Source organism: Prevotella heparinolytica (assembly GCF_002998535.1).
In the GTDB taxonomy this organism is placed as follows: Bacteria; Bacteroidota; Bacteroidia; order Bacteroidales; family Bacteroidaceae; genus Bacteroides; species Bacteroides heparinolyticus.
The window spans coordinates 2,693,086-2,923,771 of record NZ_CP027234.1 but is presented as its reverse complement, the minus strand read 5'-3'; the positions used below and the strand labels follow the sequence as shown (position 1 = coordinate 2,923,771).

Here is a 230,686-nt window from a genome sequence, read left to right as displayed (position 1 = left end):
CACGTGTTTCCTGAAGAAGCATCTTACGCAAACGCACGAACTGCTCCAAGTGCAGTTCCAAAGTCTTCTTGCCATACTCTGTTGAGAGTTCGAGAGAATGAAGCCAAGTCAGGAAACGTTTTGACCAACATCCTATCGAGCATCGGGTAAACTCTTCGGGTATATCCACTCCATGAAAACGAAGCAATGACTTGATGCGGTTCTTCGCACGGGTGCTGTCTTTTACAATCAGGTTTCTCATCCTTATCAAAGAGCGCATTTCCAGGACATCCGCCTTGGGAACGTATATTCCTACCAGCGAACCGGAACGTAATTCACGAGCCAGCTTCTTACAATCCACGGCATCCGTCTTACGAAGTTTTTCCTTACTCATGGTCGGAACGTCGGCTGGATTGACCACGATGTTGGTTATTCCTAAATCCATCAACTTCTCGTGTATCCAAAAGCCGCAGAATCCGGCTTCATACACAGAGAAGTAATTGGCGCCCGGATAATTGCTGACAAGATACTTGTGCAATGCTTCCGGTTCCGGAATTTGGCTGAATCGATTCAGAACACTATGCTCTGATAAAATTGCAACCGACCAACTCTTCAGGTGGACATCAATTCCTACATAAATATTTTGACCACTGAAATCTAATGTGTTACTTTGTACACGTTTCATAAGCTATATCGTTATGAGTTAATATTGTTGTTATCACTTACAAAGTTAACTATAATGGTATAGCTTTTTTAGGGCTATATTATGTTATCCGTCACTTCCGATTTTAAACATAGGAACTTTTTTACTACATATTTTTAAAGGATATACAAACGTACTGTTTTTTTCTGATACCGCCGCATATCTGCTTTACAAATCGCAGATAGTCACTTCCACACTTCACCGCCTGTAAGTCCGCACTTCATCGTCCGTAAGTCCACACTTCATTGCCCGTAAGTCCACACTTTACCGCTCATAAGCCCACACCTTAGCCTCGCTCCGCCCTCATGTTACGGCGCATAAGGTGTGCTGCTTTTCCGTCTCCTCCATCTCCATGAAGTGCACCCCAAAAGTATTATGTCCAACTTTTGGGGTGCATTTCAGAATGAGCCCGGTACAATACCGAGCTCACTACTATAGAGATTTAAATAATTAGCGTTTATTTAACGTCCAACTTTCCGGGGGACACTTCAGTCTTCTTACTTTTTAGCCCACCATAGCGGAGTGAACACATCGTCAAGTCCTCCAAGCAATTGCACGGCCTGTTTGTAACCTTCGGGACTGCTGTTTTCCAAACCCGACGGGAATTTCAAGCGTTGCGGGAAGAACTTCGTCGTCTGCTTCATGTAGTTGGAGGCATTGAGACTGGGCATCGTACGAATGGCCTGTTCTACAGCCGGAGTCTCAAAGAAAGGCAAACCCAATCTGCGCTGATCGTTCCATGCTTCCAAGGGCAACCATGGCATTTGCGCAATGTATTTCTGCGTGATAATCTTTGTCAGATGGTCGTTCAATGCCTTGCCATACAGCGTTTCCGAAGCCACAGGATAGGTAAAGGTATAGGTCGATTCTGCTTTGGTATATCCATTCACCATCTTCATGGTTTTGGTCGCTGCCGGTTCGGCCACGTGTTCCCATTTTACGGAAGTTCCCACGTTGTTGTAATCCTCTGATGACAGATAAGCATCCGCAAAACCACTTACGCCGTGATATGCAAAACTTTCGCGTATGCCTTGTTCATAAGCGGCTTTGGCTGTCATAGGAACGCTCCATCCCTTCAGAGCTGCTTCTGCCAGCAGGAAGTAAGATTCCCAAGAGGCAAAGAAGATACGAGAAATTTCATTCTTACGATATTTCAATGAAAGATGCGGGATAGCCCAAGGCCAGTAATACATTTTGTTCAGTGAGCCCTTATCGCCCCATTCGCCACAAGCAGCCGCATTCCACGTAAATGTGGCATCCAGTTCTACCAGTCCGTCGGCATCGTCTTTATCCTTCAGTAATTTACGCTTCACTTCCTTATAGCGCTGGTTCCATGAAGGATACTTGCAATAGTTGGCGTCATCAAAATTACCAGGAATAGAGAAGAGTTTATAAGCACGAGGATCAACTACTTTATGCAAGCCATCGAACCAAAAGCCTTTTGAGGGATCGTTCGTGGCCAGAGCATAATGGTCAGCATAGCGCACGCCCATGTAGTCTGCCGGTTTGATGCGAGCCAACAAATCTTCTCTGCCGATCAGTTGTTCATCCGAAGTGATACCACCCAGACCTACGAGCAGGTTGTTCATCGTAGCTGAGAGAGGGAAATAGTTCCATTCGCGTGTCATGACACCTGTCAGCGCATCCCATCCCGGTTGTTCCTTAACCGCAAAATTATCGCCGCTCTCTGAAATGTAAGCCCCCTTGGCAGCAGCTTCAAATTCGGCCTTGGCTTTGGCGGCATCTACTTCGGAAAGGCGCATTGCCAAGCGCATACGCATGGAGTTGGCATACTTCACCCACTTGCCGAAGTCGAATTTATAAGCGCGGTCGCACTCTTTTTCCTTGTCATCGGCTTTTACATCAGTCTTAATCTTACTTGCAGCATCTTTCAGTTCATCCAGCATAAAGTAATAGACTTCTTTGCAAGAATTAAACTTCGGGTTTTTCCCTGCAAAAGCCTCAATAGGCATGGCACCGAAACTATCCGTGAACTCGCTCATCAGATATACTCGCCAGATGCGGGCCACTTCCTTCATATTGGGTATCACTTGGGCTTCGTGTGAATTCAGTTCGCCTTGCATCTTCTCGTCCGCCAATTTGATGGCAAGCACGATAGGCGACATCCAGCCGGCATAGTGAGCATAATAGTTACTGATCCAGTCGTCGTTATATTCGCCCACCGCAAGACCACCGTTCGTATTAGGGTCTACCTGTCGTGCAGCGGCCTGCCAGTTCAGCACAAAGCAACGCTCGGCCACTTCAGGATTCTGCTGAGTTTCGGTAATGGACTTGTTGATAGCATACTCCACACGTGCCTGCTCGAGGTTGGCAGCCGTAGGATTGGTATTTACTTCTTCAAAGTCGGAACATGAAGCCAACGTAAGCAGTCCGACGGGAAGCATATATAATAGATATTTATAGTTTTTCATATTCGCAAAAAGTTTTTAGTTTAGAATCCGAGAGTAACATTAAACAAATAGGTGCGTGAAGTAGGTGAGCTACCATACTCAAATCCTGTGGCATTGGTGCTTGTAGCATAGATCGATTCGGGGTCGATGCCGTTCATGTGGCTCTTCAGCATCCACACGTTGTTGCAAGAAACGCCCAACTTCAACTGTGTGAAAGGAGTCTTCTTCAGCTGTTGCTTGTTGAAGGCATAAGACAAGCCCAAGTTACGCAAACGGATATTGGTGGCACTATAAATATTGATTTCGCCCACACCGAGGTTTCCTCCTGCCACAGCATTCCAATATTGTTGTGTAGAGATTTCAGTGGTGTTTTTCTCATATTCTCCCTTTTCGTTTACGAATACACCATCCACCACCATTTGGGGACGCTCGCCGTTGACCACGGTCTTGTTGGACGTACCTGCCGCCTGCATCGTTTGGTGAGTACCCGAGAAGATATCGCCACCGAAACGAGAATCGATCAGGAAGTTCAACGACCATCCCTTATAATTAAAGGTGGAACTGATACCTAATAAAGCGTCCGGTTGCTGATCTCCAATTTTTTGTTTCTCGGTGGTTGCCGTAGGCAATCCGTTTTGAGTGATCAGCTTACCGTAGTAAGGCGATTTCTCATCAGTGACACGCTTCAGCACGGTTCCCCAGATTTCTCCGTAGTTTCCTCCGGCAGTGGCATATACCTGTAAGTTGTCGTAACCGCCCAAGGGATAAAGAGTGACTTCCTCATCGGCTGTCTTATAGAGTTCGATGATACGGTTTTTATTGGCAGAGAAGTTCACCATCAAATCCCAGCTGAAACCGTTCTTCAACTCTATCGGACGAGCGTTTACCATCAACTCAAAGCCCTTGTTCTCGATATTTCCGGCATTCACCTTACGTTTTTCATAACCGGAAAGGTTATCCATCGGCAAATTAATCAACTGGCGGGTAGCATTCGATTTATACCATGAGAAATCGAATCCCAAACGATTGTTGAAGAAACGTATCTCTGCTCCGAATTCCCACGACTTGATTAACTCCGAGCGTACATTGCTGTTATACAAAACCTTATCCTGAGATACAGTCGTTGTATTATCTGGTGCCTGACCGATAGAGTAAGTATTGTAAAGCTGATAAGGTTCAAGAGAGTTACCCACTTCTGCATACGAACCTCTCAGTTTTGCATAGGTAAACCATTCGGGCAACGGCTTGTCCATTTTCTCAAGCATTTCCGAGATTACCCATGATGCGGATATTGAAGGATAGAAGAACGAACGATTCTCTTTCGACAAGGTAGAAGACCAATCGTTACGGAATGTTCCGTCTATAAACAGGAAACCATTGTAGTTGATTTGAGCTGTACCATAAAGCGAGTTGATTTTCTTACGGCTGAAATCTTCGCCTACACTAACCGACTTCGTTGCATTATTTACTGTGAACAAATCGGGCACTTTCAATGCACCCGGGCTTGTAGAGATGGCCCGATGCCGGCGCATCATCAAGTTGCCTCCAAATGTTGCACTTCCACCCCACTTACCGAACAGATTGTCTTTGCGGGCACTAAGCAGGAAACTGTAGTTGTTCTCATAAAAACGTTCTTGCTTGATGGAATAGGTGTTCTGCAACGAACTGCCGGAATATGTCTTGTTCTCATACTCTGTGAAGTACATGTCCGAACCGGCTCTCAACTCGGCGTCCAGCCATGAGGTGAAGCGATATTTCAACGAGCCGCTCAACAAGAAACGATCGCGTACATCACGGTTCAGCTTGTGCGTTTCCATCCAATAAGGATTGATTTGCTGGCTACTGCCGTACCACAACATTTTGTTGTCCGAACGCGTGCCTGCCGAGAAATCGCGAATATCCATCGAGCGAGGTAACAAATACATGGCCAAGAAGTTATTGGAATTGTTCTTACCACTGATGGGACGATTTTGGGCCTCGGCGTTGATGTACTGTATCTTGGTATCAAATGTCCAACGGTCATCTTTTCCGAAAGTAGATGTGGCACGTGCCGTCAAGCCGGTACGTTTCAGTTTGGAACTCGGAATCTTGCTACTGTCATCCATGCGGGTGAGCGACGTATAGATTGACGTCTTGTTATATTGCTGTGTAAACGAGAACGTCTCCGTCAGATTGATACCGGTATTAAAATAGTTGCCCACGTTGTCGAACGAACTCATACGCACCTTCTGATCGTTCCAGTTTGTGTACTCCTGTCCTTCGATTTTCGGTCCCCAACTGGAGCCGGCGTCTTTGTCGAACGTACCGTTAGAACCTTGCCCGAATGAATTCTGCATCTTGGGCGACATGAAGATGGTTTCGGCCGATACGGTTCCCGAAATCGTGACACCCAATCCTTCGGTCTTGCGTCCGGACTTGGTAGTGATAAGGATAACACCGTTACCCGCACGCGAACCATAAAGAGCGGCAGCCGAAGCACCTTTCAGCACCGACATGGAAGCAATGTCATCAGAACTGATGTCCGAAATACCGTTACCCATATCCGCCGAAGGATTCCAAAAGTCATTATTCGCCGCTCCGGTGAAGTTCTCCATCGGAATACCGTCTACCACAATAAGCGGTTGGTTCAGGCCTGTCAATGAATTGTTTCCGCGCAATTGGATTTTAGAAGAACTGCCGGGGCCATTTCCCGAACGTATTATCTGCAAACCTGATACTTTTCCGGAAAGAGCGTTAGCCACATTAGTCTCACGAGCCTGCAAGATGTCGGCTCCCTTCACCTCTTGCATGGAGTAACCCAACGCTTTCTTTTCACGCTTGATGCCCAAAGCAGTCACCACCACTTCACCCAGTTGTTGCGAATCTTCTTTCAGTTGCAAACTCAAGCGTTGTTCGCCATTGTATTTCACGCTAAGAGTGGCATAACCGATGTATGACACTTCGATGACATCGCCCACCTTAACACCCGAAAGCGTAAATTCTCCGTTCACATTGGTGATGACTCCGTTCTGCGTACCTTTTACAATAACCGTTGCACCGACAACCGGACCGAGTTCATCACTCACAAGTCCTTTCACCGTACGTGTTTGCTGAACAACCAGCGCTTCATTCGCAATAGAATAACTGATTGAAGGACAAAGAATTACCCCCCCCATTAAGCAAAACAAGGAAATGGAGAGCACTTTAGATAATCTCTCTTTAACCATAGTAAAATTAGATTAGTTTAACATAAAAATACGGATGCAAACATACGACAATATTCGGAGTTTACAAATATCCGATACGCCTCATGTTGTATCTGTAACAAACATACGCAATCGTAAAGGAGTCTTTTTCTTCCTATATATACGCGGAAACGAACAACAAGTTGCAGTGAGGCAGACTCTTTCAGATAGTGTTTCTATGCAGGAGGAAATAAGAACAAATCCCGATACTTGCCCGGAGCCACTTTCATGATTTCACAAAACACGCGGGTAAAATGGAAACGGTTGGAGAAGCCCGTCTTGGCGGCTATCTCCTCGATACTCATTCCGGTATGGGTGATGAGCATACAAGCATAATCTATCCTTTTCTTCTTGACAAACTTCTGTAAAGTGACTCCCGTCTCATTCTTGAACAGACGAGAAAAGGAGTTAGTGGCCATGCAAGCCCTACTCGCCAGTAGTTCGTTGGACAGATTCTCTTCGCAATGGTCTTCAATATAACTGATGGCTTGCGCAATGCGGACATCGCCGGTGTTTGGCTTCCATTGGCTTCCCTCAACGCCCAAAAGTATCTCACAGATAAGTGCCTGAACGTTCAAAAAAGCCCCTATACTGAACGTGGATATTTGCCCACTGCTCAGGAGATAGCGTTGCATATGGTCGATTTTCGCTTCCAGACTTTCCGTCAGGTCGATAGGAAAGACACCCGTCAGCGCATTATCATACGGAAATCCTAACGAGAAATGAACGAACAAATGCCCGATGGCCCCATCTGCCAGCAACTGTTCCCGCTCACTTTCCGCCAAGGCGCCGAGGTTTCCTCCACATAGGCAATTCCCCCGACGGGGAATGCTATTCCCTTCTATGCGCGAGCTGTAATCCGTATTTGGAGCGATGAGATAGACTTTATTCGTTTCCATGCGATAGGTCGTGCCCCGATATTCGATGACACCGCCAACTCCGGTATTGCGGTAAATCCGCCAGAAAGGAAACGAAAGCGTACTGTACTCCCAATTCTTCAACCACCAATACCTGCAACAATGTATCTTGATGGAAACACGGGGAAAATACTGCACCGTAGTAGACGGATCTCCGGTAAATAATGTCTGCATAGGCCATAGCTATTAAAGTAACCATCTGCAAACATAGTAAAAAAGATTAAACCTGCAAGAAAAGGCCACATGAAAAATACACCACACACTTCCAATTCCCGAAGTCTTGCAGGAGGAAGAAAAATATTTACTTCAAAGAGAAGTAACCGTCCTGTCACAACCGGCTATATAGATGGCCCCGGTTGGAAGTATAGATGCAGCACGGTGGAGATATATTTCCAGCACGATAGAGATATATCTCTACCTAAGCCTGCCTACAGGTATCTCTTGCAGGGGATACCTCCGGACAAGCATACGGTATTAATTCTCAACAAGGAAAAGATAATGAAACAAACCACCGAAACAAATACTTTTCTCCGACCGAAGTACGTTAGTTTACTTTCACAACCGCCGCTCCTTGTTTCAGTCCATCGGCCGCAGCCGTCAGTCGTATGCTTCCGGACTGTCCGATTGAAAGCAACAATAGTTTCTTCATCACGAATAGACGTTATTAGAGTTTCACACGCTGTGCTTTTCCGTTGTATTTCACCACTGCACCTTTCGCCTTCAAGTCAAAGGCTTGCACTTTATCTTTGCCCACTTTCACCACATTGAAGATACGTTCTTCCAACATACCGGAATATTCGCCCGTGCGATCGCCGATGGTCAAAGTTCCCTCTGCATCGTTGTAAACAAACGGGATGGCAGCATATTTTCCCTTCTCATAGTTATAATTCACCCCTTCGTCTTCGTAGAGGGTAAATGCCCCGTCTTGCCCTGCATAAACAAAGAGCGTGATTTCCTCTGCCTGCTTCTCGTCGCTATATTGCATGTCGGGACCAAAGGGGATGATGGCTCCTGCACGTACATAGAGCGGTATGCGCTCATAAGGGGCAGCCACTGTCAGCTTCCGGCCACCTTCCACGTAGGTTCCGGTGTAGAAGTCATACCATCCGCAGCCGGCGGGGAAATACATCTCGCGCGTGCGTGCACCGTATTCATAAACCGGAGCAACCATCAGTGCCGGGCCGAACATGAACTGGTCGCCTATATTGTTGACGCTTGCATCTGCCGTGAAGTCCATCACCAACGGGCGCATGATGGTATAATCGTTGAAATGGGTCATGCCTGCCAATGAATAGATATACGGCATCATGTTATAGCGCAGTTTGGTATAATAAACAATGGAATTATAGCATGGATGCCCTTCGGGAGCAATGTTCCATACTTCGCGAAACGGGTACTGTCCATGCGCACGGAACAAAGGACAGAAAGCACCGAACTGATACCAACGGGCATTCAATTCTCTCCACTCTTTATAATCCGCATTCTCGCGTCCCGTCCGGTTGAGTTCCTGCTGGCCTGCCACGTAACGATTCTCTACGCAGAATCCACCGATATCCATCGTCCAGTAAGGAATTCCACTGACGGCAAAGTTCAGTCCGGCAGAGATTTGCGCCTTCATGTCTTCCCAACGGGTGGCAATGTCACCGCTCCAAGTGGCGGTGGAGTAGCGTTGCAGCCCGGCAAAGCCCGAACGAGTCAGCAGAAAGACACGCTTGTCCGGCTCGATGCCACGCTGTCCGTCATAGATAGCTTCGGCATTCATCAAGGCATACGTGTTGAAGAACTTGGCCGAAGGTCCCAGAGCCGTAGGGCCGGAAAGGTCTTTACGATACTGAATATCCGTGCAGTCGCGCACATTCGGTTCGCTGGCATCCATCCACCATGCATCGATTCCGAGAGGATAGTAATGGTCTTGTATCTGTTTCCAGAAGAGCTTACGCGCATCGGCATCGTAAGCATCGTAGAAAGAACCCAGATAACCCGGACCTACCCAGTCTCTGATACTGTCTTTTACGGCCTGCCGATACATCCAACCTTTCTCGTCGAATTCCTTATAATGCTCGGTCGTCACATAGAACTTGGGCCACACGGAAATCATTACACGGCCGTTCATGGAATGGATAGAGTCCACCATCCCCTTGGGGTCGGGAAAACGTTCAGGGTCGAATTCATGGCTTCCCCACGCATCCTGCTTCCAGTGCAACCAGTCGATGACGATGTTGTCGATGGGAATCCGACGTTTGCGGAATTCCTTCAAGGTAGAGAGCACCTCCTCCTTCGTGTTGTACTTTTCACGACTCTGCCAATAGCCCATCGCCCACTTCGGCATAATCGGGCTCTTGCCGGTCAGTGTACGATAGCCGCTGACCACCTCGTCCATATTGTCGCCATATACGAAGTAATAGTTTATCTCGTTCTGCATTTCGCCCCACCAGGAGAGTTTGTCCTGCTCTTCATCGGCCACCGGACTGAGCACTCTCAAGCCGCAGTAAGAGACTTGCCCGTCGGGTTTCCACTCAATCTTTAAAGGAACACGCTTGCCTGCTTCCAGATTCACCGCAAACTTATAGCTGTTGGGATTCCAGGCCGTGCGCCAACGTTCGGGCACTGCCAACTCATTATTGATATATACTTTGGTATAGCCGGCATAATAGAGGATGAAGCGGAATAAGCCGGTTTCCGATGGTTCTATCTCGCCTTCATACGTCACGCCCGCTCCCATAAACGGGAATCCGTCCGGCAGGTTTATCACTTTCTTCAAACGGGCGGCACGGTCCAGATGCTCGAAATAAAGAGAATCCTCACGGCGTACGATGGTCTCCACGCGCTTATCGGCCGGAACGTATGTGCCCGTCAAGGCACCTTCCTTGCCATCCTTGTCATACAGCTTGAATACACCGCCCAACTGCGAGTAGTCGCGCGGGTCGCCGAAACGACAAAGGGAATAACTATCCCAAAGCACACCGTAATTCTTATTGGAAACAATAAACGGTACGGAAACTTTGGTGTTGTATTGAAACAGCTCCTCATTTTTCCCCTTGTAGTTGAACTCATCCGCCTGATGCTGCCCCAGGCCATAGTAGGCCTCATCGTTGCCCGCCGATCGGAACACTTGCCGAACGGTATATCCTTTGGTACCTTCCACTTCGATCGGGGCAAAGGTTCTTCCGTTGCTGTCTTCCGCCAGAATCAGGTTTCCGGCAGCATCGGTAAAGCGCACTTCGCCGGTTTTCTTTGAAACGATGGCACATAATTCGGAGGTCTTCACACAGACTTCATCCGCCTGCTCCTCCACCTTAAACGCTGTTTTATGCTGCCGGGGAATCAGTATGAGACTTGGTTCCTTCGAGAACTCTTTCTCCGGAGTGGCCGATACGCGGATGAGCTTCTCGCCCATCACCTCCAACCTTACCTTACGCACATCCGCAGGCCGTTGTCGGCTTACTTCTATAATCACGCCGTTTTCCGTCTTTTGAAGTCCGCTTCCGGCACATGCGGCAAGCATCCATGCGGCAAGCAAATAAACTGAAGTGTTTTTCAAATTCATACGTTACTGTTCTTTAAAGTGATTTTTCTTCCGGTGCAAAGATAAGAAGCCTCTTCCGGAACACACCTCCCGGATGTTGAGACAAAAGGTATCTTTTGATGCCTTTAAAGATAAAATGTTTCCGGAATGGGTATCTGTTGTTATTTGACCCGATATTAAGAAAAGAAGTGAACGAGATGCCGTCCGAAAGATGATGAGACCTGCCTGAAAACATTCGCCGCCAACGGGAGAAAACTCTATCTTAGCGCTTGCGATGTATATCTTGCGCCTTGCGATATATATCTTAGCGCCTGCGATATACATCGCAAGCGCTAAGATAGAACTCTCCTCCTAATCTCTTCCTGTTTCAGACAAGGCAAAGAGAGGTTTTATCCGCTGATGAAAACTCTTTCTTGTACGGATGAAACCCATATCCGGAACCTTATATCGAATTCCGGTTATTTACCCTCTCCCTCCTGATAGACAGAGGGCAAAACGCCAAACTCGTCCCTGAAGTACTTGCTGAAATATTTAGGATTATTGAAGCCGAGCTGATAGGCAATCTCCGATACATTCCGCTGACTTTCACGAAGCAGTTGCGCTGCTCTCTTCAGGCGGATGATGCGAATGAACTCGATAGGTGTCTTGCCCGTGATCTGCGAAAGCTTTTTATAAAGATGCACCCTGCTCATCCCCAGTTCACGGCTCAACTCTTCGACAGACAAGTCGCTGCGGCCGATGTTGGCTTCCACATACTTGATGGCATCCGCCACCAACTGTTCGTCCAACGAGGTGATAACTATCCGGCTCGGTTCAGGTTCAATCCGTAAACGCTGTCTGCGCTTACCGTACAAGTCAATCAGTTTACGCATGCGCAGTATCAGTACCTCCACATTGAAAGGTTTCGTCACATAATCGTCCGCCCCGATAGTCAGGCTTTCCACTTTATCTTCTACCGCTTGCTTGGCAGTGAGCAATATGACCGGAATATTCTCGGTGCGCTTGTCGGTTTTTACCCAACGGCACAGTTCGTTGCCATCCATTTCGGGCATCATCACGTCACTTACAATGATATCCGGCTGTAAATCCGGTATCAGCCGCCATGCCTCCCTTCCGTTCGAAGCGGTCTGTATGCGGAAATAGAGGCTCAGACTATCCTTCATGAAGGCCACCAAGTCATCGCTGTCATCCACAACCAGCACCAATGGCTGTTCTTTGTCTCCGCCATCGGTCGTATCGTCCATATCATCGGACAATGCTTCGTTTTCTTCGTCCAAGGCTTGCTCTATTTCCGACTCAACAAAGACTTTCTCCGCCTCTTTCTTTCTGCCGGATTTAGAAACAACCCCTTCCCGACCGACCTGCTTGATAGGAATGGTCACAAGAAATACGCTTCCGACACTCACATTATCCAATACCTGCACCGTACCTTCATGCAGTGTCACAAAATCGTGCACCAGGCTCAAGCCTATACCACTGCCCGTAGACTGAAGATTCGGATGATTGACCTGATAGAAGCGCTCGAAGATGTGCTCTTTATCTTCATCCTTTATTCCGGTTCCCGTATCCGATACTTTCAACAGTAACTTATCGGGTTCACCCTTCAACACTTCCATCGAAACATCCACCCGGCCTCCTTCGGGCGTGAACTTGAAGGCATTGGAAAGCAGGTTCATCACCACCTTGCCCATTTTATCTTCATCAAACAACATGTTCAAAGACTCCACAGCCGAATAAAAGGTCAGATGTACATTCTTCTTCTCAGAAAGCATCAGGAAAGATGCGCAAATATGCCTTACGAAAGCCACTATATCCCCTTCGGCAGAAGTGAGATGCAGCCCCGCCACTTCACTCTTGCGAAAATCGAGCAATTGGTTCACGAGATTCAACAGCCGAAGCGCATTGCGATGCATCAACGTCAAGCGCCCCAATTGTTTGTCGTCCGACACCTCTTTCATCATGCTTTCCAGCGGAGATATTATCAGTGTAAGCGGTGTGCGCAATTCGTGACTGACGTTCGTAAAGAAACGAAACTTCATCTGGTTCACCTCTTCCATCTTCCGGGCATCCTGTTCCATCTGTCTGATTTTAAACTTGTTCCGTTCCTTGCGTTCTACGGCACGGATAGAAAGATAGATAATTCCCGCCAACAGCAACACATAGAATATATATGCCCACGTGGTCTGCCAGAAGGGGGGAAGAATCACAATCTTCAGCACGGCCTCTTCCGTCCCTGCAAAACCATCGCTGTTGACAGCCTTTACCCTCAGCACGTAGGTGCCGGGAGCCAGATTGGTGTAGGTGGCCCGACGCATGTCCGAAGCAGAGGTCATCCAATCGTTATCAAAGCCTTCCAGCTTATAAATGTAGCGGGTCTTCTCGGGCAACACATAATTGTCTGATGCAAATACAACCGTAAAGACATTCTGCCGGTAATCGAGCGTCAACTCGCCTATATGATTGAGAGATTTATCCAGCACAACACGTCCACCATACTCTCGCCCCACTTCCACCTCTTCATTGAACAGACGGAAATCAGTAAATATCACTTTGGGCTGTGTGCGATTGTATTTTATGACATCAGGATTAAAAATATTGATGCCATACAGTCCTCCCATCACAACCTCACCCGAAGCCAAACGTTCGATGGAACGCAGGTTGAACTCACAGCCTTGCAAGCCATCCTTATCGTTATACACATGAAAGTGAAAAGCATATTCTTGCGAACGTTTGTCCTGCAATACGACCATGTTAACCACTCCGTCGGCAGTAGTGACCCACATGTTCCGGTGCTTGTCTTCCACAATACCGGAAATGAAACGACCGGAAATCTCTTGTGGAAGAGAGATAACCTGCAAACCGTCATTGACGGGATCGTAAAGATTCAACCCGTCGCGCGTGGCAATCCAAATCAGTCCGCGACTGTCCTCATACACCTGATTGACACTCTGATTGGAGAATCGCGCATTTCCCGACTTCGTCCCCACATAATTGGTTGCCCGTCCGGTATTCAAGTCGAGGATGGAAATGCCCGAAGAAGCCGTTCCTATGATCAGGCGATTGTTGCGCCCCATGCAGATGGAAGCAATGTAGTCCGAAATAAGACCGCAAGTAGCCACATTATAATTAGTAAAGACTCCGGTTTTAGGATTCAGTCGCTGTACTCCCCCACTTAGTGTACCTATCCAGATATTTCCTTCCTCGTCCTCGGCCAAAGACCATACATTGTTGTTCGATAAAGAATTGGGATTGCCCGGTTGATGGCGATAGTGAACGAAGCGATGACCGTCATAACAATCCAATCCTCCCCAGAAAGTACCAATCCACAACCTGCCGTCTTTTGCCTTCAACAGACTGACTACCACATTTGCGGTAAGCGAGTTCTCTCCCCGGCGAAGAAACGTATTCTTCTCTCCGCTCTGCGGATTCCAATGCACCAACCCTCCATCGTTCGTTCCAAGCCACAAAGTGCCATCTCTGCCGTCTTCTATGGCATTGACGTCGCCCAACGGACTTAAAGCAAATTTATAGATACTTTCGTCATAGTAGGCCACACCTTTTTTATAGGTACCCACCCACATGATGCCGGCGGCATCTTCATATAGTTCCATAATCGTATTGTGGGGCAGCCCACGTTCATTATCCGGATGGCTTATCAGCGATGTGATTTTCCCCGTTTTCTTGTCCAGAACGTCTATCCCCTCCTGATCTTTTCCCAGCCAGATCTGCCCTTTACGGTCTTGAGTAATGCTCCTTATCATGTTGTGCGAAAGGTTGCTTATCCGGTCGTTACGGTTCTTTTTCCATTCCTTGCTTTTCAGATTATAGACCCATAGGCCCGGAGCACCATATATCCAAAGGTCTTCATCTCTGTCCACGAATAAAGAGAACGTCTCTACATATTCCTCTCCCACCATCTCAGTGATGTCGGTCAGCGTCCACTTCAGCGCCATGCGCCGGCTATCTATACAAACAATGCGTCCGTTACTATAAGCCAGCAAGATACCCTCTTTGCTATCTATCATGCCGGTGATGTTACCTTGCGGTAATCCTCCGGTTGTAAAAAGAAGCCCTTCGGCTTTTTTTTCACCGGCACGATAACGGTAGCATCCCACTCCGGGCACATAGAACCAAAGAGTTTTCTCCTTGTCCACCATTACCTCCTGCGGGACTCCGTTTATACCGATATTCCACATATAGCCACGCATATCGTTCTCAAAGGTCTCCGCCACAGGGTCAAAAAAGGTATAATTCGTTTCGCCTATCCGCATCCAAAGCCTGCCTTCACTGTCTTCCACGATGTTTTCCACAAAATTGTCGGGAATGGAAGTTGTCCGGCTATCGTCATGGCGGAACGTCCGGAATCGATAACCGTCATAGCGCGCCAACCCGGAAGCCGTACCGAACCACAGAAAGCCTTGCGAGTCTTTGCAAATGGAGTTGATCTGATTATTGGGGAGACCGTCTTTCACTTCCAGGCATTTGAACATGTAGTTTTGCGACGAGGCAGAGAGACAAACCATGCAGATGCCCCAAAGGAACAAATATAATCGTTTCATTTCACAATAATTATAGAAAGATTGCTTGCAAATGAAACAAAAAGATAGGAGAAAACAAAGGATAGTGAACGAAATGTGCCTAAATTGAGACAGCCGACTGCCACGTGTCTTCTCACCGCGAGGAGATACCCGTTTTAAGCCGGTTTAAAGGGAGCCATTGGCTTTCGACAAAACTTACCGATTATCACTTTAGTATCTGCATTCAGCAGCCTTAATCACGATTTTATTTTATTGAGGATCAATACCAAATACTTATCAAGAAATACCTCTTATAAGAGATACCAGTAGGCTGGTTTTGGTGGAGACATATCTCCACCGTGCTGCACCTATACTTCCAGCCGGGGACATCCATATAGCGAGTAAGGTTGAGGAGAAGAGCACTCTAAGAAGTAAATGTTTTTCTTTTCCTGAAAGGTTTCGAGATTGGAAGTGCGTGGTGTACCTTTCATATAATCGGCTTTAGGAGGAATAAATCAGACGGAGAGAAGTTTTAGCAGACACGAATAAAAGGAAAAACTTTTTTTTCAATTTCTTAATTGGTTTTTTAGCTATCTTTGCCGCAAAAATCAGGCAGTCATTCCGCACCATTGCAAATGACACATACTCAGAAACAAAAATTAAACAAAACATCAATGACAAAGAACAAATCCCTGATTATTGTTGGAACTATATTAGTGCTGCTGTTGATCGGTGTCACCGTATTGCTGATTTCCGAGAAGAAAACCAACTATGAGTTGACGCAGGAGTTTCAATTGGAAAAAGAAGACTTGGAGAACCAATACACCGACTTCGCCAAGCAGTATGACGAACTGAAGCTGAGTGTTTCCAACGACTCCCTTTCTGTTCTTTTGGAGCAGGAGCAGCTCAAGACCCAACGCCTCCTGGAAGAGTTGCGCACGATAAAAAGCAGCAACGCCTCCGAAATCAGACGCCTGAAAAATGAATTGGCTTCCCTACGCAAAGTCATGATTGGCTACATCAACCAGATAGACTCCTTGAATCGGCTTACAGCCCAACAAAAAGAGATCATAGCCGATGTTACCCAGAAATACAATGCGGCTTCGCGACAGATCAGCAACTTGTCAGAAGAGAAAAAGAATCTCACCAAGACCGTGACCCTTGCCGCCCAACTGGATGCCACCAACATATCCGTACAAGCCACCAATAAACGCGGTAAGGTGGCCAAGAAAGTTAAAGATGTCGTGAAACTAAAAATAAACTTCAGCATCGTAAAGAACATTACCGCCGAAACCGGAGAACGCACCCTCTACATCCGCATCACCAAACCGGACAACGACGTGCTGACCAAAAGTGCATCCAATACCTTCTCATACGAGAATCGCAACTTGACCTATTCTATCAAAAAGTACATAGAATACAACGGAGAAGAACAGGCCGTCACCGTTTATTGGGATGTGGAAGAGTATCTCTATGCCGGCACCTATCGGGTAGATATTTTCGCAGACGGCACCCTCATCGGTTCACAATCATTCGCATTGGAGTAATTCGGGACTTACTCCGTATCAGGCTCGTATCAAGTCCGTATTTACTTCGTCTTTATAGGTACTTAAGGGCGGGACAAGCGGTTCCTTTTGCTAAAGATTAGGGCTGCATCCTATCGGGCAGATATTTCTTGAATGCACTGGTTGACAGCGGTCAGGCAGAAGAGAACCTTTTACGCCGCCCCGCCCTCCTCCCCCTGTTTTGACAGCTGCAATCCTTTGTCGTGACAGAGGCAAGTGTTCAAGCCGACAGACACTTGTGTTTGACGTGACAGACACAAGTGTTTGAGCCGTCAGACACAAGCGTCTGACAAGATGGCGACAAACACCTGATAACCAACACACTTCGACTTTAAAACACAAGCCGCTGGGTGAAGTCATCGACTTGCTTCTTATCCCCGAGCTCAAGTATAGATATGGAGCAAATACGGACCTGATACGGTTTTGATATGCAACGAATATATGCCTGACATGAGAAGCATACTGCCGCACATGTAGCCGACAAATGATAAAACAGGTTAATTTATTTTGCAGTATCATTAAAAGCCTATATTTTTGCATCGTTGTTTATGCAATTATTGTTTCTCGGCAAAATAGAATTTTATCATCATCGCAATGTATAATCCCAATGAAAAAGTCATTATGTTTCATCTGGTTAATATGCCTGACCATTCCAGCATTCTCACAGAGAACTCTCAGCTTGGATAGTTGCCGTGCTTTAGCCATTTCCAATAACAAAGAATTACAGATAAGCCGCGAGAAAGTCAAGGCAGCCCACTATCAAAAAAAGGCCGCATTCACCAACTATCTTCCCAACATCTCGGCAACAGGCAGCTACATACGCAGCCAGAAAGAACTCTCCATACTAAATGACACACAAAAAGGAGCATTGTCCGGCATAGGCACTACACTGAGCACTCCACTGGGACAAGCCATACAAGCCATAGCGCAAGCCAACCCCCAATTGGGAGGTTTGTTAGGACAGCTCGGCCAGGGCATGGAGGGCACACTCAACCATGTTGGCAGCTCAATCGTAGAAGCTTTTCGTACAGACACCCGCAACATGTATGCAGGCGCACTCACCCTCACCCAACCACTCTATATGGGAGGAAAGATACGTGCATATAATAAAATCACCCGATATGCCGAGGAGCTGGCGCAACAGCAACATAACACCGGCATGCAAGAAGTGATCCTAAGCACCGATCAGGCTTACTGGCAAGTCGTGTCGCTTGCCCACAAAAAGAAACTGGCCGAAGGATACCTGGAATTATTGCAGAAGCTGGATAGCGATGTCGATAAGATGATCGCCCAAGGAGTTGCCACCAAAGCAGACGGACTCTCGGTAAAAGTCAAGGTGAACGAGGCAGAAATGACATTGACTAAAGTGACCGACGGCCTGAGCCTTTCTAAAATGCTACTGTGTCAGTTGTGCGGTCTCGACCTCAACACCCCCGTCATATTGGAAGACGAACAGAAGGAAGACCTGGCCCCCGGTTTCGTGCCCGCCGAGGTTATTGATATCGACAACGTATATGCCAACCGTCCCGAAGTGCGCAGTCTGGAACTTGCCACTCGAATTTATCAGCAAAAAGTAAATGTGACCCGTGCCGAGCATCTGCCATCCATGGCTTTGATGGGAGGATACATGGTATCTAATCCCTCTTTCTTCAACGGTTTTGAAAAGAAATTCAAAGGCATGTGGAATGTAGGCGTGATGGTTTCCGTCCCCATCTGGCATTGGGGGGAGGGCCTGTACAAAGTAAAAGCAGCCAAATCCGAAGCACGGATTGCCCGATACCGATTGGACGAAGCCAAAGAGAAAATAGAGTTGCAAGTCAACCAATCTGCTTTCAAGGTAGATGAAGCCGCCAAAAAGCTGGCTATGGCCGAGAAAAACCTTGAGAAAGCCAATGAAAACCTGCGGTATGCCAACCTCGGCTTCGAAGAAGGTGTGATTCCTGCAAGCAACGTACTTGAGGCTCATACAGCCTGGCTGTCGGCCCAATCGGATAAGATAGACGCGCAAATAGACGTGAAGCTTACGGAAGTCTACCTGAAGAAGGCTATGGGACAACTTGCCGTATCGCACCCCTGAAAAAACGGGATTACAGGATGTGCCATAGGCCAAACAAAAACGGCAACAGAGCTTCGGATTGCTTTTTCCGGAGAATTGAAAAGGAATTAAATGCTAAAATAAAAAGATGGATACAAAATCGCAAAACAGTAACATGCTGCTGGCTTTCCTCACGCTGATAGGAATTATAGCCGTAGTAGCTCTCGTTGGTTTCTTTATGCTACGCAAAGGGCCGGAAATCGTACAAGGACAAGCAGAAGTAACGGAGTATCGCGTATCGAGCAAGGTTCCGGGACGTATCTTGGAATTCCGCGTCAAAGAAGGACAAAGCGTACAAGCCGGCGACACGCTGGCTATCCTGGAAGCTCCGGACGTACAAGCCAAATTGGAGCAAGCACGTGCCGCCGAAGCTGCCGCGCAAGCTCAAAACGAAAAAGCTTTGAAAGGTGCCCGGCAGGAACAGATACAAGCCGCCTACGAGATATGGCAAAAAGCCCGTGCCGGACTTGCCATTGCCGAGAAATCGCACAAACGGGTGAAAAACCTGCACGAACAAGGTGTGATGACAGCCCAAAAGCTGGATGAAGCGACAGCCCAACTCGACGCCGCCAAAGCCACCGAAAAAGCCGCCAAGGCACAATACGACATGGCCAAGAACGGTGCGGAACGCGAAGACAAAGCTGCCGCCGCCGCCTTGGTGGAGCGTGCCAAAGGAGCCGTGGCCGAAGTAGAGTCTTATATCAGAGAGACTTATTTGATAGCACAGACAGCCGGCGAGGTTTCAGAAATCTTCCCGAAAGTAGGCGAACTCGTAGGTACAGGTGCTCCCATCATGAATATTGCCGTGATGAACAACATGTGGGTAACATTCAATGTACGCGAAGATTTGTTGGCGGGCTTGAATATGGATGCGGAATTCGAGGCCTTTATTCCCGCCCTCGACAAAAACATCCGTCTGAAAGTATATTATATGAAAGACCTCGGCACCTATGCTGCCTGGAAAGCCACCAAGACCACCGGGCAGTTCGACCTGAAAACGTTCGAAGTGAAAGCCTCTCCGATGGAGAAGATAGAAGGGCTGCGTCCGGGAATGTCTGTAATATGGAAGAAATGAGTTTCTTCTCCTATGTAACCCGTATGGTCAAATTGTAACGGCACGATGGTAAACAGTAAATCCAAATATATTTTCCTCCTCGACGTGATGAAGCGCGAATGCCGCCGCCTCGTTTCCCGTCCGCTATATCTGTTCTGCATGGTGATAGCACCACTATTCTGCTACCTGTTTTTCACCACACTGCTGGACTCCGGATTACCCACGAACATGCCTGTGGGTGTGGTAGACCAAGACATGAGCAGCACTTCCCGCCGACTGACACGCAACCTCGACGCCTTCGGACAAACTGCCGTCGTGGCTCATTACCCCGGTATCAGAGAAGCCCGTACCGCCATGCAACGGGGAGAGATTTACGGTTTCTACTACATCCCCCAAGGAACTTCTTCCGAAGTGCAGGCACAGCGACAGCCTAAGCTATCTTTCTACACCAACAACACCTTGCTCGTGGCGGGCTCGCTGCTGTTCAAGGACATGAAGATGATGAGCGAACTGGCATCGGGAGCCGCAGCCCGCAGCACACTGTATGCCAAAGGAGCCACCGAAGACCAAGCCATGGGCTTCCTGCAACCCATTGTCATCGATACACATCCACTCAACAACCCGTGGCTGAACTACTCCGTATATCTGTGCAACACCTTTGCACCGGGTGTATTGATGTTGCTTATATTTATGGTGACCGTCTATTCCATCGGAATAGAAATAAAAGACCGTACTGCCCGCGAATGGCTATCTATGGGCAATGATTCCATCTGGATATCCCTTGCCGGGAAATTGCTTCCGCATACAGCAGTGTTCTTCCTGATGGGTATGCTATACAATGCCTACCTGTATGGTTTCCTGCACTTTCCCTGCAATAGCGGCATTTTCCCTATGCTCCTGGCCACCCTCTGCCTGATACTGGCATCGCAAAGCATGGGAATATTGATGATAGGCACCTTGCCTACCTTGCGTTTAGGCCTCAGCTTCGCCTCTTTGTGGGGGGTGCTTTCTTTCTCCATGTGCGGACTGTCATTCCCTGCCATGGGCATGCACCCCACGCTGCAGGCATTGGCCAATCTCTTCCCCTTACGCCATTACTTCCTGATTTATGTGGATCAGGCCCTGAACGGCTATCCCATGATTTATTCGTGGACCAACTATGTGGCATTGCTGATTTTCATGACACTTCCGTTCCTCATCTCGCGCAGGTTGAAAGATGCGCTGGTTTACTATAAATACATTCCCTGATGAAAGAGCTGACATTCAAACAAAAAGTGACACAAGGCATCCATGATTTGTTCTATATATGGAGGCAAGAATTCCGCACGACCTTCCGCGACCAGGGCGTGCTCATCTTTTTTGTGCTTGTCCCGTTGGTCTATCCGCTGATATATGCTTTCATCTATACCAACGAGACTGTTCGGGAAGTGCCTGCGGTGGTGGTAGACAATTCACGTTCTTCGTTGAGCCGAGAATATCTGCGGAAAGTGGATGCCTCTCCCGAAGTGAGCATCGTGGCTTATTGTGCCGACATGGAAGAGGCCAAGCTGATGCTGAAAGAACGAAAAGCATATGGCATCATCCACATGCCTTCCACCTTCAGCGATGACATCGTAAGCGGCAAGCAGACGCAAGTCGGCCTTTTCTGCGACATGAGCGGACTGCTTTACTACAAATCGTTACTGATGGCCAACACCAACGTGTCATTGGCTATGAATGCCGATATTAAAATAGAGCGTACAAGTAATACCACCAACCGTCAGGATGAAATTACCACTTACCCGATGGAATACGAAGACGTGGCTCTTTACAACCCGACCAACGGCTTTGCCGCTTTTCTGATTCCGGCCGTATTGATATTAATCATACAACAAACGCTACTACTGGGTATAGGCCTTTCTGTGGGCACGGCACGGGAGAAGAACCGCTTTAAGGATCTGGTGCCCATCAACCGACACTACAACGGTACACTGCGCATCGTCATGGGAAAAGGGCTGAGCTACTTCATGGTTTATTCTTTGGTGGCCGTGTATGTACTATGTGTGGTTCCACATCTATTCAGCCTCAACCAGATTGCCCTTCCCGGTGTGCTGATTCTGTTTACCTTGCCCTATCTGGCCGCCTGCATTTTCTTTTCTATGACGGCTTCCATAGCCATCCGCAATCGCGAAACCTGTATGCTGCTGTTTGTATTCACTTCCGTACCCCTGCTGTTTCTTTCAGGCATATCGTGGCCGGGAACTGCTATGCCTGCTTTTTGGAGATATTTCTCATATATCTTTCCTTCCACATTCGGCATCAACGGATATGTACGCATCAACAGCATGGGGGCCACGCTCAACGAAGTGGCATTCGAGTATCAGGCACTGTGGCTGCAAACGGGCTTCTATTTCATCACCACCTGCGCGGTGTATCGCCGGCAGATACTGAAAAGCAGGAAGCACATGATCGAGGAATACAAACGGCATAAACTACAAAAAGCGGCAAAGCCGTCGGCAGACATTGACCGTTAGAATCCGCTTATCTTGAACCCGGCTCAGTGAGAAGAGCACTTCCTTCAACACCGTTCAACAAAGCATTGCAGATGGGATAAAGCACCTCCGCATAGCGCATAAAACCCAAATCGGTGAAGTGAATGCCATCTACCGTTGCTTCTCCGTCGTGTCCGATGATGTCACGCGAAGAGAGCAGATAGATATTCTTTTCGCCGCGTTGCTGCAAAGAGCGAAAAAAAGCGCCCAATGCCTCATTCTTTTCTTTTATCTCCTTTGCAATTTTCGTGTCGAGGGCAGCGTGGATGAAAATCGGGTCTTCCACAAAAAGTATCGGAGTATCGGGATGCTTGCCACGAATGATGGAATAAAACTTATCCGCACGCTCTTTGATATGTGTCACACCGGCATTAGGGACAAAGTCGAGAACGAACAGCGAGGCATCCACACCCGCCAATACACCGGCTATCTCCAAATCGAGCAAGGCATTGCCACTGAAGCCCAGGTTGATGCACTCGCGATTGAGCCGACGCTCCAGAATATTGGTATGCGCCATGCCGGGACGGGAGGCGCAACCGCCCTGCAAGATGCTGGTTCCATAAAATGCTATCGGCTTTTCACGCTTCGGCAAATCAACCGCCGGTCTGTCTATCATCGACAGAGAATCCACGCCGATGGCAAGCGAGACGGCCCCGTCGTACAATGGCAGATATAAGAGGTATTCGCGCTCTTCGGGCAGCATATTCCCGACAATTACCGCTTCGGTGAATTTCCCCGTAGGACGACCGCTGCCGGCAAACATCCACCGTCCGTCTTGCAGGTAGTAAAGGTCGAGTCCGCAGATGCCGGTGGGTGTCATGTGGTTCATCCGGAAATTATTCCGCGTCTCCCAACGGGCGGCAATGCAAGTGGAGTTGGAACGAAAACGCACGGCAAGTCCCGCACTGTTGCGACCTAACTCCCAGAGCGGTTTGCGGGAAACGGACTGCAAAGAATCCGGCAAGCGCTCGTAGCGCGTAAGGGTAGACTCCGTGGCTTTGCCCAGCAGCGGGAAGGCAGAAGCATCGTGATAGACAATCCGGGCATTGGCGGCAACAGCCAGCAACAAGCCCAACAAAAAAACTTTAGTTCTCATACTATTATATATTAAGAATTCGTCCTGAAATTCAGCAATCCCCCCTCGGGAAAGCATCTTATACTTCGACCGTTGCCGTACTGTAAGTTCGACTGAGGTCGTACTGTAACTTCGACTGAAGCCGCACTGTAACTTCGACCGTTGCCGTACCGTAAGTTCGACCGTTGCCGTACTGTAAGTTCGGCTAAGGTCGTACTGTAACTTCGACCGTCGCCGTACTGTAAGTTCGACCGAAGCCGTACTTACACCTCTTCCGAAGAGCCGGCAAAAGCCGGGATGAACTCCATGTTCAGCCTCGACTCTCAGACCGGTAAGTATCACGAAGACAAAGATACGCAGTTCCTTCGAGAAATGAAAGCAGGCAGACCTTTCACATCAATTAACCCCCTCACGTTTGCACTCTTACGATACATCCGTACCTTTGGAGAAAATATCATTATAATCATTATGAAACATCTACATTTAATCTTGGCAGGCCTCCTGATAAGCACCTGCTGCAGCCTGCACGCCCACAAGCGGGTAATCGAACGGCCGCCGTTCATAGTAAGAAACAATACTGCCATCGAAGTGAGCAAGGTCGTCGTCAGCGACACGGCCACCGTGCTCCACATCTATGCCAAGTATCGCCCCAAAAACTGGATACAGATTGCTCCGGAAAGCTCTTTGCAAGACAATAACGGAGAGAGGTATCCGCTGCGCTCGGGCATCGGCATCACGCCCGGCAAGAAATTCTGGATGCCCGAATCGGGCGAAGCGGAATTCCAACTCGTATTCCCTCCCCTGCCCGACAACGCCACCTCCATCGACTTCACCGAAGGCGAGGAAGTGGAAAACGGCTTCAGCATCTGGGGCATTCAGCTGAAAGGCAACAAACTGCCCAAACAGCTTCTTCCGCCAAACGCAACGGTGCACAAGGCCGACGCAAAAGCCGAGTTGCCCCAACCCACCCTTCAGTACGGAAAAGCCATGCTGACAGGGAAACTGCTCGACTTCCGCCCCGGCATGAAGAACTCTTTCAGAATAATAATGCAGGAAAACCGGAAAGGAGATGTATCGGTCATAACACCGGACATCAACCCCGACGGAAGTTTCAGCAAAGAAATGACGCTGCTCGGAACAACTCCTTGCACCATCTATACAGACATGGGAAACTCCATCTGCTTCTTCATGGAACCGGGCAAGACAACGGAGCTGTACCTCAACCTGCGCGAGCTGGCACGCCGCAGTTCCAAGTTCCGGAAAGAAGAGAAGCCTTACGGAGAGCCGGCATACATCAACGGCCCGCTGCAACTCGTGGCACAGGAGCTGAACCGTTATCAGCCCGACGAAAGCCCGATGACGGGATTGTTTCAAAACAGTGCCGTCTTCGCAGACAAAGACATCGACTCTGCAAAGGAGTATATCCTCAAACTGTCCGACCAAATACAATCCGACATCGACAAGTTGCCTTGCAGCACTTCCACCCGCCAACTGCTCTCCATCAACAACCGGCTGGAGACATACAGCATGCTCGTTTCCGTGCCCAACCTGCTGGCATCATCCGCCGTGCAAGCCAAACGCATCACAGAGAAAGAAGCCCAAGACTTCTATCAGCAACTGCAACAAAACATGCCCGCCGAGTATATACCTTATTCCGACCTCGCTCTGCTGAATGTACCTCAATCCGTCCTTTCAAGCCAATACTATAATGCGGCAATCAGATACATCTACAAACGCGACGAACTGGCCAAAGCATGGGGGACAGACAAGGGCATCTTCTTCGACATAGCCCGCAACATCTCTTTCTATTGGAACATCAAAGACTTCAGCCCGCTCACCGACGCGCAAAAAGACACCCTCGCCACGATGCCCTCCGCCTACCGCGAAATGCTTACCGCCGCCAATGACGAACTGCTTGCCCAAATAGAAGCCAACAAGCAAAAGGCGGGATACGTCATCAACCAACCGGACGACAACGTAGACAATGAACACTTATTTGCCTCCATCATCGGCCGGTATAAAGGGAAAGTTCTGCTGGTTGACTTCTGGGCCACTTGGTGCGGACCGTGCCGTATGGCAAACAAAGCCATAGCCCCCATGAAAGAGGAATTGAAGGATGAAGACATCGTATATCTGTACATCACCGGCGAAACCTCCCCGCTGAATACTTGGAAGAACATGATTCCCGACATACACGGCGAGCACTACCGCGTAACCGACGGGCAATGGACGTATCTGAAGGAACAGCATAAAGTGAAAGGAGTGCCGACTTACCTCATTGTAGACCGTGAAGGAAACATCAAGTTCAGAGCCACCGGCTTCCCCGGAGTGGGAAAAATGAAGGAAGAGTTGCTGAAAACAATAGGGGAAAAAGAGGTAAGAAGATGAACTCATCCAACCGCCGCGCTGCGGAAAACCTACTTCCGATTCAGCGCGAATAACTGTCATTGTGCACAAGAATAAGTGTCATTGTACACAAGAATAAGTGGGACGGCTGCAAGCATCCCATGGGCTGGTTGCAAGCGTCCCATGGGTTGGTTGCAGCCGTCCTACTTATTTCCGTGAACAGAACGACTTGTCTTCGCTGACTTCAGAGATAGTTCCGTAGATACTCGGAATTGAACACGAAGACAAACAGAAACCCATAGCACGAACTCTGCTATTTGAAATAATTAACTATCTGTCTATTGCTTTATTACGATTTATTCGTAGCTTTGCATAGAATTCATTAAAAACATTTATCCATGGAAAAATTAACGATACAAGAAGAAGAAGTGATGCTGTACATCTGGGAGCTGGACAGTTGCTTCGTAAAAGACATTGTTGCCCAATATCCGCAACCGGCCCCTCCCTACACCACCGTGGCCTCCATCGTGAAGAATCTGGAACGGAAGCAGTACGTCCGCCCCACCCGTGTAGGAAACACCTACCGATACACGCCCCTGATTCGCGAAAGCGAGTACAAACGTACGTTCATGAGCAGCTTCGTGCGCAACTATTTTGAAAACTCTTATAAAGAAATGGTATCTTTCTTTGCCAAAGAGCAGAAGATTTCGGCCAACGACCTGAAAGATATCATCACTATGATAGAGAAAGGAAAAGAATAACCGTAACACAACGATATACATGTTAGCCTATTTTCTGAAAGTAAACGTAGCGATAGCAATCTTCTATGCTTTCTATCGGCTGTTCTTCTACAAAGACACATTCTTCGGTTGGCGTAGGGCGACACTGCTCTGTTTCTTCGTCATCTCCGCCGCCGTACCTTTGTTGAACATACAAGCGTGGATAACCGCGCAAGAGCCGATGGCAGCAATGGCAGACCTCTATGCCAACGTCATTCTGCCGGAATTTACAATAGGCGCCCAACCCGTTGCAACAGGCCGAAGCATCCATGCCACCGATTACATCGGCATCCTATACGGAGGAATAGCGGCGCTGCTGGCGATGCGCATCGTCATACAGATAATAGGCATCAGCCGCTTGGCCTGCCAATGCCACAGAACAAGAATAGGCAACGCGAACGTCTTCGTGCTACGCAAGGCAGGAGGCCCATTCTCTTTCTTCCACTGGATTTTCATCCACCCCTCTTCGCATACCGAAGAAGAACTCAACGAGATACTGACCCACGAGCAGACGCACGCACGGCAATGGCACTCCATCGACGTCGTCATCGGCGAACTGGCATGCGCACTTTGCTGGTTCAACCCCTTTGTCTGGCTTATGAAGCGTGAAGTGCGCACCAATCTGGAATACATGGCCGATGCCCGGGTACTGGAGAACGGCTATGACTCCAAGGCTTATCAGTATCACTTGTTAGGTTTGTCTCATCAAAAGGCTGCAGCAACCATCTATAATAATTTCAATGTTTTACCCCTAAAAAAACGTATCAAGATGATGAACAAGAAAAGAACGAAAGAAATCGGAAGGACCAAATACCTGATGTTCCTTCCCTTGACAGCCTTACTTATGATTGTGAGCAACATCGAAACCGTGGCACGCACCACCGGACGGATTACCGCAGAAATCATGGAGGCCGTGGACATACGAACGGAGCAACCCGCAACGGATATTCGGATGCAGGAAAACTCCTCCGTGCTGAAAGTTGAACAGGAAGACCCCGACAACCGGGTTTTTGAAGTCGTAGACCACATGCCCGAATTTCCCGACGGCGGTATGTCCGGACTGATGAGCTATCTGAGCAAGAATCTCAAATATCCGGTAAAAGCACAGGAAGCCAATATTCAAGGCAGGGTTGTCGTGGGATTTATCGTAGAAAAGGACGGCAGTATCACCCATACCAGAATTATCCGCGGTGCCGCCCCCTCTTTGGATGCCGAAGCACTCCGTGTAATCGGCGGCATGCCTAAATGGAAGCCCGGCAGGCAGGGGACAAAAGTCGTACGGGTGAAGTACACCGTCCCGGTTACATTCTCATTAGGTTACGGCAAGAATACGAAAGAATACGCACCGGTCAACGGATCTCTGGAAGAAGTTGTAGCAACGGGATATGTCCCCGTAAAAGGAACGGCGAAGGCAGAAGGAACTGTTTTCGAAGTGGTAGAACAGATGCCGGAATTTCCCGGCGGCCTGCCTGCACTGATGCGGTTCTTAAGCGAGAACATCAAATATCCCGTATTGGCACAGAAAGCCGGAACTCAAGGAAAAGTCACCATAAGATTTATCGTGGACAAGGAAGGGAATGTCACCAATCCGGAGGTGGTGCAGGGAGTAGACCCGCTGTTAGATGCCGAAGCAATCCGGGTAATCTCCGGCATGCCCAAGTGGAAACCCGGCAAGCAAAGAGGGGAAGTTGTGAATGTGCGATACGCACTGCCCGTCACATTCCGCCTGCAAAAACCGGAGAAGGATACTCCTGATAAATAAGATTTGAACACAAAGACACGGAGGCACAGAGATTATCGCCTGTTTTCGCTATCTCTGCACCTCCGTGTCCCGGTATCCAATCCTACGTCATTTATGCACCTCTACAATCTGCGTCGGTGCCATCTCCACGTTCCGTTTGTCCACCTGACGGACAACAGCCGCGGCCAGTTGCAGGAAAGCACGCCCGGTTACTGTAGTTTCATCCAAAGCCACCGGAGTGCCTTTATCGCCGTTTTCGCAAATGCTCTGCACAATAGGAATCTGACCCAGCAAGGGTACATCAAGCTCTTCCGCCAGTTGCTTGCAGCCCTCTTTGCCGAAGATATAATACTTATTCTCCGGCAACTCGGCAGGCGTAAACCATGCCATATTTTCCACCAAACCCAAAATAGGAACATTCACCTTGTCGTTGGTGTACATATCCACTCCCTTACGGGCATCGGCAAGAGCCACCTGCTGCGGTGTGCTCACGATGACAGTTCCTGTAATGGCAAGCGTCTGGAGCAGGGTCAGATGAATATCGCTGGTGCCCGGAGGAGTATCGAGGATGAAATAGTCCAACTCTCCCCAAGCGGCATCGCCCACCAACTGCTTCAAAGCATTGCTCGCCATGCCGCCACGCCACAAGGTAGCTTGGTCGGGCTTCACAAAGAAACCGATGGAAAGCAATTTCAAACCATACTTTTCAACCGGAACAATCAAATCGCGCCCGCCGATGTTTTCGGAATAAGGCTTGGCATCTTCCACCTGAAACATCTTAGGAATGGAAGGACCGAAAATATCGGCATCCAGCAAGCCCACTTTATAACCCATCTTCGCCAAAGCAACGGCAAGATTGGCTGCCACCGTGGATTTCCCGACACCTCCTTTACCGGAGGACACGGCTATCACGTTCTTCACCTCTGGAAGCAACTTACCCACCTCCGGACGTGCCGCCTGACGACTTTCCGTTGTAATGGTAACTTCCACTTCGGGAGATACATACGTATGTATGGCCGTCTCGGCAGCCTTTACCATCGACTTCATGAACGGGTCTGTGGGCTTCTCGAACGTCAATGAGAAGCTGACCGTCATTCCGTCGATACGCAAATTATCGGCCACCATTTCCGCCTCGACCAGATTCTTTCCGGTGCCGGGATAACGCACCGTTGCCAATGCGTCCAATATAAGTTTAGGATATAGTTTCATCATTAATAAGTTTTTATTTAGAAGTTTGCAGACCGCTGCGCTTACTGCGGTTGTAACTGCGGTATTCGTCCAGCTCAATCTCCACATCGGGTTCCTTCAACTCGCCTGTTTGCGGCAAACGGAACTTGATATACTTGATAGTTAAACCACGATCGAGCCATTGTTGTTCATAATAGGTTCTGATACTTAGTATCTCGTCGGCCATACCCGCATGATACAAGTCATCGGTCATCACATCGACGGGCAGGCCGTTGCGTTCTATCATGTACTTGGTATAGGTAAACATAAAGTTACTGTCCGTCTTGAGATGCACCAGCCCGTCGTTTTTCAGGAACTTGCGGTAACGCTCCATAAAAAACGTAGAGGTCAGCCTCTTGGTGGCTTTCTTCATCTGCGGATCGGAAAAAGTAAGCCAGATTTCACTGACTTCGCCCGGTGCAAAGAAACGGTCGATAATCTCAATGTTCGTTCGCAGGAAAGCAACATTCTTCATGCCTGCCTGCAATGCTTCCGTAGCTCCCGACCACATGCGCGCACCTTTTATATCGACCCCGATGAAATTCTTCTCCGGAAACAGCTTTCCCAACCCCACGGTGTACTCGCCACGTCCGCATCCCAATTCCAAAACAATGGGACGGTCATTCCCGAAGAATGACTCGCCCCACTTACCTTTTAAATCAAACGGGATATCGGAAACTGCCGAATACGGATATTCAAACACATGCGGATAATTTGCCATATCGGCAAACTTCGCCAATTTACCTTTCCCCATGCTCTTATTCCACAATAGTCACCCAGCCGTGTGTATCGGGCTCGTCGCCATACTGAATGGCACGCAGTTTATTATACAATTTCGTACACACAGGTCCCGGCTTTCCGTCTTTGGAAATGACGTACGACTTGCCGTTTTCCACATCGTCAATACGCTCGATAGGACTGATGACGGCAGCTGTGCCGCAAGCACCCGCCTCCTCAAACGTCAGCAGCTCTTCTTCCGGAATGGGGCGGCGTTCTACCTTCATGCCCAAATCTTCGGCCAATTGCATCAAGCTCTTGTTTGTGATGGACGGAAGGATGGAGGTTGATTTCGGAGTGATGTATGTATTGTTTTTGATGCCGAAGAAATTGGCAGCACCGCACTCGTCGATGTACTTCTTTTCTTTGGCATCCAAATAAAACTCACAGGCATAGCCCAAATCGTGCGCTTTTTTGTTGGCACGCAGACTGGCCGCATAGTTGCCTCCCACTTTATATGTACCGGTTCCAAGAGGTGCGGCACGGTCGAACTCACGGATAATGACATACGGATTGGTTGAGAATCCACCTTTAAAGTAAGGGCCTACCGGCGTTACGAATATCACAAACAGATATTCATTGGCAGGGCGCACGCCCACCTGTGCACCGGTGCCAATCAGCAACGGACGGATATATAAAGAAGCACCCGATTCATAAGGCGGAATAAAACGCTCGTTCAGTCTTACCACCTTCAAGACAGCTTCCTTGAAACGCTCCGTAGGAAGCTCCGGCATAAGAATCCCCCGACAAGTAGACTGCAACCGGGCCGCATTCTCTTCCAGACGGAAGATACGCACTTTGCCGTCTTTACCCCTGAAAGCCTTCAAGCCTTCGAAAGCTTCCTGACCGTAATGCAGGCAAGTAGCTGCCATGTGCATGGGAATGGTTTCTTCACTGCAAGTTTCCAGTTCGCCCCACTGTTCGTTACGATAATAAATTCTCACATTGTAATCTGTCTTCATATATCCGAACGGCAGATTAGCCCAATCCAGTTCTTTCATATCTCAAAGTATTAGTTACGTCAATACGTATATTTTGCAACAAATGTAGTTTTTATTCTTCAGAATCCCGCTTCTCCGACAGTAATTTTTCAATTTCCCGGTCGGCTTTCGTCAGTTTATCACTGCAAAATGCGATAATCTCATTGGCCTCTTTTATCTTTTCGGCCAGTTCGTCAATTTCCAGCTCGTTATTGTCTATACGGCTGACAATGTCTTCCAAGCGTGCCAAGGCTTGGGCATAGGTCTCTTTTTTCTTTGTAGCCATCGTATTATTGTTTTTTATATTCACACAGTATTTCTTATTTTCTTGGACGCCTTTATAACAGACAGCAATTCGCCCTGATAGATGCGGGTCACAACTTCATCTCCTTCTTGCACTTGCTTGAAGTCTTTCACCACCTTTCCATCTTTTAGCGTAATGCTGTAACCACGCGCCAACAAACGTTCCGGCGAAGCATCCTTTAAACGTTGTTGCAACAGCTCCAGACGATGACGTTCGCCCGACAAACGTCCTCGAAGCGACGACATGAGGTCTTTGCGCAAAGTAAGCAGAGAGAGACGTCCGAACGAGAGGGTACGGTAAACGGCAGTAGGAATCCGATTTTTGCAAGCGATTATTTTACGCCGTTCCTGCCCCAGCAGGCTTCTAACTCCTTCCTGCAAGCGAACGGCGAGCATCTCCAATTCATCGGCGGCATCGTTCATACAGTCTATCAAAAATTCGGCGGCGGCAGTGGGAGTCTTCACACGGGTGTGGGCCACGGAATCGATTACCGTATCATCCCGTTCATGCCCTATGCCGGTAATGATGGGCAGAGGAAACTGCGCACAAGCTGCGGCAAGCAGGTAGGTATCAAAACCGGAAAGGTCGGACGTTGCACCTCCGCCACGGATAATGACAACCACATCGAACTCTGCCAAACGCGCATTTATTTTATCAAGAGCCGACAATACGGAATCTTCCACACGGTCGCCCTGCATCAGGGCTGGAAACAGTTCGGTATAAAAGAAAAAGTTTCGAGGATTATGCTCCAGTTGATGGCAGAAGTCGCCGTAACCTGCTGCCGTAGGCGAAGATATGACGGCAATGCGCTGCGGAAGTCGCGGCATCTCCAATTCCTTATTCAGGGTCAGCACGCCTTCTTCTTCCAGTTGATTCAAGATTTCTCTACGGCGACGCTCCATATCTCCCAATGTATAGGCAGGATCGATGTCCTGCACGGTAAGAGTATATCCATACAATTCATGAAAACTGACCGTAACCAGTACCAGTACCTTGATGCCGGAAACGAACTCCTGCCCCGTAGTCTCCTCGAAATAGGGCTTCAGCAAACGAAAGACATTCGACCAGATTGTTCCCCTCGCTTTGGCTATCAGACTATTGCCACGAGGGTCTTTTTGTATAAACTCCAGATAGCAATGCCCCGTACTGTTGGTGCGTACATCGCTCAACTCTGCCTGCACCCAATATTCATCGGGCAGGCATTGTTCTATGCTGCTACGTACCAGCGCATTCAGGTCGAAGAGAGAGAGGAAGCCTCTCCCTCCTGTCCCCTTCTCCGTTGGGAGGGGAGGATAGTTACTCAGGTTCATCTTTTCGGTTTTAATAAAGGCATACTCACTCTTTATACTAAAAATCAGGAAGAAAGTCTATTTTCCACCCTTTCTACGAGATAGGGGCTCAGGAAGAGAAGCTGCCTCCCACATATCCGGCACTCCATATCCATAAATATTATCAGGAAAATCGGCACGATCGCCAACGCTGCGCACCAATTCAATCACCTCTTTTGCCGTCAGTTCCGGACGAGCCTGCCATAAACAGGCAACCATGCCACACATAATCGGTGAGGAGAACGAAGTTCCGTTGGCCTTTCCCTGATTGCCGTCCGTACGTATCACCTCAGCCCCAAGCCCAAGCGCCACGACATCCGGCTTCACACGGTTGTCGGCCGTATTGCCGACAGAAGAGAACGGGGCTAAAACAGCCCCTCTGTCTACCGCACCTACCGTCAACACATTCTCGGCATCGCCGGGAGGAGTAATCTTTTTCCAAGAGCCCATACCGGAATTTCCGGCACTGCACACCAATATCATTCCTTTATCGGCAATGCGTGATGCCTGGCGGGACATCAGAGTAGAACATCCATCCAAATCACGATACGTATAATCCTTGGATTTATCGTCAAAAGAATAGTAACCCAGCGAAGTATTAACCATATCCACACCCACGCTGTCGGCAAACTCGATAGCGGCTGCCCAATAATCCTGTTCCACCAGATGTTCGGAATATTCGTCTTCGCTGCGCAACAGCCAGAAAGAGGCTTCCGGAGCTGTGCCGGTCATTATATCAGGGCGGTTCATGCCGATGCACGAAAGCACCATCAGACCGTGGCCGCTCTCCGCAAAGATATCAGCCTCAGGATTTACAAAATCTTTCGTACCCAAGATACGGATATTCTGCATGGCGGCAATCTTGTCGGCATTATGAAAACCAGCGTCAATGACGGCAATCGTCATCCCTTGCCCTTTGAAGCCCGCTTCGTGCAGTTTATCACCATTGCTCAACCGTATCTGCTGAATGGCGAGTCCATAAATACTGTCAGGGTGTAGCGTCGGACAGTTTAACAAAGAATCGCGCTTCGTGCCCATAAACGGGCCATCTCCTTCGGGCGCCGTCCATACCTTCTCTGTCCGGCTGACAAAAGGCAATGCGGCGACACGTTCCATCAACGCCGAATCGTTGCAGGACACAGTGACAAAGTTATCCCACTTACCGGTCACAACGATATTCACCCCCTGACGACGAATCTCATCTATATACTTGCGACACACGGGCAAGTCCGTAGAATCTATCGGCAAGTTCTGCTTCCGGCGACGCGCAATCGCCTTTTCAGAAAGAAAAGCCTCCGGACGTTTCAATGAATACGCCGTGGCGGCCTTGTTTTTCAGACTGACGCGATATTTCAACGTATCTTGTTGAGCCGATGCTCCCGCAACGACCAGAATGAAGGTCAAAAGAAAAAAAAGTTTCCTCATATATTTTATGTTTCATTATTATGTTTAGCAATATACATCCCGATACCCCGTTGGGAGGCAATAAACGAACCGCCGACTACCCGATTGCCGATATAAAATACGGCGGACTGCCCCGGAGCGATGGCAGAGGCTTCCGATAAGAAATGAACCAGCAAACGCCCGTCTTCCAGACGCTTCACCGTGCAAGGAATAGGTTTGCTGCGGTAGCGGATGCGCACGGTGAGTTCCTTAGTGCCAAAGAATTCGTTTTCATCCGTCAGGTTATCCTGCTCGGTAAGCATGTATTCTGTCTTTAATTGTTCGGCATCTCCCAGCATGACCGTATTTTTCTGCGGATTTATCTTCAGGACATAAGCCGGCTTGCCCAAGGCTATTTCCAACCCTTTACGCTGCCCGATGGTGTAATATGGGAAGCCTTTATGCTCTCCCAGCTTCACTCCTTCCGAGTCGACGAACCACCCCGGCCCTACCTCACGGTCTATCTCCGGAGAATGTTCGCGCAGGAAATCCCGATAGTCTCCCTTGACGAAACATACTTCCATGCTTTCACCCTCTTCTGCCTTGAGCGTATATCCCCTGTCGCGAAGATATTCGCGCACCTGCACTTTGGTATAAGTGCCCAACGGAAAGATGCATCGCTTCAAGACATCCTGCCCCAACCGCCAAAGGAAATAAGACTGGTCTTTCTTATCGTCGTCTCCTACAAGTATATAGACCTTCCCGTTACGTTCTTCCAAACGGGTATAATGCCCGGTGGAGACGTATGCGCATCCCAGCCTGTCCGCCCACTCCGTCAGGATGCGGAATTTAAACAACGGGTTGCACATTACGCAAGGATTGGGAGTACGCCCCCTACGATATTCGTCGATAAAATTCTGCACGATTACGCCGCGAAAAGCCTCACGTTCGTCTGCCACATGGTGTTCGATACCCATGCTGCGGGCAAGCCTGCGGGCTTCGACCGGTTCGTCTCCCCATACCCACATGGTAAGGCCCACAATCTCGCAGCCTTGCTCTTTCAACATCAGGCAGGTGGCAGTACTATCTATGCCCCCACTCATGCCAACCAATACTCTTTTGCCGGATTTGCCCATCACTTCGAATATAGCCAAATTATCGTAATCATTATTTCTCTGCCTTATTCTGCTTTTATTAAAAAGATACTTGTATTAGCCTTCCATTGCCACTGTTTACGCCGAATACACTTCAGAGCATGGCAACAGAACCGGTGTCCAAGTTCGGCATTGAACATTTTCTATCTGCAAAAGTACGTGATTTTAAGCAGAAAAACAGAAAAGATAAACCTTTTTAGCATGCCTTTGCCATAGAAATCACAATGCACCCGACGACTTTGTTTGAATCAGAGGAATCAAACGACAAAGTAAGCACAGGAAGCTACATGGTTCCGATAGGATGTTTGAAACAATAAATAACCGAGAGAGCACGATTTATAATTAACATTTACCGCACCACATCCATTTTTCGCAGAAAATCCGGAGGCTGGCCGCCCCCCTGCCAGAACACCTTCCGGCGAGGGGGTATCTAAGTATACGACTTAGATACCCTCGATATAAGACAGAACTCGGCACTCCATCTGAGGCACGAATTGCAAAGCAAACGAGAGTTCTCGCTGAACATTGCGATGAAACAAATACGTTATCTACACTTTTTCACCGGAGATATTTTCAACCGGATTAAAATTTAGACCCATAACCTGCAGATTTCTCAGCGAAGTTATGGACTGTATGGAATATCAGGAAGAATGCAGTTTCCATTAAATAATCTGTTTGTCAATAAACAAGGTATAGGAAATTATCTTACCGTTGGCTTTCTTAATGGTATATATAGTTTCTCCTTTAAGCCCCAAACCTTTTCGTTGCTCTTCCCATGTTATTTTTTTAACAAGACGATTATTTATGGCTATAATTATATCACCTATCTCAATACCGGCCCGTTCTGCTATACCTCCTTTATATAAGCCATTGACAATCCAGCCATCGCAAATATCTGTGCGGTCGACAGTTGCCATATGCGTTACAGAGGATTGGGCATAAGTTCCCTTATTTTTATTACGTTTTACCCATACAGAAGAGTTTGCCGGGTCTAAAACGATATCGTAGAGAGACCATATTTCATTACCTATTATACCTATATAGGGTCTGCCAAATGATAATGCGCCCTTTTCATTGAGAGAATAATCTATCACAAGATTTTCAAGCGTATCGACCATGCAGAATTTTGCAGCCCTCACCGTAACATCATCAGAAGCACCGCCAACACCTCCGGCCTGTGTGCAGAAATATGCTTTTGGTGTATCCGTAAGATTTAGCGAAGATGCAGTTTTATTAGTAAGAATAATAGTGGAGCCACACCCTAAATCCATTCTAAACCAACCCTCCAACATATTTTTATCGTCGATTTGTAGCTTCGCCTTTACATCAATGCGATTATCCTCAAATCGAGCGTTAAGTTTTATATAATTATCAAGCAAACCAACTGAAAAAGGTTCTTTTAACTGACGTATGCAGCACTCGCTGAAATTAATCTCCAAAGGAGTCTTTAATAGGTGAGTATTGCCTAATAAGCCGTCAGTATGCCTCCCAAGAATATCACGCAACTTAATTATAGGTGTAATCTGGTTTTCGTATTCCTGCTCTCCACAATGGATTTTAACCGGGTCAATGAATATGTCTATGAGTTTAGGCTCGCTATTTCCTGCACCTCCCATTTTTGCCTTTCCTTTTCTTCCGAAAGCGTTTTGAAGATTTTTAAGTTTTAAATAATCTTCGTCAAGATACAGAAAGTCAGCTCCTGTATCGTAAATAATGGTAACAGGAACTGTATCATTCAAGGTAGATTGAAGATACAGATGTCCGTCAAAGATAAACGGAATAACTCCATCGGGAACAGCCGCAACACTTCTCAAAGAGAATAGAGCCGAAAAAAGACAAATAAAGTAAAGTGTTTTCTTCATAAACGAATGTATTTTGATTATACCCCCCCCAAAAAAAATAGATGGTTTCCAGACTAATGCCTACTCTGTTACGACATAGTAAAGATACGGAAAATCTTTTTTCCTGCAAACGAGAAAGGCCGCATTTTTCATAAACCATCTTCTTATCATCTTCTTATCATCTTCTTGTCATGTTCTTGTCATGTTCTTGTTGCTCTTCTCGCTATAAACAAGAAAGAAACAAGAATGAAACATCATCGACATAGAAAGATAATACATTATTCAGTAGCTTTGCGACCTATAAACCAATCAACAATAACCGAATGATGAAAAAAAGCGCATTGGCTATACTCATGGCCTTCCTGTCATTGACCGCAAAAGCCCAAAATTCTTCAATCAACGAAGATGGGAAAAAAATAGAAAAAGAAAAGCCGGAGACCAAAGATCATCTGCCCGAAGTGCATGGAACCATCCGTTCCAAATTCGAATATCAGACAACAATGGGGGCAGGACGTTTCGAGGTGCGCAATGCCCGCATCAGCATAACAGGCAACATTTTTCCCATTGTTGCCTACAAAGCGGAAATAGATCTTTCGGACGAAGGGAAAATAAAAATGTTGGATGCCTATGCCCGGCTTTTTCCTACCAAAGGACTGATGCTTACCGCCGGACAAATGCGTGTGCCTTTCACCATCGATGCACACCGTTCGCCGCATCAACAATATTTTCCAAACCGTTCATTCATTGCCAAGCAAGTGGGAAATGTGCGCGATGTGGGTTTCACCATAGGCTATACCTTCCCTACTGATATACCGATCACCGTAGAAGGGGGGCTTTTCAATGGTTCGGGACTGACCAACCAGAAAGAGTGGCACAAGGAAGTAAACTTCTCGGCAAAAGCTCAATTCCTCTTTGCGAAAACACTGAACCTGACCCTCAGTGTCCAAAGCATACAACCCCAAGAAATACGTATGCGGTCCTATGACATAGGTGCCTATTATGAATCAGGACGTTTTCATATCGAAGGAGAATATTTGTACAAACAATACGCCGACAATGCTTTCGGAAACGTGCATGCCGCAAATACTTTCATAAACTATGATTTACCGCTACGAAAAGTATTCAACAAGATGTCTTTTCTGCTACGTTATGACATGATGACCGACCAAAGCGATTCCAAAACAACGGATAAAGAGACCGGCGTTCTTGTCGTGACCGACCACAAACGACAACGATTGACGGGCGGCATCACTTTCAGCCTCTGCAAAGCATTCCGCACAGACTTGCGGCTGAACTATGAGAAATACTTCTATGCAAGTAATAGTATCGCCAAAGAATCAGAACAAGATAAGATTGTATTGGAATTGATGACCCGGTTTTAAAAAAGGGCAGTCGTTTTCAAGAACATCCCTAACTATACCGGCATCGGATAATACCTGACAAACATTTCTTGCGGAAAGTTTGAATTTTAATCTCAAAAAACATATATTTGAGAAAACAGAATTCGAGAGATGGCTAATCCGCAAATTCCGGGTATTTCCCAAGTAGAACAAGACCTGTTGTACAGTAAGCTGAACACGTACAATCAAGGAAAGGCTTCCTACAAGGAAGCAGGCACTTATCTTGTCGTGCTGCCTCGTCCCGAATATCCCCGGTACTCTTTATGGATATACTCTCCTCTGCCCGAACGGCAATCTATTTTCTTCATTTGCGACCTTTCTGCCGACATACACGAATCCTTGCGGATGGCAAGCACACTGTGTTTCTACTCCATCCGCCGCCTGATAATAGTGGAATATAATGCCAAAAGGATGCAGAGCAAAGGAGATGATATCATTTCTTTCGGCAAATACCACGGACACTTTTTGCACGAGATACTTCGCATAGATCCCGCCTATCTTTCATGGATAGCCTTCAAATTCCAACCGCGGATACCGAAACAAGAACGTTTCGTACAGATAGCCAAGATTTACCATTCAGTCAGTCTGGACATCCAACGAAGAAGAGCGAAACAGGCAACAAGCAACGGGCGTTTTCTGGGGAAAGAAGGAGAGAAACTGGAAAATCTGACCTTGACCGTGCTCAGCGTCACAGTAGAAGATAACCCCTACAAAACTCAAGTCAGAGGAACCACAGCCTATTTCTACGTACGCCAAGTGTTGAAACTGAAAGATGCCTCCGGAAATCTGGTTACTTTCAGAATCAATGCACGCACGGCAAGCCGAAGTTCGTGCCAACTGCCTGCCGCAGAACATGCCTACCGACCGGGAGAAACGATAGAAATCGCATCTGCCCGCGTGGCACGTACCTACATGGCAGGAAGTAGAAAATATACACGGCTCACACACATAAAGATGGCATAAGTTGCCGGAAAAAACATGCCCGCATGGGGTTTACCGTATCACAATCCCGATACAATCCTATCGACATCAAGAGAAATGCCTACCGACCATGTCCGTCCTGCAGTCGGTGCAGAATTCCAATAGTACACTTCGGGTTTATAGGCAAAAAGGTTGTCTATAACACAATTCACGCTAATCCCTTGCCAAATACGCTGTTGCAGAGAAAACTTCCATAACTGGTAGGCATTGTCGAATTCTTTCAACTTCGTGTCGGGTTTAGATAAGTAACGTCCTGAAAGAGCAATGTTCAGTCCGTATATACTACACAATTGACGATCGAAGTCTATTCGCCAAGTGGCAGAGTGAGGACGCGGCTGTGAAAATTGCGAATCAATGGAACTGCCGCTTGTATGAAGATAGTTGTAATTCAGCTTTATTCCAACCCCCGATTCTGTTCGATACTGGGTTCCGAAGTCAATGCCCGACACCGTGACGCCATCCTCATTGCAATATATCGCCCCTTTCTCACGAACGGCATCACCGGGAAAATCCGTTGTAGTGATGCGCCTGTCATACTTATTGTAATACCCTGTAAGCGTCAGGCTGTATTGTCCGGCAAGCACTCCGTTACGAATGTGTCCGTTGTGCTCCAATGCCAGATTGAAGTTGTTGCTTCTTTCCGGCTTCAGGTCAGGATTACCGTAAACCATCTGAATACCTGCCATGTCAAAGTGCATATACATTTCCTTCAACGTAGGAGCACGAAATCCACCGGCATAGTTGGCACGTATGGAGAAACAGTCCCACTTAAACATGGTGGCAATACGTGCTGTTACGGCATTGGCCTTTGAAGCGGAGAAATAGTCGTGCCTAAGACTTGCCACAAAATTGAGCCACTGTGCGGGATTATAATCGAACTGAGCGAAAGCATCCACGATGTACTGCCTGTGAGCTTCATTATCATGAAACTGATAAGTTGTCAAATAATCGTTCAGGTAGTCTCCACCGACAGTCAGCATGTTTTGTCCGAACTGATGAGTATAGAGCGCACGAACAACGTGCTGGCGATTACTGTAATCGTGGTCGTGAGTGCGCTTGCCTCCTATGAAACGAAACTTGTCGTATCGGTCGTAACCATACGAGATTTCGAGATTCTGCTCCTTACTGAAATCACAGACTGCTTTCAAGCCTCCGTTGTAATCCTTATAATGATCGTCATAGTTGGCACGATTGCTCTCGCGAACAAAATATCCGCCTCTTGCAATCAGCTTCAATCCGTCGGTAGCTTTGAAAACAAGCCGTTCCTTTACATTGAAAGTTTTTCCACCGTAGACTTGTTGTATCTTCGAATTCGTATCGAAAGCATCGGTCAGACGAATAGACTCCATGACAGTACGTTGCAGGTTTGTTTGCGAATTCCATTTGCCAGAGTTAAAACTGAAAGTACCTCCATGTCTCCACTCCTTCCCGGCATCTCGATAGCGGGAGTTGATATTGGCAGTCCACGGCTCACTGCTTTCGCGAGTGATGATATTCACCACACCGGCCACGGCATTGGCCCCATAAAGAGCCGACGCAGCACCTTTCACAACCTCTATCCTTCCCACATTATCAAGGTTCAAACGGCTGTAATCCACGTTATTCATTGTCTCTCCGGCAAGGCGTTCGCCGTCCACCAGAAAAAGCACGGAATTACCGCCGAAACCATTCATCGTGAGCGATGTTTCCTGACTCATGGCATAACCGAACTCCAAACCGGGCAACTCCTCCGTAAGCAAATCCTGCACGTTGGTGGCATCGGCTTTGCGGATATCGGCCGATGTAATCAGCCGTGTAACCACCGGAACTTCCTTCAGTGTCTTGGGCGTTCGGGTAGCAGTAACCACTACTTGTTGCAAGGCTGCCACATCAGGCGTCAGGCGCAACACCTGCTCGCCGGCCTTGGCACCGACATGCAGCACGAAGGTTTCCGTCTGGAAACCGACGTAGGATACCTGCACCCTCAACACGCCCTCGGAATTTACCGCCAAGCGGAAACGCCCATCCTTATCGGTCACCGCAGAATGTTCCCGATTCGATATTCTGACATGGGCACCTGCCAGCGGACTGCCGGTATCATCGAGCACACGTCCTCTCACATCAAAGGAATCTGCCCAAAGAGACGCATGCAGTCCGCAAAGCAAAAGAAAGAATACAAAGATTTTCTCTTTCATTGTCGGTGTCATTTCTGTTTCGTCCCGGTAAACGTGCAAATCAAGGCCATCGGCATGGCACCATAATTCAGGCTGAATTCCACTGTAAGTTTTCCCTGAGCAAACGCACCTCTCAACGTACCCGAATATTTTTTCCCGGCATCGGTGGTTCCGCTGAACTCCGTAGGGGACAAAGCGTAAGTGCCATCAGTCCCTGTCACCTTTACACCTTTGACAGTAAATGCAGGCACTGCCATCGGCGGATTACCAAACGCGCCGATATTGATGTCCAACGTGGCGTCGTTAGGAGCCGCTAAAGAGAAAGCTATATTCTCAAATGTACTCTCACTTTTACCTACAACACACTTTACATTTCCCTTGTAACTGCCGGCAATGCTCTTGGCCGCCGGAATCACGGGTTCGTCTTTATCATTGCTGCAAGAGGTTGACACCAAACACAGATTCACTACTGCCATGACCATGGCAATCATTGTTCTAAACTTTTTCATTCTTCTTAGGTTTTAAATTGATTATTATTGATACATATCTCTATTATTTCCTCGTTTCTTCTTTCGCCGGCTGTAGACAATATAACCGGACAGGAGCACTAACGTAATGAGCAATCCCGAAAGGAAAACAAACAACTCTGAAAAGGGACCCAAAAACGGAGAATAACACCTTCCTACATGCAGTTCAAGAGCGAAGTTCCAAAGCGACATGGGCTGTTCTTTCAGCAGTTGCGGCATAATCGGCAGCTCTATCGCACCTTTCACATAATCAAACGTTATAAGCTTGCCTGTTCCCACGTCATCCGTATAACCACTGACCATATTCGCAGCAATCGGACGTGCTTTCCTTTTCTCTACCGGACGGTCTGAAAAATAATCCGCCACTTCACCGCTTGCCGGAGACCAACGGTACATGCCGCTGAATGAGCCTACCAGCCACTCACCATCGTTCTCCTGCTTAAAGACGGTAATTCCCATCGGACTGACTGCAGGCGACTTTTCCGAAGGCAATAAAACCGGAGGCAACCTAAACTGCTCATCCACCCTTATAAATCCGTCGGAGGTAGATACCAACCAAGCATTTTCCGCCTTGTCCCAGCGTATGGCCCGGAGTTTGTCGCTCCACACATTCTCCTGATCTTGTACGGTACCCGGCAATGGCGAACTTTTCGTCAGTACCAAAGGAATCATTAACGGCGGACGAAGACACATGCCCGTAACCACCACTAAAAGGAATAAAGCCAAAAGGTAATACCCCAAACGATTGTGCCATCGTTGACTCCACTTCATGGCAGTCCCTTCCCATTTCCTTACTTTTCCTTTCATCAGCTGCTTGTGCCTGCGCATGGCATAAGGAAAAACGAAAAGCAGAATTCCCGTCAGGCAGAGAACGGCCATCACCACTGCAACAAAATCTACCGCTAATTTGCCCACAATGCCGAACAATTCGCCACTGTGCAACAGCCACACGGTCTTGAACAGCGTTACCTTAGGCGTGTAATTCTCGGGCGATTGGAGCCGGTGACGCTCTACCTTGTAAACCGTACTGTCATTCAGATTCAAGGACGAAACAGTATAAACAGAAGAACGCGTTAAAGCCAACACCTGCCGACCTTTTTTATCCAATGCGACATCAGAAAGACGCTCCTCGTTATCCGGCAAATCTTGTTTCACCCATCCGCTTCCATCATAGCGATACAGGTCGTACAAAGCCGCACACCACAGAGTACCTTCAGCGGTCTTTACCACATTCTTTATATTACGTCCGTCAACGCCACGGGGAAGCCCGGTATTGAAATCTTTAAAGTCCGAGAAGCCTTTATTCGTCAACCAGATGCCGGCACAACCGTAAGCCAACACCAAACTATCATCAAGAGCCACCGTACCTTTAAGGATACCGTTGTTATAGTTCTGAAAATGATAGCTGCCGGGCAACCATGCGCGACTTATCTGGCAATCGGCAAACAGCTTCCTATGATTGAGAATAACACCTGACACACAAAAGAACAACATAAATACAGCCGAAATAACTCCGACATATTTGTGATAGTTCTTCCATGTCAACACCCGTTTCTTTCCTTTTATCATACACTCCTCGTTCAAAAAAAAGCCGGTCACTCTTCAGGCACATAGATTATCTCACCCGACTCCAGCTGGTAGGCAATGCCCACCTTCCGTCCTTTGGCTCCCGACCGCTGACTTTGGTTTTCGGACGGAGTATAGCGTTCTATCTTCTCTCCTTTCTTGGTGATTATCTCCATGTTGTCTTTGCCGGGATTCTTCACCATGGTAAAATCTTCGCGACTGAACATCTCCGTCATGTTGTAGCGGCTGACGAGAGCCACCATCAGGGCTACGGCAAAAACCATCGCCACATCGAAGAGATTGCTCACCACACTCATCGGATCGTCGTCGGCATCATGCGCCAGACGGTTGCGTCGTCTCGTTCTCATTCCACAGTAGTTTGCTCATCCAACAATTCGGCTATAAACTCCAGATTACTCATATCCTCGGCATACCATCGGCTCTTGGCTTGCTTGGCAATGAAGCCGATGGCGGCAGATGAAAGCCCGACGACTGTTGTGGCGAAAGCCACCTGCATGTTGTAGGCCATCGAAGCGATGTCGCCCGTCGAAAGGCCGACAAGGGCGGGCCCCATAGGAATAAGCGTCCCCATCAGTCCGAGCATCGGCCCCATCTTCAGCAGAGTGGTGGGCAGCGACATGTCTTTCTCCACAAACTGCCCATACCGGTCGAGCAACCTATTCACTTGCGCCTTGCTGCCTCGTGCAGCCACTACCTTATTTATATATGCCACTATCACGGCCTGTTTACTTTTGGGCAACCGGTCGGACAATGTATCGAGATTATCGACAGTCAACGCATCCATCTGCTCACGAATCTGCGCCCCTATCTTCCGCATCATAAGATATTGGCCGAAAAAACCTCCGAGCAGCAAGATGGCACGCACGAAAAACCATATCAACAACACAACCACAGGGACCAACAGGCCGGTGGAAATCCAAAACAATACGTCTGAAATGTAATTCATCTTTTTCTTTCTATTTTATTTTTTAGTTTCTTCATTCTCACAAGATAATTCACCCATCCTACAACCGCACCGGTCGTGACCACGCACACCACGAGCAACAGCATGCGCCAATCGAAGCTGTCGAAGCCTACCACAGCCGTACGCCCGTTGACAGTAGCAATGACCCCCATCAGAGCCAGGAGAATATTGCCGAGAAAGAGCATTTCAAGGCGTATCTCGCGTTCCGGCAAAAGCCGGCGCAGGCCATAGACCGACAAAGGGACAGCCGGAAGCAACAAACCGCCCAGCGTCCATGCCACCAACTGGAACGACACACCGGGGAGAAGGAATATTACTGCCGTCAACCCACTGAAGAGTACGGGGAAAATGAGTAATCCCGGAAAATACTTCAGCCCGATGAATACCATCCATTTACGACGGCTGACATGGGCGGAAGTCTTCAAGTCGACATGTGCCACACAAAACAGCAACGTCAACGCCACATCTACACTCAGCAACACTGCCACGTCGAGCATCAGGCTCGTATCGGCAAGCCACGATGCCATTTGCGTCTTAGACTGTTCGATGGCGAAAGGCCACATCATGGCCGTAAACACCATGACAATCACAGACATCGCCATCACCTCGCGCACTCCGTGGAAAGTCTGTTTCAGCACGAAGCTGAAACAGACCAACAACATCATCAAAACAATTACTGTCTCCATATATGGCTAAAGAGAGTTGTTATGCTACATCATATTCTTACGGCGCCGCTTGACTAAAACAATGAGAACCAGAACCGCCACGACTACTATCAAAGCCGTCACCATGCCGCTGACCGTGGCAGTGGTCTGATTGTCACTGTTGTTCATCGTCTCTTTCTTCATCACCATACTCTTGTCGCTACCGTTCTTCTTGGCTTCACGGATGTCACTTACGTTCTGCCGATATTCTTCGGCAGCAACGGCATCGGTCTTCGAAGCGATAAAGTCACGAAGCTTTGCATTATCGCAAACAAAGCCCGAGCATGAAGGTTTGTATTTGTTCACCATCTCTACGTGCAACCGGGCTATGTCGCCTGCCTGCTCTGCCGAGGCTTTCCACAATCCTTTGCGGATGGTTTCCATCATCACGGCGGTCATTTCTTCAAGGGCAGCGGGATTACGCTTCTCGAAGAACTCCTTGGTCCCGAGATTGAATTTATCTTTCACATAAACATTATAGATTTCGTCCCAAAGTTCCTTATCAATAGCCTTGGGCTTCATCACGTTCCAGCCGTAAGTATTGGTTACGATATCGGCAAAGCCATCCGCACTGCTTGCGCCGCCCTTCATCTTCTCGCGGATATAGGCAGGGTTGAATATCGTGGTACGGCTCTCGATGCCGATGGCCTCTTTCACCTCCTGCATTCTCATGTTCTGATGGTTACGGTAATCGGCGAGATAAGCGTCGGGGTCTTTACCTGTCACATTACGAACGGCAAGATTCATCCCTCCCATAAACTCATAGACATGGTCGAGACTCAATGCCCCCCATGTATTGCTTTGGCGAGGCTGTACAACTACATCGGTACGGGTGAGGGCAGCCTCGAAAGCGGCCTTGCGGACGGTCTCCCAATCCTTTTCACTGCCATAGAAAGCCCCCATATTGTTCAGGTACACTTCAGCCAGTTGACTCTCTTTATCCCAACGGTCTCCGGCCTTAACCATCTCTTGTATGCCTGTACCATAGTTTCCATTGACACCGCCGAACACACGGAACATGCTGACCTCGCGTGCTTCCTTCGGCGACATTCCTTTCTCCACGAGTACACGCTCCGACTCTACCACACCGGCTTTGACAAGGTTCTCATAGCGGTCGCCATCGGCATTGGCCGCCATCTCGATGGCCCTGTTGATGAGGAAGAGACGCGAGGCGGCAAGATCACGCAACTGTCCGCTGGTTTGCACCACCACATCTATGCGTGGACGGGCAAGCCGATCCGACGGTATCAGACGCAGGTCGGCCACACGCCCGAAAGCGTCTCTCACCGGCTCTACGCCAAGCATATAAAGTATCTGGGCTATTGTAGCCCCCTCGGTTTCGATGAATTCGCTACTCCAAAGCGTATAGCTCACCTTACGGGGATATTCGCCGTCGTGACGCTCACGATACAATTTTATCGTGTTCTCGGCCAAAGCCTGCGCCTTTTCCCAAGCATCTTCCGTAGGGGTATTTTCTACGTTGATGGAATAGAGGTTGCGACCCGTGGGCAGCGTATTGGGATTGACAATGGGGTCACCGCCCGGCGAGGGGGAGGTATAACCGCCATTCAAGGCATTCAACATCGAGCTCATTTCCCGGTCGGGGCTTCGACGCAGTGCATCGGCATAGTCGCCCACATTCCTCAACGCACGCTCCACGGCAGTGATGGCCTGTGCAAGGTGTATCTGCTCGCGGGTATATTTCGATCCTTTCGCATGGGGCTTTGTCGCAGCCTTGTCTTTTCCGGACTTCTGTTCCTCTTTATACCATCTCTGCCCTTCTTTGATTTTCGTCATCATCTTCTCGGGGAACTTGCCGCTTTGCTCCATCTTCTCGAAGGCGGCACGGCTCATCTGAGGTATTATTCTCTTACGGGTCACTTTGGCGGCACGCATCTCGCTCACCGTCCGGTGCTCCATATCCTTTTGCTTCTTCGGATGAGCGCCTCCTAAATTATCGGCCATCTGCATCATCATCATGATTGGATCAGGAGCAGCCTGCATGGCTTCTACTTCGCGTGCCATGCGCAGTTCGTCGGCAGTGATGCCGGCAAAACGGCAAATGTAATCGTCGGTAACCTCGACTTTTGCCGAACCGATCAGGCGTGCCACTTGCTCCTTGGCCTTTGCAAGGTAGGTGCGGCCGAACACTTGCTTATGTTTTTCCGCATCCGCCGAAGCACGTCCTTTCAGCTTGTCCACGGCAAGCAGTCCGTAAGCTATCGGATCGGTAGTCATGGCATAAACGCTGGTGGTGATGTCGGCAGGGTCGTACACCTCACCCATCGTGTATAATTTTCCGGTTATCTTCTCGTTCATCAATTCCTCGGCAAAGCTCTCTATGCATTCGATTTCTTCGGCCGTATATGCTTGACTCATGCGCTTGTCGTCAAGTCCCAATTCGCGGGCTATTCCCATTTCCACCGCCAGCGCCTTCACCTTCAGCGACTGTGCATCCGAGGGTTGCTTGTTGTAGTTGTCGACAGCATCGCTCAATTTGCGGTAGGTATTACGCAACTCGCTCTCCTTAAACGGAGGAGTGAGATTGGATTGCAATTGTGCATAAGTACGTCTTTTGGCAATCATCCCCTCGCCCACGTTCCCGATTGTGTATAGATAATAATGAGGAACAACACCTATGAGACGCTCGGGCCAGTCGTTGCTGCCAAGAGCCACCTGCTTGCGCGGCGTGTATTCCAGCGAGCCGTGCGTGCCGAAATGAATAATGGCGTCGGCACCGAAACCGAATCTTGCCCACAGGTAGGATGCTATATAGGTGTGGGGCGGAGCTTGGTTTGTTCCGTGGATTATCTTGAATGAATTGTCACCTTCGCCGGCCATCACCTGAGGCAGCAAGACGACGTTGCCAAACTGCAGGCGGGCTACGGCCAAACGCCCGTCGGCAGTCGCCATGTATTTTCCGGGGAACGGCCCGTTCAGTTCGTTCATCTCTTCTATCATCTTGCTCGACAGCGCTTTCCGCGTCCATTCATCATATTGCTCGGTTGTGACCAATGCCGGATGCCCCGATTCAAGGAACTCACCGTATGTCCCCTCGGCATAAGCGCCGAACACAGAACCACGTTGCTGAATCATCGTTTCGAGTTCCTTCGCCGAAGAGGGCAGGCCGTCCACGCGATAACCCTCGCTGCGAAGGCGCAACAACAGGTTGTATAGCGAAGGAGTCACCTCCATACCCGATGCGACCAAAGCATTCTGTCCGGGGCCTTTGAAGTAGTAGACGGCGATGCGTTTATCGCTGTTTTTCTTCTGTTGCAATGAGGCGTAGCCGCTGACCGTTTCGAGGAATTCGTCCATGCGATCGGGCATTCCGTACACTTCCTGCAAGCCCTCTTCGTTGATACGATGACCGAAAACGACGTAAGGACGCACCGCACCGTCAATCTCAGGCGTGATGATGCTCTGCGACATAAAGCCGCCCGACATTCCTTGTTTATCGTTTTCCCACTCCTCTGTCAGCCGGTTGACGTTGAGTGGCGAGAAAAGCGGAATATTCTTCCGCTTCAGGAAATCCACAACCGCGTCGCCCATGCGTCCGTGAGCCAGATTGACGACCGCCGCCACCTGAATGCTGTCGGCATGGCCGCCGCCTATGAAAGGCAGAAGTTTATTGACCCGATAGACGTTGAAGCCTTTCTGTTCAAGAGCCTTCGTCATGTCTGTGGCAGCTCCCATGAATCCGGTAAGCATCACCGCAGGTGCACCTTCTTTATATAGTCCGTTCTGCATGAGGAAAGCGTTATACTCGCCCACATTGTTGAACCCTATCTCGTCGGCATTCTCATCTTTGAGGTCAAAGTGTGTCAAAAGACAGTCGGGTCGTTCATTAACCACATCCGGTTCAGGAGCTCTGAACAGCTTGCCGTCAATGAACTTACGGATGTAGGCAAGCATACTGCGATAATTTCTGCGCCCGCCGTTTTCGAGATATTGCAGAATGAAGTCGGCGTCGACAGAATCGACCGACACGATGTTGTTGGCAGGATTGGTAGCGATGCGTGTCAGCACAGGTATGCGCAACGAAGCCTCGCTCAGTTGCCCGCGCCGATGCTCGTCAAGGCGGAGTCCCATGCCACTGACAAGAATCATGTCGTAGTCACTGAGATGATCGAAATCATCGGCAGTTATCTCGCTCAGGCGGATCATGCCGTTATCGTTGGCTTTTGAAATCTGTCCCAATTCCACCGTCTGATAATTGAGGAAAGCGATATGGGTATAGCCTATCCATACGTTCCATGACACAAATGCCGCAATTACAAGCACTGCTGCCGTTGCAATGCAAAACATCCTCTTTTTACTTACTCTTTTAAATATTCCGTTCATTGTATTCTTCTTTATCGACCGCAAAAGTACAGAAGCTGTTAAAAGAATCCAATACCCAGAAATTACGATTTACACCTGCATATATACCAAGAAATCGTTAACAGATTCGTATATTTCTCCATCACTGTGTCAATCCTCCGTGAATAACACTGCCTGCACTATACGGGCCATGAGTGGGGAGACCGCCACCATTATCATCTGATGCCGGACAGTTCAATGGCAACGACAGACAAGGCGGTAGAAATCATCCGTACCGTTCTGCACAACATAAGTCAGGGAAAGAGAACATAAAGAAGCGGCAAGCAGGTAGATTTCCGTTTGATATCCTTATATTTGTGTCCTCTTTGTAATACAAACTAAAATATAACTTCAAACAGACAATGGAAAATAATTTCGACTACCAAGCAGTGCCTTACGACTATGCCCACTGCTTCAACAACCGCTGTACGCAAAGTTCGCAGTGCCTGCGCCATTTGGTTGCAAAGAACAGCACATCGCAATGCCCCACTCTACGCATAGTGAACCCCAACTGCATTCCCGCAGACACTGCTGCATGCCCTTATTTCAACAGTACACAGAAGCTGCATGTGGCATGGGGGCTAAAGCATCTTCTGGACAATGTTCCTTATAAACACGGAAACGCCATCAGGCATGAGCTCATCAGTCACTTCGGCAAGACGAACTACTATCGCCACTACCGTCAGGAACGTGCACTGCTCCCACAAGACCAAGAATACATACGGCAACTATTCCGCAGCTACGGAATAACAGCAGAACCCCAATTTGAAAGATACAGCGACGAGTATTACTACGATTAAGCCGCACCTGTCCCTCCACATCGAGCCTTATTTCTGCTTCCATCGCCACACCTGTTTTGCAATGCCAATAAGCCAGAAACTTAGGACTTCGGCAAGGAGGACAATCAGTTTCAGCAAGCAAAACAGTTGGTTTCAGCAAATGAAACTTCCGGTGCCGGCAAGTGAAACTACCGGTGCCGGCAAGCGAAACTACCGGTGCCGGCAAGCGAAACTACCGGTGCCAACAGATTGAAACCGACACGGACACAAGCGTTGTGTGCCAAAGGAAGCTGTGTCATAATGCCAAAATATAAGAGATTACCCCTGCTACAGTTATCTGTGGCAGGGGTAGTTTCTTCAAAAAGGGCGTTTGAAACCTCTTGAACACCCCCTTGTAAAAACGCTGAAGAGACTTATTTCGTATTCATCTCATCGGCTACCGCTTCTTCCCAATTAGTCCACATCGGGATATTCTCATTATACCCGTCGTAACCGTAGTTCTGACGAAGCTGCGCCTTGTTGTTTGCTGTAATGGCAGAGTTTGGGACAGGCCAGAAGAGGTTGTGCTTGTTCACCTTGTATTCAAAGGTTTGATTGCCTTGCGAACCCTTACCGTAAGGACGGTTGAACACATTGTACGTGGTGCAACGCTTAAACCAGTAGCTACCGCCGCTCAAGTCAGTGCCTTCTTGCTTATCCCAAGTAGCAAGGTCATAGGTATTTCCCCATTCATCGGGCTTTCCGCTCTTGGCAAGACACCACGACACGCGAACCATTTCGGCCTGACGGAACTCTTCCATATAGAGCTCGCGGGCACGCTCATCCATGATATCGCCGATAGTCACTGTGGTGTACATCTTCTTGGCATTGGCACGCTGGCGGACAGTGTTCACATCTTGAGCTGCCTCGCCTGCCTTACCCTGATAGAAACGAGCCTCGGCACGGAGCAGATAGGTGTCGGCCAAACGGAACAGATACATGTCTCCGTTGCAACCTTTGCCCGATGCTCCTTGGAATTGGTTGGCACCCATGTTGGCCTCGTTCACAGCATCAAGGATGTAAAGTTGGTACAGAGGGGTAGGATACCAACTGCGGATGGTATCGGAACAGAGTATCTCTCCCTTCTTGACAAGTATGTTGCCATCCTTTACGTAGTCTTCCGTTGCATACAGCTGATAGTTCTTACCATAGAAATCGGACTTGGGATTGTTATACTTGAAGTCTTCCATCTCCATCCAGTTACCTACGTCACGGTTGTGGCGGAGGTCTTGCCAATCCGTCTCGCCGCCATACGTCCAAATGGTCTTGTTATAATGGAATGAAGTACGATTCAAAGCAATGCCTCGACCGGCAGCACGTACCCAATCAAGCTCCGGATTATAGTTGCTATTGTTACGGGCATAGTTGGAACCCGGCCCTGCCAGTCCATGAGGGTCGCGAATCACGCTGTTGCTCCAGTGTACGAAGTTTGCACGCATGATGTTGTATGTGGTGAAATTCTGTTCGTTGGAGTTGATGATGGGCATGATAAGTTCCTTGTTCTCCGCATGACAAATGTTGGGAGTGCGATGTAGGTCCCATACCACATTGCGGGTCACCTTCCAAGTCTTCTCATTGCCCGAAGGCTGCCATACACCGAAAGAAGATGTCATCAGCCTCAGACCATGATTGTTGATAAGGTCGGTGGCAACGGATTCTGCCTTGGCATATTCGCCCGTCACCAGATAGCACTTCACAAGCAGATGCATACATGCCTCTTGATTTACCATGCCCAGATAGCTCATCTTCTGTTGCGAAGGAACGTGCTGCACGGCAAACTCCAAGTCGTGAACGAGCATTTGGAAAATAGCCTCTTTGCTGGTGGACTTATAGTTCTGCTTCGGAACCGTCATCAACTGCGTAATCACAGGTATATCGCCGAACTGCAAGGTCAGGTTATAGTAAGCGTATGCCCTGTGGAAGTAAGCACGTCCTTTATAGGCGTTCTTAATCTCCTCGTCCAGACCTGCCACCTTATCCACATACGAGAGTACGGAATTGGCATACTTCACGGCATTGAAACCTTCGTTCCAGAAACGCTGCATGTAGTTGCCGTCGCCACCGCCAGCCATACCGGAAGTAGGTGTCAGCTTGGCGTCGAAGTTGTCTTGGAAACCTCCGCCCATGTCTGTCTTGGCATACATCCCGACATCGGACAGGTAATAATTGGTACTCAAGCCCACATTGTTCCAGTTGCCGTCAAGAATATAGGTTTTCAACTGTTTGTCGCACATGGTCAGTGCAGATTTCAAGCCCTCTTCAGTAGAATAGGTGGTAGTAGGCTCGTAGAAAGAAAGCGGGTCTTGCTTAAGAAAAGAGTCGGTACAGGCTGTCATGGCAGCAGCAAAAGCCATCACCGCACTACCTCTATATAATGTATTGATATATCGTTTCATCTTGTTTTTACGTTTTAGAGTGTTACATTGATGCCGAATTGGAACTGTCTGTTAGCATAGCCGCCTGTCTCGGGGTCACCGTACTCCCAGCTGTCAAATGTGCAGACATTGTTGATACCGGCGGTGAAGCGAACTTTCTCGAGCGTAAGCTTACGCGTAAATTCCTTAGGCAGCGTATAGCCGATAGTGATGTTGTCCAAACGTACAAAGCTACGGTTATAGAGTTTCTGCACACCCGTGGCACCGCTGGGTCCTACCGCATTGAGTCGGGCATATTCGTTGGTAGGATTCTCGGGAGTCCAATATTCCTTCTTATAAGTATTGCAAGTATTGGTAAACATCGAGCCGGAATTATCTCCGTTCAGGTAATTGCCGGACAAGCTCTTGTGCCCCATATAAGAATACATGGAGAAAGAGAACGACCAGTCCTTGAAGAATGTAAAGTCATTACGCAGATTCCAGTAGATAGGAGGATTCGTTGTGCCCAAATAGACCTTATCCTTATCATTGTAGACCGGAGTACCGTCCGCTTTATCATCACCGGTATAGTGGTTGACAACTTTCGGGTCGCCGGGCTTCTGATTTACTTTGGCAGCTTCGGCCGCTTCGTCGAGTTGCCATATACCATCTACTTCCCAATACCAGATTTCGCCGATGGGCTTGCCTATGAACCAATTATTGGACGTATCATTGATTTCATTGCCGTTCTCATCATACTCGTAATAGAGGTGCTTGATGCGGTTCTTGTTGTAAGAGAAGCCAAGGCCGGTATTCCAAGTGAAGTTCTTCCGTTCGATGTTGCGAGAATTCAACGTGACTTCAACACCAGAGTTGGTTACTTCACCCAAATTGGTAGTGATGCTGTTGAAGCCCGTGAAATTAGGCAGGCGCTGAGCCATAATCATGTCGTGAGTCTTCTTGTAATACCACTCCATACTACCGCTCAGGCGATAGTCTAATACAGAGAAGTCAAGACCTACGTTATAAGCGGTGGTCTTCTCCCACTCCAGATTCGGATTGCCCAGACGGTCTATCTGCAGAGCCTGAATGACGCTGGCTCCGCCATTGTAATAATAGCCCATCACGCCGCCGTTCTTCAGGTTGGAAAGCGCCAGATAGGTATCTTTCAAAGAACGGTTGCCGTTTGTACCGTAGGAAACACGCAACTTGCCCGTATTCAGCCAAGGCAGATTGACGAACGCCTCTTCAGAAAACATCCAGCTACCGCCTACCGACCAGAATGTGGCCCAAGGATTGTTGGAACCGAATGCCGAGTATCCGTCGCGACGAACAGTGCCGGTGAACATGTAACGGTCCTTATAGCTATAGAACAGACGTCCCAGATAGGCCGCCGCCGTGGAGTGCGTATCGGAAGTATAAATAGAACTCTGCTCCATGTTGGCTCCGGAAATGTAGTGGAAGCCCAGCACGTCGGTAGGAGTGATGTTGCGGGCATGGATTTCGTCGTACCAATGACGGTTTTCTTCGGCTTCCTGCACCAGTGTGACAGTGAAACGGTGATTGTCGAACACTTTATCCCACGTAAGAGTGTTGTTGAGCGACCAGTCGAAACTCTTTGAAGTATTACGGTTCACGCCCCGTGTAGAGGGTGTGCTGTTTGGCAACGCGGAAGACATGAAGTAACGGTCGTAAAACCACTGATAGCGCGGAGCGATATTGAACTGGTAAGTGACGCCGAAAGGCAACGTCAGCTTGGCATTGAAGATGGTGTTCAATACCGTATATCCTTTCTCAAGGTCGTCGTACTGCACATTGAAGTGGTAGTTATAGCCGCCGTTGGTAGGATTGCCGCTACGGGGATACTGCAACTCCTTGCCGTCAGCATCATGACGCAATGCATAAGGAGACTCGCGAAGCTGGTTGTTATCCCAGTAATTACCGCCCAAAGGCACTGCATTCGATTCGTCGCTGCGGTCTTGGAAGTTGATATTGGCGCCTACTTCCAACCAATCGGTAATCTTTGTATTCAGTTTCATGTTGGAGCGGAATGCATGGTAGTTATCGCCCTGAATGGCTCCTTGGTTGTTCAGGTAGCCGAAGCTGAAGTAATAGTTCACCTTGTCCGTGGCACCCGAAATACTGGCATTGTAATCCTGATTGAAGCCCGTGCGGAAGACGGCTTTATTCCAATCGTAGGTCTTGCCGTCCAAGAAGTTTTGCATCACCAAGGCTGCATCGTTATCCAAGCCCATACGACGGGCATACAGCGATTTCAGGCTTTCGTTTGCTTGTAAAGTCTTAGCGCCCGAGGTAGACCAAGCGTCTTGTGTGATGCCATATCGCGACAGATTTTCGTAGTGGTCGTAGTAGCCTGCGGGGACTTTGCTTTCCTTGCTGTAATAGCCCCACTGCCCTGCGTCGTTGTATCCGTAAGTGGTTGCCTTGAACCAGTCTTCGCGATACTTCATATACTCTTCGGCGGTGAACACGTCGCGGTAAGCAGCCTTTGTATTGGCAGCCAAGTTTACACCCACATTGATGATGGGCTTACCCTCCTTACCTTTCTTGGTGGTAATAATCAGTACGCCGCTGGCAGCCTTAGCACCATAGATGGCAGCCGACGATGCATCTTTCAGTACATCGATCTGCGCAATATCGTCCGGATTGATTTCGGAAAGCTCACCATTGAATGCCATTCCGTCGAGGATGATTAGAGGCGAATTGTGACTGCCTTCGGTATAGAGTGAATTCTGGCCGCGTAGTTGAATAGAAGCACCACCCCCCTTGGCAGAAGAGTCATAACCAATCTGCAAACCCGGCGTGCCACGCAATAGATCTTGCACAGAACCGGGATTTTGATCGGCTATTTTATCCGGATTGATTTGCACCACCGAGCCTGTCAGATCTTTCTTACGCATCGTACCATAACCTACCACAACCACCTCTTCCAATATTGCGCTGTCATCTTGCAGAATGACATTCACCGGTTTTCCGGGAGTAGCCGTCACCTCTGCTGTTTTATAGCCGATAAACGAAACTTCCAATACAGCACCTTTAGCTACTTGCAAATGGAAATTACCGTCAATGTCCGTAATCGTACCGTTGGCAGGATTACCTTTCTCGCGGATGTTGGCGCCTATTATCGGTTCGCCGACAGCATCCTTCACATTACCCGAAACAGATTGTTTCTGTTGTTGCATCATTCGTACAGCGTCGACACCCTCTTCGGCAAAAGTAGCCGATGGATGGGTTGCAACAAGACCGGTGCAAAGCAACAAGGCGATAAACGCCTTTCGATTTCTTTTAAATGATTTGGAATTCATCGTTTTTCTTTTTTATTAGATGAACAAGGAGATTCTTATAAAATGGAATATAACTTAAAGAAGAGAGAAGACTTTGTTTTCTTTCTATAAAGTAAGGAGAAATAGGATTTATGTTTTCATAGGCTCAAAGGGTTAATAGATGTTTTTCTTTCTGCTGCAAACATAAAAATTATTATCATGAGGGGAGAGATAAAAACTCTGCAAGAAAGATAAAAAATCGTTCATTGAACGACAAAACATCCCCGACGCTCCTCTAAAACCACAGACTGACGAATTATTAGTAGCCATATGAATGATATTCAACCCACAAACAAGAAAGAAGATTCACCGGAAAATATTATTTTTGTACATATCAAAATCATATACAATGACACACCTCCGCATTACCTGCATCTTATGCCTGTTGGCAATAATCGGCGCAGCCTCGGCGCAACGGCACAGCATCTCGCACTTCGGCGTGGAAAACGGCCTTTCCAATAACTACATCCTCAGTCTGGCACAAGACAGGAAGGGATATATCTGGATTGCGACCGAGTCGGGGCTGAACCGCTTTGACGGACGGCAGTTCACCGTGTACAACAAAAGTAACTCCGGCCTGAGCAGCAATGAGCTGAACGCCTTACTGGCCGACCCTACGGAAGACAAAGTGTGGATAGGCACGCAACGCGACGGGCTGTGCTGCTTCGACTACGCCACCGAAACCATCACTGCGCTGAAAAGTCCCGACGATGGGCTGATAAGCAATGACATCCCTTATCTGGCAGCGGCGGCAGACAGCGGGATATGGATTACCCACTACCACATGGGCGTGCAGCATTTCGACCCGAAGAGAAACGTTTTCCGGAACTATGACCGCAGTTCGATACCCCACCTGCCGTGGGGATGCTGGACGGCCATGGAGGACGGACGTGGCAACCTCTACATCGGACACGTGAAAGACGGGCTGAGCATCGTCGATACAAAGCGGAAGACCTTGCGCAACTTCCGTCACCGTGCCGGCGACCCCAGCAGCCTCCCCGGCGATGAGGTCTACTCCCTCTGCATAGATCGCGACAAGAACGTCTGGGTGGGGACAAACCAAGGAGCCGCCCTCTTCCGCCCCGCTACAGATAAATTCATCTCCTTCAAGCATCGGAAGGGGGACGCGCAATCGCTCCTGCCGGGCACCGTCATGGACATCAAACAAATGAAGAACGGAAACATACGCTTCGCCACCAACATGGGAGGTATCAGCGTACTGGACTTGCAGAGCAACACCTTTACCGATGCCCGCAACATACGTTTCAGCAACATTACGGTCACCAATGACGAATACGGCCTGACCGGCGCATACGTACGCCGACTGTTGCAAGACTCCTTCGGCAATCTTTGGATAGGAAGCTACCGCGACGGGCTGGACTTCATCAGCCATGAGCCTAATATCTTCAACAGATTGCACTACACCGCAGAGAAGCAAGGAAAGAGCCGATACAAACAAGTGTGGAGCCTCTGCCTCGACCATAAGGGACAACTTTGGATGGGCGGCGAGAGCGAACTGGCCGTCTCCAAGCAAGGAGAGCAACTCCGGATAATCCCCCTGCCTACATCTACCTTGCATCCCCATGCCTACGTGCGTGCCATCCACGAAGACAGACAGCACAGGATATGGGTAGGTACATGGGAAGCCGGGCTGTTCTACTATGAGCCGGAGAAGCGACGCTTCACGTCCATCAGCAAGGATGGCCTGCCCGCTGACGTACGATGCTTATCCGAAGACCCGGACGGCAAACTCTGGATAGGCACACGCACCGGCGTGTACAGCTACCACCATGAAAAGCTGATGCCTGAAGAGGAACTGAACGCACAGTTGACCGACTTACTGGTGCAGGACATCTGCCGCGACGCACACGGACGACTGTGGGTAGGGACCTTCGGCAAAGGGGTCTTTATCTTCACTCCGCAAGGCAAGCTGTTGCTGAACCACCAAAAAGAAAACGGGTTTCCGTCCAATGCGGTGAATGCCTTCACGACCGACTCGCAAGGACGCATCTGGGTTGCCACTCGCGAGGGTGCCGTACTCTTCGCCGACACCGGTCGCCCCGAGAGTTATACCATCTTCGGCAGCGACGAGGGACTGAGAAACACGCAGGTACGTGCCATACACGAAGACCGCAACGGAACCGTCTGGATGAGCACCAATGCCGGTATCTCCCGTCTGGACGAGCAACGGAAGACATGCTATAACTACGACCATCGCGACGGCATCCCGCTGGGCGACTTTATGGACGGAGCTTCCGTGTCCGACGGCAACGGGACACTCTATTTCGGTTCGCAGAACGGAACGTGTTACTTCGACCCGTCGTCGCTCTCTGCCATGCGCATCGTGGCTCCCGTCACCATCACCGGCTTCTTCGTCTACAGCAAACAGACCGAGAGTAAAGACATAGAAACATCGTTGCCGCTGGCTGCCGGAGAAATCGGCCTGCCATACAATCAGAACACCTTCAAGATATCGTTCAATGTGCTGGACTATACACAGAGTTCGCAGGTGGAGTTTGCCTACATGATGGAAGGACTGGAAGACGTATGGTACAGCACACAGGGTGAAAACCAAGTGACTTTCCGCAACATTCCTCCCGGAGATTATACGTTTAAAGTAAAAACCCGTCTCCGCAATCAGGAGTGGGAAGAGAAAGTGGCTACGCTTCCCATCACCATCAGCCCTCCTTTCTGGCTGGCATGGTACACCAAACTGCTTTATTTCTTCGTCGCTGCCGCCTTCGTCTACATTATAATCGGCTTCTACAAACGCAAGCTGGACTTGGAGAGCAGTCTGGAGGTGGAGCGCAAAAACAGCCGGAATAAGCAGGAGCTGAACGATGAACGCCTGCGTTTCTATACCAACATCACCCACGAATTGCGCACTCCACTCACCTTAATACTGGGACCACTGGAAGACTTGCTGAGCGACAGCAGCCTCTCACCCAAGCACGCCAACAGAATCAGCATTATCCATGACAGCGCCGCCCGGTTGCTGAATCTTATCAACAGCATATTGGAATTCCGGAAAACAGAGACGCAGAACCGAAAGCTTTCCGTTGCACGGGGCGACCTATCGGAACTGGTGCAGGAAATCGGGTTACGGTACAAGGAACTGAACCGCAATCCTAAAGTCGATTTCCATGTCCGTATCGATACGGAAGACACACTGCTTTTCTTCGATGCCGACATGCTGACTACGATTCTGAACAACCTCCTGTCCAATGCCGCGAAATATACCTCGGAGGGTGACATTACACTCTCTTTGAGTTCTCTGGAGCTGGGAGGCGTGAAATATACTGAAATAAGTATCAGCGACACCGGGCATGGCATCGCCGAAGAAGCGCTTCCGCACATCTTCGAGCGTTACTATCAGGCCAACAGCCAATATCAGGCATCGGGGTCGGGCATCGGGCTGGCTTTGGTGAAAGGATTGGCCGACCTGCACGAAGCCACTCTCGAGGTGAGCAGCCGGCTGGAAGAAGGCACTACTTTCAGACTGCGCCTGCTGACGGACAATTTCTATCCCAATGCGTTGCATACGGACAAGCATCCGTCAAACGAAGAGCCCGGAAACACAACCGACAACCCTCTGCCGGAAGAAAACACGGAAGCAGAGGAGCCGTCGGAAGATACCCGACCGCTGCTGCTTGTGGTGGAAGACAATCCGGATATACGCGAATATATCCGCCAATCGCTTAGCGACGATTTCGACGTACTCACGGCCGAGGACGGCAATCAAGGGTGGACACTGGCCCAAGAGCGTATCCCAAACATCATCGTGAGCGACATCATGATGCCTGTAATGGACGGCATCGAGCTTTGCCGATTGGTGAAAGACGACATCCGCACCAGCCACATCCCCGTCATCCTGCTCACGGCTAAAGATTCGCTACACGACAAGGAAGAAGGTTATACGGCCGGTGCCGACTCGTACCTGACCAAACCTTTCAGCGCCAAACTGCTGCACAGTCGAATCAACAATCTGCTGGAAGTACGCAAAAAAATGGCAGCCGGTCTGACGGCCTTCATCCCACACACGGAGCCGGTTGCCGAAACAACAGAGACCTTGAGCCCGCTGGACAATGAATTCTTGCAACGCATTACGAAAATCATCGAAGACAATCTGGAGATGGAGAAAATGGACATCGCCTTCATTGCCGACAAAATGTGCATGAGCCACTCCACCCTCTACCGCAAGATAAAAGGCGTCACCGACATGTCCGCCAACGAGTTCATCCGCAAGGTGAAGATGAGGAACGGAGTGCGGTTACTGCTTTCGGAGCGATACTCGATATCCGAAATCTCCTACATGACGGGCTTCAGCAGCGTGGCATACTTCAGGCAGTGCTTCAAGAATGAGTTCGGGATGGCGCCGTCCGAGTATCTGAAGCAGAAGAAATAAAGAAAGAACGTCAAGTTTCACTCTTTCCATGCAGGCTTGACTAAAAGTTTCACCCCTCTCCATTGTATTGAGACTTTGTCTCCCAATACGATTGAAGCCACCTCAGTTGTATTGGGAGGTGGCTTCAGTTGTATTGGGAAGTATGTTCAGTATAGAAAGGAAAAAATGAATCCTTTAATCAAGTCCTACCTCATGCTTCACCGGCGAGAGAATGAACGTAAATTCATAATCGCCATAAGGCAACTGATATTCCGGACGGGCAATGTGTCCCCAACTGTTTTCGCATCCCAACCCCATCTGCACCTTGTCGATGCAGAAATTCGTCAGGTCGGCTTCCTCCACTTCGGGCGAATGTCTGTTTTGTTTTTCCCAGCCTTCGTCCAGCGACTCGATGGTGTAGTGCAATGCCGATGCCGAGAAAGGAGCGTCGGCCACCACTTGCAGACCGCTACCTGCGGCACTCAACATCTTCCACCAGCGGATGTCGGTCTTCGTTCCGTTTTCCTGCGGACGGATATAGGAATAGAACTGCTCGGCCACGCTCTGACGATAGATGCCGAGGTCGGCGGCATGATTACGGTCGATGTAGTTCTCAACCGGGCCACGACCGTAATATTCCACCGCATCAAACAAACGGGGCATGGGCATCTGCATGCCGAAACGGAAGAGATTGGACACTTTGGCGTTTTTGTCGGCAGTAAGCTTCTGCGTGACTTTGATGGCTCCGGTGTTGTTGATGACGTATGTCAGATTCAGCTTGGCCGATACGGCAGGCATGTCATAGGCAGCTTCCACAATCACCTGCTTGTTTTCGATGCGGCGATTCAGCGAGGTCAGTTTGATTTCAGGATTCTTCCATGCGTCATACTTGCGTTGCAGCGCAGCACCGAAGTCGTTGTCGGTAGGCGCACGCCAGAAGTTTGGCGTCAAGGCTGCACCCTCTTTTATCATATCCTGTCCGTTCACTTCATATTTTGTCAAATAGCCGCTATGCTTGCTGAACTCTGCACGGAACGTCTCATTACCTATTATAAGATAGTTATAGTCGTTCTCTTGCATCTGCGGAGCCGCAGCCGGCATGTTCTTCGTTTCTACGTTTGCCAAGTCCATGACAGGGGCTTTATAAGGATTCAGCGCAAGTTGCTCTTTGGCCACTACATAGCCGGCAGGCAGCAACCCCTCACGGTTTTTCAGTTTATAGGAAACGTTCAGCAGCCATTCGGTGCATTGGCATGTCTTGCCCAGATCCAATTTGACGGCAACCGTCTGTTGGGGGGCTACATTCAGATTATCCACACGCCCCGTACGCATCACTTTACCGCCTTTCAAGACTTCCCATTCCAGATAGTAGGCAGAAAGGTCGCGGAAGAAGTTCTCGTTATACACGTTAATCTCACCGTTTTTCAGGTCGGCAGGAGTAGTCCGGATGTTCTGATAAATGCGCCCTACTTCATACATGTGAGGATTGGGCACACGGTCGGGACTAATCAAACCATTGTTGCAGAAGTTCACATCGCTGGCATCGAACCGGTTGAAGTCGCCTCCATAAGCATAAATCATCTTTCCGTTTTTACCAGTCCACCGCACCGATTGGTCTACGAAGTCCCAGATAAATCCGCCTTGGTATTTAGGATATTTGCGCACCAAGTCCCAATACTCCTTAAAGCCGCCTTGAGAGTTGCCCATGGCATGCGCATACTCACATTGAATCAACGGTTTGGTGTAGGAGGCATCTTCACAATAAGCCCGGCAATCATCATAGCGATAGTACATCGGACAGAATATATCGGTTTTGCCATCCTTGCGGGCCTGCTCGTACTGCACCGCACGGCTTGGGTCTTCTGCCTTCACCCAATCGTAGGCAGCCTCGAAGTTAGGACCGTAGCCCGCCTCATTGCCCAACGACCAAAAGATGATGCAGGGATGATTGAAGCCACGTTGCACGTTGCGTTGGTTGCGTTCCATGTGCGCTTTTTTATAAGCAGGGTTCTTGGCAAGAGTCTTTTCCTTATAGCCCATGCCATGCGATTCCACATTGGCCTCAGCCACCACATAGATGCCATATTTATCGCAGAGGTCGTACCAGAGATTGTCATCCGGATAATGGCAGGTGCGCACGGCATTGATATTGAACTTCTTCATCACCTGAATATCCTGTATCATGCGTTCGGGCGATACCACATACCCGCCGTCCGGGTCTATCTCATGGCGGTTGGCTCCTTTGAATAGCACAGGCTGCCCGTTAACCAGCAATTGTTCTCCTTTCAGCTCTATCTTGCGGAAGCCTACTTTTACGGGAATCACTTCGCTGCCGCCCTGCAACGTGGCACGCAACGTATATAAATAAGGTGTCTCGGCAGTCCACTTCTGCGGATTCTCCACATTCATCACCGCCACGCCGCCATGCACCGTCTGCGCAGCCACTTGCTTGCCGGTGGCATCGAGCAGTTCCAGATTCACGTTGCCGCTACCTTTCAGGCTGACCGACACACGCAAGAAGCCATTCTGATAACCGGCATCCAAATCGGGCGTCACGCGGATGTCTTCGATGCGCTTTTTATCGCGCGCATAGAGATAGCAGTTGCGACCTACACCGCTATAACGGAAGAAGTCTTGATCTTCGAGGTATGTGCCGTCGCACCAACGAAATACTCGGAAAGCTATCAGGTTCTTCTGCCCCGGCTTCAGATAAGGAGTAAGATTGAATTCCGCCTCCAGCTTGCTGTCTTCGCTATAACCTACATAGCGCCCGTTCACCCACAGATAGATGTTAGAGGTGACAGAACCGAAATGGGCGATGATTTCCTTGCCGTTCCAGTTGGCGGGCACGGTCACTTCACGCCGATAAGAGCCTACATGGTTGTTTTCTGTCGGTACATAAGGGGGATTGTTCACGAATTGATTGCGCCAAGCATAACCCACATTCACATAGATAGGGTCGCCGAAGCCATTCAGCTCCCACACGCCGGGCACGGGCATATTGCTCCACCCCTTATCGTTGAAACCTTCTTTCCAGAAGTCGACAGGACGAGCATCGGCATCTTTCACCCAAAAGAATTTCCAAGTGCCGTTCAGCGTCATGTAGTTGGCAGATTGTTCTTTTACCCCGCGAGCCGCAGCCTCGGCCGACTCGTAGGCGAAATAGTTGGTGTGCATCGGGGCACGGTTCACGGCGTTGACTTCAGGGTCGCGCCATTCGTTGAAGGATTGCGCGTTTGCCGACAGGGTCAAAACGGCAAACAAAGCGGTAATGAAATGTTTCTTCATGATAAATATGTTTATAATTAAAAGGCGGTATGCAAGATACGCTTACGTACCGCCGCAAAAGTAAATGAGTCTGATATTCCGGTTTCCGGCACACCTTGAAATGACTTCCCAAAGGAGTGGGCGGTGACTTCCCAAAGGCATGATGCACGACTTCCCAAAGGCATGATGCACGACTTCCCAAAGGCATGATGCACGACTTCCCAAAGGCATGATGCACGACTTCCCAAAGGCACGATGCACGACTTCCCAAAGGCACGACGCACGACTTCCCAAAGGCACGACGCACGACTTCCCAAAGGCACGACGCACGACTTCCAAGGGCTGTTAAGGCTTTGCCGAAGCTGCACCGACTTCTATCGGCAACCACACATCCATGCGTCCCTCTCCGCGGTGCGCCCAAGCGTAATAAGGAATCAGCGTCAGCTTTACATCCTTCAAGGCCAGTTTGCCCGCAGCATCGTAGCTTAAAGCCTGCGCCTCTGTCGTGATTTCGTTGATGCCGCAAAGCATATCCGGTCTTTCCACTACCTGAAATTCGGGATGACGATTCAAGATGACATTGCTCACATTAAAAGCGTTGTCCGGCCATTCGGCACAATATACAAGAGGACCGCGCTCCACAGCCACACGACCTCGGTCGGCCCCCACCTTGTCGTTGGCTTTCACCACACGCACAGGCATGTCGAAGTGAATCTCCACCACATCCCCTTTCTTCCACTTACGCTCTACGCAGAGGTAACCGTTGGCCAACTCGCCCTGTACCTGACTTCCGTTGACCGACACCCGATAGAGGGGTTTCTGATTGTCGGCATAAAAATACAAGTCACTCGGCAGCACACTGCCACGCACCCATCCCGGAATGCGGATGTTCATGCCGAATTGCCCGCCACCTTTCGTCACCGTCAGGCGAATGTCTCCATTCCAAGGATAAGAGGTCTGCTGCTCAAGCACGACGTCTTTCTTGTTAACCTTCAACGCAGCCCGGTTGGACAGGAAAAGATTGACATACACTTTATCGTCCTTCACCGCATAGACATATCCCGGAAGCGAAGGGATGAAGCGGCTGATGTTGCTGGGGCAACAGGCACAACCGAACCAAGGCTGGCGGGTAATGGTACGGTCGGCATTGAACCTGTACTTACCGTCGCAAGACAAGGGGTTAGGATAGAAGAACTTACCCCCATCCAGCGAAACGCCCGAAATCAACCCGTTATAGAGCGTACGCTCCAGCACGTCGAAGTATTTGGCATCGCCATGCAGCAAAAAAAGGCGATAATTGAGGTAGACATTGGAAATGGCCGCACAGGTTTCGTTATAGGCGGTCAGGTTGGGCAGCTCATAGTTGTCGCCAAAAGCCTCACCCTGATGACGGGCACCGACACCGCCCGTGATGTATAGCTTCTTGCCGACGATGTTCTCCCAAATCTTGTCGATAGCCTTGATGTAGGAACTGTCGCCCGTGATGGCAGCCACATCTGCCATGCCTGAATACATATAACCGGCACGAACGGCATGCCCCACCGCCTCATCCTGCTCCAAAACCGGCAGGTGCGACTGGGAATAGATATCTTTTATAGTGGTCGTTCCGCGTGCGTCAAGGAAAAACTTAGCCTGATCGAGATACTTCTTGTCGCCTGTCACGGTATAAAGACGCACCAAAGCCATTTCGGCTATCTGATGTCCCGGCACAAGGCGTTTTTGCCCCGGTTTATCACCGATATTCTTGCAGACACAATCGGCATAACGGATGGCAATGTCAAGGAAATTCCGCTTACCCGTAGCCTGGTAATGTGCCACAGCACCTTCCACCATGTGCCCTAAGTTGTAGAATTCATGGCTTAACACTTCTACCTTCGTCCATCGTTCCGGTCCCGACCAGCTATGCGGATGCTTCGGATTCATGGTGCGAGCCGTATAAAGGTAGCCATCCGGCTCTTGAGCAGCGGCAACGATGACGAGTACACTGTCTATATACTTCTTCAACTTTTTGTCCGGATAAGTCTGCAGCATATAGGAAGCTCCCTCGATAGTCTTATATACATCCGTATCGTCGAAAGAAAAACCTCCCACCTTATATTCATCACTGGGGTGAGCAGCCTTTACAAAATTCTCGTAACGTCCGGTCTCCTCACACTTGCTGAAAGCCAACGGAACTGTCACTTCACGACTGGCCTTGAGACGTTGTCCCCAGAAACCATCCACCACCTTGACGGAAGTAAAGGGAACCGGTTCTATCGGATATCCCGTGTGAATGGTTTTCTGCTTCTGCGCCAACACTGCACCGGCCATAGTCGCGGCAAGTGCCCATACTAATACTCTTTTCATGGTTTCTATCAGATTAAGTTAAATTCTTCGTCACTCCTAAAACTGTTTAGGGTGCATTTCAGCTTCCACTTTCTGCCTTCTATCTATTTTTCGTAGGAACGCCCGGATGATGCGCCAATGAGTACAGATTAAAAGACCGAAAATGAAATCAAAACAGCACCTATTTCTTCTCTCCCTGCCCGATGCGTATCACCGTAAACGAATAGGGAGGCATCTCATAGGAAAATTCCTCTTCGCCAATCTCGAAAGGAGAAGTTACGGGCTTGGCATCCTTACTTTGCGGTTCACCTGTCAAGAGCGTTTTTGTGGCAGATGGGTCCACTAAAGAAACCCCCTCCAACCGTATGCGGGAAGCGACCTTCACGGGAAGCAGATTGACAAGCTTCACGATATAGTCACCACGAGCTTTATCTTTCACCACCGATACACCGACACGCTTACGCACGGCATCCGGCTGATTGTCTAGACTGACCACAGAGGGCAGATACTCGGAACCGGAATGTTGCCCATACATTTGCTGCACATAGTAGCTCACCGTAGGCTTCACCTCCGTATTATTGAAGTAAATCAAATCCGGATTCCACTGTGTATGTCCTTCTTTGGCCAACAACGGGGCATAAGAAGTCATAGATACCACGTCCCCGTTCCGTTCCACAGAAGTGAGGTACAAAGCCTCCGTCAAAGCCGTTTCGATGTTGTTGTGTCTGCCCGATACATGGGAAGCATATTCTCCCAAATACACCTTCGGCTTGTTGCGATCGTAGCGGTCGTAGTAATCCTGGTTATGGATAAGCCAGCCCGGCTCCACATAATAATGCTCGTCCACCATAGGTACACCGAGGCGTGTGGCCAATTCCCACCCTTCTTCATAATCCGTACCTTCATAGAAAGGTCCCACTGTCCCGATGACAGTTATTTCGGGGTGCTTCTCCCTGACGGCATTGTATATCAGCGTAAAGCGTTCTTCAAAGACATCGGTTATCATGTCTTCATTGCCAATGCCGATGAACTTGAGGTTGAAAGGCTTCGGATGGCCGGCTTCGGCACGCATCTTCCCCCATTTCGTGCGACGGGCATCTCCATTGGCATACTCTATCAGATCGAGCACATCCTGAATATATTTATCCATTTCCTCCATCGGAATGCCGCCCTGCTGCCCCATGCAGGTCAGCTCGTCCGTTGAATGATGGGCACACGTACCGGAGTTCTGACAAGGTACACCGGCTGCAAGTACAGGCAACGGTTCGGCTCCAATATCTTCGCAATACTGGAAATACTCAAAATAGCCCAAGCCGCGTGTCTGATGATAGCCCCAAAGATTGCGCAAAGGCTTGCGGGATTCAAGAGGGCCGATAGAGCCTTTCCAATCGTATATATTGTCCACACCGTCTCCGTGGGCCACGCATCCGCCGGGGAAACGAAAGAAACGGGGATGCAGGTCGGCAAGTGTCTGCGCCAAATCGGCACGTAGACCGTTCTTACGCCCTTTGAACGTCTCTTGCGGGAAGAGAGAAACCATGTCAAGCGCATACTTGCCTGCCACCTGAGGATAGATAGCCAAAGAAGCGACAGGCACGTCAGCCGTTGCCGTTACAACAGTCTTTTGCTGTTTCCAGTCTTTTGAGGAGATAGTGACAGACGATTGTCCTATCACCGCACCGTTCGTATCAAGCAACTTCACCACCACCTTGCCTCCCTTACCTTCAAGGACTTTACCAAAGAGGGAAAAATCATAGCGTGCACCTTTCTTTACGGCAATGCCGTCAAAACCGCTATTCACAAGTCCTGCCCCCGGGGCAGATCTCACTTCCAGCACCGCATAATGCGGATTATTGGGATGAAGCGGGCTAAGTGTTTCAACGTTGAGCGTTGCAGAACCGGCATCGGCCAATGCCCAAGAATGCGTACTATTCCAATTCAGGTCATTACCACGATCAGCGGGAGCATATTCAAAGTCACGGTTCTGAATCAGCTCCGCATACAATCCACCGTCGGCAGCATAATTGATGTCTTCAAAGAAGATGCCTATCAAATGATCGCTTATCTTTTTGCCCGCTTCAGCCTTTACCGTGACGGTAGCTTGCAACGGTTTCAATCCTACAAAGCGCACAGGGTCTTGTGCCATGCGTTCGGCATTCTGCAATGCACGATAGCGCTTATGCTCGGTATAGCGGATGAGCCGCCCCACCGTGTTGTATGCCACTCTCTGCACCCAACCGTCCTGTTCCAATCCATTTATCAAAACTGTCTTTGCCAACGTAGGATATACATCTTCGGGCACGAATTTATCGAGGTCGGACGGCGCAAAGTAGCTCTGACGTCCCCACTTCTGCAAGTCGGAAGAAGAGACGTAGGCCAGCGCCTTACCAGTCTCCGTAGCCGACCATACACAATGCCAACGTCCATCGGTACGACTCTGCATCAGATGCGACTTGAACATTTTCTTTGCCCTTCCCCACGGACCGAAATCCGAATTGACATAGGAAAAACCGTCGGCCACACTAAACCATCTGCTTTCATCGGCACTCCAGGCAAACCGTAATCCACCACCTCCATCCCGATGGGAATAGGAAAAGAGATAGACCGAATCGGGTTCATTCGTCACACGGTTCGTTCCGGCTTGCGAAGTAGCAGCCACAGCCGACAGCAAGCCGGCAAACAATATCTTGAAAAGTCTTTTCATCATATTCATATTATTATGTATTTACTGCTTATATACCTGAGTCCGAGATAAGAAGCAGGTCGATAGCCTTATCCGGCGACTTGTATTTTAAAGCCAAACCACATTGGTTATCAAGCGTTTACTCCTGTCTTGTCAGACACTTGCGTCTGACGGCTCAAACACTTGTGTCTGTCGGCTTGAACACTTGCCTCTGTCAAGACAAAGGATTGCAGCTGTCAAAACAAGAGGAGGGAGGTCGACGTAAAAGGCCCTCTTCTCTTCTGACTAATCGCTGTAAACCGGTGTATTCAGGAATCGCCCGACAGGATGCTGCCCCTCATCTTTGGCAAAAGCAACCGTCTATACTGAACTCAGGTGCTTATATGTATCTACTGTACCAGTACGACACCACCCATAGGCCGAACGGTGATCTGCATCGTACCGTCGGCCTTGACTTTCTCCGCCTTCTGCTGCGGTTGCAACTTCTTATCATCAAAATAAAGGGAAACATTTTCTCCGGCCTTCAACATCGGAAGAGGCAGTCTTAGGTTCAGCACCTCGTTCATGGCATTGATGGCAGCCACATACCACATATCACCGTGACGACGGGCCAAAACGACATACCTTCCCGGATAACCGTCGACCAGGCGTGTCTCGTCCCAAGTGGTAGGCACCTTCTTCATGAAATCGAGACAGAGTCGGGGAGCATCTGTCAGGTTGTTGGGAGCCAAAGCAAAGTTCTGGATGGGGTTTTGGAATAATACGGAAGTAGCCAACTGGAAGATGTCCGTTGTACGGCGCACCGTCCCTCCATTGTTGTCCCGGTTCAGACGTTTGTTCAAGACCACACCTCCAAACTCCATGCTTCCTACGGCATTGCGAATGAAAGGGTGCAGGCAGGCATTGAACGCCTCGTTATCGCAAAAGTGCTGATTGAAGACGAGATTCTCCGAGGCCAGCACCGCCTCACTGCCCACATAGTTGGGATACATTCGTTCCCAACCTCGAGGCAAGGTGCAACCATGAAATATCACCATCAGCCCATGGTCGTCGGCATCGCTCAGAATCTCTTCGTACAAGCGCATGGTCTCCTGCTTATCTCCTCCGAAGAAGTCTACCTTGATACCCTTCACGCCCAGACTTTGCAACCAACGCATCTCTCGCTTGCGAATGACGGAGTTGTCCATTCTGTTGATAGGCCCTTGCTCGATATCGTTCCAGTAGCCGCTCGAACTGTACCATAAGAAGACATCCACACCTTTGCCGCGGGCATAGTCAACGAGTTGCTTCATACGTCCGTGACCGATATTCTTATCCCACCAATTATCCACCAATACATATTCATATCCCATGACCGCCGCCAAATCAATATAGCGTATCTGGTCATCGTAGTTGATGCTTCCATCCTGCCACAGTATCCAACTCCATGTGCCGCGTCCCATCTTATACTCATGCACCGTTGCATAACGCGGTTCCACCACATCCCAAGGAACGGTAGTCTCCACAATAGGCCTTAAGTCTTCGCCTACCGTTATGGTGCGCCACGGCGTAGAACCGGGCAGCGCAAAGGCCGGTTCCACCGTTCCGTTCCCGTTGTTTTCATCGTACATCGGGAAAGCAATGCTGTATAAACCATCATGGGCGTCACTCAACCGCGAGCCGCAATAGCGGCTGTCCACTCCAGTCTCACTGACCAGTACCCAACCTTCTTCGCCCACCCGGAACAAACAGGGGAAAGTATATCCGTGACCGAATTGCGAACGCACACTCATCGGAGCATCTACTTGATATTCCTCTTCGTAGCTGGGCTTCGTGCGTTTCCAGCCTATCATTGCATCACTCTGCGGAGTAAGAAAGGTGGTGGTATGTAACGGAAAGCGGAATCCCGTCTTCTCGCTGCCTACCCTGACGCTTCCTTTGTCGTCTTCCCTGGGCAGTGTATAGCGGAAAGCAAGGTCGTTATGACCGATGCGAAACGTTATTTGCACATTCTTTCCTTCGGCATTGACAAAAGAGCAGAGCAATTCGTTTGCCCGATAATTTATCTCAGAGGTCTTGATGCGCGACTGCCTGTAGGAGATATCTATGGCGGTGACTTTATGTTCTTTCAGCGTCAATCCCTTGCTGAAATCGCCCACACTCGTTGTCATGCCGAGGGGAGAAGCTTCCAGCATCTGCTTCCCATTATAAGATACGGCATAGCATGCTTCGCCGCCGTCAGAGCACGATACGGTCAATTGCAATTTGCCATCAGGCCCTTTCACCACCAAATTCTGCGCCGACAACAGCAAGACCGCCATCAGCAAAATGGCAAAAACTTTCAGTCTGTTTTTCATGATTGATGTATTTAATAATTTTCTATCAACGATTGCCCGTAAAATAAGTGAAGAGATAGGCTCCGTACTTTTCTTCTGAAGCAAGTTTAAGACTGGAGTAACAGGGAAGGGCAAATAAGGATAGCAGCAAAGCCAAAAGACTTACATAACAAAAAGTACTTTTCATGGTTCTAACTATTGTGGTTTTATATCAAATAGCATTCTGGGTGTAAAAGTAACACCTATCATTCATCATACAAAATAAATAGATATGTTGCGTAACATATACACTTATTAAAAGCCTGTTTTATTTTCCTCCCAAAGAGTCCTCAAGAGCACACCGAGCAAAATCCGAACAGGCTTCTGAGGCTCATCCAATCAGCGATTCAGGAAACGCACCATCTCACAGGCAGCCAGCAAAAAGGCTCCCACACCGAAGTTAGCCGTGGAATTGGCATCCACCACTTGCCCCGGAATGGCTTTTTCACCGATCGGCTGCACATACCCCACACGTCCATCGGGCTGCAAAGCCACGGTGATAAGATAGTTCCATGCTTTCATCACCACGGATCGGTAGGTGTCCTCGTCCAAAAGTCCGTTGTTCATGCCCCACAACAAGCCATAGGTGAAGAAAGCCGTTCCGCTGGTCTCCGGACCGGGAGCATGTTCGGGGTCGAGCATGCTACGTGTCCAGTAGCCCTGCGGCTGTTGGCAGGCAGCCACAGCCTCGGCCATCGCCCGGAAACGGTCGGCATATTCCTGCCGATACGGGGCTGTTTCAGGAAGATCTTTCAGTACCTTTGCCAGTGCTGCCAGCACCCAGCCGTCGCCACGTGCCCAAAAATCTTTCTTACCATTCACGCTTTTATGTTTGGGATAGACATACTTGGCATCGCGATAGTAAAGCCCGGTCTCTTCATCGTACATAATGTCGTTGGCATACGCCCAATATTCATGCAGTTTATCCAAGTAGAGCGGATTTTTGGTAATCCGATACATCTTGGTCATGACGGGCATCACCATATAAAGACCATCGGCCCACCACCAGTAATCGTTTTCAGCCGTGCTCATCTGATACTCCATCACTTCACGCGCACGGGCTATCTTGGCTGAATCCGGTTGAACGGAATACAAGTCGGCGTATACTTGGAAGCAGACCTGATAATCGCCGAAGAGCACGTATTCGTCGCTCTCGCCATAGCCGTATTTCCATTCGGCCTTATTATCGGACTTGGCTCCCTTCCATCCATTGTGTTCGGCCCACGCTCTGGAATACTCGTAATATCCGAAATTGCCAGTCAGGAAGTATGCCTCCATATTTCCGGTATGGTAGGCCGCATTATCCCAAAAGGAACGGCCATGCGCGGGATGCGACTTCTGCCAATAAGCATTCACTTTGTCTATAATGCCGAGAACTTCATCGGCTTTCGGCTCGTTCGCCGTGCACGAAGTGTTTGCCAAACAGAAGGCAAAAACCGGTAGCATAAAAAATATTTTCTTCATCTTCTTTTATCAATAACAAACTATTCAACACTCTACACACCAGAGATGCGTGGAGAAAACTTCATCATTTCAATACCTCCAACACATATATGGGCTGGGCGGCAATCTCTACCGCCTGTTCTCCGTCTCCCTGCATTGTTTTCTGGACGAACAGATGCAACAGGCGTTTCTGCTTCCACAGCTCCGTGTCGTGCGAAGGTTCCCAAGCATCTACCGAGAAACCGGTCAAGTCGCAGATATTCCATCTACCCGTCACAACATCTTCGGTATGCGCCACAGACACACGGCTACCCCGCTCCACATCACGGAAGAGGTAGAAAACCTCACCTTTATCCACCACAATGCGCGGACGGGAAACCGGAATCATCTTTGTTCCTCCCCCTTTCAATGAGAAAGGAGTGCGACGAGAGGAGACTTGACGGATATTCCACTTCTGCCCGTCGTGCCACATCACGCGATATTGAGGAACGTCACTATCCGCATCCCTCCAATAGGAGGCTATGTAGGGATTGCCCCCGGCATCCGCACTCATACCGGTCTGGTTGATCAACTCCGATTCCTGCGGGATGCGACAGACGTATTCGGCGTTTGCCGCACGGATGGGAAGTTCATACTTTTCACCGTCCGACTTATACCACGTGACACCGTTGTCAAACGAGCGGGCATAGCACAAATCGTGGTTCGTTTCCACATGCCACGTTTCCCTCCACACCCACGACAAGTGGATGGTTCCCCGTTCGTCGACATACATCTGCCAGTAGGCACTCCGCTGCTCCTCGCCGTCTATCAAGACGTCTTGTATGCGATGCCACTTCCGGTTTTTCACATCATAACCGTTCAGCACCAGATTGCCCCTACCGGACGAACCGGAACGGTAGGCAAACAACAGGTTTCCTCCGGGAAGCAAATAAAACTCAGGATAGGTCACGTTGTGCTCGTCGATGCCCGTCATCGGCTTTTTCTCGCCCAGTTCCAGCGAATAAGGAGCCAGACTGCGACAATAGTTCAACGGATGCCCGTGATGGTCGAAAGCCACATGGAGATAACCGTCGCCATCCAGCATGATGCTGACAACATTATGGGCATCTTCCACATTTCCTTTATACTGCGTGCGGTGCAGCGTCCATTGTTCCGAACCTGCCGTCCGCTTGCCCAGCGTCAGGAAGCCGTCGCCATCATAATATCCGATGTATTGTTCATCACCATGCGTCACCACGGAGTTGTTGCGAAATATGGTGGTATTGACGGAAGTCCGGCTATAACCTTTCCCCACTTCCACCAAACGCACTTCGGGCTGAAAGCCGATGCCCACGCTTTGAGCGGACAATGTGCCCCAACTGCTGCCAATCCCAAGCACGACCGGAACGAACAGCCGCAACCATCTTTTCGCCTTATTTCTCATAGAAAGCATGGTCTTTGGGGAAATCTTCTCCTCCCCATGCCTTTTTCGAAGTCCACGGAAGGGAAGCATCTGTCCAGAAAGGATGGTCGGCAGGCAATCCCAGCGGCAAGAAAGCCAGCGAGGCCATATACAAGCTGCCGTTATTCGTGTACCAATCCGAGATGTTGGGTTGCGAGCCATTGAAGCCCAATGTAAGGAATCCCTGTTCGTTGAAATTGCGGTCGTCGGCAAACATGCGTTTGATAACGGCAGTCATGGCAGCACGCACCTGTCCGCCGGGCAACTCTTGGGGCAGCCAGCCGCGCCATGCCAGCAAAGCAAGTGGCTGAAGGATGCCCGTACGATAGGTGATGGAACGTCCGAACACCGGGAACGCTCCTTCGGGAGAGATGAAGCGCTCCAGAATAAGACCAAAACGCTGCATGCGCTTCTGCGCACGCTGGAAGTTACAGTCGGAGGCATTCCACACCCGGTTCTTACCGCTATCGGTGAAGACCTCAAGGCACTCCACATACATGGGATGCAGCACATAGCTGTTATAATAATCGAAAGCAAAGCCCGGCCCGTCGGAATACCAACCGTCGCCCACATACCACTCTTCCACCTTGCGAAGGGCGGAAACAATGCGATAGGTGTCACTCTTAGCCCCTGCCTTGCGCAGGAAGCACTCCACGGTGGAGGAGAACAACAGCCAGTTGGTGTAGGGAGGGTCTACACGGCGCAGCCGGGTGAACTCTTCGATGTAACGCTGTTTCGTCAGACCGTCCAGCGGCAACCACAGGGACTCATAACCGCGCAGAAAGCTTTCGGCCACGTAAGCAGCATCCACCAAGGGCTGGCCTTCCTTGCGCCACAGCAAGTAATCCCCGCTTTCGGGGTCTACGGCCTGCACGTAGCTTTTCAAAGCCCACTCACGCAGCTGCTTGCGTTGCTTGCCTTCGGCAGTATCGTCGTCAGGCAAGGAGAGCCAGGGAGCCAGACCTGCCATCAGGCGGCCGAAGCATTCCATGTAGGTCACACGCTTGTCCCGTCCATCCCAAGTGGGGCTGAGCTCCACCAGCATGCGTTCCTGAAGCTTTCCTTCGCTCATGCCGGACAACACGGGAGCGGCCATCCGATAGAGCACACCGCACCAAAGCTCACGGTCGGTCACTTCTTTTTCTTTCTTATTTTTGGCTGCCACGTCGTGCGCAGGCAGCAACAGGACTGCCGCCAAGAGCAGCCACAGGCATTTCATTGTTTTCATGATATCTGTTTAAGTCGTTTTTCCATGTTGCAAATTTACACTCTTCCCATCGGTTTATACATGCATAATTATTTCAAAAAGGGTAAAAATTCAGTCAAACCCCTGCCCGAAGCATCACATTCTCCCCTCAAAAACTTATTTTTGCAACAAAATTTTCATCAGCATCATGGCAGGTATCTACATTCATGTTCCTTTTTGCGAAACGCGTTGCATCTATTGCGATTTCTACTCCACTACCCGTTCGGAATTAAAATCGCAATACGTCCGTGCCCTTTGCCAAGAACTGCGGCTGCGCAAAGACTATCTGAAAAGAGAGCCGGTGGAGACCGTCTACCTTGGAGGTGGCACTCCCTCGCAACTGGCCGAAGAGGACTTCAGGCAGATATTCGAAACCATCGAATCCGTCTACGGACTGGAATCCACCCACGAGATAACGCTCGAAGCCAATCCTGACGACCTGACGGAAAAGTATGCGGCCATGCTGCACAGCCTTCCTTTCAACCGCATCAGCATAGGCATACAGACTTTTGACGATGCCACGCTGAAACTGCTGAATCGCCGGCACGATGCCCGGCAGGCCGTAAGAGCCATGGCGCATTGCCGGGAAGCCGGTTTCGGAAACATCAGCATCGACCTTATCTATGGCCTGCCGGGCGAAACGGACAGCCGATGGGAACACGACCTGCAACAAGCCGTCAGCCTCGACGCAGAGCACATCTCCGCCTACCACCTGACGTATGAGAAGAACACCCGCATCTATCAAATGCTGAAAGCCCGCCGCATCCGCGAGGTGGACGAGGAGAGCAGCACACGCTTCTTCGCCATGCTGACCGACAAGCTCGGCGCGGCCGGATACGAACATTACGAGATATCCAACTTCTGCAAACCCGGCATGTATTCGCGCCACAACACTTCCTACTGGAAAGGCATTCCTTACTTGGGCTGCGGCCCCTCGGCACACTCGTTCGACATTGACACGCGAGAGTGGAACATTGCCTCACTAAGCCGCTACATCCGCTCCATGGAGAGCGGGCAACGCGCTTTCGAGACCGAATGCCTGGACAGACAAACCCGCTACAATGAATGCGTCATGACCTCCTTGCGCACCATGTGGGGAGTATCCTTGGAAGAAGTAAAGCAGAGATTCGGTATAGACCTGTGGCAGCACTGCATGGATACTGCAACTCCCTATTTAAAAAACGGAAAACTGGAAATAAAGGATAATCACCTATGCCTCACCCGTACGGGCATTTTCATCTCCGACGGCATCATCAGTGATCTGATGTTTGTGTAAAGCTCATTCCTGCTTCATCGGCATACCTGCCCGCTGCCGTAAATCCCCCATTTCGGTTTTTTCCGAGAAGGCGTATCCTGTCATCTTTTTCACCTCAAGAGATGTTCCTCCCATAATAGTGTCTATACATATGCCGTCCTATGCCTACCCGTCACAAATAGCAAAAATTAGGTATTTACAGCATACCGTTGCATAAATATGCGCATTCCCTTGTTTTTTATCATAAAAAGATTTACCTTCGCAAACCAAAATTATCAGGAGCCTTGAAGAAGCTAAGGAATATAATGAAATGGTTCCTCCCGCTACTGTTCATTGCCTATTGGGGAGGCATCACGCTATTCACCCACTCACATGTGGTGAATGGAGTGATTATTTCGCATTCCCACCCGTTCAAGGGAGAACATGAACACTCCGCAGTCGAGGTGGAGACCATTTTCTTTCTTTCCGCTTTCCTCTCTCCTGTTCTTACCCTATCTTATGCGGCCGCACCGGTATTTCTGTTCTTGATGTATGTGTTGCGTGTCCTTTCGACGGAACGCGTCAAGTGCCGCAATTCTTATAACACCATCAGCCTCCGGGCTCCCCCTTCATTTTTTTGACATAGGACATCTTTTTTGAAGTGATTCCTTTTCGGAGTCGCATCTGTATTATTGGTTTGGAAGCAACCTCTTTCATCCGTTCCGTTTTTCGTGCCGTATTCTTCCGATCGTATTTCCTTTCCGGGAAAAACATGGTGAGCCATACAACGGCCGCACAAATCTGCCATGGCCTCTCACTAAAACGGAAAAGTCTTCGGGGAAAGGGATGTAAGAGAGCGTATGCTGTGTAAGCCCGAACCGATTCCTAATCTTACATTCTATTTTTTATAATTTATATGAAGAAGTTTATTTTTTGGGCAGTATCTTATAAAGTGCCGCTTATAGCATTCATGCTCTTCTTTTTTGCGCCCGGTGATGCGTGTGCCGGTCTATTGCCCGACATACCGACGGCAAAGGATAAAACAGAGCTGAAACAAGCGTTCAGGGTGATGCTGGAGGGGAGCCGCGAACCGATTGCGGGAGCAATAATCTATTGCGATGAAGCGGTAAGTCCGCGAGTAACGGGCACCGACGGTCGGTGTGTCATCGATTTGAAGACGCACCCGAAAAGTGTGAAGGTGAAGGTGACTTACATCGGTTTCCGCACCTTGGAAAAGACCGTCAGCCTCGATACCTCGAGAACCATCGACTTATTTTTGCACGAAGACATCAAGCAAATCTCCGAAGTCACAATCGTCGCTGACCGCAAACAAACCTCGGTATTGCAGCAGACATCGACCATCCGGCAAGATGCCATGGAGAAAGTGGGAAACACCTCATTGGCCAAACTGCTGGAGACCGTGCCGGGCGTAAGCTCCATCAGTACCGGAAACACCATTGCCAAGCCCGTCATTCAAGGCATGCATAGCAGCCGCATCCTTCTGCTCAACGATGGTGTACGTCTGGAAAGTCAGAGCTGGGGCGAAGACCATGCACCGGAGATAGACTACAGCGGAGCCAACATGATAGAGGTGGTGAAGGGAGCCGAATCCATACGCTATGGCTATGGAGCCATGGGAGGTGTAGTACTGCTCAATCAGGCTGCCCTTCCTTATGGACATCAACACCTCAAAACCCGGGGAACCGTAAATCTGGGTTACGACACCAATGCCCGGGGATATAATGGTTCGGGAACCATGGAAATGGGATATAAGCGTGTGGGGCTACGCCTGCACGGCATGTATCAGAGAGCCGGAGATTACTCGACAGCCGAGTATATCCTGAACAATACCGGATTCAACAACATCAGCATGTCGGCTTTGGCCGGTTACCAGCACAGGAACATCACAGCAACGCTGTACACCAGCCTTTATTACTCGCGAAGCGGTATCTATTATGCAAGCAGAATCTCCGACATCGACCAGTTGCTGGCACGTTTTGCGGCAGGAAGACCGGACGAGAGTTCGTTCAAGCCGTTCTCATACGACATTAAGCCACCTTTCCAACAGGCACAACACTTCACCTTGAAGGGCGACATCAAATGGGATGTCAACAAAAATCACAAGCTATCGCTCATCCTCTCTTATCAAGATAACCTGAGATGGGAATTCGAAAACCGGAAACAAGACAAGTACAGTTGGATACCTGTGCAGGATCTTATCCTCACTACTTACAAAACAGACCTGTTGTGGAATGCCAAGTGGAAACGATGGGACATGACGACTGAAGCCGGACTTTCGGGCAGCTATCAGTCCAACTACAATTATCCGGGTACTAAACAGCCAGCTTTTATTCCCAACTATGCGGCCCTTACCATGGGAGGATTCTTGCTGCAACAAGCAAAAATCGGACGACTTCAGTGCTCCCTCGGCATGCGCTACGATTTCAGAGCGATGGATGTGGACGGGTATACCAGTCTGAAGAGTTACAAATACTACAAGGATTTCAAAGTATACAGCAACTTCACAGCCAGCCTAGCCGCCCACTATCAGCTCTCCGACCGATGGGATGCACGTGCCAACGTCGGATGGTCGTGGCGTCCGCCCGATATCAATGAACTCTATGCCACAGGGTTGCATCACGGCACCCATTGGGTGGTGGGTAACCGAAAGCTGACCAGCGAGCATGGATACAAGGCTGTATTCGGCACGAGATACCACACGGAATGGTATTCCATAGAACCGAGCTTCTTTTATCAGCGTGTACACAACTACATCTATGACGCCATTGGGAAAGGGTTGAACCGATTCCATAACCATCCCAGTGGCAAATATCCGAAGTTTATTTTCGGACAAGATGATGTGATGTTGACAGGAGGCGACATTACGGCAACGGTCACTCCGATTGCCGGCCTCACCATCACGGCCAAGGGCGAATGGATCTATGCCCGTAATCTCACGCAAGACGAATGGCTGCCTTTCATGCCTTCCGACCGCTATGGCATGTCGGGCACCTATAATTGGAAAATCGGCCGTGAAGGGAAACACAATGCATCCGTATCGTTATCGGGTGTCTACGTAACCAAACAAACGCACTTCGATCCGGATAAAGATTTGGTACCCGACTCCCCACCTGCCTATGCTTTGCTCAACGGAACAGCAGAATGGAGCATGAGACTGCCCGGACAGAGAGAATTGAAACTGATGATAATAGGTGACAACATACTCAATACCCTGTATAAAGAATACACTGACCGATTCAGGTATTATGCCCATGCAAGAGGTTCAAACGTAATATTCAAGACAATAATAAAATTCTAACAAAATGAAAAATAATAATATCCATTCTATAATACCCATACTTTGTGTACTCTTGTTGCTGGGTAGTTGCTCTGAAGAGAGTGTGGATAATTTTCTGAAAAAGATAGTCAAAGCCCCGCCATCATCAATAGAACGGGATGTAAAAGGACATGAGCAGATTTACTCGGTACAACTTATCTTGAGACTGGCCCGGAAGTCCGATCATAAATTAGATAACCGAGACGATACATACATCGCATTTGAAAGTGGCAGTAAACCAACTCCTATCCCTCTTGTTCAGGAGATAGCGTTGTCGAAAGACGAAAACGGGAACATCACGATTACATCCGACAGGAAGGCTTTTGATGTCATCAAATCGGAAAAGTATCACTATGGCCTTGAACTGAAGTACTATGATGTCAACGGTATGCTAATCAACCATCAGTTCTCGGGTTATTATTCCGACGACGAGGATAACTCCACCCTGCTGGTGCACCAGCACTTCTTTACCATTCAAAATTATTCCCTGAATGGCCGGCAGTTGGTTTATCCCATGTCTTTAGACAGCGTTTATTACAGCAAATACGCTTTCGCCGAAGATGTTAACGGGAAAAGAATTGAAGCATCCAGAATTTCTCCTTCGAATATCTATGCGCTCGATGATAACAATCAAGTCAATGGGGTGAGATACAGTGATGAGTTGACGGAGAAATCCGTTGAAAATTCCATGAAGCCTGCAGCAACCGAGCCATACGATGACCCTGTTACAGGCAAAAGGTTTAGGCTCTATCAAACCATCAACAATTTCAGACTGAACGAGAAGGTACCTGATATTTTCAGCTATGAGTATCGTGATACCGACCCAGTTGAGGAGGAACTTGGAAAAGATTTAACCGATTATGACGACATGAACCGGCTTCGTTCAGGCAACACGGTGATACGACTCAGGGAAAAAAGATCGCTGGACGACGGAGCACCCTACGATGCTTTGGGCTTCAAAGGCATGCTCCGCTTCAAGGAATCCAATATTGCATTCCAAATGAGAGTCTGCATATGCCATATTCTAAATAGGGTCTCCATCCCCGCCAACGAGAACCAATTAGGAAAGTACGGCAACACCGACAACAACGTCAATGGCGGCGTATACAACTATAATGCACTTCAGACAGCTTGGAACAGTTTCGATATCGACTATCCCATCGCCTTCAGGGTGATTGCCGACCTCGATGGAGATCGGGAGAAGTGTATGGATGATATCCGCCACTTCTACCCCAAGGCAGACAAGACTGATATGCAAGCCATGTTCTGGGGGGATGAAAGTTTTTTCAACCGTATTCCTAAGATAACCATGTAAACAAATGATATTCTAAACAATCTAAAATGAAAAGAATAATTCAAACAGTCCTACTGATTTTCACCGTTGCAGCATTATGCTCGTCGTGTGACAAATTTATATTCGGCAATGTCAAGGTGGACTATGAAGACAATGCCCTGACACGGAAAAAAATGCCGCAATCTGCTGCCGACTTATACAAACCTCCCATCGTCACAGAATCGGGATTAGCCAATCCCGATCCAGATGGCGCACTCCGGGATTGGGCTACATGTCTCGTCATGTTCAAAGAAGGGCATCCGCACGGAGGAGGAAAATTTCATGGTAACTTCATCTATGAGAAGGCTCCTTGGAAGCAAGAGGAATTTGTGATTATCCACAACACCGCGAAAGGAATAGAAGTAGAGGTAGACACCGCGAGTACAGTGACTTATCTGGAAAAGCTCTCAGGGAAAAAGGGGCCGCAGTATGTCCGCATCATTGGCGGATCTACCAAACTATGGGGATTGTGTCTGTTTTTTTATGACCGCAATGGAAAACCTATCAACAACCGTATTTTGGAACATTCAGATCAGTATCAAACATTTATTTCCATCAGTGATGTCGATGACAAGGGACAGCCGTTCATGGTAAAAGATGTACGCTATCGCGGGAAAGATAAGCCGGATATGATTGAATCGGAATACTTTAAAAGACAAAACAGCTTTGACCGATTAAGATTATCGACGCCCAAGCTGTTTGAATATACCTATCGTGACACATGGACTACTGAAGACATGGCCGACGGTGTACGCGAGCTGTTCAATCAGAAACTGCTTCCGCCGTTCCAAAGATTCCATACCGACGGCGCCACGGCACCATACGACCAAGACTGGGTGGGACTGAAAGGACACATGAAGTTCGACATTGCCGAAGAAGTAGATCCGATATACGACGGCTGGCCTGTTCCACTTGGGAATGGAAGCATCTACAGCAGGAGCAGTAACCTGTTGCCCTATTTCTATCTGGCCGTCAGGGTAATGAAATGCGAGAAAGGCAAGAAAACAATCATCCCCATGCCTCTGGGCAGTGGAGGCAGGCCTCTGGGGGCAAGCAAGTATATATGCGCACCATATTATGATCCTAATCCGCAATCCGAATGGAAAGAGATGATTCGTTTCAATATACCACTCAAAGTATATACTAATACCTATGACACCGACCCAACTAATTCCGACCCCAACGAGCCGTATTACTATCATTTAGGGAAAGAGATAGGATTGACACCACAAGAAGCGTATGATGCCATCCTCAATGTAACTACCCATGGAAACGGAGGCTTTGGTGCATGGTTTTTATAGAAAGCTAATTAATTATTAACAAATATTTTTCACTAATTAAATAAATAAGACAATGAAAAGCTTTTTGAAAAACGGGCTATTGCTCGCAGTAATTGGTTTATCCGTATTTACAAGTTGCCGCAGAGATGGTGACGAAAACGAACAAACATCTGAAACTAAAATCAATCACCTTCTGATACAAGAGGTGTATTATGGTGGTACTTATTTTACCCGAACTTATGATGGGAAAGAGTACGAGCAAGCGTATGATGAAGACAAGTATATCAAGATCTATAACCCCACATCCAAGACTATCTATTTAGACAATTATGCTTTGGCCGTACATCCATTTGATCCCTGTAACAGAATAGAACTCAAAGATGAATATAACTTCATCAAAACACATTTCGGGGTATCTACCATCGTCCTCTTCGGGGGTAACGGCACTCAACATCCATTAGCTGCAGGAGCCTCTGCTATCATCGCTAAGAAAGCGATTAACCATAGAACCGACAGGGAAAAATACTTAAAAGACAATGAGGAGAATTTAGATAATTACAAAAGATTGGACCAACTTATTGATTTAAGTAAAGCCGACTATCAGTGGGTACCGAAAGAAGAAGTCAGTGGTGTGGACAACAATGTGCGTGAAATGGCTCTGTGGTATTCGCAAGGAGAATGGAAGAAAGATGAAATGAGCAACTTTGACGTATCCAACAAAAGTGTCATAGCCCTGATTAAATTGGGCGATACACCGGAAAATATCAAGAAAACTTTTATAGAAGAATCTGGTTACACGAAAGCAGAAGACATTGCCAAGAGAAAGTACTACAAAAATGTTGCTTACAAGACCGACGGACACCACAGTCACGAAGCCACCCTGATGATTATGCCTTATGAGTGGGTTGAAGATGTAGTGACCATCTGTCCCAACACAGAATTCAAATGGTCAGTGGTAGATATAAAAGTAGACAAAGGACACAAGGGTGTGCAAGAAACGGCGAACGATAAGATTGATAAACACGCAGGAAAGGCCTTAGTAAGACGGTTTGATGGAAATAAATTTGTCGACGACAATAACTCTACCTCCGACTTCGAAGTTGCAGAAGCATCCATATCCTCTAAGAGAAATAAATAAAGACCTGAGTTCGAGATAACAAGGATATAAGCAGGTATTCTATACCTATAAGACTTAGATGTGGATTTCATCAATACAAGACAAACTTATCATTTGCAGATAAAATTTGTCTCTACCCTATATGAAAAACCAAGTTCAGGATGATAATTAAAACAAAGTAAGTTTTTGTATTTTTATCCCGAACTGTGTGGTGGTATGGGGGGAGGTAAAAGACCGAGAACCCTTTAGGCGAATTTGGAAGCATGAATTCCTGTTCTCATCTGTCTCTAATAAGACATTTGGCTGACTGGATTGAAAGAGAAACTAATATGTAATAATGATTACCCTTAAAGACTCGCTTTCCTTAATGAGCCAAGACCCGGAAGCGCCCTTACCGGAAGTACTTCTGAGAGGGGATAGGATAAGTATACGACTGAGGTGCCTTCAGTATACGACTCATCCTGCATCAGTCCTATACTGATGTACCATCGATATAGGACTGAATTTTCCTCCCCCTTTTTTATTACCCTTCAAGAGATACAAATAATACGATTTTTCAAAATAGAAGAATGGCTGTTTATTCTGAACTGGCGTTAAAGAGTTTGTCTTAACTTTCACAGTAAGCACTCCTCTTTCGGAAACACATCTTATACTTCAACGAAATCCCTCCCGGGGCAACCCAAAGTCAAGATGAATTCAGAATGTAGCTTTTGAAAAGTCAACGAAGAGTTTATAGGAAATCAGATATCTACTAAAAATGTGATTAAAAGAATAAAATAATACCTGCTACATATTGTTACATCACATTCTAACTGCATAAATAAGCAAATCGGAACTTTTTCACACCTCTACAATTGACTTAAATCAAGAAATAAGAGTATAAAGCACACTTTCTGTCTCTAATTTTTTATGTTATAAAACATGTTCTTACCTTTGCAGAGGTAAAAAGAAAAACTAAGCGCTTAGACAAGTTTTCAATAGGTATTAGATTTTATAGATTAGTTTTTAGGATTAACAATTTAAAAAAAGTAGGTATTATGAAACGTTTAGGATTAACATTAGTGGCAGCAGTCTGTCTGGCTGCCGGCACATTTGCAGCAGGAAACCAACCTACAACTGCAAAATGGGAAGGTAACATCAACGTAAGCAAGTTGAGCCAGTATCTTAAGCTCGATGCAAATCAGCATGAGGAAGTAGCTAATATATGTGAGTACTTCACAGAGCAAATGGAGCGTGCAACAAGCGCACGGAAAAATCAGGAGAAATTGCTACGCAACGCAGTATACGGCAACCTGAAACTGATGAAGAGAACTTTGAACGAGAAGCAGTATGCCGATTATGCCAAAGTGCTGAACGTCACCTTGCAGAACAAAGGCATCGAAGTGAAGTAAGCATCTCTTCAGGATGCATGGATGCATGCACTAAGAAATTAGGAGAATCTCCATACGACTTGCATGGCAGGAAATTTCAGGATTCAAGTTTTATACTTGGATCCTGTTTTTTTAGTACCATCCGTTTCCTCCGCAGCACTACATTTGGCAAGACGAAAAGATTTATCTATCTTTGGCTGTCGCCCGACAAGGTGATAACTGCATTTACAAACCTTCAACTGATTATGAGAAAGACATTCATGCTCATAGGAATGGTGCTAAGCCTCTCGTGTTTGGCACAAAACACAGAGGGATACCGAAACCCGGTCATCCCGGGCTTCCATCCCGACCCAAGCGTCTGCCGCGTTGGCGAGGACTTCTATTTAGTGAACAGCAGCTTCCAATATTTTCCCGGTGTGCCGTTGTACCATAGTAAAGACCTGGTGCACTGGACTCAGATAGGGCACTGCCTGACACGCGCTTCGCAACTACCACTACACGACGCAAGTGCTTGGGGTGGCATCTACGCTCCCACCATCCGCTACAACAACGGCACGTTCTATATGATTACCACCAACGTGTCCGACTGCGGCAACTTCCTTGTGCACACCACCGACCCGCGCGGAACGTGGTCAGAGCCAGTACGGCTGAAGCAAGGGGGAATAGACCCGTCCCTCTACTTCGAGGAAGACCGATGCTAAATGGTCAGCAATCCGGACAAGGGCATCTGGCTTTGCGAAATCAACCCTAAGACCGGCGAGCAACTCAGCGAAAGCCGCCGCATTTGGAACGGCACCGGCGGACGGCATCCCGAAGCACCGCACATCTACCAAAAAGACGGCTGGTACTATCTGCTTATTGCCGAAGGCGGAACGGAATACGGGCACAAAGTGACCATTGCCCGCAGTAGGCACATCGAAGGTCCGTATGACGGCAATCCCTCCAATCCCATACTGACCCACATCAATATGAATGCGCAGGACAGTCCTATTCAAGGCACCGGACATGCCGATCTTGTGCAGGCTTCCGATGGCTCGTGGTGGCTGGTTTGCCTAGCCTTTCGCCCGCAGACGGGTAGCCATCATCTGACGGGGAGAGAAACCTACCTCGCCCCCGTGCGCTGGAACGAAAATGCCTGGCCGGTGGTGAACGGCAACGGCACCATATCTTTGCAAATGGATGTCCCCACCCTGCCGCAACAGCCCTTAGCGAAGAAGCCTGTACGCACTGACTTCAAAGAAGGAAGAATGGGACACGAATGGGTACACATCCGCAATTACCATCCGGAGAACTACTCCTTTGTTTCAGGTAAACTACGCCTGAAAGCCACTTCTATCAGCCTGAATCATGAGAAGGGAAGTCCCACTTCCATGGGACGCCGCCAAGAGCATATCGGCTTCCGCGCCACCACTTCCGTGGCACTGCAGAAAGCCGAAGCACAAGATGAAGCCGGATTGACGGTATATATGTTTGAACCTGCCCACTACGATCTCTTCGTGAAACAGACATCAGAAGGTGCACAAGCCGTCGTGCTGCGCTATCGCATGGGACTCCTTACGCACATCGAACGGGAAGTTGCGCTTCCCAAAGCCACACAAGTGCAGCTCCGCGTCCACGGAAGCAGTGACCGATACCGGTTTGAATATGCCACCGACGGAAAGAACTTTCATCAGCTGGGAGAGATAGATGCCAAATACATCAGTACGGAGACAGCCGGAGGATTCACCGGGATCATGCTGGGAATGTATGCCGTTTCCGCCACTGCCTCATCCAAAGCATACGCCGAATTTGAATACTTCGACTACGAAGGGGAATAATACGGCCGCTTTTTCAGGAAATATACCCGAACCCATAAAGCCGTCTCGTATAGCCACCACGCAATGACGTGCGGAGTTTCGCTCTTTGACGTGTGGGGGCATGTCTCCTAAGGTGTGGGCATACCTCCTCTGAAGTGTGAGCTTACGAGTCATTAAGTGTGGGGACAGACTTGCTGAAGTGTGGGCATAGACTTGCTGAAGTGTGGGCTTACATTTACTAACATGTGAGCTTACGTTTCACAAGCCACAGTCTCCTTGATTTCCCACAGATGGCATCAGTTACCCGCCGCACTTTTCAAGATTTCCATCAATATAGGTTTTGCTCCACTGACAAAACATTCCACAGCAATGACCATCAGAATAAGTCCCATCAGACGCATCATCACGTTGTTTCCCGTTTCGCCCAACACCGTCACCAAGCGCGTTGAAGCGCGCAATATAAAGAAGGTGAGCAAGTAAATCAAGGCGATAGTACCTATCAAAACCCCTTTCATCTCAAAAGTATAGGCATCCTGCATCAACACAATGGCATTGGCTATGGCACCCGGACCACAAAGCATCGGAATGCCGAGCGGAGTAATGGAAATGTCATCGGCATAGGTTTTTATCTCTTCGTCTTTCAGCTTCATAGGCGTATAACGAGCCTGCAACATATCGAAGCCTATCTTAAAGATGATGACACCCCCCGCTATACGAAAGCCATTGGTAGAGATGCCAAAAAACTTAAAAAGGAATTGGCCGGCGAAAGTAAAGGTCATAATAGTGACAAAAGCCACCAATGTGGCACGCGAAACCACCGAACGACGCTCCTTGTCCGTCATGCCATGGGTCATGGTCAGGAAGACCGGCATTGTGCCAAGGGGATTTGTCAAAGTGAAAAAAGAGGTAAAACAGAGCAAAGCGAAAGGTAAAATAGATTCCATGGCTATATCATTTATGTTAACAAGCGACAAAAATACAATTAAATCTCACTCTTTTACAAAACCTGCATCAAATCTTTCAAACTAAAAATCTCATAAGTGGGACGGAAAGGCAATTCCGTTTTTCCATTCACATTATAAAACACTTGATGCATGCCTACTCCTTTGGCCCCGGCCACATCATTTTCCCAACTATCACCTATCATCAACGAGTCCTTCAACTCGGATTGCGTGGCCGACAAGGCGAAATGAAATATCTCAGGCCACGGCTTCAACACACCGATATCATCAGAAAGAACCACTTTCTTGAAGAAACCATCAATCCCTGACGAACGCATCTTGTGGCATTGAAGTTCTTGAAAGCCATTAGAAAGGATGTACAGATTGTATCTGGCCGACAGATACTCCAGCACTTCGCGCGCATAGGGCATCAGCCCTTTCTTCGTAGGGATAACAGAGAAAAAGTCGTCTGCAAATCTTTGTGCCAAAACAGCATCTCCTGCCCCCACCGCTTCCAAAGGATAAAGAAAACGCTGGCGGTTCAGTTCATCCTTCGTCAACTGCCCATTGCCATATTCCTCCCACAATTCTACATTGCGCTGCTGATAAAGGGTATAGAAATGATGGAAATCGCGAAAAAAGGAATCATATCCGTACTTCCGGTACATTTCCTCAAAAGTATCGTGCGCATTCTGTGAGAATGCCCACAGCGTATCATCCAAATCAAAGAAAAGATTCTTATATCTATATGCCATTATAAAGAGTATAGACGAAAAAAACAGGTTCTTGCGGATTCGCGCAGAAGGACTCTGCCCCCCTTCGATGAATCTGCAAGAATCTGCGTTCAATCAATTATTTCACAAAGGAGCTGTTACTTTACCTGAATAACCAAGTACTTGGATACGCTCCAGAACTCTTTCGGGTTCGTTATCTTCAGTATAAGCTGACCTCTGTCATCTTTGTCCAAAGCAAAACTTCCGGTAGGATGAGTAGTCAGTACCTCTGCACTCTTGGAATATAGTTTGATTTCCTTTGTTGTACGGATATCTACCTGAGTGAAGTAGTCCTTATTGGCATCGCCTTCCTTCAGCACATCGCCCTTATTAAGAATGTTCTGTTCTTTCAACTCTTTCTTGGTGCCAAACACAAACCAACCGGTGTTGAGTGCCTTGTCCTGTTCGGCAACAGTTTTCGCCTTTGCCTCATTCTCGGCAGAAAGCACCTCTTTATCCGCAGTCAGTCCCGTAACGGCTGCATCCAGTTCTTGGATACGGATGTTCTTGGAAGCCAACTCTGCTTGCAGTTCTTCGATACGCTGGGTCTTTGCAGCCAGTTCCAGCGTCAACGACTCAACCGCTTTCTTCAGTTGGGAAGAATTGTTCTTACTGTTCTTAAGCATGGATTGCAACTTGGCGATTTGCTCTTTGTTTTCCTCCATCTGCTTACGGATAAACTCGATATCGGAAGCAATCTGTTGTCTGGCATCCAAAGAGCCTTCAGCCACAGCCCCACGTTGCAAATCGACGCGACTTTCGGCCGCATTGATCTGACGGAATCCCTCCGAAATATCATTAAAAGTACCCATCATCTCATCCAGTTCAGCATTTCGCTGAGTCAGTTCCATCAAAAGAGAATCATTTTCTGCTTTCAACCGATCTTTGTCACCTCCTGAAAGGTTGCCGCACGAAGCCATTACAGCTCCGCATACAATTAAAACTACCAACTTTTTCATACGTCTTTGTTTTACGTTTTGTTTAATGAAGTTATTTAATCGTCTATTCCTGCTACTACTATCACAATTTCACCACGTGGTTCATTAATGGTGAAATGCTCTATCAATTCTGTCAGAGTGCCGCGCACTGTCTCTTCGTGTATCTTGGAGATTTCGCGCGAAACGGATGCCGGGCGTTCGGCACCAAAATATTCGGCCAGCTGCGCCAAGGTCTTCACCAACCTGTACGGCGATTCATAAAAGACCATGGTGCGATGCTCTTCCGCCAATGTCTTCAAGCGCGTCATACGCCCTTTCTTTTGCGGGAGAAAGCCCTCAAAACAGAACCTCTCATTCGGCAATCCCGAAGCGACCAAAGCCGGCACAAAAGCAGTTGCCCCCGGCAAGCATTGCACTTCGATGCCGTTGCGGACACATTCCCGTACAACCAAGAACCCCGGATCGGATATGCCCGGAGTGCCGGCATCCGAAATCAAGGCCACCGTTGCCCCTCCCTTTATTCTTTCTACCACATGCTCAACCGTCTTATGCTCATTGAACTTATGGTGAGACCGCATGGCATTCTTTATCTCAAAATGCTTCAGCAATATCCCGGAAGTACGCGTATCCTCGGCAAGCACCAAGTCGGCCTCCTTCAAAATCCGGATAGCACGAAAAGTCATGTCCTCCAAATTGCCGACCGGCGTAGGCACTACATAAAGTTTTCCCATATCCATCATCAAGTATTCAACTGAAATATTTTTTGAGAAGCTCCATAAAGTCAACAGCCGCTTCATTCTCCTCATCCGGACGCACTTCCGAAGTGAAAATCTCTATGGCCTTATCCAAAGAAGAAGCTTCGTTCAGTCGCACTACAATCGCATTCATCTTTGCGGCATCCCCTCCAAAGAGTTCGCGTACAAAACGAAACGAATCATTCAAGCTGATGGCATGCCGCAGATCTGTGGACGGCTTAATGCGTTCTGCCAAAATAGAAGAAGAGAACATCACAGGCGACTGGGCAGCATCCTGATCGGTAACCTTATCCCCGGCAACCGGCCGTTCCGCATCGGGCAATGCCACAACTGGTGTTTCCACAACGGGCATTTCTTCGGCAGACTTCCGGTCCAACAACCGCTGCAATGCATCCAGGCGCGTCTTCATCTGCCGGATGTTCCGTTTTGCCACTATTCGCAATGCCGGATTTCTTTCAGCAGAAACTGCCTGCAACAAATACTTCAGTTCCTGAACATCAAGTTCTATATCATTCAATAAAGTCTGCATACCCCTTACACTGTACGTGTTAACACCGCAAATGTAAAAATAAATAATGAAATAATATAAGGAAGTAAACAAAAGTATTATTTTTGTGCTTTAGAAAGGGATTTAAGTATATTTTATCCTCCTGAAGAAAAACATTCAGAAAGTTCAAAACAGAATTCGATAATAACACTTGAAAACATGGTAGTATTCTCAGAAGATCACATACAAGAGACCAAACGCAGAGGAAGAATCGAAGTCATTTGCGGGTCGATGTTCTCCGGCAAAACAGAAGAATTGATACGACGCCTCAAACGGGCCAAGTTTGCCAAACAGCGCGTAGAGATTTTCAAACCAGCCATAGACACCCGCTATTCCGAGGCCGACGTTGTGTCTCACGACAGCCATTCCATCTCCTCAACTCCCATAGATTCATCGGCAAGCATCCTATTGTTTACGTCAGAAATAGATGTAGTGGGTATTGATGAAGCCCAGTTTTTCGATGCCGGATTGATTGATGTGTGCAATCAGCTTGCCAACAACGGCATACGTATCATTGTCGCCGGGTTGGACATGGACTTTCGCGGTGTGCCGTTCGGCCCGATGCCGGGATTGTGCGCCATTGCCGACGAAGTGTCCAAGGTGCATGCCATCTGTGTAAAATGCGGACAGTTAGCCTCCTTCTCCCATCGCACAGTGAAAAACGACAAGCAAGTATTGCTCGGCGAGACGGCCGAATACGAACCCTTATGTCGTGAATGCTACCTGAAAGCCATCCAGACAGATCGGCTGGCATCCCACGAGTAAACAAAATCAAAGGCAAAACTTTATGGAGCGTAAAAAGATCACATTCGACAGTTTCATCCGCGGCGTCATACTCGGACTCATCATCATCGGTGTGCTCATGCTCTTCAAACGCTTGAGCGGAGTGCTTTTACCTTTCTTCATTGCTTGGGTCATTGCTTATTTAATTTATCCTCTGGTCACTTTCTTTCAATATAAACTCAAACTGAGAAGCCGGGTCATCTCCATATTCTGTGCACTATCTGTCCTCACAGCCATCGGAACAGCAGCCTTCTTTCTTCTGGTTCCTCCCATGATAGAAGAATTCGGAAGGGTAAAAGATCTATTGATAACTTATTTCTCCAACAACCCCCAGAACGGAAATATCCCCCAAACACTCACCGAGTTTCTACAAGAAAACATAGACATGCAGCTCATAACCCGGCTGTTCAACCAGGAGCACACCTTAGAGACCATCAAAGAAACACTTCCCAGTATTTGGGCAGTAGTATCCGAGACCTTCAACATACTATTCAGCATATTTACCTTCTTCATCATACTATTATATATCGTTTTCATTTTGCTGGATTACGAAAGCATCTCCGAAGGTTGGATACATTTGGTGCCACATAAGTATCGCGGTATTGTTGGCGGCGTGCTGAATGATATTAAGAATGGCATGAACAGATATTTCCGCGGACAAGCCTTTGTGGCTTTATGCGTAGGCATTCTCTGCAGTATCGGCTTTCTGATCATCGACTTCCCTTTAGCCATTGGATTAGGCCTTTTTATAGGGATGTTGAACATGGTTCCTTATCTGCAAGTGATAGGGTTTGTTCCCACCATCATACTTGCCATATTAAAAGCCGCAGACACCGGTAATAATTTCTGGTTGATCCTAGCCTCAGCCATCATCGTACTTGCAGTAGCGCAAGCCATTCAGGACGGTCTCATCGTGCCGCGTGTCATGGGCAGAATCACCGGTCTGAACCCGGCCATCATATTGCTTTCTCTGTCTATTTGGGGTTCGTTAATGGGAATGTTAGGAATGATCATAGCGCTTCCTCTTACCACCCTCATGCTATCCTACTATCAACGTTTCATCATCAATCGAGAAAACATTCACGGCATTAAACCATCTGATAATCAAGAAAAAGAAAAAGAAAGAAAGGATTAAATTTAACTTTTTCTTTTATTTTACTTGTATTTTCGACAAAAGTCTCTATCTTTGCACCCGCTTAACAGCAAATAAGGTTTGATTCGCTAGCTCAGCAGGTAGAGCACAACACTTTTAATGTTGGGGTCCTGGGTTCGAGCCCCAGGCGAATCACCAAAGGCGGTTACTTCGGTAACTGCCTTTTTTGTTGTATATAAACCGCAAATCAATTTGTGCCGCTTAATCAAATCGAAATGTAACAATTTCGATTTCGTTAACACAAATCGATTTGCGGTTTTTTGTTTTGTTTTCGACGCATTAAAACACTCTTTAAACGGTATACAAAAAACATCAGAACATATACTTTTCCCTATCTTTGTATATATTTTGAGGGAAATATGCTGTGTGTTTATGTAAATCTTCTCATCACGCCTATTCAGACGTTCAAATTAAACTTCACATGTTCTTCACCATCAAGCAGTAGCCTTGTGCGATCTAAATTGTTATTATATATGTGTACGTTGCCGAGGAATAGTGTTATGCTCTTAAGCGGCAATTCTATCTGCCTTGCCATAAGATAGAGGTGGTAGATGTCAGCCGGTAACCCAAGGTTCGCATCGCTGCTCCGCTGGTAGGCTGATAGCACTAATTCCCCATCCTCTATCTGGAATTGCACCAAGCTAAGACAAGTAAATGGTGTAGAATGTTGTTTTAAAAATCTGTGTAAAGCATTATATCCGTATAGGTAGCACTGTAATTCATATGTGCATTGAACTCCCGTCGATGGCTGTTTTCAAACGGATCGCCAACGCTTGGGTGTCTGCCCATCCAGTCGCATAATTCAATGATAGAGGACTTGTTCGAGGTGAAGTATATAAAGCGATGTCCGGACAGAACGGTCAACACATCAAGGTAGTCAGATAGTTTCCAATACATGTTGTAGGTCTTGCTATCCGTGCTCAGGTATGGGGGATCAACAAGGAACACCACACCCGGCACATCCTTGTATTGCTCAAACACCTCCTTGTAATCACAGGAGGTGATGGTCAGCCCATCAAGATAGTCGCCGCATGGTGGATAATCCACCCCTTTGATGTTGTTATATAACGTCTCTTTATCCAAGTCTGCATACTCTGTTGCGTACTTCATCGAAAAGAGAATGGACGAGGACAACGTGATATAATCAACATATCCGTGGTCATGCTCATGCTTGCGGATACACGACAGCACACGCTCACGCTGTGCTCCCACAATGGCCTTGTGGCGCGGGACGTCCACTATCCCTCTCAATCCTGCCAACAGGGCATTTGTCTGAGGTAGTGCTTCCAGACGTTTGCGATAGTCGTCAAAGTCATTATATACCACGGTTGAGTTCGGTTTCTGGCACTTGGCGATGTGCGACAGCAGCCCGCTGCCGCCAAATAAGTCCACAAAAGTTGTCCTATCAGGGTATTGTTGGAGTACCTTAATGTATTCCTTGGCAAACATCCGCTTCTGTCCCTGGAAAGGAAGCGGTGCTGAAAGATATTGTTTTTTCATTGTCTCACTGATTTATACGACATAGGTCTCCATATTCAGTGAGGCAAAAGAGTTTTTGTAAGAAATCATACTGCAAGCGTCTTGCAGTCACTTTGGAAGCGTTTGATAAGGTCATACACTTTTCGCTCACTCACAGAATACCTATCAGATAGTACTGCGACAATATAGGACACCTTTCCACCTCGCTCCAGCATTCTTGTATAGTCAGAGTATAAGTCTACATAACGGTAATCTTCAAGCCGTATTCCAGCGTCTTGCAATTTCTTCAGGAGTTCTCGATTAAAGTTTAATATATCTATTACTTTCATGCGACGAAATTTGATTATATTTGCAAAGCCAATCACATATTAAAATAAAAATACGATGAACCGCGACAAGGGTCTTTGCCCCCGGTCGTGCGGCTCATCGCATTTTTTGTTAGTATGTGATTGGCGTCTTTACTAACAGTCCGGGGGCTTTTGATAACCACCCCCGAAATACTTACTTTTTCCCTACATAATTCACTTTCTTCTATCTCTTCATTCTTGTTTGAGCACCTAATGGGAATGGGTACAATTGCACTTGTTGTGAAAGGGTATATATTATAATGTACCACTGATTAGTGGCACATTACTATGTTGATTGAAGCGAGGCTGCATGTTTACTTTATTCTATTCTCAAAAGGTTTTCTCAAGCTATCTTTCAACCGATTTACAAAATATAAAGCATCCTCCTTGGCAGAAGCGCTTCGTTCTTTCTCGTATGCAGAGGTGTATCGTTCTGCTTTGTCCAGAAGGGACTTATTACAATCAATATTGAACATCCAGCTATTATCGCCTTGTTTGGCATACGATAGGCTATACACATTATTTCCTGTGGCTATGTTCGCATTGGGCTGTGGAGAAACTCCTTTTACGATGACCGAGAAATCACGGTGAAACATGAACTCGTTCGGCAAGTCAGATGATGGACAGTAGAACCTTAAAGTTAGGGTGTTGTTGGATATTTCTTTCGTTATTATACAGTTATTACGCAAATAGTTATATTCATAGATTTCATCTAAGGTGGCAAACCAGACGCAATCGTTGCCATCCTTACCGTATTTATTGTTTATCTCAGTAAATAAATCCAGAATGTACTGAAAATTAGCGGGCCCATGACTAAAGTCGTGTAGCCAAGTGTAACTTCCGGAAAGAGCAGCCTTGTCAATCTCCGGCATCAACTGATCAACAGAAGGGGTTGGCTCCGTATATCGGCGATATTGGGCTACATTTCTTAAATCCCAGGAAACATTGAAAGAGATGTGTTCTGCAGGTCCTTCATCTGTTCCATTCTCAACAGCCATCATTACAATATCATTGTAATCACGGGCAGCAGTACAATATTTATTGTCACCATTCGGACGTGCCAAGATTTTCATTTTACGCCCAATGTTCTTTTTGGTTATCTCTTGTATCGCTTTCATACCTGCCAATATACCGGTAACGTCATCACCGTACGTGTCCGTATTAACGTCGTGAAAATAAATATCGCAACCGTAATCAAGCAAAGGAATCACATCTCTCCATACCAAATAAGGATAATATTTGTCCGCCTTTTTATTCGTTGGATTCATGAAGTTATCAATATGAATATTCTTACTATCCGGCCAAACAGATACCCCGAAAGTAAAACGGCGTTCATTACCACAACCATCGGTATAGCCAAGAGTCTTTGCCGGAACTCTTCCGGTTGTATGAGGTTGACCGACATGGAAAAATCCCATATCATCCACCCATTTTTTATTAATCGTACAAAAAGCCTTGCCATAAGCTTGTGCGATATTATCGTCAAAGGTATAGCTATAAGCAAAACTTTTATTAAACTTCAATGGAGGGACAAGTATCTGGATGTCATTTATATCAATAGTGCCAGACAACGGAATCTTGACATATACCTCATTCCAGTCAAATACCGCAGGGACACTTAAGTCGGGGAGTTTCTCAATGTCCTTATCGGGAACAGTAGGATTCGGCTTTGGTTCTACTTTTGGATCCGTTTTTTCACCTTTATATACATCTTTCATGCAGCCACTTAATGTGGTGCAGGCAATAAGAAAGAATAAACCTGATAAAATATTAGAAATTTTCATATAGCTATTTTTTTTATTGCAACAAAGTTATAATTCTACATGTTAAAAAACAAACACAGATAAAAAAAATCAAGCATGATTTAATCTATCCTTTCAAATTCAACTACGTTAACCACCGCAGTTATCCAAGATGGTGTTTTGCGACCAATTTTAATAGTTATCCACCCATTTTCAGGCGTAACATCAGCCCATTCCATTGTATACTCTGTATTTCCAATGACAGGAGATACAGGGCTTAGACTTACCCCATTGATATCATATATAATATTGGAATAGTTATTTGCTGACCCAAACTTTGTGCTTGCAAAAACCTTTATCTTGTAGCGATGATTACCCTCTACCTTAATATTTAAGCCTCCAAAATCTGAAACATTGTTACTATGATGGGCTCCGGACACGCGATACACATCATATGGATAAATACAGCTTACATATTCCTCCGGATTATAATTTACACTTAAAGATAGATCGAGTGGTGTTTTGTCAGGAAAATCGCTCCGCACAATATCTGCACCTACAACAGATAACTCAGAATTAACTCCCTCTGCATCTTTCAATGTCGTTATCCTATTGGTGTAAGGGACATAAGCATTATATCCGAGTGTTGAGCATTTATCATTGATAGATAGCCTTATGACTCCACTGCTTGAGATATCCTGTACAGATAGTGTTATAACGCTTGACTTGACAGCTGATTCCCTTGTCGAGTCTTTTATCTTGCAATACACCGTTTTTTCGCCATTACCACTTGATAAAGCGAACAGAACGGAAGTACCGCTATAAGCCATCCAAGATGCACCGTTGAATGAAGGGGATTCCGACAACATATAATGTGTAGGAGTGCCAACGACAGACATACCGACCGTCACGTTTCGCACAGTCGCACTTCCTGCCCCGCCATTGATACTGATAGAATTTAGAACAAGAGTTTCAGCGATAGCCTCTTCAAAAGAGATTGAAGAGGAAACAATTGCGCTCTCACCGTGGTTGTTCTTTATCTTTACATAAATGGTCTTAGTACCGTATCCTTCGCCCAAGACGAACGGAATCATAGTGTCAGCTCCTGGCAACCATTCTGTATTTCCCATATTGGGAGTTTCCGATATCTTATAATGAGTAATTACCCCCGTCCTTACCAATGTAACAGAAACCTGCCGCAAATTAGTAACAGATGCTCCGCCATTAATTCGGATTGAGGTCAGCACCGGTGCTGTGTCTATTGATGTAATCCGGTTATTAAATTGTGTTTTCAAATCCTCCCTTAGCTGAGAGATAAAGTAGAGAGCATCGTTACGGGTCTCCTCATCTTGACTCTCAAGATATATGTTGGAATACTTATCAGCCATATCATATACTCTCTTTTCAAGATTAATGTTAATCGAGAACTTATTATTTATATTCCCGAATGCGAAACCGTAAGCATTGCCTTTAGTCAATTCAGCCGACAACGAATTGTTATAATTACCATTCAGTTGTAAGGTAAACTCCTTATGCCGGAAAAACCTTTCCTTAGGGATCAATACGGAATACTTGACCCTATCCGGCAAGACTTCTTTTCTTATCTTCGCATATCGACGAACAAACCAATATTCATACACCTCGTCTAACGTGGCAAACCATATGGTATCATCCCCATCCTTACCAAATGTGTCATTAAGCTTCACATACAAGTCTTTAATGTATTGATGCTCTGACGGTCCGTGTGAAAAATCATGATACCATTGATATAGTCCAGAGGTCGCTTTTGCGGAAATGTCCGTCATCAATAAATTTGCATCAGGTGTGGATTCGACATACCTGCGAAACTGAACTTTATTCCTTAAGTCAAGATCCTGGGCGAAGCCGATGTTTTGCAACAACCCGAGAGGATTAGCCCCTTGTGCGCACATGAACGATATATCTTCATACCTCTCTCCGGCAAGAAGATAATCATGATTGCCATTAGGTTCTGCTATTACTTTCATTCCGTGACCGGGAAGTTGAGAAAGAGTTATTGCTTGACTTTTTTTCAAGCCTTTCAAAATACCGTCTACAGTATTATCCCCATTCGTATCAACATCATGAAAGTAAATCTCATGCCCAAACTCCAGCATCGGACGAATGTCATTCCATACAAGGTACGGATAATATTTATTGGCGCTATGCGTGGTTGGATTCATGATGTCATCTATATTCTGATTACGCGAATCTGGCCATATCGCTACTCCAAGAGTAAATCTGCGTTCTATCCCGAGCCCATCGGTATATCCTAAGGTTTTTGACGGATATCCCCCTGTTCCCTTGGGCATCCCTGCATGGTAATTTTTCTCATCATCCTGCCACTTTTTGTTAATAAAAAGGTGTCCACGGCTATAAGCCAATATCGTGTCATCATCGAATGTGTAACTATAGGCAAACCTCTTATCGTATTTAAGAATAGGCATGCTGAGCTGCGCATTAGCAGCAGACTCAGAAGACAATCCTTTGATGTCAAACTCTACCACCTCATATTCCATCTTTACATACTGTAGGGATAGCACTCCATAACAAGATATGTTTGTCGTGCGCTCACATCTCACGACAATTCGCGTATTGTAATCCAAGTCTACAAATGCTTTCTCCACACTGTGCATGCCGGGATAAAAGCTATTTCCATCGATCGTAGTAAGGCCGCTCACGGCAAGATAAGTGTTCTTCCCGAGTGGGGTATCCGCGATTTTGTATTCTTTGGTAGCACCTTCCGATGTTGGTAAATCTTCAAGTTTAAAAGCACACTCATATAGGTTTAGTTCAGTTCCAGCAATACGATAAGTTCCACATATTCTTTCCGTATCTTGTATAACTCGTGAGCCGGACCGTATAAGATTAACTATACTGGATATGTCGGACACCTGAGAAGATAACAAGTTAAGAGTGCTCTTGTCTGCATCAGTATAGTCGTTGGAAGAGAGAATTTTCCCGCCAACCCTATCAATCTTGTTGTTGATCTCATCAACAATCTGGTTAAATTCGTTTGCAGATAAAGTATCACCACTATTTTTCCGAGGAATGTTAAGCTTTGCCATAATGTTTAATATTAAATTCAACTTAGTTTAAAAGGGAGATGATAAGGGAAACCGGATGAGACTGATGGAATTTCACCTTGAATGATGGATATCGGGATAAAGACCCATTTATCCGACCTAAGGTCAAATACCGGAACCAACATGTTATCCTCATCTATACTCCCAGCGAATGGCGTTGGAGTAACAGCCGTCCATGCGCCAGTTCCTTTTGTGGGAATAGAACCGACAGGTATATTTGTTGCATCGTCAATACTAAGCGTCATTACCGTAAGTTCGTTTATCTTGTCAACCAGCAGGTTCAGCTCCTCGGCCTTGAGGACATTGCCTTTCTCGAATTTCTTGTTAAGTTTTTCCATAATCTATCCCAAGATGTCGTTATTATCCAAGCGGCTGCGGTCAAGCACGAAGTCCGCTATATCTATCACCTTGCCGCCACATGCGGCGAGGGCGTGCATGATCAGGCTGGTCTCAAGCATGGCCGTATCGGCCATGTCGCTATCGAGGCGGCTGATGACGGCCTGTACGGCATTGCCGGCATCGTCGATGCGGCGGGTGCTTAAGACGAACCTGATGTAGCCCATGGTTACTTACTCTTTATATACTTCACCCATGTGAACGGTTCGCGCCTCTCTAAATAGGAGAGGTCTGTCTGATTGGCATAGGCCTCACGCTCGAAGCCGATGTTGCGGTAGGCATTACCCGGAAGCGCAATACGGACCAGCCACTCGATGAAGTACCATACGTAGAACATCGCATAGCCCGTCTCACGCATCTGTACGGAGTGTATGCGCTCGTGGTTGATGACCGTTCCGGTCACTTCGGCAGCCCCTCTGACGAACAGGATGCCGAACAGGTTGATTGCCCGGAAGCCCCTGAAGGGGATGATGTTGTTCCTTACTATCTTCATGGCCTGTTATTTAACTGATTGATGATCTCGCGCTTCACGGCGGCGATAAGCCGGGAGTTCTTCACGACAAGCTCCAACGCCTTACGGTAGCGGTCGGGGATATCCACTTCGCCCGTGGAATAGTAGATTTCCCTGGCCAAGTCCTCGAAGCCGATGTCCAGCAGGATGCTGCCGTTGTACATCATCTCGTTGCCGACGGCCTCCGTGACGTCAAAGGTCTGCCTTGATCCGTCGAAGGAGGTCTGCGCCTCCAGTTGTTTAAAGTTGATTTTCATGTGCCTGATATTTAATTGTAAACATTTCCGACCTGTCCGTTCTGCAAAAAAGTCATCGATGAAGAAGTCAGCAACAACGACCTTCCAATCCCGGCAGGAGAGTTCAGCCGGATTTGTCCCGGGTCTATAATCGTTGTTCCATTCATGTAGGCTTCCCCGTTCTCATAGACATAATCACACATCCATATACGCGGAGAGGTAACCCACCCTCCCTGCTCTTCATGCTCCTCGAAGCTGATCTCGCAGACCTTGTCATTCTCGACATTGTACATCACGATTCTGTTCGATGACGGGTCAATCTCTATGCGCTGTCCGTTCAGGGCGGTCGTAAGCTTGTTAGTCAGCACCTTGTCGGCGAGGAGCATATCCGCGTCAATGAGGCTTGTCTTGATGCGGCCTCCCTCTATTATCGTGGAGGCATCGACTTTCCCGTCAAGGTTGTCCTTCAAATCCGCCGCGAGCATGGATATCGTAACAGCCCCGTTCAGGTCTATCGAATCGGCATCTATTTTCGCCTTGCCCGTCCATGTGCCGTCCCCGTTGTCCACAAAGAAAAGGCTCAGCTCACTTTTCTTTGTATAGCCATCGGCAGCCGCCTTCTCCGCGAACATGGTTGCAAAGTCTGCGGATGTCACGATGCCGGTCTCCGAGGTCAGGATAGGATAGCCGTTCTGGTCTTTTTCCACTTTTGAGGAAAACAACGCCCCGAAGTCCGATTTAGTGACCAATCCCGAATAAAGCTCCTTATATGTTCCGTCCGCATTCTTATATCGACCCTCCGCCATCAGGGCTATCTGTTCCCGGGTCTGCTCGATCACCGTTCCCTGCGCTTCAAGCTGACCGAGGATGCCCGTCACTTGGCCGTTCAGCCCATTGGCCGCATTGACTCCTATCATCGCCTGTCGGTAGGCTTCCTCCGCGTCATTGATGCCCTTGTTCGCCAAGCGTTGCGCCTCTAAGATCGCCGCATTGGCATCCTGCTGGTCGTTGACCGCCTGCACGATCTTGTTGCCGAGGTTACGGATGACGGCGGCAGTCACCGATGAGGACGGTGTCCAATGGTTGATGGAGAATGGCTGGCCGGCTTTCTTCGCCACCATGCAGCGAAGCTGGTCGTTCTCGTAGTTTCTTTTTTTAAAATAATGAAAACCAAAAAGCCACAAGGAGGTAAAAAAAAGAAAAGCGGATAGAGCTTCTCAACTCTCTCCGCTTCAGTACCCAGACCCGGGGTCGAACCGGGATGGAAGTGAATCCACTGGTGTTTGAGACCAGCGCGTCTACCGATTCCGCCATCTGGGCATACATCATTTCTGAAATGCGCTGCAAAGATACGGCTTTTTTCTAAACCTGCAATACTTTCCATGAAAAAAGACAAAGAAAATGAGAAAAAACAAACGAATCATTCTTCCTTTGTAAAATATACAGTACATTAGCGGAAATTTAAAATAACAAATAATATGATAACCAATAAGGACAACTTCTGCGTCATCATGGGTGGAGGAATCGGCAGCCGTTTCTGGCCATTCAGCCGTAAAACAATGCCTAAACAGTTCCTGGATTTCTTTGGCACAGGACGTTCATTGTTGCAACAAACTTTCGACCGGTTCAAACAAGTAATTCCTGTAGAGAACATACTTATCGTAACAAATGATTTGTATGCCGACCTTGTAAAAGAGCAACTCCCGGAACTCAAACCTGAGCAAATATTACTGGAGCCAACACGCAGAAATACCGCTCCCTGCATCGCATGGGCCTCTTATCATATCCGCGCCTTGAACCCGAATGCCAATATAGTGGTCGCCCCCTCGGATCATCTCATCTTAAAAGAAGGAGAGTTCTTAACAGCCATTGAGAATGGCCTGGGATTTGTTTCAGAATCGGACAAGCTATTGACACTCGGCATCAAACCCAATCGCCCCGAAACCGGATATGGCTACATACAGATAGACGAACCGGCAGGTAACAATTTCTATAAAGTGAAAACCTTTACGGAAAAACCGGAACTGGAATTAGCAAAAGTTTTTGTAGAAAGCGGTGAATTCTATTGGAATTCAGGACTGTTCATGTGGAACGTAAATTCCATCATCAAAGCAGGTGAAACATTGTTGCCGGAATTGGCCGCAAAGCTGGCTCCCGGTAAAGATGTTTACGGCACCCCTCTGGAAAAGCAGTTCATCGACGAAAACTTCCCGACTTGCCCCAATATTTCCATTGACTTCGGAGTTATGGAAAAAGCCGACAATGTTTATGTCTCGTTAGGTGATTTCGGATGGTCCGATTTGGGTACTTGGGGATCATTATACGACTTATCCCCGAAAGATGAAACCGGGAACGTCTCTTTAAAATGTCAGTCCTTATTTTATAACAGTAAGGACAATATCGTAGCATTGCCCAACAATAAGTTAGCAGTGATCGAAGGGCTTGAGGGGTATCTCATTGCCGAATCGGACAATGTGTTGCTGATTTGCAAAAAAGACGAAGAACACGCCATCCGCAAATACGTGAATGACGCACAGATCAAGATGGGAGAAGATTATACTTAAGCTCTTATTAAAAACATACCGAACAAAATAAAAGATGCGGAAGCCGGACAATGATTGCGTCCGGTTTCCGCTTTTTTATTTAGGGAGGAAATTAATTATCAGAGTGCTGCACGTATAGCCTCTGCCACTGCGATAAACTCTTCATTTGTCAGTTTCAACTTAGGATTGGAGAAAAGCATATCCTTCTCATTTTGCATCGGTATCAAGTGTATGTGCGCATGGGGCACTTCAAGACCCAACACCGCTTCACCCACTTTTTTGCACGGAAAAGCTTTGCCAATGGCCAATGCCATTTTCTTGGCAAAAACATGCATCGCCGCCAGATCTTCGTCGGACAAATCGAAGATATAATCCACTTCTTGTTTGGGAACAACCAAAGTGTGCCCTTTCACCAACGGGTTGATGTCAAGAAAAGCAAAGAACCGTTCATCCTCCGCTATCTTGTAGCAAGGAATTTCACCTGCGATAATTCTGCTGAATATTGTTGCCATAACTGTAATGTATAAAATAAGGCAAGCCCGCACACAGACCTGCCTTTCTATTAAAATGAGATGTTTACTACTTCCAAATTAATCATGCCCTGCGGCACCTTGATTTCAGCCACATCACCTACCTTCTTACCAAGCAAACCTTGTGCAATCGGCGTGTTCACAGAAATTTTCCCTTCCTTCAGGTTGGCCTCGCTTTCCGAAACGATAGTATAAACCATTTTCATCCCGTTCTTCACGTTCTTCAGCTCCACCTTGTTGAGAATCTGTACCGAATCCGTCTTCAGTTTCGATTCGTCGATAATTTTGGCATCGGCAATCACAGCCTTCAACTTATTGATTTTCATTTCAAGCATTCCCTGAGCTTCTTTTGCGGCATCATATTCCGCATTCTCGGACAAGTCTCCCTTGTCACGGGCCTCAGCGATAGCAGCTACTATTTTCGGGCGTTCCACCGCCTCCAAATGTTTCAAGTCGGCAAGCAATTTATTGTAGCCTTCTTCTGACATGTAAGCCATACGTTTTCCTCCTTAAATATTTTAGTTTTTAATGGTACTATAAACAAAAAAGAATTCCAACATGGTCAGCATGCTGGAACCCTCTTCCTAAATTTCTCGGCAAAGATAGTCTTTTAATCAATGCGTGTCAAGCAAAAAAGACTGTTTTGCAACATATTAAAAAGCAAGCCACTGACTTATACCATTTTACAGCAAAGCTTTTACAGCTGCTTCCAAGTCTTTCACCGTCTCTCCACGGGCGCTCAATTCATTGTTTTTATTCACAAGAAAGACAGAGGGAAGATTTTGAACGTTATACGTAGCAGCCACCGTAGAGTAGATGCCATTGACATCGCGCACACAAATCCAAGGCAGATTGTCGGCCGTTGTTTTCCAATAATGCTCGTCGGCATCCAAAGAAACCTGATAAATCTCCAATCCCTGAGATGCATACTTATCATACAGGTTGCGCAGCATATAATTATGCGTAGCAGAAACAGCGCTTTGATAAACCGTAAAATCCAGAATCACAGCTTTTCCTTTCAGCTCGCTCAGTTTGCGCACATTGCCTTTCATGTCACGCAGACTGATATCGATGAGCCCGGTTTCGGAGATATTCTCCTCGGATATTTCCATGACTTTCTGCTTAGGGGTACGTGTGTTCTTCATCCCCTTTATCACAATGTTATAAAGATTTTTGGAACGGTCGGCCTCCGGATAAAAATTATTCAGGCTGGTTGCCACGGCCGCAAAGCATTTGATGTCATCCTTGCTATTCAAGGGATCGAATATCAGATAATCATTCAACTTCTGAAACAAGGCAAAGTAGGCAGCGGCCGTATTGGGAGCAGCGAAGATATAATTCAACTTCACTTTATCCTTATAATCTTTCAACAAAGCCGCAAGACTGTCTTCAAAGACATCGGCATCCATCTTCCGGGCTTGCACGGATTGAAACAAGCTGTTCACGTCGTTCTGAAGCTTCATCTGCTTCAACGTCAAATCTTTTATCTTGGAGCTATTGGGTGAGCCTTCTACCGTATAAGCTGTGGCAAAATCGGCAAAGGGAGCTTTCACCGACACTATCTCTGTAGAGTCGACCGAAAAATTAATAACTTTATCTTCCACCCTCAAACGATAAAATTCCGGAGACGCCGGACGCGCTTGTTTGAAAGAAAAAGAGCCATCGCCTTTCAGCTTCACCGAATCCAAAGGTACAATACCCTCCAAAGCCGAAGCTTCCAGATACAGCATTTTCCCATCGGCACCGGTGACCTCACCTTCCACTTTGAATTTCGAATCGGAATTACATGCACTCATCGCAACAGCAACAAGTGTCATAAAAAAAATTTTCTTCATATCATTATTAGTTTTACTATCCTTCATACTTCCATTTATTTTCCGCATCTCAACCATATCCGAAAGGCATCTACTCCGTACCAGCTCCATATCTATAAGAACGGGGCAGATACGGAGTTGGTACGGAGCAAATGTGCCTGCAAATATACTTCTTTTAAGATTCAGTCAAAGCATTTCCCTTGTTCTTACATGCAGATATTTGCAAAAAAGCAGTTAAATACAAACTTTTTATCTCATTCCCACCATCTTACAAGAATAAAATATGTATCTTTGCGCGAATTTTGAAAGAAAATTAGATATAAAACATTTTTTATGATTAACCCAATTGTTAAGACAATCGAGCTTCCAGATGGCAGAACCATCACGCTCGAAACGGGAAAGCTGGCAAAACAGGCAGACGGTTCTGTAATGCTTCGCATGGGCAACACCATGCTTTTAGCTACTGTTTGTGCCGCCAAGGACGCAGTTCCCGGAACAGATTTCATGCCGCTACAGGTAGAGTACAAAGAAAAATTCTCGGCATTCGGCCGTTTCCCCGGCGGTTTCACCAAACGTGAGGGCCGCGCCTCTGACTACGAGATCCTCACTTGCCGACTCGTTGACCGTGCTCTCCGCCCCTTATTCCCTGACAATTTTCATGCAGAGGTATATGTAAACATTATCCTCTTCTCGGCCGACGGCGTAGACATGCCGGATGCTTTGGCCGGCCTTGCAGCCTCTGCCGCACTTGCTGTTTCAGATATTCCTTTCAACGGACCGATTTCCGAAGTACGTGTAGCACGTATTGACGGACAGTTCGTTATCAACCCCACTTTCGAACAACTGGAAAAAGCCGACATGGATCTGATGGTGGGTGCCACATACGAAAACATCATGATGGTGGAAGGCGAAATGAACGAGGTTTCCGAGCAAGATTTGCTGGAAGCCATGAAAGCCGCACACGAAGCTATCAAGATACAATGTAAAGCTCAGATGGAGCTGGCAGAAGAAGTAGGTTCTACCGTAAAACGTGAATACTGCCACGAAGTGAACGATGAAGAGCTTCGCAAGGCTGTTCACGATGCTTGCTACGAAAAGGCTTATGCCGTTGCAGCATCGGGCAATAACAATAAGCACGAACGCATCAATGCTTTTGAGACTATCTGCGAAGAGTTCAAAGCCCAATTCTCGGAAGAAGAGCTGGAGGAAAAGGGCGCGCTGATAGACCGTTATTATCACGATGTGGAAAAAGAAGCCATGCGCCGTTCCATTCTGGACGAAGGCAAGCGTCTTGACGGACGTAAGACTACCGAAATACGCCCCATCTGGTGCGAAACCGATTATTTGCCGGGTCCTCACGGTTCGGCAATCTTCACACGCGGAGAGACCCAATCTTTGTCTACCGTTACTTTAGGAACGAAACTGGACGAGAAGATCATCGACGACGTATTGGAACATGGCAAAGAGCGCTTCTTGCTTCACTATAACTTCCCGCCGTTCTCTACGGGCGAAGCGAAAGCACAGCGTGGTGTGGGTCGTCGCGAAATCGGCCACGGACACTTGGCATGGCGTGCGTTGAAAGGTCAAATCCCTGCAGACTATCCTTATGTAGTGCGCATCGTATCGGATATCCTCGAATCAAACGGTTCTTCTTCGATGGCTACCGTATGTGCCGGAACACTTGCATTGATGGATGCCGGTGTAAAAATCAAGAAGCCGGTATCGGGCATCGCAATGGGACTGATCAAGAATCCGGGCGAAGAAAAATATGCCGTATTGTCCGATATCCTCGGCGACGAAGACCACTTGGGCGATATGGACTTCAAGGTGACGGGAACCAAAGACGGTATCACTGCCACTCAAATGGACATCAAGTGCGACGGACTGACGTATGACATTTTGGAGAAAGCCCTGTTGCAAGCCAAAGAGGGCCGCGAATTTATCCTCGGAAAAATCACCGAGTGCATCGCCGAGCCTCGCACAGACCTGAAACCTCATGCGCCGCGTATCGAAACAATGACCATTCCTAAAGAATTCATCGGTGCCGTCATCGGTCCGGGTGGAAAAATCATCCAAGGCATGCAGGAAGAAACCGGAGCTACCATCACGATTGAGGAAGTGGATAACGTGGGCAAAATTGAAATTGCCGGAACAAACAAGAAAAGCATCGACGACGCCATGCGTCTTATCAAAAGCATCGTAGCCGTACCCGAAATAGGCGAAATCTACAAAGGTAAAGTGCGCAGCGTTATGCCTTACGGTGCATTCGTAGAGTTCTTGCCGGGAAAAGACGGCCTGCTCCACATCTCCGAGATAGACTGGAAACGTTTGGAAACAGTAGAGGAAGCCGGAATCAAGGAAGGTGACGAGTTGGAAGTAAAACTGCTGGAAATCGATCCGAAAACCGGTAAGTTCAAACTGTCCCGCAAAGTTTTGTTGCCGAAACCGGAAGGTTATGTTGAACGCTCCGAAAGAAACGGCGAACGCCGCGAACGTCGTGACAGAGGTAACAGAAACGAGTGATTTTTTACCACACAATCTAAAGGGCTTTGATATGAACCCCGAAAGTTTTTTGTTAACTTTCGGGGTTTTATCATGTCTACGCAAAAAAGAAAACCAAAATCTGTGCATGATTTACTATCTTATATGTATATGTTAGAAGATGGACTATCCTTTTGTCATATCCACAAGAACTATGGAATAAATGAAGAGCGACTAAAGGTTTTATGGTTACGCTATCAGAAAGAAGGGATATCAGGATTGCAAAAACAGCAGATCAAGGATGGCATTACCAGCATACGCAATACCAAAAGATGCTAAAGAATAATGGTGTTATACAAAGTATGTCTCGCAAAGGTAACTGCATAGACTACTCTATGATGGAGAACTTCTTCGAGCTGATGAAGAATGAATTGTTGTACGTAAACCACTTCGAAAGCCTTGACAGCTTTGAGACTGAATTCAAGAAATATATAATGTGGTATAATACGAAAAGAATAAAACTTAGATTAAAAGGAATGAGCCCAGCACAATACCGAGCTCACTACTATAGAGAATTTAATAATTAACGCTTAATTTAACGCCAACTTTTCGGGGGCACTTCACAATTATGCACTTTTTTATTCCACGGCTCTTTCATTTAAGAAAAAAGAATCATCCGACATTTAAAGTGATAACTTGATAAAAAACTGCATCTTTATGGAAAATTTCATCCAACAAAAGTCTATCGCACCTCTCAAAAGGATGTATGTATTCTTATCATTTTCTTGTTTTCTTCTTGTCTATAACGAGCATCTCAACAAGAACATGGTAAGAACATGTACCGAAGGTGGTACGAAGATGGTAGGAAGATAGAGGTATATAGCTACGACTTTATTTTTAGAATGAGATTGACCGAAAAATTATGCAACAAACAGTATACGGGGTAGTGTAAAATAAACTGTGTCACGCATTATTTCCCATTAGAAAACTCATCGGTCGGGGAACGGCCAGCGGCAAGGGGCGGGCCCCCCGTCCCGACGAGCGTAAAATTACAATAATTTAAATCGTTCTCCAAACTTTATGGCCAGTGGCTGTGAGATTGTAGCCCAATTGGCCAGTGGCATAGTCCACTTCTTCCGTATATTAACGTGAGTTCGATATAACGATTACAATTATTTGTTTGAATAATAGGAACATAGCGATAAAAGTATTAAATTTATAGTGTCCAATTATAACCTTTAAACGATTATCACTATGTTCACAGAGTCTAAAGTTACGGAGATTTATTGTATGGCAGATGATTTTGCAAGGAATTTACAGTTCAACAAGAAAAATATCCGGTTGAAGATAATTCACTCCCGCATCGCAATAAGCCCAATCGTATGAGCGATGCGGAAATTATGGTAATCCTTATTCTGTTCCATTCGGGTGGTTTCCGTTGCTTCAAACACTATTATCAGGAATATGTCTGCAAACATCTGACACACCTGTTCCCCCAGAGAGTTTCGTATAACCGTTTTGTGGAACTGGAAAAGGAAGTGTTGCTCTCGCTGACTATCTTCATAAAACAAGTTCTGTTGGGAGAATGTACCGGAATCGGTTTCGTGGATTCTACCCCTTTACGTGTCTGCCGTAATCAACGGATTCTGATTCACAAGACATTCGAGGGCCTTGCCGAACGGGGGAAATGTTCCATGGGATGGTTCTTCGGGTTTAAACTGCATCTGATTATCAATGATAAGGGAGAGATACTGAACTTTATGTTCACTCCGGGTAACGTGGATGACAGAGAGCCTTTGAAACAGAGTCGGTTCGTAAAGAATGTAAAAGGGAAATTGTGTGGCGATAAGGGATATATCGGACAAGCATTGTTTGAAAATCTATTCATGAATGGAATACAACTGATAACCAAAGTCAAGAATAATATGAGGAGTTTCCTTATGAGTATTGCTGATAAAATCATTCTCAGGAAACGGGCACTGATTGAAACGGTTAATGACGAGTTGAAGAACATCGCACAGATTGAGCATTCCAGACACCGGTCTTTCGACAACTTCATTGCAAACGCACTCTCGGCAATAGCAGCATATTGTTTCTTTGAAAAGAAACCAGCCATTGATGTGAGTTACATAAATGACGGGCAACTAAGAATCTTCTAAAATTATATCGAACTCACGTTATATTACGGTATGCAAGATAAACCAGTTTCTCAAGGGCTGTATCCGACGGGAACACGCCCTTGTTTTTTGTTACCTTACGGATCTGACGGTGATATCCTTCAACAGTATTTGTTGTATATATGAGCTTACGGATAGCCGGAGTGTACTGGAAGTATTCGGATAGCTTATCCCAATTGTCCTGCCAGGACCTGATAACGATGGGATATTGTTCGCCCCATTTTTCTTCCAACTTAAGAAGTTCATTTTCTGCCGATTCTTTATTTACAGCCTGATAAACGCATTTCAAATCCTTCAGGAATTCCTTTTGATTTTTGGAGCCTACACATTTGATGGAATTACGAATTTGATGTACAACACAAAGCTGTACAGATGTATTGGGATAAACACTTTGGATTGCTTCAGGAAAGCCTTTCAAGCCGTCTATACAGGCAATAAGGATATCTTCAACTCCACGGTTCTGAAGGTCTGTCAGCACACTGAGCCGGAAGTTTGCTCCCTCATTTCTTGATATATACATTCCGAGTAGCTCCTTATGTCCTTCCCTGTTAATACCCAACACATTATAGATTGCACGTGCAACAGCACAACCACGTTCATCCGTTACTTTATAATGGATGGCATCCATCCAGACTATAGGATAGACGGAATCAAGCATACGTGATTTCCATGCCTTTATTTCCGGAAGTACACGGTCCGTAATGGCACTGATTGTATCTGCCGATACACGATTACCAAGATTCTCTTCCATCCAATCACTAATCTCACGTGTGCTGTTACCAAGAACATACAGGCCGATTATACGGTCAGCAACACCTTCTGCCGGAATGGTCTCACGCTTCTTAATAAATTGTGGATCAAAACTTGAATTACGGTCACGGGGAGTGGATACGGTTACCTCACCCAATGGAGTCTGCACCTGTTTCTGCATCTTACCGTTACGGCGGTTGCCCATTTGACGTTCTTCTTCTGTAGGATATGCATCCATCTTAATCCTTGTTGTGATGGAAGTAGACTGTATACAACAAGGTATAGGAGGAAACAGATATGTTTTTTGTCTTAATCCTTGTTGTGATGGAAGTAGACTGTATAAAATACACTATCAGAATCATTATCCTTTGCAAGTCTTAATCCTTGTTGTGATGGAAGTAGACTGTATTTGTGACAATTAACTATTAAATAAAAAAAATGTTAAGTCTTAATCCTTGTTGTGATGGAAGTAGACTGTATAATATGCAGGAAAATTTAAAGAAATGCTTAAAAAGTCTTAATCCTTGTTGTGATGGAAGTAGACTGTATAGCTGTATATGCCTGTCTCAAAAATGTAGACTGTCTTAATCCTTGTTGTGATGGAAGTAGACTGTATTCTTTGATAAATGAAAAAAATAATGAAAATAAAAGTCTTAATCCTTGTTGTGATGGAAGTAGACTGTATTTGGAAAAGGCATTTCCGGTTGATGAAGCTGGGAAGTCTTAATCCTTGTTGTGATGGAAGTAGACTGTATTGCCTGTCTTAAGAACGTAAACTAATCTCTTGTGTCTTAATCCTTGTTGTGATGGAAGTAGACTGTATTCTAAACGAGTATAAGACGGCTGTATATGCCTGTCGTCTTAATCCTTGTTGTGATGGAAGTAGACTGTATAGATAAACTCTTGTTCTTTTACATATTATATTCTGTCTTAATCCTTGTTGTGATGGAAGTAGACTGTATATGGAAGTATGCAGTACGATGGTAACAATCCCCTGCAGTCTTAATCCTTGTTGTGATGGAAGTAGACTGTATTTAAATTGACGGCGGTTCCGTAATGGAGGTATGAGGTCTTAATCCTTGTTGTGATGGAAGTAGACTGTATCTTCGTCGCAACCGTTTGCAATAAAAAAACCTGAGTCTTAATCCTTGTTGTGATGGAAGTAGACTGTATGGTTCTACGAGGAGGTAGAATCTGGAGAAGAAACCTCGTCTTAATCCTTGTTGTGATGGAAGTAGACTGTATGTGGCAATCAGTCAATTGTGTAATATTAAATTTGTCTTAATCCTTGTTGTGATGGAAGTAGACTGTATAAATAAAGACCTTTAACATGGTCAATCTTACTGTATTGTCTTAATCCTTGTTGTGATGGAAGTAGACTGTATAAATATTCAACAGAGTCAATCTAACTCTGTTTGCAGTCTTAATCCTTGTTGTGATGGAAGTAGACTGTATTTTAATGTGGACAATGTTGGGAATGTCGTTGGGGTCTTAATCCTTGTTGTGATGGAAGTAGACTGTATATTCTGACTATCAATATGTTGCTGTAACTCTTTGCAATAAGCTATGGATATAAATCATTGTATTTTATCGTTTTACGCTATTTCTTCTAAAATCTTCGCAAAAGTACTGTTTTTTTGAATACAAAAAAAGGGGATTTTGCCATACGTTTTTATACTTCCATTGATAATCAACAGATTGCGACTAAAAAAACTTCGCAAATAGAACGAGCCATTTGCATTCATCATGGATTTGCGAAAATCGTCGCTTTTAGGTCCGCATATACCTCTGATTATAAACAGATTGCAAACAGACCTACAGGAATTTTCGCAAAAGGCGGTGGTCTTTTGGCATCGAGTGGGGATTTGCGAATGGTTTGCGTAGATGTCCTTTCATCGGAAAAACAGCTTTACTCTTATTATCAACCTATTACGCATCTTCTGAATTTTCGCAAATGATTTCTCCTCCCTTCTATACCATCCGCACCGTTTCAGGAGGATGACGACGATCGGGCTGGTAGACTATCTTGGTGTAGCAATTGACACAAAGAAGATAATAGACCACCGTGTCGCTCTGTTTCTCTATTACGTCTGCTATCTGCTCTTGCAGCTTGGCTAAGCGCGACTCGGTCAGAAAGCACTCGAACACGCTATAATTGATGCGGACGCCACCGGCTTCCAGTATTTTCACCACGCGGTTGCGACGTTTTTCGTCGGCAATATCGTATGCTACGACGACGAAACGTTTTCTTGCCGTTACTTTCTTTACCATTTTGCGATATAGGGTTTAAAAGTTTGTCCGCTTTCCACATAAGCGGCTATCTCTTTGGCTTGTTCCACAAAGATGCGTTCGAAGGGCATCTCTTCTCCTCGATACTTTTCATACCGATTCATGCGCTCGAGTACACTTTGGGTGAGTATTTTTTTTGTATTATCGTCGAGGAGGGCACCGTTCATCTTCAGGCTGACCCCTCGTTGCACCAGTCCTATCACTACTCTGTCGGTACCTTGCGCCCGGAACAGTTCTACCACATCAAATACCAATGTGGGTTTTCCGGCTTGCCTTTTGTGCAGTACGCTGTCCATAGGGTTCAGCCCCTCGCTGAGCAATGCTTGCCATACCCTGTTGTAAAGGAACGAATAGGCATAATTCAGCATGGAGTTGACCAGATCGGAGGCTCCGCGACGCACTCTTCCCTCAAAATTGATTTCGTCGTCTTCGAGCATCTTCTCTATATATCCCCAATAACAGAGGGCCGCTTGCGCTTCTTTGCCCATCAACACCTCTTGATAGTTGTCGGTAAAGGGCAATTCCTTTAGTTCGTCAATGGTGGCGGATATCTTGGCGGTTGCCACCACGAACTGTTGCTTGATGTCCTCTCGCGTGGTCTTGTGATACTTGTGAAAGTATTTGATCAGATTTACTTGGTTTTTCAGTTTTCCCAGAATCAAACGCTGGGCAAGCGTAAATCGTTGTTCCTCGGTCATCCTGGCTTGCGCCTCCCAAAGGGTGTTTTCGACAAATTTGGGACTCACCACCGAAGCGTAATGCGTGGCGCCTTCAAAGAAATCGATGGGAATTTTTCTTTCCATACAAAATCGGATCACATTGCTCGAAAGTGAAACTCCCTGCCCCGTAACGGTAAGATGTCGCAGCGAAGCGGAAGGCTTTTTGTATGCCACCTTACCTTGTATGCGCACAACGATATTCTGCCCGCTGACGCCGATATGACTACCGGGGGTACGTATCACCAATTCAGATCCTTCGGCTTCTTTTTTCCGGTATTCAGCTTTTCGGCTGTTGATAAGGTCGCGATTTTGGGCATCGGAAGATTTCGAGGGCTTTGCACCTTTCACGGACAGATAAGTTTCCGCCAGATGATTGACGATGTTTTTCCGCTTGAGCTGCATCTCGTCCGACAGAAATGCGGCTTCAGCCAATCCGTTTTTCAATCCGCTGATACTTCTTATCTTATCAGGCTGCTGCTCTATCATGGTTTGCAATCTCTGTACGAGCGCCTTGTCCAAGTCTATCAATATACTTTCGGGAAGCAGTTTCCCATAGTAGTTGCGTATGCCTTGCCAAATGCTCTTGTCTTTATCGGAAAAGAATCCTCCGCGAAATTCTATGTTCTCTATTCGCTGCAAAAGCTTCTCTCTTTTGCTGGCCGATAAGGATAGCCCCTTCTTGTTCAGGGTAATGCCGAGAAACTCGAATCCATCTTCTATTTTTCCGATTTCCGGAGTGTTGAGCGAAAGCCGAAGCCTTTCTTTTAAGAAACCGGCAGCTTCTTGCATCACCTCTTCCGCTTTTTCACGTGTCTCGCACAAGATGATAAAATCGTCGGCGTAGCGTACATAGGAGTCGGCGTGTGTCACGATGAACTGGTCGAACTGATGTAGATAAAGATTCGCCAGCAAGGGGGAGAGGACGGCGCCTTGAGGTACACCGCAGCTGATCTCCTCCCACTTCAGTTTCCGGGTCACCATACCCATTTTTACCGAAAGCTGAATCAGCCGATTGATTTCCTCATCGGGGATCAAGGCGTGAAGCCTTGCAAAAAGAATATCGTGGCTGATGGTGTCGAAATAATTATCGATATCCAAGCGAAGTAACCACTGATTCTTTTTGTTATTGCATTCAAACAAAGCCCTTCGAACGGCCTTTGTATGCCCTTTTTCAGGACGATATCCATAGCTGTTCCCCATAAACAGGTTTTCGAAACGCGGCTCCACAAGCTGCTTTATGGCTGTCTGCACCACTTTGTCTCTCAAAGAGAGCAACCCTATCGTCCTTATTTCGCCCGTCTTCTTGGGGATGCCCATCTTTTTGTAGGGTTGCGGCTTCCATGTTCCTGCTTGCAGTTCGGCAATCAGTTCGGACAAATGTCGGTCAAGGTGGCTCTCAAACTCAACGATGGTTAGCCCATCGATGCCTCCAACACTGTTCTTGGCTTTTACCACCCTCCATGCCAACATCAGTTGTCCGACTGAACACAACTTCTCAAATAATCTCTCACTCATATTTTCATATTTTATTTCAATATGTCAAAGAACGTTCGGCAACAGCTTTTCCGGCTATTCCATCAGCCATCAAATCGATGCACTGCTGTATGTACGGAATTGCACGAACTTAAACCGCACCTCGCTACTGCCATCGTCAAGTTCCCTCACCGCGCGTTCCGTTGTAGAAGCCACGCAGGGGTAACCCAATCGTTGCAAACGACATACAAGTGCAAAGGTGAGCGTCATTTCGCCCATCAGGTGCACGGTGGCAAAGCCATCGGCAGCCGCGGCGATAACTCTTGATACATACTCATCGGCCAACGATGCAATATACCCCTCATCGCCATTGCTATCCACTTGTGGAAAGGGAATATCGACAACCCTGCCATACTGCTCTGTTGCGGCTTGCATCTGCTCATCGCCCCACTTGGCGGATGGATGGTTGGATAGATTAATCAGCATACCGTTTTATAAAGATTTACCCAATTTTTTCTCTGTTCTTTCACGCTCCTCATATACAGCATTAGCTTGTTCCTCACTGATAATCTTGTCTTGAACATCAAATATCCATTCCCTGTTTCCGGGTGTATGGAGGTCATTGTCCCAGCAAACTTTGTAACCCTTTTTTTCCCAACTCGACAGGAAGAAGGTCACTTCATAATGCCTGAAATATTCCTTCTCGTTTTTTTCGATTGTGGTAGGCTCTAATTTTATGTAAGGATAGAAAGACAAACTATGGTTTTCGTTCATTTGGAAACCTATCTGCTGCCCCATCTGCCTGATGTCGCTTTCGCCAAAGAGGTAGGCCTTATGGCAAGTAAAGACATAGCTGTCTTTGTGTTTGAAATGAACGGTCAACTTCTTAGGCAGCTGATTTTCCCATTCTTCCTTGATGTTCCGTGCTCCCAGCCAAGCCGCGATAAAGAATGTGCCGAGCGTGACCACCGGCTCGAGAATATTGACATAGAGAACCCCTTCACCAAACCTTATATCCCACCCGCTGATCATCCAAAGAACAAACAGGGAGATAACGAAGACAGAGACGATAGACACCGTGTAACGTCCCCTCTTTCCTTTAAATAAGGCTATCGAGTATTGACGCAGCCAATTTACCCGCTTACTTTTATTCAATTCTCGCTTCATCATTATTTGGCATTAATATTGAGCAGTTCACTTTCGAGCATGAGGAACAAAGCCCTCTCGGCCTCTAACAAATGGGGTTCTTGCAATGAGAAGGTTATAATGCCATATTCCTTGCATTTACCCTTAGCCATATCGGTCATTCTCGCATCGGTAACGAACAACGCCTTGCTGGCTGTTCCCCCATATCCCCTTACCACAGAATTGAACTTGTCGATGTCTGTCGTACTATTGATCTGCGTCTTGCATTCAACGAACAGCAACTTGCTTCCTGCGTTGACAATGATATCCACCTCGTTCTTATCTACGTTGGCTTTGAAAGGGAATCGGCAATTCATGCAAATATCCTTTGCCCTTTTCCAATGGCTCAGCATATTAGCCACTTTGTATTCGAACCATCCGGAATTGAAAGCCAATTCAATGGCATGAGGAGCCTTGAGAGTGATTTCCTTACTTCCCTTTTTCCCTTGGAGAGAAATGCGGACAAACCCTTTCTTTTCATTGGTGGGCTTTTCCCAAGTCACCGAAGAGCCGTTCTTAGTCTCAAAAGTGTCTGAGGGTTGATTTTTCAAGACATTTTGTTGCGGCTTGCTCAAAAGCGTCAGCAAGCTATTGAACTCCGAATGAAATTCACCCGTTCGGATTTGCTCTATTTTCTTGTAACACTCCTCATCTGCCTCGGTGTATTCATCAAAAGGGGTAAAGTGATTGTCTATCGGATTTCCATATAGCCGGAACAACTTGAACATATCAAAGCTGAAATCGCTGTTTCCCTGCATGGTGCGGTAATTCCAAAGAACATTGTTCTGATCCATATAAACCACCGTAGCATTGGACTCCTTCTCGAACTCTCGGCCGAAAAGATGCGACCATGACTTCAGTCCGCTCGATATGTTCAACGTAACTTCATCACCCACATATTTTTCCTTCAAAGCACGAATGCGTGCCATGATTTTTTGCGGGTCCGTCGCGTCCAAAGGATCTTGCTCGTCTTCGGGCAAATCAACTTCCTTCCTCAAGGTTTCCACTACCTGTAGGCTTTCTTGGGAGTAGATATAAACCACCCTGTCGGGATTGGTCGCAACTATCCCGTTATAAACCGGGGCCGGCTGGCCGCCGACCAATGTGATATGAATTTTTGCCATACGCATATCCATAAAATTACAAAACGGTCAGCTTAACAAATCCAAGCAATTCGCAATCCTCATCCACTCGCCTTGATTTGGGAAAATCGAATTTTTGGTACTTATAGTTGTCACGCCGTGCTGCCGGCACTACAACCGACTCGAAATTACCTAACTCTTCAGTCCATGCTCCCGTGATGAACCTCCACCCCGAGCCATATCCAACCCGCAACACACACTCCTTGCCCGCTCTGCACGAATTGGCAGTGTCTAACATCTTCTGCATGTTTTGAATGTAAACAGCTATTTGGTTGGAGTCATCGTGCAGCTCTTTGTCCTGCCAGTACTTGATTTCAGAGGCGATCAATCCCCTTGTATGCTCATTTATCAAGCTAAACAAAGCAGCCATTGTCTTCATCTCGTCGGGCATCTTGCCCAACGATCTTTTTTCATTCTGTGACCAGTTTCTTTGAGCAAAATCGTAATACTCCGGCAACAGCTTCATTTGGAATTCGGTCTCATCGTCCGGGCAGATGGTCTCAATAAGCTGTTGCTTATCAGTATCCCAGAAACCCTTGCTCGGACGTTCATTGATACTTACCATTTGAGCAGCAAGTTCGTAGTTATCGCCAAATATAGCATCCCCCACATGTAAGAAACGGAACACATCAGTGGTAGGGTCTGCGCCAAACAGCTCGCCTTCTACGCTCTTTGCCCCAACTTTCGAACGGTTATTCTTATCTTGTCTCTCAATCTTCCCAGCTACACCATTTACTTTACTCGCCAACGAAGCCAATACAGCTGTACGGATAGCACCTTTTATGGAGCTCCCCGGGATGTACGGTTTCCCCATACCATCATGGATAAGTTCTTTGAGCGTGTCGTTTTTCCTTATTGCCGAGTAATTAACTATCACTCTCGCGGTATAATCTTCGATGGAAGCCTTTGGAGCAAATTGCTTTACAATTACGTCGGTGGAGCTTTTCCGATCAATGGCGGCTACCCAATGCGATATATTTTCTTCTCCTATCAGGGATAGAACTTTCTTGGGGTCAATGATGCCCACAACACTGATGCGTCCATCATCGCTCGCTATGCCGCCGGTCACAAAATCGGCCCCATATTGTAGGGTTACGCCATTGCCAATATGAATAGGGGTCAAGGTCGTTATCTTAATTTTACTCATCTCTATCCATTTTTACAGGTACTACAAAAGGTTTTCCGCTTCTAAACACAGGGTGCATCTCTTTATCGTTCCAATCGGGCTGCATGTCTACTATTTTCCCATGCAGTGCTTCGGTGGTATTAAATACTGAGCCTACATTGAAACAATAGATGGACTTCTTACGCAAATGCCTGAAAGAAGGTGTCCGGCTACCTGCCATATATCCGCTACGTTGCATGAGTTCATACTTGGAATTGGGCAAGTCCAGCAACTCGACCTCCTGCTTCGTCGGGATATAGAGAGACAGCAGCATAGAGGCATTGGGAGAGTTCGCGGGTAAGAATAGTTGCCTATCTTTCACCCTTTCCACCTCGAACATGCCTCCACCAACACTCCTGTCCGTTCCCAAGCCAAATTCGCCAAGCATCTTAAAAAGCTCTTCAATTCTATCCATCACACTTTCCTCTGCCTCAACGATACAATACAATCCTGCTTGGGCGTGAAAATATGTCCAATCGAAGAAGAAAGGGGCGGCATCTTCACCCTCTTTACGGGGAATAGTCACTCGCTGCATCACTTGCGACTCAAAAGGCTTTTCAAAACCATGGAGGGTAGTAAGAAAAGCATCTTGAAGCTGTGATGCTTCCATTTCAAGTGTTTCTCCGTTCATGAGCCTATTCCAAAGCGACGCCTCGATAAATCTAATTTTTTTCAGTCGCTTCCGATAGAGATGTTGCTCTTGATCCGGCACTGTTACTTTGATTTTGCCCTGCGGCTTGGGCAGAAAAAATTGATCTTTCATGAAAGGGAATGCCGAACTAATGACAAAAGAGTTCAGAAAACGGGCTATCTCATCCGCTTTCCCTTGGTGTGCAAGCATCGAAGCCAGTGCCGCCGAAAGGGTGTCGCTGTGCAGGTCAGAAGCCGAAAAGTCGTAATTTTCCCTTCCTGTTCCGATATGTAATGGAGTGAGATCCTTAAGAACAAAAATGGAAGTTGCCATAATCAATAAGTTCTAGGTTCTTTCTTTGACCATTCAATTTTCACTTGACCATATCCTCGCGAGCCATGACCACCGAGATAATCGTCCTCTAAAAGTCTGAAAGCTTGATCTAATGTCGCTTGCAACTCTTTTTCGTCCTCGCCTTCAAAGATATTCAGCACCATGTTCAGTTTGAACTTAGCTCCGGCCGGAACACGCTCAAAGGTTCGGGGAGTGGCTTTGGCCGTCACACGGTCAATGGCAACCTCGGTTTTGCTCTCGGTGTATGGCAGGTCGGTATTGCTAAAGTCGGCAGCCTCCGTATCCAATTCCGCATCACGTACGATGAGTCGTGAAGGTTTGCTTTCGTTACTATCGCCGGATATGCCAAAGAGTGCTCCCGCTTTGGACTTCGGATTGTTAGTAGGCTTACCATCTTTGGTCTCTCCATTGGCAATCTCCACCAACGAACGCATTTTACCTTTCAGCGAACTTCCGGGTATATACGGTATATTGGAAATGGGATTACGAACTACGAACTTATCGGGTCCTCCGATATTCAGCGAAGCATTTGTACCACCAATATGCAAACCGGTCTTTAATGTTATCGTGCCGGTATAGATTATTTTTTTCTCCAATTTTATATCAGACATAATTATCGTTTTTTATGTTTATAAATCAAGCTAGTCTTTCCCTCCGTATGCCTTGTGATAGGCAAGAATGGCCTCGATAAAGTTGCAAAAATTCAGATAACTCTTCCTATCCCTTACTTCATTCGAAGCCCTATCAAAAATAAGTTTAAACAGCTTAAGCCCCTCATTTCCAGAATCACGCCCCAAGGCATAAGCCATCTTAGGCCTCAATAGGTAGAACGAGGTTTTTTCTTTTTCAAATTCTCCCATCTGAATGCGTTTGATCTCACCGTATATGCTACGAAACTTAGAACTTGTCAACTTTTTGTCTGCCATAAACTTGCCCGCCTCCTCGGCATACGCAACAAGTTCAGGGGTAGCTCCTTCGGTTATCCATTTAGGCTCATAATTCAATTGGCCGAATTTTGATTCCGCCGTCTCATTCGGATAACTGTTCCCGCGATTGAAGCCACCTCCACCTTGACGTTGGGGGCCGGTTTGTCCATATCTCGATCGATCTGGTTGTTTGTAATTGTAATCTGCCATAATTATACATATATTATTGATGAAACATTTTTAACTCCTATACTCTAACTCTGCCCAACGTGCGGCAAAATTCCATAACTCCAACGGATGATAGTCCGTGATGATATGCTCACCGTTCAAAGTCGCTCCTTTTTTATTACATACTTCGTTGATACATTGCTCTATCATAGCCTTAACCGCCTCGGTACTGCGCATTTTCATCCGACTGAGGTCATATGTTAACAACCAATAGGTCTTAGGAACGGTTATTCTATGACCTTTAATCTTTGCATTGGCACAATGCGACATTATTTTTGAAAGAAAGGACTTGGGCATCTCACCTTTTTTAAGCAAGCCCACCATCTCCGTTTTTAATCGGGCTACCACACCATACTCCTTATCCCAATTCAAGGGTGTCTGCATGAACGAAATAGAATTTTTCTCCCATTCTGCACACGTATGTTTTTTTGCGTTATTTTCTTCACGGTCGCTTTCATCGGCTCCTTTCATAATCGGGAACTTAGGCGAAATGAAAGCTATTCCGGCAGAAAGCGAAAATATCGGATTATCACAGGCGAATTTCTTGAAGTCTTCGTTGATTTTTTCGGCTAATAGAATAGTTACGTCCCAGCTTCCAACGATAAAGACATCATCACCTCCACTATATATGATAAACGACTTTTTAGGGTCAGTCTCTTGCCATAGTGTATTGAGATAGCCGGAGAAAAAGAAGTCGAACGAACGACTTAAGGCTACATACCGCGATAAAGAGGTTTTTTCCGGTAAAAGGCCACGCTGGAAAATGCTTCCCAAATTATCCACATCCATGCGTAATACCCCCAAACGGGAGAACTTATCACTGTTGTCACACATCTCCTCAAAAGTAGAAAACTTAGTGCCATCCGTTTCGTTGCCTCCATAGAACTCCAGTCCATAAACAATGTTATTGATATCGTCCACAGGTTTCATAAAACTGCAATCACCACCTTTTCCGTTCATTGTGACAACTGATAACAAACCCTTATCTTTCAGGAATTTACTTTTGTCAACCCAATCTTGTTCTTTCAAGAAATAGTACGTAAAATCCAAGTCGAGTGGAGTGATATGCAATTTATTGTCCCAAAAGTCGAGCGGAGTTCCTTCCTTTACTACCATTATATCAAAATCCCGAAGTTTGGCACCAAGTTCTATTTGCTTGGCATTGATGGGTTTTAACAGTAAGTCTTCTTTTCTCACCATCTTTTCTCCATCGAGGAACTCCTCTCCCGTGATAGTATCTCTTTGGGCATTACCACCTTTATGAGATGGAGTAAATAGTTGGTCGTAAGAAGCTATGGCTTGAGCAGCAAATTTAGTCGCTTTCTTTTTGTCTCGCCGGTCGAACAACTCTGCCCAAACATCACCTAAGCTACCACTCTTACGCATCAATATCTCTTTTGACACCTCTACGCTATCGATAGCCACAAACAATGTTGTACCGTGGGTCTCGAAAAGCTTCTGCTCAATGTTAAGCACCGCTTGTTTAAGTTTCTCCTTAACAAACTCTGTATTGGGAGCCAGCAAATAGAAACTACCCCCCGAATTGTACATAATATTAGCTTGAAAAAGATCTAACTCCTTCAGTAAATAGCGTACAACCGTATCGGACAATAATCGGAGATAAAATGAACGCCCTTTAAGGTTTTTTCCCGCATACTTTGAAACTATTTGATATATATACGATTGGATGCCGCTAAAATCAGCTCCTATCAACAAGAAAGGAGATTCTTCTTGGCTGCCGGCTTTGTTGTAATCGTAAAGAGATACGGCTAACGCCGCAGTCGTTTTTAGATGGTCGTAAAGCGAAACATCAGCAAAGTCAATTGTGCTTGATGGGATACATGAGGTATATTTCAATAATAGACTCAACAATGTTTCCGAAAGAGCACGATAACTACTTGCCCGAATAAGAGTGAACTCTGTAGTGAATTCTTCCCACAGTCGTAGATAATCAGGAGCTGAATCAAAACTCTTTTTGGGGAAATAGTCTTTCGAAAGTTTCATTTTATCAATGGGATAATGATACCAGTCCTTCTTGATAACATCGGCATTGATGGTATCCAATATTGAGACCATTCTCTTTTTCTTAAAAGCATCCCAACTCGTATCGGTCTCGTCTTGTACGTCTTTTAGTCCATCACCAGATGTCCTGTCCATACCCGATGAAAGACAATCGGCCTCTTTGATTATTTTGCCCAAATCAGAGAGCCTATCGGCAAGCAAATGATGTCCGGCAGCAATGTGAATCAACTCGTCCAGTACCTTGGCATCCTGCTGCGGGAAAATGGATTTATATTCATCCATAAATTGAGCTGTCCATAGCACATGCCTGTGCGTGTACCGCCCATTGTACATCGGACAGAAAGGACTTTCGGACTTGTATTCTCCTTTCAAGAACATACTTTTTGACACACTACCATGATCAGCTCTTTGATAGAACTTACCAATATCGTGAAGTAGTGCTGCTAAATAGAGTTTTTCTCTCACATTATCCATATTATTCTTACTTATTGTTTATTTTCTAATTGTTCTTTTCACCACCCCGAATCCTACACTCACACTCTTTCCAAGTCCTATGTAGTCGGGTAGGCTTACATTGCTCTTGAATTGTATATCGAAGCCCTGCATCCGAATACCTTTGTACGAATAGGTACGAACATCTTCTAAGGCAGTGATATGTACCTTCACCTCTTGGTCAAAGTGGATATTTAGACCGGAAGCAAACGAAAGCAAATTGCCCGTCAAGACTCGTTCTAAAAAAGCGCATTGTTCTGAAAGACTTTCCAATTGCATATACTCTTGATAGTTGCCTTGATTGAGTGGTAGCCATTTTCGCAAAGTATATGAAAAAAGGTCGTCCCAGACCTGTATCAATACCTGCTCTGCTTTTATCTGAAATACCTCCAAATGCAACGGAGTGTTGCCCAATACGATATCAAAGTTGCAGTTGGAGAAAAAATCGCCAATCACTTCTGTCCCATCGCCAACACAGACAATAGCGGCATTACCACCGATACGCTTGTATTGAATAAGAGGATACGAATAACGAAAGCCTCCTTCCTCATGGTTGTGAAACAGCACATTGGCCGACCCCATAGCTTGAATAATAGCTCCACGAAAAAGTTGTATCTCCCTTTGTGGAATTGAATTGATAAATCGTATCAGAAGTAGTTTAACTCTATTCATAATGATCAACTAATGCTTTTTGCAAAATTATATTTATTCATCAGTCGACCTTAGTAATTGAAAAATAGTAGGTTAACGTGAGACCGATATAATCTGCCAGATATTTTTCTTATTATCAGAAGTTTAGCGATAAAAGTATTAGATTTATGTGCCTAATCATAACATTTGAACGATTAGCGCTGTGTTCACTGTGCCTAAATATACAGAGATTTATTATACAGCAAGTATTTTTTGCAAGAAATTTGCATCACGGATAAAAAAATACATGATTGATGGGAAATGTGTAGGTATCTTCCATAGAATTGGTTTTAGGAGGAATCAATCTAATCGAGAGATTTTTGGGCAGACACAAAGATTTTCGATACGAACCTTCAGAATAAAAAAGATCGGAAAGTACCCCCATACTTTCCGATCCGAAACAGTCAAAAATCGACCTTAATCAATTTATTAACTTAACACAAAGACAAAGATATAAGTTTTTTTTCTTTACGAATACTTTTGCCTGAAAAATTTGAATGGGCACGATTATGCCGACGACGCGGCTTTCCCACCCAATGCCATCACCGATAAATTTGCACAGCCAGTTCTCCACGCAATGCACCCAAGGCATTCAAAGCCAATGCCTCCAATTCATCCTCACCCGGATAGACGTGGACAGGAGCAAGAAAAGAAATACGCTCCTTCAATCGCGAAGTGATGTATTCCGAATGAGCCATCCCTCCCGTAAGCAAAACGGCATCTATCTTGCCATAGAGAACAACGGCGGCAGCTCCCACACATTTGGCAATCTGGTAAATCATAGCATTCAGCACCAGCTCGGCATGCTCGTCGCCCGATTCGATTCTCTTCTCTATGGCCGGGATATCCGTTGTGCCCAGATGGGCGGCCAATCCTGCACTGCCGGAAATGCGCTTCTTCAACTCTTCTTTCGTAAAGCGGCCGGAATAGCATAAGTCTATCAGTTGACCTGCAGGAAGAGTACCGGCACGTTCGGGCGAGAAAGGTCCTTCGCCATCGAGCGCATTGTTCACGTCGACAGCACGTCCCCGAAGGTGAGTACCTACGGAAATGCCACCTCCCAGATGACAAATAATCAAGTTCAAATCTTCGTAGCGGATGTTTCGTTCGGAAGCATAACGGCGGGCGATGGCACGCTGATTCAGAGCATGCCAGATGGTGATGCGAGGCATCAGGGGCGAACCGGTGATGCGGGCCGTTTCGTCCAGTTCGTCCACCACTCCCGGATCGGCTATGAAGGCACGGCAACCGGGTGACATGGCAGCCAGCTCGGCAGCAATGACGCATCCCAAGTTACAGGCATGACTGCGCATGGCGTGGGAAATATCGTCCAGCATGGCATCGTTCACTTCGTAAACTCCGCCGGAAATAGGTTTCAATAAGCCTCCACGCCCCACGATGGCATCGAACCGGAAAGGGATGCCATTGGCCTCCAGTGCCTCCAGCACCAGATTCTTACGAAATTCAAACTGGTCGACAACATGGGGATATTTGGAGAGTTCTTCTACCGAATGACGAATATTATTCACCAATAGGGGCGTTTTGTCTTCATACACAGCAATCTTTGTTGATGTGGAACCGGGATTTACGGCAAGTATATGCATTGTTGACATTAACAAATTACGAGTTATAAATAAGATAAAGAGAGACACACGGCAAGTTCCGTCCCATCATCACAAGTCGCCTTCGCAAGTCAGGCACGCCATCGCCATGCTGTAATATTTGGAAAGTCCGGAGTCACTGCGCGACGGCAATACCACCGGACAAACAGGTCCTTGAAGTAGCCCGGCCATGTCGGCATGAGAGAAGAGGGAAACAGCCTTATAAAAAGCATTGCCCGACTCTATATTAGGAAATATCAGAACGTCCGCCTCGCCGTTGATGGGCGAAACGATGCCTTTGATATCGCCGCTTGTCTTCTCGCAGGCGGTCTTCACGTCCAGAGGGCCGTCGATGATGGCATTGCCAAACTCGCCGGCTTCCGCCAGCTCCACAATGTTCACGTAGTCCAGCGAGTGCGGGAACTTCGCACTGACCTTCTCGGTACAATGAATCAGCGCAACGCGCGGCTGCTCTATGCCAAAGTGGCGGCAGGTGTCAATGGCATACCCTATCATTTCGATGCGTTGTTGCAACGTGGGACGTGGAATAACGGCCGCATCCGAAAAGAATAACAGTTTATCGTATGTAGGTATCTGCATCACGGCCAGATGGGTAAGGATTCGCCCTTTGGGCAACAAACCATGCTCTTTGTCGAGAATGGCACGAAGCAGATTATCGGTATTGATGATGCCTTTCATCAGGATATCGGCTCCGCCTTCGCGAACGATGCGGACGGCCTCGCGCGCAGCCTCATCGGGATCATCCACATGCACGGTCTTGACGTATCGGGGATAATTCTTCAAGGTTTGATATTTCTCCAAGATGGAAGAATCTCCAATCATCAGAAATTCTGCTATACCTTCTTCAAGCGCGCGTGCAATGGCATATTCTGTATTGGGATCATTGGCGCAAACTACCGCAATACGTTTCCTTCTATTCAAGGTTCTCAGATGAGCGGTCAACTGATTAAAACTCCGAATTGGTTCCATAACGTTAGATTTTCAGCAAATATCGAGAAAAATGTCGAGAAAAACAGTATATATTACCCTGAAATTTTGGATGTTTAATATCCTTTTGACACAAACCGCCGAAAGAAGAGGCAGAAGAGGCGAAATATCAAAGCATTTCTCCTCGAAAAAGCAGCTCTGCGAAAAGAGGAAAGACAATTATTCTGCGATTGCAGCAGTGAAATAAACAAAAAAACTCTGCGGCACGCAGTGTCCTCTGTGGTGAATTATGTACTTTTGCAGAAAATACATCGCAGATATGAGCAACAGCCTTATTTTTCCTCCACACCTGCAAGAGGGTGACCGGGTCATTATTCTTTCTCCTTCCGGCAAAATAGACAAGTCATTTCTGAAAGGGGCTTGCAAACGCTTGGAGTCGTGGGGACTTGAAGCAGTACTGGCAAAGCATGCCGACGGTTCGCACGGAACGTATGCAGGAAGCATCCGCCAACGTCTCGAAGACCTGCAAGAAGCAATGGACGACGAAAAGGCCAAAGTCATATTGTGCAGCCGCGGCGGATATGGAGCCGTGCATCTGGCCGGGAAACAGGACTTCACCCGATTCAAGCAACACCCCAAATGGCTCATCGGATTCAGCGACATCACGGTGCTTCACAATATTTTTCAGCAGAACGGTTTTGCTTCCTTGCACGCTCCCATGGCACGACACCTCACCGTAGAGCCGGAAGACGACTTTTGCACGCTGTCGCTAAGGAATATCCTCTTCGGCAATGCGTTCGGAGAAGAAGCAGACTGTGGCTATACCTGCGCAGGACACAAACTCAACCGGAAAGGCAGAAGCAGAGGTATCCTGCGTGGCGGCAATCTGGCCGTGCTCTATGGCTTGCGCGGTACCCCGTATGATATTCCGGCCGAAAACACCATCCTCTTCATCGAAGACGTGGGCGAACGCCCTCATGCCGTGGAGCGCATGATGTACAACCTGAAACTGGGTGGCATACTCGAAAAGCTCTCCGGCCTCATCATCGGTCGGTTCACCGAATACGAAGAGACCAGATCCTTAGGAAAAGATTTATACGGAGCACTGTCCGACTTGGTAAAAGAGTACGACTATCCGGTATGCTTTCATTTCCCTGTCGGTCACGTCAGCATGAACGTCCCTCTGATAAACGGGGCCGAAGTTGAGCTGACTGTAGATAAGAAAGAAGTCAAATTAAATTTTAATACAGAACAATGAAGAAGCGAAATTACACCTTCATCCCGATGCTTATGTTGCTGGTCATAGCAGCAGTGGCATGCAGCAACAAACGTGATAAACCGGCCGACAGCCCCGAAGCCTCCATCGCCTCGAACTCCGTGAACGTGCCGCCCTTCAATGCCGACAGTGCCTACCACTATATTCAGATTCAGGCCGACTTCGGGCCTCGTGTGCCCAACACCGCAGCTCACAAAGCCTGCGGTAACTTTCTGGCCGGTAAGCTTGAAGCCTTCGGAGCCAAAGTCTACAACCAGTATGCCGACCTCGTGACGTATGACAACACCATACTGAAAGCCCGCAACATCATCGGTGCCTACAACCCCGAAAGCAAAAGACGGGTTCTGCTCTGTGCACATTGGGACAGCCGTCCTTATGCCGATGAAGACAGCGACAAGAAGAACCACAAGAAACCGATTCTCGGCGTAAACGATGGTGCCAGCGGTGTGGGCGTGTTGCTCGAAGTAGCCCGCCAACTGCAACAACAAGCTCCCGCCATCGGCATAGATATCATCTTCTTCGATGCCGAAGACTACGGAATACCTACTTTTTACAAGGGAGAGTATAAAGCGCACACTTGGTGCCTGGGGTCGCAATACTGGGGACGCATCCCCCACGTAGAGGGATACAATGCCCGCTTCGGCATTTTGCTGGACATGGTAGGCGGAAAGAATGCCACCTTCTATCAGGAACGCTTCTCCTTACGCACTGCCAACAAGCAGGTAAAGAAGATATGGGATACCGCTCACCGTTTGGGATTCGGCAGCTTTTTCCCCAAAGAACAGGGAAGCGAGGTGACCGACGACCACTTATATGTGTATAACCTCCGGAAGATTCCCTGCGTAGATATCATCAGCTACGACCCCGAAAGCGATAAGGGGTTCGGAGACTTCTGGCACACGATGGACGACAACATGAGCCTCATTGACAAAGCTACGCTGAATGCCGTGGGGCAAACGGTACTGGAAGTGGTGTATGGAGAGAAGTGAGGCGTTAGAAAAAAAGATGTCAGAGAAAGTAGAAAAAAGAAATTAGAAAAGAGAATAAAAAGGAAAGAGATAGATATGAGTATCAATGAACTACAAGATGAAGTAATAGCCGAATTCAACGATTTCGATGACTGGATGGATCGGTATCAACTCCTCATCGACTTAGGGAACGAGCAGGAACCGCTCGACGAGCGATATAAAACGGAACAGAATCTGATTGAGGGATGCCAAAGCCGTGTGTGGCTTCAGGCGGACGAAGAAGAGGGGAAACTCGTGTTCCGGGCAGAAAGTGATGCTGTGATAGTAAAAGGTATCATCGCATTGCTCATCAAGGTGCTTTCAGGACACACTCCCGAAGAGATATTGAACGCCGACCTCTACTTCATAGATAAGATTGGTTTGAGAGATCACCTCTCTCCCACCCGCAGCAACGGATTGCTGTCCATGGTGAAACAGATACGGATGTACGCACTGGCATTCAAGGTAAAGGAAGGGGAATGAGTTATTCCTCTTCCTCCCCCTCCCGATATTCCAGAATATCTCCCGGCTGGCAATCCAGTATTTTACAAATAGCTTCCAGTGTGGAAAAACGGATGGCTTTCGCCTTTCCCGTCTTCAATATGGAAAGATTGGCCGGAGTAATATCCATCTTCTCTGCCAGCTCGCCCAGAGAGATCTTCCTTCGGGCCATCATTATGTCAAGGTTTACTATAATCATTCGCTTCTTCTCCTCATTTTTTATATAGTCAAATCCTGCTCCTCCTTCATCTTCAGCCCGATGGCAAACACCTCGCCCACAATCAGTGCGCAAAGGCCAAGCACCAAAGTGGTGACATTCGCCATTTCAGAAAGGCTTAAATCATAACCGCGAAGCGAAAAGACTTCACGCACAGAGGCCAAATCCATATAGGCTCCCGCCAACACAGAGCAGAAACCAAGAATCAGCACCACGCCCAAACGACGCAAACGACGCACATTCCGCCAGTTGAATATATCAGACTTATTAATGGAAATTATCAACCGAATAAATAACACCATCCCCCAAACCGAGAGCCCCAGATGCAAAAAGACCAGCAATACATTCACCGTTCTCTTCCAAGCAAGAGCATGGGTTTCCACACTGATTACCATAGAAGAATAGGATGCAGGCACATATCTCCCGCTCTTTTCATTGTAGACCGAGTCGGATAGAAGACGTACGCCTTTTGTAGAAAGCCCATGCGGCAACAATCCAATAACTCTCAGATTCACCATCTCCCGATATTCCGAGGAGTCCGGTTTGTTGTTCTTTGCTATCTCTATGCCGGCTTCCGCACCTAACTTTACACCAAGAAAAAGATAATAACCCGCTTCGAGCACCGAGTAGCTCAACACCAGCATCACAATCACACAAAGGATGTTCAATCGTCTTTTCATAATTCAAGATTTTTTATATCAGTATCAGGCAGTTTATATTTATTCAACATCAGCAGTGAAAATATCAGCAGCAGAATACTGAAACCCAGACAAACAGGATAAACCGATTCCCCCAGAAGTTCGCGTACGGTATCCGCATCGGGGTAGGTAACACTAAGGTAAACGCTCAGCGTATTATTCAGTATGTGGATCAGGATACCCGGTATCAGGCTTCCCGTCCGGTAGTAAAGCCAAGCCAATAGGAAGCCCGAAAGGCAGGCGCCCACCACTTGTGCAGGATTGATATGGAAAATGCCGAAGATCAACCCCGAAAGCAGGATTGCCGTCCATGGATCGTATTTCCGAAGCAGCACTTTCGTAATGGCACCGCGAAATAAAAATTCTTCCAAAATCGGCCCCAGCAGTGTGATACAAAGCAATCCCAAAATGTCAGATTGCAGAGCTTCGAACGTGGAATCCAACCAATCCGGCAGGAAGTGAAGCCCCGACACTACGAAATCCACCAAGAAGATGATGCCCCATCCGGCAATCAGGCTTATTACCAAATAAGAAGCCGAAACAGGCGAATACAGTCGTCCATCATTCTTCAAATAGCCCTTGCGCCACAAATAAAGCCCCATAAACAAGAAACCGAACAACATGGCCATACTCATGAGCATGGGCTGTATTTCGGCCACAGCCAGCTGACCGTAAACAACGTAGCCATACACCAAGCCGATAGGCGCAGCAAACAATGCCCCTAAAATCTGCATTAAAAAATATATAAATACCAGCTTAACCGAAGTTCCCATAATCACCTGCTTCTTCTTATGCCACAAAAAGATTTACCAACACCGTTGCTGTAAAAATCAGTATCATTACCAAAGTTCCCATCGTTTTTCCCTCCTATTTAAGATGAATTATTATTTTGTTTTTCGATAAGTATTTATCGTTTTTCGATATGCAAAGAAAAATGTTATTTTTGATATGACAAAGAAAAACAGCAAATATTTATCGAAAAACAATAAAAAAAGAACGAATCACGATATATAAAGAGAAAATATATCCTGTCCCCATATAATCCTTGTCGGCACACAGCTTCCCTTTCATCGTTTTGAATGAACCCGCCTTGTATCGACAATCCCCCCCCGGCATCCATAAATTTAATATTTTATACTTGCGTTCGGGATAAGAAGCAGGTCGATAACCTCACCCGAAGGGTTGTATTTTAAAGTGAAATTCCGTTGGTTATCAAATATTTACCCCTGCCTTGTCAGACACCTGTATCTGACGGCTCAGACACTTGTGTCTGTCACGTCAGAGACTTGTATCTGTCGGCTTGAACACTTGCATCTGCCAAGACAAAGAATTGTAGCTGTCAAAACAGGGAGAGGGTACCCGGCTTAAAAGGCTCTCTCCTGCCTGACCGCTGTAAACAGGGACATTCAAGGAAATAGCTGTCCGACAAGATGCAGCCCTCATTTTAGCAAAAGCAACCTGTACCGAGCTCAGGTATTTTATCGCTATGCTTCTAATAATCAGAAAAGTGTTTGTAGAATTATATCGAACGTTATTATAGAACACGGCGCACTCCAATAGGATTATCCAACGCCTTTTATTTTCTTTATAAAATATATTGTTTCCTAAAAGTTTGTTATATATTTGCCAACAAATTCATTATTACAATACCTCTTCAAAACATAAATAAAAACAGATATTTATTGCTTTCAAAATATAAATACAAACAAATCATTACTTAAAGTCGCTTTATTATGAAACGTGCTTTCAACCCATCGTGTATTGCACCAACTTGGCAGGATTTTAGGTCATAAACTTTTTAACATATAATTAGTTATGGAAAAACATCGTTTATTTTTGCTGAAAAGAACATGGGGCTTTTTATGCAGCTTCTTCTTTGTATCTACATTGGCGGCTCAAAGCCTGACGGTGAGAGGTATAGTCACCGATTCCGGTAAGCAACCGGTGATAGGTGCAACGATTATTGTGAAGAACGACCAAACATTGGGTAGTACCACTGACGTCAACGGCAAATACACGTTGTCGGGCGTAGCACGAGATGCCGTGCTGATGATATCGTATGTAGGCATGAAATCGCAGGAAGTGCCGGTGAACGGACGCACCGTTATCAACATCGAGATGAAAGAAGATGACAAACTGCTGGACGAGGTAATGGTAGTGGCCTATGGTACGGCCAAACGGTCGGCATTCACCGGTTCGGCCACATTCGTCAACTCGGAGAAACTCACGAAACGCTCCACGACCAACGTTTTCGAATCGCTGGCCGGGCAAGTGGCCGGCTTGCAAATGACTGCCAGTTCGGGGCAACCCGGCAGTACTCCTGCCATTATCCTGCGCGGCATAGGATCAATCAATGCGGGCACCTCTCCTTTGGTCATTGTCGACGGTATTCCTTATTCCGGCGGATGGAACAACATCAATCCCAGCGATGTTGAGTCTATATCAGTGCTTAAAGATGCCGCCTCCAACTCGTTGTATGGTGCGCGTGGAGCCAACGGCGTCATCATCATCACCACGAAACAAGCCAAGGCGGGTGAGGCAGTGGTTACGGCTACAGCCAAATGGGGAGTAAACTCACGCGGAACCATAGATTACGACTACATCAAGGACCCGGGCGAATATTACGAGATGCACTATCGCGCACTATACAACCAGCTGATGGCCGATGGCAAACTGAGTGCGGCCGAGGCTCATGTAAAGGCAAACCAGAATATGCTCTACGGAACCAAAGATAAGGGCGGACTGGCCTACAACGTCTACTCTTATCCCGAAGGAGAATACTTGATAGGAACAGATGGAAAGCTCAACCCCAATGCAACATTGGGACGTATAACAGGAGATTATCTGCTCTATCCCGATGATTGGGTGGACGAAGCATATAGTTCCTCACTCAGACAAGAATACAATATCAATGTATCAGGTGGAACCAATGCCCTTCAGCTTTACGGTTCGTTCGGTTATCTGAAAGACGATGGCATATTGCCAAACTCCAACTACGAACGTTATTCGGCCATGGTTAAAGGAGCTTACCAGGCAAAAAAATGGATGAAGATAGGGATAACAGCCAACTATTCCCGAAGGAAAGTGGCTTCGCAAGCCGAATCGTCTTCGGTTACATTGCCGGGATATACGGAGGCCATTGCGCCAATCTATCCGGTCTACCTGCGCGATGCCTCCGGAAATATTCTGACGAACGAGGTAGGAAAGGTTTATGATTACGGAACCAAAGAGTCTTTACTCGGAATCAATCGCCCATTTCAACCAAACACTTCGTTGCAAACGGCAATTATCGACTTGGGGAGTACCACAGGCAATACACTGACCGGGAATGCCTTTGTAGACATAATCTTTCTTAAGGACTTCAAATTCAACTTTACGGCAGGCACCACAGTCAACGAAGGAAGGGGGTTTGCCACATCCAACCCGTTCTATGGTTACTCTGCCAAAGATAAGGGATACATCAGCGTAAGTCACGACCGCACCACAACGCTCAATCTGCAACAATTGCTGAACTATTCACACGCTTTCGGAAAGCACAACGTTTCTGCATTGTTAGGTCATGAATACTATAAATATAACTATGTAACATTAAGCGCAGCCAAGAAAAACATGTTCTCCTATTGGGGAAATCACGAGTTGGACGGTGCCGTTGTCGATGCAGGTCAGGCATCCTCATCGGCCAGCGATTACAACACCGAAGGGTTCTTCTTCCGTGGCCTGTACGATTTCGACAATAAATACTTCTTCTCGGCCTCGTTCCGCCGCGACGCTTCTTCACGATTCCATCCCGACCACCGATGGGGAAACTTCTACTCACTCGGAGCAGCTTGGCAGATGGCCAAAGAAGAGTGGTTTAACCTCTCTTGGGTAGACGAATTGAAGCTGAAGGGGTCGATTGGCCAGCAAGGCAATGACAACATCGGCAACTATCACTACACCGACCGCTACGCCATAGATAACAGCAATGACGAACTGGCTTTGCGCTTCAGCGGACGAGGTACGCAGAATATCACATGGGAAACCAATACAAATGTGAATATGGGTGTGGAATTTTCATTTTTCAAACACAAACTGTCGGGCGGTATCGAGTATTTCTACCGTAAGACAACAGACATGCTCAACTGGTTTACGGTTCCCCTCTCCATGGGTTATGCCGGCTATTATGACAACGTAGGAGATATGAAAAACAGCGGCGTGGAGTTAGAACTGAACTATACCCCCATCGACACCCGCGATGTGCGTTGGAACATCAACATGAACCTGACTGCTTATAAAAACCGAATAAGCTTTTTGCCCGATGAGAAGAAAACTCAAGAGGTAAACGGCTATCAGGGCTACTTTAACGGTGCACGCTACTACGGAGAAGGATTACCCATAAACACTTGGTATATGAAGCGCTATGCCGGCGTTTCCGACAAGGGGCTTTCGCAATGGTATTATACCGACAAGAAAACCGGCGAAGAAAAGACTACCACAACCTATTCTACCGGTGACTATTACTTGTGCGGCAATCCGAATCCCGATGCTTTCGGCGGTTTCGGCACTTCACTCAGCTTCTATGGCTTCGACTTTTCCATGCAATTCACTTACTCGCTGGGCGGAAAGACGTACGACTACGGTTATGCTTCGTTGATGGGCAACCCCACTCCCGACGGATTGGGATATCGCATGCACAAGGATGTAGCAAAAACCTGGACGCCCGAAAATACCGGTTCGAACATTCCGCGCTGGCACTTCAACGACCAAAACACTGCGGCTCAGTCCGACCGCTTCCTCATCGACGGCAGCTACCTGAACTTCCAGAATGCACAATTTGGATATACACTGCCTCGAAGCGTACTCTCGCATTTGCAGGTAAGCAGCTTGCGGGTATACGTATCGGCCGACAACATCTATTACTGGTCAAAACGGAAAGGGATGGATCCCCGAATGTCGGTCACCGGCGTAGGAGCCACACAAACCGTATCGCCCGTGCGTACTTTCTCGGCAGGACTTACGCTCCAGTTTTAATTAAGTCACAACTTCCTAAAAAAAATCGGAAATCATGAAAACAAGAACAATCTTTCGTAACGCTGCACTTTGGTTGCTGTCTGTACCGTGCATAAGCAGTTGCATCGAAGAGACTTTTCCACAAAGCGGCATAGCCACGGCACAACAAGTGGCAGAATCATCAGCAGCTCAAATGGGACAGATCAATGCGATTGTGAACTTTGTGAACGCATACAACACCTACGGACTGGACTATAGTTTCGACTTCGGCTATTCGGCTTTCGGCATCACACGCGATGTAATGTGCGAAGACTTCTATGTATATGATGCCTATTACGACTATTTCAGTTGGTTCGGCACATGCCAAGAACTCTCGGCAAACGCTATGGCAAATGCCATATACTATTACTATTATAAATTCCTGAACAATACGAATAACTTGATTCGGGTGGTGGACGAGGCCACGGCCGATGGAACAAGCAAACAATACATAGGTATTGCCAAGGCGTTTCGAGCCATGATTTATATGGATATGGCACGCTTCTACGAATATAAGAAAACCGGCATAGCAAAGCTCGATGACGAGGCGCGCGAAAACAATGTGTACGGATTGACCGTACCCATCGTGACCGAACAAACTACGGAGGTCGATGCCCGCAACAACCCGCGCGCTCCCTACTATACAATGTACAAGTTCATTTTGGACGATTTGGAAAGTGCCGAAATCCTGCTCAAGGACTATGTACGTCCACGGAAGAATCTGCCGGATAAGGCTGTGATAAATGGATTGAAGGCACGCCTGTGGTTGGATATAGCAACCCGCACGGAGAAGAATCCGGAAGCATTGGCTGCCATCAAGGAGCATGTCAATCAAGAAGTGGCGTCGGCAACAGATTGCTACGCCAAAGCTGCACGCTATGCACGCGAAGCCATCGAACAGAGCGGGGCTATTCCGCTGACCGAAGAAGAATGGTTCGGAGGCAAAGATTACGCTACAGCATTCAACTCCATCGGTTCCGCTTCATGGATGTGGGGCTCCATGCTGACCAAGGACAACATGTATTCGAGTTATATCAACTTCATCGGCATGATAAGCCCCGAACAGAATTTCGGTGTAGGTAATTACTACTACTGGGCCATCCGCATCATCAGCAGCCGATTGTTTGAGCAGATAGCGGACGATGACTGGCGAAAAGCCACTTGGATAGCGCCGAAAGATGCAGGCCAACTTCCGGGAAAGAAATACCGCACCATTCTTCCTCCAAGCTACTTTACCTATCTGCCGGCCTATACTAACCTGAAATTCAAGCCTAAAGAGGGCAATGTAGACGATTATAAGATTGGGGCGGTAGTGGATTACCCCTTGATGCGTGTGGAAGAGATGTATTTCATCGAAGCCGAAGCCATCGCCGGAAGCCGGGGAGTGGCCGAAGGCGTTGCTGCCCTCCAGTCGTTCATGCAGACATACCGCTATGCCTCATACACCTGCACAGCCGGCACGATGGATGAATTCCGCCAAGCGCTCATGCTACAGAAACGCATAGAGTTCTGGGGCGAAGGTCTCATTTATTGGGACTACAAACGGTTGAATCTTTCCGTCACACGCGGCTATCCGGGAACGAACTGTCCCGTCGGTTTCCGTCTTAACTCCATCGAAGGATACTGTGCACCATGGTTCACTCTTTACTTCAGCAAGTATGAGTCCAACCAGAACAAAGCCATTGTGCTGAACCCCGACCCGTCGGCAGCGATACCGGACTGGGAAGAATAACCTACCTGAAAAGATTCCGGTCCGAAGCCCTCAGCAGCCGCTTATAGGCATAAATGATGCGGGTTTCACGAATTCGGCTCATAAATAATCAAGCCAATCCGCGAAACCCGCTTCCGCTTATCTCAAAACACAAGCCCCACCCGACCATGCTCAAGACAATATTGCCTTAATCTCCGTTTCGTCTTGACGGATGCGGGCTACCAACTCGTCCACCGTATCGAACTTCTGTTCCGGACGCATATAACGCACAAAAGAAAGGCGCATCGGCTGATCATAGATATCGGCATTGAAGTGAAAGATGTGGACTTCGATACTGCGGTCAGACCCGTTACTTAGCGTAGGGCGATAGCCGATACTCAGCATGCCGCCATATTCCACTCCGGCTACAAATACACGAACAGCATAGACTCCGTCGGCAGGAATAATCTTATCCGGATCGTCTACCCGCAGATTGGCCGTGGGGAAACCTATTGTCCGCCCCACCCGATAACCGCCTACCACCGTACCGTTCAAGAAGAAATCATATCCCAGGTATTCCGCCGCCGCCGCAACGTTACCCCCCAGCAGCAATTGACGGATGACGGAAGAACTGACTGTCCGCTCTGCCGCCACGGCAGTGTTCTCCGCATCAGTTCCCTCTACTACGTTTGTCTTTTCAGCAACAGCGTTTTCCAAGGCTGTTGCTTTATGCTTATCTACAGTTCTCTTCTTATAAGAGTAGGCACGTGCAAGCAGCACCTCTATACCCAGCTCCTGTCCGTAGCGCACATAGTCGTCGAAGCCCTCGCTCCGGTTATGGCCGAAACGATGATCGTAGCCAATCACCAAAACCTGCACCCGGTAACTTTCTTTCAGAATCGACATGAACTGCCTTGCCGAAAGCCGGGCCACCTTTGGACTGAAGTCAATCATGATACAATAGTCAATCTCCGTTTGGGCAAGCAGGGAGACTTTTTCGTCGCAGGTAGTCAGCAACTCAGGACGAGAATCGGGCTGCATCACTTTGTGCGGATGCACCGGAAAAGTGATGACCGATGCGACAAGTCCACGCGCAGCAGCAACCTCACGCACTTGTTCTATCAAATAACGGTGCCCCCGGTGCACTCCATCGAAAAAACCGATGGTGGCTGCGCTTGGGCGGCCGGCAAAATCTGATGTATCACAAAGCAATTGCACTTCTCTATATTTCTTAATTTATCTTCTCGTCATTCACCACACAGCACGCATCATCTGCATGCACTCACTACCGGTGGCCGAAGAGGTGGCTCCAGTCTTCGTGAGCCTGCGGCGTGTAGGTAGAGATACCTAATGTCTTCGCAACGCGGCAGTTGGCCTCGGAATCATCTATAAAAAGCGTTTCCTCAGGAAGAATACCTGTCTCGTCCAACACCTTCTGAAAAATCACCGCGTCAGGCTTCGCCATTTTCATTTCGTAAGAAAGAAAGATTTGCTCAAAGTAGTCCTCTGCCCGAAAACCCTTGTAAGGAAACGCATGCTTGCACGCCCATTGCCAATGGATGTCGTTGGTATTACTCAACAGATAGACCACATAACTCTTACGCAGCTTCAAAAGCAGGTTCAGCTTAGCCACCGGGATGCCTACCAAAAAGCTGTTCCATGCATCGTCTATTTGCGCATCGGTCACCGGTTTTCCTATCTTTCCACGAATCACATCGCGGAACTCCTCACCGGTTATCAGCCCCTTCTCATAATTCTGAAAAAAATCCTGCTGATGATAGACATCCAGCATTGCCTCTACGTCCTGAAATCCTAAAGATTTGAAATTCTCGATACAACGTTGACGGTCTAAATCTATCAGCACGCCACCGAAATCAATAATAAGGTTTTTAACTCCTCTCTTTCTCATTTTTCCTATTTCCGTATTAAACGCTGCACAAGACGGACAAGTTCGCCCATCCACAATACAAGAGACGTGGAAGACACAATCGCCATCCAAGTGGACAAATCAAGCGGAACGGTGCGGAACACAGCACCGCCAAACTGCACGATCAGTATCTGTCCGCCCAAAATGGCAAGTATGATCAATTCCATTCCATACGACTTGGTGATACCCTTGAATGCCGAATCCGAAGTACCGAACACACGTGCATTGAAGAGATTCCAAAACTGAAGCATGACGAAGAACGTGAAGAAAATCGTCAAGCGGCGAGGCGTCATCCCACCTTCTTCATGGGCAAACCAAAGAAGCATCCCCATCAGTACAGCCAGAAAGGCCAAGCCCATGCCCAGTATATGAGCTTTCATAGAGCCGGTAATGATAAAATCCGTACTTTTACGCGGCTTCTCTTTCATCACACCCTCACCGGGTGGAATGGATGCCAGTGCCAATGCGGCAAACGTATCCATGATCAGGTTCACCCACAGCATCTGCGTCACGGTGAGTGGCAGTTCGGTACCCACCAAAGAGCCTAACAGCACGATGAAAAGTGCCACGAAATTAATGGTGAGCTGAAACACGATGAAACGCTGTATGTTTTTATACAAAGAACGCCCCCACATCACAGCCGTACCTATACTGTTGAAAGAATCGTCCAGCAAGGTTATGTCGCTGGCTTCCTTGGCCACGGAAGTTCCCGTACCCATCGAAAGACCTACTTGGGCATGGTTCAAAGCCGGGGCATCATTGGTTCCGTCGCCCGTCACAGCCACCACCGCCCCTTTCTGCTGCAACAGTTGCACCAACCTCTGCTTATCCGTGGGGCGCGCACGCGACATAATCTTCAAATCCATCACACGGTCCAACGCCTCTTCATCGGTCAGTTCGGCAAACGCTGCTCCCGTAATACGATTGCGCTCCGTATCTTCCGGCAGCCATAAGCCTATTTGGCGTGCTATCTCAGTTGCCGTACCGGAAGTATCACCCGTCACAATCTTTACGCCGATACCTGCCGAACGACATTTTTCGACGGCGGCAGGCACATCCGGACGAATGGGGTCGCTGATGGCAACCACTCCCAAGAACGACATGTCTTTTACTTTTTCCTGTATCTCTTTTCCTATTTCCTGTTCCTCCTCATCCATCACCCTGAATGCAAAACCAAGGGTACGCATTGCCATATTCTGGTAGTTGAGCAACTGTGCCTCTATTGCCGGGCGATATTCCGACGCGTCAACACGCTTGCCGTCTAAAATCACCTCCTTGCACTTGCCCAGCACAATCTCCGGAGCACCCTTCACATACAGAATCTTTTTTCCCAGCAGGGGAGAGTGCACCAAAGTGGCCATAAATTTCCGTTCCGTAGAGAAAGTCAGCTGATCAATGACAGTGGCTTGTTCGCGCAGGGCAAGATAATCTTTACCTTGCTCATTCAACCAGAGCAGCAAAGCCACCTCCGTCGGATTACCCACGCCTTTCGGCTTTTCGCTGGACGCACCCCCTTCCAGAAAAGCGGTGGAATTGACGCTGATTCCCTCCATCACCAACCGGCTGAGGTCGTCATTTCCCAACTCGCTACCATTCTTCAATCCGCCGAAATTCGCCTCATACACCTGCATCAGGTTTTGCGTCAACGTCCCTGTCTTATCGGTACAAATTACCGTAATGGCACCCATCGTTTCGCAAGCATGCATTTTGCGCACCAGGTTGTTGGTCGAAAGCATGCGACGCATGTTCAAAGCCAGGCTGAGGGTGACGCTCATGGGCAAACCTTCGGGCACGGCCACCACAATCAAGGTCACGGCCATCATGAAATATTGCAAAGTGGCTTGCAGGGCCGGCAGCCAGTCGCGGAAGGTATGGAAAGACGCAAAGTCATAAACCAGTGCCACATCCTTTACAAAGAAAATCAGGAAAGCCAGTCCCGCCACAGAGAAACCGATTTTCCCAATCAGGTTGGCCAGCTTGGTCAGTTGGATGTTCAGAGGAGTAAGTTCCGTGCTCTGCTCAGTGCTCTGGCGGGCCACCTTACCGATTTCCGTAGCATCGCCCACCGCCTCCACACACATAGACCCATGCCCGTCCACTATCGTGGTACCGCGCAATATGTGGTTGGAAGCATATGTAGCTTCCTCGTCAAAGTCAGCTTCCACAGTGGTTTTAGACACTACCGGCTCGCCGGTCAGGTTCGATTCGTTCACTTGCAGGGAAACAGCTTCCAGCAATGCACCGTCGGCGGGCACCTCTTCACCGGTCTCCAGCAAAACGATGTCGCCTACCACTACTTCTTTACGGGGAATCTCCTGCACACGACCGTTGCGAATCACTTTCACCAAAGTTTCCTCGTTCACGGCATTCAGCAGGTCGAACTTTTTTCCGGCGTCGTATTCAAAGAAAAAGCCGATGCCGGTGGCCAGCAGAATGGCCATAATAATGCCGATGGTTTCGGCATATTCATTTTCCACGATGGAAATAAGCAGAGAAAACAGAGCCGCCACCAACAACACTCTTACCACAGGATCTTCGAACTTCTCCAGATAGAGTTTCCACAAAGATGGGCGTTTGGGAGGTGTCAACAAGTTCACCCCATGCTCGATGCGGCTCTTCAGCACCTGTTCATCGGTCAGACCGATATGACTATAATCATCCTTTGTCGCAATCATGGAAATTTTCCGATTTAATTAGGAGGCAAAGGTAGTAATAAAAAGTGATGTGCCACAGCATTTCCACACCGTTCAACAAAAAAACGACTCAAGGAGTAAACAAAACAAATGATTTGCGTGTTACAGATAGAAACAATTAAAATTTCAAGTTTTATGGAAAAGTACATTTGCACAGTTTGCGACTACGTTTACGATCCTGAATTAGGTGATCCGGACAGCGGCATTGAACCCGGCACCGCCTTCGAAGACATCCCCGAAGATTGGGTATGCCCCCTCTGCGGCGTAGGCAAAGACGATTTCGAGAAAGTGTCCTAAGACACTTTCTTTTCTTTTATATCGCTGCCGGCTTCCACCACATTCACCACATAGTCGCCCAGTTTTTCACATTCCGCAATGATGTCCATGTAGTAGACACCCATCTGATAATCGTACTCCTTATTATTCACATCCAGAATATTCTGGTTCTTCAGCTGATTGCGGTAGTTATTGATTTCATTTTCTATATTGAACGACTTGTTCACGTCACTGCTTGCATGCTCAGGATGCTCTATAACGACGATCATCTGAGAAAGAGCGTTGTCCGTCAGCTTCATCATGAAGTGTATATGTTCATATTGCTTTTCCGTAAAGTCCTGATTGGTCTGACGCTTGCGGTTGATGGTACGTGCCAGATTATAACAGCTGTCGCCGATGCTCTCTATCTCCGTCACTTCACGCAACATGGCACGTATCTGCAACTTACTTTCCGAACTCAACCGTCCCTCTGATACCTGATTCAAATAATTGGCAATCTCCAGTTCCATGCTGTCGCTGATGTTCTCGTATTTCTCCACACGGCTGAACAACTTGTTGAATTCATCGTCTTTCTCCGTATGCAACAAATCCTGCACCATCCCGAACATGCGGCGGATACGTTCGGCAAACAGATGAATCTCCTTGCTGGCCTGCAGGATGGAAAGCTCTGCCGTAGAGAGCATACCGCCGGAAATAAAGCGCAGGCGATACTCCTCGTCCTGCTCCTTCATTGGAATGATAGCGCAAACCGTACGCTCGATGAACTTCACGAACCAAATCAGTATCAGCACGTTGCAGATATTAAAACAAGTGTGGAACGCCGAAAGCTTAAAGGATACAGCCACCGCAGGGTCTTTCGTCCCCATCACATTCTCCACAAACCACGACACGGCTCCGGTGAAAGGAGTGAACAGACACAGCACCCACATCACACCGAACACATTGAACACCAAATGCGCCAAAGCAGCCCTGCGCGCCTGCGTGTTGCCGGTCAACGCCGCAAGATTGGCCGTGATGGTTGTTCCAATGTTTTCTCCCAGCACCAGCGCCGCGCCCAACTCAAAACTGATCCAGCCATTGGCACACATAATGAGCGTGATGGCCATGGTGGCTGCGGATGCCTGCACAATCATCGTGAGGATGGTTCCGATTCCTACGAACAGCAGGATGGAGAAATAGCCCATGTCCGTATAATCCTGCACAAAAGCCAGCATGTCGGGGTTGTGCCTGAGGTCGGGTGCATTGGACTGCAACAACGAAAGCCCCATGAAGAGAAAGCAAAAGCCGAAAATAAATTCTCCGATAGACTTACGCGAACTTTTTTGGGAGAACATCAGGGGAATGCCGAAAGCAAGAAGAGGAAGGGCAAAGGAGGCTATGTCTACTTTGAAGCCTAAAGCCGAAATAATCCACGCCGTGACGGTGGTACCGATGTTGGCACCCATGATGACGCCTATGGATTGCGACAGAGACAAGAGTCCGGCGTTGACGAAACTCACTACCATCACCGTGGTAGCAGAAGAAGACTGGATTAACGCTGTAATCAGCACGCCGGTCAGCACGCCGGTCACTCGATTGGTTGTCATGGCGGTGAGAATCTTCCGTAGTCTGTCACCGGCAAATTTTTGAAGCCCCTCGCTCATTATTTTCATTCCGTAGAGAAACAAAGCCAGCGAGCCGAGCAGCTTTAAAAAATCATAAAAAGAATATTCCATCTTTAATTAATTAAAGGGTTCGTTGCCCCATGTGTTATTATATCCTATATTTAGCGTGTAAATCAATAAAAAAGAAACATTATGAAACACATGTTACAAATTTGTTGCAAAAATAATAATATTTCCAAAGAATTCCCCATCGGAAGTTCACTTTCGGATATTTATTCCGGTTTTAATCTTGATTTCCCCTATCAGGTGGTCAGTGCAAAGGTGAACAATCGTTCCGAGGGATTGAACTTCCGTGTGTACAACAACAAGGATGTGGAGTTTCTCGACATCCGCGACTCTTCGGGCATGCGCACCTACGTGCGTTCGCTCTGCTTCGTACTCTATAAGGCCGTCAGCGAGTTGTTTCCCGAAGGCAAGCTGTATGTAGAACACCCGGTTTCCAAAGGCTACTTCTGCAACCTGCGCATCGGCCGGCTCATTGAGCTGGAGGACGTAGCCGCCATCAAAAAACGAATGCAGGAAATCATTGCCGAGGATATTCCTTACCATCGTGTAGAATGCCACACGACCGAAGCCGTGCGCATCTTCAGCGAGCGGGGCATGAACGACAAAGTGAAGCTGCTGGAAACCTCCGGTTCGCTCTATACCTATTATTATACGTTGGGCAACACCGTAGACTACTATTACGGCAACCTCTTGCCCAGTACAGGCTACATCCGCCTGTTCGATATCGTGAAATACTACGACGGCCTGTTGCTGCGCATCCCCAACAAGGAAAAGCCCGATGTGCTGGAAGAAGTGGTGAAGCAGGAGAAAATGCTCGATGTCTTCAAGGAGCATCTGCGCTGGAACTACATCATGGGGCTGAGCAATGTGGGCGACTGCAACCTTGCTTGCGAAGAAGGACATGCCACCGACCTCATCAATGTGGCCGAAGCCTTGCAGGAGAAAAAGATTGCCCAAATCGCCGATGACATTTATTGCCGCAGCGAGAACGGCAACCGCGTGAAACTGGTGCTTATTTCCGGTCCCTCCTCTTCCGGTAAAACCACCTTCAGCAAACGCTTGTCCGTGCAACTGATGACCAACGGTTTGCACCCATACCCCATCTCGCTGGACGACTACTTCGTAGACCGCGAAGACACCCCGCGCGATGCAAACGGCAACTACGACTACGAATCGCTCTACGCCCTCGACCTCAAACTCTTCAACACCCAGTTGCAGGCATTGCTCCGGGGCGAAGAGGTGGAAATTCCGCGCTTCAACTTTGCCCTCGGCAAGAAAGAGTATAGTGGCGAAAAACTACGCATCGACGACCACACCATCCTCATCCTCGAAGGCATCCACGCCCTGAACCCCGAACTGACGCCGCACATTGCCGCCCAAAGCAAATATAAGATTTACGTGTCGGCCCTCACCACCATTTCACTGGACGACCACAACTGGATTCCCACTACCGACAACCGCCTGTTGCGCCGCATCATCCGCGACTACAACTACCGCGGCTACTCGGCACAGGAAACCATCTCGCGCTGGCCCAGCGTGCGTGCCGGCGAGGACAAGTGGATATTCCCCTATCAGGAGAATGCCGACGTCATGTTCAATTCCGCCCTGCTGTTCGAGTTCGCCGTGCTACGCAACCATGCCGAGCCCATCCTCAACAGCGTGCCGCGCAACTGCCCCGAATATTCCGAGGCCTACCGGCTGCTGAAGTTTATCAAATATTTCACACCCGTTCAGGGCAAGGAAATACCGCCAACCTCGCTGTTGAGAGAATTTTTAGGAGGAAGCAGTTTCAAGTACTGATTATTTATTTTACCTTTGTATGCAAATAAAACAGAATAACGTATGAGAAGAATTTTCAGCATACTCCTTTTAGGTGCCTTATGCCTCTGCACTCAAGTCTATGCGCAAAACCGCGCGGACGAACTGATGAAACAAGCGCAAGAAAACCTTGCGAAAAAGGAATACATCAAATCCCGCTACCTTTTCCTGCAGGCCTACAACGCCTTTGCCTCACAAGACAAGTATGACAAGACCGTGGAATGCGGCGTCAACGCCGCCGCACTTTATCATCGGGAGAACTATTACAAAGAGGCTTTCGAGTTGCTGCGCGGTGCGGAGCAAGTGGTGGCTGCCGGCGAACAGAAAAGCGGCAAAGCACTGCCCGGCCTGCGTTTCCGCATCAACAAAGAGCGCTTGCAGATGTATATCAACCTGAAGAATCCCGCACGCGCCAAAGAGCAACTCAACCTGATGGAAGAAACGGCCAAGTCTGCCCGCAACGACTCCCTGAACAACGACCTCCTCTATACGCAGGCCAACTATTACTACACTTTCGGCATGAACGCGCAGGGCGATGCCGCCATCAACCGCCTGATAGGACAATACAAGGAGCAGAAGGAGTATGCCAAAGTGGACGACTGTTACAAGACGCTTATCGGCATAGCCCGCAAGGCCAATAATGCCGGACTTGTGGCACGAACCTACGACAAGTACATCTTATGGACCGACTCCGTAAAGGCGCTTACCGCACAAGACGAATTGAACATCTTGAAGAAGAAGTATGACGAAAGCCTCGCCACCATCGGCGAGAAAGACGACTCGCTGAGCGCCAAGCAATACATCATCATCGGCCTTTGCGCGTTGGCCGCCATTTTGGCCGCCGCTTTGCTGTTCGGGGGCATCGTGCTGCTTCGCTTCATCGTGCTTACCCGCAAACAGAAGAAAGCCATCAACATTGCCAACGAGCACAACGACCTGAAGACCAAATTCATCCGGAACATCTCCACCCAGATGGAACCTACCCTGAACACACTCGACGCCTCACTGCCGGGCGTAAAAGCGCTGCATGCCTTTTCCACCCACATCCAGGAACTCTCCGAGTTGGAGAACTCCTTGTCCGAACCTTATGAGATGCAAGAGAAAAACATCTCCGCCTTCTGCGAGAATCTCATGGATAAGATAAGGGGGAAAGTGCGCGAAGACGTCATACTCACCGTCAATGCGCCCAAGCTGAATGTAAAAGTCAACCCGGAACAGTTGGAACGGGTGTTGCTGCACCTGCTTGCGAACGCAGCCGAATATACCCCTGCCGGCGGCAAGATATGGCTCGACTTCAAGAAACGCGGCGCACACACCCATCAGTTCATCGTCAGCGACACCGGTTGCGGCATCCCCGAAGAGCAACGCGAAAACATCTTCAAACCCTTTACCGAAGTAAAAGACCTGGCTCAGGGCGACGGTCTCGGATTGCCCATCTGCTCGCTGATAGCCATCAAGATGAACGGCAGCCTGACGCTGGACGACGGATATGCCAAAGGAGCAAGGTTCGTACTGGAACTGCATACATAACGATATCACATCGAAAAAGCACATTCTTCACAAGAGGCTGGAGACGCAGCACCTATAGCGACGTCTTTCCTACAGGATGTAAGTTTTCTGTCGGGAAGACGCCTTCATGTAATAAACATTTACCATCCATCAAAACACGCTTCTACAAAGAAAGCAGAAAACTCCTATCCCCCCCTCACAGAACACCTTCTGAAGAGGAGACACCTATGTATACGACCGAGATACCCTAAGAATCTGTTTTGAATTTATTCCGGCTTTTCAACGGTTCGACACGATTGGACACACATAAAAAAGCAGTCATTTTACTTTCGCACCATGTTCGTACCATGTTCTTATCATGTTCTTGTCATGTTCTTGTGGAAGTGCTCGCTATGGACAAGAAGAAAACAAAAAGATGATAAAAGCGCATACCCTCTGTGAAAGACAGAATCAACTCCCGTTCGACGATTTTTTTTTGAAGAAAGGGGGGTAACTCATGGCATTTTTTATTCATTTCAAAACTACTTCCAAGCATACGGCTGAGGCAGCCTAAATATGGGAGTGAATCCCGGCAGTTGTTTTCATCTGCCCATCCATGGTTTGTTCTATTCGTTTTTTTGGTATAATTTTTCAACGTGGCATGGTTGCACATCCTTATCCCCAACTCTGGTTCCGGATATGGAAAAAAAACTGTAAATGATAATCGAAACAAAAAAAAATTATCTTTGCAAGACAAACAACAACCAGCCATAATGAAGAAACAGACAATCTTCTTTTCACTTATATCAGCCCTACTGTTGGCGGCCTGCACAAACAAAACAGCATACAGCACGATGTTGGCACAGGCCGATTCATTGCTGACATCTCAGCCCGACAGTGCCCTACGCATACTGCAAAGCATACCGACAGAGGATTTGAAAACCGAGGCGAACATTGCCTACCATGCCTTGTTGCTTACACAAGCACGGGACAAGAACTACATCGCGCAGACGGATGATTCGCTGATACGGATAGCCGTGCAATATTACGACGCGCATAAGCAAGCAGAAATGCAAGCGCGAGCTTATTATTGCTGGGGAAGCATTTATAGGAATAAGCATGACGATTCTCAAGCCATAAGTAAATTCAACATAGCCTTGTCACACACTAAGAATCTCCCCAAACATGCAGATATCAGATCCATCCTATATAGTAATCTGGGATACTTATATTATATACATGACATCAAACCTGAAGCTATTGAAACCTACCGTGAGGCAGAACTATTGGCAGAATCTGAAAAAGATACCATATCACTATGTTATGCCCTATCACAACAAGGAATGCTACTTATCGAAGAAGGGGAACAACACTACCCGAAAGCCAAAGAATTGCTGCTAAAAGCCTTATCTATAGGCGAAACCTTTTCAGACTCCACAGTATTAGGGCCAATTTATCATTCTTTAGGTACACTTTATAAACATATACCTAACCCTCAACAGGCACTGCAATATGCACGACTGAACTATATCAACCTGAACGACAGTTTGTTTGCATACAGAGCATTCCTTCTGTTAGGCAATGCCTACTTCATCAACCAACAATACGACTCTGCCAAGATTTTCTTGCAAAAGATACTCAAAGCAGAGAAATACTATGATACCAAAGCCGACGCTTACATGCTTTTAGCTGAAATTGCACGTCTAAAAGGAGATATACAGACCTTTGCCCACATGGAAAGGAATCGGGCAACATATCAGGACAGTGCACGAGCCAACAGTCAAAAGCACACCATCCTCAGCACGCTTATCACCCACGAAAAGAATCACAATAAAAAACTCATCACCCGCTATTCCTATTTCCGTCATAGCATATTTATCACGATAATCGTCACGAGTCTTTTTTTCTTTATCTTCCTAAGAAGAAAGAAAAAGCAATATCAGGTAGAAAAACAAGAGTGGAAAGACAGATTACTGAAAGAAATAGCACAGTCCAACCATAGCAAAGAAGGGAGTGTAAAGCAAATAGCTGACAATGAAAGATTTCAGGAAGAAAAGGATAAACTTTCTTATAGAGAGCCGATTGATATGGAAAAAAATTACAAAACTTCTGCACTATACGGAAAAGTTTCTCGTATTGCCAAATCATTGGCAAGCGTAGAAACCAAAGAGAACTTAAACGAAGAAGAATGGAGTCTGTTTATAAACCTGACAGATGACGGATGGAGCGGAATCATTACCTATCTCAACGAGAGCTACAATCTGTCAATAGAAGAAATTCAAATATGCTGTCTTTATTTGGCACAAGTTCCTGTTATCCATATGGGACACTTTGTCAAAGGCCAGTCTCGTAGCACCATCCAAAATCGTTCAAAGAACATCTTGCAAAAAATGCATGCACCTAAAGGTTATTTATTAAAAGACGCACTCTTTTCTTTGGCCGAGCAATTAAAAAAGAGCAAATAAGGCTGTTTGGGGCAGTTTTTGGGCAGTCTAAATAATATTTGGGCAGTTTTTGGGCAGTGTTTTATTTTAAAAGGCCCTATTTTTGGCAATATAAACAATAAAAGCAATGACCTATGAAAGCACTGAAAGCACTTTTCTTATTATTCTTTTTTTTATGTAATGGATTCTTTTCATTATCTGCCCAAGATGATAACTCCAATATGGAAGTAATAGTATTAGAAAGCTATCCCATAAAAGATAAAGATGAAAGCGGCAGTAAAGGAGAAAAAGGAACTCCTATAAAACGAAGCCCCCGGCAACGGTTAGCACATGCTTACTTATATAATAATGTAGTAAGTGTCAATATTAACAGAACGATTGCTGTTATCAATGTTACTATTACCAACGAATCGACCGGTGAAACAGTCTGCTCAGAAACATATTGCAACCCTACTTACTTTGATATAGACTTAAGCAGTGAAGACAACGGGAACTATCTGATAAGAATAGAGACTGAAAATATCTTCCTACAAACGGATGTTGTCAAATACAATACCTTCATTCCAAACCGGTTCTTCCATAACGTCAATATCCGGCAGCAGAAAATCTTCTTTGTCAGGATGCTCTGCTAAAATTTGTTCGTCAGAAACTGATAGTCTATAGCGGATTTTCTTAAAAAACTTTATTTCTGAATATTCTATATTATTATCCGCTTCAATCATTTTAATTGAGAGTTTTATAATTTGCAATTCTTCCTCAGAATTCAGATTTTCTTCAGACAATTCATTTAGGTATTTCCTGAGAAACGATGAGCCAGCCCGATTGATTGCTGAAACGTATGCATTCAATACGCCTTCCACATCCAAACCTTCAAGCATGGGAGTCTGTACAGCTATTGTTTTTACCAAATCTATTTCCTCGGGTGCAATATCACCGTCACAGGCCATGCAACAAAACATGGTCTTCAGATACAATTCTTGCTTTGTCATAATCATTCTTTTTTATCTAAACCCGATACGGGTACGTTCTTTATTTTGTTTCTCCAAAACCACACCTTCCATTCTTGCACGAATTTCATCATAGCGTTTCATATCTTCTACACTCAAAGATGGACGGGCATTGCGTATCGCTGCAATCAAAACAGCCATTGTAATTTTACCATGTGACTTCAAGGCATTCCTTGCCGCATCATTGACTATCAGTAAAATATCTGCCGATACATAATTCTCTGTAAGCGCAGCAAGTTCTTCATAATCCAAGCCGAAGTCATACGGTCGTTTCTCAAGATACAGCTTGAAAAGAGCTATTCTTGCACTTTTATCGGGCGCACCGATAAAATATTTTTTATCAAGGCGACCCGCCCGAAGAATTGCAGGGTCAATCGTATGCGGATAGTTTGTTGCACCGATAATAAATATTCCACGTTCACCTGTCCTATCCATCTGTGCCAACATTTCATTTACTGCACTACGTGACATTTCGTGCACGTTGCTCTCACGGTTTGGCACAAGCTCATTCATCTCATCAATAAATATAATCGTTGGCGATTTTTCTTCGGCCTCCTTGAACATTTGCGCTATATTTTCTTGTGTCGCATTGACATACCGACTTTTAAGCGTAGCAGGTGTCACACACATAAAATTAAACCCGACCTCTTCTGCAAAATGTTTAGCAAAAAATGTCTTTCCGCATCCCGGAGGACCATACAAAAGCATTCCATTAGGAATTGTCACCCCATAACGTTCATATTCCTCTGGATTATGAAGTGGTTCTATCACCTCTTCACGAAGCATTTTCTTCAGTTCATCCATGCCCGCAATGGCTGCGAAACCTCGTCCCTTCTTAGCTATGGTTGGCTTTACCGATTTTGCTGATATTTGAGCGTCCGTAGACAAAACTCTCCGTTTCGTAGACTGGCGTTCAACAACAACAGCTCCATCAATTGCCCTTATAAATTCATCTGCCGTTTGAAACCGACTTCCCACATCATAGCTCAAAGACTTCACTATGCAGTTTACCAACTGACTGTCTAATTCAAACTTATCTATTTGCGGCAAATCCAATTCCCTATTACGTTCCTCCAATATTGCATCGACTTTATCTTCGCTTTTTATTCTCGAAACATCTATAAACCAAGGCAACTCGCCATATAATAATTGGTACATCATAACCCCAACCGAATATAGATCCGATTGTATCTGATTCACTCCCGAAAATCTCTCGGGAGCAAGATAAAAGGCATTCAGTTCATCCAAATCCGGCCTGACTGGTTTTTGATTAAGATAACAGGCATGACCGAAATCAATTAGTTTTAAATCATCCAGTCCACTCACAAGATTAAGCAGGACATTCTGAATGGTCACTTCTCCATGAATTACGGATACTTGTTGTTGATGGAGATATGACAAGGCCGCCAATATAGCTTTAGCAATCTGCTTAATTTCATACACACTCAAATCACCATCTCTTATGATTTTTTGAGAAAGGGTTTCTCCACTTACGTATTCCGTAACAAGAAATGCATATTGCCCACCATTCAACATTAAGTTTCCTGAATCTATGTATTTGCACAGATTCGGATGGCTCAATTGTTTGGTAATCTCTATTTCAACAACGCAACCGTTATCGTCTATTTGTCCACGATTTAGCCTACCATAACTGATAAGTTTCAGAAAACGAGTCTTGCCAGCCGCATCTTTCACACGATAAGTTTCCGCATAAGAACTTTGCTTATGCGGGAATGCTACAGTATATGAAGCGACTCTATCGTTTTTGTTGAAAATCATGACTTATAAATATCAATTAATCATTCTACCTATTGCTACTCAACCTTTTAATAATCCTCCAGCATTCTCTGCTTCATCATCCGGCATCAATTCTATAAGACTGCAAGCTATCGGATGGAGCCTCTCGACTGTAGGCTGATTGTTGATTTCTTCTAAACCTTGATTAAGCAATTGACGAGCACGAGCTACATCTCTCCAGCGTATTACACTGAAACGCTCATAACAATCCCGAATCAGTCCCATACACTGATAAACCAGAGTTAAATGAACAAACAGGCCGTTTATCTGCTCCAATATTTCACGCCCTATACGGACATCTCTACTACGTATCACTTGGTCTGTTTGCGTACGCAATTGTTCAACGAGTTGTGCTGTTTTTTCATTACCAAGATTATTCTGTGCTTTTTCAAGCCGGTCAAACTCATCACGAAGTTCTGTTTCCAATCTCTGCCACTCGGTACTCTCATCAAGGCTTTCTATCTTCCTAAGTACCTCTTTCAAGTGCTGTAACACAGCCTTCTTTTCAGAACTATTCTTCGCTTCTTCTTTCACCCTGTCAAAATCTTCTTGAATTGTCGCGGTCGAGATATTAGCTTCTTCCAAGCGGTCAATACTTTGCTGCGCTTCTATCAATTGTTTTCTGATAATATACTCTGCATCTTCCACAGATTGTTTCTTGCTTGTATCAAGTTTCTTCTCTACTGTGATGTCAGAAGCGAGGAAGTGCACCTCTAAAGTCATTTGTTCTGATGTATCTACTTTCAATGTCACATCCACGGAACTATCTGCAGAAATGAGAGTTTCTATATCATCACCTGTTATAACAACATCCGCTACATATTCGTACAAAGAAGCTGAACGCCCTTCCGCTCCGGAAAAGTCATCTACTTGATAAACGGGAATTGTAAGTTTATCGCTTTCAACACCCGGTCGCAGTTGACTTGTTGTCTTCAAATCATTAATCACTCCTGTTGCCGGAACAGGCTTATTTTTTTCCAACCCTTTTGCCATACGGAACACTCCACGTTTCTTCACAACACTCCATGTTGCAATACCTATATTATAGGGCAAGGGAGCAGCTCCGACTTTTGTTCCTTGAATAATGGTGAATTCCGATGGGAAACATGGCAGGATATTTCCTTTTTCATCGTATGCCACCACATTGAATGAATTGGCCTTAGACTCCAAAAGATTAGCTTCAATTATATTTCCGATAGTACCTACTTCAACTTTCCCACTTGACCATGATTTGTCACTACGCACAAGCTCCACCCAAACCTTTGGCAATCGAGAATTATCCACCAACTTGACACTTACCCATTCTGTCGTTTCTACAGATGTTGATTCATAACCTATATCAAAACTAATCGTCCCCAATTCAATATCTTCCAGATTTACCTCCGCATCCATTGTGGAAGCATAAAGTGCAGCACCTGTGGCAACTGCTGTCATAGGGTCAATGCTCGTATCTACATTTTGCGTGATTTGCTCTTTCAGCATTTGACGAATGAGTGGACTATAAGTAGGGCCGCCGACCAATATAAGTTTGTTGATTTGACTACCGGACAAATGATTTCTCTGCAACAAATTTTTGCAAATATCGACCGTCTTTTGAAAATAAGGCCGTATCACATTAAACAAAGTTTCTTGTGTCACAGTGAGGTCAAGTTCTATTTCTTCTCCGTCCTCATCTTCGCCCAGTTCTCCAAGATTGGATAGGATATCTTCTTTTTCTTTAAATGAAAGCTGATTCTTAACTTCTTCCGCGTATGTCTTCATAGCATCGCGCAAAACTTCCTTTTTGTCCGCATCTGCAAGCGTAGAACTAAGATTGAAGTTTTCCACCAGATAAGGCATGATGATATTATCCACTATAGCATAGTCAAGATTCTTACCTCCCAAATAGTTGTCTCCCTCCGTATCAAAAACCTGCATAATACCATCTTCTACTTTCAGAAGTGCCGCATCGAATGTACCTCCACCGAAATCAAAAACCAACCATATTCCGTTTTTACTCTCTGCGGTCAAGCCATAGGCCATAGCGGCAGCAATAGGTTCTTGCAAGAGTTCACATCGCCGAAATCCTGCCAGCTGTGCAGCTTCCATAGTAGCGGTTTTTTGATTTACCGTGAATTTCGCAGGAACAGTAATAACCACAGAAGAAAAGCTTTCATCTGTCACAAAGGATTTCAGAGTTTTCAAGACCTCTGCCGACAGTTCTTCTGATGAATAATCTCTTTCCATGAAAGAGCTGTGATAGCGGGTATCCGTAGCCATTGTACGTTTAAACTCCACGTAAGCATTGGAAAAGCCCTTCTTACCCGCCTTTGATGCACGGCGTTTATCACTTTTCATATCATTGAAAGCCGAATCACCAGCTTTTACACTTTTACGTTTAGTAAATGAAACACATGATGGCATCGTGTCTTTCAGTACATCGGTTTTTATCACAACCGGTTCTCCTTTTTCCATACGGCATATCGCAGAATTTGTTGTTCCGAGGTCAATGCCATAGTCTATTTTTATTCTTGCCATAATTTATGATGTTTTTTGTTTATTCCGACTGGCTGACTTCTATCTGGGCAGCCTGTATCATTTGCTGTTGATAGTTTATCTGTGGCTTTATGATCTTTGTTACAATTTGTTGACCGGGTTCAAGGTTTTCATCTATCACGAATGTCACTGCAGCCTTCATTCCTGCGACGTATGACTTACCCAGCATATCTACAATCTCATAACCGTTGGCATTGAAATTATCCTTTATCCGCTGAACAGCCTTTGACAGTTGCTTATAACCTTTTACAGAAGGATCCATTCGCAACAAATTCATTTCTATCCTCACTATTTCATCTGCTACTTTCAAGGCCAAAGAGTGATCTATTTGCGCACTTGCTGTACTTATAGCAGACGGCATTTGTCTTTCAAACAGTTCTATTAGTTTATTGTCCAATCTAACAGACTCTTCCTGCATCTTTACGTGAGCAGCTTGCAAAGTATCTTGTGCTTTGCGAACCTCATCAATAGAGAAAGTACCTTGTTTAATGCGTATTGTAAGATAATAGGAAATCGCCAATGAAACAAGTAGTATAACTACTGCGATTAGTCCGCCCCAAAGAGTGCGGCTCTCTATAACAGACTGATTTGAGGCCAACGTATTGTTAGTCTCTTTTATTTCACCATGAATAATAGTGCGGTCTGCTGCCTGTACTTTCTTTAGACTATCACAATTTATTTTCAGACTATCTATTCTTTCGTATAATTCAGCATTGCGTTTTTCCAAAGTCGCAATATCATGTTTATTTTTATTTGCAACTATTGATAGTTTCCGCAACGTTTTATCGAATTCTGTCTGCTTTAATTGAATAGCGTTTAGACTTCTCTCCATTACAGGAACCTCATTGGTTCTTGTTTGACCAGTTACTGTTGCAGACAAACAACACATAGTAAATATGCTAAATATTATTTTTCTCATAATTACAGAATCAATTTAATCAATAATTTTTATCACCAATCTTTAACTCCTCCATAAACCGCTAATGCTACTAATCCCCCCAAAACCATACCTCCCACTTCTGCTACAGCACCACCAATTATGGCACCAATCACAAAGCATACAATACCAATAATGCACCCTGAATCATCAGAACTGTTTGATGTACTACCTGTTTGTTTATCAGCAGAAGACGAGGTTTGAGTTTTGGGTGGACGTGTTGTCACACTTGAAGATGGAGGTGAAAAATATGGTACGTCTGTAGTTGTAGACACCCCCAACTGTTTACACATTTTTTTAAGTATAGAACGGTTCTGATTATATCTTTTTGTCTTGAAACTCGACTCCATATCGAATGTGTCTATTATTTTTAGTGCGCTCCAAGCCTCTTTTAACGTTGCCTTGATTTGTTTTATTTTGGCATCCCTATCAAGCGACATAGAAATAGGAATCTGCTTTCCTCCTATATCAATGGTTCCACCGCTTTGCACAGCATTTACTTCTTCGATTATATCATGCAAAGCATTTCCAACCACTTGCGTTGATATTTTCAAATAATAAGAATTGCCTACACCTAGTTTTTCTTTTATAGATTGTAGATGAGGTTTGGTTTTTTCCAATAATGCTACAGCATGCTTAATTCTATTGGATAATTTACAGAATGCTCGCAATTCTTCTTTTATAGCCTTATCTTCTGCAAACACCTCCTGAGGAGGAAGATTATCTATAATCTTTTGCAGTATATCCACATTTTCCTCACAACGGTCTTTTGCCATCTTCCCAACGACTATGGATAATGCGTATGATTGGAGTTTCATTGCCTTATGGGCTGCGTCGGCAGCTTCCGATGCATTATAAAAATCAATACCGCATTGAAGAATTTCCAATCCAAGTTTATCAGCAATCATTTGATATTGCAAATCCGTAACGGGAAGTAATGTTCTAAGTTGCGTAAGTATAGTTTCGGTTTCTTGCATTAATTTAGCCCCAGCATTATAACGCGCAGTGATTCCCTGTCCTCTAGATGCCTTTGCTGTATCAATTGCCATCTGCAAAGTTTCAATCAATGGCTTAATCGTTTTGTCGCCTACATATCGTTTCCAATCATTATTTTGCAGAAAGGGAAGAATTTCTTTTGCTCCTATTGCGGAACAAAGTTCATCAAGAAAACAAAACTCTATTTTTTCTATGTCCACCGTATGTTGCTCTCCCAAAACGGAATTCACAAATTCCTCGGCATACAAAGAGTATAGCTTTTCCGCACAAGATAAAGCCACCGTGTAATTATCTTGTATCAGCGCACAGACTATCCGATTCTGCAAAGATGAAGCGCTATCCTTTTTCTGCCATATGGCTATTGCCCCATCTACATCACCTGCGACCAGATGATTCATGGCAATATCATCCAAAGGAGTTGCCTTTATAAACCAGAACTGTGCATACCAAAGTTGCTCATTAGGTAATGTCAGTTTGGCTTCTGCATCAGCAACAGTTTCTACTGAACGGATAATTGTGGGAAGCAACATGGGAAAATCCAATTCAAATGAAACCTCTCTCTCTACTTTCAGAAAAGCTTTTAACCTATTATGATTGGCTACCCGCTCTTTTGTGGATGAATTGGAATATATGCCTAAAAGGCGATAAGGATTGTAGTATATTAGATCCAGCATGCCGGTTAATTCTTTCTGCTTATGCCAGCCGGCTCCATTGCTGTCATGGTTGTCTTTCAATTTTTGACTTATACATAAAAACGTGGAGCCAGTCCTGTTGCCCGTTCCACAATGTAAAGGCTCTCGCATTGCCCTGTTCGTCGAAACGAGCAACGTCGAAAGCCCCACGCCGATGTTTATTTATATAATTCACCCCTGACTGTCTTGAATCATCATTAATGATAAATACAGTTTGGGCTATATATAAAACATCCCAAGGGGCGTTCACGTTGCTTTGTCTTTGACGAACAGTTTGAATTTGCGAGATTCTTACATTGCCAAAACTAAAGCGTTCAGTAAACGCCTGTATGTATAATGCTCTACCAGCCGCACCATCTAAAAAAGGATTGGCGTGTAAGAGTTGATGCAAAAATAGCGAAATTTTATAATAATCAATATTTTATATTCTTTTTTTTGTGAGAAAGGTAGAGAAAAAAAGATATTTCTTGTTTCCCATGTAAAAAGGAATGTCTTCATGCGGTTATAAAACAGCTACGATATTTAAACCTTCCATTTATAATAGTAGAGATTAGAGTTTCTTGAAAATATATAGTAACATGAATCAGTGGCTTATATTAGGAAACAATCATCATTTTTTCAATTCATGACACATCCTATCTTACAATAATCCAAGATTATTGTAAGATAATTTCCAAGCATTTTCTCTCTTTATCCTAACCATCAGCCACCTATGTAGACACCCCTGCCAGAATACCTTCTGACGAGGGAGTATCTAAGTATACGACTTAGGTACCCTAAGTATAGGACTTAGCCCCCCCTAAGTATACTACTTAGATACCCTCAATATAAGACCCTGCCTGCATTAGCTGCAAAGAAGGCCTGAAAAAGATAGTTCACCGTTTACTTTTTTGTTGAGAAATATCAATAGAAAAGTAAAACGCCCTACAACATCCGTCTCGATCAGTCACTTTATTCTTCAACATACCTAAATACTTATATACAATGAAAGTACATGAACAATATTCAAGTCTTAAAATAAAAGATATGGAATAGCTTCAGGATAAGTGATTTGATTTGTAATCACAATAATGGTATAATGATGAGTAAAACCGATATTCATAAAAGCTGCAAAAATAAAAAGTCCAATCAATAAGTCAGTCCCACAATCCACAGCGGAAGTTTGCTGCCTGTGGAAAACTCAATATTATCGGCAAGCACAAAAGAGTTCGGCAAACCGGCTATTTGCTTAAAGTTTTTATCAGTACCGCCTACTTCAAAAATATAGGTATGGTCTACAACAAAATCGCCTTTCATCTTCCCATACTCCACCTCATGATTCACGACAAGCTGACTGACGACAAAAGTTTCTCTTACCGTACCAATCTGCACGGGAGTTGAAGCAATGGCATAAAGCAAATTGGGGTTTTGAAGATAAACCTTATCAGGTTTCTGCATCTTCCTGACAGACATGCTGTCAGAATAAAGCAATGTCAGCAATTCCGCCTTATCCAGATTTTGCAAATAGGCGATCACTGAATTACGGGTAAGCCCGATTAACCCTGCCAGTTTAGAGATATCCACCTCATAGGGAACAGAAACCGCCAGAACGCCCAACAACGCTTTAAGTTTTCTGATATAGGCAGGATCTACACCGCACAACAGTGGCATTTCCTGTTCCAATATGAGGTTGACCACATTCTCGATATTAATGTAATAATCTTCTCTGTTTCCCGTAAAGAAAGGATAATACCCTTCGTGCAGATACTCATCGAACATCTGTATAGGGCGACACTTCTCGTTCATCTCCCGACAAATCTCACCCGCATTCTCCAAGACCTCCGTCAAAGAACAAACAGGCATACGAATATCTTTGTAGAACATCAGGAACTCCCTAAACGACAAGCCGTACATATCGTAAGGCAGGCAACGTCTGGAAAGGTCGGCATCACCATTCAGGATATTGAGTAAAGAAGAACCGCTAAAGGTTATCTGCAAAGAGGGGTATAAATCGTAAGCCTCTTTCAACTCCTTGCTCCATGAGGGATATTTATGCACTTCGTCTAGGAACAACCGCTTGCCCCCCTGCAAATAAAACCGCTCTATAAGGTCCAGCAAAGTATGGTTTGTGAAATAGATGCTATCCAACGTACAGTAAAGCGCCTCACGACTGCCCGACTGATAATTGAGCTTGATGTATTGCAGCATTAATGTAGTTTTCCCCACCCCTCTGGAGCCTCTGATAGCAATCAATCGATTGTCCCAATGAATCTTATTCATTAGCTCCCGCACAATTTGGGTACTTGTCTGTGCCAGCAATCTTTCTTGTTTAATAAACAGACTATCCATAATAATAAGAAGATTAGATGACAAATATACTCATTTGCTCGGACAAACAAGCAAAAGCTCCCGTTTTTTGTTTAGAGCAGAAAGCAAAAACAGACACATTTTGCTTTTTACAGAAAGCAAACAAGCTTTAACCGGTACATATTAATAAAGGAGAAGTCTCTATAAGCTTCAGTAGCGTTCAATTACGGCATCTATCGTCTCCCCGTTGGCGAATAACGCTTCGTCTGCCTCCATCAGCCGTTTCTTCAGCCGGAATTTCTGTTGAGACACCGAGGAGGGAGATACGGCAGTGAACGCGGCAATCTGCGCATTGCTAAAACGCAAGCGGATGAGCAGGCAAAGCTGGCGGTGGGCAGGCGTAAGTTGAGGGAAGTGCTGAGAAAACCGTCCGATGAAGTTATCGTACACCCGGTCTGCAAGTTTCTGTAAATACTCCCAATCATCGTCCGTAAGGAATCTGGGATGGCAGCGCAGCTGTTCCACCACTTCATCGCCCTCCACCAAAGCAGAAGAGAGAACCTGCACCTGCTCATTCAGGTGCCGGGCACGCTCGCCCTCTTTCTTGAGCAATTCCAATTCGCGGGGCACAGGGCGTTTCTCGTACTCCTTGAGGCGGGTGCGGAGCGATTCGTTTTCCTCATGCAGGCGGTTACCGTGTGCCATGAGGTTCGTGAGCGAACGGTGCACCTCTTCACGCTCCGCTTCGGTCAGGGACATCTCCTCCAGACACGCCTTCAGTTCTTCACGTTCGCGCTCGTTGTTGCGCAGGCGTTGTTCGTTTTCGCTCAAATCCACCAAATAGCGGCGGTGCTTGCGGTCGTCGCGGAACTTGATGTCGCGAATGGAAAACCAGATGTTCAAACCGAACATCAGGGCACTGAACGCTCCCCACAGAAACTGTTTCCGCTTGTCGGCAGGCTGCATGCGCACACGTTTTCCATCGGAGAGCTCTTTTGCCCGGCTGTACTCGCGGTGCAGTTCGGAAAGCATTTCGGCTGTCTGCGTACTATCGGCAACACCTGCCTGCACCAGCGAGTCGGCACGGCAAAGCGATTTTTCATAATCCAGCAACACATCATAGGCGGGGTCGGAACAAGCCGCCAAGCCCAAAAGGAGGGCAAACAGAGAGAAACGTATCAAAGTCATAACAAGGTCATATTTTTCTTTTGTGCACAAAGTCAGTCCGGGTATGCAGCACACCCGAACGCCCCTTTAAAAACGGAGGGCAAAGATATGACTTTATCCTCGAACAAAGAAAAGGAATCGGAACACATTCCGTGCAGCATTCCTCATTTTATGATTACCGACATGCACCAACTACAACTTTTTTGTTTACATTTGCAGAAATGTAACAGAAAAACCGCTTATGGAAGCCTTGAAACCCTATTATATAAACATCAACGGCCGACTAATGGACTTATCTGCCCCTTGCGTCATGGGGATATTGAACGTAACTCCCGACTCTTTTTATTCCGGCAGCCGCATGCAGACGGAGAAGGAAATAGCTTGCCGCGCAGAACAAATCCTGAAGGATGGCGCCGGAATCATCGACATCGGCGCCTACTCTTCCCGTCCGGATGCCGCCGACGTTTCTGTCCGCGAAGAGATGGAACGCCTGCGCTTAGGCCTCACCGTACTGCGCAAGACGTGTCCGGATGCCGTGGTGTCAGTCGACACTTTTCGTGCCGACGTGGCTCGCATGTGCGTGGAAGAATACGGAGTGGCCATCATCAACGACATTGCAGCCGGAGAGATGGACGCCGGCATGTTCCGCACAGTGGCCGAACTGAACGTACCTTATATAATGATGCACATGCAGGGCACCCCGCAGAACATGCAGCAACATCCGCATTATGACAATCTGCTGAAGGAAGTGTTTCAATATTTCGCCCGTAAAGTTCAGCAATTGCGCGACCTCGGCGTGAAAGATATCATCCTCGATCCCGGATTCGGTTTCGGGAAAACGTTGGAGCACAACTACGAATTACTGGCACATTTGGAAGAGTTCCGCATCTTCGAATTACCTTTGCTCGTAGGAGTGTCTCGCAAGTCGATGATATACCGTCTGCTGGGCAACACGCCGCAAGAAGCCCTGAACGGCACCACAGTGATCGATACGATATGCTTGCTGAAAGGAGCCGACATCATCCGGGTTCACGACGTGAAGGAAGCCGTGGAGACCGTAAAAATAGTGGAGGCTATGAGAAAAAATACGAATCATAAATTATAGATAGCTTGTGTTTATAGAATTTGGCATAAAAGATTTCATTGACATACTGCTGGTGGCGCTCATGTTGTACTATACGTACAAACTGATGAAGGCCTCTGGTTCTATCAATGTGTTTACCGGCATTCTGGTATTTATCCTGATATGGCTGGTAGTATCCCAAGTGCTGGAAATGAAGCTGCTTGGCTCTATCTTCGACAAATTGGTCAGTGTGGGTGTATTGGCACTCATCATCTTGTTTCAGGAAGAGATACGACGTTTTCTGCTTACGCTCGGCTCGCACCAACATGCCAGCGCATTGGTACGTTTCTTCACCGGCAACAAGAAAGAATTGTTGGAGCATGAAGATATCATGCCGATAGTAATGGCATGCATCAGCATGGGAAAGCAAAAAGTAGGCGCCTTGATTGTCATGGAGCACAACATGCCTTTGGACGACGTGGTGCGCACGGGCGAGGTTATCAATGCCGACATCAACCAGCGTCTGATAGAAAATATCTTTTTCAAGAACAGTCCGCTGCACGATGGAGCCATGGTAATCAGCAAGAAGCGCATCAAAGCAGCAGGCTGTATCCTGCCGGTATCGCACAACCTGGATATTCCCAAAGAATTGGGCTTACGCCATAGAGCCGCAATGGGAATCGCCCAAGCCTCGGACGCACACGCAATCATCGTATCGGAAGAAACCGGCGCCATCTCCGTGGCATACAAAGGGCAGTTCTACCTGTGCCTGAACGCAGAAGAGCTTGAAAGCCTGTTGACAAAGGAGAATTGACCGACGGCCCGAAGAAAGAAAAAAAAGAAACAGTTTCTTATAACCAATTTATAGAAAAAAGATGGATAGACGAAATTTTTTAAGGACGGGAAGTCTGGCGGCATTAGGCTCGCTGGCAGTACCGTCGTTGGCTATGCCTGCATCCGTACGGAAGGCATTGGGAGGAGCAGATGACAAATCTGCCGTTGCTGCGGCAATGAATCATTTCGGCGTAACAGAAGCCGATGTAAGGAAAGTGCTTGCTGCCGCATTGGAAAAAGGCGGCGACTATGCCGATCTCTATTTTGAACACACATTCAACAACAATGTAAGTCTGAAGGACGGCAAGGTAAACAATTGCGGAGCCAACATCGACTTCGGCATGGGGGTGCGTGTTTTGGCAGGAGACCAAACCGGGTACGCTTATGTGGAAGGCGTCACGTTAGACGAAATGTTGCGTGCCGCCCGTACAGCCGCCCGCATCGCGTCGTCCGGCAAGGCCGGCAAAACGATGGCACTGACGGAGAAGACAATAGCCAAAAGCCGCTATGCCGTTAACGAATCGTGGGAAGACGTGAGCGTAAAGACAAAAATTCCTTACTTGGAAAAACTGAACGAGAAGATTTTCTCTTTGGACAAACGTGTAAGCAAGGTGCAGGCCTACCTCACCGACAACACTTCGCACGTGCTGTTCTGCAATTCCGAGGGTGTGAGTTACTATGACTACCGCCCCATGGTTTCGTTCGTGGCAGTCTGCATCATGGAAGAAAACGGAAAGATGGAGAATGGCTATGCCAGCCGTTCCTACCGCAAAGGGTTTGAATTCATGACAGACGATATCGTTGAAGTTCTTGCACGCGAAGCGGTAGACAACACTTCCATCCTGTTCAAGGCCATCAAGCCCAAAGGTGGCGAAATGCCCGTGGTTATGGGCGCAGGAGGTTCGGGCATCCTGCTGCACGAAGCCATCGGACATGCTTTCGAAGCCGACTTCAACCGCAAGCGCACCTCCATCTTCTGCGACCTCTTCGGCAAGAAGATTTGCGACGAGCACATCAACGTGGTAGATGACGGTACCATTCCCTTCAACCGAGGCTCCGTAAACTTCGACGATGAGGGTGTGGAAGGACAAAAGACTTATATCGTGAAAGAAGGCGTGCTGACCAGTTACCTGCACGACCGCATCAGCGCCAAACATTATGGCGTGGCGCCTACCGGGAACGGCCGTCGCGACACATTCCGCAATATGCCTATTCCCCGTATGCGCGCCACCTATATGGAAGCCGGCAATATGAAGGAGGAGGACATCATTTCTACCGTGAAGAACGGCATCTTTGTAGACAACTTCACCAACGGACAGGTACAGATCGGTGCCGGCGACTTTACTTTCTTCGTGAAATCCGGTTATCTGATTGAAGACGGCAAACTGACACAGCCCATCAAGGACATCAATATCATCGGCAACGGACCGAAAGCGTTGGCAGACATCACCATGGTGGCCAACAACGACAAGATAGACAACGGCACATGGACCTGCGGCAAAGACGGACAGTCTTGTCCGGTGACCTGCGGCATGCCGTCGGCATTGGTCAGCAAACTGACGGTAGGAGGAGAAAGCTAACAAAATGGAAAACTGAAAATTAAACGAAATGATTACGGATAATAATAAGAAATTGGCACAATGGGCAATGGATTATGCCCTGAAAAATGGTTGTCAGGCAGCCAAGTTGGTGCTGTATTCCAACTCCAATGCATCGTTCGAATTGCGTGACGCCAAGATGGATAAATTGCAACAGGCTTCCGAAAGCGGCTTGAGCATCAGCTTGTATGTAGACGGGAAATACGGTTCTTATTCCACCAACCGTCTGGATAAAAAGGAATTGGAAAGTTTCATCAGGAATGGCATCGAATCCACACGCTATCTGGCAGAAGACGAAGCGCGCGTATTGCCCGACTCCTCCCGCTATTATAAAGGCGGAAAGCCCGATTTGCAACTGTTCGACGATAAGTTCTACAACCTGAATCCCGACGACAAGGTGGCTATTGCCCGTGCCGCAGCCGAAGAGGTCTTAGGAAAAGATGAGCGCATCATATCGGTAGGCAGTTCTTACAGCGATGGCGAAGAGGCTTCCTATCGTCTGACAAGTAACGGTTTTGAAGGCGAATCCAAGTCCACTTGGTTCTCGGTATCGGCCGATGTGGCAGTGAAAGGCGAAGGGGAAGCACGTCCTTCTTCTTATTGGTACGACTCGGCAATGTTTTATGACAAACTGAAAAAGTCGGGTATCGGGACAAAAGCCTTGGAACGTGTATTGAAGAAAATGGGACAGCGTAAAGCCGCTTCGGGCAAGTATACCATGGTAGTCGATCCGATGAATGCCGGTCAATTGCTCAGCCCATTGTTGAGTGCGTTGTATGGCTCCGCTCTCCAGCAAAAGAGTTCGTTCCTGCTGAACAAGCTGAATACGAAAGTCGGCTCCGACAAGCTGAATCTAATGGATGAGCCTCATCTCATCGGAGTCCGTGGCGCCCGTTACTTCGATAATGAAGGCGTGGCAACCGAACGCCGTCCGATATTTGAAAACGGGACATTGAAGACCTATTTCATCGACACGTATAACTCCAAGAAAATGGGTGTGGAGCCAACCATCAGTTCACCTTCTCTGCTGATACTGCAACCGGGGAACAAAGACTTGGACGGTCTGGTGGCAGATGTGCAAAAGGGCATATTGGTTACCGGATTCAACGGCGGCAACAGCAACAAAAGTACCGGAGACTTTTCGTACGGTATCGAGGGGTTCCTGATTGAGAACGGCAAGTTGGTTCAACCGGTCAACGAGATGAACGTGACAGGCAATATGATTACCCTCTGGTCTTCTTTGGTGGCTGTAGGCAATGACCCTCGCCTCTCTTCTTCCTGGCGTATACCGTCATTGGTATTCGAGGGAGTGGACTTCAGCGGATTATAACGTCAGTTCAGCATCAGGCTCATATAGGGGCTTGATGTTTCGAATATTTTTGCGGTGAGTTCACCGATTGTGAGTGCCAAGTGTCTGCCGGGCAGACACTTGGCACTTTTCATACATTTACCGCCACTCAAGTGGTAGCAGCCGTTGTTCCCGCGTATCTGTTCGTCGGTGAGGCAGATGCAGGTCTCCTCTTCGGGATGGATGGCCGCATAGAGGTCCAGCATGTCCTTAGCATCGATGACACGCGCCATTCCTAAAGGCAAACCGGCTTCACCGGCAGCAAGAGGAGCAAGCACCTCGACAGAAGGAACATTCAATTCACGGCAAATGTTTTGAAGCAGCAAGGAGCGTGTCTCAGAGCTGTCCGACACAATTTCTCCTATGCGCCATTTGTTTCCACCCGCCGGATAAACGACAGCCAGCGCAACAATACGCTCCTTTCCTTGCATTGTGTCATCTTTTTGTCGGGCACTCCCCTCTTCAAACAAAGTGCAGACATGTCCCTGCCCCAATCGCAAATCGGCAAGAATAACACGAAAGTCTTTGCTTGTATGTTGGATGCAGTAAGCGCGTTCTCCTAATTTCCGGTTCAGGTATTCATATTCCTTTTCCTCACATTGATCGTCCATCTTCAGCGCATATCCTTGATTGGGAGCAGGAATGTCCGCAACCACAAAATCACTCGCTTTATAATTGAACACGGGTGCATAACCATAGCGGGTATAATAGCCAAACAACCAAGGCTCTGCAGGAATCAAAGCAGATAAGGCAACGCCACCGTCCAGCATACGCATAAATGCTTGCGACAACAATGCGCCCATCGTTCCCTGATTGCGATGGGCGGGATGCGTACAAGCTCCGGAAATATAAGATGTTTTGATTTTTTTCCCCCCGAACGTCATCGGATAAGGCAACATTTGCAGGGCGGCAATCACTTCCTCCCCGCTTTCTATGGCAATATTGACGTCATTATGATAGCGCAAACGGAAATACATCTCTACGAATTCCTCGCTGTCATTGAAACACAGCCTCCACAAATTCTTTATTTTCTGCTTCATCCGGTCCATTGCATCTATTACCACTTTATCGCTTCCATCGGTTCGCCTTTCAAGCAGGCCATGTATTTATCCAGAATTATGGCAGGCTGGTAAGACAGCTTGGCCTTGCGCAAACCTTCAATGCCCAAATCTTCTTCCCGGTTGATATAGATATATTGTTCGGGAATATGTTTTGCAAATTCATGGTTAATCATTGCGTATGCCCCATCAATGCTTGTATCTGCCTTCTCGACGTGCACCCCAAAGGTGTCCTGATTAATGGGCATGCCGAAGGTAAAGGCCACAATCTTGCCATCCACATGAAGGATACCGCCCATCAGTCCCAATTCATCAAAGTGATGGAGCGCGTAGACCAATGCACGGCGTTCGTTGCCTGTCCCCTCATGCTGGTCGCAATTGTTGGCTTTGCACCAGATGGCTTCCAGCTCCAGACATTCCTGAATGCGGTCGGGTGTGATAGGGGTATACTCGCAGTTGTAAGTGCGCTTGAATTTGTTGACGTGGTTCCGCTTGGCTTGAAGCTTCTTTCCGGAGAGCGTGGCGAGGTCGGTGCGGAGATAGAGATAGTCAGCATAATCACGGTCGGCAGTGAATTGGAATTTTCCGGGCATGAAAGTTTCCAGCTCCGAACACATGCCGGAGCAAATGCCCAGCAAACAGAAAGGCTTTCCTTCCTGATGGGCGTCCTCTATCAAGGCCTCCAGCACTTTTTTCAAATCGCCGTTGCCTATCGGCATCATATATACCAGTTCCTCTTCGGCCCAAAACTTCAACAACAGATAACCATCCAGAATGGCAAATTGGGTGTTGTACAGAAAACGCCAACTGCACAGGTTGGAGAATGAAAGGTCGCAGTTTCTTCGCGGACTGTTCTGCGTGTAGCGGGTGATAAGCTCCCTGTCGCTTAATTCGATATCCTTAAATGAAATCATAAATGTTTTAGTTGATTGAAGTTGTTAGAAATAACAAAGATTGGTAGATTTTGTTAGAGCAAACCCAACAAACGCAGAATGGCAGGTGTGAATAAGGCCGTGAAAATGCCGTTCAGCGTCAATCCCAGACTGGCGAATGCACCGTATTTACTGCTGACTTCCATGGCGGTAGAAGTGCCCACCGCATGAGCGGCGGCTCCCATCGAGAGACCTTGAGCCATGGGGCTGCCTATACGGGTCAGCTTCATGGTCTTGAAGCCCAATATTCCTCCCAGCAACCCCACACACACCACAACTGCGGCAGTCAATGAAGGTATGCCCCCCAACGACTTGGTGACCTCCATGGCAATCGGTGTGGTGACCGACTTAGGAGCCAGCGAATAGATGATTTCATCAGAAGCCCCCATCAGTTTAGCTATCAGCACCACGGAAACAACACCTACGATGCATCCGGCCAATTGGGACAACAGGATGGGGAGCAACTGTTTCTTTATGGTTTCCAACTGAAGATACAAAGGCACCCCCAATGCAACGACGGCTGGTTTCAGCCAAAACTCTATCAACTGCCCTCCCTCGTTGTAGGTAGCATAGCTGATATTTGCCGACTTCAATAAGACAATAAGGATAGCGATTGTCAACAGAATAGGATTCAACAGCATGAGACCGGTTTTCTTTTGCAGCAGTTTGGCAAAGAAAAACACACCGAAAGTGACGGCCAGCAGGAAAAAATTATTTTCTAAGAAACTCATTTCATTTTACGTGTTAATTGATGAACCCATCCGGTGACGACAATCACCAACAAAGTACTGACCAATGAAGCTACGACTATCGGCCAGAATTCGGCGGCGATAATGTCGAAATAGAGCATCAGGGCCACTCCGGGCGGTATAAAGAAAAACCCCAGATTGGCAACCAGGAAGTCGGACATGCCTTGCACCCAGTGCAACTTTATCCAACCCAACTTCAAAAACAAGGTAAGCAGCAGCATACCGATGATGCTGGAAGGTAACTTCACGCCTGTGAGGAAGACAACCAACTCACCCAAAGCTAAACATCCAAAGAGGATGGCACATTGACGAATCATAAGAATAAGGTCTTAAATCGACCGGCAGATTATTGTTGTATGTTTTAAAAACGCTGCAAAGGTAGGTATTCTATGTATTGCTTGTTGCAACAATTCTCTTTTTTTAAGGCATCATACAGATTGCCTATGGAATTTACGTTTTCAACAGATGTTGTGTGCGCACACGTTCCTTTCCTTACTATTTAATGTTAAATATTATAATAATTGAGAGCAAGCATTGAAAAAGAGAGGCATTTGCAATGTTGATATTGCAAAATTGCGTACTTTTGCGAAGTGAAAAGTATGGGCAGCCTATTCATAATACACAATAAATATCATGCAAAGATTAATTAATGAAATTCTTGAACGTGCGAAAGCCGATCGCCAACGCATTGTTCTTCCTGAAGGTACGGAAGAACGTACCTTGAAAGCCGCCAACCAGATTCTGACTGACGGTATCGCAGATCTGATTCTTCTGGGCAATCCGGAAGAAATACACGCTTGTGCCCAAGAGTGGGGACTGGGAAATATAGACAAAGCCACCATCATCAATCCGGAAGACCATCCCAAGAAAGAAGAATATGCACAATTGCTGTTCGAACTTCGCAAGAAAAAAGGCATGACTATCGAAGAGGCTCGCAAGCTGGTTCTCAATCCGCTTTATCTGGGCTGCCTGATCATAAAGAACGGCGATGCCGACGGTCAGTTGGCAGGTGCCCGCAATACTACCGGCGACGTACTTCGCCCGGCTTTGCAGATTATCAAGACCACTCCCGGCATTACGTGTGTTTCAGGTGCCATGCTGTTGCTCACACACGCTCCCGAATATGGCAAGAACGGCATATTGGTGATGGGCGACGTGGCTGTGACTCCGGTGCCCGATGCCGAGCAGTTGGCACAGATTGCCGTTTGCACGGCACGCACGGCAAAGGCGGTTGTAGACATGGATCCCCAAGTGGCTTTGCTCAGCTTCTCAACCAAAGGTTCTGCCAAGCACGAAGTGGTGGATAAGGTGGTGGAAGCCCTGAAGATTGCCAAAGAGATGGATCCGGAACTGGCCATCGACGGCGAGTTGCAGGCAGATGCGGCTTTGGTTCCCGAAGTAGGCGCAAACAAGGCGCCGGGTTCAAAGATTGCCGGCAATGCCAATGTGCTGATTGTTCCGAGCCTTGAAGTGGGGAACATTTCTTATAAACTGGTACAACGTTTGGGACATGCCGATGCCGTAGGTCCTATTCTGCAAGGCATCGCCCGTCCGGTGAACGACCTCTCGCGCGGTTGCTCCATCGAAGATGTTTACCGCATGATTGCCATCACGGCCAATCAGGCTATTGCCGCCAAAACGAACGCTGAATAACTTTTAATCTAAACATAGCAATATGAAAATCTTAGTATTGAACTGCGGTAGTTCGTCCATCAAGTACAAAATGTTTGATATGGACAAAAAAGAAGTTATCGCACAAGGAGGCATTGAAAAAATCGGTTTAAAGGACTCGTTCCTGAAATTCACCTTACCCGGTGGTGAGAAGAAAGTGTTGACGAAAGATATTCCCGAACATACCGTGGGCGTGGAATTCATCCTGAATACCTTGACCGATGCGGAATATGGGGCCATCAAGTCATTGGACGAAATCAATGCCGTAGGTCACCGCATGGTGCATGGAGGCGAAAAGTTCAGCCAATCCGTGCGACTGACACCTGAAGTTCTGGCGGCCTTCACGGCTTGCAACGACTTGGCCCCCCTTCACAATCCCGCCAACTTGAAAGGTGTGAACGCCATATCGGCCATCTTGCCCAATGTTCCGCAAATCGGCGTATTCGATACGGCTTTCCACCAAACAATGCCGAGACATGCCTACCTATATGCCGTTCCCTATGAACTCTACGAGAAATACGGCGTACGTCGTTACGGCTTCCACGGCACATCCCACCGTTATGTATCGCAACGTGTCTGCGAGTTTCTGGGAGTAGAGCCGCAAGGAAAGAAAATCATCACCTGCCACATCGGTAACGGCGCCTCCATCAGCGCCATCAAAGACGGCAAGTGCATAGATACCAGCATGGGGCTGACTCCGCTCGAAGGCCTGATGATGGGAACACGCAGCGGCGACATCGACGCAGGAGCCGTGTCCTTTATCATGGAAAAGGAGGGCTTGGATGCAAACGGCATATCCAACCTCTTGAACAAGAAGAGCGGTGTGCTGGGCATCTTCGGCGAGTCCAGCGACATGCGCGACTTGGAGAATGCCGTAGCAGCCGGCAACCCGAAAGCCATTCTGGCAGAAGATATGTACTTCTATCGCATCAAGAAATACATCGGTGCCTATGCGGCAGCATTGGGCGGTGCAGATATCATCGCATTCACCGGCGGAGTGGGTGAGAATCAGGCCACTGCCCGTTGGGGAGCATGCGAAGGCCTGGAATTCATGGGCATAAAGCTGGATGCCGAGAGGAATAAGGTTCGTGGCGAGGAGAAGGTAATCTCTACCGACGATTCCAAAGTCAAGGTAGTGGTAATCCCAACCGACGAAGAACTGATGATTGCGTCCGATACGATGACTATTTTGCAGAAGTAATGCGGAACAAGTGATTCCGACAGAATACTCAAGAGGTATCTCTTAACATATGTGCCTACCCTTTATAAAGCCGGACTGCGGAGGTCCGGCTTTATAAGGAGTAGGCTTTTTGTTTGAAGAAAAGACATCGTGATTCCATAAAGAAAAATCATGCGAAGCAAAGAACAAACCTGTTCTCAGCCAATACCAATCTCTGTTCGCGCCGTGCGAACACAAATCCGCAACCTGCGGACAAATATCCGCGCCGTGCGAACATATGTCCGCACAGCCCGAACAGAGATTGCAGAATAACAAAGACAATATACGAGCCGGGAGTATCAACCGTTTAGCAGAACCGGTCAATAAAAGATAAAAAACACACGCCGATTAGCAAATCAAGCCTTTTATGGCATTTTATAGAGGCAAACTGTTTTCTAAGAAATTTAAAATACCTACCTTTGCTACTTAGAGTCTGTCTAAATATCATCCGGCATTCTTTTACCTTCTTTTTCGGCTCTGAAACGAGAGCCGGAAAGCAAAAGGCGAATTTCGTGTAAAGAAGCGGATTCTAAAACGTCGGCTCGCTTTCGTGTAACTTTAAATAAATATATTTTATGAGACGATTGATGTATGTATTGCTTTTTGCACTGTTGACAAGCGGCATGACCTATGCCCAGCAGGCAAAGTATGTATTCTATTTCATTGGTGACGGAATGGGAGTAAACCAAGTAAACGGAACGGAAATGTATTTGGCCGAACAGGAAGGACGTATCGGCATAAAGCCTTTGTTGTTCACCACATTCCCGGTATCCGGCGTTGTTACGACTTTCTCGGCCACCAACTCAGTGACAGACTCTTCTGCCGCCGGAACAGCGCTCTCTACCGGAGAGAAAACTTACAACGGCGCCATCGGCCTGGACGATGACAAGAGCGTTCTGCAAACCGTGGCCGAAAAGGCCAAGAAGGCCGGCAGAAAAGTAGGCGTTACAACCAGCGTCAGTGTGGACCATGCCACTCCGGCCGCATTCTACGCCCATCAGCCCAACCGCAGCATGTATTATGAGATAGCCCTCGACCTGCCCAAGGCCGGCTTCGACTTCTATGCAGGCGGCGGTTTCCTGAAGCCCACCACAACGGCCGACAAGAAAGAAGCTCCGAGCATCTTCCCTATTTTTGAGGAAAACGGCTATACCATTGCCAGAGGGCTTGATGAATATAAGTCCAAAGCAGCCCAAGCCGATAAAATGATACTTATCCAGAAAGAGGGCGCCGAACCCTCTTGTTTGCCCTATGCCATCGACCGCAAAGAGGGAGACCTGACCTTGGCCGAGATTACCGAAAGCGCCATCTCTTTCCTGACCAAAGGCAAAGACAAAGGTTTCTTCCTGATGGTTGAAGGCGGAAAAATAGACTGGGCTTGCCACAGCAACGACCCCGCCACGACCTTCAACGAGGTAGTGGACATGGACAATGCCGTCAGAGTGGCTTACGATTTCTACAAGAAGCATCCCAAAGAAACGCTGATTGTGATTACGGCCGACCACGAAACCGGCGGACTGGGTTTGGGCACTGCCAAGTATGAATTGCAACTGAAGTCGCTGGCCAACCAGAAGGAATCGCAAGAAGTATTGTCGCGTTCCATCACCGACTTGCGCAAGATGAACCGTCCCGTCGGTTGGGAAGAGGTGAAATCCCTGCTCACCAAGAAAATGGGATTCTGGAAAGAGCTGCCGTTGACGTGGGCACAGGAGAAGATGCTACGCGATGAATATGAGGAGTCTTTCGTGAAGAAGCATGTAGTGTTCGAGCAGAGCCTTTACTCCAAGACCGAACCGCTTGCCGCCGCAGCCCGTAAAGTGATGAGCCAGATTGCAATGGTGGGATGGACAAGTGGCAACCACACAGCCGGATACGTGCCTGTATATGCGATAGGTGCAGGTTCCAACTTGTTCATGGGTAAGATGGACAACACGGAGATTCCGAAGCGCATAGCCAAAGCCGGCGGATACAAGTAACCGGAAATCGGGTATGGGGAAAGACTGAGGCGCAGAGACTTGGAATCCTTATGGATAAATAAAGTCTCCGTGTCTCCGTCTTTTCAATATTTATAATATAAGCCGGTAAAAGCAAGCTGCCGGATTACAGCTTTGTCTCTCCCTCCACAAACTCTTCGAGGAAAAGGTTTTCACCGTCAAAAACGGCATACGAGAAATAGTTTATCCAATCGCCGAGAATCAGTACACGGGCTGTGGCGCTCAACATCAAATCGAGTTCGATGTGGCGATGCCCATACAGGAAGTAGTTGATGGTGGGATGGCTTTTCAGGTATTCTTTGGTATATAGCACCAGATATTCATTGTTTTCTCCCATGTATTCGGGCTCCTTCCCGTCTATGCGCTTCATGCGGCTGTGCTTGGCCCAGTTCAGCCCCAGCTCCATGCTCCAACGCGGATGCAAAGCCGAGAAAAGTACTTGAAGCGTGCGGCTGTGAAACATGGAGCGAAGCAGTTTGAACTTCTTGTCGGGGTCGCCCAAACCATCACCGTGGGCAAGATAAAATTCTTTTCCATAGATTTCGGTTGTAAGCGGTTCGCGATGGATGATGACGCCACACTCCTTGGCCAGATAATCGCCGCACCAAAGGTCGTGGTTGCCGGTGAAGAAATGCACCTCAACCCCCAAATCGGTCAGCTCGGACACTTTTCCCAGAAAACGCGTGTAGCCCTTAGGCACTACGGTGCGAAACTCGTACCAGAAGTCGAACATGTCTCCCAGCAAGTATACGGCAGAAGCCTTGTGCTTGATGCTGTCCAGAAAGTTCACCAGCCGGCGTTCTTGAGTTCGTCCGTGTTCAATGGCCCGGGAACCGAGGTGGGCATCGGACAGGAAATATACATTCTTCATTATCATCTGTTCATTATCCGTTAATCAAAGAAAACCCAGTTCCAGTTTGGCTTCTTCACTCATCATGTCCTTGTTCCATTCCGGCTCGAAAACGAGATTGATGGTGGCGGAAGCAAGTCCGTCGATAGACTCTACCTTCTGGCGCACATCTTCCATGATGAAGTCGGCCGCAGGACAGTTTGGGGCGGTCAGCGTCATGTCTATAACGGCTTCTCCGTCGTCACTCACGTCTATCTTGTAAATCAGTCCCAAGTCGTACACGTTTACCGGTATTTCAGGGTCGAACACCGTCTTGAGCATGGCAACTATCTTTTCTTCTATTTCAAACTTGGTCATATTCGTTTGGTGATGATTTGGTTTAATGATACAAAGCTAAAGATTTTAATCGAGACTGCAAAAGAAGCCTGATTCTAACCTGAGTTCGACGGCAAGAAAAGAAGTTGGCGGGATGACTTCCAAAAGTTGGCGACTCCTGCCTGAAAACTTCCGCTTCCAACGGAAGCATTCTTCATCGCAAGGCTTGCGTTATACATCGCAAGCGCTAAGATGTATATCGCAAGGCGCAAGATATACAACGCAAGCCTTGCGATGAAGTTTTCGCCCTAATCTCTTCCTGCTTTGGATAAGGAAGCGCCGAACTTTTTTTGCAGGCGACAAGGTTTTCTTGTGCGGACGAGCCACATATCCGGAGCCTTATGCCGAACTCCGGCCGTTTTCAGCCGCCCGCACACAGAGATACCCGTGCGACGGGACACAAGGGTTTCAGGCTCATCGCGGATTCCGGAGAAAAGAAGGTGGCACACGTCTATGCGGCAAAGCCGAAGCGCCCTGCATTTTTTCCGCCCGGACAAAACCAACGCAGCAAATTAAAGCCTATCTTTGCACCGGATTAAGAAACCATGCAACAATGATTATGGACATCACCTCTCTCTATCGTATTTTCCGGGAGTGCACCTGCGTCAGCACAGACAGCCGCAACTGTCCGCAAGGCTCGCTCTTCATCGCCCTGAAAGGCGAAAACTTCAATGGAAACGCCTTCGCCGCCAAAGCGCTGGAACAGGGTAGCGCCTACGCCGTGGTGGATGAAGCGGAATACGCCCCCACCGGCGATACACATTATATATTAGTGGAGAATTGCCTACGCACCCTGCAACAACTGGCCAACCATCACCGCAGGCAGTTGGGCACATGCATCATAGGCATCACCGGCACCAACGGGAAGACAACCACCAAGGAGCTGATAGCCGCCGTGCTGTCGCAAAGCCACCACATCCTCTACACGCAAGGAAACCTGAACAACCATATCGGCGTGCCCCTCACCCTGCTCGGCTTGCAGTCACGGCACGACCTTGCCGTCATCGAAATGGGAGCCAGTCATCCGGGCGACATCAAAGAGTTGGTGGAAATAGCCGAACCTGATTATGGCATCATCACCAACGTGGGGAAAGCTCATCTGGAGGGTTTCGGCTCTTTGGAAGGGGTAATCAGGACCAAAGGAGAACTGTACGACTTCCTGCGCCGACGGGGCAATGCAACCGTTTTCGTTCATCACGACAACCCCTATCTGATGGAGATGGCTCGCGGACTGAAACAAGTTACCTACGGCACGGAAGAAGGCCTCTACGTCAACGGACGCATCACCGGAAACTCACCTTATTTAACCTTCGAGTGGAGAGCCGGCAAAGACGGCGAGTGGCACGAGGTGCAGACGCAACTCATCGGCGAATACAACTTCCCCAACGCCCTTGCGGCCGTCACCATCGGGCGGTTCTTCGGCGCTGACGCTGAAAAGACGGACAAGGCACTGGCCGGATACACGCCCCGGAACAACCGTTCGCAGTTGAGAAAAACAGCAGACAACACTCTGATTATCGATGCCTACAACGCCAATCCCACCAGCATGATGGCTTCCATCGGCAATTTCGGCAACATGCAGGCCGAAAATAAAATGTTGATATTGGGAGACATGCGCGAACTTGGAAAAGAGAGTGCCGAAGAACACCAAAAGATTGTGGACTATCTGGAAGAGTGCGGATTCGAGGATGTGGTGCTTGTAGGAGAATTGTTTGCCGCCACCCGCCACACCTATCCGGACTATCGGGACGCAACGGCACTCATCGCAGCATTGCAAGAAAACAAACCTTGCGGAAAGACCATCCTGATAAAAGGCTCGAACGGAATAAAACTGAGCAGCGTGACAGACTATCTGTAACCGCTTGCCTCAACCCGAATCCGTTTATTTGCCGGGCTTCATCATCATCGGCCGCAAGATGAAATAAGCTATCAGCGATGCCAGCACCGCTCCTGCGGTGTTGGCCGCAAAATCCAGCCAATCGCCTCCGCGATACGTCGTACAATATTCCTGTAACAATTCCACCACCCCACTGAACAGAACGGGACATGCCAATGCCCCTATCCACGCATGCCACAATGGCTGATTATCATTGCGGTGTGCCCGCAGGAACTCCACCCACAACATACCCGACATGCTGAAGTACATACAGACATGAGCCACCTTATCCAAACCGGAAATATAATCCAGCTCCGTGGCAGGCGGCTTGAAGAAAGATAAATAAATCACCGCCAGAATAATACACAGCGAAAACGGATATTTCCTGACAAAATAATACAGCATATTCTCAATTAATAAACGGATTGCGTGCAAAAGTACGGAACATTTTCTATATTTGCGCGTTTCAGCAAGCATTTATAAAGAAATGAAAGAAAAAGGCACATTTATGACAAGAAACGACAGAGTCAACTTCGGCAGTAAATTAGGTGTCATACTCGCTTCTGCGGGTTCAGCCGTCGGCTTGGGCAATATCTGGCGGTTTCCATACGAAACGGGAAACCACGGAGGCGCCGCATTCATTCTTATCTATCTGGCATGCGTACTCCTTTTGGGAATCCCCATCATGATAGCCGAATTCCTGATAGGCAGACGTTCGCGGGCCAATACTGCCGGCGCATATCAGAAACTGGCGCCCGGCACATCATGGCGATGGGTGGGCAGAATGGGCGTATTGGCAGGCTTCCTGATACTGGGCTATTACTCCGTAGTGGCAGGCTGGACACTGGAGTTTATCGTGGAAGCGGCAACCAACAGCTTTGCCGGGAAGTCGGCAGCCGACTTCATCGCTTCTTTCGACAACTTTGTCAGTAACCCTTGGCGTCCCGCGCTCTGGCTGATACTCTTCCTGCTCGCCACACACTTCATCATCGTCAAAGGGGTGGAGAAAGGCATTGAGAAATCGGCCAAAATCATGATGCCGATGCTCTTCATCCTGCTGATTGTGCTTGTGTTCTGTTCCGTCTCCTTGCCCGGAGCAGGCAACGGCATCAGGTTTCTGTTGAAGCCGGACTTCAGCAAGGTGGATGCCGACGTGCTGCTGGGAGCCATGGGACAAGCCTTCTTCTCTCTGAGCCTCGGCATGGGATGCCTGTGCACCTACGCCTCTTACTTCCGAAGCGATACGAATCTGCCAAAGACGGCTTTCAATGTAGCGGCCATCGACACGGTAGTAGCCATTCTGGCGGGCTTCATCATCTTTCCGGCAGCATTCTCCGTAGGCATTCAGCCCGATGCGGGGCCCAGCCTGCTGTTCATCACGCTGCCCAATGTGTTTCAGCAAGCGTTCGGCAGTATGCCGGGGCTTGCCATCGTGCTTTCCATGCTGTTCTATATCCTGCTGGCATTGGCTGCGCTGACCTCCACCATCTCCCTGCACGAGGTGGCAACAGCCTACCTGCACGAAGAGTTCAACCTTACGCGCGGCAAGGCGGCAAAGGTGGTCACAGGCGGCTGCATCTTTATAGGCATCTTCTGTTCTCTTTCGTTAGGTGTGGGCAAGGAGTACACGATATTCGGACTGACGCTGTTCGACTTGTTCGACTTTGTCACAGCCAAAATCATGTTGCCTGCGGGCGGTTTCCTCATCTCGGTCTTCATGGGTTGGTACATAGACAAAAAGATTGTCCGCGAGGAAATCAGCAACAACGGCACACTGGAGGTGTATATCTACCGGTTACTGATATTCATTCTGAAGTTCGTTGCACCGATAGGCATCGCGTTCATCTTCGTCAACGAACTGGGCTTGCTTAAATAGAAAACACTGATGCCAAACCCATTCAAAGACTTCTTCTATTTCTCCCGGGGAGAAAGACGCGGCATACTGGTTCTGGCAGCCGGAATCATCCTCATCTTCCTTGCCGGACAGTTTTATCCGTATCTACGGCAGCACACCCTCTCTCACGAAGAACTGCGGAAGCAGGCTGCTGCCGTGGCAGAATATGAAGCGTTTCTTACTTCCGTAAAAGAGAAAGAGCCGCAATGGAAGCAACGTTCCACCACGCTTTATCCGGCGAAGCGTTCTCCGGCTCTCAGTCCGATTCCTTTCAATCCTAACAGAGCAGATTCCCTTCTCTTTCGCCAACTGGGATTACCGGGATGGATGGCACACAACATCCTGCACTATCGCAGAAAAGGAGGCAAGTTTCGCAAGGCGGAAGATTTCAGAAGAATCTACGGACTGACGGAAGAGCAATACCAAGCTTTATTGCCCTATATCCGCATCGCTCCCGAAGATACGGTAAAAGACACGCGCCATATCCCACTGCTCCTTACCGGGCGTGACAGCACGGCATCCACCAAAAACATTCAGTACAAATATCCCGCAGGCACTGTTGTGGAGCTGAACCTTGCCGATACCACGGAATTGAAGAAGATTCCCGGCATAGGCAGCCACATCGCCCGCCTGATAACCGGCTATCGGCAACGTCTGGGAGGATTCTACCGCATAGAGCAGTTGCAAGACATCCATCTGGATTATCGTCCGCTGCAATCATGGCTTCGTGTGGATCCTCAGAAGATACGTCCCATCAATCTGAATCGGAGCGGCATAGAGAAACTACGCAGCCACCCCTACATCAACTTCTACCAAGCCAAAGCATTCGTGGAGTACCGAAAGAAGAACGGAACGCTACGCAACCTGAAACCTTTCGCGCTTTATGAAGAGTTCTCGGAAGCCGACTTGGAGCGAATCAGCCATTACGTATGTTTTGAATGAGCCAACGCCTGCATGCGGAAGCCGAAAGAATGCCGGAACGGTTTCTCCGCATCCCTCTTCTTCAAGGTATATTGTTGCTTATTTCCCCGTCGACAAGATGGATGGTTCGGTCTGTCAGTTGCGCCAGTCCTTCATCGTGCGTCACGATGACAAAAGTCTGCCCGAAGCGGTTGCGCAGATCGAAGAAGAGCCGGTGGAGCTCCTCCTTATTGTGCGTATCCAAACTGCCGGAAGGTTCGTCGGCCAATACCACAGCCGGATGGTTGATAAGTGCACGGGCCACGGCCACGCGCTGTTTCTCTCCTCCCGACAGCTCATTCGGTTTATGCTCGGCACGGTCGGAAAGCCCCATGAAGTCGAGTATTTCCGTAGCGACACTCTTTGCCTCTTGTTGCCCTTTTCCGGCAATGAAAGCCGGTATCATCACATTCTCCAAAGCGGTAAACTCCGGCAACAACTGATGAAACTGAAAGACAAAGCCGATGTGCTTGTTGCGGAAAGCGGAAAGCTCTCTTTCCTTCATGCGGCCAACCTGCGTGCCGGCAATCGTCACCGAACCGCCATCGGGCATGTCGAGCGTACCCATAATCTGCAACAAAGTGGTCTTGCCTGCACCGCTGGGACCTACGATACTGACAATCTCGCCCTTCTCTATCGTCAAATCAATGCCTCGCAGCACTTGCAAACTGCCGAAGCTTTTCGTTATATTCTCTAATCGTATCATAATTCCACTACAACCTTTTTATCACATACTCTGCCAGATAACAACCGAAGACAGCCGGCATATAGCTCACCGTGCCGCAGGTAGACTTCTTGTTCATCTCATCTTCCGTGAGCAGCACCGCTCCGGCATCGGCTTGCTCCGTGCTGAAAACCACCGGAAGCTTCCGCCTGATGCCCATCTTCTGCAAGCGCTTGCGCACTGCCTTGCTCAACCCGCAATGATAAGTGTCCCATATATCGGCAAAACGCACCTGCGTAATGTCGCTTTTGGCACCGGCGCCCATGCTCGACACGATTTTAAGGCGCCGTTTCATGGCTTCCGCAATCAAATGACATTTCGGCGCAAGCGTATCGATGGCATCCACCACAAAGTCATAAGTGGCGGCGTCCAGCAGTTGCGGGATATTGTCGTCTTTCAGGAAAACCGGCAGCGCCGTCAGTTCCAAATCCGGATTGATGTCTTTGAAACGCGCAGCCAGCACTTCGGCCTTCTTCTGCGTCATGGTGGAATGCAAAGCCGGCAACTGGCGGTTGATATTCGTGGGCTGCACCGTATCGGCATCCACAATCGTCATCCTGCCCACTCCGGCACGGCATATCATCTCGGCGGCATAAGCGCCCACACCGCCTAACCCTACAACAAGCACATGCGCCCGCCGCAAGCGTTCCATCTTTTCATCTCCCAGCAAGAGGCGGGTTCTCTGCTGCCAAAGCTTCTCTTCCGATTTCTCCCCCGAAAGGAGGGAGGAAGGAGTTGTTCCGTTTATCATTTTTCGTCTTTTACTATTTCACAAATATGGCGGCCTACACACTATTTCCTGCATCGTATTTTCCATACCGCACGAGGAAATGAACGATGTACTTTCAAGAAGACCTGAACCACTTATAGAACCAGTTGCCCACTTTCTCGTAATGCTGCGACTCATTATTTCCTCGCGGATTGGAGAAAGATACCGAATCCTGAGGTTCGCCCAACCGGTCGGGATACAATACTATCAGACTGTTGTTCGCAAAGTACTTCCCTATCTGGCCGGGCAGTTTCTCGAACGAGCTGTCATACGAGATAGAGCCGCGCCGGGCACTGATAATAACCAGCAGATGGTCGTAGTTCACCTGACCGGTCAGCAGCAGCAAATCGTCCCAGTCATCCAGACGGGAGAAATCCGTCAACGTATGGCCGTATTTCTTTTTCACCAATCCTTGCAGATGGGCCGTCGTCTCTTCGTTGGCATAGAAATGCACCCTACAACCCAACGTGCCGCCCAACCGGCAGAAATGCTCCACCCATTTGTGGAAGCCGGCCTCGTATTCCGCTTTCGGCGGTACGGCCACAATGACCCGCCTTATCGTATTGATGGGTATCAGGAATTTGGAAACCATCACCTCGCGGTGCAACCCTTTCAGCAGACTCTCCGTAAGCATTCCGAAGAAAGAGTCTACGATGTTTACCTTACGGTGCAGGCCTATGATGACGTCCGTGGCCTTATACTCTTTCGCCGTGTGGATAATGCCCGAAGCAATGTTCAGGTCATAACGGGTTATCTGCCTCAGACGCACGTCTGCCGATGCCGTAATCATGGCTGCTTTCTCCAGACAGCGTTTCCCGCGAAGCTCCGCATTTCCCGAACTGCTGTCATCATTAATCACGCTCAAGGCCAGCAGATTGTCCTTTTGTTTCGGGTCGCATATCACCAAAGAGAGATTAATCAGGTCCTCAATGGTATCCGGATTGCTTAGGGGTATGAGAATCCTCTCCTGCTCCACGGAACGATGTTCTTCCACATGCGCTTCTTCCATGGCTATCTTACGCGCCGCACGCTCCGTGATGAACGAACTGACGATGCAACTTACCAGAATCAGCAAAACGGTACCGTTCAGCACATCATCGTTCAGCAGACGCTCTCCATTGGGCAGGATGATGTTGTAGCCCACCAATACGGCCGCCAGCGTTGCCGCCGCCTGCGCATTGCTCAGACCGTACATCAGTTCCCGTTCGATGGCCTCCATCTTATATATTTTCTGCGTCAGCCAGCAGGCAATCCATTTTCCCGCCAACGCCACCACAATCATCACTGCGGCTACCCTCAGTGCATCGCCGTGGCTGAAAATGACATGCACATCGATCAGCATGCCCACTCCTATCAGGAAATATGGGATGAAAAGCGCATTGCCCACAAATTCCAGATGGTTCATCAACGGAGAGACGTGCGGAATCAGACGGTTCAGCACCAATCCGGCAAGAAAAGCGCCCAGAATGCCCTCCATGCCGACAAACTCCATCAACCCGGCTCCGAGGAACACCATGGCAAGCACGAAGATAAACTGCATCACGTTGTCATCGTACCTGCGGAAAAACCAGCGTCCGATGCGCGGAAAAAAAAAGATGATCAAAGCACCCAGAAAGATGACCTTAACCACCAGCCATATCCAAAACAAACCGCCCGACTCGCCTTTGAACAGGCCGCCCACCACTGCCAGTACCAGCAAAGTAAGTGTATCGGTCACCGCAGTGCCGCCCACGGCAATGCTCACGCTGCGATGCCGCGACACGCCATAGCGGATGACAATCGGGTAGGCAACCAACGTGTGAGAGGCATACATACTTGCCAATAAGACGGAAGTGAGCACCCCGTACTTCAGCAACGCAATGTTGGTCACCAAGCCGATGCCTATCGGGATGACAAAAGCCAGCAATCCCAGCATCAGCGCCTTTCCACGATTCTGCTTGAAGTCGCCCATATTCATTTCCAGACCGGCCAGAAACATGATATAATACAACCCCACCTTGCCGAAGAGCTCGAAACTGCTGTCGCGCACAAGGATGTTGAAACCATGCTCGCCAATGACAAGACCTGCCAGTATCATGCCTATGATATGAGGAATGCGAAGCCTGCTCAGCAGCATAGGTGCAAACAAGATGATAAGGAGTACAAGGAGAAATATCCATGTAGGGTCGGTAATCGGGAGTTTCAGGCTAAAGTCAAACCAATCCATAGGCTGTAAGTTTCAGAAATTGAGTGCAAAATAACGAAAAAGTTTTCACTTTATGCGGTGTTATACAGCATTTTGTTATAAATTTGCAGCCAATTCTATCTTTTCAAAGTAGAATATTACTTTTTTATAAACCAAATTAAAAGAAAGAAAAATGAAAGTAGCTATTGTTGGAGCAAGCGGAGCCGTGGGACAGGAGTTCCTGCGAGTGCTCGATGAAAGGAATTTCCCGTTGGACGAGTTAGTACTGTTCGGTTCTAAACGCAGTGCCGGAACCAAATACACGTTCCGCGGTAAACAGATCGAGGTTAAACTCTTGCAACACAACGATGACTTTAAAGGGGTTGATATCGCTTTCACTTCCGCAGGCGCAGGCACCTCTAAAGAGTTTGCCGAAACCATTACCAAGCATGGAGCCGTAATGATTGACAATTCAAGTGCGTTCCGCATGGATGCCGACATCCCATTGGTAGTGCCGGAAGTAAACGCCGCCGATGCAAAAGACCGTCCGCGAGGCATCATCGCCAACCCTAACTGCACTACCATCCAGATGGTGGTGGCGCTGAAGGCCATCGAACAGCTATCGCATATAAAAACGGTACACGTCTCTACTTATCAGGCGGCGAGTGGTGCAGGTGCCGCCGCCATGGACGAGTTGTACGAGCAATACCGTCAGGTATTGGCCGGCGAACCTGTGACGGTAGAGAAGTTTGCCTACCAGTTGGCCTTCAACCTCATCCCGCAGATTGACGTGTTCATGGAGAACGGCTACACGAAGGAGGAAATGAAGATGTTTAACGAAACGCGCAAGATTATGCACTCCGACGTTAAGGTAAGCGCCACTTGCGTACGTGTTCCCGCACTTCGTTCCCACTCCGAGAGCATCTGGGTAGAAACCGAGCGTCCTATTTCGGTAGAAGAGGCGCGCGAAGCGTTTGCCAAAGGCGACGGACTGGTGCTGATGGATAATCCGGAAAAGAAGGAGTATCCGATGCCGTTGTTCCTTGCAGGCAAAGACCCGGTATATGTGGGTCGCATCCGCAAAGACCTCAGCAATGAAAACGGACTGACGTTCTGGATTGTGGGCGACCAAATCAAAAAGGGCGCCGCACTGAATGCGGTGCAGATTGCCGAATATCTGATTAAGGAGAAAGCACTGTAAGGGCTGGCCATAAGATAAGATTAAGAAAAGGATAAAGCGTGCATGCGCTTTATCCTTTTTCTGCTTTATGGGTGCAGATTATACAGAAGCATTCAGGGGGGGCGTAACCGGAAGCTGTGTGAACTCCGAGCGATTGGAAGCCGGCAACGAACGAACAAGAATATCAAGAGAACGCTACAAATGTAAATATTTTGCACTTTTCGAGCAGTCCAAACTTCGGGTTTACTGAATCCTCTCCAAATTTTTACTAAAAACTCATCGGATTTTTACTAAAAATTTCCCGGAAAATTAGTAAAAATCCGATGAGTTTTTAGTAAAAAAAGAGTCTCCTGATTATCAGATGGTTACAAGAAAAACGAATTGTCAGTATTTTTCCTACTCTTTTCGAGGGAAAAATCGAAAAGCGAATCGGAGAGAAACCGATAAATGCCGCAGACGGGGAAAAGCCTGACAGGCTCTTACATGTAGCTTTGCAGCTTCCGCCTGTCCAGCACCGTGACTTCCTGCTTATCTAATGCAATCACTCCATCCGCCACCATCTCGCCAAGCGTGCGCGAGAGCGACGGGCGTTGCACTCCGAAATATTCGGCAAGCTGGGCATGCGTGCGCCGCCACTTGAAGGTGTTTTGTTTTTCCGTGGTGTTCTCCAGCAGATAGATGGCCAGCTTCATCCGCAAACTGCGGATGGACAGCATCTGCACCTTGCCCGAAAGGAAAACAATAATATTGGAATTGATGCGGAGAAAATTGCGCAGCAGTGTCTCGTTCTGCATCATCTCTTTCTGAAACACCGATTTGGGGATGAGATAAAGAACCGTCTTCTCCTCCATGGCAATCACATCCACCGGAAAGAAGTTGCGGTCGGCAAAAACAAAGGCCGGAGCCAACGGACGCACCGGGTCGATAAACTCGATTTCGAGCACATTGTCGTCTTTGGTAATCATCTCCGTGCGCACCAAACCGGAGACCAGCAGGTACAGATGATTGATGACGCCGCCCTGCCTCACCACATGTTCTCCCTTGGCAAACTCTTTGACATCAGAGACGCAACGCACAACCAACTCTTCGACCTGCGCAGGCGTCATGCCTGCAAACAAAGGGCAACCAACTAAACTATACTCCAACATGGCTTCTGTTCTTTTGAGGATAAAGATACGCCGCACAAGGAATAAAGCCGGACTTCTTATTGTTAAAAAATACAAATGCCGGAGGCGTGTAACCATGGTTACCGTTTCCCGATGGTGCGCGCCCTACCTTTGCAACATCAAAAGATAACAGTATTTACTTTTTAAAAAAACAGCGTAATTATGGAGAAAATGTTTTGCTTCCAGTGTCAGGAGACAGCCAAGAATCAAGGCTGTACAGTGAAAGGTGTGTGCGGAAAAACCGCCGATGTGGCCAACCTGCAAGATCTCTTGCTCTTCCTGTGCAAAGGCATGGCGTGCTACACGGTGCGTCTGAGAGCGAAAGGAATAGAAATTCCCGAAGTCAACAAGTTCATCACGGACAGTCTGTTCATGACCATCACCAACGCCAATTTCGACATCAACCGTTTCATCACCCGCATCCGTATGGCACAAGAGTTGCGCAACTCCGTCAAAGAACGCCTGCTCGCCGAAGGCGGAACACTTGAAGGCATCATCTTCGAAGGTGCCTCATGGAGTGGAGAAACCGAAGCCCAGATGCACGAGAAAGCCGCCTCGGTGGGTGTGTTGGCCACGGAGAACGAGGACGTGCGTTCCTTGCGCGAGCTCACCGTCTACGGCCTGAAGGGCATGGCTGCTTATGCCGAACACGCCGCCAACCTGAAGTACGAGGACATTGAGATTTACGCCTTCATGCAACGTGCATTGGTAGCCGTCACAGACGACACCCTCTCCGCCGAAGAACTGACAGCCCTTGTGCTCGAAACAGGAAAATACGGGGTACAGGTCATGGCATTGCTCGACAAGGCAAACACTTCTTCATACGGCCATCCCGAAATCACCAAAGTAAACATCGGTGTGCGCAAAAATCCGGGCATCCTCATAAGCGGGCACGACCTGAAGGATATGGAAGAACTGCTGAAACAGACCGAAGGCACAGGCGTCGATGTATATACCCACAGCGAAATGCTGCCGGCCAACTACTATCCGGCATTCAAGAAGTATGCTCACTTCGTAGGCAATTACGGCAGCTCTTGGTGGCATCAGACCGAAGACTTCGAGCACTTCAACGGCGTGATTCTCTTCACCACCAACTGCATCGTTCCTCCCCGTAAAAGCTCCACTTACGCCGACCGCGTATATACCACAGGCGCTTCGGGCTTCGACGGGTTCAAGCACATTGCCGACAGAAAAGACGGTCGCCCGAAAGACTTCTCCGCCCTGATCGAGCATGCCAAACGCTGTGCGGCTCCTCAAGAGATAGAGACCGGCGAAATCATCGGTGGCTTTGCCCACAATCAGGTGATTGCATTGGCCGATAAGGTGATTGACGCCGTGAAGTCGGGAGCCATCCGCAAGTTCTTCGTCATGGCAGGCTGCGACGGACGCATGCCGGGACGCAACTACTACACCGAGTTTGCCGAGAAATTGCCGAAAGATACCGTCATCCTCACTGCCGGATGTGCCAAGTATCGCTACAACAAGCTCCCGTTGGGCGATATCAACGGCATTCCCCGCGTGCTCGACGCCGGACAATGCAACGACAGCTACTCGCTTGTACGCATCGCCCTCGCACTGAAAGAAGCCTTCGGCCTCGACAGCGTGAACAGCCTGCCCATCGCCTACAACATTGCTTGGTACGAGCAAAAGGCGGTCATCGTATTGCTGGCCCTGCTCTCGCTCGGAGTAAAAGACATCCACCTCGGGCCTACATTGCCCGCATTCCTCTCGCCCAACGTGGCCAACGTACTGGTGAACAACTTCGGCATTGCCGGCATCACCTCCGCAGACGAGGACATGAAACTCTTTTTAAGTGCATAATATAATATATAATAATGTATAGCGTTATGAAAATATACGAAAAAGCCACAGTCATCGCCCTGGAAGATTCGATAGAATACACGGAGGGCGGAGTCATCAGCAAGCAGGTCACGAAGAACGAAGCGGGCAACATCACCTTGTTCTCGTTCGACAAGGGACAGGGACTGAGCGAACACACGGCCAATTTCGACGCATTCGTGCAAATACTGGACGGCGCAGCGGAAATCCGCATCGACGGAACACCCCGACTGCTGAAGAAAGGCGATTGCATCATCATGCCTGCCGGACATCCGCACGCACTGCAAGCCGTAGAGAGATTTAAAATGTTATTAACCATGATTCGCGGCAGCGAACAAAACTAAAACCGATATGAGTGAAATAATTAACAACTCGGCACAACGCAAAGAAATGTTGCGCCACCTCCTGCTCAGGCTGCACAAAGGCGAAAATCCCGAAGCGCTGAGAAACCGGCTTATCGAAGTCCTGAAAACCATACCTTACAACGAGGTGGTGGAAGTGGAACAGACACTTATCAACGAGCAGTTGTTGAGCGAAGCCGAAATACAGGATTTCTGCGACCTGCACACCGCCGTGCTGGACGGAAGCATCGACTTAGGAGGTGCAAAGGCCATTCCGGCAGGACATCCCGCAGATACCTTCCGCAAAGAGAATGAGGCGTTGAACGCCGAAATAACCACCTACAAGAAGCTGACCGGTACGATGGACACATGGGATGATGCACACCTGACAGGCTTCCTATTAGGATTGCGCACCATCTTCAACAGCCTCGCCGACGTAGACAAGCACTACAAACGCAAGGAATACCTGCTTTTCCCGTTTCTGGAAAAGCACCTCATCACCGGCCCTCCCAAAGTGATGTGGGGCAAGCACGACGAAACCCGCCTGCAACTGAAAAAGGCGTTCGAGACCCTGACTTCACCTCTCACCACGGTGAACGAACTGAAAACAGCCGTTGCAACCGCCTGCAACCCGGCCGTAGAAATGATTGCCGGCATGATTAAGAAAGAAGAAGAAATCCTCTTTCCCATGAGCATGGATACACTGACGGAAGACGAGTGGTACAAGATTTATCAGGAAACACCCGACTTCGGTTACTGCCTCATCGACCCGGAAGACGAATGGAAACCCGCAGGCATGGCTAAGGTAGAGAAGCAAACCTATATGGAGACAGATGCCATCAGCCTCTCGTCGGGCGCATTCAGCATCGAAGAATTGGAAGCGCTGTTCATCCACCTTCCCATCGACATCACTTTTGTCGATAAGGACGACAAAGTGCGTTTCTTCTCTCACAGTCCTAAAAGGGTGTTCGAACGCAATCGCTCCATCATCGGGCGCGACGTACGCATGTGTCATCCTCCCGGCAGCGTGCACGTGGTAGAGCAGATTCTCGAAGACTTCAAAAGCGGCAAAGAGAACAAAGCCGCTTTCTGGATTTCCAACTTCAAAGGCCGCTTCGTCTACATCGAATATTCGGCCGTGCGCGGAAAGAACAGCGAATACCTCGGCGTGGTGGAGGTGACACAAGACATCACCGGACTTCGCGCTTTGGAAAGCGACCGGCGATTGCTGTCGTACGAGAAATCGAAATAAGAACAAGCCGGATGAGGCGGGTGTACAAACTGTCACTCGCCTCATCTGTTTCTTTCCCTCCCATACGTTTTTTCCATAGAATATCTTGGAAAAATTGAAAAAAGCTATACATTTGTATTCGATTCTAAATTTGTCTGCTTATGAAACTCATCGCCGAAAGTGGTTCTACCAGAACAGAGTGGGCATTGGTTGAAGATAATCATCTGATACAACAAGCCTTTACAGAGGGATTGAATCCTTTCTTTCAGACCAGAAGAGAAATTAGCCGGAGCGTACGGTTAGGCCTGCCCGAACATTTCTTCAAAAGAAAATTGGAGCAGGTCTACTACTATGGTGCCGGTTGTTCTTCACACGAAAAGAAGAACATTCTGGGTGCCTCGTTAGTAGCTCAATTCAAAACCCCCATTCAGGTGGAAAGCGATTTGCTGGCCGCTGCCCGTGGCTTGTTCAAGTGCGAAGCCGGCATTGCCTGTATCTTGGGTACCGGCTCCAACTCATGTTTCTATGACGGAAAAATCATCGTGAAAAACGTCAAGGCAGGCGGCTACATCTTAGGCGACGAAGGTAGTGGCGCAGTATTGGGCAAGATGTTCTTGTCCGATGTCCTGAAAGGTCTGGCTCCCAAAGACGTGACGACCGACTTCTTCGACAAATTTCGTATCAGCCCCAATGAAGTGATGGAATCAGTGTACAACCGTCCTTTCCCCAACCGTTTCTTAGCCACCTTATCTTATTTCCTGGCAGATTATACAAACGACGACTATGTATATAGCCTGATTACGGGCAACCTGCGGAATTTCTTCACCCGCAACGTTTGCCAATACGACTACAAGAACTATCCCATACGCTTCGTCGGTTCACTGGCTTATAGTTATGCAAGCATCTTGCGCGAAGTGGCCGGAGAATTCGGCATCGAACTGGAAGTGATTGAGGAAACACCGATGAAGGGACTGATTGCATTCCATGCCTTGAACATAGAAGAACCTTAAACTCTTAAATAATCAAGAAGAGAAAGAGGGTTATTGCAAATCTATATACATAAATACTAATAATTGCAAATTATCGTTCTTAACATTAAATAATTCTATATCTTTGTTAGTACGAAATGTACTTGCCGTTTCGTTTCTTTGTTAATAACGACTATAAATAAAGAACCGCCTATGAAAAATGAATTGCCCTAAAAAGGGGGAAAATGACCATTATGGCTACATCCTCCTACACCCTTACCCGAATTTCGAAAAACACTTTTTAGTTAACAACAAAATCATCAATCTTTTATGAATGAAGATCGCAAAAAACGAGGAACGGCTCACAGCAAGTTTCTCACGGCAATGGCCATAAGCGCCCTGTTCTTAAGCAGCGGCAATGCGATGGCCAACCCCAATACCTCCACCGAGGTTGCAAGAGTGACAGAACAATTGCAAACCACCACCGTCAGAGGCTTGGTAGTAGATGCCGCAGGCGAACCGGTAATCGGCGCCAGCGTGGTAGAGAAAGGTACGAGCAACGGAATAGTTACCGACCTCGACGGTAAATTTACGCTAAACGTAAAACCGGGAGCAACGCTGAAAGTCTCATTTGTAGGCTATCAGCCACAAGAAGTGAAAGCAACCTCGACCATGAAGATAGTCTTGAAAGAAGACACGGAATTGCTGGACGAGGTTGTGGTTGTGGGATATGGTACACAGAAGAAGGGGAACCTGACGGGCGCAGTAGCTACCGTAGACATAGGAAAGACATTAGACAGCCGCCCCATTGCCGATGTAGGCCGTGGTTTGCAAGGCTCCACCCCCGGTCTGTCCATCACATTGCCCGACGCCGAAGTCGGCTCTGACCCTAAAATCAAGATTCGTGGTCAATACGCTTCCATGAACGGAGGCTCCGATCCTCTTATTTTATTGGACAATGTAGAGATACCGAGCATTACTCTGGTAAACCCTGACGACATTGAAAGTATTTCTGTATTGAAAGACGCCGCCGCATCTTCCATCTACGGTGCGAAAGCTGCATTTGGCGTTATCCTGATCACAACCAAGAAAGGAGCTAAAACCGAAATGGTAAATGTTTCTTATTCAGGAAACTTTTCATGGCAAAACGTTGCCAAAGACTACAACATGGGCGGCATTGAAGGTATGCAATACACCGTAGATGCAATGAAAAACGCCGGGGCAACAGCTGTCGGAGCTTTTTATAAGGTTACAGAAGAAGGTCTTGCCAAAGCAAGAGAATGGGAGCAAAAATACGGAGGAAAACTGGGAGTAAACGATCCTACCGTATACGGCCGTGACTGGTACTTAAACGCTGCCGGTCAGAAAATAGGATTGCGCTCTTACGATGCTTACGACTATATGGTACGTGATTGGGCACCTACACAAAGTCACAATATATCCGTCAATGGAAAAAGTGGGAACACCACTTATAACATCGGCTTGGGATATTTAGACCAAAGCGGCATGAATAAAGTTGCCAAGGAAGACAAATTCACCAGACATAACGCCTCCGTAAGATTAAGTACACAGTTCAATAAGTATGTGACACTGAACGCCGGCGCCATCTACTCCAAACGAATCAAAAGTTATCCTTATCTGACGCAAAGTGCTTACGACCAATGGTACTACCTATATCGCTGGAGCACTTACTATCCGATGGGGTATGACGAAAACGGAAACGAGCTTCGCAGCCCGGCTGCAGAATTCCATCAAGCCAATACCTCTAAATTGGAAACAAACTATACCAATATCAACTTAGGTTTCCATTTGGATTTGACAAAGGATTGGACCGTTGATTTTGATTATACCCATGCCAATGAAGAAACCAATTGGTTGCGTCCGGGTCAACGATTCACCGCTGCCGATACTTGGATTTCCCCCATTGCCCGTAAGGACGCAAGCGGTAATGCCGTATATGTAAACAGTGACGGACAGGTGGTAAGCCCAACAACCGCAGGCGCCATGCAGGCATACGATTTAAGACATTGGACATATACCAGTGTAGGAGGTGCTCCAGATAATATCAACAGACGTTCTACAAACGTTCAAAGCAACACGATCAATGCCTATACGACTTACAATCTGAATTTGGGAGACAGCAATAAATTCAAGTTTATGGTCGGAATGAACCGTGTAAGCTATGTCAAGGAATACCATCAGGCTCAAAAAAAGGAACTGCTCGATTATGAGAATGTGCAGTTTGGCGGTGCCGCCGGCGAGCAAACCGTGGCAGGCGGCAAAGAATGGGAATCACAACTTGGCTTCTTTGGGCGTATCAACTACAACCTGAAAGACAAATACCTGTTTGAAGCCAACCTGCGTTACGACGGTACATCCAAATTTCCCACACACATGCAATGGCGTTGGTTCCCCTCTTTCTCTGCCGGATGGCGTGTAAGCGAAGAGGCATTCATGTCATGGGCAAAACCCGCATTAAGCTCCTTAAAAGCCCGTGCATCTTGGGGTGTTATCGGCGACCAAACCGTACCGAACACACTATACAAATCTTTTTTAGGAAGCATCACCCAATCTTCTTGGCTGGATGAAAACGGTAATAAAATAAACCATGTGTATTCGCCTACATCACTTGCGGCAGACATAACATGGCAATACATTGCTACGTTGGATTTTGGAATCGACGCACGTTTCTTTGATAGCAAATTAGGTTTTACGTTCGATTGGTATCAACGAGATACGCAAAATATGATTGTACCAGCTGAAGGTATCCCTTATGTCTATGGCGTCAATGCACCGAGAGGCAACTACGGTAATTTGCGTACCAAAGGTTGGGAACTTTCTGTTGATTTCAACCACCGTTTCTCCAACGGGCTTGGTATCAATGCCATGTTTACATTATCCGATGCGATAACTAAAATAACCAAAAGCGGGTCAGTCACGAGCATTGACGATTGGTATAATGGAAAGACTTACGGTGAAATCTGGGGCTACCGTACCGACCGGCTCTACCAAAAGGAAGACTTCGAATATGATACCAAGGGGAATTTAATACCAATTGTATTGACGGCTGAACACGGTGAAAAGAATGCCGGAAAGACAATGTATAAATTGAAAGGTGACAAACCTGTTTATCAAGGATTCTTGCAAGGTAGCGGAATTTTTAAATATCAACCGGGCGACGTGAAGTTCAAAGATTTGGATGGCGACGGACAAATCACAGACGGCAGCCGTTCTGTCAATGACCATGGCGATTTGGAAGTCATCGGAAACAGCACTCCTCGTTACGAATATGGATTACGTTTAGGCGCAGACTATAAGGGCTTTGACCTTTCTGTCTTCTTCCAAGGCGTAGCCAAGCGCGACATGTGGGGTAGCTCCTCCACCACCTTAGCCGGTTTCAACACAGCTGACGGCGCCATTGCCAAACGTTTCAGCACAAATTACTGGACAGAGAGCAATACGGATGCCTTTTATCCCCGTGCATGGAACATGGCCAACTCTGTCAACGCATACAACATGTATCGCCAAGACCGCTATCTGCTGGATATGTCATACATGCGTATCAAAAACATCACTTTCGGCTACACCCTGCCTATGAATATAACAAAGAAGGTATGGATTCAGAAAGCACGTTTCTATTTCTCTATGGAGAATTTTGTTACATTCGACCATCTGGACGGCACTCCCGTTGACCCGGAAATCATTGCCGGCGTAGGCAGTTCCGGTTTGTTATCAGCAGCGAACTATCAATTAGGACGTGCAGGTATCAGTACACCGGCATTCAAGAGCCTGTCTGTTGGCGTTCAGTTAAACTTCTAAATATAATATACGTATGAAAAAATATATACTAACCTTTTTCGCCGTCTCAACCCTGATTTTAAATATAGGGTGCGAAGATTTCCTTGATAAGCCTCAATTGGACATAATAGAGGATAATGACAAATTCTGGAGAAATGAATCGGACTTCCGCATGTACAGCGTAGAATTCTATAGTTGGTTCCTCAGCGGTTACAATTCCGGCTACACCACCAACTATGCACCGCTCCGAGGTTATACTTTCAGCGACGACGTATGTTCAGGAGAAGGGAAGCAGGAGAATTTTATCTCTTCCGTCCCTGCTAAATTGGGAGTTGCATCAATTCCCGGGAAGCTATTGGAGCAAACTTGGCTTCGCCAATATTCCGGAGAAAGATGGAATTTCGGATGGGTGCGCAAGGCTAACGTCATGTTACAACGTGTTGAAAATTATAAAGGCAATTTGAGTGAAGCCGCATACAAACACTGGAGCGCCGTTGGCCGTTTTTTCCGCGCTTACGCCTATTTCAACTTGGTTGTTTCTTTTGGTGACGTTCCCTATTTCGACAAACCGATAGATGAGACTGACCAGAAATACATGTTCAAGGATCGCGATGACCGAGGTTTTGTCATGGATAAAGTGTACGAGGATCTGCAATATGCCATGGCCAACGCTTACGAAAAAGACAACAACAGCACGCAATATGTCAACCGAGATTTGATCGCTGCCCTGACCACACGCTTCATGCTGTTTGAGGGTACTTGGCAAAAGTATCATAAATTAAGTGACGAGCGCGCAAAGAAATACCTGCAACTCTGCACAGAAGCAGCTGAAATGATAATGAAAAGCGGAAAATACAGTTGCTCCAAGGATTTCCGTTCACTCTTTGGTTCAGACAATCTGGCAGGGCATCCCGAAGTCATCTTCTACCGTCACTATGCCACAGCAAAGGCACTGCACAGCATCGCTTCCTACTCAAACGGAGATGAAGGGCAAAATGGGGTCAATTTACAGCTTTTGAAAGCATTCATCTGTACGGACGGACAGCCTTATCAAACGTCTACCGTGCCCAATGCCAAAGATTTCAACTTGTCTGTAATGGCTAAAACACGCGATCCGCGTTTTGAAGCAACATTTTTCAACTTCCCCAGATTCAAGGCGACAAGTATGGTATATGCCGACAAGTTCATCAGCCGCGAAGGCGCTTCTTATTGGGCTCCCGATAAGATTGCCAGCCGCCCGGCACAGTTCGGTGGTTCATTGAACGAGAACGACGCTCCCATCGTCCGTTATGCGGAAGTGCTGCTCGATTGGATTGAAGCCAAAGCCGAATTGGCAGAAAGCTATGGTGGCGCCGCCTTGACTCAAGAAGATATAGACAAAACGATCAACGCCATCCGTAACCGTCCGCTTGACAATACAGCGAAGGCCAACGGCGTGGAAAAGACCAAGCCCTTACTCCTATCCGCGTTGCCGGACGACCCCGCAAGAGATTCTGATGTTTCTAAAATATTGTGGGAAATCCGCCGTGAGCGCCGCATGGAATTCGTTTACGAACATACTCGCTTACTCGACATCAAACGCTGGAAAAAGTTATCTTATATGGATAACAACAAATATCCGGACACGATGTATGGCGCATGGGTAAACTTCCCCGAAGATGTTCCGAACTATTTAGCGAAAAGCTATATCGGTCTCTTAACCGTGCGTAATGCGGAAGGTAAGGATATTGTATACGACGGCAACAATAAAGACCAGATGGTTGGTTTCTATAAGATTCCGAAAGTTGAGCCGAGAGATGTATTTGATGAAGAAAAAGCCTATCTATCACCGGTCGGCGTGCAAGATATGCAACAATATTCAGACTACGGATTCAAGCTGTCACAAACAAAAGCTTGGCAATAATTCCATATCTACACAAGTAAGAAGAGGGCATAAAAAATGCCCTCTTCTTATTTATACGCCATACCGCCCCGTTTTTTCTTTGAAAAAGGCCATCCGAAAAACGTTAGTTTTGTAGAGAAAAAACGTCTTTATCCTTGCAAAGAAAAAACACGAATTATATATAACCGTACCACACAAAGTAAAAAGAAAAGGATGTATGAAAGAAACACCGCAGATATCCAATTCCGAGACCTTGCAAGAAAAGAAAAAGATTTACCTCATAGAAGAATCTCCTTCCCATCCCTGCTCGCCATATAGATGCTCTTTGCTGGAAGTATATATCCAGCACGCTCGGGATATATATGCAGCACGGTGGAGAAATATCTCTACCGAATCCTGTCTACAAGTATCTCTCGCAAGGGGTACAGTCCGCCAATCATTTAGTGCAAATTATTGACAAAACAACTTTTCATGGAACATGACAGAGAAAAATCGAACACCATAGATGTAACATTTGGTACACATAGCAAGCACTTGATGTCACTCAAACTCTGCAAATTAAGATTGATAATGCTGAAAATATTAAAATAAGTGTTTTTGATATTAAAATAAATATTATCTTTGTTGCAAACAATATCCTCCTTAGGTAATACGATTATGAAGAAACTGCTGCTTTTGTTTTTGGTGCTATGCGGTTCTTTGTTGTGCAGGGCACAAGAAGAAAGAGTCATTTTAGGCGACGAACGGACTTCGGAGTATTTCCCCATCCTGAAAGGCAAACGGATAGCCATATTCTCAAACCATACCGGCATGGTGGGAGACAAGCACCTGCTGGATGTTTTGTTGGAAAACAAGTTCGACGTAGTGGCTATATTTTCGCCCGAACATGGCTTCCGGGGAAATGCCGATGCCGGTGAACATGTGTCGAGTTCTGTCGATTCGAAGACAGGCGTTCCTATCCTTTCTTTATACGACGGGAAGTCAGGCAAACCCAGCGATGCTTCTATGCGTAAATTCGATATCCTGATTGTAGACATACAGGATGTAGGTTTGCGGTTCTACACCTATAATGCCTCCATGTGCCGACTGATGGATGCTTGTGCAGAATATAACCGCAAGGTACTGGTACTGGATCGCCCAAATCCCAACGGGCATTATGTGGACGGACCGATACTGGACATGAAATACAAGTCGGGCGTGGGTTGGCTACCTATTCCCATTGTGCATGGCATGACGCTGGGCGAACTTGCGTTGATGGTGAACGGCGAACGCTGGTTGCCCGCCTCGCGCGTATGCGACCTGACCGTCATTCCTTGCAAAAACTACACACACCGAACCATGTATCGGTTGCCGATTCCTCCATCGCCCAACCTGCCGAACATGAAGTCCGTCTATCTATATCCTTCTACCTGCTATTTCGAAGCTACTCCTGTCAGCCTGGGCAGAGGAACCGACCTTCCGTTTCAGGTGTACGGACATCCCAACATGACGGGTTACAGCTACAGCTTTACACCGCGCAGCGTGCCCGGAGCCAAGAATCCGCCGCAACTGAACAAACTTTGCCACGGCGTGAACCTGAGTACACTGAGCGATGAGGAGATTTGGAAGCGCGGCATCGACCTGAGTTATGTGATAGACGCCTACCGAAACCTGAATATGGAAGACCACTTCTTCCGCTCTTTCTTTGAATTGCTGGTAGGCACAGACTACGTGCGCAAAATGATAGAAGAAGGGAAAAGTGCCGACGAGATAAAAGCAATGTGGAAAGAAGACGTGGAAAAGTTCAAGGTGCAGCGCAAACCTTATCTGCTCTACGAAGAATGACCTCGTGCCTACGCACCGGCACTCCACGCATTATGGCGAATAACAGATTAATCAAACAATTATAAATGAATAAACAGTAAATCCTCCTCATGACACCGCTTTCAGTAATCATCACCATTGCCGCTTATTTTGCGATACTGTTCACGGTATCCTACATTGCAGGCAGAAAGGCCGACAACGAAGGTTTCTTTGTCGGCAACCGCAAATCATCTTGGTATGTAGTGGCTTTTGCCATGGTAGGCTCTGCCATTTCGGGCGTTACCTACGTCTCCGTTCCGGGCATGGTGACAGCCAGTAGTTTCGGCTATCTGCAGATGGTTATGGGCTTCATTGTCGGACAACTCATCATTGCTTACGTGCTTGTACCCTTGTTCTACAAGATGAATCTGGTGTCTATCTACGAGTATCTGGAAAACCGTTTCGGCATGTCTTCTTATCGCACGGGAGCTTGGTTCTTCTTTATTTCTAAGATGCTCGGCGCAGCCGTCCGCCTGTTTTTGGTGTGCCTGACGTTGCAATTACTGGTATTCGAGCCGTTCGGACTGCCGTTCCTGCTGAATGTAGCCATTACGGTAGCTTTAGTATGGCTGTACACTTTTCAAGGCGGAGTAAAATCACTGATTTGGACTGATTCTCTGAAAACGTTCTGTCTGGTGGTTTCGGTAGCACTCTGCATTTACTACATCGCTTCCGACTTGAACTTGTCGTTCACCGGCATGATAAGCACCATTGCCGACAGCGACATGTCGCGCATCTTCTTCTTCGACGACGTAAACAGCAGGCAATACTTCTTCAAGCAATTCCTCGCCGGAGTCTTCACTATGATTGCCATGACGGGACTGGATCAAGACATGATGCAGCGCAACCTGAGTTGCAAGAACTTCAAAGACTCGCAGAAGAACATGATAACCAGTGTTATCTCTCAATTCTTCGTCATCCTGCTGTTCCTCATGCTGGGCGTACTGCTCTACATATTCGCCGCCAATCGGGAGATTACGGTGGCAAAGAGCGACGAGCTGTTTCCGGTGATTGCCACCGGTGAGTATTTCCCGGCTATCGTAGGCATCCTGTTCATCATCGGGTTGATTTCTTCCGCTTATTCGGCAGCAGGCTCGGCACTCACCGCCCTGACTACTTCGTTCACCGTAGACATTCTGGGAGCAAAGGGCAAAGAGGAAAAGGCGGTTGTAAAAATACGCAAGAAGGTACACATCGGCATGGCTGTGGTCATGGGCATTACGATTTTTGTATTCAATCTTCTGAATAATACAAGCGTCATCGATGCTGTATATATTCTGGCGAGCTATAGCTACGGCCCCATTCTCGGTTTGTTTGCTTTCGGCGTGTTCATGAAACAAGAAGTGCGCGACAAGTACATCCCGTTGGTGGCCATCGCCTCTCCGGCTCTCTGCTTTGTGCTGCAAAAGAATTCCGAAGCTTGGTTCGGAGGTTATCAAATCAGTTACGAACTACTGATATTCAATGCACTGTTCACTTTCATCGGGCTCTGCCTGCTGATTAAGAAGAATAAAAAGAACCTTTAACCTGAAACATCATTATGAATAGACGATGTCTTTTTTTACTTGGTTTGCTTGCCGTCTCTCTCCTTTCTCTCAAAACAGTAAGCGCACAAGAACTTCCGACGGACGTCCGCCGGGAAATCGAGAAATTACTGAATGACGTGGCACGTAAAGAAGTGTCTGTAGGAACCATCAGAATAGATTCCGTAGCCGTGAAAAGGAAAACGCTGCAACTCTTTGCCAACATGAACTGTGCTTATATCCCTTTCCGTGAAGACAACGTCGCCGAGATTTATAAAAGTGTGTGCGCCCTGCTGCCGCCGAACTTATCCAAAAGCAGGCTGCAAATCCGTACCAACAAGCGTAGCATCGAAGAACTGATTCCCCAAGCTCTGCGCAGCAAAAAAGACAAGAAAGCCCAAAGATTCACCCCCACTGCCACAAAGCCTTTAGTGAAGAATATCTCTACCCCTTATACCCCCACCAATGGATTGCAAAATCGCCACATCGCTTTGTGGCAAAGTCATGGCTGGTACTACGAGTCTAAACTTGCCCGTTGGGAATGGCAGCGTGCACGCATTTTCCAAACAGTGGAAGACCTGTACACGCAAAGCTACGTACTGCCTTTCCTTGTGCCGATGCTGGAAAATGCAGGCGCCAATGTGTTGCTCCCGCGCGAACGAGACTGCCGAACAGAAGAAGTGATTGTGGATAATGACGGTTGTCCGGACGGTCGTTCCGCGTACTCAGAAAGCAGTGGCGAGAAAATTTGGAAACAAGGAAACGGAGAAGGATTCGCCCAACTGCGTTCCCAATACGTCAACTTCGAGAACCCGTTCAAAGAAGGTAGTTATCGCATGGTAGAGACCACGAAGAAAGGCAAAGAAAGCACTGCCGAATGGACGCCCGAAATACCTTCGACCGGACAATATGCCGTGTACGTTTCCTATCAGACGTTGCCGAGCAGCACGGATGATGCCCTCTATACCGTGTACCACAAGGGAGGTGCCACACAGTTCAAAGTAAACCAACAGATGGGAGGCGGCACGTGGATTTACCTCGGCACTTTCGGCTTCGACGCAGGCAGAAATAAAGAATGCAGAGTGGTGTTGAGCAACCGCTCCGCCAAAGCCGGACGAATGATAACGGCAGATGCCGTGAAGATTGGCGGCGGTATGGGTAACATAGCACGCCGCATCTCCGATGAAGGCATAACAGAAAATCTGAAAAGCTCCGATACACGCAACCTGCAAACGGGAAGCACAAGCGAAAAAAACGAATCTCAGACTGCAGCTTTCTTGTCGCAACAGAGATTTGAGACAAGCGGCTATCCCCGTTTCTGCGAAGCAGCCCGCTACTGGCTGCAATGGGCGGGAATTCCCGACAGCGTATATTCCGAAAGCAAAGGCAAGAACGACTATACGGACGACTACAAATGCCGCGGCATCTGGGTGAACTACCTCGCCGGAGGTTCTCCGGTTAATCCCACGGAAAAGGGACTGAACATTCCCGTGAACATGGCTTTCGCCTTCCACTCGGATGCGGGAACCACCTTGAACGACTCCATCATCGGGACGCTGGGCATCTACTATACCAATGCCTACAACGAAAAGTATGCCAACGGAGCGTCGCGCTACCTCGGCCACGACTTGACCGACTTGATTCAATCGAACATCGTGCGTGATGTGCGCACTCTTTACGAACCCCAATGGACCCGCCGAGGCAAGTGGAATCAATCTTATTACGAGGCCCGTGTACCCCGCGTACCCACCATGCTGCTCGAACTGCTTTCTCACCAGAACTTTGCCGATATGCGTTACGGACTGGACCCACGCTTCCGCTTCACCGTGAGCCGTGCCATCTACAAAGGCATGTTGCAGTTCCTCTGCTCGCAATATGGCACGGAGTACGTTGTTCAGCCGCTTCCGGTAGACCACATGGTTCTGCGCATGACCGGAGAGGATGAGGTAGAGCTGAGCTGGCAACCCGTGGACGACACATTGGAACCGACAGCCAAAGCAGAGAAATACATTGTCTATACGCGCATCGGAAACGGAGCTTTCGATAACGGCGTATTGGTAGACAAGAACAGCTACCGTGTACGCATTCCTGCCGGCGTGGTATGCAGCTACAAAGTGACGGCCGTGAACAAAGGAGGTGAGAGCTTCCCATCCGAAATACTATCGGTAGGACGGGCTTCACAATCCAAGGGCACGATACTGGTGGTAAACGGATTCGACCGTATCAGCGCTCCCGCCGACTTCGTGGCACCTGCACCCGCCGATACGTTGCTTGCCGGTTTTCTGGACGAACAAGATCACGGTGTACCTTATATAAAGGACATCAGCTACATCGGTAAAATGAAAGAGTATCGCCGCTCCATTCCTTGGATGGATGACGATGCATCGGGCTTTGGCGACAGCTACGGTGATTATGAAAATCAAGTGATTGCCGGCAATACGTTCGACTATCCCTCCGTACACGGCGCCGCGATACTGAAAGCGGGCTACTCCTTTGTTTCGAGCAGCGACGAAGCTGTGGAAGACGGATGGACATCGCTCAACGACTACAACTACGTCGACCTCATCTTAGGAAAAGAATGCCAGAGCAAGATGGGAAGGGGTGTGATGCCGTTGGAGTTCAAAACCTTCAACAACCGGATGCAGGAAGCGATTACCGCATATTGCAAGCAAGGAGGAAACATCTTTGTTTCGGGTGCTTTTGTCGGAACAGACCTTTGGGACAACCGGCTTGCCGCTGCCGATGAGGCGGACAAGAAGTTTGCCACGGATATCCTGAAGTACAAGTGGCGTGTAGGCCAGGCAGCCATAACGGGGAAAGTGAAAAGCGTGGCTTCTCCATTCCCCTCTCTATCGGGGAATTACACCTACTACAACGAACTGAACGCGGAAACATACGTAGTAGAAGCGCCCGACGCCATTGAGCCGGCAAGCAAAGACGCCTATACGGTGATGCGCTATGCCGAGAACAACCTGAGTGCCGGCGTGGCTTATCAGGGCGACTACAAAACACTGATTCTGGGATTTCCTTTCGAGGCGATACGTACCGAGGCGGAAAGAGAAGCATTCATGCACGCGGTATTGACCTTCTTCAATGACAATAAGTAACACCAATCATACTCTATCTATGAAGTTAAACCAATCATACTTTTTCAGTCGAAGCCTGTTGACCCTGTTCCTGACGGTTTGCCTCATCCCCCTTGGCATGCAGGCACAACAGGAAACATTCCGCTTCGCGCAACTGACGGATATTCATCTGAACCCGAACAATCCGAACCCTACGGAAGACTTGCTGCGCTCCATCGCACAAATCAATGCCACGGACAGCATCGACTTCGTGCTGGTGACAGGCGACCTGACCGAGGAAGGAGACCGTACGACCATGGAGAAAGTGAAATCGTGCCTCGACCTGCTGAAAACCCGCTACTACGTCATCCTCGGCAATCATGAGACGAAGTGGAGCGACTCAGGTTGTACCGCCTTCGGAGAGATTTTCGGCGGAGAACGTTTTGAATTCGAACACAAAGGAATTCTGTTCCTCGGCTTCAACTCGGGCCCGCTGATGCGCATGGCCTATGGTCATGTAGTGCCGCAAGACATCCGGTGGATGACCGAAGAAATGGATAAGGCGGGCAGAGACAAGCCCGTGATACTGGTCACCCATTATCCGTTGATGGAAGGAGATGTGGACAACTGGTACGAGGTAACCGATGCCGTGCGCCCCTACAACATACGCTTGTTCATCGGCGGACACTATCATGCGAACAGAAATTTGCGCTACGACGGCATCCCGGGCATACTGATGCGCAGCAACCTGCGCGACAAAGAGGGAAAACCGGGGTATGGCATCTACGAAGTAAGTAAAGATTCCATCAAGGTATATACGCAGCGTATCGGCGAACCGGCCAAAGAGTGGGCAGCCTTCTCGCTCGTCGAGCCCTATTACAACCGCAACGGCAAAGCGGATAAATACCCCGACTTCTCCGTCAACAAGAACTATCCGCAGGTGAAGGAACAATGGACGGTGCAGACAGGAGTAGGCATCTACTGCTCTCCCTGCGTAGAAAAAGACAAAGTCTTTGTAGGCGACGACATGGGCATCCTCACCGCCTATGCCCTGAAGAACGGCCGTAAGCTGTGGAGCTTTGCCTCAGGCAAACGCATCGTAGGCACTCCCGCGGCAAGCGAAGGCATCGTTGTGTTCGGCTCGGCAGACCGCCGCATCTACGGAGTGAACACGAAAGACGGAAGCCTGCTATGGACGACCGAAGCCGCAGAACCTGTACTCGGGGCAGTGACCATCGACAAAGACACGGCCTACATCGGCGCCAGCGACGGCACCCTTCGTGCCATAGACATCCGCACGGGCAGGGTGGTTTGGGCCTACACGGGCGTGAAGGGTTACATCGAAACCAAACCGCTGGTAACGGAAGACAAGGTTATCTTCGGGGCATGGGACAATACACTTTATGCCCTGAACAAGGCGGACGGCAAGGAATGCTGGAGGTGGACGGGAGGACTGACCCGCATGCACTTCTCTCCCGCTGCCGTATGGCCGGTGGCAGCACAAGGAAAGGTGTTCATCACCGACCCGCAACGCGCCATGACAGCCATCGACATCCAAACCGGAAATACCGTATGGCGCACGTTCCAATCCATGGTACGCGAAACCATCGGCCTCTCCGAAGACGGTGAACGTGTATACAGCAAGACGATGAACGACAGCATTGTCTGCTACGCCACCCGGGGCGATGTCCCGAAAGAGATTTGGGCATCCGATGTAGGCTTCGGCTACGAGCATGCCCCCTCCATGCAGGTAGAAAAAGAAGGAGTGGTGTTCGGCAGTACGAAAGAAGGGCTTGTCTTCGCGTTGGAAGCCCGAAGCGGCAAAATACTGTGGAAGCACAAGATAGGAAACTCCCTTATCAGCACCGTGGTTCCGCTGAACGGCCACGAAGTACTGTTCACAGCAACGAGCGGAGAAGTGGGACTGTTGCGGGCGAAACCTGCTCCGGCACAGCGGTAAGGGAGCACACGCCTCATCGCACCATGCCAAAGAAATCGAGAGACCCCCAAATAAAGAACCAAAAGCATTAAAAACAATACGAATATGAAGAAAATCAGCTGTTTCATCCCTTACGCAGGAAAAGAACAAGTAGAGAAAACAATACAAGGACTGCAAGCCACCGGGCTTGTAGAGAGCATCTATCTGATGACCACCAACACCGAATTGAAAGAGCTTCCCGGCTGTCATCGCATTTGCGTGGAACAACCTTTCGGCAGCCGGGCCATGCACGCCGTGGCGAATGCCGCGAAGGGCGAGTACACACTGCTTTATACCAAAGAGACAACGCTCGAAATGGGCATGTTCGCCTTGGAGCGCATGATGCGCATTGCCGAAGATACGGACGCGGGCATGGTCTATGCCGACCACTACCAGACCACCAACGGCAAGCAGGCCAATGCACCCGTCATCGACTACCAGTTCGGCTCGCTCAGAGACGACTTCAACTTCGGCTCCGTGCTACTGTTCAACACCGCCAAGCTGAAAGAGGCTGCCGGACGCATGAAGGCGGAGTATCGCTTCGCCGGCCTCTATGACTTGCGCTTGAAGCTGAGCCAAAAGGCAGAGCTGGTGCACATCAACGAATATCTCTACAGTGAGGTGGAGAACGACACCCGCAAAAGCGGTGAAAAGATTTTCGACTATGTAGATCCCAAGAACCGCGACCGTCAGGTAGAAATGGAGCAGGCATGCACCGAACATCTGAAGGAAATAGACGGCTATCTGGAACCCAAATTCACGCAGATAAACTTCAATGACAACAGCTTTGAATACGAAGCATCGGTCATCATCCCCGTACGCAACCGTATCCGTACCATCCGCGACGCCATCCGGTCTGTACTGAACCAGAAGACGGACTTCAAATTCAACCTGATTATCATCGACAACCACTCCACCGACGGCACTACAGAGGCCATCGACGAGTTCAAAGCCGACGAACGCCTCATCCACATCATCCCCGAGCGCAACGACCTCGGCATCGGCGGCTGCTGGAACATGGGCGTGCACCATGCCAAATGCGGCAAGTTCGCCGTACAGCTGGACAGCGACGACGTGTACAAAGACGAGCATACCCTCGCCATCATGGTACGTGCCTTCTACGAGCAGAACTGCGCCATGGTGGTGGGCACTTACATGATGACAGACTTCAATATGAACATGATTGCGCCGGGCATTATCGACCACAAGGAATGGACGCCCGACAATGGCCGCAACAACGCCCTGCGCATCAACGGGCTGGGCGCCCCGCGCGCCTTCTACACGCCGGTGCTGCGCGAGGTGAAAGTACCCAACACCAGCTATGGCGAAGACTATGCGCTGGGACTGAACTTCTCTCGCCGTTATCAGATAGGACGTGTCTACGACGTGGTTTACCTCTGCCGACGCTGGGAAGATAATTCCGACGCCTCATTGGACATCGTGAAGCAGAACGGGCACAACCTTTATAAAGACCGCATCCGCACGTGGGAGTTGCAGGCACGCATTGCCTTGAATAAGAGTAAATTATAACCTGTTTTATCAGACACAAGTGTTTGTCCTGTCAGACACTTGTGTCTGTCGTCTTGAACACTTGTGTTTGTCACGTCAAACACTTGTGTCTGTCACGTCAAAGTCCAGTGTCTGTCATACCGAAATCCGGCATCTGCCAACACACTAAATAACAACCTGTTAAACAGAAACATGAATCAAGCGATACACCGCCTTCTGACCGAACAAACCACCTCTTGGGAAACCGCCCGCAACAACTATGCGGCTCTGGCAGGTGTGCAGGTGAAGGAGCTGAACGTAAACGGCATTCCGTATAAAGTGCAGTTTAACCCAGCCCGCATCGTTTCCTCCGGAGCCAAGGTAGACGCCAAGTCCATCCGGGAGCGGAAGTGCTTCCTATGCCCCGCCCATCTGCCGCCGGAGCAAAAAGGCATTCCATTCAAAGGGCACTACCACATACTGGTGAACCCTTTCCCCATCTTCCCCCGTCACTTGACGATACCGGAACTGGCGCACGTGCCCCAGCTCATTGCCCCCCGCTTTGCGGATATGCTGGAGTTGGCACAAGCCCTGTCGGACTTCATCATCTTCTACAACGGACCGAAGTGCGGCGCCTCCGCCCCCGACCATGCCCATTTTCAGGCCGGAAACAAAGGGTTCCTGCCCATTGAAAAAGAATGGCGCGGACAGGTTGCGGGCAAGATAGCCGATTACGGAAAGGCCGCCTTATGGTATCTGAACGATGCCCCCCGTACCACCCTCGTCATTCAATCTGCCTCGGCAGCAGACGCCACCGCCCTCTTCGACATCATCTATCGCACGTTGGACGTGAAACCCGGCGAAGACGAGCCGATGATGAACGTGCTCGCCTTATACGAAACCCAACCCGCACCCTCCCTACGGCCGGGAAACGAGCCGGAGGCAGAGGCATTCTGGACCATCTTCCTTTTTCCCCGCGAAAAGCACCGCCCCGCCTGCTACACCGCCGAGGGCGACGCCAACCTGTTGAGCAGTCCGGCCTCGGTAGACCTCGGAGGGGTATTCATCACTCCCGTAGAGAAAGATTTCAGGAAGATTACCGCCGAAGACGTAGCCCGTATTTTAGGAGAAGTATGTCTTTCTGCCGATGATTTCCAACGCATACGGCAGCGCATCAAGGAACAAATTTTAAACAATACCCCACTATGAAAGAGCCCAAAGTACACGTAGGCATTCTGTTCGAGCCACAGATAGAGTTCAACCTGCTGAGCCCGTACCGCATCGGCGGAACGGAGGTCTGCGGCAAACAAGTAGTTACTTATGACCAAGGCAGAATACGCTGGAACGGCCGCCTGTATGACGAGCTGCTGTTCGAGCCGAACAATGAGTCGACAGACGCATTCGAGCTGCTGGACGTCACCATCGGCATCAACTTCCACTGGGAACGCAAGGAGAATCAGCGTTTCCTCGGTGCCTTGAAAATCATCGTGGAAGATGGCAAGCTCACCGGCATCAATGTGGTGAAGGTGGAAGACTACCTGACCAGCGTCATCTCGTCCGAGATGAGCGCCACCGCCTCCTTGGAGTTGCTCAAGGCACACGCAGTGATTTCGAGGAGCTGGCTGCTGGCCCAAATACAAAAGAACAAGGAAATAGCCGAGACCAAGACCGATTACTCCGCCTTTACCCAAACCGAAGAACAGCTGATACGCTGGTACGACCGGGAAGACCATACACGCTTCGACGTCTGCGCCGACGACCACTGTCAACGCTATCAAGGCATTACGCGCGCCTCAACCGATATTGTCAAACAGGCCATTGCGGCCACCTACGGACAAATACTGATGTACGATGGAAGAATCTGCGATGCACGCTTCTCCAAATGTTGCGGAGGTGTATTCGAGGAGTTCCAGTATTGCTGGGAAGACGTGAAGCATCCTTATCTTACCCGACAAAGGGATTACAGCCTGAATGGCCAAAAGCTATCCGCACCCGACCTTACGCAAGAAGCCGAAGCAGAGAAGTGGATACGCACTTCGCCCGAAGCCTTCTGCAACACGGCGGACAAGCGCATACTCTCGCAGGTGCTCAATAACTACGACCAAGAGACCACGGACTTCTATCGCTGGAAGGTGACCTATGCGCAAGACGAACTGTCGGCCCTCATACTGAAGCGTTCGGGCATCGACTACGGACAAATCATCGACCTCGTTCCCGTAGCACGCGGCACGAGCGCACGCCTCTGGAAACTGAAGATTGTGGGAACAAAGAAGACGCTCACCATAGGCAAGGAGCTGGAAATACGCCGCACGCTCTCCAACTCCCACCTCTACAGCTCGGCATTCGTCGTAGACAAGGAAGATATCTCTCCCGAAGGCATACCGGGACGGTTCGTCCTCACCGGTGCAGGCTGGGGGCACGGTGTGGGCCTGTGCCAGATAGGCGCCGCCGTGATGGGCGAGCAAGGATATCGGTACGACGCCATCCTATTACATTATTATATAGACGCTGAAATCAAAAAACTTTATGACCATGAATAATGATATGAAAGAAAAGAGTCCTTGGTGGTGGGTGCCCACACTCTACTTTGCAGAAGGTGTGCCCTACTTTGTTGTCAACACCATCTCGGTGATGATGTTCACCAAGATGGGCGTGCCCAACGGCGATATGGCATTCTTCACCACGCTGCTCTACTTCCCTTGGTTCCTGAAAGGTATCTGGAGCCCCATCGTGGACGTGGTGAAGACCAAACGCTGGTGGATTCTCTCCATGCAGGCCTTGCTGACGGTGCTCATGGTGGTGCTCACCGTCAGCCTGCCCCATCCGGAGCAAGAGACCATCGCTTCGGGACAAACCCCCATCGGCATGTTCTCGTTCACGCTGATACTGTTCATCATCGCCGCCTTTGCCTCGGCCACGCACGACATTGCCGCCGACGGCTTCTACATGTTGGCACACAGTCCGAGCAGTCAGGCCGCCTTTATCGGCATCCGAAGCACGTTCTATCGGGTGGCTTCGGTCTTCGGGCAAGGCGTGTTGGTGTTCATTGCCGGCATGCTGGAGAAAGAGACGGGCAACATCCCCCTCTCTTGGCAAGTGACAATGGGCTGCGCCGCCGTGGTGTTCTGCCTGATTACCATCTACCACACCTTCCGCCTGCCGCGCTCCAAAGAAGACAAGCCCCGTGTTCCGGCCTCCGCAGCGGACGGTTCGGCACAAGCACGGCAGCAGTCGAAAGGACGGGAATTGGCCAACTCGTTCATCACCTTCGTCAAGAAGCCCGGCGTATTGCTTGCCATAGCCTTCATGCTGCTCTACCGCCTACCCGAAGGTTTCCTCATCAAGATGTGCCAGCCTTTCCTTGTGCACTCTGTCGAGAAAGGCGGACTGGGACTGAGCACCGAGATGGTGGGCATCGTATATGGCACCATCGGCGTGATAGCCCTGCTGGCCGGTGGCATCGTGGGAGGCGTCTACGCCTCGCGTCGCGGACTGAAACGTTCGTTGTGGCTCATGGCCGCCTGCATGACGCTGCCCTGCCTCACGTTCGTCTATTTAGCCGTTGTTCAGCCTGCCAGCATCACGCTGATAAGCATTGCCGTATCCATCGAGCAGTTTGGCTACGGGTTCGGCTTCACGGCTTACATGCTTTATATGATGTACTTCTCCGAAGGCGAGTTCAAGACGTCGCACTATGCCATCTGCACCGCCTTCATGGCACTGAGCATGATGCTGCCGGGATTCGTGGCAGGCTATATACAGGAAGCCATCGGCTACGTCAACTTCTTCTGGATGGTAATGGCTTGCTGCCTCGCCACACTGGCCGTCACTTATCTGGCAGACCGGAAGATTGACCCGGATTATGGAAAGGGAAAGTAGCTAATCACTAATCGTTAATCACTAAAAAATGAAACTCTTCCTCAACTGTCTGCTCTGCCTCTTCTTGACGAGTGCGACGCAGGCGCAGAAAATCAGAATAAAGACCGGCATCGAGGTGCTGAAGGAACAGAACTTCAAGTGTCTGGAAGGCAAACGCGTAGGGTTGATTACGAATCCTACGGGAGTGGACAACCGTATGAAGTCCACCATCGACATTCTGCACGAAGCGCCGAATGTAAATCTGGTAGCCCTCTACGGGCCCGAACACGGTGTGCGCGGCGATGTGCATGCGGGCGACCACGTGACGGACATCAAGGACGCTTCTACCGGACTGCCCGTCTACTCGCTCTATGGGAAAACGCGCAAGGCCACGCCGAAGATGCTGAAAGACGTAGACGTGCTGGTGTATGACATTCAAGACATCGGTTGCCGTTCGTTCACCTACATCAGCACCATGGGACTGGCTATGGAAGCAGCCGCCGAGAACGGCAAAGAGTTCATCGTACTGGACCGTCCCAACCCCTTGGGCGGACTGAAGATAGAAGGCAATCTGGTGGAAGACGACTGCGTTTCTTTTGTCAGCCAGTTCAGAATACCTTACCTTTACGCCCTCACTTGCGGCGAGTTGGCACTGATGCTCAACGGCGAAAAGATGTTGAAGGACGGGAAACAATGCAAACTCCGTGTGGTGAAGATGAAAGGCTGGAAGCGCAAGATGGACTACACGCAGACCGGACTGCAATGGGTGCCCTCGTCTCCGCACATTCCTCATCCGCATTCCGCCTTCTTCTATCCCGTCAGCGGCATCTTGGGCGAATTGGGCTATATGTCCATCGGCGTGGGCTACACCATCCCGTTCCAGATGTTTGCCGCACCGTGGATAGAGGCCGGGCAGCTTGCCGACAGGCTGAACGGACTGAACGTGCCGGGCGTCATTTTCCGGCCGATGTATCTGAAACCGTTCTACAGCGTGGGCAAAGGCAAGTTGCTGCAAGGCGTGCAGGTACACATCGTGGACTTCGGCCGGGCACCGCTGAGCGACATACAGTTCTTGGTGATGCAGGAAGTGGCCGCCCTCTATCCCGGCCGTGCCGTGTTCGACCATGCCGACAAGGGACGATTCTCTATGTTCGACAAGGTGAGCGGCTCACGCCGGATACGCGAACGCTTCGCCGAGCGCAACCGTTGGGAAGACATCCGCGACTATTGGTACAAGGACACCGAAACATTCCGCAAGTTGTCGAAGAAGTATTACTTATATAAATGACATACGCCGCTCAAGACATCACCGCAGGAGGGGCGAAACGGCGTTGGGAAGTCGCGGGTGATGACATTGGGAAGTCGTAGGCAACGACATTGGGAAGGCACAGGCAACGACATTAGGAAGTCACAGGCAACGACATTAGGATGTCATGAGCAACGACATTAGGGAGAGGCCGGCAGCCTCGTATACACGACGTCATCAGTCTCGTATATACGACATCACCGGTCTCGTATATGCGACGTTACCGGCCTCGTATATGCGGCACAACCGCCCCCTCCGTAACGCCGGAAACAGAAGCCGCCCGAAGCGTTCGCCCCGCTTCGGAGCATGGCACAAAAAGGGCGATGACAAATAACGAACCTTAACGAAAGGAGAACGAAGATGGAGAAAACAATTTACGACACATTCCTGCAAGAGGCAGGACGGTTCATCCCGAAAGACAGAATCTATACCGACCCCCTGCGCCGGTTGGCATGGGGCACGGATGCGGGCTTCTACCGCCTGATACCCCAAGTGGTGATTCGCTCGAAAGATGAAGACGAAGTCTCCCGGTTGTTGACGCTGGCCGACCGCTACAACCTGCCCGTCACTTTCCGCGCGGCAGGTACCAGCCTGTCCGGACAGGCCATCAGCGACTCCATCCTCATCGTGGCGGGCAAACACTGGGAGAAATACAAGATATCTGCCGACCGTGAGCGGATAACCCTCCAGCCCGGCATCATCGGCCAGCGTGTAAACGAGCTGCTGGCTCCCTATGGGCGGAAGTTCGCTCCCGACCCTGCCAGCGTGAAGAGCGCCATGGTGGGCGGCATCGTCATGAACAACGCCTCGGGCATGAACTGCGGCACCCATGCCAACAGCGACAAGGTGCTGATTTCTGCTCGTATTATCCTGACCGACGGCACGGTGCTGGACACCGGCGACCCCGACAGTCGCACCTCTTTCGAAGCGACCCACAGCGACTTCATCCGCCGCATCTGCAACCTACGCGACGAAATCCGCGCCAATGAGAAACTGGTAGAGCGCATCCGCTATAAATACTCCATCAAGAACGTCATGGGCCTCAACCTTCTGCCCTTCGTCCGCTTCGACGACCCGTTCGACATCATCGCCCACCTCATGGTAGGCTCCGAGGGCACGCTGGCCTTCCTTGCTGAAGTGACGATGAAAACGGAGTACGACTACCCCTGCAAGGCAAGCGCCATGATTTACTTCAAAACCATCAAAGAAGCGAGCCGCGCCGTGGTGGCGATGAAAAGACTTACGAGAACGACGCCTGGCGGACAACCGGCCGAAAGCGGCGAACCCGTTGTGAAGGGCGCCGAAATGCTGGATTCCAAAAGCCTCTCTTCCGTCAACGACCCCGTCTTCCTGAGATATAAAGGCGAAGTGGCCTCCTCCATCCTCCCGGGCGTGGAACCCGGCGACGAAATGGGGCTGACCGCCGTACTGACGGAAACCAAAGCCCGCACCCCGGAGGAATTAAAGCAGAACATCTCCGCCATCGAGGCATGTCTGACCTCGTTCAAGACCTATACGCCCGTCCGCTTTACCGACAACCCCGAAGAGTACTCCCCCTATTGGGCCATCCGTTCCGGCATCTTCCCCTCCGTGGGAGGAACACGCAAGCCGGGCACAACCTGCCTCATCGAGGACATCGCCTTCCACATCGAAGACCTGCCCGAAGCCACCGCCGAACTGCAACAGCTCATCGCCCGCCACGGCTACGACGATGCCTGCATCTACGGGCATGCCCTCGAAGGGAACTATCACTTCATCATCAACCAGTCGTTCAGCACTGCCGACGAAGTGAAACGCTACGAAGCCCTGATGAATGACGTCAAAACGTTAGTTGTAGACAAGTACGACGGCTCTCTGAAAGCCGAACACGGCACGGGGCGCAACATGGCGCCTTTCGTCCGCTACGAATGGGGCGACGATGCTTTCCGGGCCATGCAGACCGTCAAGAAGATTTTCGACCCGAAAGGCTTGTTGAATCCCGGCGTCATCTTCAACGACGACCCTCAATGCCACATCAAGCACTTCAAGCCACTGCCCGTCTTAGCCATCGACGAAAAGAACCGAGCCACCGGCTATCAACTGCAACGCAATTCCGATGGAATTGCCATCGTGGCACTTTGCCCGCCACTTGCGGCCGACAAGTGCATAGAATGCGGCTTCTGCGAAGTAAACTGCCTTTCCTGCGGTTTCACCCTCTCCTCGCGCCAACGCATCGTGGTGCAACGCGAGATATCTCGCCTGAAGCAACACGGATATTTACAAGAAGCCAAAAAACTTGAAAAGCAATACCGCTACCTCGGCGACCAAACCTGCGCCGGCGACGGGCTCTGCTCCACATCCTGCCCGATGGGCATCAATACCGGCGACCTCACCCACCTCGTCCGACAGGAAGCATTGCCCAAGAACAGCCTCGGATATAAAGCAGGAGACTTTGCCGCCAATCATTTTGCAGGCGTCAAAAGCGCCCTACGTTCCACCCTGCGCTTGGCCGACTTCGGCCATTCCCTGTTAGGGACGAAAGCCATGAGTGCCGTTACCAAAGGCATGCACAAACTGCCAAACATACCCTTGTGGACACCTGCCATGCCCAAGGCCTACAAATATACCGGTTCACAAGCCTCACCGACACATACATCCGACAGGGAAGAGAATGCCATGCAAAACAACACCATCCGCAAAGTAGTCTACTTTCCCAGTTGTATTAACCAAACCATGGGTTTATCCAAGAAATCACCCGTAGAGCAGGCGCTGGTAAACAAAATGATATCCCTGTTGCAGAAAGCGGGCTACGAGGTCATCTTCCCGGAGGGGATGGACAAACTGTGTTGCGGCACCATCTGGGAAAGCAAAGGCATGCCCGACATAGCCGACCGCAAGGTAGAAGAACTCGAAGCCGCCTTGTGGGAAGCCAGTCGGCAAGGCGAATATCCTGTGCTTTGCGACCAAAGCCCCTGCCTGCACCGCATGCGCCAACACATCAAACGGATGAAACTGTACGAACCCGCAGAATTTATCCACACTTTCTTGCGAGACAAGCTGGACTTCACGCCTACCGACCGCCCCGTGGCCATCCATATCACCTGCTCCATGCGGAAAATGGGATTGGCGGATACATTGACCGGCCTTGCCCGTCTTTGTTCCAACAATGTCATCATTCCGGAGGAAGTGGGGTGTTGCGGCTTCGCAGGCGACCGTGGTTTCACCCATCCCGAGCTGAATGCTTACGCCCTGCGTAAACTGCGTCCACAGATAGAAGCTGCCGGAGTACAGATAGGCTACTCCAACAGCCGTACCTGCGAAATAGGGCTGACAACGAACGCCGGTATTCCTTACGTATCCATCGTCTATTTAGTGGACGAATGTACCAAACCATTGATGACAAACTTAACACATACAAACTCATGAACAGTCCGAAAATAAACAAACGCATCCTTGCACTCGACATTCTCCGCGGCGTCACCATTGCAGGCATGATTATGGTGAACAATCCCGGAAGTTGGGCGCACATCTATGCTCCGCTGCGCCATGCCGAATGGAACGGCCTTACGCCCACCGATCTTGTTTTTCCTTTCTTCATGTTCATCATGGGTATCTCCACGTATATCTCTTTGAAGAAATACGATTTTACTTTCAGCCATGCCGCCGCACTAAAGATACTGAAGCGCACCGTCCTCATCTTTCTCATCGGCATGGCCATCGGCTGGTTCTCCCGTTTCTGCTACTACTGGGCCTCCGCTCCAGATGACTTGAGCTTCGGCGAGAACTTGTGGGCTTCGGTCTGGACTTTCGACCGTATGCGCATCTTGGGCGTCATGCAGCGACTGGCCCTGTGCTACGGGGCAACCTCCATCATTGCACTGACCATGAAGCACAAGCACATCCCCTACCTCATCTTCAGCCTGCTGGCAGGCTATTTCATCCTGCTGATGTGCGGCAACGGATTTGCCTATAACGAAACGAACATACTTTCCGTTGTAGACCGCACTCTCCTGACCCCTGCACACATGTACAAGGACAACGGCATCGACCCTGAAGGCATATTGAGCACCATTCCCTCCATTGCCCATGTGTTGCTTGGCTTCTGCGTGGGGCGGTTGATGCTTGACGGCAACAAGTCGGCCGACCGCGAAAGCTTCCTGAACGCACAGCTCATCACACTGTTTCTGACAGGTGTCATCCTTACTTTTGCCGGCTTCCTGCTGAGCTACGGATGCCCCATCAACAAGAAGATATGGTCGCCTACCTATGTGCTCGTCACCTGCGGACTGGCATCGAGCTTCCTGGCATTGCTCATCTGGATTATCGACGTGAAAGGCGCCAGACGGTGGAGCATGTTCTTCGAAGCCTTCGGTGTGAACCCTCTGTTCATGTATGTGCTGGGCGGTGTGCTCAGCATTCTGTTCGGCAGCATCCGTTTTCCGTGGGCCGACGGCAGCATCAGCATACATGGATTCCTGTACAAGATAGTGCTCATGCCCGTCTTCGGTGAAACCGGAGGCTCGCTGGCCTATGCCCTTCTGTTCATCGCAATCAACTGGTGCATCGGCTATCAGCTATACAAACGGAAGATATACATCAAGATATAAAAATAACATATAAAAGACATGATTCTAATAGCAGACAGTGGCTCTACAAAAACCGACTGGTGCGTTGTAGAGAATGGAGAACTCCTCCAACAGATATTTACGAAAGGGACGAATCCTTTCTTTCAATCGGAAGAAGAAATCAGCAACGAGATAGCAACGACGCTGCTGCCCCGGCTGAAGTCCGACAAACCGGATGCCGTCTATTTCTATGGTGCCGGATGTGGCTTTCCCGACAAGATTGCCACGATGCACCGTGCCATCACCCAGCACCTCAAGGTGAAAGGCGTCATAGAAGTCAGCACCGACATGCTGGCCGCCGCGCGCGGGCTTTGCGGGCATAAGTCCGGCATTGCCTGCATCATAGGCACCGGCTCCAACTCATGCTACTACAACGGGCAAGACATCGTAGCCAACGTATCGCCTTTGGGCTTCATCTTGGGCGATGAAGGTAGCGGTGCCTGCTTGGGCAAACTCTTGGTGGGCGACCTCCTGAAAAACCAGATGACACCCGGACTGAAAGAGAAGTTCCTCGAGCAGTTCGGCCTGACACCTGCCGATATCATCGACCGTGTGTACCGCCAACCGTTCCCAAACCGTTTTCTGGCAAGCCTGTCGCCGTTCCTTGCACAGAACATGGACGAACCTTGCGTGCACAACCTGGTATTAAACAGCTTCAAGGCATTCCTCAAACGCAATGTCATGCAATACGACGGCTATCAACACGAAAAAGTGCACTTCATCGGTTCGGTGGCTTTCCACTACAAGGAGGTGCTGATAAAAGCCGCCTATGAAACGGGCATCCAAGTGGGAAACATCATCAAAAGCCCGATGGAGGGATTAATAAAATATCACAGCGGGAAATGATGAAGAAAGCGGCCGTGCAACCGGCACACTGCCATACAACAAATAGTAAACCGTTAAAACAATAATAGCCTTATGTTCGTAAAAATCTCAGAGCAACCCTCGCTCTACAACGATCTGGAAAAGAAGTCTGTCCGTGAGATTCTGGAAGACATCAACACGGAAGACCAAAAAGTGGCACTTGCCGTACAAAAGGCCATTCCGCAAATAGAGAAACTGGTGAACCTGATTGTGCCGCGCATGAAGCAAGGCGGACGTATCTTCTACATGGGTGCAGGTACCAGCGGACGCCTCGGCGTGCTCGACGCCTCGGAAATACCTCCTACTTTCGGCATGCCTCCCACGTTAGTCATCGGACTGATAGCAGGCGGAGACACCGCATTGCGCAATCCGGTGGAAAACGCCGAAGATGACGTGCATCGCGGATGGGAAGAACTGACGGAACGGAACATCACAGATAAGGATACCGTCATCGGCATTGCTGCATCGGGCACTACTCCATACGTGATTGGCGCCATGCACGAAGCACGCGAACACGGCATCCTGACCGGTTGCATCACCAGCAATCCCGATTCGCCCATGGCGGCAGAAGCCGATGTAGCCATCGAAATGATTGTAGGGCCGGAATATGTGACAGGGAGTTCGCGCATGAAGTCGGGTACAGGGCAAAAAATGATTCTGAATATGATTACCACCTCCGTTATGATACAGTTGGGACGTGTGAAGGGCAACAAGATGGTGAACATGCAACTCAGCAACAAGAAACTGGTAGACCGTGGCACACGCATGCTGGTAGAGGAACTCGGACTGGATTATGGCAAGGCCAAGGCATTGCTGTTGATGCACGGATCGGTAAAGAATGCGGTGGATGCGTATAGAAGTCTCTAAAGCCCTCCCTTCTCTCCACCACTACGAACATAAGTATTTCTTAATAAAAACTTTAGAAAGGAAATCGAATATGATACAGTCAAAATCTACCCAAAGTAACTTCAAACTCTTCCTCCTTCTTTTTCTATTCTGCCTGCAAACAGCCTTCGGACAATCTTTGCAGCGTGTAGCCCCCGAACAGGTGGGCATGGACTCGCGCAAGCTGATGTACGCCGACGAAGCCATTGAAACAGCCATTGCCAATCGTGAGATTCCCGGTGCAGTACTTGCCGTAATGCGGAGCGGGAAAATGGCCTACCTGAAAGCATACGGCAACAAGCGTGTCTATCCTCACATAGAACCGATGACCACAAACACCATCTTCGACATGGCTTCGTGCAGCAAATCCATGTCTACGGCCATTTGCATCATGATATTGGCCGAACATGGCAAGATACGCATGCTCGACCCCGTGAACCTCTACATCCCCGAATTCAAGAATTGGGAGAGCGAGGACGGTAAAGAAAAGAAAGTCATCCGCATTGCCGATTTAATGACACACACCTCCGGATTGCCTCCATACGCCTCTGTGACTGAGTTGGAGAAACAATACGGTTCGCCTAACCCTGAAGGACTGATGGAGTATATTGCCACATGCAAGCGAGACTTCAAGCCACAAACCGATTTTCAATACAGTTGCCTCAACTTCATCACCCTGCAACACATCATCGAGACCGTATCCGGAGAAAGCCTGCGCGACTTCGCCCGCGAGAATATCTTCGACGTGCTGGGCATGAATCACACCGACTACCTGCCCTGCCGACGCGACAAGAACGGACAATGGGTAAACACTTCCTGCTCTCCGCTCTCTACTGACCGCTGTGCAGTAAACAACATTGCTCCTACCGAGAAGCAAACAGACGGGCAAGTACTTTGCGGACAAGTACACGACCCCTTGGCACGCGTCATGAACGGAGGCATCAGTGGCAATGCCGGCTTGTTTTCCTGTGCGGAAGATATTGCCGTACTCTGCGCCGCCTTGCAGAACGGGGGAGAGTGGAACGGGCACCGCATACTCAGTCCACTTGGTGTGAAGGCCATGCGTACCGTACCCCGGGCCACCGCCACCTTCGGGCGTACACTTGGTTGGGACATCTTCAGTCCCTACGCCTCGAACACCGGAGACCTGTTTGGCCCTAACACATACGGACATACCGGTTATACAGGTACTTCCATCGTCATAGATCCGGACAATGATATTTCCGTGATTCTGCTCATCAATGCCGTACATCCTAAAGACAGTCATAACACCGTTCGCCTGCGTTCGCTGGTGTCCAATGCCGTAGCGGCTTCCATCTGCCCCATTCCGCGCACTTACACGGAGCATTACTACAAACGCTTCCTGCAATTCATGAACGAACCCGCCATCGCCGGCAAGGACATCGTAATGCTGGGCAACAGTCTGACCGAAAACGGTGGTGACTGGTCTGCCCGCCTCGGGAAGAAAAATGTGCGCAATCGTGGCATCATCGGCGACGAAGTGATGGGTATCTATGACCGCCTGCACCAGATTCTTCCCGGACATCCGACCAAACTCTTCCTGCTGACCGGTGTCAACGACGTATCCCACGACCTCACTACAGACAGTATCGTGGCCATGATGCGCACAACCATAGAGCGCATCCAACGCGAATCGCCCGAAACCAAGCTCTACCTGCAAAGCCTGCTCCCCATCAACGAGAGCTTCGGCCGCTACAAGAGATTGAACGGAAAGACGGATATGATTCCCGAAATCAACTCCCGCCTCGAAGCGCTCGCCAAAGAAAAGAAGATTACTTTCATCAACCTCTTTCCCTTGTTCACGGAGAAAGGCACGAACGTGCTTCGCAGCGAGCTGACCAACGACGGCCTGCACCTGAAAGAGGAAGGGTATAAGATTTGGGTAAAGGCAATCAGGAAGAAAATATAAGAGAGTCGGCTGCAGGCTGCACTTTTTTAGGATAAAATACATCGTGGCGCGAATTTCATGTATCACACAATACGGATTCAATTCATTAAACCGTACTTTCTTCATGAAATTCGCGCCCCGGCAAATCTGACAAGGCGTCCGGATTTCTCCTTTTTCCCCTCACTAGGATTTACTCCGCAAAACTATCCAGCTGCATATCGAATGTAAGAACCGAATAACCCCGAATTGCATTCGAAGAGCTACCGGAACCACTCGTCCCGTATCCGCTTTGCCACGGAATATACAATACCCAACGTTCGCCCATACGCATAAACTGCAAAACTGCTGTCCAGCCTGCAATCACTTTCGAGACTTCAAACGTGTTATACGCATCAAACTCGGTAGGGGCTTTCACAGGCGGAACAGGTATCGCACGATCCTGCGCACCGTAACCGATGAAGTTCCCGTCGAACTTGTCGCCGTTGATATAAGTGCCGTAATAGAACGCGTTCACTTTCGAATGATAGCCCGTATAAAGCGGACGTTCGCCCGTTTCATTCTTCACGAGTTTCTTGCAATACACATATTGAGCACCCTCGGTTGTAGAGGCTGTGGTTTGTATGGCATACAGTTTTCCAAGCTCCATTGCATCGGCAGCTTCTGCCGTAACTACGTAGTTTTCGCCGGTCAACGTCTTTATCGAGTCGGCAAATGCTTGGTTGCGCTCTTGCCAGTTGTCATATTTCCCTGCCTCCAGATTTTCTTCGCAGGAAACAAAAACACCTGCCAGAAGCAACACGAAAGGCAAAAACAAAAGAGATGGTCTTTTCATTCGGTCAAGCTGTTATATATTAATATGTATTCATTCGTCTGTTTCTCCATCGGGAGTACGGATAATGGAGACGGGCACGGTCTTTACGAAGCCTGAACCCGTGCAATCCGCGCCCGATATCTGTCTCGTGCACAGCGCAAACTCCGGTTTATTGCAGCGTCTTCAGCAAGGAGGTGATGCTTACGCGGTCTGCAATGATATTGTTCAGTTCGGCGATGGCTACGCGTTCCTGCTGCATGGTGTCGCGGTTGCGCAGCGTCACGCAGTTGTCTTCCAATGTCTGGTGGTCTACGGTCACGCAGAACGGTGTGCCGATGGCATCCTGACGGCGGTAGCGCTTGCCGATGCTGTCTTTCTCGTCGTACTGGCAGTGGAAGTGGAACTTCAGGCTGTCGATGATTTCGCGCGCCTTTTCGGGCAGTCCGTCTTTCTTCACCAACGGCATCACGGCCAGTTTCACCGGAGCCAGAGCGGCAGGCAGCTTCAAGACAACGCGGCTTTCGCCGTTCTCCAGACTCTCCTCGCAATAGGAGGCCGACATGATGCTAAGGAACATGCGGTCTACACCGATACTGGTCTCGATGACGTAGGGCGTATAGCTTTCGTTCGTTTCGGGGTCGAAGTATTTGATGTTCTTGCCGGAGAATTTCTCGTGCTGCGAGAGGTCGAAGTTCGTACGGCTGTGGATGCCTTCCACTTCCTTGAAGCCGAAAGGCATCAGGAACTCGATGTCGGTGGCGGCATTGGCATAGTGAGCCAGTTTCTCGTGGTCGTGATAGCGATAGTGGTCTTCGCCGAATCCCAGTGCCTTGTGCCACTTCAGGCGGGTTTCCTTCCATGTCTTGAACCAATCCAGCTCGGTGCCCGGTTTTACGAAGAACTGCATCTCCATCTGCTCGAATTCGCGCATGCGGAAGATGAACTGGCGAGCCACGATTTCGTTACGGAAGGCCTTGCCTATCTGTGCGATGCCGAAAGGTATCTTCATGCGTCCGGTCTTCTGCACGTTCAGGTAGTTCACGAAGATGCCTTGCGCCGTTTCGGGGCGGAGGTATATCTTCATGGCTCCGTCGGCCGTTGAGCCCATCTCGGTGGAGAACATGAGGTTGAACTGGCGCACTTCCGTCCAGTTCTTCGTGCCGCTGATGGGGCATACGATTTCTTCATCGAGGATAATCTGGCGGAGTTCCTCGAGATTGGTATCGTTCAATGCCTTTGCAAAACGTTCGTGCAAAGCGTCGCGCTTGGCCTGATGCTCCAGCACGCGGCCGTTGGTTGTGCGGAACTGTCCCTCGTCGAAAGCCTCGCCGAAACGTTTGGCGGCCTTGGCCACCTCCTTGTTTATCTTGTCGTCGTACTTGGCAAGCTGGTCTTCTATCAGTACGTCGGCACGATAGCGTTTCTTGGAATCACGGTTGTCGATCAAAGGGTCGTTGAACGCATCCACATGTCCGCTGGCCTTCCAGATGGTGGGGTGCATGAAGATGGCCGAGTCTATGCCGACGATGTTTTCGTGCAGCAGCACCATGCTCTGCCACCAGTATTGTTTGATGTTGTTTTTCAGTTCCACACCCATCTGGCCGTAGTCGTACACGGCTCCCAGTCCATCATAAATCTCGCTGGAAGGGAACACAAAGCCATATTCCTTGCAGTGCGATACCAGTTTCTTAAAAACGTCTTCTTGTGCCATTTTCTGTTGTATCTTAATGAATTTGATTTCAACTCTTGTGTAAAAAGTGCCACAAAGATAGAGATTTATATCATAAGTAGGGCACGACGGGCGTTAATTTCTGCAATATCCTCTATCCATCCGCCTCCTCCTCGTCGCTCCTGCGCATGGCCGGCGTAATCCGGTCTTCGGGGAAATAGAGTTCGAAGGGAATGCGATAGCAGGGTTCTTTTTTCAACCGGGCGGTCATACGGCGGTCGGCCACGAAATACACGCGCGACAGGCTCACTTTGCCGGGCGTCACCTGTTCGGGAGAATCGAATCCGGGACTGGTTACTGCGGTCTGAAACGTTCCCAGTCCGGGAATCGTCACCGATTGTCCGGAACCGAGTATCTCTTCCACCGTTTCGCCCAGTTCGGAAAGCACGCCCATAATCATCCCTTTTGGGAAATGGCTGTTCTTGGCCAGCTTGTCGGCCAGCTTGTCCAGATTGACGCCGCCCCGCTCCTGCAACTTCTTCTGCACGGCATACCATTTTTCTTTTCTCTCGCCGGACGTCAGATCCGCTTTCTTTCTTACTAAATAAGGGATAGTCATTCTTCAACTATTTTAGTTCAACATTCGGGAGTCTCCGTTCCCGCATTTATCTTTTTCTGCTTTCAGAATTTGCTGATTTATCACGTTCAACACCCGGGTGTCAACATTTACTACATCCGGGTATCATGCAGCACAGCATCCGGGTGTAAAGAAATGCAACACCCGGATGCTGTACACCAGAAAACAGTAACAAAGATAATGGATAAAGAGGAATCCACCATCACGAATCAGGAAAAACTACATTTTTTTATAGTTTCCCGTATGCCCGGGACTTAAGCCACCCAAGCCCGCCGCATGCCGTCTCTGCCGCACGGTTCTCTTCACCCCTCGGAAAGTCCCTGAAATGGGCGCTTCCCAAAGCTCTTTCATTTAACCTCGTTGAGTGTACATAAAGCGCCTACCCATGCAATTCTTGCATAGGAGTTTTTTTATAATTAACAGGTTAAAGTATATCAGGAAATCAGAATTTGTTCATTTTTGCGACAGCATGCGTATGACTTTGGGTGAAACAGTGCGCTAACTCTCCGGTAAGCTCAGCTGTCTCCTTGCACTTGCCGGAGTGTTTTCTCCTTTTGTGTTTCCATATAGAGAAAATAGCGTGCACCATTCTTTGTATCGCATGTAAATTATGTCGGCCGAAAGATCGGATTTCTTGCTCTGTCATTCAGGACGAAGCGAAGCATCTCTTCTCTTACTCACAAAGAGAGTAGATTCTTCGCTTCGTCCTGAATGACAGAGCTTAATGATAGTGAACTTTAGTTTCGACACACCTTCATTGCCGTCAGCGGCTTTCCGTCTGTCATACTCAAAAAAGCAGTCCTGACATCAGCCCCCAATATGCTTATCGATGCTAACAACAAGCAAATTATAGTTTTCCACCGGTAGGGAACGGGAGTAACCTCAAGTGAGAAATATGTAGAACACTCAGCGTTTCAGCACATCGACCGGAGCCTGCGGTTTCAAAACATCACAAGTCTCCTTTGTGGCAGCAACGACATCAGCATTGAGCACAGCTTTGATATCACGTGAAGAAGCACCCACCAAGAACTCATAGCTTCCGGCATCTACCACCCATGATGAAGCCGCCTCATCATAAGAAGCCAAGTCGGCGGCATTCACTTTCAGAGTGATGGTAGCTGTTTCGCCAGGGCTCAGTTCCCGAGTCTTGGCAAAAGCTTTCAATTCTTTTGCAGGTTTATTCATCCCGACATTATCCGGTGCAGAGACATAGAGTTGAACGATTTCTTTACCAGCCGTCTTTCCTGTGTTCTTCACGTCCACAGAAACCGAATACACACCGTTGTCTGCCTTGAGAGAAGGATTGGCATACTCAAATGTCGTATAAGAAAGGCCATAACCAAACGGATAGGACACTTGTTTGCCAAAGCTGTCGAAATAACGGTAACCCACAAAGATATCTTCCTCATAAACAGTATAATCCACATTCTTCACAGATGATTTCTTACCCTCTTTATTCCTTACATCCGTATCAGCCTCGGCATCCATCGGGAAATTGGCAGAAGAAGCCGCATCCATCAGCTTGACCGGGAAAGTCATCGGCAGCTTGCCCGATGGAGAAGCCTTTCCACTCAACACGTCAGCCACACTGTTGCCCCCTTCCTGGCCGGCTTGCCAAGCAAGCAAGATGGCATCCGGAAGATTCTTCCAGGAAGCTGTTTCTATAACGCCGCCAATATTCAGGGTCACAATCACCTTCTTGCCTGCCGCATGGAAAGCCCGGCAGACAGCCTGCAACATTTTGTATTCTTCTTTGCTCAAATCAAAGTCGGCCACTTTGCGATCTACGAATTCACCGGAAGTACGTCCCAAGGTAATCAAGGCTATATCCGATTTGGCCACCTGCTCTGCCAAGACTTCGGGCGAAGGAACAAGTTCTACCGGACGCGGAACAGGCATAAATCTGGAGAAAGCCTGAGAGGGATCAGGAGAATTCTTTTCATTTTCGGCAGCGATATGCTGTTCATACGTATTCTTCAAGGAGTCATCTGTCTGATAGCCGGCATTCTTCAAGCCATCCAGCAATGAAACAGTATAGGCACGATTCACATTACCCGAACCGGTTCCTCCGGCTATAAATTCGTAAGAAGTGCAGCCGAAAAGGGCAATATTCTTGACATTACCTTTTAAAGGCAAAGCGCCATTATCGTTCTTCAGCAACACCATACCCTCTGTAGCCGACTGGCGGGTGACAGCAGCATGCGCTTCCAAGTCGGGTTTATTGGAATAATCATATTTCTTAAAATGAGGACTTTGCAGAATCAGTTCAAGAATACGCTTTATATTACGGTCAAGGATGGATTCATCCAGTTTGTCTTCCTTCACTCCTTCAATAATCATGTCATACTGGGTGTCCCGGCCCGGCTGAAGCATATCATTACCTGCAACCATCTGGGCCACTGCATCCTTTCCTCCAAACCAATCCGTCACCACCATGCCTTTAAATCCCCACTCATCACGCAGTACGGTAGTCAGTAAGTCTTCGTTTTCGGAAGCATAAGTGCCATTGATATAATTGTAAGAAGACATTACGGTCCAAGGGGCTGATTCCTTTACGGCAATCTCGAACCCCTTCAGGTAGATTTCCCGTAAGGCACGGGGAGTGATACGAGCATCATTGGCATTCCGATTGGTTTCCTGGTTGTTGACAGCAAAATGTTTGATGGAAGTTCCCACCCCATTGCTCTGTACTCCTCTGACATAAGCGGCAGCTATCTTGCCGGATACAAGCGGATCTTCGGAATAGTATTCAAAATTACGCCCGCACAAAGGATTCCGATGGATATTCAGGGCAGGAGCCAACAAGACATCCGCACCATACTCCAGCACTTCATTACCTATCGATTTTCCGACTTCCTCCACCAAATCTTGATTCCAAGTAGAAGCAAGTAATGTACCGATAGGGAAATGCGTACAATAATAAGTAGCAGAATCGCCTTCGCGGACAGGATCGATACGCAGGCCGGCAGGTCCATCTGCCAGCACAATGGCAGGGATTCCCAAACGGGGTATCGGATAAGTGGTGCCCGCGGCACCAGGCACCAATCTCTTGGTTGCACCAATCACCGTACTGTCACCCGAAGTACCCGTCATTCCGGTACCGATAACCAAGCGTGCCTTTTCTTCCAGAGTCATGGCACCAATAACATCCTCAATGGAATCTTTTCCCAGCTGAGGAGTTGCCGGCCCACAAGCGCTCAGAATGCTTGCAGCCAACAGCAGATAGAACAGTTGTTTCTTCATTGTGTGTTATGATTTATTTGAATAACTTGGGAGCAAATACAGAGAGATAAATACGCCAGCAAGTCCATACATGCCCGCCGGGAGTTTCCATAAACTCATATTTATATCCTTTCTTATCCAAATCGGTGCGATAGGCAGCATTGTTCTTATACAGGAAATCGTCTTTGCCGATACCCAGCCAATAGAGTTTAGGTTTCTTATCAAACTGGATAGCCAACTTCTTGTCCATATCCTGATAAACCGGGCTATTCCTCTGGTTTGCACTTTGGACATTAAGAGCAGCAGAGAACAAGCCTACATAATCGAACATATCGGGATAGTTCAAGGAGATATTGGCAGAATGGAAACCACCCATTGAAAGGCCTGCGATGGCACGGTGCGCCTTGTCGGCCTGCACACGGTAATTACTTTCTACGAACTTGACAATCTCGGGGAAATAGGTTTCAAATGCACCGTCCATAGTCCCATTTTTCATGTGGTAGGGTTTATAGTAACCCAAACTGCTTTCACCCGGCGCAGCTTCCATGGCAGCATGTCCATTGGGCATCACGACAATCATCGGTTCAGCCTTTCCTTGTGCTATCAGATTATCGAGAATCTGTGCTGCACGTCCAAAAGTAGTCCATTCATCTTCATCGCCACCCATGCCATGCAACAAGTAGAGTACAGGATATTTTCTGTTACCGGACTGTTCATAACCCGCCGGTGTGTAGATGTTGATACGGCGATCCATTTTCATGCCATCAGAGTGGTACCAACGGTGGGCCAATGTTCCATGAGGCACTTTATTGACCTTATATAAATCACCCTTGCCATTCCCTACGATGAATACATTACTTGTTGTGGCAAAGTCACGATAAACATAAACATTGTTGGGGTCTATGGTCGGTACGCCGTCCACCATGAATTCATAACTGTAGAGTTCCGAGTCCAGCGGTTTGGTAGTATAGGTCCAGATTCCTGCGACATTCTTTGTCATGTCTATCAGGCCTGCACCCACCATGCCGCCAACGTGTTGTCCTTCCGCCTTTTCGGCAAAGTCACCTGCAATCTGTACCCTCTTGGCATCGGGAGCCTTGAAATTAAAAGTCACTGTGTTGTCTTTATTCACGATTGCAGACTCGAGATCCTGCGCAACAAACAAATTTTGCTGGGCAGACATTTGCAGCCCGCAGGTTGCCATAAACGCTGCCAATATAATCTTTTTCATTTCAGTCCTTCAAATTAAAGTTCATGGATTCAAGTTCATTCTGCCACTGTAATAATCAGGCGGTGATAGCGGTTCATCTGTGGTGTACCATTATCCGTAGCTTCCAGAATCAAGTGGATGGTATCGCCGGGGTTGGCATCGGCCGGAACAGTAAAGCCAGTATTTGCAGAAGCAGGGTCATCTACCGCCACTTTGTCCCGATATGTACCGGCTGACATATATTGCCACCATTTAATGGTAAAGGTATCCTTATCCGGATCGGCTACAGAGTATTTAAGTTTCAGTTTCTCACCCAGCTTGGCACTCATGGCAAGCGCCCCTTTTATCACCGGCTCATGGTTTGCGTCGGCATAGTTTGGAGTTACCGACCATTTAAAACGGGCAGCCAATCCATTCATTACCGGAGCTGTGAAGTCGGGCAAAGGATAGCGCTCAGCCCTATACTTCATCTGTTCCATGCGCGGAAGATTCTTCACCGAATCGGGAAGGAGGGTTCTTCCACCGCACCATCCTCCATAAGTGGGGTCTTCGTGGCCACGCAGACCGTTATCTATCAAATTCAGGAAACAGTAAGTGTCTCCTTCAGCCAGATAAGCCCCTTTCGGCTGGATTCCGGTCCAAACCACATAGCCTTGCTTTTTCAATTCATCAACCGTATAGCCCGACAAACCGAAAAAATCGAACTTATCACCTTTCACCATCTGCTTGCCGTCTCCCCAGACACGATACATTTCGCCGAAAGGCCCTTTACTACGAATGTTCTCCTGCATCCATTCCGGAGAATAGAAAACTTGATTTTCTTTGGAGGTTCTTGACTGTGCATTATAAGCCAGGCCGACTGTCATGCCTCCCATCTCCATTTGTCTGAGTTCCGGCCAGAAAGGTCGGATATATCGCGCATACGTATCATCCTGATCACCCGAAAGGGAAAGAACCACTTTTCCTATTATCTTCTCCCGGACACCTTTCCAGGCATCGGTATGCTCATAAATATCCTGAATGGACTTCAAGGCACGGGCGATGGTGCTGCCTCCTCCCCAAGCATTGATGAATACCGGATCTGTACAATCATCGAGCAATACAGCCTTAATCAGCTCCGACCCCGGAGTGTCCTTGGAAATATCACCGTCGAACTCGATATTGCCGACACGCACTTTAGACTTCAGATATTCGGGAGTCGGATAAGACGGGTCATGTACTTTCAGATTGGGATATACTTTCTCATAAGCTTCCACAGCATCGTCAATGAAACGTTCATCCGGATCCCAACGCCAGCTTTCCATAGGCCCGTAGTCTATGCCATTACGGGAATATTCACGTCCAGGCACATACCACTTGGTTCCGTGCTCGTCACCTTTCCAATGGAACTGGCTGCTAGCATAAATCAAACCTTCCACACGGAAATCCGTACTGAAAAGCAGAAAACGTATCAAAGAGTTCAGGTCATCAAGTTCCGGGTCACAAGTAATGATGACACGCGGCTTTGACGATTTTTCACCGGACGTCTGCTGTCCGCTCATGCAAATCGGCATCACAGCCATAAGCCCTGACAGGAATAAGCATTTTAATTTATTCATAAACTAAGTTTTATTGATTAATTACCAACCCGGATTCTGGGTCATATTCTTATTGACATTCATTTCAGTAGCAGGGAACGGGAGCAGTTCATGCTTACTACTCTTGAAGCCGGCAGAAGCATTTTTCTGTCCATCCCAACTTACACGGCCGTCTTTGTAAAGAGCCGGCCTTTCCTGCCCTCTCTTGGCAAGTACCGTAGCAGCATCACCCCACCGAATCAGATCCTGGTAACGGCAGCCTTCCATCCAAAGTTCCAGACGCTTCTCTTTCTTGATATCATCCATAGAGACACTACCCAATGCAGGCAACTGGGCACGGTCACGCACTTTATTCACATATCCGGCAGCCTTACTTGCATTTCCGGACTGAAGACTCGCTTCAGCAGCAAGCAGCAGAACCTCGGCATAACGCATGGCACGGGTATTGTTAGGACAACGCAACCACCAATAGTTGATGACATCAGCTTCATAAACACGGTATTTCCAGCTGAAGTAACCGGCATTGTCCGGCATATAAGCTATGGCATTGCTCAATGAGATACCCATATCCTCCATTTGCCGGTATGTCTTGATAGATGCATTCAAGCGATAAGTATCTCCCATTTCGACAAACGCATCGTAGCTTTCCTTTGTCGGATTAAAAAATCCCCAACCTCCATGGGAATAGATTTGAGTAGGCTCATTGAATGCAAGCATGTCTCCACGCCAATGCATATATACCCAAATCATGTTACTCATAATGCCGGTAACATTATTGGCATCGTAAACATAATTACTTTCAAACAGACTTTCACAGTTCGCCTCGCCTTTGGTAGTCTGGATATTCTCATAATCACTGTAAAGGTCGTACTTCCCGCTATTGATTACCTCATCCAAAACTGTAACAGCAGCACCATAATTCTTCTGAAAGACGTATGCCTTGCCCAACAAGGCTTGTGCAAACTGCTTGGTGATACGATAGGTAAAATTATCCAAGCTTGCCTTTTCCTCCAAATCGCCACTGTTGACAGCTTCGGTCAAATCTTGGTTCACCAATGCCCACAGCGCCTCAGTATTGCCATTTGCCTGGGAATATTCGTTTGCATTCAACGGATGGTCCACCAACGGCGGAGTTCCCCAAAGGCTGATCAATTCGATGTAGGACATCGCTCGGAAAACCTTTGCTTCTGCACGTGCACGAAGCTTAACCGCAGAATCATCGCCTACATACTGCAAAACAATGTTGGCGGCATAAATCACCTTATAAAGATTCGTATATAACGTTTTAATATGGGAAAAATCAGAGTCGAACGTATAAGTCGATAGCAATTGTGCACTGGCAGCCGTCCAGCTCTCTCCTGCCGAATAGCAATCGTCCGAAAGAAGATTCTTTAGCCAGAACGCAGGTGCATAGGTGTCCTTCCAGTTGCTATAGCAGGCTATAATGGCTTCTTCCGCATCGGCATCCGTTTTATAGAAATTTTCGAAAGTGCTTACCCCATGCTGTGCAATATCCAGATTGTCCTCACAAGAGGAAAAGAAAGTGCAGCCGGCAAGTAACAGACTTGATAAAATATATTTTGCTTTCATCTTTCGTATTGAATTAAAGTTTAAAATACTACGTTAAAACCAAGCACAACTTTCTTGCTGGACGGATAAGAGCCCATATCCAAACCCATCGCATTGCCTGTACTCGTAAATTCAGGATCAAATCCGGGATATTTGGTAAATGTGAAGAAGTCATCTAAAGAACAATACAAACGAAGGTTACTCAAACCGACCTGCTTCAACAAATTCTTAGGCAGATTATAGCCCAACTGTATCTGCTTGATTTTAAAATATGAACCGTCGAATACAAATTTGGAACTCTTCAAATACTTATCATAATTACTGGGATTGGAACGGGCATATTTTGCATTGTCTCCTGCAGCAGTCCACCGTCCGTCATAGAATTCCTTCAAGGTATTCGCTTTCATGCGAGAAGTACGGTTATAGCCGGCAAACACATCATTGCCATGAGAACCGGAACCGAAGATTGTCAAGTCAAGACCTTTCCAGGCAGCTGTCAAAGTAATGCCATAAGTAAAGTCGGGAATGGCAGAGCCGATTTCTGTCTGGTCAGCATCTCCAATAATGTCATCATCGTTCTTGTCTTTGAACATTGGGTCACCCGTTTGCGGATCAATACCCGTACACTCGTAGCCGCGCATGTACCAAATGGGATGTCCTTCTTCAAAATAGTTCATAGTGCCGATACCTGCATTTGTTGTGCTGGCAATACGTTCCAACGTTTCATGGAGATAGGTCACTTTATTCTTTAAAGTAGCAATGTTACCTTTTACACTATAACTGAAATCTTTGATATGATCACGCCATGAAAGTTCAAATTCAAATCCGCTGTTCTTGACATTTCCCGCGTTCATAGGTGAAGTTGTGTTGCCCACAATCAAAGAAGGAGTAATGCCGGTTACAATCAAGT

General features: G+C 47.9%; 160 protein-coding genes, 2 tRNA genes, 5 pseudogenes and 1 CRISPR repeat array (2 of these 168 running past the window's edge). Of the genes and pseudogenes, 69 read left to right on the top strand and 98 right to left on the bottom strand.

All coding sequences use genetic code 11. The features are described 5' to 3' along the window. The 6 genes from C3V43_RS11670 to C3V43_RS11645 all read right to left on the bottom strand — a co-directional run. Positions 1–664, bottom strand: partial view of an IS110 family RNA-guided transposase gene (locus C3V43_RS11670; RefSeq protein ID WP_106068911.1) — the 5' portion only. It extends 422 nt beyond the left edge of the window; only the first 664 of its 1,086 coding nucleotides appear in the window; it begins with the start codon at positions 662–664; the stop codon falls past the left edge of the window. Between the two features lie 515 nt (positions 665–1,179). Further along, on the bottom strand, positions 1,180–3,114 hold the full coding sequence (locus C3V43_RS11665; protein WP_106069958.1) for a SusD/RagB family nutrient-binding outer membrane lipoprotein: 1,935 nt from the start codon (positions 3,112–3,114) through the stop codon (positions 1,180–1,182). A gap of 20 nt (positions 3,115–3,134) precedes the next feature. Further along, positions 3,135–6,299 carry a SusC/RagA family TonB-linked outer membrane protein gene (locus C3V43_RS11660; protein ID WP_106069957.1) on the bottom strand — a complete coding sequence of 1,055 codons (3,165 nt, stop codon included), beginning with the start codon at positions 6,297–6,299 and terminating at the stop codon, positions 3,135–3,137. Between the two features lie 194 nt (positions 6,300–6,493). After that, the gene (locus tag C3V43_RS11655) at positions 6,494–7,408 is read right to left on the bottom strand and encodes a helix-turn-helix domain-containing protein (protein ID WP_106069956.1); all 915 of its coding nucleotides are present in this window, start codon (positions 7,406–7,408) and stop codon (positions 6,494–6,496) included. A 490-nt stretch (positions 7,409–7,898) separates the two neighbouring features. Continuing rightward, positions 7,899–10,781, bottom strand: a complete 2,883-nt coding sequence (locus tag C3V43_RS11650; protein WP_106069955.1) for a TIM-barrel domain-containing protein — start codon at positions 10,779–10,781, stop codon at positions 7,899–7,901. Between the two features lie 437 nt (positions 10,782–11,218). After that, positions 11,219–15,319, bottom strand: a complete 4,101-nt coding sequence (locus C3V43_RS11645) for a hybrid sensor histidine kinase/response regulator transcription factor (protein WP_106069954.1) — start codon at positions 15,317–15,319, stop codon at positions 11,219–11,221. A gap of 632 nt (positions 15,320–15,951) precedes the next feature. Between C3V43_RS11645 and C3V43_RS11640 the strand changes: the two genes are divergently transcribed. The 5 genes from C3V43_RS11640 to C3V43_RS11620 all read left to right on the top strand — a co-directional run bounded on the left by C3V43_RS11640 (position 15,952) and on the right by C3V43_RS11620 (position 22,504). After that, positions 15,952–16,824, top strand: a complete 873-nt coding sequence (locus C3V43_RS11640) for a DUF8429 coiled-coil domain-containing protein (protein ID WP_106070583.1) — start codon at positions 15,952–15,954, stop codon at positions 16,822–16,824. Between the two features lie 625 nt (positions 16,825–17,449). Next, entirely contained in the window at positions 17,450–18,919 is a 1,470-nt protein-coding gene (locus tag C3V43_RS11635; RefSeq protein ID WP_106069953.1) for a TolC family protein, read from the top strand. 106 nt (positions 18,920–19,025) lie between these two features. Continuing rightward, a complete protein-coding gene (locus C3V43_RS11630; protein ID WP_106069952.1) occupies positions 19,026–20,012 on the top strand; it encodes an HlyD family secretion protein in 987 nt (328 codons plus the stop codon). 45 nt (positions 20,013–20,057) lie between these two features. Then, positions 20,058–21,239, top strand: a complete 1,182-nt coding sequence (locus C3V43_RS11625; RefSeq protein ID WP_106069951.1) for an ABC transporter permease — start codon at positions 20,058–20,060, stop codon at positions 21,237–21,239. After that, positions 21,239–22,504, top strand: a complete 1,266-nt coding sequence (locus tag C3V43_RS11620) for an ABC transporter permease (RefSeq protein WP_106069950.1) — start codon at positions 21,239–21,241, stop codon at positions 22,502–22,504. The genes C3V43_RS11625 and C3V43_RS11620 overlap by 1 nt, the downstream gene beginning before the upstream one ends. Before the next feature lie 7 nt (positions 22,505–22,511). On the opposite strand, the gene C3V43_RS11615 is transcribed toward C3V43_RS11620, so the two are convergent. Continuing rightward, a complete protein-coding gene (locus C3V43_RS11615) occupies positions 22,512–23,618 on the bottom strand; it encodes an SGNH/GDSL hydrolase family protein (RefSeq protein ID WP_106069949.1) in 1,107 nt (368 codons plus the stop codon). A gap of 447 nt (positions 23,619–24,065) precedes the next feature. On the opposite strand from C3V43_RS11615, the gene C3V43_RS11610 reads away from it, so the two are divergent. The 3 genes from C3V43_RS11610 (at position 24,066) to C3V43_RS11600 (ending at position 28,484) form a co-directional block, all read left to right on the top strand. Beyond that, positions 24,066–25,985: a TlpA family protein disulfide reductase gene (locus C3V43_RS11610; protein WP_106070582.1), complete on the top strand. Its 1,920-nt coding sequence runs from the start codon at positions 24,066–24,068 to the stop codon at positions 25,983–25,985. 356 nt (positions 25,986–26,341) lie between these two features. Continuing rightward, positions 26,342–26,704 carry a BlaI/MecI/CopY family transcriptional regulator gene (locus C3V43_RS11605; protein ID WP_106040906.1) on the top strand — a complete coding sequence of 121 codons (363 nt, stop codon included), beginning with the start codon at positions 26,342–26,344 and terminating at the stop codon, positions 26,702–26,704. Positions 26,705–26,723: 19 nt separating this feature from the next. Further along, the gene (locus tag C3V43_RS11600) at positions 26,724–28,484 is read left to right on the top strand and encodes a M56 family metallopeptidase (RefSeq protein WP_106069948.1); all 1,761 of its coding nucleotides are present in this window, start codon (positions 26,724–26,726) and stop codon (positions 28,482–28,484) included. An 87-nt stretch (positions 28,485–28,571) separates the two neighbouring features. On the opposite strand, the gene C3V43_RS11595 is transcribed toward C3V43_RS11600, so the two are convergent. From C3V43_RS11595 to C3V43_RS11560, 8 genes are all read right to left on the bottom strand, one after another. Then, positions 28,572–29,672 carry an Mrp/NBP35 family ATP-binding protein gene (locus tag C3V43_RS11595; protein ID WP_106070581.1) on the bottom strand — a complete coding sequence of 367 codons (1,101 nt, stop codon included), beginning with the start codon at positions 29,670–29,672 and terminating at the stop codon, positions 28,572–28,574. A gap of 13 nt (positions 29,673–29,685) precedes the next feature. Beyond that, positions 29,686–30,444, bottom strand: coding sequence for a tRNA (guanosine(46)-N7)-methyltransferase TrmB (trmB, locus tag C3V43_RS11590; protein ID WP_106069947.1), 759 nt, complete (start codon positions 30,442–30,444; stop codon positions 29,686–29,688). A gap of 4 nt (positions 30,445–30,448) precedes the next feature. Next, positions 30,449–31,468, bottom strand: a complete 1,020-nt coding sequence (locus C3V43_RS11585) for a branched-chain amino acid aminotransferase (RefSeq protein ID WP_106069946.1) — start codon at positions 31,466–31,468, stop codon at positions 30,449–30,451. Between the two features lie 52 nt (positions 31,469–31,520). Then, the gene (gene xseB / locus C3V43_RS11580) at positions 31,521–31,733 is read right to left on the bottom strand and encodes an exodeoxyribonuclease VII small subunit (protein ID WP_106069945.1); all 213 of its coding nucleotides are present in this window, start codon (positions 31,731–31,733) and stop codon (positions 31,521–31,523) included. A 20-nt stretch (positions 31,734–31,753) separates the two neighbouring features. Beyond that, positions 31,754–33,061, bottom strand: a complete 1,308-nt coding sequence (xseA, locus tag C3V43_RS11575; RefSeq protein ID WP_106069944.1) for an exodeoxyribonuclease VII large subunit — start codon at positions 33,059–33,061, stop codon at positions 31,754–31,756. Positions 33,062–33,118: 57 nt separating this feature from the next. Then, on the bottom strand, positions 33,119–34,504 hold the full coding sequence (locus C3V43_RS11570) for a S8 family peptidase (protein ID WP_106069943.1): 1,386 nt from the start codon (positions 34,502–34,504) through the stop codon (positions 33,119–33,121). A 5-nt stretch (positions 34,505–34,509) separates the two neighbouring features. Beyond that, on the bottom strand, positions 34,510–35,598 hold the full coding sequence (mnmA, locus tag C3V43_RS11565) for a tRNA 2-thiouridine(34) synthase MnmA (RefSeq protein WP_106069942.1): 1,089 nt from the start codon (positions 35,596–35,598) through the stop codon (positions 34,510–34,512). Between the two features lie 680 nt (positions 35,599–36,278). Next, on the bottom strand, positions 36,279–37,478 hold the full coding sequence (locus C3V43_RS11560) for a PDZ domain-containing protein (RefSeq protein ID WP_106069941.1): 1,200 nt from the start codon (positions 37,476–37,478) through the stop codon (positions 36,279–36,281). A gap of 305 nt (positions 37,479–37,783) precedes the next feature. Here C3V43_RS11560 and C3V43_RS11555 point away from each other — a divergent pair, with 305 nt between their 5' ends. Together C3V43_RS11555 and C3V43_RS11550 are read left to right on the top strand one after the other, a co-directional pair. Beyond that, entirely contained in the window at positions 37,784–38,839 is a 1,056-nt protein-coding gene (locus C3V43_RS11555) for a porin (protein ID WP_106070580.1), read from the top strand. 129 nt (positions 38,840–38,968) lie between these two features. Beyond that, positions 38,969–39,820, top strand: coding sequence for an exodeoxyribonuclease X C-terminal domain-containing protein (locus C3V43_RS11550; RefSeq protein WP_106069940.1), 852 nt, complete (start codon positions 38,969–38,971; stop codon positions 39,818–39,820). Positions 39,821–39,858: 38 nt separating this feature from the next. Here the strand turns inward: C3V43_RS11550 and C3V43_RS11545 are convergent, their stop codons facing one another. Genes C3V43_RS11545 through C3V43_RS11515 form a run of 7 tightly spaced genes read right to left on the bottom strand, consistent with a single transcriptional unit; the run spans position 39,859 to position 50,081 of the window. Continuing rightward, positions 39,859–42,012 carry a TonB-dependent receptor gene (locus C3V43_RS11545; protein WP_164996247.1) on the bottom strand — a complete coding sequence of 718 codons (2,154 nt, stop codon included), beginning with the start codon at positions 42,010–42,012 and terminating at the stop codon, positions 39,859–39,861. 8 nt (positions 42,013–42,020) lie between these two features. Next, positions 42,021–42,500, bottom strand: coding sequence for a calycin-like domain-containing protein (locus C3V43_RS11540; protein WP_106069938.1), 480 nt, complete (start codon positions 42,498–42,500; stop codon positions 42,021–42,023). Positions 42,501–42,524: 24 nt separating this feature from the next. After that, positions 42,525–44,087: a PepSY-associated TM helix domain-containing protein gene (locus tag C3V43_RS11535; protein ID WP_106069937.1), complete on the bottom strand. Its 1,563-nt coding sequence runs from the start codon at positions 44,085–44,087 to the stop codon at positions 42,525–42,527. Positions 44,088–44,113: 26 nt separating this feature from the next. Beyond that, on the bottom strand, positions 44,114–44,452 hold the full coding sequence (locus C3V43_RS11530; RefSeq protein ID WP_106069936.1) for a DUF2149 domain-containing protein: 339 nt from the start codon (positions 44,450–44,452) through the stop codon (positions 44,114–44,116). After that, positions 44,449–45,051, bottom strand: coding sequence for a MotA/TolQ/ExbB proton channel family protein (locus tag C3V43_RS11525; RefSeq protein ID WP_106069935.1), 603 nt, complete (start codon positions 45,049–45,051; stop codon positions 44,449–44,451). The genes C3V43_RS11530 and C3V43_RS11525 overlap by 4 nt, the downstream gene beginning before the upstream one ends. Continuing rightward, positions 45,048–45,755, bottom strand: coding sequence for a hypothetical protein (locus tag C3V43_RS11520; RefSeq protein WP_235655843.1), 708 nt, complete (start codon positions 45,753–45,755; stop codon positions 45,048–45,050). The genes C3V43_RS11525 and C3V43_RS11520 overlap by 4 nt, the downstream gene beginning before the upstream one ends. A gap of 24 nt (positions 45,756–45,779) precedes the next feature. Continuing rightward, on the bottom strand, positions 45,780–50,081 hold the full coding sequence (locus tag C3V43_RS11515; RefSeq protein WP_164996246.1) for a cobaltochelatase subunit CobN: 4,302 nt from the start codon (positions 50,079–50,081) through the stop codon (positions 45,780–45,782). A 416-nt stretch (positions 50,082–50,497) separates the two neighbouring features. Here C3V43_RS11515 and C3V43_RS11510 point away from each other — a divergent pair, with 416 nt between their 5' ends. Next, complete coding sequence (locus tag C3V43_RS11510; RefSeq protein WP_106069932.1) at positions 50,498–50,935, top strand: DUF6078 family protein; 438 nt, start codon at positions 50,498–50,500, stop codon at positions 50,933–50,935. A 392-nt stretch (positions 50,936–51,327) separates the two neighbouring features. Here the strand turns inward: C3V43_RS11510 and C3V43_RS11505 are convergent, their stop codons facing one another. Beyond that, entirely contained in the window at positions 51,328–53,349 is a 2,022-nt protein-coding gene (locus C3V43_RS11505; protein WP_106069931.1) for a RagB/SusD family nutrient uptake outer membrane protein, read from the bottom strand. A 14-nt stretch (positions 53,350–53,363) separates the two neighbouring features. Continuing rightward, complete coding sequence (locus C3V43_RS11500; RefSeq protein ID WP_106069930.1) at positions 53,364–56,633, bottom strand: SusC/RagA family TonB-linked outer membrane protein; 3,270 nt, start codon at positions 56,631–56,633, stop codon at positions 53,364–53,366. A gap of 367 nt (positions 56,634–57,000) precedes the next feature. On the opposite strand from C3V43_RS11500, the gene C3V43_RS11495 reads away from it, so the two are divergent. Continuing rightward, positions 57,001–61,056, top strand: coding sequence for a hybrid sensor histidine kinase/response regulator transcription factor (locus C3V43_RS11495; RefSeq protein ID WP_106069929.1), 4,056 nt, complete (start codon positions 57,001–57,003; stop codon positions 61,054–61,056). Positions 61,057–61,230: 174 nt separating this feature from the next. On the opposite strand, the gene C3V43_RS11490 is transcribed toward C3V43_RS11495, so the two are convergent. The 7 genes from C3V43_RS11490 to C3V43_RS11460 all read right to left on the bottom strand — a co-directional run bounded on the left by C3V43_RS11490 (position 61,231) and on the right by C3V43_RS11460 (position 75,776). Beyond that, a complete protein-coding gene (locus C3V43_RS11490) occupies positions 61,231–64,323 on the bottom strand; it encodes a glycoside hydrolase family 2 TIM barrel-domain containing protein (protein WP_106069928.1) in 3,093 nt (1,030 codons plus the stop codon). A 324-nt stretch (positions 64,324–64,647) separates the two neighbouring features. Further along, positions 64,648–66,648, bottom strand: coding sequence for a glycoside hydrolase family 127 protein (locus C3V43_RS11485; RefSeq protein ID WP_106069927.1), 2,001 nt, complete (start codon positions 66,646–66,648; stop codon positions 64,648–64,650). Between the two features lie 160 nt (positions 66,649–66,808). Then, the gene (locus C3V43_RS11480; RefSeq protein WP_394336140.1) at positions 66,809–69,334 is read right to left on the bottom strand and encodes an alpha-L-arabinofuranosidase family protein; all 2,526 of its coding nucleotides are present in this window, start codon (positions 69,332–69,334) and stop codon (positions 66,809–66,811) included. Positions 69,335–69,699: 365 nt separating this feature from the next. Then, complete coding sequence (locus tag C3V43_RS11475; protein WP_106069926.1) at positions 69,700–71,646, bottom strand: glycoside hydrolase family 97 protein; 1,947 nt, start codon at positions 71,644–71,646, stop codon at positions 69,700–69,702. A 357-nt stretch (positions 71,647–72,003) separates the two neighbouring features. Continuing rightward, on the bottom strand, positions 72,004–73,128 hold the full coding sequence (locus C3V43_RS11470) for a glycoside hydrolase family 88/105 protein (protein WP_106069925.1): 1,125 nt from the start codon (positions 73,126–73,128) through the stop codon (positions 72,004–72,006). Between the two features lie 64 nt (positions 73,129–73,192). Beyond that, positions 73,193–74,530 (bottom strand): alpha-l-rhamnosidase, encoded by a 1,338-nt coding sequence (locus C3V43_RS11465; protein ID WP_106069924.1) that lies wholly within the window; start codon positions 74,528–74,530, stop codon positions 73,193–73,195. Continuing rightward, complete coding sequence (locus C3V43_RS11460) at positions 74,520–75,776, bottom strand: DUF2264 domain-containing protein (RefSeq protein WP_106069923.1); 1,257 nt, start codon at positions 75,774–75,776, stop codon at positions 74,520–74,522. Before C3V43_RS11460 ends, C3V43_RS11465 begins: the two co-directional genes overlap by 11 nt. Before the next feature lie 166 nt (positions 75,777–75,942). On the opposite strand from C3V43_RS11460, the gene hemW reads away from it, so the two are divergent. From hemW to C3V43_RS11420, 8 genes and pseudogenes are all read left to right on the top strand, one after another. Then, complete coding sequence (gene hemW, locus C3V43_RS11455) at positions 75,943–77,070, top strand: radical SAM family heme chaperone HemW (protein ID WP_106069922.1); 1,128 nt, start codon at positions 75,943–75,945, stop codon at positions 77,068–77,070. A 284-nt stretch (positions 77,071–77,354) separates the two neighbouring features. Beyond that, entirely contained in the window at positions 77,355–77,669 is a 315-nt protein-coding gene (locus C3V43_RS11450) for a DUF8478 family putative metalloprotein (protein WP_235655842.1), read from the top strand. 275 nt (positions 77,670–77,944) lie between these two features. Next, positions 77,945–80,347, top strand: coding sequence for a TonB-dependent receptor (locus tag C3V43_RS11445; protein ID WP_394336139.1), 2,403 nt, complete (start codon positions 77,945–77,947; stop codon positions 80,345–80,347). Between the two features lie 4 nt (positions 80,348–80,351). Further along, on the top strand, positions 80,352–81,680 hold the full coding sequence (locus tag C3V43_RS11440) for a hypothetical protein (protein ID WP_106069920.1): 1,329 nt from the start codon (positions 80,352–80,354) through the stop codon (positions 81,678–81,680). Between the two features lie 26 nt (positions 81,681–81,706). Continuing rightward, a complete protein-coding gene (locus C3V43_RS11435; RefSeq protein WP_106040934.1) occupies positions 81,707–82,999 on the top strand; it encodes a hypothetical protein in 1,293 nt (430 codons plus the stop codon). Between the two features lie 52 nt (positions 83,000–83,051). Beyond that, a complete protein-coding gene (locus tag C3V43_RS11430; protein ID WP_106069919.1) occupies positions 83,052–84,116 on the top strand; it encodes a DUF4876 domain-containing protein in 1,065 nt (354 codons plus the stop codon). A 1,016-nt stretch (positions 84,117–85,132) separates the two neighbouring features. Further along, complete coding sequence (locus C3V43_RS11425; protein ID WP_106069918.1) at positions 85,133–85,486, top strand: hypothetical protein; 354 nt, start codon at positions 85,133–85,135, stop codon at positions 85,484–85,486. A gap of 224 nt (positions 85,487–85,710) precedes the next feature. Then, positions 85,711–87,282 (top strand): annotated as a pseudogene (locus C3V43_RS11420) (glycoside hydrolase family 43 protein). Between the two features lie 275 nt (positions 87,283–87,557). Here C3V43_RS11420 and C3V43_RS11415 read toward each other — a convergent pair. From C3V43_RS11415 to C3V43_RS11395, 5 genes are all read right to left on the bottom strand, one after another. Next, positions 87,558–88,205 carry a MarC family protein gene (locus C3V43_RS11415; RefSeq protein WP_106069917.1) on the bottom strand — a complete coding sequence of 216 codons (648 nt, stop codon included), beginning with the start codon at positions 88,203–88,205 and terminating at the stop codon, positions 87,558–87,560. A 53-nt stretch (positions 88,206–88,258) separates the two neighbouring features. Beyond that, positions 88,259–88,957, bottom strand: a complete 699-nt coding sequence (locus C3V43_RS11410) for a YjjG family noncanonical pyrimidine nucleotidase (protein WP_106070578.1) — start codon at positions 88,955–88,957, stop codon at positions 88,259–88,261. Positions 88,958–89,073: 116 nt separating this feature from the next. Next, positions 89,074–89,934, bottom strand: coding sequence for a Cbp1 family collagen-binding glycoprotein adhesin (locus C3V43_RS11405; protein WP_106069916.1), 861 nt, complete (start codon positions 89,932–89,934; stop codon positions 89,074–89,076). A gap of 35 nt (positions 89,935–89,969) precedes the next feature. Beyond that, positions 89,970–90,644, bottom strand: a complete 675-nt coding sequence (gene rsmI, locus C3V43_RS11400) for a 16S rRNA (cytidine(1402)-2'-O)-methyltransferase (protein WP_106070577.1) — start codon at positions 90,642–90,644, stop codon at positions 89,970–89,972. Between the two features lie 16 nt (positions 90,645–90,660). Next, a complete protein-coding gene (locus C3V43_RS11395) occupies positions 90,661–91,197 on the bottom strand; it encodes a DUF8457 domain-containing protein (RefSeq protein ID WP_106069915.1) in 537 nt (178 codons plus the stop codon). A gap of 177 nt (positions 91,198–91,374) precedes the next feature. On the opposite strand from C3V43_RS11395, the gene C3V43_RS11390 reads away from it, so the two are divergent. The 3 genes from C3V43_RS11390 (at position 91,375) to C3V43_RS11380 (ending at position 93,289) form a co-directional block, all read left to right on the top strand. Then, positions 91,375–91,980 carry a thymidine kinase gene (locus C3V43_RS11390; RefSeq protein ID WP_106069914.1) on the top strand — a complete coding sequence of 202 codons (606 nt, stop codon included), beginning with the start codon at positions 91,375–91,377 and terminating at the stop codon, positions 91,978–91,980. 22 nt (positions 91,981–92,002) lie between these two features. Continuing rightward, positions 92,003–93,133 carry an AI-2E family transporter gene (locus C3V43_RS11385; protein WP_106069913.1) on the top strand — a complete coding sequence of 377 codons (1,131 nt, stop codon included), beginning with the start codon at positions 92,003–92,005 and terminating at the stop codon, positions 93,131–93,133. 80 nt (positions 93,134–93,213) lie between these two features. Next, a tRNA-Lys gene (locus C3V43_RS11380) sits at positions 93,214–93,289 on the top strand. 259 nt (positions 93,290–93,548) lie between these two features. Here the strand turns inward: C3V43_RS11380 and C3V43_RS11375 are convergent. The 11 genes and pseudogenes from C3V43_RS11375 to C3V43_RS11325 all read right to left on the bottom strand — a co-directional run. Continuing rightward, positions 93,549–93,800, bottom strand: a pseudogene (locus C3V43_RS11375) (thymidylate synthase); the annotation flags it as partial. Between the two features lie 23 nt (positions 93,801–93,823). Beyond that, positions 93,824–94,651: a DNA adenine methylase gene (locus C3V43_RS11370; RefSeq protein ID WP_106069912.1), complete on the bottom strand. Its 828-nt coding sequence runs from the start codon at positions 94,649–94,651 to the stop codon at positions 93,824–93,826. A 65-nt stretch (positions 94,652–94,716) separates the two neighbouring features. Beyond that, positions 94,717–94,959, bottom strand: coding sequence for a hypothetical protein (locus tag C3V43_RS11365; protein WP_106069911.1), 243 nt, complete (start codon positions 94,957–94,959; stop codon positions 94,717–94,719). 332 nt (positions 94,960–95,291) lie between these two features. After that, on the bottom strand, positions 95,292–96,761 hold the full coding sequence (locus tag C3V43_RS11360; RefSeq protein ID WP_106069910.1) for a polysaccharide deacetylase family protein: 1,470 nt from the start codon (positions 96,759–96,761) through the stop codon (positions 95,292–95,294). Positions 96,762–96,841: 80 nt separating this feature from the next. Further along, on the bottom strand, positions 96,842–99,805 hold the full coding sequence (locus tag C3V43_RS11355) for a polysaccharide deacetylase family protein (RefSeq protein WP_106069909.1): 2,964 nt from the start codon (positions 99,803–99,805) through the stop codon (positions 96,842–96,844). Between the two features lie 17 nt (positions 99,806–99,822). After that, positions 99,823–100,161 carry a hypothetical protein gene (locus C3V43_RS11350; RefSeq protein ID WP_106069908.1) on the bottom strand — a complete coding sequence of 113 codons (339 nt, stop codon included), beginning with the start codon at positions 100,159–100,161 and terminating at the stop codon, positions 99,823–99,825. 3 nt (positions 100,162–100,164) lie between these two features. After that, positions 100,165–100,386 (bottom strand): hypothetical protein, encoded by a 222-nt coding sequence (locus C3V43_RS11345; RefSeq protein WP_106069907.1) that lies wholly within the window; start codon positions 100,384–100,386, stop codon positions 100,165–100,167. A 2-nt stretch (positions 100,387–100,388) separates the two neighbouring features. Continuing rightward, positions 100,389–100,712: a hypothetical protein gene (locus C3V43_RS11340; protein WP_106069906.1), complete on the bottom strand. Its 324-nt coding sequence runs from the start codon at positions 100,710–100,712 to the stop codon at positions 100,389–100,391. Continuing rightward, positions 100,709–100,987: a hypothetical protein gene (locus tag C3V43_RS11335; protein WP_106069905.1), complete on the bottom strand. Its 279-nt coding sequence runs from the start codon at positions 100,985–100,987 to the stop codon at positions 100,709–100,711. Before C3V43_RS11335 ends, C3V43_RS11340 begins: the two co-directional genes overlap by 4 nt. 11 nt (positions 100,988–100,998) lie before the next feature. Next, complete coding sequence (locus tag C3V43_RS11330; RefSeq protein ID WP_129588756.1) at positions 100,999–102,087, bottom strand: hypothetical protein; 1,089 nt, start codon at positions 102,085–102,087, stop codon at positions 100,999–101,001. A gap of 115 nt (positions 102,088–102,202) precedes the next feature. Next, positions 102,203–102,286 (bottom strand) — tRNA-Leu (locus C3V43_RS11325). A gap of 158 nt (positions 102,287–102,444) precedes the next feature. Here C3V43_RS11325 and C3V43_RS11320 point away from each other — a divergent pair. Continuing rightward, the gene (locus C3V43_RS11320; RefSeq protein WP_164996245.1) at positions 102,445–103,530 is read left to right on the top strand and encodes a mannose-1-phosphate guanylyltransferase; all 1,086 of its coding nucleotides are present in this window, start codon (positions 102,445–102,447) and stop codon (positions 103,528–103,530) included. A 98-nt stretch (positions 103,531–103,628) separates the two neighbouring features. Here the strand turns inward: C3V43_RS11320 and C3V43_RS11315 are convergent, their stop codons facing one another. From C3V43_RS11315 to C3V43_RS11305, 3 genes are all read right to left on the bottom strand, one after another. After that, positions 103,629–104,021, bottom strand: coding sequence for an HIT family protein (locus tag C3V43_RS11315; protein WP_106069903.1), 393 nt, complete (start codon positions 104,019–104,021; stop codon positions 103,629–103,631). 50 nt (positions 104,022–104,071) lie between these two features. Beyond that, entirely contained in the window at positions 104,072–104,536 is a 465-nt protein-coding gene (gene greA, locus C3V43_RS11310) for a transcription elongation factor GreA (protein ID WP_106069902.1), read from the bottom strand. Positions 104,537–104,722: 186 nt separating this feature from the next. Continuing rightward, positions 104,723–105,874 carry a thioredoxin-like domain-containing protein gene (locus C3V43_RS11305; RefSeq protein ID WP_106070575.1) on the bottom strand — a complete coding sequence of 384 codons (1,152 nt, stop codon included), beginning with the start codon at positions 105,872–105,874 and terminating at the stop codon, positions 104,723–104,725. Between the two features lie 312 nt (positions 105,875–106,186). Between C3V43_RS11305 and pnp the strand changes: the two genes are divergently transcribed. The 3 genes and pseudogenes from pnp to C3V43_RS11285 all read left to right on the top strand — a co-directional run bounded on the left by pnp (position 106,187) and on the right by C3V43_RS11285 (position 110,493). After that, positions 106,187–108,376, top strand: a complete 2,190-nt coding sequence (pnp, locus tag C3V43_RS11300) for a polyribonucleotide nucleotidyltransferase (protein ID WP_106069901.1) — start codon at positions 106,187–106,189, stop codon at positions 108,374–108,376. A gap of 248 nt (positions 108,377–108,624) precedes the next feature. Then, positions 108,625–108,921 (top strand): annotated as a pseudogene (locus tag C3V43_RS11290) (transposase); the annotation flags it as partial. Between the two features lie 667 nt (positions 108,922–109,588). Then, positions 109,589–110,493, top strand: a pseudogene (locus C3V43_RS11285) (IS982 family transposase). A gap of 19 nt (positions 110,494–110,512) precedes the next feature. On the opposite strand, the pseudogene C3V43_RS11280 reads toward C3V43_RS11285, so the two are convergent. Beyond that, positions 110,513–111,466, bottom strand: a pseudogene (locus C3V43_RS11280) (IS256 family transposase); the annotation flags it as partial. A 31-nt stretch (positions 111,467–111,497) separates the two neighbouring features. Beyond that, a CRISPR array of direct repeats spans positions 111,498–112,784; the repeat unit is 35 nt; unit sequence GTCTTAATCCTTGTTGTGATGGAAGTAGACTGTAT. A gap of 114 nt (positions 112,785–112,898) precedes the next feature. Between C3V43_RS11280 and C3V43_RS11275 the strand changes: the two are divergent. After that, on the top strand, positions 112,899–113,219 hold the full coding sequence (locus tag C3V43_RS11275) for a hypothetical protein (RefSeq protein WP_106069898.1): 321 nt from the start codon (positions 112,899–112,901) through the stop codon (positions 113,217–113,219). Between the two features lie 13 nt (positions 113,220–113,232). On the opposite strand, the gene cas2 is transcribed toward C3V43_RS11275, so the two are convergent. From cas2 to C3V43_RS11210, 13 genes are all read right to left on the bottom strand, one after another. Beyond that, positions 113,233–113,532: a CRISPR-associated endonuclease Cas2 gene (gene cas2, locus C3V43_RS11270; protein WP_106069897.1), complete on the bottom strand. Its 300-nt coding sequence runs from the start codon at positions 113,530–113,532 to the stop codon at positions 113,233–113,235. After that, positions 113,526–115,784: a CRISPR-associated endonuclease Cas1 gene (cas1, locus tag C3V43_RS11265; protein WP_106069896.1), complete on the bottom strand. Its 2,259-nt coding sequence runs from the start codon at positions 115,782–115,784 to the stop codon at positions 113,526–113,528. Before cas1 ends, cas2 begins: the two co-directional genes overlap by 7 nt. A gap of 69 nt (positions 115,785–115,853) precedes the next feature. After that, on the bottom strand, positions 115,854–116,228 hold the full coding sequence (locus C3V43_RS11260; RefSeq protein ID WP_106069895.1) for a CRISPR-associated protein: 375 nt from the start codon (positions 116,226–116,228) through the stop codon (positions 115,854–115,856). Between the two features lie 6 nt (positions 116,229–116,234). Continuing rightward, the gene (locus C3V43_RS11255) at positions 116,235–116,912 is read right to left on the bottom strand and encodes a hypothetical protein (RefSeq protein WP_106069894.1); all 678 of its coding nucleotides are present in this window, start codon (positions 116,910–116,912) and stop codon (positions 116,235–116,237) included. Continuing rightward, entirely contained in the window at positions 116,912–118,051 is a 1,140-nt protein-coding gene (locus C3V43_RS11250) for a Card1-like endonuclease domain-containing protein (RefSeq protein WP_164996244.1), read from the bottom strand. Before C3V43_RS11250 ends, C3V43_RS11255 begins: the two co-directional genes overlap by 1 nt. Positions 118,052–118,067: 16 nt before the next feature. Beyond that, the gene (gene csm5 / locus C3V43_RS11245; RefSeq protein ID WP_106069892.1) at positions 118,068–119,216 is read right to left on the bottom strand and encodes a type III-A CRISPR-associated RAMP protein Csm5; all 1,149 of its coding nucleotides are present in this window, start codon (positions 119,214–119,216) and stop codon (positions 118,068–118,070) included. Then, positions 119,209–120,198 carry a type III-A CRISPR-associated RAMP protein Csm4 gene (gene csm4, locus C3V43_RS11240; protein WP_106069891.1) on the bottom strand — a complete coding sequence of 330 codons (990 nt, stop codon included), beginning with the start codon at positions 120,196–120,198 and terminating at the stop codon, positions 119,209–119,211. Before csm4 ends, csm5 begins: the two co-directional genes overlap by 8 nt. Positions 120,199–120,200: 2 nt before the next feature. Further along, positions 120,201–120,830, bottom strand: a complete 630-nt coding sequence (gene csm3 / locus C3V43_RS11235; protein ID WP_106069890.1) for a type III-A CRISPR-associated RAMP protein Csm3 — start codon at positions 120,828–120,830, stop codon at positions 120,201–120,203. A 30-nt stretch (positions 120,831–120,860) separates the two neighbouring features. Beyond that, positions 120,861–121,355 (bottom strand): type III-A CRISPR-associated protein Csm2, encoded by a 495-nt coding sequence (gene csm2 / locus C3V43_RS11230; RefSeq protein ID WP_106069889.1) that lies wholly within the window; start codon positions 121,353–121,355, stop codon positions 120,861–120,863. A gap of 30 nt (positions 121,356–121,385) precedes the next feature. Continuing rightward, positions 121,386–123,869 carry a type III-A CRISPR-associated protein Cas10/Csm1 gene (gene cas10 / locus C3V43_RS11225; RefSeq protein ID WP_106069888.1) on the bottom strand — a complete coding sequence of 828 codons (2,484 nt, stop codon included), beginning with the start codon at positions 123,867–123,869 and terminating at the stop codon, positions 121,386–121,388. 18 nt (positions 123,870–123,887) lie between these two features. After that, positions 123,888–124,559 (bottom strand): CRISPR-associated endonuclease Cas6, encoded by a 672-nt coding sequence (locus C3V43_RS11220; protein ID WP_106069887.1) that lies wholly within the window; start codon positions 124,557–124,559, stop codon positions 123,888–123,890. A gap of 560 nt (positions 124,560–125,119) precedes the next feature. Further along, complete coding sequence (buk, locus tag C3V43_RS11215; RefSeq protein WP_106069886.1) at positions 125,120–126,181, bottom strand: butyrate kinase; 1,062 nt, start codon at positions 126,179–126,181, stop codon at positions 125,120–125,122. 69 nt (positions 126,182–126,250) lie between these two features. Then, positions 126,251–127,168, bottom strand: coding sequence for a phosphate acyltransferase (locus C3V43_RS11210; protein ID WP_106069885.1), 918 nt, complete (start codon positions 127,166–127,168; stop codon positions 126,251–126,253). A 277-nt stretch (positions 127,169–127,445) separates the two neighbouring features. Here C3V43_RS11210 and C3V43_RS11205 point away from each other — a divergent pair, with 277 nt between their 5' ends. The 3 genes from C3V43_RS11205 to C3V43_RS11195 all read left to right on the top strand — a co-directional run bounded on the left by C3V43_RS11205 (position 127,446) and on the right by C3V43_RS11195 (position 129,892). Further along, complete coding sequence (locus C3V43_RS11205; protein ID WP_106069884.1) at positions 127,446–128,384, top strand: S66 peptidase family protein; 939 nt, start codon at positions 127,446–127,448, stop codon at positions 128,382–128,384. After that, complete coding sequence (locus C3V43_RS11200) at positions 128,381–129,391, top strand: M20 family metallopeptidase (protein WP_106069883.1); 1,011 nt, start codon at positions 128,381–128,383, stop codon at positions 129,389–129,391. The genes C3V43_RS11205 and C3V43_RS11200 overlap by 4 nt, the downstream gene beginning before the upstream one ends. A gap of 75 nt (positions 129,392–129,466) precedes the next feature. Next, positions 129,467–129,892, top strand: coding sequence for a SufE family protein (locus C3V43_RS11195; protein ID WP_106069882.1), 426 nt, complete (start codon positions 129,467–129,469; stop codon positions 129,890–129,892). 1 nt (position 129,893) lies between these two features. Here C3V43_RS11195 and C3V43_RS11190 read toward each other — a convergent pair whose 3' ends face one another. Genes C3V43_RS11190 through C3V43_RS11180 form a run of 3 tightly spaced genes read right to left on the bottom strand, consistent with a single transcriptional unit; the run spans position 129,894 to position 131,598 of the window. Continuing rightward, positions 129,894–130,109, bottom strand: a complete 216-nt coding sequence (locus tag C3V43_RS11190) for a helix-turn-helix domain-containing protein (RefSeq protein WP_106069881.1) — start codon at positions 130,107–130,109, stop codon at positions 129,894–129,896. 20 nt (positions 130,110–130,129) lie between these two features. Continuing rightward, positions 130,130–130,807, bottom strand: coding sequence for a DUF2975 domain-containing protein (locus tag C3V43_RS11185; protein ID WP_106069880.1), 678 nt, complete (start codon positions 130,805–130,807; stop codon positions 130,130–130,132). Further along, positions 130,804–131,598 carry a CPBP family intramembrane glutamic endopeptidase gene (locus C3V43_RS11180; RefSeq protein ID WP_106070574.1) on the bottom strand — a complete coding sequence of 265 codons (795 nt, stop codon included), beginning with the start codon at positions 131,596–131,598 and terminating at the stop codon, positions 130,804–130,806. Before C3V43_RS11180 ends, C3V43_RS11185 begins: the two co-directional genes overlap by 4 nt. Before the next feature lie 1,042 nt (positions 131,599–132,640). Here C3V43_RS11180 and C3V43_RS11175 point away from each other — a divergent pair. Next, complete coding sequence (locus tag C3V43_RS11175; protein WP_106069879.1) at positions 132,641–135,835, top strand: SusC/RagA family TonB-linked outer membrane protein; 3,195 nt, start codon at positions 132,641–132,643, stop codon at positions 135,833–135,835. Positions 135,836–135,869: 34 nt separating this feature from the next. Next, positions 135,870–137,585, top strand: a complete 1,716-nt coding sequence (locus tag C3V43_RS11170) for a RagB/SusD family nutrient uptake outer membrane protein (protein ID WP_106069878.1) — start codon at positions 135,870–135,872, stop codon at positions 137,583–137,585. Positions 137,586–137,735: 150 nt separating this feature from the next. Here the strand turns inward: C3V43_RS11170 and ribF are convergent, their stop codons facing one another. The 3 genes from ribF to C3V43_RS11155 all read right to left on the bottom strand — a co-directional run bounded on the left by ribF (position 137,736) and on the right by C3V43_RS11155 (position 142,145). After that, complete coding sequence (gene ribF, locus C3V43_RS11165) at positions 137,736–138,761, bottom strand: bifunctional riboflavin kinase/FMN adenylyltransferase (protein WP_106069877.1); 1,026 nt, start codon at positions 138,759–138,761, stop codon at positions 137,736–137,738. A gap of 67 nt (positions 138,762–138,828) precedes the next feature. Further along, on the bottom strand, positions 138,829–139,452 hold the full coding sequence (locus C3V43_RS11160; protein ID WP_106069876.1) for an HAD family hydrolase: 624 nt from the start codon (positions 139,450–139,452) through the stop codon (positions 138,829–138,831). 5 nt (positions 139,453–139,457) lie between these two features. Then, entirely contained in the window at positions 139,458–142,145 is a 2,688-nt protein-coding gene (locus tag C3V43_RS11155; RefSeq protein ID WP_106069875.1) for a calcium-translocating P-type ATPase, PMCA-type, read from the bottom strand. Positions 142,146–142,298: 153 nt separating this feature from the next. On the opposite strand from C3V43_RS11155, the gene rd reads away from it, so the two are divergent. Beyond that, a complete protein-coding gene (gene rd / locus C3V43_RS11150) occupies positions 142,299–142,460 on the top strand; it encodes a rubredoxin (RefSeq protein WP_106069874.1) in 162 nt (53 codons plus the stop codon). Here the strand turns inward: rd and C3V43_RS11145 are convergent. After that, positions 142,457–144,154, bottom strand: coding sequence for a Na/Pi cotransporter family protein (locus tag C3V43_RS11145; protein ID WP_106069873.1), 1,698 nt, complete (start codon positions 144,152–144,154; stop codon positions 142,457–142,459). The genes rd and C3V43_RS11145 overlap by 4 nt on opposite strands. An 81-nt stretch (positions 144,155–144,235) precedes the next feature. Here C3V43_RS11145 and C3V43_RS11140 point away from each other — a divergent pair, with 81 nt between their 5' ends. From C3V43_RS11140 to C3V43_RS11125, 4 genes are all read left to right on the top strand, one after another. Next, entirely contained in the window at positions 144,236–145,909 is a 1,674-nt protein-coding gene (locus C3V43_RS11140) for a nucleoside kinase (protein WP_106069872.1), read from the top strand. 42 nt (positions 145,910–145,951) lie between these two features. Beyond that, positions 145,952–147,457 (top strand): sensor histidine kinase, encoded by a 1,506-nt coding sequence (locus C3V43_RS11135; protein WP_106069871.1) that lies wholly within the window; start codon positions 145,952–145,954, stop codon positions 147,455–147,457. 731 nt (positions 147,458–148,188) lie between these two features. After that, entirely contained in the window at positions 148,189–149,880 is a 1,692-nt protein-coding gene (locus C3V43_RS11130; protein WP_106069870.1) for a tetratricopeptide repeat protein, read from the top strand. A 113-nt stretch (positions 149,881–149,993) separates the two neighbouring features. Further along, complete coding sequence (locus tag C3V43_RS11125; RefSeq protein WP_317046000.1) at positions 149,994–150,491, top strand: DUF3244 domain-containing protein; 498 nt, start codon at positions 149,994–149,996, stop codon at positions 150,489–150,491. Here the strand turns inward: C3V43_RS11125 and C3V43_RS11120 are convergent. From C3V43_RS11120 to C3V43_RS11085, 8 genes are all read right to left on the bottom strand, one after another. Continuing rightward, positions 150,387–150,848 (bottom strand): tellurite resistance TerB family protein, encoded by a 462-nt coding sequence (locus C3V43_RS11120; protein ID WP_106070573.1) that lies wholly within the window; start codon positions 150,846–150,848, stop codon positions 150,387–150,389. The two genes, C3V43_RS11125 and C3V43_RS11120, sit on opposite strands and share 105 nt — an antisense overlap. Before the next feature lie 12 nt (positions 150,849–150,860). Beyond that, the gene (locus C3V43_RS11115) at positions 150,861–152,645 is read right to left on the bottom strand and encodes an AAA family ATPase (RefSeq protein WP_106069869.1); all 1,785 of its coding nucleotides are present in this window, start codon (positions 152,643–152,645) and stop codon (positions 150,861–150,863) included. Between the two features lie 39 nt (positions 152,646–152,684). After that, positions 152,685–155,180 carry an Hsp70 family protein gene (locus tag C3V43_RS11110; RefSeq protein ID WP_106069868.1) on the bottom strand — a complete coding sequence of 832 codons (2,496 nt, stop codon included), beginning with the start codon at positions 155,178–155,180 and terminating at the stop codon, positions 152,685–152,687. A gap of 19 nt (positions 155,181–155,199) precedes the next feature. After that, a complete protein-coding gene (locus C3V43_RS11105) occupies positions 155,200–156,117 on the bottom strand; it encodes a hypothetical protein (protein ID WP_106069867.1) in 918 nt (305 codons plus the stop codon). A 32-nt stretch (positions 156,118–156,149) separates the two neighbouring features. Next, positions 156,150–157,865, bottom strand: a complete 1,716-nt coding sequence (locus C3V43_RS11100; protein ID WP_235655840.1) for a hypothetical protein — start codon at positions 157,863–157,865, stop codon at positions 156,150–156,152. Beyond that, on the bottom strand, positions 157,849–158,214 hold the full coding sequence (locus C3V43_RS11095; protein WP_106069866.1) for a hypothetical protein: 366 nt from the start codon (positions 158,212–158,214) through the stop codon (positions 157,849–157,851). The genes C3V43_RS11100 and C3V43_RS11095 overlap by 17 nt, the downstream gene beginning before the upstream one ends. Before the next feature lie 737 nt (positions 158,215–158,951). Further along, positions 158,952–160,151 (bottom strand): ATP-binding protein, encoded by a 1,200-nt coding sequence (locus tag C3V43_RS11090; protein WP_106069865.1) that lies wholly within the window; start codon positions 160,149–160,151, stop codon positions 158,952–158,954. Positions 160,152–160,319: 168 nt separating this feature from the next. After that, positions 160,320–161,297, bottom strand: coding sequence for a hypothetical protein (locus tag C3V43_RS11085; protein ID WP_106069864.1), 978 nt, complete (start codon positions 161,295–161,297; stop codon positions 160,320–160,322). 220 nt (positions 161,298–161,517) lie between these two features. Here C3V43_RS11085 and folP point away from each other — a divergent pair, with 220 nt between their 5' ends. The 4 genes from folP (at position 161,518) to C3V43_RS11065 (ending at position 166,101) form a co-directional block, all read left to right on the top strand. Further along, entirely contained in the window at positions 161,518–162,381 is an 864-nt protein-coding gene (gene folP / locus C3V43_RS11080) for a dihydropteroate synthase (RefSeq protein ID WP_106069863.1), read from the top strand. A gap of 7 nt (positions 162,382–162,388) precedes the next feature. Continuing rightward, positions 162,389–163,153: a diadenylate cyclase CdaA gene (gene cdaA / locus C3V43_RS11075; RefSeq protein WP_106069862.1), complete on the top strand. Its 765-nt coding sequence runs from the start codon at positions 162,389–162,391 to the stop codon at positions 163,151–163,153. 61 nt (positions 163,154–163,214) lie between these two features. Then, positions 163,215–164,753 (top strand): TldD/PmbA family protein, encoded by a 1,539-nt coding sequence (locus C3V43_RS11070; RefSeq protein WP_106069861.1) that lies wholly within the window; start codon positions 163,215–163,217, stop codon positions 164,751–164,753. A gap of 28 nt (positions 164,754–164,781) precedes the next feature. Beyond that, positions 164,782–166,101, top strand: a complete 1,320-nt coding sequence (locus tag C3V43_RS11065) for a TldD/PmbA family protein (RefSeq protein ID WP_106069860.1) — start codon at positions 164,782–164,784, stop codon at positions 166,099–166,101. Positions 166,102–166,103: 2 nt separating this feature from the next. Here the strand turns inward: C3V43_RS11065 and C3V43_RS11060 are convergent, their stop codons facing one another. From C3V43_RS11060 to C3V43_RS11045, 4 genes are read right to left on the bottom strand one after another with little or no spacing between them, the layout of a single operon-like run. Beyond that, positions 166,104–167,159, bottom strand: a complete 1,056-nt coding sequence (locus C3V43_RS11060) for a GNAT family N-acetyltransferase (RefSeq protein ID WP_106070570.1) — start codon at positions 167,157–167,159, stop codon at positions 166,104–166,106. Positions 167,160–167,176: 17 nt separating this feature from the next. Continuing rightward, positions 167,177–168,091 (bottom strand): DUF2156 domain-containing protein, encoded by a 915-nt coding sequence (locus tag C3V43_RS11055; protein ID WP_106069859.1) that lies wholly within the window; start codon positions 168,089–168,091, stop codon positions 167,177–167,179. 53 nt (positions 168,092–168,144) lie between these two features. Next, positions 168,145–168,840 (bottom strand): LrgB family protein, encoded by a 696-nt coding sequence (locus C3V43_RS11050; RefSeq protein ID WP_106069858.1) that lies wholly within the window; start codon positions 168,838–168,840, stop codon positions 168,145–168,147. Continuing rightward, positions 168,837–169,175, bottom strand: coding sequence for a CidA/LrgA family protein (locus tag C3V43_RS11045; protein WP_106069857.1), 339 nt, complete (start codon positions 169,173–169,175; stop codon positions 168,837–168,839). Before C3V43_RS11045 ends, C3V43_RS11050 begins: the two co-directional genes overlap by 4 nt. Positions 169,176–169,491: 316 nt before the next feature. Between C3V43_RS11045 and pta the strand changes: the two genes are divergently transcribed. The 3 genes from pta (at position 169,492) to C3V43_RS11030 (ending at position 173,724) form a co-directional block, all read left to right on the top strand. Beyond that, positions 169,492–170,511, top strand: a complete 1,020-nt coding sequence (gene pta, locus C3V43_RS11040; RefSeq protein ID WP_106069856.1) for a phosphate acetyltransferase — start codon at positions 169,492–169,494, stop codon at positions 170,509–170,511. A gap of 22 nt (positions 170,512–170,533) precedes the next feature. Continuing rightward, the gene (locus tag C3V43_RS11035) at positions 170,534–171,730 is read left to right on the top strand and encodes an acetate kinase (RefSeq protein ID WP_106069855.1); all 1,197 of its coding nucleotides are present in this window, start codon (positions 170,534–170,536) and stop codon (positions 171,728–171,730) included. Positions 171,731–172,323: 593 nt separating this feature from the next. Beyond that, positions 172,324–173,724, top strand: coding sequence for an alkaline phosphatase (locus tag C3V43_RS11030; protein WP_106069854.1), 1,401 nt, complete (start codon positions 172,324–172,326; stop codon positions 173,722–173,724). Positions 173,725–173,848: 124 nt separating this feature from the next. Here C3V43_RS11030 and C3V43_RS11025 read toward each other — a convergent pair whose 3' ends face one another. Both C3V43_RS11025 and C3V43_RS11020 read right to left on the bottom strand, forming a co-directional pair. Then, on the bottom strand, positions 173,849–174,613 hold the full coding sequence (locus C3V43_RS11025) for a UDP-2,3-diacylglucosamine diphosphatase (protein ID WP_106069853.1): 765 nt from the start codon (positions 174,611–174,613) through the stop codon (positions 173,849–173,851). Between the two features lie 24 nt (positions 174,614–174,637). Continuing rightward, positions 174,638–174,949 carry a metal-sulfur cluster assembly factor gene (locus tag C3V43_RS11020; protein ID WP_106069852.1) on the bottom strand — a complete coding sequence of 104 codons (312 nt, stop codon included), beginning with the start codon at positions 174,947–174,949 and terminating at the stop codon, positions 174,638–174,640. Positions 174,950–175,526: 577 nt separating this feature from the next. Between C3V43_RS11020 and C3V43_RS11010 the strand changes: the two genes are divergently transcribed. Further along, positions 175,527–176,825: a UDP-N-acetylmuramoyl-tripeptide--D-alanyl-D-alanine ligase gene (locus tag C3V43_RS11010; protein WP_106070569.1), complete on the top strand. Its 1,299-nt coding sequence runs from the start codon at positions 175,527–175,529 to the stop codon at positions 176,823–176,825. A 24-nt stretch (positions 176,826–176,849) separates the two neighbouring features. Here the strand turns inward: C3V43_RS11010 and C3V43_RS11005 are convergent, their stop codons facing one another. Continuing rightward, positions 176,850–177,248, bottom strand: coding sequence for a VanZ family protein (locus C3V43_RS11005; protein ID WP_106069850.1), 399 nt, complete (start codon positions 177,246–177,248; stop codon positions 176,850–176,852). 103 nt (positions 177,249–177,351) lie between these two features. Between C3V43_RS11005 and C3V43_RS11000 the strand changes: the two genes are divergently transcribed. Both C3V43_RS11000 and C3V43_RS10995 read left to right on the top strand, forming a co-directional pair. Then, complete coding sequence (locus tag C3V43_RS11000; RefSeq protein ID WP_106070568.1) at positions 177,352–178,719, top strand: sodium-dependent transporter; 1,368 nt, start codon at positions 177,352–177,354, stop codon at positions 178,717–178,719. A gap of 9 nt (positions 178,720–178,728) precedes the next feature. Further along, positions 178,729–179,679: a ComEA family DNA-binding protein gene (locus C3V43_RS10995; RefSeq protein ID WP_106069849.1), complete on the top strand. Its 951-nt coding sequence runs from the start codon at positions 178,729–178,731 to the stop codon at positions 179,677–179,679. 61 nt (positions 179,680–179,740) lie between these two features. Here C3V43_RS10995 and C3V43_RS10990 read toward each other — a convergent pair whose 3' ends face one another. The 3 genes from C3V43_RS10990 to C3V43_RS10980 form a co-directional block, all read right to left on the bottom strand. Further along, the gene (locus tag C3V43_RS10990) at positions 179,741–180,403 is read right to left on the bottom strand and encodes an ABC transporter ATP-binding protein (protein WP_106069848.1); all 663 of its coding nucleotides are present in this window, start codon (positions 180,401–180,403) and stop codon (positions 179,741–179,743) included. Positions 180,404–180,410: 7 nt separating this feature from the next. Then, positions 180,411–181,172, bottom strand: a complete 762-nt coding sequence (locus C3V43_RS10985; protein ID WP_106069847.1) for a tRNA threonylcarbamoyladenosine dehydratase — start codon at positions 181,170–181,172, stop codon at positions 180,411–180,413. Positions 181,173–181,266: 94 nt separating this feature from the next. Then, positions 181,267–183,396 carry a cation:proton antiporter gene (locus tag C3V43_RS10980; RefSeq protein WP_106069846.1) on the bottom strand — a complete coding sequence of 710 codons (2,130 nt, stop codon included), beginning with the start codon at positions 183,394–183,396 and terminating at the stop codon, positions 181,267–181,269. Between the two features lie 151 nt (positions 183,397–183,547). Here C3V43_RS10980 and C3V43_RS10975 point away from each other — a divergent pair, with 151 nt between their 5' ends. Beyond that, the gene (locus C3V43_RS10975; RefSeq protein ID WP_106041078.1) at positions 183,548–184,555 is read left to right on the top strand and encodes an aspartate-semialdehyde dehydrogenase; all 1,008 of its coding nucleotides are present in this window, start codon (positions 183,548–183,550) and stop codon (positions 184,553–184,555) included. Between the two features lie 458 nt (positions 184,556–185,013). Here C3V43_RS10975 and C3V43_RS10970 read toward each other — a convergent pair whose 3' ends face one another. Continuing rightward, positions 185,014–185,682 (bottom strand): Crp/Fnr family transcriptional regulator, encoded by a 669-nt coding sequence (locus tag C3V43_RS10970; RefSeq protein ID WP_106041084.1) that lies wholly within the window; start codon positions 185,680–185,682, stop codon positions 185,014–185,016. 189 nt (positions 185,683–185,871) lie between these two features. On the opposite strand from C3V43_RS10970, the gene hcp reads away from it, so the two are divergent. The 20 genes from hcp to C3V43_RS10865 all read left to right on the top strand — a co-directional run bounded on the left by hcp (position 185,872) and on the right by C3V43_RS10865 (position 219,102). Then, positions 185,872–187,521, top strand: a complete 1,650-nt coding sequence (gene hcp, locus C3V43_RS10965) for a hydroxylamine reductase (RefSeq protein ID WP_106070567.1) — start codon at positions 185,872–185,874, stop codon at positions 187,519–187,521. Positions 187,522–187,547: 26 nt separating this feature from the next. Continuing rightward, positions 187,548–187,883, top strand: coding sequence for a cupin domain-containing protein (locus tag C3V43_RS10960; RefSeq protein WP_106041085.1), 336 nt, complete (start codon positions 187,548–187,550; stop codon positions 187,881–187,883). A 7-nt stretch (positions 187,884–187,890) separates the two neighbouring features. Further along, positions 187,891–189,132 carry a DUF438 domain-containing protein gene (locus C3V43_RS10955; protein ID WP_106069845.1) on the top strand — a complete coding sequence of 414 codons (1,242 nt, stop codon included), beginning with the start codon at positions 187,891–187,893 and terminating at the stop codon, positions 189,130–189,132. Between the two features lie 140 nt (positions 189,133–189,272). Beyond that, a complete protein-coding gene (locus tag C3V43_RS10950; protein WP_106041087.1) occupies positions 189,273–190,121 on the top strand; it encodes a hypothetical protein in 849 nt (282 codons plus the stop codon). A 288-nt stretch (positions 190,122–190,409) separates the two neighbouring features. Then, complete coding sequence (locus C3V43_RS10945; RefSeq protein ID WP_106069844.1) at positions 190,410–193,898, top strand: SusC/RagA family TonB-linked outer membrane protein; 3,489 nt, start codon at positions 190,410–190,412, stop codon at positions 193,896–193,898. Positions 193,899–193,911: 13 nt separating this feature from the next. Then, positions 193,912–195,780 (top strand): RagB/SusD family nutrient uptake outer membrane protein, encoded by a 1,869-nt coding sequence (locus tag C3V43_RS10940; protein WP_106069843.1) that lies wholly within the window; start codon positions 193,912–193,914, stop codon positions 195,778–195,780. A 636-nt stretch (positions 195,781–196,416) separates the two neighbouring features. Beyond that, positions 196,417–197,583: an exo-beta-N-acetylmuramidase NamZ family protein gene (locus C3V43_RS10930; RefSeq protein ID WP_106069842.1), complete on the top strand. Its 1,167-nt coding sequence runs from the start codon at positions 196,417–196,419 to the stop codon at positions 197,581–197,583. Between the two features lie 89 nt (positions 197,584–197,672). Further along, positions 197,673–199,127, top strand: coding sequence for a sodium:solute symporter (locus C3V43_RS10925; RefSeq protein ID WP_106069841.1), 1,455 nt, complete (start codon positions 197,673–197,675; stop codon positions 199,125–199,127). A 14-nt stretch (positions 199,128–199,141) separates the two neighbouring features. Continuing rightward, positions 199,142–202,231, top strand: coding sequence for a golvesin C-terminal-like domain-containing protein (locus C3V43_RS10920; protein WP_106069840.1), 3,090 nt, complete (start codon positions 199,142–199,144; stop codon positions 202,229–202,231). 19 nt (positions 202,232–202,250) lie between these two features. After that, entirely contained in the window at positions 202,251–204,149 is a 1,899-nt protein-coding gene (locus tag C3V43_RS10915) for an outer membrane protein assembly factor BamB family protein (RefSeq protein WP_106069839.1), read from the top strand. 84 nt (positions 204,150–204,233) lie between these two features. Further along, positions 204,234–205,697, top strand: a complete 1,464-nt coding sequence (locus C3V43_RS10910) for a glycosyltransferase family 2 protein (RefSeq protein WP_106069838.1) — start codon at positions 204,234–204,236, stop codon at positions 205,695–205,697. Positions 205,698–205,868: 171 nt separating this feature from the next. Then, positions 205,869–206,864, top strand: coding sequence for a DUF4922 domain-containing protein (locus C3V43_RS10905; RefSeq protein ID WP_106069837.1), 996 nt, complete (start codon positions 205,869–205,871; stop codon positions 206,862–206,864). Then, a complete protein-coding gene (locus C3V43_RS10900; RefSeq protein ID WP_106069836.1) occupies positions 206,861–208,195 on the top strand; it encodes a SpoIID/LytB domain-containing protein in 1,335 nt (444 codons plus the stop codon). Before C3V43_RS10905 ends, C3V43_RS10900 begins: the two co-directional genes overlap by 4 nt. Further along, positions 208,188–209,534 carry an MFS transporter gene (locus tag C3V43_RS10895; protein WP_106070566.1) on the top strand — a complete coding sequence of 449 codons (1,347 nt, stop codon included), beginning with the start codon at positions 208,188–208,190 and terminating at the stop codon, positions 209,532–209,534. The genes C3V43_RS10900 and C3V43_RS10895 overlap by 8 nt, the downstream gene beginning before the upstream one ends. 28 nt (positions 209,535–209,562) lie before the next feature. Continuing rightward, entirely contained in the window at positions 209,563–210,801 is a 1,239-nt protein-coding gene (locus C3V43_RS10890; protein WP_106069835.1) for an exo-beta-N-acetylmuramidase NamZ family protein, read from the top strand. Positions 210,802–211,179: 378 nt separating this feature from the next. Then, entirely contained in the window at positions 211,180–214,224 is a 3,045-nt protein-coding gene (locus C3V43_RS10885; RefSeq protein ID WP_106069834.1) for an FAD-binding and (Fe-S)-binding domain-containing protein, read from the top strand. Then, positions 214,221–215,405 (top strand): acyltransferase family protein, encoded by a 1,185-nt coding sequence (locus C3V43_RS10880; protein ID WP_106070565.1) that lies wholly within the window; start codon positions 214,221–214,223, stop codon positions 215,403–215,405. The genes C3V43_RS10885 and C3V43_RS10880 overlap by 4 nt, the downstream gene beginning before the upstream one ends. A gap of 18 nt (positions 215,406–215,423) precedes the next feature. Then, a complete protein-coding gene (locus tag C3V43_RS10875) occupies positions 215,424–216,269 on the top strand; it encodes a BadF/BadG/BcrA/BcrD ATPase family protein (RefSeq protein WP_106069833.1) in 846 nt (281 codons plus the stop codon). A 72-nt stretch (positions 216,270–216,341) separates the two neighbouring features. Continuing rightward, the gene (gene murQ, locus C3V43_RS10870; protein WP_106069832.1) at positions 216,342–217,154 is read left to right on the top strand and encodes an N-acetylmuramic acid 6-phosphate etherase; all 813 of its coding nucleotides are present in this window, start codon (positions 216,342–216,344) and stop codon (positions 217,152–217,154) included. Between the two features lie 70 nt (positions 217,155–217,224). Further along, entirely contained in the window at positions 217,225–219,102 is a 1,878-nt protein-coding gene (locus tag C3V43_RS10865) for a serine hydrolase (protein WP_106069831.1), read from the top strand. Positions 219,103–219,271: 169 nt separating this feature from the next. On the opposite strand, the gene C3V43_RS10860 is transcribed toward C3V43_RS10865, so the two are convergent. The 8 genes from C3V43_RS10860 to C3V43_RS10820 all read right to left on the bottom strand — a co-directional run. Then, positions 219,272–219,913: a BamJ family beta-barrel-assembly machinery protein gene (locus C3V43_RS10860; protein WP_106069830.1), complete on the bottom strand. Its 642-nt coding sequence runs from the start codon at positions 219,911–219,913 to the stop codon at positions 219,272–219,274. A gap of 148 nt (positions 219,914–220,061) precedes the next feature. After that, on the bottom strand, positions 220,062–221,603 hold the full coding sequence (locus C3V43_RS10855; RefSeq protein ID WP_106069829.1) for a glycine--tRNA ligase: 1,542 nt from the start codon (positions 221,601–221,603) through the stop codon (positions 220,062–220,064). Between the two features lie 112 nt (positions 221,604–221,715). Beyond that, entirely contained in the window at positions 221,716–222,180 is a 465-nt protein-coding gene (locus tag C3V43_RS10850) for an HU family DNA-binding protein (RefSeq protein ID WP_106069828.1), read from the bottom strand. 924 nt (positions 222,181–223,104) lie between these two features. After that, on the bottom strand, positions 223,105–225,441 hold the full coding sequence (locus C3V43_RS10840; protein WP_106069826.1) for a glycoside hydrolase family 3 C-terminal domain-containing protein: 2,337 nt from the start codon (positions 225,439–225,441) through the stop codon (positions 223,105–223,107). A 13-nt stretch (positions 225,442–225,454) separates the two neighbouring features. Then, positions 225,455–226,651 carry an esterase gene (locus tag C3V43_RS10835; RefSeq protein WP_106069825.1) on the bottom strand — a complete coding sequence of 399 codons (1,197 nt, stop codon included), beginning with the start codon at positions 226,649–226,651 and terminating at the stop codon, positions 225,455–225,457. Between the two features lie 35 nt (positions 226,652–226,686). Next, positions 226,687–228,228 (bottom strand): DUF1593 domain-containing protein, encoded by a 1,542-nt coding sequence (locus tag C3V43_RS10830; protein ID WP_106069824.1) that lies wholly within the window; start codon positions 228,226–228,228, stop codon positions 226,687–226,689. Between the two features lie 21 nt (positions 228,229–228,249). Then, positions 228,250–229,797 (bottom strand): RagB/SusD family nutrient uptake outer membrane protein, encoded by a 1,548-nt coding sequence (locus C3V43_RS10825; protein WP_106069823.1) that lies wholly within the window; start codon positions 229,795–229,797, stop codon positions 228,250–228,252. A 20-nt stretch (positions 229,798–229,817) separates the two neighbouring features. Further along, positions 229,818–230,686: the final stretch of a SusC/RagA family TonB-linked outer membrane protein gene (locus tag C3V43_RS10820; RefSeq protein ID WP_106069822.1), read on the bottom strand. The gene runs 2,188 nt beyond the window's last position; 869 of the gene's 3,057 nt are visible here — the last part of the coding sequence; the start codon falls outside the window, past its right edge; it ends in the stop codon at positions 229,818–229,820.

Excerpts from the sequence above, each read along its gene's own strand:
- C3V43_RS11195 (WP_106069882.1), top strand. The coding sequence starts at position 129,467 with ATGAGTATCAATGAACTACAAGATGAAGTAATAGCCGAATTCAACGAT.
- C3V43_RS11005 (WP_106069850.1), bottom strand. The coding sequence starts at position 177,248 with ATGCTGTATTATTTTGTCAGGAAATATCCGTTTTCGCTGTGTATTATT.
- C3V43_RS11520 (WP_235655843.1), bottom strand. The coding sequence starts at position 45,755 with ATGGAGACAGTAATTGTTTTGATGATGTTGTTGGTCTGTTTCAGCTTC.
- C3V43_RS11535 (WP_106069937.1), bottom strand. The coding sequence starts at position 44,087 with ATGATAAAAGGAAAGAAACGGGTGTTGACATGGAAGAACTATCACAAA.
- C3V43_RS11425 (WP_106069918.1), top strand. The coding sequence starts at position 85,133 with ATGAAACGTTTAGGATTAACATTAGTGGCAGCAGTCTGTCTGGCTGCC.
- C3V43_RS11645 (WP_106069954.1), bottom strand. The coding sequence starts at position 15,319 with ATGAAACGATTATATTTGTTCCTTTGGGGCATCTGCATGGTTTGTCTC.
- C3V43_RS10895 (WP_106070566.1), top strand. The coding sequence starts at position 208,188 with ATGAATAATGATATGAAAGAAAAGAGTCCTTGGTGGTGGGTGCCCACA.
- cas2 (WP_106069897.1), bottom strand. The coding sequence starts at position 113,532 with ATGGTAAAGAAAGTAACGGCAAGAAAACGTTTCGTCGTCGTAGCATAC.
- C3V43_RS11490 (WP_106069928.1), bottom strand. The coding sequence starts at position 64,323 with ATGAAGAAACATTTCATTACCGCTTTGTTTGCCGTTTTGACCCTGTCG.
- C3V43_RS10835 (WP_106069825.1), bottom strand. The coding sequence starts at position 226,651 with ATGAAAAAGATTATATTGGCAGCGTTTATGGCAACCTGCGGGCTGCAA.
- greA (WP_106069902.1), bottom strand. The coding sequence starts at position 104,536 with ATGGCTTACATGTCAGAAGAAGGCTACAATAAATTGCTTGCCGACTTG.
- C3V43_RS11365 (WP_106069911.1), bottom strand. The coding sequence starts at position 94,959 with ATGAAAGTAATAGATATATTAAACTTTAATCGAGAACTCCTGAAGAAA.
- C3V43_RS10825 (WP_106069823.1), bottom strand. The coding sequence starts at position 229,797 with ATGAAAGCAAAATATATTTTATCAAGTCTGTTACTTGCCGGCTGCACT.
- pta (WP_106069856.1), top strand. The coding sequence starts at position 169,492 with ATGCAAAGATTAATTAATGAAATTCTTGAACGTGCGAAAGCCGATCGC.
- C3V43_RS11530 (WP_106069936.1), bottom strand. The coding sequence starts at position 44,452 with ATGAGAACGAGACGACGCAACCGTCTGGCGCATGATGCCGACGACGAT.
- C3V43_RS10940 (WP_106069843.1), top strand. The coding sequence starts at position 193,912 with ATGAAAAAATATATACTAACCTTTTTCGCCGTCTCAACCCTGATTTTA.
- C3V43_RS11355 (WP_106069909.1), bottom strand. The coding sequence starts at position 99,805 with ATGGCAAAGCTTAACATTCCTCGGAAAAATAGTGGTGATACTTTATCT.
- C3V43_RS11470 (WP_106069925.1), bottom strand. The coding sequence starts at position 73,128 with ATGAAGAAAATATTTTTTATGCTACCGGTTTTTGCCTTCTGTTTGGCA.
- C3V43_RS10990 (WP_106069848.1), bottom strand. The coding sequence starts at position 180,403 with ATGATACGATTAGAGAATATAACGAAAAGCTTCGGCAGTTTGCAAGTG.
- C3V43_RS11070 (WP_106069861.1), top strand. The coding sequence starts at position 163,215 with ATGGATAGACGAAATTTTTTAAGGACGGGAAGTCTGGCGGCATTAGGC.
- C3V43_RS11625 (WP_106069951.1), top strand. The coding sequence starts at position 20,058 with ATGGTAAACAGTAAATCCAAATATATTTTCCTCCTCGACGTGATGAAG.
- C3V43_RS10830 (WP_106069824.1), bottom strand. The coding sequence starts at position 228,228 with ATGAATAAATTAAAATGCTTATTCCTGTCAGGGCTTATGGCTGTGATG.
- C3V43_RS11140 (WP_106069872.1), top strand. The coding sequence starts at position 144,236 with ATGAAACACATGTTACAAATTTGTTGCAAAAATAATAATATTTCCAAA.
- C3V43_RS11185 (WP_106069880.1), bottom strand. The coding sequence starts at position 130,807 with ATGAAAAGACGATTGAACATCCTTTGTGTGATTGTGATGCTGGTGTTG.
- C3V43_RS10950 (WP_106041087.1), top strand. The coding sequence starts at position 189,273 with ATGAAACTCATCGCCGAAAGTGGTTCTACCAGAACAGAGTGGGCATTG.
- C3V43_RS11475 (WP_106069926.1), bottom strand. The coding sequence starts at position 71,646 with ATGAAAAACAGACTGAAAGTTTTTGCCATTTTGCTGATGGCGGTCTTG.
- C3V43_RS11155 (WP_106069875.1), bottom strand. The coding sequence starts at position 142,145 with ATGATTGCGACAAAGGATGATTATAGTCATATCGGTCTGACCGATGAA.
- C3V43_RS11620 (WP_106069950.1), top strand. The coding sequence starts at position 21,239 with ATGAAAGAGCTGACATTCAAACAAAAAGTGACACAAGGCATCCATGAT.
- C3V43_RS11395 (WP_106069915.1), bottom strand. The coding sequence starts at position 91,197 with ATGCAGACTTTATTGAATGATATAGAACTTGATGTTCAGGAACTGAAG.
- C3V43_RS11255 (WP_106069894.1), bottom strand. The coding sequence starts at position 116,912 with ATGATGAAGCGAGAATTGAATAAAAGTAAGCGGGTAAATTGGCTGCGT.
- C3V43_RS11260 (WP_106069895.1), bottom strand. The coding sequence starts at position 116,228 with ATGCTGATTAATCTATCCAACCATCCATCCGCCAAGTGGGGCGATGAG.
- C3V43_RS11115 (WP_106069869.1), bottom strand. The coding sequence starts at position 152,645 with ATGATTTTCAACAAAAACGATAGAGTCGCTTCATATACTGTAGCATTC.
- C3V43_RS11605 (WP_106040906.1), top strand. The coding sequence starts at position 26,342 with ATGGAAAAATTAACGATACAAGAAGAAGAAGTGATGCTGTACATCTGG.
- C3V43_RS10930 (WP_106069842.1), top strand. The coding sequence starts at position 196,417 with ATGAAGAAACTGCTGCTTTTGTTTTTGGTGCTATGCGGTTCTTTGTTG.
- C3V43_RS11665 (WP_106069958.1), bottom strand. The coding sequence starts at position 3,114 with ATGAAAAACTATAAATATCTATTATATATGCTTCCCGTCGGACTGCTT.
- C3V43_RS11600 (WP_106069948.1), top strand. The coding sequence starts at position 26,724 with ATGTTAGCCTATTTTCTGAAAGTAAACGTAGCGATAGCAATCTTCTAT.
- C3V43_RS11435 (WP_106040934.1), top strand. The coding sequence starts at position 81,707 with ATGAAAAGAATAATTCAAACAGTCCTACTGATTTTCACCGTTGCAGCA.
- C3V43_RS11125 (WP_317046000.1), top strand. The coding sequence starts at position 149,994 with ATGAAAGCACTGAAAGCACTTTTCTTATTATTCTTTTTTTTATGTAAT.
- C3V43_RS11090 (WP_106069865.1), bottom strand. The coding sequence starts at position 160,151 with ATGGATAGTCTGTTTATTAAACAAGAAAGATTGCTGGCACAGACAAGT.
- C3V43_RS11205 (WP_106069884.1), top strand. The coding sequence starts at position 127,446 with ATGAGCAACAGCCTTATTTTTCCTCCACACCTGCAAGAGGGTGACCGG.
- C3V43_RS11110 (WP_106069868.1), bottom strand. The coding sequence starts at position 155,180 with ATGGCAAGAATAAAAATAGACTATGGCATTGACCTCGGAACAACAAAT.
- C3V43_RS11655 (WP_106069956.1), bottom strand. The coding sequence starts at position 7,408 with ATGCAGACATTATTTACCGGAGATCCGTCTACTACGGTGCAGTATTTT.
- C3V43_RS11170 (WP_106069878.1), top strand. The coding sequence starts at position 135,870 with ATGAAAACAAGAACAATCTTTCGTAACGCTGCACTTTGGTTGCTGTCT.
- C3V43_RS11485 (WP_106069927.1), bottom strand. The coding sequence starts at position 66,648 with ATGAAAAGAGTATTAGTATGGGCACTTGCCGCGACTATGGCCGGTGCA.
- buk (WP_106069886.1), bottom strand. The coding sequence starts at position 126,181 with ATGCATATACTTGCCGTAAATCCCGGTTCCACATCAACAAAGATTGCT.
- C3V43_RS10875 (WP_106069833.1), top strand. The coding sequence starts at position 215,424 with ATGATTCTAATAGCAGACAGTGGCTCTACAAAAACCGACTGGTGCGTT.
- C3V43_RS11510 (WP_106069932.1), top strand. The coding sequence starts at position 50,498 with ATGGAAAATAATTTCGACTACCAAGCAGTGCCTTACGACTATGCCCAC.
- rd (WP_106069874.1), top strand. The coding sequence starts at position 142,299 with ATGGAAAAGTACATTTGCACAGTTTGCGACTACGTTTACGATCCTGAA.
- C3V43_RS11460 (WP_106069923.1), bottom strand. The coding sequence starts at position 75,776 with ATGAAAACAATGAAATGCCTGTGGCTGCTCTTGGCGGCAGTCCTGTTG.
- csm4 (WP_106069891.1), bottom strand. The coding sequence starts at position 120,198 with ATGGCAACTTCCATTTTTGTTCTTAAGGATCTCACTCCATTACATATC.
- C3V43_RS11030 (WP_106069854.1), top strand. The coding sequence starts at position 172,324 with ATGAGACGATTGATGTATGTATTGCTTTTTGCACTGTTGACAAGCGGC.
- C3V43_RS11335 (WP_106069905.1), bottom strand. The coding sequence starts at position 100,987 with ATGAAAATCAACTTTAAACAACTGGAGGCGCAGACCTCCTTCGACGGA.
- C3V43_RS11025 (WP_106069853.1), bottom strand. The coding sequence starts at position 174,613 with ATGAAGAATGTATATTTCCTGTCCGATGCCCACCTCGGTTCCCGGGCC.
- C3V43_RS11050 (WP_106069858.1), bottom strand. The coding sequence starts at position 168,840 with ATGAGTTTCTTAGAAAATAATTTTTTCCTGCTGGCCGTCACTTTCGGT.
- xseA (WP_106069944.1), bottom strand. The coding sequence starts at position 33,061 with ATGAACCTGAGTAACTATCCTCCCCTCCCAACGGAGAAGGGGACAGGA.
- C3V43_RS10840 (WP_106069826.1), bottom strand. The coding sequence starts at position 225,441 with ATGAAGAAACAACTGTTCTATCTGCTGTTGGCTGCAAGCATTCTGAGC.
- C3V43_RS11650 (WP_106069955.1), bottom strand. The coding sequence starts at position 10,781 with ATGAATTTGAAAAACACTTCAGTTTATTTGCTTGCCGCATGGATGCTT.
- C3V43_RS11445 (WP_394336139.1), top strand. The coding sequence starts at position 77,945 with ATGAAGAAGTTTATTTTTTGGGCAGTATCTTATAAAGTGCCGCTTATA.
- C3V43_RS11190 (WP_106069881.1), bottom strand. The coding sequence starts at position 130,109 with ATGATTATAGTAAACCTTGACATAATGATGGCCCGAAGGAAGATCTCT.
- C3V43_RS10900 (WP_106069836.1), top strand. The coding sequence starts at position 206,861 with ATGAAAGAGCCCAAAGTACACGTAGGCATTCTGTTCGAGCCACAGATA.
- C3V43_RS11010 (WP_106070569.1), top strand. The coding sequence starts at position 175,527 with ATGGACATCACCTCTCTCTATCGTATTTTCCGGGAGTGCACCTGCGTC.
- C3V43_RS10970 (WP_106041084.1), bottom strand. The coding sequence starts at position 185,682 with ATGTTGGAGTATAGTTTAGTTGGTTGCCCTTTGTTTGCAGGCATGACG.
- csm2 (WP_106069889.1), bottom strand. The coding sequence starts at position 121,355 with ATGGCAGATTACAATTACAAACAACCAGATCGATCGAGATATGGACAA.
- C3V43_RS11440 (WP_106069920.1), top strand. The coding sequence starts at position 80,352 with ATGAAAAATAATAATATCCATTCTATAATACCCATACTTTGTGTACTC.
- C3V43_RS11635 (WP_106069953.1), top strand. The coding sequence starts at position 17,450 with ATGAAAAAGTCATTATGTTTCATCTGGTTAATATGCCTGACCATTCCA.
- C3V43_RS11370 (WP_106069912.1), bottom strand. The coding sequence starts at position 94,651 with ATGAAAAAACAATATCTTTCAGCACCGCTTCCTTTCCAGGGACAGAAG.
- C3V43_RS10885 (WP_106069834.1), top strand. The coding sequence starts at position 211,180 with ATGGAGAAAACAATTTACGACACATTCCTGCAAGAGGCAGGACGGTTC.
- C3V43_RS11495 (WP_106069929.1), top strand. The coding sequence starts at position 57,001 with ATGACACACCTCCGCATTACCTGCATCTTATGCCTGTTGGCAATAATC.
- C3V43_RS10985 (WP_106069847.1), bottom strand. The coding sequence starts at position 181,172 with ATGATAAACGGAACAACTCCTTCCTCCCTCCTTTCGGGGGAGAAATCG.
- C3V43_RS11065 (WP_106069860.1), top strand. The coding sequence starts at position 164,782 with ATGATTACGGATAATAATAAGAAATTGGCACAATGGGCAATGGATTAT.
- C3V43_RS11515 (WP_164996246.1), bottom strand. The coding sequence starts at position 50,081 with ATGTTTTGCATTGCAACGGCAGCAGTGCTTGTAATTGCGGCATTTGTG.
- C3V43_RS11555 (WP_106070580.1), top strand. The coding sequence starts at position 37,784 with ATGAAAAAAAGCGCATTGGCTATACTCATGGCCTTCCTGTCATTGACC.
- C3V43_RS11085 (WP_106069864.1), bottom strand. The coding sequence starts at position 161,297 with ATGACTTTGATACGTTTCTCTCTGTTTGCCCTCCTTTTGGGCTTGGCG.
- C3V43_RS10855 (WP_106069829.1), bottom strand. The coding sequence starts at position 221,603 with ATGGCACAAGAAGACGTTTTTAAGAAACTGGTATCGCACTGCAAGGAA.
- C3V43_RS11660 (WP_106069957.1), bottom strand. The coding sequence starts at position 6,299 with ATGGTTAAAGAGAGATTATCTAAAGTGCTCTCCATTTCCTTGTTTTGC.
- C3V43_RS11180 (WP_106070574.1), bottom strand. The coding sequence starts at position 131,598 with ATGGGAACTTCGGTTAAGCTGGTATTTATATATTTTTTAATGCAGATT.
- C3V43_RS10865 (WP_106069831.1), top strand. The coding sequence starts at position 217,225 with ATGATACAGTCAAAATCTACCCAAAGTAACTTCAAACTCTTCCTCCTT.
- C3V43_RS10995 (WP_106069849.1), top strand. The coding sequence starts at position 178,729 with ATGCCAAACCCATTCAAAGACTTCTTCTATTTCTCCCGGGGAGAAAGA.
- C3V43_RS11145 (WP_106069873.1), bottom strand. The coding sequence starts at position 144,154 with ATGGAATATTCTTTTTATGATTTTTTAAAGCTGCTCGGCTCGCTGGCT.
- C3V43_RS10850 (WP_106069828.1), bottom strand. The coding sequence starts at position 222,180 with ATGACTATCCCTTATTTAGTAAGAAAGAAAGCGGATCTGACGTCCGGC.
- C3V43_RS10915 (WP_106069839.1), top strand. The coding sequence starts at position 202,251 with ATGAAGTTAAACCAATCATACTTTTTCAGTCGAAGCCTGTTGACCCTG.
- C3V43_RS11045 (WP_106069857.1), bottom strand. The coding sequence starts at position 169,175 with ATGATTCGTCAATGTGCCATCCTCTTTGGATGTTTAGCTTTGGGTGAG.
- C3V43_RS10860 (WP_106069830.1), bottom strand. The coding sequence starts at position 219,913 with ATGAAAAGACCATCTCTTTTGTTTTTGCCTTTCGTGTTGCTTCTGGCA.
- C3V43_RS11120 (WP_106070573.1), bottom strand. The coding sequence starts at position 150,848 with ATGACAAAGCAAGAATTGTATCTGAAGACCATGTTTTGTTGCATGGCC.
- C3V43_RS10905 (WP_106069837.1), top strand. The coding sequence starts at position 205,869 with ATGAATCAAGCGATACACCGCCTTCTGACCGAACAAACCACCTCTTGG.
- C3V43_RS11315 (WP_106069903.1), bottom strand. The coding sequence starts at position 104,021 with ATGGCAACAATATTCAGCAGAATTATCGCAGGTGAAATTCCTTGCTAC.
- C3V43_RS11060 (WP_106070570.1), bottom strand. The coding sequence starts at position 167,159 with ATGAAGCAGAAAATAAAGAATTTGTGGAGGCTGTGTTTCAATGACAGC.
- C3V43_RS10975 (WP_106041078.1), top strand. The coding sequence starts at position 183,548 with ATGAAAGTAGCTATTGTTGGAGCAAGCGGAGCCGTGGGACAGGAGTTC.
- C3V43_RS11035 (WP_106069855.1), top strand. The coding sequence starts at position 170,534 with ATGAAAATCTTAGTATTGAACTGCGGTAGTTCGTCCATCAAGTACAAA.
- C3V43_RS11345 (WP_106069907.1), bottom strand. The coding sequence starts at position 100,386 with ATGGGCTACATCAGGTTCGTCTTAAGCACCCGCCGCATCGACGATGCC.
- C3V43_RS11130 (WP_106069870.1), top strand. The coding sequence starts at position 148,189 with ATGAAGAAACAGACAATCTTCTTTTCACTTATATCAGCCCTACTGTTG.
- C3V43_RS11630 (WP_106069952.1), top strand. The coding sequence starts at position 19,026 with ATGGATACAAAATCGCAAAACAGTAACATGCTGCTGGCTTTCCTCACG.
- C3V43_RS10910 (WP_106069838.1), top strand. The coding sequence starts at position 204,234 with ATGAAGAAAATCAGCTGTTTCATCCCTTACGCAGGAAAAGAACAAGTA.
- C3V43_RS11320 (WP_164996245.1), top strand. The coding sequence starts at position 102,445 with ATGATAACCAATAAGGACAACTTCTGCGTCATCATGGGTGGAGGAATC.
- C3V43_RS11500 (WP_106069930.1), bottom strand. The coding sequence starts at position 56,633 with ATGAATTCCAAATCATTTAAAAGAAATCGAAAGGCGTTTATCGCCTTG.
- C3V43_RS11160 (WP_106069876.1), bottom strand. The coding sequence starts at position 139,452 with ATGAGAAAGAGAGGAGTTAAAAACCTTATTATTGATTTCGGTGGCGTG.
- cas10 (WP_106069888.1), bottom strand. The coding sequence starts at position 123,869 with ATGGATAATGTGAGAGAAAAACTCTATTTAGCAGCACTACTTCACGAT.
- C3V43_RS11135 (WP_106069871.1), top strand. The coding sequence starts at position 145,952 with ATGAGAAGAATTTTCAGCATACTCCTTTTAGGTGCCTTATGCCTCTGC.
- pnp (WP_106069901.1), top strand. The coding sequence starts at position 106,187 with ATGATTAACCCAATTGTTAAGACAATCGAGCTTCCAGATGGCAGAACC.
- C3V43_RS10960 (WP_106041085.1), top strand. The coding sequence starts at position 187,548 with ATGAAAATATACGAAAAAGCCACAGTCATCGCCCTGGAAGATTCGATA.
- C3V43_RS11385 (WP_106069913.1), top strand. The coding sequence starts at position 92,003 with ATGGAGCGTAAAAAGATCACATTCGACAGTTTCATCCGCGGCGTCATA.
- C3V43_RS10945 (WP_106069844.1), top strand. The coding sequence starts at position 190,410 with ATGAATGAAGATCGCAAAAAACGAGGAACGGCTCACAGCAAGTTTCTC.
- hemW (WP_106069922.1), top strand. The coding sequence starts at position 75,943 with ATGGCAGGTATCTACATTCATGTTCCTTTTTGCGAAACGCGTTGCATC.
- C3V43_RS10920 (WP_106069840.1), top strand. The coding sequence starts at position 199,142 with ATGAATAGACGATGTCTTTTTTTACTTGGTTTGCTTGCCGTCTCTCTC.
- rsmI (WP_106070577.1), bottom strand. The coding sequence starts at position 90,644 with ATGGGAAAACTTTATGTAGTGCCTACGCCGGTCGGCAATTTGGAGGAC.
- C3V43_RS11610 (WP_106070582.1), top strand. The coding sequence starts at position 24,066 with ATGAAACATCTACATTTAATCTTGGCAGGCCTCCTGATAAGCACCTGC.
- C3V43_RS11545 (WP_164996247.1), bottom strand. The coding sequence starts at position 42,012 with ATGAAAGAGAAAATCTTTGTATTCTTTCTTTTGCTTTGCGGACTGCAT.
- C3V43_RS11350 (WP_106069908.1), bottom strand. The coding sequence starts at position 100,161 with ATGGAAAAACTTAACAAGAAATTCGAGAAAGGCAATGTCCTCAAGGCC.
- trmB (WP_106069947.1), bottom strand. The coding sequence starts at position 30,444 with ATGGGGAAAGGTAAATTGGCGAAGTTTGCCGATATGGCAAATTATCCG.
- C3V43_RS11330 (WP_129588756.1), bottom strand. The coding sequence starts at position 102,087 with ATGGTGGCGAAGAAAGCCGGCCAGCCATTCTCCATCAACCATTGGACA.
- C3V43_RS11305 (WP_106070575.1), bottom strand. The coding sequence starts at position 105,874 with ATGAAGAAAATTTTTTTTATGACACTTGTTGCTGTTGCGATGAGTGCA.
- C3V43_RS11505 (WP_106069931.1), bottom strand. The coding sequence starts at position 53,349 with ATGAAACGATATATCAATACATTATATAGAGGTAGTGCGGTGATGGCT.
- C3V43_RS11640 (WP_106070583.1), top strand. The coding sequence starts at position 15,952 with ATGACAAAGAACAAATCCCTGATTATTGTTGGAACTATATTAGTGCTG.
- C3V43_RS11200 (WP_106069883.1), top strand. The coding sequence starts at position 128,381 with ATGAAGAAGCGAAATTACACCTTCATCCCGATGCTTATGTTGCTGGTC.
- C3V43_RS11585 (WP_106069946.1), bottom strand. The coding sequence starts at position 31,468 with ATGAAAGAACTGGATTGGGCTAATCTGCCGTTCGGATATATGAAGACA.
- csm5 (WP_106069892.1), bottom strand. The coding sequence starts at position 119,216 with ATGAGTAAAATTAAGATAACGACCTTGACCCCTATTCATATTGGCAAT.
- C3V43_RS11595 (WP_106070581.1), bottom strand. The coding sequence starts at position 29,672 with ATGAAACTATATCCTAAACTTATATTGGACGCATTGGCAACGGTGCGT.
- C3V43_RS11250 (WP_164996244.1), bottom strand. The coding sequence starts at position 118,051 with ATGGCAAAAATTCATATCACATTGGTCGGCGGCCAGCCGGCCCCGGTT.
- C3V43_RS11415 (WP_106069917.1), bottom strand. The coding sequence starts at position 88,205 with ATGGAATCTATTTTACCTTTCGCTTTGCTCTGTTTTACCTCTTTTTTC.
- C3V43_RS11360 (WP_106069910.1), bottom strand. The coding sequence starts at position 96,761 with ATGAAAATTTCTAATATTTTATCAGGTTTATTCTTTCTTATTGCCTGC.
- C3V43_RS11430 (WP_106069919.1), top strand. The coding sequence starts at position 83,052 with ATGAAAAGCTTTTTGAAAAACGGGCTATTGCTCGCAGTAATTGGTTTA.
- C3V43_RS10880 (WP_106070565.1), top strand. The coding sequence starts at position 214,221 with ATGAACAGTCCGAAAATAAACAAACGCATCCTTGCACTCGACATTCTC.
- C3V43_RS10980 (WP_106069846.1), bottom strand. The coding sequence starts at position 183,396 with ATGGATTGGTTTGACTTTAGCCTGAAACTCCCGATTACCGACCCTACA.
- C3V43_RS11410 (WP_106070578.1), bottom strand. The coding sequence starts at position 88,957 with ATGGCATATAGATATAAGAATCTTTTCTTTGATTTGGATGATACGCTG.
- C3V43_RS11220 (WP_106069887.1), bottom strand. The coding sequence starts at position 124,559 with ATGAATAGAGTTAAACTACTTCTGATACGATTTATCAATTCAATTCCA.
- C3V43_RS11175 (WP_106069879.1), top strand. The coding sequence starts at position 132,641 with ATGGAAAAACATCGTTTATTTTTGCTGAAAAGAACATGGGGCTTTTTA.
- C3V43_RS10955 (WP_106069845.1), top strand. The coding sequence starts at position 187,891 with ATGAGTGAAATAATTAACAACTCGGCACAACGCAAAGAAATGTTGCGC.
- C3V43_RS11000 (WP_106070568.1), top strand. The coding sequence starts at position 177,352 with ATGACAAGAAACGACAGAGTCAACTTCGGCAGTAAATTAGGTGTCATA.
- cas1 (WP_106069896.1), bottom strand. The coding sequence starts at position 115,784 with ATGAGTGAGAGATTATTTGAGAAGTTGTGTTCAGTCGGACAACTGATG.
- hcp (WP_106070567.1), top strand. The coding sequence starts at position 185,872 with ATGTTTTGCTTCCAGTGTCAGGAGACAGCCAAGAATCAAGGCTGTACA.
- mnmA (WP_106069942.1), bottom strand. The coding sequence starts at position 35,598 with ATGGGCAAATCCGGCAAAAGAGTATTGGTTGGCATGAGTGGGGGCATA.
- C3V43_RS11570 (WP_106069943.1), bottom strand. The coding sequence starts at position 34,504 with ATGAGGAAACTTTTTTTTCTTTTGACCTTCATTCTGGTCGTTGCGGGA.
- C3V43_RS11020 (WP_106069852.1), bottom strand. The coding sequence starts at position 174,949 with ATGACCAAGTTTGAAATAGAAGAAAAGATAGTTGCCATGCTCAAGACG.
- C3V43_RS11480 (WP_394336140.1), bottom strand. The coding sequence starts at position 69,334 with ATGATGAAAAGACTTTTCAAGATATTGTTTGCCGGCTTGCTGTCGGCT.
- C3V43_RS11615 (WP_106069949.1), bottom strand. The coding sequence starts at position 23,618 with ATGAGAACTAAAGTTTTTTTGTTGGGCTTGTTGCTGGCTGTTGCCGCC.
- folP (WP_106069863.1), top strand. The coding sequence starts at position 161,518 with ATGGAAGCCTTGAAACCCTATTATATAAACATCAACGGCCGACTAATG.
- csm3 (WP_106069890.1), bottom strand. The coding sequence starts at position 120,830 with ATGTCTGATATAAAATTGGAGAAAAAAATAATCTATACCGGCACGATA.
- C3V43_RS11550 (WP_106069940.1), top strand. The coding sequence starts at position 38,969 with ATGGCTAATCCGCAAATTCCGGGTATTTCCCAAGTAGAACAAGACCTG.
- C3V43_RS11540 (WP_106069938.1), bottom strand. The coding sequence starts at position 42,500 with ATGAAAAAGTTTAGAACAATGATTGCCATGGTCATGGCAGTAGTGAAT.
- C3V43_RS11560 (WP_106069941.1), bottom strand. The coding sequence starts at position 37,478 with ATGAAGAAAACACTTTACTTTATTTGTCTTTTTTCGGCTCTATTCTCT.
- C3V43_RS11465 (WP_106069924.1), bottom strand. The coding sequence starts at position 74,530 with ATGAGAAATAAGGCGAAAAGATGGTTGCGGCTGTTCGTTCCGGTCGTG.
- C3V43_RS10890 (WP_106069835.1), top strand. The coding sequence starts at position 209,563 with ATGAAACTCTTCCTCAACTGTCTGCTCTGCCTCTTCTTGACGAGTGCG.
- C3V43_RS11055 (WP_106069859.1), bottom strand. The coding sequence starts at position 168,091 with ATGATTTCATTTAAGGATATCGAATTAAGCGACAGGGAGCTTATCACC.
- murQ (WP_106069832.1), top strand. The coding sequence starts at position 216,342 with ATGTTCGTAAAAATCTCAGAGCAACCCTCGCTCTACAACGATCTGGAA.
- C3V43_RS11340 (WP_106069906.1), bottom strand. The coding sequence starts at position 100,712 with ATGAAGATAGTAAGGAACAACATCATCCCCTTCAGGGGCTTCCGGGCA.
- C3V43_RS11525 (WP_106069935.1), bottom strand. The coding sequence starts at position 45,051 with ATGAATTACATTTCAGACGTATTGTTTTGGATTTCCACCGGCCTGTTG.
- C3V43_RS11105 (WP_106069867.1), bottom strand. The coding sequence starts at position 156,117 with ATGAGAAAAATAATATTTAGCATATTTACTATGTGTTGTTTGTCTGCA.
- C3V43_RS11210 (WP_106069885.1), bottom strand. The coding sequence starts at position 127,168 with ATGGAACCAATTCGGAGTTTTAATCAGTTGACCGCTCATCTGAGAACC.
- C3V43_RS11450 (WP_235655842.1), top strand. The coding sequence starts at position 77,355 with ATGAAATGGTTCCTCCCGCTACTGTTCATTGCCTATTGGGGAGGCATC.
- C3V43_RS11390 (WP_106069914.1), top strand. The coding sequence starts at position 91,375 with ATGGTAGTATTCTCAGAAGATCACATACAAGAGACCAAACGCAGAGGA.
- C3V43_RS11405 (WP_106069916.1), bottom strand. The coding sequence starts at position 89,934 with ATGAAAAAGTTGGTAGTTTTAATTGTATGCGGAGCTGTAATGGCTTCG.
- xseB (WP_106069945.1), bottom strand. The coding sequence starts at position 31,733 with ATGGCTACAAAGAAAAAAGAGACCTATGCCCAAGCCTTGGCACGCTTG.
- C3V43_RS10925 (WP_106069841.1), top strand. The coding sequence starts at position 197,673 with ATGACACCGCTTTCAGTAATCATCACCATTGCCGCTTATTTTGCGATA.